Origin of the sequence: Pseudonocardia sp. P1 (assembly GCF_000178675.2) — a bacterium.
Lineage (GTDB): Bacteria > Actinomycetota > Actinomycetes > Mycobacteriales > Pseudonocardiaceae > Pseudonocardia.
Genome location: NZ_ADUJ02000001.1, coordinates 1373885 through 1604570 on the forward strand (window position 1 = coordinate 1373885; position 230686 = coordinate 1604570).

Genomic DNA, 230686 nt, shown 5'->3' on the forward strand with positions numbered 1-230686 from the left:
GACGTCCTTCACCTCGCGTCGCCAGTCGCGCTCCAGCAGCAGCGAGACCGACGCGTGCGCGACGGCGGCCGCCAGCGGGTTGCCCATGAAGGTGGGCCCGTGCATGAGGACGCCCGCCTCGCCGTCGGTGATGCCGTGGGCGACGCGCCCGCTGCACAGCGTCGCGGCCATCGTCAGATACCCGCCGGTCAGCGCCTTGCCCAGGCACATGACGTCCGGTGCGACGCCCGCGTGGTCGGCGGCGAACAGCTCGCCGGTGCGGCCGAAGCCGGTGGCGATCTCGTCGAAGACCAGCAGCACGTCGTGCGCGTGGCACAGCTCCCGCAGCACGTGCAGGTAGCGAGGATCGTGGAAGCGCATGCCGCCCGCCCCCTGCACGACCGGCTCGACGATCACCGCGGCGAGCTCGTCGGCGTGCGTCTCGACCAGCTCGGCCAGGTGCGCGACGTAGTCGTGCGAGAAGTCCTCCGGCGGTGCGTCGGCGAACACCTGCTGCGGGAGCACGTCCGACCAGAGCGAGTGCATGCCGCCGTCGGGGTCGCAGACGCTCATCGCGCCGAACGTGTCACCGTGGTAGCCGCGCCGCCAGGTCATCAGCCGGTGCTTCTCCGGCCGGCCGCGGGAGCGCCAGTACTGCAGGCACATCTTGATCGCGACCTCGACCGAGACCGAGCCGGAGTCGGCGAGGAAGACGTGCTCCAGGCCCTCCGGGGTGACGTCCACCAGCAGCCGGGCCAGGTCGACGGCCGGGCCGTGGGTGACCCCGCCGAACATCACGTGACTCATCCGGCCGAGCTGGTCCTGCACGGCCCGGTCCAGCCGGGGGTGCCGGTAGCCGTGGATCGCCGACCACCACGACGACATGCCGTCGACGAGCTCGCGGCCGTCCGGCAGCCGTAGCCGCACCCCCTCGGCCGACTCCACGACCAGCGGGGTCGCGGTGGCGGGCATGGGCGAGTAGGGGTGCCAGACGTGGGCACGGTCGGTGGCGAGCAGCCCCCCGATGCCGTGCGGGGCAGGTGTCTCCCCCGGCTCGGGGGCGGATCCGGGGACGGTCACGGCTGTCCACCGTAGTCCCGGGTTCTACCCTGGTCCGACCATGGCCACCCCATTCCGTGACCCCGGGCCCGCCGAGGCCGCCGACGGTTCCGCGCTACGGCGCCGCGAGCTGGGCCAGACCTCCGCCCGGTCGCTGCTGCTCACCGTGCTCGGCGAGTTCGTGCTCCCGGCCGGGGAGCCGGTGTGGACCCGCGCGCTGCTCGAGGTGCTCGGCACGCTCGGCGTCGAGGCGAAGTCGGCGCGCCAGGCACTCGCCAGGACCGCCGCCGAGGGCCTGCTGACCTCCGACCGCGACGGCAGGCGGGTGCGCTGGTCGCTCACCCCGTCCGGCGAGCGGCTGCTGTCCGACGGCGCAGCCCGCATCTACGGGCTCGGCGCCACCGGCACCGAGTGGGACGGCCGCTGGCTCGTCCTGCTGGCCTCGGTCCCCGAGTCCCGCAGGCGGCTGCGGCACCGGCTCCGCACCCGGCTCGCGTGGGCGGGCCTCGGCTCCCCCGCCCCCGGGGTGTGGCTCTCCCCCGACCCCGGCAAGGAGGAGCAGGTCGCCGCCGTGCTCGACGAGCTGGGACTGGCCGGGATGAGCAGCTCGTTCGTCGGGCGCTACGGCGGCATCGGCAGCGCTGCCGAGGTGGTCGCCCAGGCCTGGGACCTCGACCGGGTGGAGGCGGCCTACCAGGAGTTCCTCGACGACTTCGGGGCCGAGCTCGACCGCACCGATCCCGGCGACGTGCTGGCCCGCCAGGTCCGGCTCGTGCACGCCTGGCGTCGCTTCCCGTTCCTCGACCCGGAGCTGCCCGCCGAGCTGCTGCCCGACCGCTGGGCCGGGACCCGCGCCACCGAGCTGTTCGCCGCGCTGCACGCGCGGTGGGACGGCGCGGCCCGCGCCGCCTGGGCGGAGCTGGCCGGCACCCCCTGATCCCGGGGGTGCCGCCCGCGAGCCCGCTCAGCCGCCCAGGCAGCCCGGCCCGAGCAACGCCTTCAGGTCGCCCATCAGCGCCGAGGTGTGCATGACCTTCAGCGAGTCGTCCAGCCGCAGGGCGGTGATCTTGCTGCCGTAGACCAGCGACAGGTGCACCTCGGAGGTGCCCGGGTGGTGGGTCAGCACCTCCTTGAGCTTCGAGACGCGCTCGGGGGTGCACTGGTCGGTCCGCAGGCTCACCCGGATCGGCAGCCCGCCCTCCCCGGCGGCGGCCAGCTCGGGTACCGCGAGATCGTTCGCGATCAGCGAGATCCGGTCGTCGCGCTTGTTCACCCGGGCCTTGACCAGCACGATCGCGTCCTCCGCGACGTCGACGCCGACGACCTGGTAGGCCCGCGGGAAGAACAGCACCTCGATCCCACCGGCGAGGTCCTCGATCTGGGCCGACGCCCACGGCTCGCCGTTCTTGTTCACCCGGCGGTTCACGTTGGCGAGGATGCCGCCGACGGTGACCTGGCCGCCCTCGGCGACCGAGCCCTCGACGATGTCGGCGATCGAGGTGTCGGCCTTCGCCGCGAGCGCCTGTTCGAGGCCCTGCAGCGGGTGCCCCGAGACGTAGAGGCCCAGCATCTCGCGCTCGACGGCGAGCTTGTGCTTGGAGTCCCACTCCTCCTCGGGCACCTTCACGTCGAAGATGCCGCCGAGCTCGTCGCCGTCGTCGCCGCCGCTGCCGTCCATCGATCCGAACAGGTCGAACTGGCCCAGCGACGCGGCCTTCTTGGTGCTCATCACCGCGTCGATCGCGTCGGCGTGCACCAGCAGCAGGCCCTTGCGGGAGTGACCGAGCGAGTCGAACGCCCCGGCCTTGATCAGCGACTCGACGACCTTCTTGTTGCAGACCACCGCGTCGACCTTGCGCAGGAAGTCGGAGAAGTCGACGAAGTTCCCCTTCTCCCGGCGCGCGGCGACGATCGCGTCGACCACGTTGTGCCCGACGTTGCGGATGCCGCCGAGACCGAACCGGATGTCGTTGCCGACCGGGGCGAAGTTGCGGACCGAGTCGTTGACGTCCGGCGGGAGCACCGTGACGCCCATCCGGCGGCACTCCGCCAGGTAGACGGCGGCCTTGTCCTTGTCGTCGCGGACCGAGGTGAGGACGCCGGCCATGTACTCGGCCGGGTAGTTCGCCTTGAGGTACGCGGTCCAGTACGAGACGACGCCGTACGCGGCGGAGTGCGCGCGGTTGAACGCGTAGTCGGAGAACGGGAGCAGGATGTCCCAGAGCGTCTTGACGGCATCGGCGGAGTAGCCGTTGTCCTTCATGCCCTGGGCGAAGCCGACGTACTCCTTGTCCAGGATCTCCTTCTTCTTCTTGCCCATCGCGCGGCGGAGCAGGTCCGCCTGGCCGAGCGAGTAGCCCGCCAGCACCTGCGCGATGGACATGACCTGTTCCTGGTAGACGATCAGGCCGAAGGTCTCGCCGAGGACGTCCTTGAGGGGCTCCGCCAGCTCCGGGTGGATCGGCGTGATCTCCTGGCGGCCGTTCTTGCGGTCGGCGTAATCGTTGTGCGCGTTCGCGCCCATCGGGCCGGGGCGGTAGAGCGCACCGACCGCGGAGATGTGCTCGAACTCCGACGGCGCCATCCGGCGCAGCAGGTCCCGCATCGGGCCGCCGTCCAGCTGGAACACGCCGAGCGTGTCCCCGCGGGAGAGCAGCTCGTAGGTCGGCCCGTCGTCCAGCTCGACGTGGTCGAGGTCGACCTCGGGCTTGCCGTTGAGGGTGATGTTCTCCAGGGCGTCGTCGAGGATCGTGAGGTTCCGCAGCCCCAGGAAGTCCATCTTGAGGAGACCGATGGTCTCGCAGACGCCCATGTCGAACTGGGTGATGACGGCGCCGTCGGACTCGCGGCGCTGGATCGGGATGACGTCGATCAGCGGCGTCGACGACATGATCACGCCGGCCGCGTGGACGCCCCACTGGCGCTTCAGGCCCTCCAGGCCCCGCGCGGTGTCGACGATCTCCTTGACCTGCGGGTCCGCCTCGTAGAGCGCGCGGACCTCGGTGGCCTCGGAGTACCGCTTGTGCGACGGGTCGAAGATCCCCGAGAGCGGGATGTCCTTGCCCATCACGGCGGGCGGCATCGCCTTGGAGATCCGGTCGGCGACCGAGTAGCCGGGCTGGCCGAACAGCACCCGCGCCGAGTCCTTGATCGCGGCCTTCGCCTTGATCGTGGAGTAGGTGATGATCTGCGCGATCCGGTCCTCGCCGTACTTCTCGGTGACGTAGCGGATCATCTCGCCGCGCCGGCGCTCGTCGAAGTCCATGTCGATGTCGGGCATGGACACGCGGTCCGGGTTGAGGAACCGCTCGAAGATCAGCTTGTGCCGGATCGGGTCGAGGTCGGTGATGCCCAGGACGTAGGCGACCAGCGACCCGGCGGCCGAGCCGCGGCCGGGGCCGCACCGGATGCCGACCGACTTGGCGTGCCGGATGAGGTCCGCCGTCACCAGGAAGTAGCCGGGGTAGCCCATCTTGATGATGACGCCGACCTCGTAGTTCGCCTGCGTCCGGTACTGCTCGGTGATGCCGTTCGGGAACCGGTCGTGCAGGCCCCGCTCGACCTCCTTGATCAGCCAGGACTCCTCGGTCTCCCCCTCGGGCACCGGGGCCTTGGGCTGCAGGTCCTGGCCGGTGGTGAAGTCGATGTCGCAGCGCTCGGCGACCCAGAGGGTGTTGTCGCACGCCTCGGGGTGGATCGGGTCCCACAGCTCGCGCATCTCGGTCGCGGACTTGAGGTAGAAGTCCTGCGCGTCGAACTTGAACCGGTTCGGGTCGGCGAGGGTCTTCCCGGTCTGGACGCAGAGCAGCACCTCGTGCGCCTTGGTGTCGTCCGGGTAGGTGTAGTGCAGGTCGTTGGTGGCCAGGCCGGGCAGGTCGAGGCGCTTCTTCAGCGCGAACAGGTCCTCCTGGACCCGCTTCTCGATCTCGATCCCGTGGTCCATCAACTCGCAGAAGAAGTTGTCCTTGCCGAAGATGTCCCGGTAGTCGGACGCGGCCTGGCAGGCACCCTCGAAGTCGTCCTGCTGGAGCAGGCGGGCGACCTCACCGGACGGGCAGCCGGTCGTCCCGATGAGACCCGTGCCGTACTGCTCGAGCAGCTCGCGGTCCATACGGGGCTTGTAGTAGTACCCCTCGAGGCTGGCGAGCGACGAGAGCCGGAAGAGGTTGTGCATCCCCTCGGTGTTCTCGGCCAGCAGCGTCATGTGGGTGTACATGAGGTCGGGGTTCTTGTCGGCGGCGCCGGGGTTGCTGCCGCCGAGCGCGACCCGCTTGCGCTCGTGCCGCGAACCGGGCGCGAGGTACCCCTCCATGCCGATGATCGGCTTGACGCCCGCCGCCTTGGCCTTGCGCCAGAACTCGAAGGCGCCGTAGACGTTGCCGTGGTCGGTCATCGCGACCGCGGACATGTCGTTCTTGACGGCCTCGGAGAAGAGGTCGTCGAGCCGGGCCGCCCCGTCCAGCATCGAGAACTCGGTGTGGGTGTGCAGATGGACGAAGGAGCCTGCTCCGGACGAGGCCATGTGTGTTCCGCGCTCCTCTCCCGCGCCCTGGGTGGCGCGGTGCTCCCCGTGCGCACGCGCCCGCCCGCGGCGGGGCCGGGGACGCGTGCGTGCCGTGCTGGTCACCGACCACGGCCGGACCCGGCGACGGGCGGAACGGCACCTCCGGCCCGGCCTGGCGGGGCCGGTCGACGGTGCCGGTGGGACTCCTGCCGCGGGGCCGGAACGACCGGTTTCGGTGAGCGCCCAGACTAGCCCCGCCCCCCGACAGTTCCGGCGACGGCGGCGGCTCCGGACCGGGTCCGGCGCGTCGCTCCTGCTCAGGGCCGTGCGGCCCGGGCGACGGCGTGTCGCGGTCAGCCGGCGGGGACCGGACCGTCGTCGGGCGGCGGGGTCGCGGCGGTCGTCTGCTCCGGCAGCAGCGGGGACAGTGCGAGCTCGCGCTCCGTCGTCCCGGGGGGTGCGGCCTGCACCGCGCGGACGCCGTCGCGGGCGGCCAGCGACTCCAGCCCGGCACGGTCGGCGGTCACCACGAACGCGATCACACAGGCACAGTCCGGTGCGGCGAGCGCACGCCGTTCCGCGCCGGCGACGTCGGCGCGGCGGGTGAGCGACTCCCGCGCCCCGGGGGCACCGGCCACGGCCTGCCGGGCGCGGTCCGCGTCGGCCTCGGCGGCGAACGCGGCCCGTTCGCGGGCCACCCCGAGGGCGGCCGCCGGGTCCCCGGTGCCGACGACGGGCTCGAACCGCAGGGCGGTCTGCACCCGTGCGAACGGCACCCGGAACACCGCCGTGGAGATCCCGGGCGCGCCGAGCGCCGCCACCGAGGCGGCGTCCGACGGCCGGTCGAGCTGCACCAGGGCCGCGGCGCGCCCGCCCGCCGGTGGCAGCTGCGCGGGCAGCGACGCCAGGTAGCCCGCGACGTCCTGGCCGGGATCGGGCCCGAGCCGGACCGACCCGGTCGCGGGTGCCGGGCCCGGCGACGGCCCGGAGCCCGCCGCCCACACCGCACCGAGCAGCACCACGGCCATCACCGCGACCACCACCCACAGGCCGCGGGTGCTCAGGCCCGTCACGGGCGCCCCGTCACCGCGGGGGGCGGCACCGCCGTCACGGTTCCCGCAGCGCCGCGAGCGCCGAGGCCAGGTCGTCGGGGTAGGGGCTGGTGAACTCGACGTACCGGCCGTCGGCGGGGTGCTCGAAGCCGAGAGTGCGCGCGTGCAGCCACTGCCGGGACAGCCCCACCCGCTTCGCCAGCGTCGGGTCGGCGCCGTAGGTCAGGTCGCCGACACACGGGTGGCGCAGCGCGGAGAAGTGCACCCGGATCTGGTGGGTGCGCCCCGTCTCGAGGTGCACGTCCAGCAGGCTGGCCGAGCGGAACGCCTCGATCGTGTCGTAGTGGGTGATGCTGGGCTTGCCGCCCTGCAGGACGGCGAACCGGTAGTCGTGACGCGGGTGCCGGTCGATCGGCGCGTCGATGGTGCCCGACGACGGGTCGGGGTGCCCCTGCACGACCGCGTGGTACCGCTTCTCGACGGTCCGCTCCTTGAACGCCCGCTTCAGCGCCGTGTACGCGTGCTCGGACGTCGCGACGACCATCACCCCGGTGGTACCGACGTCGAGCCGGTGCACGATTCCCTGCCGCTCGGCCGCCCCGGACGTCGACAGCCGGTACCCGAGCGCGGCGAGCCCGCCGGTGACGGTCGGCCCGGTCCAGCCCGGCGACGGGTGCGCGGCGACCCCGACCGGCTTGTCCACGACGACGATGTCCTCGTCGTCGTGGAGCACCGACAGGCCGGCGACGACCTCGGCGGGTCCCTCGATGACGGCCGGCGCGGCGGCGTCGGGCAGCTCGACCTCCAGCCAGGACCCGCCCGGCAGCCGGTCGGACTTGCCGGCGTCGCGGCCGTCGACCTGGATCCGGCCCTCCTCGGCCAGCCCCGCGACGACCGTCCGCGACAGCCCCAGCAGCCGGGACAGCCCGGCGTCGATCCGCATCCCGTCGAGCCCGTCGGGAACGGGCATACTCCGCAGCTCACCCATGTCTCAGCCCCGCGTCCCGTCGATCTCGACGCCGCGCAGCGCCATCAGCACCAGCAGGATCCCGCCGCACACGATGCCGGAGTCGGCGACGTTGAACACCGGGAAGACGCTGCCGTCCGGCGCGAACACCGCGACCATGTCGACGACGTGCCCGCGCATCGGCCCCGGCGAGCGGAAGAACCGGTCGATCAGGTTGCCCAGTGCGCCGCCGAGGACCAGGCCGAGCCCGATCGCCCAGCCGGTCGACGCCAGCCGGCGCGCGATCCGGATGATCACACCGACGACCACGACGGCGACGATCGTGAGGATCCAGGTGTAGCCGGTGGCCATCGACCACGCCGCACCCGGGTTGCGCAGCAGGGTCAGCCAGAGGAGGCCGTCGATCACCGCGACCGGTTCGCGGTCCTCCAGCGTCGCCACCGCCGCGATCTTGGTGACCAGGTCGAGGGCGAGCACGAACCCGGCGATCCCGGCCAGCAGGAGCGTTCCGCGTCGCCGGACGGCGGGATCGGCGGGCGTCTCGCTGACAGGGGGATCGGCACTCACACCCCCGATTATGACGAGCGGCCCCCGTCGGAGTGCCAGCGGACCAGCTTCCCGCCCCGGTCGACGTCCCGGATCCGCTGTTCGGTGGCGTCGCGCACCGCGCGGGTGCTCACGACGAGGAACTGGTCGCCCTCGCGGAGCCGGGTCTCGCCGTCCGGGGAGAACGCCGCGGACTCCCGCACGACCAGGCTCACCGTCGCCCCGGCGGGCAGCCGGAGCTCGCGGAGGTAGACGCCGTGCAGCCGGGACCCGGGCGGGACCCGGACCTGGAGCAGCTCGGCGTCGGCCTCGTCCAGCGGGGCCGCGTCGATGTCGATCTCGCGGGTGCCGGTCCGGGAGACCACGCCGAGCAGCCGCGCGACCCGCGGCAGGCTGGTGCTCTGCACCAGGGTGAGCAGCACGACCAGCACGAACACGACGTCGACGAGCATCTGGTTCTGCGGCCCGCCCTCGGTGAGGGCGACCAGCGCGAGCACGATCGGCACCGCACCCCGCAGCCCCGCCCAGGACAGGAACGCCTGCTCCCGCAGCGGGACCCGGAACGGCAGCGCCGCGGCCAGCACCGACAGCGGGCGCGCGGCGAGCAGCACGACACCGGCACAGACCAGCGCGGGCACGATCGCCCCGGGCAGCCGCTCGGGCACCGAGTAGAGCCCGAGCAGCACGAACAGCCCGATCTGGGCGATCCACCCGGTGCCCTCGGCGAAGGACACGACGCCGCTGCGGTGCGGCAGCCGCGAGTTGCCCAGGACGAGCGCGGCGCAGTACGTCGCGAGCAGACCGGACGCGTGCACCCCCTGCCCGGCGGCGTACGCCAGCAGGCAGACCGCGATCGCGGCGAGCGGGTAGAGACCTGTCGACGGCAGGGCCGCGCGGCGCAGCGCCCACGCCCCGCCCGCGCCGAGCAGCACCCCGATCAGCGCACCGGCGGCGAGCTCGTAGACGACGAGCAGCGGGGTGGTCCAGCTGATCGGGTCGCTCCCCGCGAGGACGACGACGGCGATCACCACCGGCGCGTCGTTCATGCCGGACTCGAGCTCCAGGGTCCCCGCCAGCCGGCGCGGGACGGCGACGCCGCGCAGCACGCTGAACACGGCGGCCGCGTCGGTCGACGACAGCACCGCACCCCACAGCAGCGCGGTCCGCCACTCCAGGTCCAGCAGCAGGTGCAGCAGCCCGCCCGCGACACCGATCGACACCGCCACCGACAGCGTCGACAGCAGCATTCCGAGCCCGAGCGCGGGGCGGACCGCCTCCCACCGCGTCGTCATGCCGCCCTCGACCAGGATCAGGACGAGCGCGGCGAGGCCGAGGGTCTCGGTGAGCCCGGCGTCGGAGAACTCGAACCCGAGCACCGACTCGCCGAGCAGCACCCCGATCCCGAGGTAGAGCAGCAGTGAGGGCAGCCCGAGCCGGACCGAGATCCGGACGGCGAGCACGCCGAGCAGCAGGACCCCGGCCGTGACGCCGAGCAGCAGTTCCAGACTCATGACCGGCTCAGGGGGTCCACACGAGGGTCACGACGGCGGTCGGCCGCGGCGGGATCCCGGTCAGCGCCTCCTCGACCTCCGGGACCCGGTCCGCGGGCAGGCAGAGCCGGCGCGCGACCCACGCGGCGTCGTGCGGGAGCCGGCGGTCGCGCTCCCAGCGGTGCACCTCCGGCTCGGTCCCGAGCTCCTCGCCGAGCACGGCGACGGCGTCGTCGGCGGTGGCGCTCGCCGGGCGCTGCAGGTTGTGGAACCGTTCCCACAGCGGGTCGAGCCAGGCCATCGGGTGCTCGGGCAGCATCTCGACCACGACGCCACCGGCCCCGCCGCGGACCGCGGAGGTCAGCGCGGCGAGGAACGGCGGCAGGTCGACGACGTTGTGCAGCACGTGGTGGCAGACGACGACGTCGTGCCGTCCCGCCGCGCCGGCGACCTCCGGCCAGGAGCCGTGCACGGTGCCGTGCGGGACGCCGCGGTCCCGCGCGGTCCCCGCGAACACCGCGAGCATGTCGGCCTGCCGGTCGGTGCCGACGACCCGCGCGACCGGTGACGGGTCCGGCCAGGCCGCGCCGAACGCGGCCTCCCCGCCGCCGCAGCCGACGTCGAGCAGGGACGCCCCCGTGCACGTCCACGCAGCGGCCCGCTCGGCGAGCGCGCGGGCGGCCCGGCGCGACGGCGTGTCGGCGGGCGTCTCCGGCGGGGTGAAGTCGGCGGTGGCGTGCGTCCACGGGTCGGCCGGGGCGTCCCGCAGGATCCGCTCGGGGATGCCGCGCGCGGACTGGCGCTCCCGCCACCTCCGCGCCGCGTCACCCATGGGGTGAGGGTAGTGCGCCGTTCCACCCCGACACGGCGTGCCCGCCGGCGGTGTCGGGCACATCCCGTCCGCCCGGCCTCCGTGGTCCCACGGGGGACACCGGGCCGACGGCGCGGAAGACGGGGGTCCGCGGACGGACCCCGCAGGACGTGGTGCGGCACGACCACGACTTCCCGGTGTCCCCGGACGGGCTGGGCGAGCTGGAGGCCGACGTCCCGGTGCGGGCGGGGAGCCCCACCGGTTCGCGGACGCTCACGGGGGCGCTGATCTTCGCGCTGCGCGACCCGCTGCGCGCCGCCGGCCACGACGAGCTCCTGGCGCCCCGGTGCCCACCGGTCGCACCGGGGGCGACGGTGCGCTGCACCGTGACGGGCGTGCCGGCCGCCGTCGAGGTGAGCCGCCCCGGCGACGGCGGGCGCCACCACCTCCACCTGACGGTCACCCCGCAGCCCTGAGCCCCGGGCTCCCGCATGATCACGGATCGGGCAGCCGGACGGCCGTTCGTGACCGCCTCGGCTCCCGATCCGTGACCACCGGCCGTCAGGCCCGCGTGACCGCCGCCCGCAGCTCGACCGCGGCACCGTCCGGGCCCACGACCTGGCCGGACGACGCCGCACCGTCCGCGGAGCCGTACGACACCGCGGTCGCCAGCACCTCGCCGGCGACGAACGCCTCGTGCGTGCGGACGGCGTCGAGCACCGCGTCCGGCCCGTCCAGGGTCAGCCCGATCCGGTCGGCGACGGCCAGCCCGGCGTCACGGCGGGCCTGCTGCACCACCCGGACGACGTCGCGCGCGGTGCCCTCGGCCGCCAGCTCCGGGGTGACCGTCGTGTCCAGCACGACCAGCCCGGCGTTCCCCGGCAGCGCCTGGGTCCGCTCCGGGTCGGCGGCGACGAGCTTCTCGGTGAACTCGCCGTCGGTCAGCGTGATCCCGGCGGCGACGACGGACCCGTCGGCCTCCTGGCTCCACTCCCCCGCCTTGACCGCGCGGATGCACTTCTGCACGTCCGAGCCCAGGCGCGGTCCGGCGACGCGGGCGTTGACCGCGATCTCGAACCGGCCGTGGGCGGCGACGTCGTCGGTCAGCTCGACCGAGCGCACGTTGACCTCGTCGCGCAGCAGCCCGGTGAAGGGCTCCAGCGCGGCCGCGTCGGCGGCGGCGACGATGAGCCCGGGGAGCGGCTGGCGCACCCGCACCTTCGCCGACTTGCGCAGCGACAGCGCGGCGCTCGCGACCTGCCGGATCCGGTCCATCCCCGCGACGAGTGCGGCGTCGTGCGGCAGCCCGGCGCCGGGCTGCTGCTGCGTCACCGTCGGGTCGGCACCACCGGGCCAGTCGGTGAGGTGCACCGAGCGGCCGCCGGTCAGGCCGCGCCAGATCGCCTCCGTGGTCAGCGGCAGCAGCGGCGCCGCGACCCGGCAGGTCACCTCCAGCACGGTGTGCAGGGTGTCGACGGCGTCGCGGCGCACCGCGTCGTCGGTCGACCAGAACCGCTCGCGGGAGCGCCGGACGTACCAGTTGGTCAGCGTCTCGGCGTGCTCGCGGATCCGCTCGCACGCGCCGGCGACGTCGTAACCGTCCATCGCCGCGGTGACGCCGTCGACCAGGTCCGCCGTCTTCGCGAGCACGTAACGGTCGAGGACGTGCGTCGAGTCGGTGCGGAAGGTGCCCCGCCCCTTCCCGGCGTAGAGCGACAGGAAGTACCAGGTGTTCCACAGCGGGAGGATCGCCTGGCGGACGCCCTCGCGGATGCCCTGCTCGGTGACGACCAGGTTCCCGCCGCGCAGCACCGGGCTCGCCATGAGGAACCACCGCATGGCGTCCGAGCCGTCGCGGTCGAAGACCTCGTTGACGTCCGGGTAGTTCTTCCGCGACTTCGACATCTTGGCGCCGTCGTCGCCGAGGACGATCCCGTGCGCGACGCAGTTGCGGAACGCGGGCCGGTCGAACAACGCCGTCGCCAGCACATGCAGCGTGTAGAACCAGCCGCGGGTCTGGCCGTTGTACTCGACGATGAAGTCGCCCGGGTAGTGGTGCTCGAACCAGTCGGCGTTCTCGAACGGGTAATGGACCTGGGCGAACGGCATCGAACCGGACTCGAACCAGCAGTCCAGCACCTCCGGCACCCGGCGCATGGTGCTCTGCCCCGTCGGGTCGTCCGGGTTGGGCCGGGTCAGCTCGTCGATGTACGGGCGGTGCAGGTCGGTCGGACGCACGCCGAAGTCGCGCTCCAGCTCGTCGAGCGAGCCGTAGACGTCGGTCCGCGGGTACCGCGGGTCGTCCGACTGCCACACCGGGATCGGGCTGCCCCAGTACCGGTTGCGCGAGATGCCCCAGTCGCGGGCGCCCTCGAGCCACTTGCCGAACTGGCCGTCCCGGATGTGCGACGGCGTCCAGTCGATCTGCCGGTTCAGCTCGACCATCCGGTCGCGGAACCGGGTGACCTCGACGAACCACGAGTCGACGGCGCGCTGGATCAGCGCGTTCCCGCACCGCCAGCAGTGCGGGTACGGGTGGTCGTAGGTCTCGTGCCGCAGCAGCACGCCGAGCACGTGCGGCTCGGTGCGCTCCTTGAGGTCGCGGATGATCGACGGGTTGGCGTCGAACACCTGCAGGCCGGTGTAGGGCGGCACCTCGGTGGTGAACTCACCGCGCGAGTCGACCGGGTTGACGACCTCGATCCCGGCCGCGTCGGTGACCTCCTTGTCCTCCTCACCGAAGGCGGGCGCGATGTGGACCAGCCCGGTGCCGTCGTCGGTGGTGACGTAGTCGGCGGACAGGATCCGGTGCGCGTTCGCACGGCCGGTGAAGAAGTCGAACGGCGGGGTGTAGCCGACGCCGAGCAGGTCGGAGCCGGTCAGGGTCGCGACGACCCGCGGCTCCTCGCCCAGCTCACGGGCGTAGGCGGCGACCCGGGCCTCGGCGAGCAGCCACCGCTCCCCCTTCGCCTCGACGACGACGTAGTCGACGCCGGGGTGCACGGCGACGGCGAGGTTCGACGGCAGTGTCCACGGCGTGGTCGTCCAGACCAGGGCGAGGGCGCCGTCGAGCTCGGGACGCTCCGGCGCGGCGAGCCGCAGCCCGACCGTGACGGCCGGGTCCTGCCGGTCCTGGTAGACGTCGTCCATCTTCGTCTCGGTGGCCGACAGCGGCGTCTCGCAGCGCCAGCAGTACCAGAGCACGCGGAAGCCCGAGTAGACGAGCCCCTTGTCCCACAACGACTTGAACGCCCACATGACGGACTCCATGTAGTCCAGGTCGAGCGTCTTGTAGTCGTTGTCGAAGTCGACCCAGCGGGCCTGCCGGGTCACGTAGTCGCGCCACTCACCGGTGTAGCGCAGCACGGAGGTGCGGCACGCCTCGTTGAACGCGGCGACGCCCATCTCGTCGATCTCGGACTTGTGCTTGATGCCGAGCTGGTTCTCGGTCTCGACCTCGGCCGGCATGCCGTGGGTGTCCCAGCCGAACCGGCGCTCGACGCGCTTGCCGCGCATCGTGCGGTAGCGCGGGACGACGTCCTTGACGTACCCGGTCAGCAGGTGGCCGTAGTGCGGCAGGCCGTTGGCGAACGGCGGGCCGTCGTAGAAGACGTACTCGTCGCCGCCGTCGACGCCGGCGGGGCGCTGCTCGACCGAGGCGCGGAACGTGTCGTCGGCGTCCCAGCTCGCGAGCACGTCCTGCTCGAGCGTCGGGAACGTCGGGTGCGCCGGCACCTCGGGGTATCCGGTCTCGCTCACGGCTGTCGGCTCCTCGTGCGATGCGTGTCTCGCACGGGGACGACACCGGCCCACCTCGGACCGAGCCGCGGTACCACCCCGCTTGCGCGCGCGAACCCGCGTGCGCCTCTCGTCGGACGGCGATGACGGGCCGCACCCGTCCGGTTCTACTCGGGCCGTCTTCACGGCCCTTTCTTCCGGAGGCTCCCCGGTGATGGCCGGATCGGTGCCTGTGGAACCAGGGTAGCGCGGGCGCGCACCGGGATATTCCCCAGCCCGCGCCCGTGCCCTAGCGGACCTGTGCCGGGTGCCGCTCGCCGAGCGTGCGGTTCGGCGAGCACCAGCCGCACGGGGTGAACCCGAGCTCGACGGCCTCGCTGACCGGCAGCGGGATGACCGCACGTCCGGACAGCGCACGGCAGGTCTGCACGTGGTAGCGCGGGTGCTCGTCGATGACCAGCACCTCGTCCGGGAGCCGGGCGACCAGGTTCGCGAGGGTCGGGTCGCGGGGCTCCTCGGGGGACTCGGCGTCGGCCGGGGGCTCCGCTGCGGCCCCGGTCTCCGCGGGGGATCCGCCCGCGACCGTTCCGCCCGCGACCGCCTCGGAGCCGTCGGCCGTGCCGGCACGGTTGCCGGCGACGTCCGGGGCACCGGCGGCGCCCATCGCCGTCGTGGCCGCAGCACCCGCCGTACCCGCGGCACCCGTCGCGCCCGCCGGGCCGATGGCGTCCGCCGTACCGGTGCTGCCGGGGGCGTCCGCCGGGACGGCGGTCGTGTCCGTGGTGCCGGTCGGGGCGGCGGTCGTCGCCGACGCCGCCGGGCCGGCTGTCGTCGGCGAGTCGCCGGGCGTGCCCGGATCCCCGCCACCGCTCGCAGAGTTCGCGGACCCGGCGCCGAAGCCCGGGTCGTCGGACGGCCGCCGGTCGGAACCGGCCACCGCTCCCGCGATGCCCGCGGCACCGACGGCGCCTGCGGCACCGGCCGCAGTCGCCGTCGTCATGTCGTCACGTCCGGCCACGCCGCCGGAGCCCGGCGCGGACCGCTCGTCCTCGGAGCCCGGGGTGCCCGGGGTCTCACCGGAACGCTCCTCGCCCGAGGTGCCGTCGCCGGAGCCGCCCGGAGCACCGGAGCGCGTGGGGCCGCCGCCACGACCCGCACCCTCCTGGTCCGCCGGAGCGGCCTCGGTGGAGATCGCCGCGGCGGCTCCTCCGGACCCGTCCGGGTGGCCCGTGGCCGACGCCGCGGCCGACTCGGACCCGGATTCAGTCACGGACAGTGACGAAGAACCACTCGATCGGGAAACGCCGGACGGTCCCTCTGCAGAGCCGGGCGGCCGGACGACCGGCATGCGGATGGTCGCATCGGTCGCACCGGCACCGTCCTCGACACCGCCCGGGCCGCCGGGAGCACCCGGCGGTCCCGCCGCGGCAGGGCCGCCCTGCGGGGGTCGGACGACCGGGAGGACCTGTGTCGCGGGCTCCATGTCGGCGCCGTAGCGCGCCTCCATCTCGGCCCGTTCGGGCGTTCCCACGGCCGCGTGCGCGGCCGCCTCACCGGAGCCCGTGTGGTCGGCCCCGGCCGCCTCCGACCGGTCACCGGCCCGCACCGCGGACCGGGTCTGCCACCAGTCGTAGAGCAACGCGAGACCGGCCAGCAGGCTGATGCCCACCGACGTCCAGGCCAGTGCCACCACACCCAGGAACCATCCTGCGAGCAGCAGCACCAGCGCGATGACCACGAGGATCAGGACCAGCACCAGCATCGGCGAACTCCGTCGGTCGGCAGCGGCACCCGGCCGCTACCCGGTCGTCGTCGGTCGTCTCGGGCGCGTCACCGCGCCCGAGCGTCAGCTCCCGGTGTCGGCCCGCTGGCCGTAGCCGGAGGCGGCGTACCCACCGTTCGAGCCCGACCGGTTGGCCGTGCCGGAGCTGTCCGACGGTGCGGCCGACCCGCGGCCCTCCAGGTCGCGCAGCTGCGACTCCAGGTAGGTCTTGAGCCGGGTCCGGTACTCGCGCTCGAAGGTGCGGAGCTCGTCGATCTTCTTCTCCAGCACGGACTTGTCCCGCTGGATGGCACCCATGATCTCGTTCTGCTTGCGCTCGGCGTCGCTGACCAGGCCTGCGGCCTTGTCGCGCGACTGCCGCTCGAGCGTCTCGGAACGGGTACGGGCGTCGTTGAGCATGGTCTCCGCACGCGAGCGCGCGTCGTTGACCAGGCCGTCGGCCTTCGTCCGGGCGTCGGAGAGGAGCTGCTCGGACTTGGTCCGGGCATCCGACAGCATCGTGTCGGCCTCGTTCTTCGCCTCGGCGGTCAGCCGGTCGGCCATCTCCTGGGCCAGGCCCAGGACCTTCGCGGCCTGCACGTGGTGGTCACCGCCGTCGTCGGCGGCAGCGGCCACGGCACCGGCCAGCTGCGGCGCGGGCGCACCCGGGCCACGGCCCATCGGCGACGGCGACGCCTGCAGCGCCTGGGTCTGGGCCGGAGCCGGCTGGCTCCGGGCCTCGTCCAGGTCGGCCTCGGCGTCGCCGAGGCGCTGCTCGAGCTGGGAGACCTGGTCTCGGAGGTCGTCGTTCTCCCCGATCAGCCGGGCCAGCTCGGCCTCGACCAGATCGAGGAAGGCGTCGACCTCGTCCTCGTTGTATCCCCGCTTACCGATCGGGGGTTTGCTGAACGCGACGTTGTGTACGTCGGCGGGCGTCAGCGGCATCGGATCACCTCATGCGGTCCTCGGCGGCACTCCTGGGTGACTGGGGCTCATCCCAGGAGCTGTGATCTGACGGCGGTCATCGCGATGAACACCACCAGCACCACCACCATAATCGACAGGTCCAGTCCGACGCCTCCGATACGGACCACGGGGATCACTCTCCGCAGCAATTTGACCGGAGGGTCGGTCACGGTGAAGACGACCTCGAGCGCCACCGCGGGCGGGCCGGCGGGTCGCCACTGGCGCGCGAACGACCGGACCATCTCGACGACGATCCGGGCCGCGAGCAGCAGCCAGAAGAAGAACAGGACGTAATAGATCAGGAAGCCGATCGCGGTGGACACGGCTCAATCCTGTCGGAAAGCTCCGCGCTCGGCGAGCCTCCGCGCGTCGTCGGCGGACACCTCGACGTCCGCGGGGGTGAGAAGGAACACCCGGTCGGTGACCTTGTCGAAGCCCCCGCGAAGCGCGAAGACCAGTCCCGCAGCGAAATCGACCAGGCGTTTCGCCGTCGCGCCGTCGAGATCGGTGAGGTTCATGATGACCGGCACACCCTCGCGGTAGCGCTCGCCGATGGTCCGCGCCTCGGTGTAGCTGCGGGGGTGCAGCGTCGTGATCGAGGACAGGCCGGCGGCGTTGCGGTCACGCTGCTCGGGCACCGTCGACGGGGCCGGAGCGGGCGCCACCGGGGCCACGCGCTCCTCCCGCTGCGGCTCCCGGGAGGGGCCGCGGAAGGCGTCGGGATCCATCGCGAGCGAGCCGCGGACGGCCGCTCCGGCGCCGCCGCCGATGGGGGTCGGGAGCATTCCACGGTCGCCGGGACCCGTTCCCGGCTCCCGCTCGCCGCGGGCTTCCTGCCGCACGGCGCGCGCCGGACGGACCGGTTCGCGCGCCGTACGGGCGCCCCAGCCGTCGTCGTAGCCCCCGGGGCCGTCGTAACGGTCGTCGTCGTAGCCGGCCGGGTCGGCGAACCGCCCCCCACCGGACGACCAGCGGTCGCCACGCGGGCCGACGTGCTGCTCGTGGCCGCCCCGGTAGTGGTCCGGTTCGTCCACATAGTCCATCTCGTCGGCCGGGACCATGCCGAAGTAGGCCTTCAGCCGGTACATCGCGCTCATCCGCTGTCCCCTCGCAGTACTGCTCGACTCCGTGCGCGGCCAGCGCGCACCCCGCGTTCTGGCGACGGTCTCGCCGATGGCCCTGTACCCGTACCGACCAGCGATTACTCGGAGGCTATCCGCCGTTCCCCCACAAGAGCCGTACCGACACGCACCACGGTCGATCCGTGATCGACGGCGGTCTCCAGGTCGGCGCTCATCCCGGCGGAGAGCTCGACCGCACCGGGGTGGCGCTCCCGTGTCCGCCGGGCGGCCGCGGCGATCGTGGCGAACGCTGGCTCCGGCTCCCCCACCAGCGGCGCGACGGCCATCAGGCCCCCGAGCTCGAGGCCGGGCAGTTCGGTGACCAGGTCGGTCAGCTCGTCGAGCCCGTCGTCCGGCACGCCGCCGCGGTCCGGGTCGCCGTCGACGCTGTACTGGACGAGCACCGGCAGCGGACCGCTGCGCTCGCCACGGTCCCGCGCCTTCGCGACCTCCTTGTCGATCGCCCTGGCCAGCCGGGGCGAGTCGACCGACTCGATCCGTGTCACCCACGGGAGCACCGCCCGTACCTTGTTCCGCTGCAGGCCCCCGACGAAGTGCCAGCGGGCGTCCGCGTCCGGGCGGAGCCGCGCGACGTCGGCGACCTTCGTCCCGGCCTCCTGGGCGCGGTTCTCGGCGAACGCGGCGAGCCCGAGGTCGATCAGGTCCGCGACGTCACGGGCGGGGACGGTCTTCGTCACCGCCAGCAGGGAGACCGCGGCGGGGTCGCGACCGGCGGCCCGGCAGGCCGCGTCCAGTCGTTCCCGGACGGCGCCGAGACGTTCCTTCAGCTCCGCGGTGCGGTCGGGCGGGTTCGAGTCGGCCACACCGGTCATCGTGCCGCGCGTGCGGGGGCGCCGCGACCGTCGCGCACGTCACGCGGGTCGAGCCAGGTGATCGCGGCCTGCCTGCCGCACCGGCCCTCGCGACGGTGGCTGAACAGGTCGGGGTCCTCGATGGTGCAGCGCGGGTCGGTGCCGACCTTCGTCACGCCGAGGCCGGCCAGCCGTCGGGCCAGCCCGGCGCGCAGGTCGAGGCCCGCGGTGCCCGTGCGGGTGGTCGACGCGCTGCCCGGCAGTGCGGCCTCCACCTCGTCGCGCATCGCGGCCGGAACCTCGTAGCACTGCCCGCAGACGGCGGGGCCGAGCAGCACCTCGAGCCGCTCGGGGGCGGCGCCGAGCGCCGTCATCTCGCCGACGACGGCGTCCAGGACCCCGGTGGCGGCGCCGACGCGACCCGCGTGTGCTGCCCCGACGACACCGGCCTGTGGATCGCCCAGCAGCACCGGGACGCAGTCCGCGGCGAGCACGGCGATGCCGAGCAGCGGCACGTCGGTGACGACGGCGTCGACGTCCGGGACGTCCGGTGCCACACCGCCGGTCCCCGGACGGGCCCGTGGCGGCTCACGCAGGACGGTCACGTCGCGCCCGTGCACCTGCGTCAGGAACACCAGCCCGGACAGGCCCAGCTCGCGGACCACCCGGGCCCGGTTCGCCGTCACGGCCGCCGGGTCGTCACCGACGCCGAGGGACAGGTTGAACGTGGCGAACGGGCCGCCCGACCGGCCGCCCGCACGCGTCGTCGTGACCCGGCGGACGCGCGCGCCGGGCCGGGACGGTACCTCCGGCACCGCGGTCAGCGGCGCATGAAGGGCGGGACGTCCACCTCGTCCTCCGCGGGGTCCGCGGCGGCGGGCGGGCGGGCCGCGGTGCCGTGCGAGGCCGGCGCGGAGACCGGCCCGGTGGCGTCGGCCCCCGGGGCGGCGTGCTCGTTCCGGAGGTCGGGCTGGCGCGGCGCGGGAGCGGTCGGCTGCGCCGGCGGCAGCACACCGGTCCGGTCCGCCGAGACCGACGCGGGCAGGTGCGGCGCGGTCCGGTCGGCCGCCTGCCCCTGGGCACCGGCGGGCGGCGCAGCAGGGGTGGTCGGGGTGACGGGCGAGGTCGGCGACGTCTGCTGGGTGGCCGGCGCCTGCGGCGCGGCCGGCTGGGTCGCGGCCGGCTCGGCCGGCTTCTGGGTGCCCTGGCGGAAGACCGCGGGCTCCAGCTTCTTGTGCGTCGGGGTGCCGCCCTCGAACCCGGCCGCTATCACCGTGACGCGGACCTCGTCGCCGAGGGAGTCGTCGATCACCGTGCCGAAGATGATGTTCGCCTCGGGGTGCGCGGCCTCCTGGACCAGCGACGCGGCCTCGTGGATCTCGAACAGCCCCAGGTCGGAGCCACCGGCGATCGAGAGCAGCACGCCCTGCGCTCCGTCCATCGACGCCTCGAGCAGTGGCGAGTTGATGGCCTTCTCGGCGGCCTGCACCGCCCGGCCCTCGCCGCGCGAGGACCCGATGCCCATCAGCGCCGAGCCTGCACCGGACATCACCGACTTGACGTCGGCGAAGTCGAGGTTGATCAGGCCCGGCGTGGTGATCAGGTTGGTGATGCCCTGGACACCGGAGAGCAGCACCTCGTCGGCGGAGCGGAAGGCGTCCATCAGCGAGACGCCCACGTCGCCGAGCTGCAGCAGCCGGTCGTTCGGGATGACGATCAGCGTGTCGCACTCGTTGCGGAGCCCCTGGATGCCGTCCTCGGCCTGGCCGGCACGCCGGCGGCCCTCGAACGTGAAGGGCCGGGTGACCACGCCGATGGTGAGCGCGCCGAGCTTCCGCGCGATCGAGGCGACGACCGGGGCGCCACCGGTACCGGTGCCACCGCCCTCACCCGCGGTCACGAAGACCATGTCGGCCCCCTTGAGGACCTCCTCGATCTCCTCCGCGTGGTCCTCGGCGGCCTTGCCACCGACCTCCGGGTTGGCGCCGGCGCCGAGACCGCGGGTCAGCTCGCGACCGATGTCGAGCTTGACGTCGGCGTCCGACATCAGCAGCGCCTGGGCGTCGGTGTTCACCGCGATGAACTCCACGCCCTTGAGGCCGACCTCGATCATGCGGTTGACGGCGTTCACGCCGCCGCCACCGATGCCGACGACCTTGATCACGGCCAGGTAGTTGTGCGGGGGCGTCATGTGCGGCACCTTCCGTCTCGCTCGGGGTCCGGGTCCAGGGGTCAAGCTCCGGGTGCCCCGGGCCTTCGCGTGCAGACGCTAGGTCGGATCCACGGCCCGGGTCCAGCAGGCGCGCCGCGCGGCGACAACACCCCGCCCGAGTGGTTCGCGTTTCCCGGTCACGTGAATCGCGTACGGTCGCCGGCCGGTCACCCTGCGCCGACCTTCCCAGGACACGACGGGGTGCCCGCCGGCGGGGCCGGTACGCCGGACCTCGACGGCCGCCGTGCGCGACCGCCGTCCGGGTGGGACGCCCGTACCGGACGGGGGTCGGTCTCAGTCGTCGCGGACGGTCACGAGGGCCGGGCTGGAGACGTCGTAGACGGTGCCCTCGCGGCCGAGCAGCGGGCCGAGCACGGCCGCGCGCCGCTCGGTGGCGGCGCCGTCGGCCCACGGACCCCACAACACCCGGCGGCCCTCGGTGAGGCCGAGCTCGAACGTCGAGCCCGCCGCGCCCGCCGACAGCGTCTCCACCTGGTCGCGGACCGGCTGCGGCAACGCCCGCAGTACGGCCACGGCGGCGAGCGTGGCCGGGTCGTCGGGTGCGACCGACGACAGCTGCAGCACGGGCAGCCGCACGTCCGGGGGCGCCGGCCGGTAGGCGAACCCGGCGACGTCGACGAGCATCCGGCCGTCGGGCGTGTCGGCCAGCGCGACCGGGGTCCGCTCGGTGACGGCCACGGTCAGCGTGTCCGGCCAGGAACGGTCCACGTCGACGGTCGCGACGCCGGGGATCGCCGAGACCCGGGAGGCGACGGCGGCGGTGTCGACCGCCGCGAGCGGTGTGCCGATGTCGACGGCGGCGGCGTCGACGACGTCCCGGGCGGGGATCTGGCGGGCGCCGGTGACCTCGACCGACGCGACCCCGGGCCCGTACTGCGCGAGGCCCCACCACGCGGCGGCGGACACCCCGAGCAGTGCGACGACGACGGTCGCGACCAGCGCGACCGTCCGACGGCGGCGGTGGCGCGGGTCCCGGGTGCGTCCCCGGTCGGCGGACCGGGCGGCGGTGCGTTCGCGGACCGCGGCCGCGCTGCGACGCCCGGGGCGCGGGGTGCCGTCCCGCTCCCCCACCGACGGACCGATCTCCTCGCCGTCGGGCCCCCCGTCCCGGTCGGCGGCCGGGTCGGTCTCCCGCGAGCCGGACCGTCCGGACCGCCCGGACCGCCCGGACCGCTCGGCGGACCGACGCTCACGGATGCGGCGGGCGCGCTCGGCGGCCCGTCGCTCCTGCTCGGGGGTACGCCGGCCGCCGGTGCCCGCGTCGTCGCCGTCGGTCATCGTCGCCCCCGTCCGTGTGCCTCGCCCGGCACGTCACCGCCCGGGCCGGTCATGCCCCGTCGTCGCCGACCGCCAGCTCGCGCAGGATCTCCGGGCCGAGCGCCGTGATGTCGCCGGCCCCCATGGTGATCACCGTGTCGCCGTCGGCGGCGAGCGCCGCGATCGCCGCGGGCGTCTTCTCCCACGACGGTGCGCGGTGCACCCGCTCGGCCGGCAGCCGCACCTGGTCGGTGATCAGTGCCGGGCCGACTCCGGGCTCGGGGTCCTCCCGGGCACCGTAGACGTCGAGGACCATCACCTCGTCCGCGAGCGACAGCGACGCGCCGAACTCGCCCGCGAACAGCCGGGTCCGGGAGTACAGGTGGGGCTGGAACGCCACCAGCACCCGTCCGCGGCGGCCCTGGACCACCGGCGCGGCCTCGCGCGCGGCGCGCAGGGTCGCGGCGACCTCGGTGGGGTGGTGGGCGTAGTCGTCGTAGACGGCGACGCCGCGGACGCGGCCCTTGAACTCGAACCGCCGCTGCACCCCGCCGAACCCGGCGAGACCCTCGAGCAGGGCCGCCGGATCCTGGTCGACGGCGGTCCCGGCGAGGAACGCACCGAGCGCGTTGAGCGCCATGTGCTCGCCCGGCACGCCGAGTGCGAGCTCGTGCTCCTCGCCGCCCCACCGGAACCGGGTGCGGGACCCGACGCCGTCGGGCGCGAAGTCGAGCAATCGCGCGTCCTGCGAGCCGGTGGCGGTGCGGCCGTAGCGGCGCACGGTGATCCCGGCACGCTCGGCGTGCACCGCGACCAGCTCGGAGCCCGGGTCGTCGGCGCAGGTGACCAGGGTGGCGCCGGGGACGAGCCGCTCCAGGAACCGCTCGAACACGGCGCGGTAGGTGGCCTCGTCGCCGTGGTGGTCGAGGTGGTCGGGCTCGACGTTGGTGACGACCGCGACCGACGGCGCGAACGCGGTGAAGGAGCCGTCGCTCTCGTCGGCCTCGACGACGAAGACGTCGCCGCTTCCGTGGTGGGCCCCGCTGCCCGACACCGACAGGTCGCCGCCGATGGCGAACGACGGGTCGGCGCCCGTGTGCTGGAGGGCGACGGTGACCATCGACGTCGTCGACGTCTTGCCGTGCGTCCCGGCGACCGCGACGAGCCGTCGGCCCTCGGTGAGCGCGGCGAGCGCGACCGCACGGTGGACGACCTGCAGGCCCTGATCGCGGGCGGCGGCCAGCTCCGGGTTGGTCTCCCGGATCGCGGTGGAGACGACGACCGTCGGCGGGTCCTCGCCGTCGTGGCGCAGGTGGGCGGCGTCGTGACCGACCTCGACCCGGGCACCGAGCGCGCGCAGCGCCGTGACGGTCCGGGACTCGCGGGCGTCGGAGCCCGAGACGGTGATCCCGCGGGCCAGCAGGATGCGGGCGATCCCGCTCATGCCGGCCCCGCCGATCCCGATCAGGTGGACGTGCCGGCCGAGTGCCGTGTCGACACCGCTCACCGCCCCGCCACCTCCATCACGATCCGCGCGATCTTCTCGTCCGCCTCGCCGTGCCCGGCCGCGCGGGCCCGGCGGCCCATCGCCAGGGCGAGGTCCGGATCGGTGAGCATCGGCACGAGCTCGTCGAGCGCCCGCTCGGCGGTCAGGTCCTCGTCGGCGACGAGCTTCCCGCCACCTGCTTGGACCACCGGGCGGGCGTTGAGCGCCTGCTCCCCGTTGCCGTGCGGCAGCGGGACGTAGACGGCGGGCAGCCCGACCGCGGTCAGCTCGGCGACCGTGGTCATGCCGGACCGGCCGAGGACGACGTCGGCCGACGCGTAGGCCAGGTCCATCCGGTCGATGTAGGGCATCGGGACGTACCCGGGCCGCGGGTCGGCCGGGGTGCCGTTCTTCCCGTAGGCGTGCAGCACGGAGATGCCGCGCTCGGTGAGCGTCGGCAGGATCGCGGCCACCGCCTCGTTGAGGGAACGCGCGCCCTGCGAGCCCCCGAAGACGAGCAGCACCGGCCCGTGCGGGGGCAGGTTGAAGTAGGTCCTGGCCTCCGGGCGCAGCGCGGCCCGGTCGAGCGTGGTGATCGACCGGCGCAGCGGCATGCCGACCACCTCCTCGTTCGCGAGCCCGGTACCCGGGACGGCGGTGCAGACGGCCGCGGCGAACCGCGCGCCGACCTTGTTCGCCAGCCCGGCGCGGGCGTTCGCCTCGTGCACGACGACCGGGACCCGGTTGCGGGCGCCGAGGTAGGCCGGCAGCGAGACGAACCCGCCGAACCCGACGACGACGTCGGCCTCCGCCGCCTCCAGCACCTCGCGAACCCGCTTGACGGCACCGCGGACGTTGCCGGGCAACTTCAGCAGGTCGGCGCTGGGCTTACGGGGCAGCGGCACCGGCGGGATCAGCTCGAGCGGGTAGCCGCGGGCCGGGATCAGCTGGGTGTCCAGGCCCTTCTCGGTGCCGAGCGCGGTGACCCGGGCGCCGGGGACGAGGCGGCGGACGGCGTCGGCGACGGCGAGGGCCGGCTCGATGTGCCCGGCCGAGCCACCCCCGGCGACGACGACCGACAGCGCGCCCGGGACGGGCGCCGGCGTCTGCTCCCCCGCCGGCCGGGTGGTCGCGGGCGGGAAGGCACGGGTGCCGTCGGAGCCGGGTCCCGGGGTGCCGGGGGCTCCGGAGCCGCCCGGGGCACCGGGCACGCCCGGTCCGCCGGGGCCCTCGGGGGTTCCGGGGCCGGCGAGGTTCGTGGCCGGTGGCGGACCCTGCGGGGCACCGGTGTCCGGCCGGTCCTGCGCACCGGGCGGCGGGAACGGGCCGCCCGGGAACGGTCCGGGCTGGCCGGGCTGGCCGGGCTGCTGACCGGGCTGGCCGGGCTGCTGACCGGGGATCGGCTGACCGCCCGGGTGGGGCGGCCGGCCGGGCGCCGCCTGGGCACCACCGGGCTGGGCACCACCAGGCTGTGTGCCGAACCGCTGCTGCGGTCCGGTGGGGTGCTGCTGCCCCGGGGGCATCGCGTGGCCGGCGGGGAACGGGCCGGGCGGCACCGTGCCGCCGGGCTGCCCCGGCCGTCCCTGCCACGCCTGCTGGCCCGGCTGCACCGGACGGGGCTGCTGCCCGGGTGCGCCCTGCTGCGGGTGCTGCCCGAATGCGCCCTCCTGCGGCTGCTGCCCGGGGGCTCCCGGCTGCCGGTACCCGGGCTGCTGACCGGGCATCGGCCGGCCCGGCTGGGCGGGGTAGGGGGGCATGCCCGGATGGGACCCGGCCACACCGGGGCCGTTCGGCCGGGCCGGTCCACCGGGCTGCCCCGGGCCTCCAGGCTGCCCCGGGCCTCCAGGCTGCCCCGGGCCTCCAGGCTGCCCCGGGCCTCCGGCATGCGGGAAGCCTCCCGACGAGACGGCGCCGGGACCGGACTGCTGCCCCGGACCGGCCTGCTGCGCGGGTCCGCCGGCGGGCGGCTGGGCGCCGGAGGAGGCGGGACCGGTGGGTCCGACCGGGCCTCCGGACTGCGCCGGTCGGCCGGACGCGCCGCCTGCGGGGGCCTGGCCACCGGTCGACGAGGAGCCGCCCGTCCACGATGCTCCGGGGTGCGCCCCGGAGGGGCCGGGCCCACCCGGACGGCCGGGGGCGCCTGCGCCCGGACGGCCCGCGGCGGGGATCCCGCGCGGCCCGGTCGTCGAGAGCGCGGCCGCGTCGCGGCCGGTCGGGCCCTGCTGCGGGCCGGCCGCCGGGATGTCCGGTCGCGGCTCGCCCTGCGGGCCGGTGGCGGTGGTCGGCACGTCGGTGGTGCCGTCGCCGGTGTCCGGTCCCGAGCCGGTCGTGCCGCCCGGGCGGGACGGGCTGCCGGATGCGGACGCGGCAGCACCGGGGTCGGCGGCACCCGGCTCCACGGCACCGGGCCCGGACCCGGCGGCCGCGGCCTCGCCGTCCCCGGACGATCCAGGGGCCGGCTCCACGGCACCGGACCCGGCAGCCCCGGACTCGGCAGCCCCGGACTCGGCAGGCCCGGAACCAGGGGTTCCTGACCCGGCAGGCCCGGACCCGGCAGCACCGGTCGGCTCGGCACCGGTGGAGCCGGCACCGCTCGACGCGGAACCGGACCCGGCGGAACCCGACGAGGCGGACGACGGCGTGGCAGATGCCGAGGTCGCGGAGCCCGACGACGCGGGCCCCGAGGGCGCGGCTCCCGGCCGGGCGGCCCCGTCCGCCGGCTCACCCGGGGTCGTGTCGCCCGCGGTCCCGTCGGTCGCCGCCTGCGGGCCGGTCGCCGGGTCGCGGTCCGTCCCGGCCGAGCCGGACGGGGCGCCGTGGCCGCCGGTGCCCTGCTCCGGCGCTCCACCGTTCGGGCCGGCCGGGTGGCCGGACGACCGGTTCCCGGGGGGCCGGGCACCGGCCCCGGACGGGGGCTGCTGCCCTCGGGGGCCGAATCCGCCGGTGCCGGGCTCCTGCGGCACGGACGGCGTGAACAGTCCGCCGGGGGGCATCGAGCCGGGCGGGGTCGGGCCGGACGAGGTCGGACCGGACGGGGCCGGGCCGGGCCCGGCGCCGGACGGACGACCGGCGGCACCGGATCCACCGGTACGCCGCGGCAGGTCACCGGGGTCTCCCCCGTCACGCGGCGCACCACCGGCGGGTGCTCCGCCGTCGCGCGGCGGGCGCGCATCACGCGGACCGGGCTCGTCGCTGCGGGAGGCACCGTTCCGGGAGGTCCCGTTCGGCGCGCCACCGTGCGGCGCGGAGCCGCGCGCGCCAGGACCGTGGGCCCCCGGACCGTGCGACCCGGAACCGTGCGGCCCGGAACCGTGCGGCCCGGAACCGTGGGTCCCGGGACCGTCCGTGGCGGAACCGTCCGGCTCGGAACCGTGCGGGGCCGCCCCGTTCACCCCCGTTCCACCGGGGACCGGACGGAACGACTGCCGTCCGCCGTGGGTGTACGGGTCCCACCCGGTGCCGGGCAGCCGCTGCGGGCCACGCGCCTCCTCCGGCGCGGGCACTCCGGCGGGATCCGTGCCCACGGACCGGTCGTTCGCGGACGGGTCGGACCCGGCCGGCGGGCCCGGCCACGTGCCACCGGTCCCGGACGCGGTCCCGAAGACGACGCCGTCCGGCTCCACCGGGGACGACCCGGTCGGCCGTCCCATGGTCGGCCGGCGGGGGCCGCCGGCCGCGCCCGGTCCGGGACCACGGCCGTCGCGGCCTGCGCCGCCGTCGCCCGTACCCCCGGTACCGCCGCTGTGATCCGTGCCCGTCACGCTCTCGTGCCCCTTGCGTCGTCCGACTACGTCACGGTCCCGTGGAGGGACCTCAGGTCCTCACCGCGCCGCCCACCGCGACGCCGGTCCCGGCGTCCGGTAGGGCTGCGGCAGCGGGAGCCGCAGCAGCTTCGCCACGCGCCCCTGCCCGTCCTTCCGGAGCGCGGCGACCGCCTCCGGCTCGTGCCGGGCCGCGTTCGTGATCAGCCCGAACAGGAACATCGTCACCACCAGCGAGGTGCCGCCGGAGGAGATCAGCGGGAGCTGCAGACCGGTGACGGGCAGCAGCCCCACGACGTACCCGATGTTGATCGAGGCCTGGACGACCAGGCCCGTCGTCGACGTCGCGACCACGATCCGCAGCCACGGGTCGGTGTTGCGGGCGGCGATCCGCATCCCGGTGTAGGCCAGCGTCGCGAACAACGCCAGCACCGCGAACGCACCGACCAGCCCCAGCTCCTCGCCGATGATGGCGAAGATGAAGTCGTTGTGGGCGTTCGGCAGGTAGTCCCACTTCGCGCGGCCCTGCCCCAGCCCGGCGCCGAACAGGCCGCCGTCGGCCAGGGCGTAGAGCGCCTGGGTCGCCTGGTAGGCCGGGCCCAACGGGTCCGAGGTCGCCGGCGACAGGAACGCGGTGATCCGGCTCGCCCGGTAGCCGGCGGTGAGGCCGAGCAGCGCGGCGCCCACCAGGCCGCCGCCCGCGATCAGCGCGAGCAGCTTCAGCGGGGCGCCGCCGAAGTAGAGCAGGGCCAGCATCACGATGCCGACCGAGATCGTCATGCCCAGGTCGGGCTGCAGGACCAGCAGCGTGAAGATCACCAGGGTGACCGGCACGACCGGGTTCAGCGCGTGCTTCCAGCGGTGCATCACGGCCCGCCGCGCGACGAGGACGTGCGCACCCCACAGGGTCAGCGCGATCTTCACCATCTCCGACGGCTGCAGCGACACCGGCCCGAACGCGAACCACGACCGGGCACCGCCGCGGATCGCGCCGACGCCGGGGATCAGCACCGCGATCAGCGTCCCGATCCCGATGATCAGCAGCACGGGCGCCGCGGCGCGCAGCCGGCGGGGCGGCACCCGCACCCCGATGTAGAACAGCACCAGCCCCACGCCGCAGAACATGAGCTGACGGGTGAACACGGAGTACGCCGACCCGGTCGACACCGACGACGCCGACAGCACCATGACCAGGCCGAACAGGGTCAGCAGCCCGAAGACGCCGAGGACCAGGTGCAGCGAGGTGAGCGGCCGGCGCAGCCAGCGCCGCAGGCGTCGCATCCCGCCCTGGACGCCGGCCGTGACGGCCTGCCCCGCGGTGCGCTCCGGCGTGCCCGGGCTCATCGGGACAGCCCTCCGGCCGGGGCGCCGAGCCCCGCGACGGCGGCCGCGAACGCGTCGCCCCGGTGGGCGTAGTCGCGGAACTGGTCCATCGACGCGGCCGCCGGGGCCAGGAGCACGACGTCGCCGGGCCGGGCCAGCGCCGCCGCGCGGCGGACCGCGGACGGCATGGGGTCGGGGCGGGCGTCGGTTCGGGCGGGGTCCGGCAGGTCGGAGGGCGCCATCCCACCATCGTGGACCGCCGCGACCTCCTCGACCGGGAGGCCGGGCGCGTGTCGGGACAGCGCCTCGACGATCGGTGCCCGGTCCGTCCCGATCACGACGATCCCGGCCAGCAGTGCCGCGTGTTCCCTGGCCAGCCTGCCCAGCTCGTCCGGCGCGACGCCCTTCAGGAGCCCGCCGACGACCCACACCGCGCGGGCGCCCGGACGCCGGGCGGCGATCGCGGCCAGCGCGGCACCGGCGGCGTGCGGGTTGGTGGCCTTGGAGTCGTCGAGGTAGACGACGCCGTCGTGCTCGCCGGCCGGGGCGCTGCGGTGCGGCCCCGGCGCGAACGCCGCCAGCGCCGTCGTGATGTGCCGGGCCGCCACGCCGTACGCGCGGGCCAGTGCCGCCGCGGCGAGCGCGTCGGTCACCCCGGGCGGTCCCGGCGGGACGACGGCGTCGGCCGCCAGCAGCTCCCCGCCGCCGAACGCCCGGTCGACGAGCGTGCCGTCGACGACCCCGAGCTGGTCCGGCCCGGGCTCGCCGAGGGTGATCCCGACGCGGCGCGGCGCGGGCGCGGCGGCGAGCAGGCGGGCGGCGACCGGGTCGTCCACCCCGCCGACCGCGACGGCTCCGGTCAGGGCCCGCGCCTTCGCCGCGGCGTACCCGTCCCGGCCGCCGTGCCAGTCCAGGTGGTCCTCGGCGACGTTCAGCACGACACCCGCCGCCGGCCGCACGGACGGCGACCAGTGCAGCTGGAAGCTGGACAGCTCGACGGCGAGCACCTCGTGCCCCGGGCCGGGCGCGCTCACCGCGCTCACCACCGGGTAGCCGATGTTCCCGCAGGCCACCGAGCGCAGCCCGGCCTCCTGCAGGATCGCGGCGAGCATCTCGGTGGTCGTCGTCTTGCCGTTGGTGCCGGTGACGACCAGCCAGGACGGCGGGGTCGCCCGCGCGGCACCGAGCCGCCACGCCAGCTCGGGCTCGCCGATGACCTCGGCGCCCACCGCGGCGGCCTCGGCGACCAGCGGGTGCTCCGGACGGCGGCCCGGCGAGGTGACGACCGTCGCGACCCCGTCGGGCAGCCCGGCGCCGGGCCACGGCTCGACGCCGTCGGGCAGGGTGTCCAGCGCGGCGGACGAGTCGTCGGAGACCAGGACGCGGGCTCCGGCGTCGCGCAGTGCGGTCGCGGCGGCCAGCCCCGAGATCCCGGCACCGGCCACCAGCACCGGACGTCCCGCGAAGCCCGCGCCCGTCACGCCGAACCCGACGCCGCGAGCCACTCGCTGTAGAAGATCCCCAGCCCCATCGCCGCACAGATCGCGGCCAGCAGCCAGAACCGGATGATGACCGTCGTCTCGGCCCAGCCGGCCAGCTCGAAGTGGTGGTGGAACGGGGCCATCCGGAACAGCCGTCGCCGGGCCGTGCGGAACACCAGGATCTGCAGCGACACCGAGAGCGCCTCGACCACGAACACGCCACCGATCACGACGAGCAGCAGCTCCGTGCGGGTGACCACGGACAGCCCCGCGAGAAGCCCGCCGAGGGCGAGCGAGCCGGTGTCGCCCATGAAGATCCGGGCGGGCGCAGCGTTCCACCACAGGAAGCCGATGCAGCCGCCCATCGCGGCCGCGGCGACCAGGCCGACGTCGAGCGGGTCGCGGACCTCGTAGCAGCCGGCCGACGCGGCGACCGCGCAGCTGTTGCGGAACTGCCAGAAGGCGATGATCACGTAGGTGCCGAGCACCATCGCCGCCGTGCCGGCGGCGAGGCCGTCGAGCCCGTCGGTGAGGTTCACCGCGTTCGACCAGGCGGCGACGATCAGGTTGCAGAGGATCACGAACCCGACGACGCCGAACGCCAGCACCGGGATGTCCCGGACGAACGACAGGCTCTCCGAGGCCGGGCTCAGGTTCCGTTCGTTGGCGAACCGGACGGCCAGGATCCCGAAGATCGTCGCAGTCAGGACCTGCCCGACGATCTTGGACGTCTTGTTCAGGCCGAGGTTGCGCTGCCTGCGGATCTTGAGGAAGTCGTCGAGGAAGCCGACCACGCCGAGCGCGGTGGTGAGGAACAGGACCAGCAGCGCCGAGGCCGTGATCGGCTCCCGGGTGAAGGCGTGCGAGCCCAGGTAGCCGACCCAGATGGCGAGCAGGATCGCGACGCCACCCATCGTCGGCGTGCCCCGCTTGGACTGGTGGCTCTGCGGCCCCTCCTCGCGGATCTCCTGCCCGAAGCCCTGCTTCGCGAAGAACCGGATCAGGTACGGCGTGAGCAGGATCGACACCGCGAGCGCGAGGCCCGCGGCCAGGAAGACGCCCCTCACCGGCGCACCAGCCCTTCTGCGTCGTGGCCCAGCAGGCCCGCGGCGATCCGCTCGAGACCGGCGCTGCGCGAGGCCTTGACCAGCACGACGTCGCCCGGGGCGAGCTCCGCGCGCAGCAGGTCGAGCGCGGCACCGACGTCGCCGACGTGCTCGGCGCCGTCGCCGTAGTCGGGGGCGCCGACCGCGACGACGCGTGCGACGCCGGCGTCGCGGGCCCGGCGAGTGGTGTCGGCGTGCGCCTCGGCGGCGCCGTCGCCGATCTCGGCCATCGGGCCGAGCACGGCCCACGCCCGCCGGTCGGGGCCCGCCACCGAGGCCAGTGCGGACAGCGCGGCCCGCATGGCCTCCGGGTTGGCGTTGTAGGCGTCGTTCACGACGGTGACGCCGTCGGCGCGGTCGGTGACCTCCATCCGCCAGCGCGAGGCGGGCCCGGCAGCGGACAGCGCCTCCGCGATCCCCTCCGGCGTGCCGCCCAGCTCGAGGGCGACGGCGGCCGCGGCGAGCGCGTTCGACACCTGGTGGGCGCCGACCAGCCGGAGCGACACCGGGGCCGACCCGGCCGGGGTGACCAGGCGGAACGAGGGGCGCCCCGCGTCGAGGGTCTCGTCCTCGGCACGGACGTCGGCGCAGGCCGACCGGCCGAAGGTGACGACACGCGCGGGGGTGCGGCTGCGCATGGCCAGGACCAGCTCGTCGTCGGCGTTGAGGACGGCGACGCCGCCCCGCCCGCCGGGCAGGTCCCCGGGCGGCAGCGCCTCGACGAGCTCGCCCTTCGCCGCCGCGATCCCGGCCCGGGACCCGAACTCGCCCAGGTGGGCGGAGCCGACGTTCAGCACGACGCCGATCCGGGGCGGCGCGACCGCGCACAGGGCGGCGATGTGCCCCGCCCCGCGGGCGGAGAACTCCAGCACCAGGTGCCGGGTCGCGGCGTCGGCGCGCAGCGCGGTCCACGGGGTCCCGAGCTCGTTGTTGAACGACTCCGGGGGCGCGACCGTGCGGCCCTGCGGCGCCAGCACCGCGGCCAGCAGGTCCTTGGTGGAGGTCTTGCCCGCGCTGCCGGTCACGCCGACGACGGCGAGTCCGGGCAGCGCGCCCAGGACGTGCCGGGCCAGCCTGCCCAGCGCGGCCAGCACGGCGGCGCCGTGCCCGTCGGGATCGACCGACCCCAGGTAGGTGTGCGCGTCCCGCACCTCGGCCGGGGGCGCGACCACCGCGGGGGCGTCGACCGGGCGCCCGGCCAGCACCCCGGTCGCGCCGCGGGTCACCGCCCCGGCGGCGAAGTCGTGGCCGTCGGCCCGCTCACCGGGCAGGGCCAGGAACAACGCGCCCGGGCCCGCCTTCCGCGAGTCGAACTCGACGGCGGTCACCGGGACGGCGGCCTGCTCGTCGGAGACCCCGTGCAGGGTGCCGCCGGTCACCGCCGCGACCTCGGCCAGCGTCATCTCGATCATCGCTCGATCGCCTCCACCGGCTCTGCCCGTCCTCCTGTCGTCCCAGCTGTCGTCCCGGACGTGCTCGCGCACGTCGCGGTACAGGTCGTCGCGGTCGTCGCAGTCGTCGTCATGAGGCCGCACGGATCGCGTTCACCAGCTCGTCCGCGTCGTCGAACGGGTACTTGACCCCGTGCACCTCCTGACCGGTCTCGTGGCCCTTGCCGGCGATCACGACGGCGTCGCCGGGGCGCGCGGACCGCACGGCGTACACGATCGCGCTCCGCCGGTCCCCGATCTCGATCACGTCCCCGCGGGCGGGCTCGTGCATCGCGCCCTCCAGCATCGCCCTGCGGATCGTCGCAGGCTCCTCGCCGCGCGGGTTGTCGTCGGTGACGACGAGCGTGTCCGAGCGGATCGCGGCCGCGGCACCCATCAGCGGGCGCTTGCCGGTGTCCCGGTCGCCGCCGCAGCCGAGCACCGTGATCACGCGGGCGTGCGGGTGGATCTGGGCGCGCAGCGCGTCCAGCAGCGCGGCGACGGCGGCGGGCTTGTGCGCGTAGTCGACCACCGCGAGCCAGGGCTGCCCGGCGTCGACCCGCTGCATCCGGCCCGGCACCGACAGCCGGGCGAAGCCCTGCGCGGCGACCTCGGGCGGGATGCCGTCGGCGTCGAGGCAGGCCAGCGCCACCAGGGCGTTCGCCACGTTGTAGCGACCCGGCAGCGCCAGCGTGACGGCCTGGGCCAGTCCGCCCGGCCCGACGGCGGTGAAGGTCTGGGTGCCGTCCGGGTGGGCGGCGAGATCGCGCACCGTCCAGGTCGCGTGCGGGCCGGCCGGGTCGGAGCCCACCGTCACCGCGTCCGGGCGGCGGGAGGCGAGCTGGCGGCCCCACTCGTCGTCGATGCAGACCACGCCGTGCCGGGCCGCCTCGACGCCCGCACCGCCGCCGCCGAACAGCCGGGCCTTGGCCTCGAAGTAGTCGGTCATCGTCGGGTGGAAGTCCAGGTGGTCCTGGGAGAGGTTGGTGAAGGCGCCGACCGCGAACCGCGAACCGCCGACCCGGCCCAGCGCGAGCGCGTGGCTGGAGACCTCCATCGCGACGTCGGTGACGCCGGCCTCGACCATCACCGCGAACAGCGCCTGCAGGTCGGGCGCCTCCGGCGTGGTGAAGGCGCTGGGCAGCGCCCGCGGCTCCTCGCCCGGCACCTGCACCCGGGTCCGGACGGTGCCGAGCAGCCCGGTGGACCGGCCGGCGGCGGTCAGGCCCGCCTCCAGCAGGTGCCCGACGGTCGTCTTGCCGGACGTGCCGGTGACCCCCAGCACCCGCAGCCGGGCGGTCGGCTCGCCGTAGATCGCCGCGGAGACGGGGCCGAGGACCTCCCGCGGCGCCGGGTGCACGAGCACCGGCAGCCGGGAGTGGCGGATCTCCGGACGGTCCGCGCCGTCCGCGTCGGTGAGCACCGCGGCCGCTCCCCCGGCGATCGCCTGGGCGGCGAAGTCGGCGCCGTGCGCGCGGGCACCGGGCAGCGCGGCGAACAGGTCGCCCGGACGCACCGAGCCCGCCCGCAGGGTGGCGCCGGTGACGACGTGCGGTCCCGCGGCGGCGTCGAGCAGCGGGCCGGGACCGGTCCCCGCGGTGCGCGGGTTCAGCTCGGCTCCGGCGAGCCGTCCGAGCAGGGCGACGTCGACCGGGCGGACCGTCTCCGGCCGGTCGGGCAGCTGGTCACGGGTCACCGGCCGGGCTCCACCCTCGGCACGGGGGGCGTACGCAGCGTGGACGTCGGGCACAGCGCGGGAGGTTACCGACCGGCGGCAACCGGCCCTGCGGCCGGTTCCGGCTCGGAGGACCGCTCGCGGGCGTCGTCACGACGGGCGGTGGGACCCGCGTCACCGTACGGCCGTACGACGACACCGATGCCGCCATCCGGCGCAGGCGCACGGCCGGTGAGCGGGCCGTCACGGGCAGCCCGGACCGCGACCGGCGTGCCCCGTACGGGTGAGCGGCACCGGGGACCGCCCGACGCACACCGGCGGCCCCCGGCCGTGTCACTTGATCTGCAGCGTCTGGACCGGCGGCGGGGTCGTCCGGACCGGGATCCCGTCCCGCTGTGCCAGGTAGGACGCGATGTCGTGGAACAGCGGCGCCGCGCTGGTCCCGGCCTTCGGCGCGTCCAGCATGATCCCGATCACGAACCGCGGGTCCTGCGCCGGGAGCATCCCGGCGAAGGTGATCCAGTACTGGGACCGCGAGTAGGCGCCGGTCTCCGGGTCGACCTGCTGGGCGGTACCGGTCTTGCCGGCCACCTCGTAGCCGGGGACGGCGGCGGCCGGGCCGGTCCCGGCCTGGCCGCGCTCGTTCTGGGTGACGGCGGTGAGCATCGTCCGCAGCGTCTGCGCGGTCTGCGGCGACATCACCTCGACCGGCGCGGCCGCCTCGGCCGGGACCCGCACGCCGTCCGGGCCGGTGGTCGAGGCGACGACCCGCGGCGGGATGCGGACGCCGTCGTTCGCGATCGCCTGGTACATCCCGGCCATCTGGAGCACGGTCATCGACAGGCCCTGCCCGATCGGCAGGTTGCCGAACGTCGACCCGGACCAGGTCGCCCGCGGCGGGACGACGCCGGCGCTCTCGCCGGGCAGCCCGATCCCGGTCCGCTGGCCGACGCCCATCCGCCCGAGCATGTCGGAGAACGCGTCCGGGCCGACCTTCTGCGCGGTCATCAGGGTCCCGACGTTCGACGACTTCGCCAGCACCCCGGTGAGGGTGTAGCGGTCGAGACCGTGTGCCCAGGCGTCCTTGATCGTCCGGTCGGCGAACTCGATGCTGCCGGGGACCTCGAGCACGTCCTCCGGCTTCACGACGCCGGCCTGCAGCGCCGCCGCCATCGTCACGACCTTGTTGACCGAGCCCGGCTCGAACGGCGTCGTGACGGCCTTGTTCCCGAGCGACTTCGGGTCCGAGGTGAGCAGCTGCGCCGGGTCGAAGGAGGTGTTGTCCGCCAGCGCCCGCACCTCCCCGGTCTCCCGGTCGAGCACGACGGCGGAGCCGCTGCGGGCGCCGGAGTTCGCGGCGTACTCCGACAGCATCCGCTGCACCTGGTGCTGCAGGTCCGAGTCGATCGTCAGCTGGACGTCCGACCCGGACACCGCGGGCTGCTCGGACCGCACGCTGCCCGGGATGACGGTGCGGCTGCCCTCCGCGGTGTCGGCGACCTGGAACCCGTCCTGGCCGGCGAGCAGGCCGTCGTCGGAGGACTCCAGCCCGATGCGGCCGACCAGCTTCTGGGCGTCGGCGCTCCAGGTGGCGGCGCCGATGATGTTCGACGCGAGCGTCCCGCCCGGGTACTGGCGTGCCTCCCGGCCCTCCTCGGCGATCTCCGGGAACTTCTCCCGCAGGTCCCGCGCCGGGGCCGGGTCGACCGCCGTCGCCATGACGACGTACCCGCGGTCGGTGTTCAGCGCACGCTCGAGCTCCGCCGGGTCGCCCTTCGTGACGGCGGCGACGGCCGTGGCCATCGCGTGCTTGTAGGCGACCGCCTCGGCGCCCTTCGTCTTGTCGATCAGCCGGGGGTTGGTGACCAGCGCCTTCGACTCGGTCGAGAAGGCGAGGACGTTGCCGTCCTTGTCGGTGATCGCGCCGCGCTCCGCGGGGATGGTGATCCGGCTGGCGCGCTGCTTCTCGGCGTCCGCGGTGAGCGTGCCGGCCTGCACCGTCTGCACGAACACGAGCTTCGTGCCCGCGACGAGCAGCAGCGCCGCCAGCAGCACCCAGGCCAGACGCAGCCGGAAGCGCGGGTCGTCGGCCGCGGAGCGCCGTCGCCGGGGGCCGCCGGACCGCGGCGGGCCCCCGCCGGGCCGCCGGGGGCGGGGCGGGGCGTAGGCCATCAGTCCCGGCCCGCGGCCCGGGTGTCGGCGGGGACCTCGCGCTCGGCGCCCTCGGGCGCGGCGCCGTCCGGCCCCTGCTGCCCGTCCTGCGGCGCGTCCGCGGCCGGGGCGTCCGCCCGGGCCCCGGCCGCCGCGGCGGCGTCACCGCCGTCGGCCTCCGGGTCCGATGTGGTGCCCTGCGGTGCAGCCGGCGCGGCGGGCTGCGGTGCGTCGGGTGCGGGCGGCGGGGCGCCGACCGCGGCCTGCGGCTCCCCGACGACGTCGACCCGCCCGTCCGGGGCGACGACCAGCCGGGCCGGGTCGGAGACCGGCACCATGCCCTGGGCCGCGGCGCGCTGCGCCAGCGAGGCCGGGCTCTCCAGCACCGAGACCTCCTTGCGGAGGGCCTCGGACTGCTCGGTCAGGCCGCCGGTGCGCTGGCGGGCCTCCTGCAGCGCGTAGGAGTCGGCGGCCGCGGCGGTCGACAGCCACAGCGTCGCGATCAGCCCGACGGCGAGCAGCACCATCACGACGAGCACGAACTTCGCGCGACCGGTGTTCTCCCGTGCCGCGCTGCGGCGGCGCTGGTCCTGGGCCCGCCGGGCGTCGCCCGGCCCGCGCTGCGCCGGGATCCGCGGCGGGGCAGCCGTCCGGCGGGTCTGCGGACGCGGCCGGCCACCGCCCGGTGTCCCCGGGCGCTCGATGACGGGTGTGCTCATCGGGGTTCCTGCCTCTCCGCCGTGCTGGTCGTGCCGGTCATCCGCGTTCGCCGCCCTCGGGTCCGGGCCCGGTGGCGCCCCCGGTCCGCTCGGCGGCACGCAGCCGCACCGGGGCGGCCCGCGGATTGCGTTCGATCTCGTCGTCGGACGCCGTCTCGGCGCCCCGGGTCAGCAGCCGGAACTCCGGCTCGTGCCCGGGCAGCTCGACCGGGAGGTCGAGCGGGGTCCGCGAGCGGGTGCGCTCGGCGAGCGCGCGCTTGGTGATGCGGTCCTCCAGCGAGTGGTACGCCAGGACGACGATCCGGCCGCCCGGGGCGAGCGCATCGAACGCCGCGGGCAACGCGTCCCGCAGGACGTCCAGCTCGGCGTTGACCTCGATGCGCAGCGCCTGGAACGTCCGCTTGGCCGGGTGCCCGCCGGTGCGGCGGGACGCGGCCGGGACGACCCCGTAGAGCAGCTCGACGAGCTCGGCGCTGCGGGTGAAGGGCCGCTTGTCCCGGTTCCGGACGATCGCGTTCGCGATCGGGCCGGCGAAGCGCTCCTCGCCGTACTCGCGCAGGATCCGGCGCAGCTGGGGTGCGGTGTAGGTGTTGAGCACGTCGGCGGCGGTCGGCCCGGTGGTCGGGTCCATCCGCATGTCGAGATCCGCGTCGCGGGAGTAGGAGAAGCCGCGCTCGACCTCGTCGAGCTGCAGCGAGGAGACGCCGAGGTCGAACAGGATCGCGTCGGCCGGCCCCACGCCCGTCTCGTCGAGGGCCTCGCCGATCCGGTCGTAGACGGCGTGCACCGGGCGCAGCCGGTCGGCGTACGCGGTGAGCCGGCGACCGGCCAGGTCCAGGGCCTGCGGGTCGCGGTCGAGCCCGACGACGGTCAGCTGCGGGTGTGTGGCGAGCAGGGCAGCGGCGTGGCCGCCCATGCCGAGGGTGGCGTCGACGTAGACGGCGGGCCGGTCCGCGATCGCCGGGGCGAGCAGCGCGGAGACGCGCTCCAGGAGGACGGGGGTGTGCCGCTCGGCGGGTGACGGGTCCGGCCCGGTGCTGTCCACGTCCACCCCCCGGTGCCGTCGTCCGTCCCCGTGGTCCGTGCTCCCGGCCCCGCGCCGCCGGCGTGGTCCCGGATCCGGTTCCGGCCCCTCGCGGGGCCGGAACCGGTCGATCCTGTACGTAGGTCGTGCCACGTCGCCGGTTCCCACAACCGGTCCCGCCGCACTCCCGGTGACGCGGGCGTCGCCGCCCCACCCGAACTCCCCAGTCGGGGTGGGGATCCGGCGCCGCCCCCACCCGGGGACCGTGCCGTCCGGACCTGGCACCGGGGAAGGTGTGCCAGGGCCGGGCGATCACGGCACCCGGGTCGGGACGGCGACGGTGCTGCCGCCCGTGTCGTTCCTGTGCCGCTCGTCCTCCCACCCGCCAGCGGGAGTCAGAACAGCCCGGGCAGAACCTCGTCCTGGGCCTTGGCGAACTCGTCCTCGTGTCGCTCCTGGTACTCCTGCCAGGCCTGCGCGTCCCAGATCTCGGCACGCGTGAACGCGCCGATCACCACGCAGTCCTTGGACAGTCCGGCGTACCGGCGGAGCTCGGACGTGATCGCGATCCGGCCCTGGCCGTCGGGGTTCTGCTCGTCGGTGCCCGAGAAGAGGTTGCGCTGGAACACCCGCGCCGACTCGTTCGTCAGCGGGGCCGCGGCGACCTTGCGCGCCATCTCGGTGAAGGCGTCACGGGTGAACACGTAGAGGCAGTGGTCCTGCCCTTTCGTGATCATGCAACCGCCTCGCAACTCGTCGCGGAATTTGGCCGGCAGCGTGAGCCGCCCCTTGTCGTCCAGCTTCGGGGAATAGGTGCCGAGGAACACCGACCCCACCTCCACCTGGGGCACCTGTTCGCCCCAGCGATCACCACAGTACCCCACAACCACCCACCGTCAACCCGAGCAGGGTCCGGTCTCCGGGGTTCATCCGGTGTTTCCGCAGGTGACAGGCGGTGGGGAGTCGTGGGGAGCGGCGCGGCGCCACCCGGTAGCGGGACGTCCGGGGCCCAGATCCGGCCCGATCACCCCCCTTCTCCCCCACCGGACGTCATCGCAGGTCAGAGCGCGATTCGGCGGGATCGGGGCACGAGTGGTGGGGAGAGGTGGGGGCGACGTGGGGGGCGTCGTGGGGGGCGTCGTGGGGGATCCGGTGGGGGGAGGTGGGGGCAGCCGGTCCGACCGCCCCGCACCCCACTCCGTCCCGCCCCACACCCCGCCGTCGTGGGGCCCCGCCGTCGTGGGGCCCCGCCGTCGTGGGGCCCCGCCGTCGTGGGGCCCCGCCGTCGTGCGGCCCCGCACCCCGCCGCACCCCGCGACGTTCTGCCGCACTCCGCGACGTCCTGCTGCACCCCTCTGCCCCGCGCCGCGCCACCACATCCGCCGCACCCGCCGCACCCCGCGACGGTCTGCCGCACCCCCCGGCAGCGCGCAGCACCCCACGCAACGGGTGCCTCGGACCGCCGGGGGGGTGCGCCGAGCCGTCGAGGGGTGCGGCGGCGGGCGCCGGAGCGCGGCCGGCACCGGAGGGCGGCCGGCACCGGAGCCTGTGCATGCCCCGGTTCGCGGCGGGATGGCGCGGCCCTCCGCGGTGGCCGCACCCCATTGCCCTGCGCCGCACCCGTTGCACGGGGTGCGCGGCGTCGGCACGCGGTGCGCGGAACCGGCGCGGGGTGCGCCGAACCGGCACGCGGTGCGCCGAACCGGCACGCGGTGCGCGGAGCCGGCGCTCGGTGCGCCGAGTCGGCACGGGTGCGCCGAATCGGCGCGCGGTGCAGGGAACCGGCGCGGGGCGCGCCGAGCCGGAACGGGCGCGCCGAGCCGGTCGGGGGGCGCCGAGCCGGTCGGGGGGCGCCGAGCCGGTCGGGGGGCGCCGGTCGACCGAGGGGCGCCGAGCCGGCGAGGGGCGTCGAGCGGACACGGGGTGTGCCGATTCCTGCGTGGCCGGCGACGGGCGCCGCCGGTGCGCTCGCGGCCGTCGGGGTGGTGGCGTCGCCCCGGCCCGTGCCCGCCCCGCGTCGACGCGCCCCGCGACGACCCTCCGTGGCCCGGCGAGCACCGCCCGTGGCGGTCCGCGGTCCCCGGCGCGCCCGGTTTCCGGGCCCGTGTCCGGCCGGGTGCGACGACCGGTACGACCGTCCGGAGCAACGGTCGTCCGCCGGGAGCGGTACCCGTCCCCCTGCGTGCGAGGTTTGACAGACTGGACCCGCCCGCGTCGCCACCCGAGGAGGCCCGTTGTCGTCGAGCGCACCCTCTGCGCCGTCCGTGCCGTCCCCGCCGTCCGGTGTGTCCGGGCGTCATCCGGACTCGACCGGCGCGACCCCCGGGTACGCCGCCGAACCGATGGACGCGGGGGCCGTCGCCGAGGTCGCGGGCCGGATCGCCGCCGCGGTCCAGAGGGTGATCGTCGGCAAACCGGACGCGGTCCGTCTCGCGCTGGTCGCCATGCTGTCCGAGGGCCACCTCCTGGTGGAGGACGTCCCGGGCGTCGGCAAGACCTCGCTCGCCAAGGCGCTCGCCCGCTCGGTCGACGGCGCCGTGAGCCGGGTGCAGTTCACCCCGGACCTGCTGCCCGGTGACATCACCGGCACCTCGGTCTACAACCGGCAGACCGCCGAGTTCGAGTTCCGCGCCGGACCGGTGTTCGCCAACCTCGTGATCGCCGACGAGATCAACCGGGCGTCGCCGAAGACGCAGTCCGCGCTCCTGGAGTGCATGGCCGAGCACCAGGTGACCGTCGACGGCGGCACCTATCCCCTCGGGGACCCGTTCATGGTCGTCGCGACCCAGAACCCGGTCGAGATGGACGGCACCTACCCGCTGCCGGAGGCGCAGCGGGACCGTTTCACGATCCGGATCTCGGTCGGCTACCCGGACCCGGCGGCCGAGCTGGCGATGCTCGACGAGCACGGCGCCGCCGAGCCGCTGGACCGCATGCGCCCCGTCACCGACCTGCGCACGATCCGCTCGATGATCGCCGCGACCCGGGCCCTGCACACGGCCGCCGAGGTGCGCCGGTACTGCGTCGAGATCGTCGGCGCGACCCGCCGGCTCAGCGAGGTCCGGCTCGGCGCCTCCCCGCGCGCGACGCTGCACCTGCTCCGTGCCGCGCGGGCGTGGGCGGTCACCGCCGGGCGCGGCTACGTGATCCCGGACGACGTCCAGGCCGTCGCGGTCCCCGTCCTGGCGCACCGCCTGCTCCTCGGGCCGGAGGGTGTCGCCGCCCGCCGTTCGACCGCCGATCTCGTGCGCGGCGCCGTCGGCCGGGTCGCGGTGCCGTCCCCGCCGCGGGGCTGATGTGACCGCACCGGACCCCCGTCGGGACGGCCCACCGGCCCGGCCCGCCACGGGTGGCGCCGGACCCACCGACACCGGGCGGTCCTCCGCCCCGTCCGCACCCACCGCGGCCCCGCGCACGGAGCGGCGGGCCGGCCTGACCGTCCGCGGCCGTTGTCTGCTCGCGGGTGGCCTCGCGATGGTCGTGTCCGCCGTCGTCCTCGACGAGCGGGATCTCGTCCGGGTCGGGGCGTTCGTCGTGCTGCTCCCGCTGCTGGCGCTGGTGGTCGCGCTCCGGTCGCGCCGCACGCTGCAGGTGGAGCGGTCGCTGGAACCGGTCCGGATCGAGGCCGGCGCCTCGGGCACGGCGCTGCTGCGCATCGCGGGCGGCGCGCTGCTCGGCTCGCTCCGCATCGCCGACCACGTGCCCGACGCGGCCGGGCCGTCCGACCGCTACCCGCCCCGGTTCACCGTCCACCGTCTCGGCCGCCGGGGAGCCCGGGTCGGCTACCCGCTCCGTCCGGCGGTCCGCGGTGCCTACCGGATCGGCCCGCTGCGCGGGCGCGGCACCGACCCGCTCGGCCTGGCCGAGTTCCGGCACGACCTGCTCGCGGCCGACCGCTGGCTGGTACTCCCCCGGGTCACGCCGCTGACCGGGCGTCCGCCGCTCGCCTCGACCGCGGTCGGCCGGGGCGCCGAGGGCGGCAGCCGTCCCGGCACCGGCAACCCGGACGTCCTCATCCGCCCGTACCGCCAGGGCGACGAGATGCGTCGCGTGCACTGGCGCTCCAGCGCGCGACGCGACGAGCTGATGGTCCGGCTCGACGACCGTCCCGGCCCCTCCGGGGTGACGCTGCTGCTCGACCGGCGGGACGCCGCGCACCGCGGTCACGGCGCCGCGTCCAGCCTGGAGTGGGCGGTGGAGTTCACCGCCAGCGTCGCGGTGCACCTGGTGCGTCGCGGTGAGGCCGTCACCCTGGTCGACGAGTCCGGCGACCCCCTCGACGACGGCGGGCCGGTCCCGACCGGCGAGGAGGACCAGGTGCCCCAGCGGCTCGAGTCCCTCGCGGTGCTGCGCCCGTCCGCGACGGCCGCGCTCGGTGGGACCGGTGAGCCCGCGGCGGGCACCGTGACCTCGGACGGCGTGCTCGCCGTCCTCGGCTCCACCGGTCCCCGGGACGTGACGGCGCTGACGGCCGCCTGGCCGCGGGGCGGGCACGCGATCCTGCTCGACGTCGACGGGTGGGGTTCCGGCACCGGTACCGGTCGCGCGGCGACCGCGGCCGGGGCGCTGCGTCAGGCCGGCTGGCAGGCGACCGTCGTGCCCGCGGGGGTCACCGTGCAGCGGGCCTGGGCCGACGCGTGCGGCGAACCCGCTGCGCCGGCGGGAGCCCTCCGGTGAGCGCGCCGGCGACAGCACCGCCGACGGCGGCCACCCCGGCGTCGGGTGGTCCGCCCGGCCCCCTGGGCTGGACCGCGCTGCTCGCGCCGCTCGCCTCCGGTCTCGCCGTCCTGCTGGCCGGTTCGGCGACCGGCGCGGTCGTGCAGGGCGCCGCCTGGGTGTGGCACGCGCTGGTCGCGGTGGCGGTCGTCGTCGTGACCGGGGCGGTGCTGGTGCGGGTCCGGCCGTGGCTCGCCGCGCCGGGCCAGCTGGTCGCCCTCGCGCTGCTGGCCACCGGCTGGTTCACCGGCAGTGGCGTGGCCGTCGTCCTGCCGGGACCGGACGCGCTCGCCGAGCTCGGCGCACTGCTCGGCGGCGCCGGGCAGCAGATCGACACGGGCGTCCCGCCGGTCGCCGCGACGCCGGAGATCCTGCTGCTGGTCACGCTCGGCTTCGGCACGCTCGCCATCGCCGTGTTCGGGCTCGCCGTGACCGTCGCGGCGCCCGCCGCGGCCGGGGTGCCGCTGCTCGTGGTGTTCGCGGTGCCGACGGCGTTGCAGTCCGACCTGCTGCCGTGGTGGTCGCTGGTGGCGGCCGGGGCCGGGTTCGGGTTGCTGCTCCTGCTGCGCCCGGAGCGGCTGCGGCAGGCACCGGGCGGGATCGCGGTCGTCGCGGTCGCCGTCGTCGGCGCGCTCCTGGTCGGCACCGCCGCGACCGCCGTCGGCACCGCGGGCCGGTTCGACGCGACCGGCGGCGCCGGTGGCGGCGCGGACGGCTCGATCGGGTTGAACCCCTTCACCTCGCTGCGCGGCCAGCTGACCCGCAGCGAGCCGCGGGAGCTGTTCCGCGTGCAGGGCCTGCAGCGGGCGAGCTACCTGCGCGCCCTGACGTTGCAGACCTACGTGCCCCAGGAGGGCTGGACGGCGGAGCGGCCCGCACCGGGTGTCCCGCTGAGCGGGCAGCTGCCGCCGTCGACGTCGGGGCCCGCTGCCGAGCAGACCGTGCAGGTGGACAACCTCGGTTTCCGCGACTACTGGCTGCCGGTGTTCGGCGACCCGACGGCGGTCGAGGTCGCGTCGGACAGCTGGGCCTACGACGCGGCCGGCGGCATCGCCTACAGCGAACGCCCCCGCGAGGAGGACGGCTGGTCGCAGGCCATGCGTCTGCCCGAGCCGTCCGCGGAGCAGCTGCGCGGGGCGGGCGGGCCGGTCACCGTGGACCGTTCGTACCTGGACACCACCGGCGTCGACCCGCGGGTGGCGCAGATCGCGCAGGACGTCACCGCCGGCGAGGCCACCCCGTTCGACCGGGCGATGGCGATCGAGAACCACTTCACCGGCCCCGGCTCGCCCTTCACCTACAGCCTGTCGACGGCGCCCGGCGGCGGCGGGGACGCGCTCGTCGACTTCCTCACCCGCGGCCGGACCGGCTACTGCGAGCAGTACGCGTCCGCCATGGCCGTGATGCTGCGGGCCGTCGACGTCCCGGCCCGGGTCGCGGTCGGGTTCACCGCGGGCGACGACGGCCCGGACGGCCGCACGATCACCACCGAGGACGCGCACGCCTGGGTCGAGGCGTGGTTCCCCGGCTACGGCTGGATGACGTTCGACCCGACCCCGCTCGCCGACGGCCGCACCATCGACCCCGGTTACGTCCAGCAGGCCCGCGAGCAGGACGGCGGCACCCCCGCCCAGGAGCAGCCGCCGGCCCCGGAGCCGACCGCCGCTCCCCCGCCCCCGGCGGGCGGGGACGAGGCCACGCCGGAACCGCCGCCCCCGGCCGAGGACGGCCAGGAACCCGGTCCGGTTGCCGGGACCTGGTGGCTCCCGGTGCTCGTGGGCGCCCTGGCCCTCGCCGGGCTGGTGCTGCTGGCGTTGTTCCCGGGGTTCTGGCGCCGCCGTCAGTACGCGCGCCGGGCCGGCATCGCGCGCGCCGGGGGCCCGGGCGCCGCGACCGCCGCCTGGGACGAGGTGCTCGCCGCGTCCCGCGACCACGGCGTGCCGGTCCCGCCCGGCGACACGGTGCGGGCCGCAGCGGACCGGATCACCGAGCGCCACGGCCTGACCGACCGGGCGGCGGAGGCGCTGCAGCAGCTCGTCCGCAGCGTGGAGGCCAGCTGGTACGGGGCGATGCCCCCGGAGCCGGACGTCCTCGACGGCCTGGTCGACGAGGTGCGGACGGCGATCGCCACCGGTGCCCCGTCCCTGCGGGCGCGGATGCTGCCGGCGTCGGTGGTGCCGGAGTCCGTGCGGCGCACCCGGAACGGCGACATGGGCGACGACGACGGTGGGACCGGCGTGGACGACACCTCCCCCGTCGCCGGTACCTCGCCCGGCGACGAGCCCGCGGACGCGCCTCGACGCTGACCGCCACGCCGTACACCGGAGCGCACACGACGGCGGGGCGGGACACCGTGGTGTCCCGCCCCGCCGTGGGTTCGTGTCGCGGCCGTGTGGCCGCCGGAGTCACTCCTGTTCGAAGCGGCGCCGGAAGCGCTCCTCCATCCGGTCGGTGAAGCCACCGTTCTCCCCACCGGGCTTGTCCTTCGGCGGGGCCGCGTCGCCCTCGGCCGCTTCGGCGTCGTTACCGCCGCGCGCGCCGATCGAGGTCACCGCGAGGAGGGCTCCGCCGAGCATCGCCAGGAACCCGACGACGCTGAGCACCGGGATGTCGCCCAGGTACAGCACCTGGAACGGGATCCCGGCCACGAGCAGGACGAGACCCACGACGAAGAGGACGGCCCCCTGGATCCGGCGCCGACGAGCCGGCTTGCTCATCCGGCTGCCACTCACCGACGAGGCGAATTTCGGGTCCTCCTGGTAGAGGGCCCGTTCGATCTGTTCGAGCAGGCGCTGCTCGTGCTCGGAGAGCGGCATGCCTTCACCTCCGGCACACGAAATCGGACGGTAGGCCGAATCGACCCGGGCTTCCCTGCCCCGATCGGAACGACGGGCGCCCCACCTGGGCGTCTGGGTCCAAGAGTACGAGGCGAATCGTGCGGCGACCACCCGGACCGGCCAACCCGCACGGCTGATCGTCGAGCGGACGGCGTGGCGCGGCGTGTCGCCGATCACGTTCGGCGGGTCGGAGCAACCCGATCGGCCGTGGAACCGCAGGTGAACGCCCGACGGACGACGACGGACGGTCGCCGCACGGCGACCTCACGGAGAGGTCGGCATCACGCCTCAGAACCGCCGGGCGAGCAGATGCAACCGCGGAGCGACCTCACCCAGTGCCGGCACCGCCGACGCCAGGGCGTCCAGTTCGTCCCGCTCGTCCCGTCCGGCCGGTTCACCGTCCGGGCCGGGACCGGGGAGCCACGCCTCGAGGGTGCCGTCCCCCTGGAGCGCCTCGACCTCCAGCCGGCCGGTGGCGGACGCGAGCTCGCGCAGCTGCCCGGCGTCGAACCGGCGCAGCAGGCGGTCGTCCGGGCCGCTGCGGCCGTCCGGGTCGGTGAGGACCGCACGGGCCTCGGCCAGCCGCCCGGTGGTGATCCGGCCGACGAAGGCCCCGTAGCGGCCGACGGTCAGCACCGAGACCGCACCGCCGGGCGCGGCCGCAGACGCCAGCGCCGTCAGGACGCGGCCCGGCTCGTCGACGACCTCGAGCAGGCCGTGGCCGAGCACGAGGTCGGCGCCGTCGGCGGGGGCCACGTCGGCGAGGGTGTCCACGTCGCCGTGCACCGGGGTGATCCGGTCGGTGACGCCGGCCTCGTCCGCGCGGCGGGCCAGGGTGGCCAGGGCGTTCGGGCTGGTGTCGACGACCGTCACCGCGCATCCGGTGACGGCCAGGGGGACCGCCCAGGTCCCGCTGCCACCACCGACGTCCAGCACCCGCGGGGCGCTGCCGGTCCCGCGGCGGACCCGATCGATCTCCCTGTCCAGCACGCGGGTCACGGCCGCACCGCGCGCTGCTCCGGCCTGCTCACGTGTCGGCGATCCCACGCCCGCAGCCTAGTGCTCCCCCTCCGTGGCACCACCGGCCACGCCGGACCGGCGCACCGGTGTGGACCGGTGCCACTCCGCGGGACACGGCCGCGGGACCGCCCTGTAGGTTGGAGGTGTGCAGGTCGTCGCCACGCTCAGTCTCAAGGGCGGCGTCGGGAAGACCACGGTCGCACTCGGTCTCGCCGGCGCGGCCCAGCGGCACGGTGTGTCCACCCTCGTGGTCGATCTCGACCCGCAGGCCAACGCCACCACCGCCCTGGACCCGGAGCCGACCACCGCGACGGTCGCCGACGTCCTCGACGAGCCGCGCCGCGCGGTCGTCGAGCGTGCGATCGCGCCGTCGGCGTGGGGCGAGGGTCTCGACGTCCTGGTCGGCGCCGAGCAGACCGAGCGGCACAACCATCCCGATCCCGGTGCGGCACAGCTGCACCGGCTGGACCGTGCGCTGCAGCGGCTGGCCGGGGACCTGCTGTCCGACGACGGCGAGGGACTGGTCGAGGAGCGCTACCGGCTGGTGATCGTGGACTGCCCGCCGTCGCTGGGACAGCTCACGCGCAGCGCGCTGTCCGCCTCCGACCGGGCCATCCTGGTGACCGACCCGACGATGTTCTCGGTGTCCGGCGTCCAGCGGGCCTTCGACGCGGTGCAGACCGAGCGGGAACGCTCCAACGACCGGCTCCAGCCGCTGGGCGTCCTGGTGAACCGGGTACGGCCCCGCAACACCGAGCACGAGTTCCGGATCTCCGAGCTGCGCGAGCTGTTCGGCCCCCTGGTGTTCAACAGCGTCCTTCCCGACCGCTCGGCGGTGCAACAGGCGCAGGGCGCCTGCCTGCCGATCCAGGCCTGGGACACCCCCGGGGCCCGCGAGATCTCCGCGGTGTTCAGCTCCCTGCTGGGACGGGTGCTGCGCAGCGCCTCCCGGGACCGCCCGGCCGCCTCGGCCTGATCCTCACCGGGGCAGCAGCAGCTGCGCCCGGGCGACGAACTGTTCGGCCTGCCGCAGCAGGTCGTCGGCGGCGCGGCGGTCCACCAGACGGTCGATGCCCGCCTCGGCCGCGGTCCGGGTCCGCGAGCAGGACGCGAAGAACGACGCCCACTCCCCCAGCTCCGGTGCGACCTCCGCGAGCAGCCCCCAGACGTCCCGCGGGGCGCCGCGGCGCGGCCGCGGACGGGCCCGCATCGCCAGCACCGCGGCGCCCGCCCGGAGCGCCGCCAGGTAGGCGGCGGGATAGCGGCGCACCGGCTCGGGCTCCTGGTGGGCCTGCGCCAGCTGGTCGGCCGCCTGCCGGAGCAGTGCCAGCGCATCACGCGACGGCGGGACCGGACCGCGGCGCGGTGCGGCGCGGCGACCGCCACCGCGCCGTACACCACCGTGCCCTCCGGGAGCCGCCGGAGCAGTAGCCGGCACCGGAGTGGCAGCCTGCGCCGACGGCGCAGGCTGCACAGACGGCGCAGGCGGCACAGCCGGAGCCGTCCCTGTCCGAGCGCACGGCGCCGCCACTCCTCGTGCGGGGGCAGCCGCCTGCGCACCGGCCCGGCACACCCCGCGGACACCCTGCCCCGCCGCATCCCCGGACCGCGGGGGCCGGGGCTCCGGCAGCTGCAGGTCGAGTTCCATCGTCCCGCTCCTCATACGCACCTCCCGCGTTCAGTCGTTCAGCTTCACGAGGTCCCAGACCCCGGGACCGGCACGCATCCGCAGCACCACCTCGCGGGGCGGTTCGTGCGGCTCCTCCACCGAGCGGGCGAGCACCCGCCAGCAGCTCAGCCGGTCCCCGCCGACCGGCATCGGCGACGGGAACGGCCACGGCGACTCCTCGATCCACTGGTCCCGGACGCCGGTGACCAGGAACCGCTCACCCCGCCGGGACGGCCGTCGCTGGAACTCGACCGGCTCACCGTTCTGCCAGCGCACGTCGATGGCCGCCGGCTGCCGCCCCCGGAACAGTCGCGAGAAGCCGCCCACACCACCACGCCCCTTCCCGGTCGGCGGGCCTCGGCTCCCGCTCCCCGGACTCGGTCCCCGGGTCGTCCGGCGGCGGGGCGCTTCCCCCACCCCGCGCCGGACGCCCGGGCGTCGAACGCGTGTTCGACGTCGTCCAGTAGAACGCGTGTTCGATCCGGCGTCAAGTCGGCCGCCGGGCGTCCGGCACCCGCGGACGGGTGGTGCGGGGCACCGGCCGGACCGGTCCCGGGCGGCCCGCCCGGCACGGGGCATCCGGCGCAGGTCCCGCGGGCCCCGTGCTGCCGGCCCCGCACTCCGGGCCCGCACACCCGGCCGGGTCGTGATGTGATGGGGACATGCAGTCCGACACCCGCAGCGCCGCGCGCACCCGCCGCCGCGCCGGGCGGTGGGGACCGTGACCGCGGCACCGGCCCGCCCCCGTCTGGTCGGGCTCTCCCGCGGTGACTTCGCCGACCGGCTGGCCGAGGCGATCGACGTCTACGTGACCGCCATGGGGTACCCGCGTTCCACGGCCCGGCAGCGCCGGTCGCTGTGGCTGGAGCACTCCTACCGGCCCGGCTGGCACGCCGTCGGCTGGCTGGACGAGCGGAACCGCCTGACCGGCATCGGCTACGGCTACTGGGGCGGCCCCGGGCAGTGGTGGTTCGAGGAGGTCCGGCGCGGGCTGCGGTCCCGCCGCGGGGACCCGGACGCCGTCGGCCCCGAGTGGCTGACCGACTACTTCGAGCTCACCGAGCTCCACGTGCACCCGCAGGCCCAGGGCGGCGGGATCGGCGAGCAGCTGCTGCACGCGCTCGCCCGCGACGCCGGCCGCGCCCGGATGCTGCTCTCCACCCCCGAGTACGGCCGGGACGCACCCGGCCGGGCCTGGCGGCTGTACCGGCGCGCGGGCTTCCGCGACGTCCTGCGCGAGCACCTGTTCACCGGCGACCCGCGGCCGTTCGCGGTCCTCGGCCGGGAGCTCCCGCTGCTGTCACCCGGCCCCGGGAGAGATCACCCGACACACCCGGCGTGACACCGGGACCGTCGGTGCCGGGTGGCACGATGACCCGCATGCCGTTCCCCACCACCGCCGCCGTCCCGCGCCGCCGTACCCGGGGCCGGTCGAAGGCCGCGGTGCTGCTCGTGGTGCTCGCCCTGATCACGCTGACGGGCTGCACCCGGGTCCAGGTCGCGATGGCGGTCCAGCCCGACGACACGGTCGACGGCACCGTCGTGGTCGCGACCCCGGACGGCGCTCCCGACGGCGACGGCCCGACGATGACGGTGCCGCCGGAGCTCGAGGGCCGGGTCGACGTGTCGGCCTACGACCAGGACGGCTACGTCGGCTCGCAGGCGTCGTTCACCGACCTCACCTTCGCCGAGGTCTCCGAGCTCAACGCGCTCGGCGGCAACGCGGGCGGCCGGGCGAACGTGGAGATGCGCCGGGTCGGCGAACGGATCGCGGTGCAGGGCCGCGCCGACCTGACGACGATGCCGGTGGACCGTTCCGACGTGCGGCTCGCGATGAGCTTCCCCGGCGAGGTCGTCGAGAGCGACGGCGATGCCGACGGCAGCACCGTCACCTGGAACTTCGCCCCGGGCGAGGTCTCCCAGCTCAACGCCTCGGTCGTCTCGACCGACCCGAACGCGCCGTCGGTACTGGGCTGGTCGCTGCTGCTGGCCGGGCTGGTCGTGGTCGCCGCCGGGGCGGCCGTCCTGCTCGCCCGGCGCGACCGGAACCCTGCGATCCGCCGCTAGGACACGCACGCGTGCCCGGCACGTCCGTCGCGGTCGGGACGGACGTACCGGGCACGTGGTCGCCTCGGGCAGCTGCCTCAGACGGGCAGCACGGCCTCGCTCCCGGCGCGGTCGGCGCCGGCGGGCTGCGCGGCCAGGCCGAGCCGCTCGACGAGCTCGGTCGTCGCCGTCGACCGGTTCAGCGAGTAGAAGTGGATCCCGGAGACCCCCTCGGCGATCAGCCGCTCGCAGAGCTCGCCGGTCACCTCCATGCCCGCCTCCCGGAACGCCTTCGCGTCGCCGGAGTACTTCGAGAGGCGCTCCACGAGCGCCTCCGGCAGCGGCGAGCCGGACAGCTCCGGCCCCTTGTGGAAGGTCTTCTCGGAGGTCAGCGGCATGATCCCGGGTATGATCGGCTGGTCGAACCCGGCCGCGGCGACCCGGTCGCGCAGCCGCAGGAAGCCGTCGGGCTCCAGGAACAGCTGGGTCACCGCGAACTCGGCACCGGCCCGGAACTTGCCGACCAGCTTCTCGGTGTCGGACTCGACGTCCGCCGAGCGGGGGTGGCCGTACGGGAACGCCGCCACGCCGACGCAGAACGGCCCGGACCGCTTGATCAGCGAGACCAGCTCGTCGGCGTACTCGAGGCCCTCGGGGTGCTTGACCCACTCGCCCAGCGGGTCCCCGGGCGGGTCGCCGCGCAGCGCCATGATGTTGCGGACGCCGGCCGCGGCCAGCGAGCCGATCACGTGCCGTAGCTCCTCGGTCGAGTGCGACACGGCCGTGAGGTGCGCCATCGAGCACAGGGTGGTGTCGCTGGCGATCCGCTCGACCGTGCGCACGGTGCGGTCGCGGCTGGAGCCGCCCGCGCCGTAGGTCACCGACACGTACGCCGGGTCGAGCACCTCCAGCCGGCGGATCGCCCGCCAGAGGTCCGCCTCGCCCTGATCGTCCTTCGGCGGGAAGAACTCCACCGCGAAGAAGGGGCGGTCGACACTGATCCGTTCGGTCACCGTGGATGCAGAGGTCGTCGTCACGGAGGTGACCATACGTGCAACTCCCCCTGCTGTCGGTGCGGAGGAACACACTTCGGCGCCAGGGTAACGAGTGCCACCGCTGATCGTCAGGTGGCCGACGGGTGGGGTCGCGGCCCCACCGATAGCCTGGATCCGTGGTCGACCCCGCAGCTCCCGCGTCCGTCCCGTCCGGCCGGGCCGAGGTCACCCCGGCCGGTGCCACCCCGCTGGACGACGCGCTGCCCCAGCACGTCGAGCGGGTGCTGGCCGGCTACCTCGACCGGCGCCGCACCGACGTCCTGGGCGTCGATCCGGCCGTCGCGCAGGCCGCCGACGCGCTCGCCGGCTTCGTGCTGGGCGGCGGGAAGCGGCTCCGGCCCACGTTCGCCTGGTGGGGCTGGCGCGGAGCGGGCGGCGACCCGGGTTCCGACCACGCCCAGGCGGTGCTGACCGCCGTCGCGTCGCTCGAGCTGATCCAGGCCTGCGCGCTGGTGCACGACGACCTGATGGACGCGTCCTCCACCCGCCGCGGCCGTCCGACGGTGCACGTCGAGTTCGCCAGGACGCACGCGGCGAACGACTGGTCCGGCCCGCCGGCCCGGTTCGGTGCGGCGGTCGCGATCCTCGTCGGCGACCTCGCCCAGGTGTGGGCCGACGACATGTTCCACTCCGCGGCGCTGCCCGACGGCGCGCACGGGCGGGCCGCCGAGCCGTGGCGGGCGATGCGCACCGAGGTGCTGGCCGGTCAGTACCTCGACGTGCTGGCGCAGGCCTCCGGCGACACCGCGGAGTCCACGGCGCTGCAGATCGACCGGTTCAAGACGGCCGCCTACACCGTGGAGCGCCCGCTGCACCTCGGCGCGGCGATCGCCGGCGCGGAACCGCAGGTGGTGAACGCCTACCGCCGCTACGGCGCGGACATCGGCGTCGCCTTCCAGCTGCGCGACGACTTGCTCGGCGTCTTCGGCGACCCCCGGGTGACCGGCAAGCCGGCCGGTGACGACCTGCGCGAGGGCAAGCGGACGCTGCTGGTCGCGGCCGGCCTGCAACGGGCCGAGCAGCGCGGCGACCCGGCCGCGCACGAGGCGATCACCGCGGCCCTCGGCGACCCCGGTCTCCCCGACGACGCGCTGGACCGGGCCCGGTCGGCGCTGGCCGAGCTGGGGGCGGTGCAGGCCGTCGAGCAGCGGATCGCGGCACTGACCGGGTCCGCGCTGGACGCCCTCGACGCCGCCCCGGTCGCCGAGCCGGGCCGGGCGCACCTGTTCGAGCTGGCCGAGCGCGCCACCCGGCGGGCCTGGTGAGACGGATCCCGGGCCGCACCGACCACGTCGTGGTGGTGGGTGCCGGGCTGGCCGGGCTGTCGGCCGCGCTGCACCTGCTCGGTGCGGGACGCCGCGTCACGATCGTCGAGCGCGAGGACGTGCCCGGTGGCCGGGCCGGACGCCTCGACGTCGCCGACGGGCACGGCACCTACCGGCTCGACACCGGCCCGACCGTCCTGACCATGCCGGAGCTGTTCGAGTCGGCACTGGCGGCCGTCGGCGAGACGACGGCGGACCGCCTCGACCTCGTCCGGCTCGACCCCGCCTACCGGGCCGAGTTCGCCGACGGCTCGGCGATCGCGGTGCACACCGACGCCGCCGCGATGGAGCACGAGATCCGCGAGACCTGCGGACCGGACTCGGCGGCCGGCTACCGGCGACTGCGCCGCTGGCTGACCGACCTCTACCGCGCCGAGATGGACTCCTTCATCGGCGCGAACATGGACTCGCCGTTCTCCCTGCTCGGCCCGGACCTCGCCCGGCTGGCCGCGCTCGGCGGGTTCGGCAGGCTGGGGCGGCGGATCGGCCGGTTCCTGCCCGACGAGCGACTGCGCCGGATCTTCTCGTTCCAGGCGCTCTACGCCGGCGTCGCCCCGCAGGACGCGCTCGGCGCCTACGGCGTGATCGCCTACATGGACACCGTCGCGGGGGTCTGGTTCCCCCGCGGCGGCATGCGCGCGATGGGCGACGGGCTGGCCGGAGCGGCCGCCGACGCCGGCGCCGACATCCACTACGGCCGCACGGTCACCGGCCTCGTGCGGTCCGGGGACCGGGTGACCGCCGTGCGGCACGCCGGTGCCGACGGCTCCGGCACGACCGAGACCGCGTGCGACGCCGTCGTCCTCACCCCGGAGCTGCCGGCGGCCTACGAGCTGCTGGGCGGCGCGCCCCGGCGCCCGCTGGGGCTGCGGTGGTCGCCCTCGGCGGTGGTCGTGCACGCCGGGGCCCCCGCACCGCGCCCCGGGACCGCGGAGCACCACCACACGATCTCGTTCGGCGCCGCCTGGGAGGGCACCTTCCGCGAGATCATCGACGACGGCCGCCTGATGAGCGACCCGTCGCTGCTGGTCACCCGGCCCGGGCTCACCGACCCGTCGCTGCAGCCCGCGGGACGCGAGGTGCTCAGCGTGCTGGCGCCGTGCCCGAACACCGACGTCGCCCCGGGCCTGGACTGGGAACGGGTCGGGCCCGCCTACGCCGAGGAGCTGTTCGGGGTGCTGGCCGACCGCGGGCTGCTCGATCCCGGCACCGGACCGAGCTGGACCCGGCTGTGGACCCCGCAGGACTGGGCGCGGGCCGGGATGGCCGCCGGGACGCCGTTCTCCGCCTCGCACACGCTGCCCCAGACCGGGCCCTTCCGGCCGCGGAACCTGGTGCCCGGTACGGCCAACGCGGTGCTCGCGGGCTGCGGCACAACACCGGGTGTCGGCATCCCGCCGGTGCTGATCTCGGGACGGCTCGCGGCCGAGCGGATCACCGGCCCCCGGGAGGCCGAACACGCCGGTCACGGTGCGGGGTCGCGGACGGTCCGCTGACGCCCCCGTGGGACGATCGACACCACCATGACCACCCAGCCATCGCCCCCGCTCCCCCGTCCGGCCGGCACCGTCCCGGCTGCTCCGGCCGGGGACGTGGGCGTCCCGCGGGCCGGCACGTGGTCGTCCCGTGCCGCCGGTCTCGCCGACCGGCTCGGCCGCCCGCCGCGCGGCGTGCTGCTGCTTGGCCTGGCGGGCACCGTCCTGATGCTGGTCGGCGCGCCGGGTGGCGGCGGGATCCCGGTACGGGACCCGGTGCTGGGCAACTCGTGGCTCTCGTTCTGGCGCTACGGCCACGGGCAGATGCTCGCCTCCGTCGTGATCTACACGGGGCTGGCACTGATGGTCTGGGCGTGGGTGCGGCTGGGCCGCGAGGTCCTCGCCCGGCGGACCGGTGGCCGGGCGGTGCTGACCGTGTCGGCGGTGTGGGTGCTGCCCATGCTGGTCACGCCCCCGCTGTTCACCCGGGACCCGTACAGCTACCTCGCCCAGGGCGCGCTGCCGCTGGCCGGGTACGACCCGTACGTCTTCGGCCCGGACGCGATGGGCGGGTTCCTCACCGACAACGTCCACTTCTTCTGGCAGGACACCCCGGCGCCGTACGGGCCGCTGTTCATCCTGCTGGCCCAGGGCGTCGTCCTGCTGACCGGCAACAACGTGCTGCTCGGCGTGATCCTCATGCGGCTCTCGCTGGTCACCGGCGTGCTGCTGATGATCGCGGTGCTGCCGGCACTGACCCGCCGGCTGGGCGGGCGGCCCGCGGTCGCGCTGTGGATCGCCGTCGCCAACCCCGTGATGATCGTCCACATGATCGGCGGGGTGCACAACGACCTGCTGGTCGTCGGCCTGCTGCCGCTGGCCGCGCTGCTGGCCCTGCGCGACCGGTTCGTCGCGGCGGTGGCCGTCGCCTCGCTCGCGATGGCGGTCAAGGCCTCGGCCGGGCTGATCCTGCCGTTCCTCGTCCTGGTGTGGGCCGCGAGGCTCACCGGCGGCTTCTGGTCGCGGCTGGTCCGGGCCGGGGTCCCGTCGGTGCTGGTGTACCTCGTCGTGTTCGGCGGGTGCACCTGGTTGTCCGGGTTCGGCCTGGGCTGGCTGCCCGCGCTCAGCGCTCCGTCGATGATCGTGAACTGGCTGTCCTGGTCCACCGGCGCCGGGCAGGCCGCCGCGGCCGTGGCGGGGATGTTCGCCGAGGACCTGAACGAGCAGGCGTTCGTCGAGGTGGCGCGGGCGATCGGTGGCGGCGTGCTCGCCCTGGTGATCGCGGCGCTGTGGTGGCGGGCCCGGGTGGGCGGTGCGGCCGCGATCAGCTGCGCCGCGGTCGCCATGGCGTTCGCGGCGGTCCTGTCGCCGACCACGCTGCCGTGGTACCTGAGCTGGGGCTTCTGCCTGCTCGCGATGGCGGCGTGGAGCACCCGCGGGCTCCAGTGGGTGGTCCTCGGCTCGGTGTGGCTGATGATCGTCTACTTCCCGAACGGCGAGACCGCGCTCTACGCGTGGCCGTACCTGGCGCTGTGCGCCGCGGTGGGGGTGCTGGCGGCGCTGTCGCTGGTGCGCACCGACCCGCTGGGCCTGCGCCGCGACCGTCCCGACGTCCCCGGTGCCACCCTGGTGCCCGACGGTGCGGCCGGCCGCGGCTGACCGGGCCGGGCGGGTCGAGCTCGACGCCGCCGGCCTGACCGACCCCGCCCTGCGCGCGGCGTACGCCGCCTGCCGCGACCTGCACGCCGAGCACGGCCGCACCTACTTCCTGGCCACCCGGCTGCTGCCGCCGGGACGGCGGATCGACATCCACGCGCTCTACGGCTTCGCCCGGTACGCCGACGAGATCGTCGACGACCCGGACGGCGCCGGTGGCGGTGAGCCGCACATCCGCCTCGACGCGCTCGACGCCGAACTCGAGGCGGCGCTCGGCGGTGCGCCGCTGCCCGGCAGCCGCCCCGAGGTGGTCGCCGTCGCCGAGACCGCGCGCCGGCACGCGCTGGACCCGCAGCTGTTCCGGGACTTCATGGTCTCGATGCGGATGGACCTGACCGTCTCCGGCTACCCGACCGACGACGATCTCGCCGTCTACGTGCACGGCTCGGCCGCGGTGATCGGTCTGCAGACGCTGCCCGTGCTCGGGACGGTGGCGCCCCGCGCCGAGGCGGAGCCGCACGCCGCGTTGCTCGGCGTCGCCTTCCAGATGACGAACTTCCTGCGCGACGTCGGCGAGGACCTCGACCGCGGTCGCGTCTACCTGCCCGCCGACGAGCTGGCGGCGTTCGGCGTCGACCGCGAGCTGCTGGCCTGGTCGCGGCGCACCGGCCGGGCCGATCCCCGGGTGCGCCGGGCGATCGCCCACCTGGTCGCCCGCACGCGGGCCACCTACCGCCGCGCCGACCCGGGGATCCCGATGCTGGAGCCGGTGTCGCGGGCCTGCGTCGGTGCGGCCCGGACGCTCTACTCCGAGATCCTCGACGGGATCGCCGACGCCGGCTACGACGTGCTGCGCCGGCGCGTCGCGGTGCCGAACCGGCGCCGGGCCGCCGTGGCGCTCCCCCGGCTGGGGCGCGCGCTCGCGGTGCGCGGGATGCAGGTCGCGGCCGAGCGGGCCGGACGGGCCGGGCGCGGGCGGTAGCCGCCCCCGGGCAGCGCGAGGGGGTCAGAACGCCATGGCCTGCGCGCGGCGCTTGATCTCCTTCTGCCGCCCCGCCCTGAGCGCACCGATCGGCGACCCGCCCAGCGACTCGTCCTCGGTGAACAGCCAGGCGAGGATCTCGCGGTCCTCGAAACCGCCGTCACGCAGCACCATGATCGTGCCGGACAGGCCGCGGATCACGTCCTGGCCGTCCAGGAACACCGCCGGGACGACGACCTCGCGCTCGTGGCGCAGCGACAGCAGCTGGCCCTCACGCACCAGCTGGACGACGCGGGAGGCAGGGATCGACAGCCGCTCGGCGACCTCGGAGACGGTCAGCGTCTCCTCGGTGACGGCCGCGGGAAGGGACTCGCTCACAGCCGGACACTGTTCCATACCGGCCCGCGCGCGCCACAGCGGTCCGCACGCCGTGTCGCCACGGGTCGCCACGGGTCGCCACGGGTCGCCACGGGTCGCCACGGGTCGCGGGCCGGTCACCGGCGGTCGCGGCGGGCGCACACGCCGGACCACCCGCACGGACGGTGACCGCCGCTGAAGTAGCCTTCCCGGCGTGAGCTCACCGTCCGGACCGGCCGATCCCGGCACGCCGGGTGGGGCCGCCGGGCGGATCGTGGCCGACGGCCCCGGCCCGGTGCTGCTCGACGGCCGCTACGCCGTCGGGCCCGTGCTGGCCCGCGGCGGCATGTCCACCGTCTACCACGGCACCGACACCCGGCTCGAGCGCGCCGTCGCCATCAAGGTGATGGACCCGCGGATGGCCGGGGACCACGCGTTCCGGACCCGTTTCGACCGGGAGGCGCGGCTCGCCGCCCGGATCGACCACCCGGCCGTCGTCGCCGTGTACGACCGGGGCACCGTCCCGGCCGGGCCGCTGGGCGAGCCGAGCCTGTTCGTCGTCATGGAGCTGGTCGACGGCGGCACCCTGCGCGACGTCCTGCGGGCCCGCGGCGCGCTCGGCCTCCCGGCCGCCGTGCAGGTGCTCGAACCGGTGCTGGCCGGGCTGGCCCGCGCGCACCGGCTCGGCATGGTGCACCGCGACGTGAAGCCGGAGAACGTGCTGATCGCCGCGACCGGCGAGGTCAAGGTCGCCGACTTCGGGCTGCTCACCGCGGCCGCGGAGGCCGGTGTCAGCCACGCCGGGATGATCCTCGGGACGATGGCCTACCTCTCCCCCGAGCAGGTCGTCTCCGGCCGCGCCGACGGCCGCAGCGACGTCTACGCCGCCGGCGTCGTCCTCTACGAGATGCTGACCGGCCAGCCGCCGTACACCGCGGACAACCCGCTGTCGGTGGCCTACCGGCACGTGAACGAGGACGTCCCGCCGCCGTCGGCCCTCGTGCCCGGGCTGCCGCCCGCGGTGGACGAGCTGGTCGCCCGGGCCACCGCCCGCGACCCCGACGACCGCCCGGTCGACGCCGAGCACTTGCGCCGCGAGCTCCTCGCGGTCGCCGACCGGCTCGGTCTGCCCCGCACCGGCGTCCCCCGCCCGCCCGGGCCGCCCCCGCCCGACGACGGCGTCACCCTGCCGGCCGGTCCGCGGCGGGTCCGTCCGGACGCGGCCGCCGAGGCGACGCCGCACGGCACCCGGGTGCAGGCCCGCGGCGCGCACGGCACCGCGGTCACCCCGGCCGCCGAGCCGGAGGCGCTGTCCCGGGCGGAGCTCGGTGCCCAGCGGCGCCGCGGCCGCCGGGTCTTCGCGCTGTGGATGGTGCTGCTGGTGCTGCTCGCGGCGCTGGCCGGGACCGGCGCATGGTGGCTCGGATCGGGCCGCTGGACGACCATGCCCGCCGTCGCCGGCCTGGACCGCGAACGCGCCACCGCCCTGATCGCCGAGTCCGACCTCACCCCGACGATCACCGAACGCGCCGAGGACGACGTCGCGCCGGACCTCGTCGCCGAGGTCACGCCGGCCCCGGAGACCCGGGTGCTGCGCGGCTCGACGGTCACGCTGTTCGTCTCCACCGGGCGCCCCGCGGTGCCGGACGTGCCGGCCGGCAGCGCCGTCGCCGACGCCGAGGCCGCGATCCGGGAGGCCGGGCTCACCCCGGTCCGGTCGACGGGCGCCGACGAGTACAGCTCCGACGTCCCGGCCGGTGCGGTGATCCGGACCGACCCGCAGCCGGGCACCCGGGTCCCCGGCGGATCCGCGGTGACCCTCGTGACCAGCCGGGGTGCCGAACCGGCCCCGCCGCCGACCACGGAGGCGCCGCCGCCGTCGTCGCCCTCGATGCCGTTCGTGATCGGGATGAGCACCGACGAGGCCGAGGAGCTGCTCGAGTCGCAGGGCTACGACGTCGAGATCGACCGCAGCTTCCCGTTCGGGCGCCGCGACGGCCGCGTGGTGGGCCAGGACCCGTCCGCGGGCGACTCCGCCGAGCCCGGCGACACCGTCACCCTCACCGTGCTCTGAGGCGGCGCGGTCACAGGCCGAACCGCTCCCGCTCCGCGGGCGTGATCTCCGGGAGCTGCGCACCGGCTGCGGTGACCGCGAACGCGCCGACCCGCACGGCGTAGCGGGCGGCACCGGCGAGCGGGTCCCCCGCGGCGAGCCGGACGGCGACGGCGGCGAGGAACGCGTCCCCGGACCCGGTGGTGTCCACCGGGGACACCACCGGTGCCTCCACGGTGGTCGTCGTGCCCCGGTCGTCGACCTCGCAGCCGCGGGCCCCGCGGGTGACGACCGAGCGCGGGACCGGGTGCTCCCCCAGCAGCGCCGCCTCGTGCTCGTTGACCACCAGCACGTCGGTGGCCTCCAGCAGCCCGTCCGGCACCGGGCCGAACGGGGACAGGTTGAGCAGCACGGTGACCCCGGCCGCCCGGGCGGCACGCGCCGCGGCGAGCACCGTCTCCAGCGGACTCTCCAGGGAGAGGGTGAGCACCGCGGCGCCGTCGAACGGGGGCAGGTCCGCGGCCGTGAGCGTCCGGTTCGCGCCCGGCGAGACGACGATCGTGTTGTCCGCCGCCGCGTCGACGGTGATCACGGCGGTGCCGGTGGCGGTGTCGTCGCGGGTGGCGACCCGGGAGACGTCCGCACCGGCCGCGGCGACGGCGTCGCGCACCAGCGCCCCGTGCGCGTCCGCACCGGTCACGCCGACCATGGCGACGTCCCCGCCGAGCCGGGCGGCGGCGACGGCCTGGTTGGCGCCCTTCCCGCCGGGCCCGACGACGAGGTCGGCGCCGGCGACCGTCTCCCCCGCCGTGGGGAACCGCTCGGTGCGCACCACCAGGTCGGCGTTGAGCGAGCCGACCACCACCACGTCGTTCATGCGGGTCCTCTCGTGTTCCGTCGTCACCGCGACACCGCGGGTGCGGTCCGGTCGTCGGCGGTCTCCGCCGCCGCCGGGCGCGGGATCAGCAGCGACATCGCCAGCGCGCAGGCCGTGCAGACCGCGCCGACCAGCATGCCCGCCGAGTACCCGGCGGTACCGGCCTGGTCCACCCCGCCGACCGCCACCTGCACCGCGGGCAGGATCACGAAGCTGATCCCGGCGCCCAGGTTGAACGCACCGGCGTTGAGGCCGGGCAGCATCCCCGGGTTGCCCGCCGGGGACAGGACGACGCCCAGCCCGTTCAGCACGATGTTCGCGATCCCGGCGTAGGTGACGCCGAGCAGCAGGGTCGCGACGACCAGCATCGGGAACGACCGCACCCCGGCGAACGCCATGAACAGCGTCGCGGCCACGCTGCCGGCGAGGCCGATCCGCAGCACGGTCCGGTAGCCAAGGACCGGCGCGATCCGCCCCGCGAACGGGCCGACGACCCAACCGACCAGCGCGTACGGGGCGAGCAGCACCAGCGCGGTGAGGTCGGCCGGGAGGCCGAACCCGGCGTCGGTGTTCTGGGCGAGCGAGGCGACCAGGCCGTTCACCACGGCGAACACGCCGGTCATGGTGAGCAGGGTGGTGCCGAGCGTCGCCCAGGTCGCGCGGCGGCGCAGGTCCGCGGTCGCGATCAGCGGCTGCTCGGTGCGGTCCTGAAGCCGCCAGAACACGACGAACGACGCGACCGCGACCAGGCCGTACACCGCGACGAGCGCCCACCTCGCGTCCGCGAGACCACCCGCCTCGTCGAAGGCCAGCAGCAGCGCCCCGACCGAGACGACGAGCGGGACGACGCCGCGCCAGTCCATCCGGGTCCCGGCCGACGGGCGCGAGTCCACTCCCCACACCGCGACGAGCACGAGCGCCACGACCGTCGTCGCCGCGATCACCCAGAAGATCGCCCGGAAGCCGTGCGCGGTGGCGAGCCAGCCGCCGAGCAGCGCGTCGACACCGGCGACACCGCCGTTGACCGCGGTGATGAGTCCCAGCGCCGCACCGTACCGGCGGGGATCGGCGATCTCGCTGCGCAGCATGAGGAGTCCGATGGGGACGACCGGGCCGGTGACGCCCTGGAGGATCCGGCCCGCGAAGAGCATCTCGACCGACACCGCGAGCGCCGCGACGATGCTGCCGACGAGCATCACCGCCAGCATGACGAGCAGGGTCCGCCGCCGGCCGACGATGTCGGACAGTCGCGGCAGGAACAGCGAGAACATCGCCGCGAGGGTGAAGAACATCGTCTGCGAGAGGCCGACGGTGGCGTCGTCGGTGCCCAGTTCGCGGGCCATGGTGACCAGCGCGGGGCTGAGCATCGAGGCGTTGAGCTGGAAGGCGACGCAGGCGGCGAGGACGGCGACGACGAGCGTCGCCGTCCCCCGGCGGGTGGCGGTCACGCGGGCTGCTCCGATGCGACGACGGGGGCGGCGACCGGAGCGGCGACGGGTGCGGCGACGATGGGGTCGCCGATCCGGGTCAGCGCACCGACCACCAGGTCCCAGAACCGGCCGTGGTCGAGCTCGCGCGCGGCGTACGTGCGGCACCCCTCCGGCGCGGGCCCGCGCAGGTCGGCGACGGTCATGCCGGTCGTGTGCCGCCCGGTCGTCTCGACGACGAGCGGCACCGGCACCGCGCGGACGACCGTCGGGTCGATGACGTGGGCGACGGCGCACGGGTCGTGCACCGGCGGGGCGTCGAAGCCCTGCACGTCGCGGTAGGTGCCGGCGAAGAAGTCGAGGAGCTCGTCGACGAAGCGGGCCGGGCCGGTCCCGACGGCGCGGATCGCCTCGCGCACCTCCGGGCCCGCGACGGCCTGGTGGGTCAGGTCGAGCCCGACCATCACGACCTCCCAGCCCGCGGAGAACACGATGTCCGCGGCCTCGGGGTCGATGGCGATGTTGAACTCGGCGACCGCGGTCCGGTTCCCGACGCCGACGCCGCCGCCCATGAGCACGACCCGCTTCACACGCTCCACGATCTCCGGGGCGCGCCGTGCGGCCAGCGCGATGTTGGTCAGCCCGCCGGTCGGGACGAGCGTGACGGTGCCCGGCTCGTGCGCCAGCACGGTCTCGACGATCAGGTCGACCGCGTGCGCGCCGACGACGCCGAACGCGGGCTCGGGCAGCTCCGGCCCGTCCAGCCCGGACTCACCGTGGATGTCGGCGGCGACCTCGATCTCCCGCAGCAGCGGCCGGTCGGCGCCCGCGGCGAACGGGACGCCGGTGATCCCGGCCATCGTCGCGACCGACAGCGCGTTGCGGGTGACCTTCGCCAGGGTCTGGTTGCCGACCACGGTCGTGACGGCGAGCAGCTCGATCCCCGGGTCGCCGTGCGCGAGCAGCAGCGCGATCGCGTCGTCGTGTCCCGGATCGCAGTCCAGGACGATCTTCTCCGCCATGCGCGGCACCCACCTCGTCGTAGATCGTCGCCCGGGTGCTCCGGGCGTGGCCACACTGACTCGTCAAGCGCGTGACGTCAAGCGTTTGATGGATGGTCGCGACCGGTAGGCTCGGCGGATGACCGCAGGGGGTACGCGGCGGGTGACCGCGGCGATGGTGGCCGAGCGCGCGGGGACCAGCGTGTCGACCGTGTCGCTGGTGGTGAACGGCAAGTCCCGCGGCCGGGTGTCACCGGTGATCACCGAGCGGGTCCGCGACGCCGTGTCGGAGCTGGGCTACGTCGTCGACCACGCGGCCAGCTCGCTCGCCCGGGGGCGCACCGACCTGGTCGTGCTGCTGGCCCCGGACCTGCCCAACCCGTACTTCGGCCGGGTCGCCACCGGCATCCGGGAGGCGCTCGGCGACCGGCACCAGCTGATGCTGTCGGTGATCCCGGGCGGCGAGCAGCCCACCGCCGACGACGTCCGCCGGGTCGTCGCGTTCCGCCCCGCCGGCCTGCTGGTGCACGCGCCGGCACCGTCGTTCCTGGACGATCTCGACCCGGGCGGGCCGCCGGTCGTGCTGCTCGACGCCCCCGGCTTCGAGGACCGGGCCGCGACCGTCACCTTCGACCTCCGGCCGGGAGTGCACGCCCTGGTCCGGCACCTCGCCGCGACCGGCCACCGCACGGTGGCCTACCTGGACGGGTCCACCCCGTCGGCGACCTTCACGTTGCGCCGCGACCTGCTGCGCGACGTCGCGGCCGACCACGGGCTGACCGTCCTCGGTGCCGGGGGCGACGGTGCCGTCGCCGCCGGGCTGACCCTCGACGCCGCCGCCGACACCGCGGTCGCCGCGCTGCCGGGCTGGCGGGCCTCCGGGGCCACCGCGGTCGTCGCGGCCGCCGACACCCTCGCCTACGGGGTGCTCGCCGCGGCCCGGCGGCTGGGGCTGGACGTGCCGGGCGACCTCGCCGTCGCCGGGTTCGACGATCTGCCCTACTCCCGGGTCACCGCACCGGCGCTGACCAGCGTGGCGCTGCCCGCCGAGGAGCTGGGGCGGGCAGCGGCGCTGCGGCTCACCGCGTTGCTCGGCGGCGACCCGGGCGGCCCGGTCGCCGCGCTCACCTCCCGGCTGGCGGTCCGGGACAGCACGGGCTGACCCGGCCGCCGTCGGCCGCCGTCAGCCGCGCAGCATCTCCGCGACGAGGAACGCCAGCTCCAGGCTCTGCTGCGTGTTGAGCCGCGGGTCGCAGGCGGTCTCGTAGCGGCCGGCCAGGTCGGTGTCGGAGATCCGCTGCGCACCACCGAGGCACTCGGTGACGTCCTCCCCGGTGACCTCGACGTGGATGCCGCCCGGGTGCGTGCCCAGGGCACGGTGCACCTCGAAGAAGCCCTGCACCTCGTCGACGATCCGGTCGAAGTGCCGGGTCTTGTAGCCGGTGGAGGCCTCGTGGGTGTTGCCGTGCATCGGGTCGCACTGCCAGATCACCTTGTGCCCGGAGGCGGTGACCTTCTCGACGATCGCCGGGAGCACGTCGCGGACCTTGTCGTTGCCCATCCGGGAGATGAGCGACAGCCGGCCGGGCCGGTTGTGCGGGTCGAGCCGCTCCACGTACTCGACCGCCTGGTCGGGCGTCGTCGAGGGGCCGATCTTCATGCCGATCGGGTTGGCCAGCAGCTCCGCGAACGCGACGTGCGCGCCGTCGAGCTGGCGGGTGCGCTCACCGATCCAGAGGAAGTGCGTGGACAGGTCGAACAGCCGCGGGGCGCCGGTCGCCGGGTCCTCCTCGCGCTCGAGATCGAGGCGGAGCATGGCCCGCTCGTAGTCGAGCAGCAGCGCCTCGTGGCTGGCGTAGAACTCGACCTGGTGCAGGTTGTGGTCCTGCACGCCGCAGGCGTCCATGAACCGGACGGCCCGGTCGATCTCGGCCGCGACGGCCTCGTACCGCACCCCGGCGGCCGAGGTCCGGACGAAGTCCTTGTTCCAGTCGTGGACCTTGGTCAGGTCCGCCATACCGGTCGCGGTCAGCCCGCGGACCAGGTTCATCGCGGCCGAGGCGTTGGCGTACGCACGGACCATCCGCGACGGGTCCGGGATCCGGGCCTCCGGGTCGGGCTGCAGCGCGTTCACGATGTCGCCCCGGTAGGACGGCAGCCCGGCGGAGTCCACCGGGGAACTGCGCGGCTTGGCGTACTGGCCGGCGATCCGGCCGACCTTCACCACCGGCAGCGACGCGCCGTAGGTCAGCACGACGGCCATCTGCAGCAGCGTGCGGATGGTTGCGCGGATGTGCGGCTCGGTGTTGTCGACGAAGGTCTCGGCGCAGTCGCCGCCCTGCAGCAGGAACGCCTCGCCGTTCGCCACCTCGGCGAGCCGCTGCTGGAGGCGGTCCACCTCGGGCGGCAGCACGACCGGCGGCACCGACTCGAGGACCTTGCGCACGTCGCCCACACGGGACGGCTCGGGCCACTCGGGCTGCTGCGCAGCGGGGCGGGAGAGGGCGTCGTCCAGGGCGGAGCGCAGGTCCGCGGGCAGCGGCGGCAGCTCCGGGAGGACGTCGATCGGCGCGTCGACGGACCAGTTCACGCCGACCAGACTAGGCCCGCGCCCCCGGTGCGGGAGCCCCGGCCCCCGTGCCGAGGGTCTCCGCGATCACTTCCCAGCGGCGCAGGTTGTGCCGGGCGTCGGCGAGCGCGTCGTGCGCCTCCCGCGGCGGCGGGGGCAGGGTGGGCCGGCCGGCGTCCTCCCAGCGCTGGCGCAGCTCGCGGGTGAACCGCGGCATCGACCGCGGCAGCGCGGGCATGGCGCCCCAGAGCTGGCAGAGCGCGACGTGGTCGTAGGCGGCGATCCAGGCCCACAGCTCGACGTCGCCGGGGGCCGAGGTGCAGAACTCCAGGACCTCGTCGCGGATCCGGGAGCGTGACATCCACGCCCGGGACGACGGCGACGGCAGCTTGGGCAGCACGTTCGCGCGCACCCACTTGCCGGCCCGGCCGGGGTCGAACTCGGTGGAGACCGCGTAGAACTCGCGGCCGTCCTCACCGACGATGCCGATCGACACCAGCTCGATGGTGGTGCCGTCCTCGATGAACTCGCAGTCGTAGAAGAAGCGCATGGTCCGACCTGTGTACCCCGGTGCTCAGCTGGCGCGGGAGTCGGGCACGTGGGCGTCCGGCCGCTGACCGGACGAGCGGGACGGCGCGGGCGGCGGAGCGCCCGACGCGGCCTTCTCCTTCACCGACGCGGCGTACAGGTCCACGTAGGTCTGGCCGGACAGCTCCATCAGCGAGTACATGATCTCGTCGGTCATCGACCGCTCGATGAACCGGTCCCCCGCCATGCCCTCGTACCGGGAGAAGTCCAGCGGCTCCCCGATCACGATCTTGACCTTGCGCGGGCGCCACATCTTCGAGCCGATCGGGTTGACCCGGTCGGTGCCGACCATGGCCACCGGGATCACCGGGACGCCGGCCTCCAGCGCCATCCGGGCCACGCCGGTCTTGCCCTTGTAGAGCTTGCCGTCGGGCGAGCGGGTGCCCTCCGGGTAGATCCCGAGCAGCTTCCCCTCACCGAGCAGCCGCACCGCGGTGTCCATCGCCGCCCGGGCCGCGGACCCGCCGGAGCGGTCCACCGGCACCTGCCCGACGCCGGTGAAGAACACCTTCTTGAACCAGCCGCGCAGGCCCGGCTCGGTGAAGTACTCGCGCTTCGCGAGGAACGTGACCCGCCGCGGCAGCATCAGCGGCAGGAAGAACGAGTCGGCGACGGCGAGGTGGTTGCTGGCGAGGATCGCCCCACCGTTCGCGGGGACGCGCTCCGCGTCCCGGACCTCGGGTCGGCAGAACAGCCGCATCAACGGGCCGAGCAGCACGAACTTGGACCACCAGTACAGCACCCTGCGCTGCCTCCCTACCGACTTCGCGGCGTCAGCCTACGGAGCGTCCCGCGCTCCTCACAACGGGGCCGTGGTCACCCCCTCCCCGCACCGCGACACAGGGACGGCCGGGCGGTCCGGGCGTGACAGGATGGGCGGCGGTACGAGCCGGGGAAGGAACGGGCATGGACCCAGCACACGGCCGGGGTGACCGACCGGAGGACGAGTTCGAGTCGATCGTCGCGGGCTGGCGCAGCGAGGGCTCGGTGCCGGACTGGCCGTCGGACCGCGCCGAGCCTGCCGAGTCCGCGCCACCGTCCACGCCACCGTCCACGCCGCCGTCGGGTGACCGGCCGGTGCACCGTCCGGGACCGGCGTCCGAGCCCGAGGACGACCACTACCACCCGCCCGAGCCGCCACCGCTGCCCCGGCCGGGCCCGCCCGCCGTCGTCGGCGGGGGGCTGATCCTCCTCGGCCTGCTGCTCTGCGTCACCCCGGGCCTGCTCGGCGTCGGCGGCACCTGGCCGCTGCCGCTGGGGCTGGTCCTGATCGCGGCCGGGCTGACCTGGCTGATGCTGCGGCTGTGGACCCCCGACCGCGGCGACGACCCCGACCCGTTCGACGACGGGTCCCGGCTCTAGCCGGTGGCCTCCCGCGCGAGCGTCGCCGCGCCCACGACGGCGGCCGAGATGCCGAGCTGGGCGGTGCGGATCCGGGCCAGCGGCCGGTTGCCGGCGCCGGTCACGATCCGGCCGTAGTGCTCGCGGGCGGCGTCGAGGAACAGCGGCGCCGAGCTCGACACCCCACCCGCGACGACGACGAGGTCCGGGTCGAACACGTCGGCCACCAGCGACAGCCCCTCCCCCAGCCACCGCCCGAGGTCGGCGACCGCGGCACGGCCCACCGGGTCGCCCTCCCGCGCGGCGCCGGCGACCCGCTTGCCGGTGATCGAACCCGGGTCCCTGGCGGCCTCCCGGACCAGCACCGACGGCCCCGGCGCGTCACCGGCCGAGATCATCTCCAGCGCCGTGGTGGCCAGCGCGGTGCCGCTGCAGTAGCGCTCCCAGCACCCGCGCTTGCCGCACGGGCAGGCCCGCCCGTCCGGGACGACCCGCAGGTGCCCCAGCTCCGGGGCGACGCCGTGCGCGCCGCGGTACAGCTCGCCCCCGAGCAGCAGTGCCCCGCCGATCCCGGTACCGAGCGCGATCAGCACGACCGTGCCCGCCCCCGCGGCCGCCCCGTAGCGACGCTCGGCCAGCGCGGCGGAGTTGGCGTCGTGCTCGACGACGACCGGCAGCCCGCCCAGCCGCGCCGAGACGCGCTCGGCGACCGGCGCGTCCCGCCACGACAGGTGCGGGGCGTAGCGGACGAGCCCGCGCGGGGCGTCGACGAACCCGGCCAGCGCGAGGCCCGCGGCGCGCACCCGGTGCCGCCTGCGGAGCTCGTCGACGGCGCCGGCGATCGCCGCCTCCAGGGCGTCGTCGGTGCGCGGGGTGGGCGCGGCGGCGGTGTCGAGCACCTCGCCGTCGGCGTCGACCACACCCGCCCGCACGCTGGTCCCGCCGACGTCGACCCCGATGGTGAGGTCGCGGGTCACGTCCTGTGCACCACGATCCGCTGCACGGAGCGGCCACCGTGCGGGCGGTGCCGGTCGTGGGGGGCGGGCCGGGCCGGCGGCGGCGCGGGCTCCTCCAGCGCCGCGAGCAGCGCCGTGATCAGGCCGGTGGCGTGCTCGGCCAGGTTCGCCGCCAGCTCGGACCGCTCGCCACGCAGCGCGGCCAGCACCGCGCACACCGGGCAGGCGGTGCAGGCACCGGCCGAGCCCGGCTCGGGCGGGCCGTCACCGGCCGCGGCCAGCGGCTCGACGGCCGACCGCAGCCGTTCCAGCACCTGGCGTGCGGTGACCCGCAGGTCGTCCGGGATGCCCGCGTGGGCGCCGCAGCCATCCGTCACGAGGTCATCCAGGTGCCCGGATCGGGCACGAAGCTGATCACGAGCCGGGCGGCGGCTCCGGAACCCTCCAGCCGGGCGCCGGTGGCCTCGCAGCGGCGCAGGACCGAGGGCAGCGACACCACCCGCCGGGAGAACCCGATCCCGACGACCATGTCGTCGCCGACGCGGGCGAGGTCCAGCGGGGCGTCCTGGGCGCCGGGCAGCGCGACGTCGAGCTCGAACTCGGTGTCCGTGGAGACCCCGTGCCCGGACGTGCGGCGGAGCTCCATCAGCGGGCGCGGCGGCGCGTCCTCGGGCGCCCCGGCCGGGTCGGTGTCGTGGTAGACGGACCGGGCGAGCTCGCGCAGCGACTCGACGCCGGTCGGCTCGGCGGCGGTGTAGCGCACCACGGTGACGGGCACGTCCGCCCCCAGCTCCGACAGCTCGCCCAGCACCGCCTGCTGCTCGGTCGCCCGCTCCCGCAGCCAGCGCGCCGCGGGGCCGCGCAGCGACGGCGGCGGGCCGGGCATCACCCGGTTCGCCATCAGGGCGTCCACCCGCAGCTCGTGCAGGGCGAGCGCGGTCAGCGTGCGGCGGGTCTCGGCCGCGACCACCCGCTCCGGGGTGAGGACCAGCCGGATCGAGGTGCGGGTGCGGTCGGCGAGCAGCTCGCGCAGCCCGGTGAGCTGGTCGGCGAGCGCCCCCAGCGCGGCGACCGTGCGGTCCCAGCCGCCACCGTCGTTGCGGGCGCCCGCGAGGTTCGCGACCAGGCCGCGCACGGCGCGGCGGTGCGCCGGGAACAGGCGCTCCAGGTAGCCCGACAGCGCCTCGGGGAGGGTGAGCAGCCGGAGCGTCTCGGCGGTCGGGCCGCAGTCGACGACGACGACGTCGTACTCGCCGGAGTCGGCGAACCGCTGCACCTCGACCAGCGCGAGGAGGTCCTCGACGCCGGGCAGGACGGTGAGCTCGTCGGCGACCAGCTCGTCGACACCGGCCCCGGCGAGCAGGGTGCGCAGGTGGTCCTGCAGGTCGCCCCAGGCGCCCTCGAGCAGGTGCCGGGCCTCGATGTGGGCGCCCCACAGGTGGTCGGCGACCTTCGTGGGCTCGGCGCCGAGGTCGGTGCCGAGGGCGTCACCGAGGGAGTGCGCGGGATCGGTGGAGACGACCAGCGCGGACCGGCCGGAGCCCGCGATCAGCGCGGCGGTGGCCGCGGCGAGGGTGGTCTTGCCGACCCCGCCCTTGCCGGTGAACAGCACGACGCGCACGGAGCGGAGGGTATCGATCGCCGGTGGGTGACCGCCGACCGGCACCGATCACCGGCGTGTCAGCTCTTCTCGACCCTCCGCTTGAGACCCTTCAGCGCCGCGTCGATGATCACCTTCTCGGCCTTGCGGCGGAGCATCCCGATCATCGGGAAGTTCACCTCGACCGAGAGCTCGTAGGTGACGGTGGTGCCGCCGGCGTCGGGATCCAGGCGGTAGGCGCCGTCCTGCGCCTTCTGGATCCCGCCCTTGACCAGCGTCCAGGACACCGAGCGGTCGTCGTCCGCCCAGTCGTAGTCGAGGGTGTAGGAGTCCTTGATCGCGCCGGCGTCCATCGAGAACTGGACCTGCCTCGCCCGCTCCCCGGCGCCCGGGTCCAGGATCTCGACGGCGGTGATCTGGTCGGTCCACTCCGGGTACGACTCGAAGTCCGCGATGACCGCCATCACCTGGTCCGGCGGGGCGTCGATGTGGATCGAGGACGTGGTCGCGTCGGCCATGGCGGGGAGGCTATCCGGTACCTAGGTCCACAGCACGTAGGGCCGTTGCAGCGCGCGGAAGTGTCCCGCGTTCACGCACTCGGTGCGCCCGATCCGCGCGCGGCGGTGCAGCGGCTGGTGGACGTGCCCGAACAGCGCGTGCGACGGCTGCTCGGCCGCGATCCGCCCGGCGAGCGGGCGGCTGGCGATCTCCGCACGGCGGGTCACGACGTCGTAGGTGAGCGCGGGGTGCTCCGGCGGGACGTGCGTGCAGAGCACGTCGGCGGGCCCCAGCGCGTCGAGCCGGGCGGTCCACTCGTCGTGGCCGAGGAAGTGCGGTCGCCACGGGCCGTTGCGGCGCGGGTCGACACCGGGTGGCAGCGGCACCCCGCCGAGGAACCCGACGCGCACGCCCCCGATCTCGATCACCCGGCCGTCCGCGGCGGTGACGCCGTCGGCCTCGGGCCAGGCGTGCGGCATGTCGACGTTGCCGGGGATCGCCCAGACCGGGACGCCGAGCCCGGACAGCACCCCGAACAGCTCGGCGTACTGCTCGGCAACGGCCTCCTCGACCGCCGCGGCCGGGTCGGCGAACCGCGCCCAGGAGCGCTCCAGGAGGCCGAGCATCTGCGCGCGGGGCGCCCCGATCCGGCGCATCCGGCCGAACTCGGCGGCGACCCCGGTGCCCAGCAGCCGGGAGACGATGCCGTTCTCCGGGTCGCGGTAGTCGATGAACTCCAGCAGGTCGCCGAGGACGATCAGGCCGTCCGCACCGTCGGCGGCCCGGGCGAGCGCCCCGGCGTTGCCGTGGACGTCGGAGACGACGTGCACCCGCACGTCAGGACTCCCCCGCCGGCGCGACACCGGCCGGACGCCCGCCCTCGAGGCGGCGCTTGAGCGCGAAGGCGTGCGCCTTGAACGCCCGGTGCCTGCGGTCGGTCTCCGCCCGGTTCCACCGGGCACGGCGCAGCCGCCCGCCGCCGGGACCGGGCCCCGACGGGTCGGCGCGCAGGAAGAAGTGCAGGACGGTGCCGTCGAGCACCTCCTCGCACCAGACCTCCATGGTCCCGGTCATGGCTCCGGTGACGGTCCAGCGGAGCCCGGACGGACCGCGGTCGTGCGCGATCTCGGGCCGCAGGTCCGGCCAGTACGACGGCCACCGCGACGGGTCGGCGAACTCGGCCGCCACCCGCTCACGGGGCACGGCCAGGAACGTCTCGTCGATCACGTCCACCGCCGGCACACCGGCCAGCGTGCCACCCGCCCCGCGGTACGCCGACGGGGGTACCGTGCCGCCCGCGGCACGGCCGTCGGTGACCGTTCCGCATCCGTAATGCCCGATTCGATGTACTCGACCCCTACTTACCGGTAGGTTCGGGCTCCAGCAGGTCGGCACCGGTGCCCGTCACCGGTACCGGACCGAGCGCCATGCCCTGTCGAGGCCGCCAGGAGGTCGATCCCCGTGCGTGAGTACAGCGTCCCCGCGAAGGTGTCGGTGGGAGCCGAGGAGTCGCTCTCCGACGCCGTCTTCACCAACGCCGCGGAGCATCCCACGGACGTCCTCTACCGGCGCAAGGACGCCACCGGTGCCTGGACCGAGGTCACCGCCCGGGAGTTCGCCGAGCAGGTGACCCGGCTCGCCGCCGGTCTCGTCGCCGCCGGCGTGCAGGCCGGTGACCGGATCGCCCTGCTGTCCCGCACCCGCTACGAGTGGACGCTGTTCGACTACGCGATCCTCGCCGCCGGTGCCGTGACCGTGCCCATCTACGAGACGTCGTCACCGGACCAGATCGGCTGGATCCTCTCGGACTCGGGCGCCGTCGCGATCGTCGTCGAGACGGCCGAGCACGCGGCGTCGGTCGAGAAGGTCCGCGCGGACCTGCCGGGCCTGCGCCACGTCTGGCAGATGGAGCCGTCCGCGGCGGCGCCGGACTCGCCGTCGGCCGTGGAACAGCTCGGCGGGCTCGGCTCCGACACGTCCGACGACGTCGTCCACGAGCGCCGGGGCGGCGTCCGCGCCGACGACCTGTGCACGCTGATCTACACCTCGGGCACGACGGGCCGGCCCAAGGGCTGCGAGCTCACCCACCGGAACCTGCTCACCGAGTGCCGGACCATCACCGCGACGGTCCCGGACCTGCTCGCCGCCGGCGGGTCGGTGCTGCTGTTCCTCCCGCTCGCGCACGTGTTCGGCAAGGCGATCCAGTGCGGCGCGCTGACCAGCCGGACGACGGTCGGGCACAGCCCCGACGTCAAGAACCTCCTGCCCGACCTGGCCGAGTTCCGCCCGACCTTCCTGCTCGCGGTGCCGCGGGTGTTCGAGAAGGTCTACAACGGCGCGCGGCTCAAGGCCCACAACGACGGCAAGGGCAAGATCTTCGACACGGCCGCGGACACCGCGATCGCCTACTCCGAGGCGCTCGACGCCGGCGGCCCCGGCCTGCTGCTCAAGGCCCGGCACGCGCTGTTCGACAAGCTCGTCTACGGCAAGCTGCGCGCCGCCGTCGGCGGGAACGTCCGGGCGGCCGTGTCCGGCTCGGCGCCGCTGGGCGCCCGCCTCGGCCACTTCTTCCGCGGCATCGGCCTGCCCGTCCTGGAGGGCTACGGCCTGACCGAGACCTCGGCCGGCATCACCCTGAACACGCTCGACGCGCAGCGGGTCGGCTCGGTCGGCCGCCCGGTGCCCGGCTGCGCGGCCCGGATCGCCGAGGACGGCGAGATCCTGCTCCGTGGCGACATCGTCTTCCGCGGCTACTGGAACAACGAGGAGGCCAGCAAGGAGGCCCTCGAGCAGGACGGCTGGTTCCACTCCGGCGACATCGGCGAGATCGACGACGCCGGCTTCGTGACGATCACCGGCCGGAAGAAGGAGATCATCGTCACCGCCGGCGGGAAGAACGTCGCGCCCGCGGTGCTCGAGGACCGGCTGCGGGCACACCCGCTGGTCGGGCAGTGCATCGTGCTCGGCGACCAGAAGCCCTTCATCTCCGCGCTGGTCACGATCGACCCGGAGGCCCTGCCGGGCTGGCGCGAGCGCAACGGCAAGCCGGCCGGGGACGGTGCGTCCGCGGCCGACCTGATCGACGACCCGGAGCTGCGCGGCGAGGTCGCCGCGGCGGTCGAGGAGGCCAACCAGGCGGTGTCGCGCGCCGAGCAGATCCGCAAGTTCCGGATCCTGCCGACCGACTTCACCGAGGCCGGCGGCGAGCTGACGCCGACGATGAAGGTCAAGCGCAAGGTCGTCCTCGACTCCTACGCCGACGACATCGAGGCGCTCTACTCCGGCTCCACGGCCGACCGGAGCTGACACCTCCCGCCTGCGGCCCGCCGGGCCGCAGGCGGGTCCGGGCCGGGCGGGTCCGGTCAGGCGCGGACGGTCCGGACGACGATCGTCGTGCTCGCCCGGTCGTGCCAGCCACGGCCGTCGGAGTCGAGGAAGAACGGCGGCAGGACGACCGCGATCATCGCGGTCCGGACCAGCGCCTTCGGCACGCCCACCTGCTGCGCCATGTCGGTGCGGGCCACCCGCATGCCGAGCGCGAGGTGCCCGGGGCTGCCACCGAGGACCGCCACCGTCAGCACGGTGATCACGAACCAGGTGCCGAGGATCCACCAGCCGAAGTCGGACGTGCCGATCGCCGCGCTCCCGGCGACGAGCAGGACCAGCAGGTAGGCCAGCAGCCAGTCGAGGCACACGCCGAGCAGACGGCGGCCGAAGCCCGCGACCGAGTAGTGCCCCGACGCGGGTAACCCGAACTGCTTCCCCCGGTGTCCGCCCGGGTCGGCGCCGCTCCCGGAGGGTGAACCGGGCTGCCAGGACTCGATCCAGCGGGCCATGGCTTCTAGCCTAGGCGCCACATCGACAGCGCCGCCGCCGACGGGTACCGGACATCCGGCACGAATGTGATCGGCGTCGCGCGCCGGTCAGTTAACGTCGGTGAAACAGGTGAGTGATGGGTGAGCAACACGGTCCTCCTACCGTCACCCACGATCTCCACCAGCGATTGAAGGAGCCCGAGAGAGTGTTCAGCAACGCCGAAGAGGTACTCAAGTACATCTCGGACGAGAAGGTCGAGTACGTCGACATCAGGTTCTGCGACCTGCCCGGCGTCATGCAGCACCTCACCGTCCCCGCCAAGACGGCCGGCGACCTCCTGGAGAACGGTGCCGCGTTCGACGGTTCCTCCGTCCGCGGTTTCCAGGCGATCAACGAGTCCGACATGGCGCTGTACCCGGACACCACGACCGCGCGCGTCGACCCGTTCCGCAAGCACAAGACGCTGAACGTCAACTTCTTCGTGCACGACCCGGTCACCGGTGAGCCCTACTCCCGTGACCCGCGCAACGTCGCACGCAAGGCCGAGGAGTACCTGGCCGCGTCGGGCATCGCCGACACCGCGTTCATGGCGCCCGAGGCCGAGTTCTACGTCTTCGACTCGATCCGCTTCGGCACCGACCCGCACCAGGCGTACCACCACATCGACTCCGCCGAGGGCTGGTGGAACACCGGCCGCGACGAGGTCGGCGGGAACCTGGGCTACAAGGTCAACTACAAGGGCGGCTACTTCCCCGTCCCGCCGGTCGACCACTACGCCGACCTGCGTGCCGACATCGTCAGCACCATGCAGGAGTCGGGCTTCGAGGTGGAGCGCGAGCACCACGAGGTCGGCACCGCCGGGCAGGCGGAGATCAACTACAAGTTCGACACCCTGCTCAGCGCGGCCGACGACATCATGCTCTTCAAGTACCTGGTGAAGAACGTGGCGTGGCAGAACGGCAAGACCGCGACCTTCATGCCGAAGCCGCTGTTCGGCGACAACGGCTCGGGCATGCACGTCCACCAGTCGCTCTGGAAGGACGGCCAGCCGCTCTTCCACGACGAGTCCGGCTACGGCGGCCTGTCCGACACCGCGCGCTACTACATCGGCGGCCTGCTGCACCACGCCCCGTCGCTGCTGGCGTTCACCAACCCGACGGTGAACTCCTACCACCGCCTGGTCCCGGGCTTCGAGGCGCCGGTCAACCTGGTCTACTCGGCCCGGAACCGCTCGGCCTGCATCCGGATCCCGCTGTCCGGTGACAGCCCGAAGGCCAAGCGCATCGAGTTCCGCTGCCCCGACTCGTCCGGCAACCCGTACCTCGCCTTCTCGGCGATGCTGATGGCCGGCCTCGACGGGATCAAGAACAAGATCGAGCCGCCGGCGCCGATCGACAAGGACCTGTACGAGCTCCCGCCGGAGGAGGCCAAGGACATCGCGCAGGTCCCGGGCAGCCTCGGCGCCGTCATCGACAAGCTCGAGGAGGACCACGACTACCTGCTCGAGGGCGGCGTGTTCACCCCGGACCTGATCGAGACCTGGATCCAGTACAAGCGGGAGAACGAGATCGACCCGCTGCGGCTGCGCCCGCACCCGTACGAGTTCGCCCTGTACTACGACGTGTGATCGGAACGGCCTCCCGACCTGGTGATCCTCGTCGGGCGGCCGTGATCAGGCCGTCAGACCTCGAAGGCCCGGTGTTCCTGTCCCCGGACGGGAGCACCGGGCCTTCGTCGTGCCCGGGACGAGGCTCGGGCAGGAGAGAGATCGTGGGGAGGCGTCCGACACCGCAGCCCCGGAGGGCGACCGGGAGCAGATCCGCGCAACTGGAGATCGACACCGTCGGCCCGCCGCTACCATCCCGTCGCGACCGGGCGGGGAGGTGCAGAGATGGTCGAGCCGGAACACGCGCTGCGCGTTGCACTCCCGGGCCCGCTGCCGTGCGTTCGATCTCGTCTCGCCACCCACGGAAGGACCGTCTGACATGCCCCGTCTCGGGATCACCGGGCACTCGAAGCTCACCCCCGCCTCGGTGCCGCTGGTCGCCGCCGCCCTCCGTGACGAGCTCCGGTCGCACCCGGCCCCGCTGGTCGGGGTGTCGTGCCTCGCCCGCGGCGCGGACCAGCTGTTCGCCGACGCGGTCCTCGACGCCGGCGGCGACCTCGTCGTCGTGCTGCCCTCCGAGGACTACCGGCGCAGCAAGGTCGAGCCCGGGAACCGCGACGAGTTCGAGCGGCTCCACGCCCGCGCGGCGGAGGTGCGGGTGCTGCCGTTCGGCACCGCGGACCGCGACGCCTACGCCGCCGCCGGACGGGCCGTGCTCGACGACGTCGGCCTGCTCGTCGCCGTCTGGGACGGGGCCCCGCCCGACGGAAGGGGTGGCACCGGGGACACCGTGCGCGAGGCCCGCGACCTCGGGATCCCCGTCACCGTCGTCTGGCCCGACGGCGCCGAGCGGCTCTGACCGCTCCCCCGCGGTCCACGATCCGGCCCTGCACACACGACGGCGCCGCCCGGACGGATCCGGACGGCGCCGTGGTGCCGGCGGTGTGGCTCAGCGGCCGATCTTCTTGCGCCCCGTGATCTGGTTGTAGACCACGAGCACGATGATCGCGCCGATGATCGAGCCGATCCAGCTCGACGGCGAGAAGCTGCTGAAGCCGGTGAAGATGCTGGCCAGCGCACCACCGACGAACGAGCCGACGATACCCAGCAGGATCGTGCGCAGGATCCCGATGTCGTCCTTGCCCGGGACGACGGCACGGGCGATGAAGCCCGCGACGAGACCCAGGACGATCCACCCGAGAATGGTCCACAGCATGACGTTTCCTCCTTGTTCCGGACCGTCCCCCGACGGACCTTGTGGCGGCCGTGCGGCCGACCTGGACAACGAGTGACCAACCGGCCGCCGGTCGAAACGTGGCTGACGGTAGCCGTCACAGGTCACATCGGCATCGCGGAAACACCCTCGTACCCGATCCGGTGTCCCTGGTCCCGGATCGGGGACCTCCCCGATGCGCCCGGACGGCGGCGCGTCGCGACCCCCGGTCCCGATCACCGTCCGTCGGGACGGTACGGTCGCAGAATCGGTCCAGTCGTCGGCTCGCCGCCCGCGTTCGCGGGAGCGTTGACAACTGCCCGAACGGACTGGTTGACTCCGAGTCACCGTGTTCCGCGTCACATCGGATGAGGGCTGTACCTGCCCGACCACGAACGGTGACGTCCCGACTGCGCAGCGCCGCAGCCACCACCACGCGACACCCCGCACGCGCCGTCGTCCGCGCGTGCCCACGCACGTGCACGGCCCTTCCTCGGCGGCAGGGCCGTGTCCCCTCCGCGCCCCCGGGCTGACCTCGTCGCCCGGGGGTGCGGCTCGTCGTGGAGGTGTTACTCCGCGCCGGTGACGGCGACGAGACCCGCGGCCTCGATCCCGGCGACGGCGGCGGCCTCGTCGTTCAGCGACGCGTCCCCGGTCACGCCGACCGCGCCGAGCAGCGTCCCCTGGGCGTCCTTGACGAACACGCCACCGGGCACGGAGAGGATCTTGCCGTCGGCGAGGTTCGCGACCGAGGTGAAGAACTCGGGCGAGTCCGCGGCCCGCGCGGCGATCGCCCGGTTGGTCATGCCCAGCGCCAGGACCCCGCTCGCCTTGCCGGTCGCGAGGTCGGGGCGGAGGAACCCGGAGCCGTCCTGCCGGGACAGCGTCACGACGGCGCCGCCCGGGTCGAGCACGGCGACCGTCAGCGGGTTGAAGCCCTGCTCGGTGCCGTGCTTCAGCGCGGCGGCGGCGATGGTCTGGGCCTGCTCGAGGGTGATCGTCATGCTGCCGAGCCTGCCATTCCGGACGTGCCGGTGCTCACTGCGGGGTGAGCGCCACCAGCGGGATGGTCCGGTCGGTCTTGCGCTCGTAGTCGGCGAAGCCGCCGTTGTTGTCCTTGATCCAGGTCCAGACCCGGTCCCGGTCGGCGGTCCCGAGCTCGCTCGCGTGCACGCGGACCGTCTCGACGGTGCCCGCGCCGTCGGCGATCTCGGCCACGACGTCGGGATTCGCCATCAGGTTGTGGAACCAGGCCGGGTGCTTCGGCGCCCCGGCCGCGGACGCGACGACGACGTAGGAGTCGCCGTCGGCGAACCAGCGCAGCGGCGCGACCCGCTCCGTGCCGCTCTTCGCCCCGACGTGGTGGACCAGCACCATCGGGAGGCCGGTGAACGGCTCACCGACCCGGCCGTCGTTCTCCCGGAACTCGCGGATGACCCGGCTGTTGAAGTCCTCTGCCATGCCGCCGATCCTTCCAGCTCCGGCTCACGCCGGGGCGCCGCCGGGCGCGAAGACCACCCAACCGGCGGCCCCCGTCGCGACCACGGCGGCGATCAGGAAGAACCCGGCCCACGCCCCGCCCGACAACGGGGTCAGCTCGGCGAGCCGGTCGGCGTCGGAGTGCCGCAGCCGGCCTCCGCGCCGCCCGCGCCGCAGCTCGGTGCAGGCCTTCACCCCGCCGAACAGCAGGAACCAGGCCAGCGCGGCGGCGAACCCGGTGCGCAGGTCCTCCTCGGCGCGCAGCGCGACCAGCACCAGCACCGCCCCGGTGACGACCACGGCGAGCCCGCCGTAGAGGTTGCGGATCTGCAGCAGCGTCGCCGCCAGCAGCGCGACCCCGATCCAGAGCATCGCCTGCGCCGCGTCGGAGGCGACCAGCACGGCCCCGCCGAGGCCGAGCAGCGGCGGGAAAACGTACCCGGCCAGGAACATCACGACGACACCGGGGCCGCGCCCGGCGCCCGTCGAGTAGGTCACCCCCGAGGAGTCGGCGTGCAGCCGGATCCCGGTCAGGCCGCGGCCCACCAGCACCGCGACCAGCGCGTGCCCGCCCTCGTGGGCGATCGTCACCGCGGTCCGGGTCAGCCGCCAGGTCGGACGCCACGCGACCACGGCCAGGGCGAGCACGGCCGCCAGCAGCGACGCCGGTCGCGCCGCGACCAGGTCGTAGCCGCGGGTCAGCAGGTCCAGGGGATCCGGGGACACGCCGTCCAGTGAACCAGCGGCCGGGAACGCCCCGGGAGCCGGTCGCCCCGGCACCGGACCGGTGCCTCACGACCCGGCGGCGTCCAGGATCCCCCCGGCCAGGTCGAGCGCGGTGCCGCAGTCCGCGCCCAGGTACATGAGGTCGACGAAGGCGTGCTCGATCTCCGTCTCCGCCCGCACCCGGCGCAGCAGCGCGACCGCGTCGGCGGCCGTCGACCCGGGCGGCAGGTTGACCCGCAGCACCGCACCGACCGCGCCGGGACCGCGACCGGCGTCCGCCGCGGCCGCGCGCAGCTCCGCCCACGGCCGCGAGACGGCCCGGCCGAGGTCCGGCACGCCCGGGGTCACCACCGGCAGGAAGCCGTCGGCCCGCTCGGCGATCCGCCGCCGCGCCCGCGGCGCGAACCCGGCCAGGTAGACCGGGATCCCGTGCGGCTTGACCTCGACGTGCGACAGCGCGATGGACACGTTCTTGCCCCGGTAGGTGACCGGGTCGTCGTGCCACCAGGCGTCGAACACGTCGAGGGCCTCGTCGAGGCGGGCGCCCCGCTCGGACATCGGGACGCCCACCGCCTCGTACTCCTCGGGCGACCAGCCGGTGCCCAGGCCGAGCAGCAACCGTCCCCCGGAGATCCGGTCGACGGTCAGCGCGTGCCGCGCCAGCAGCGCCGGCGGGTACCACGGCGCGTTCAGCGTGCTCGTGCCCAGCTGCACCCGGGTGGTCACCGCCGCGGCCGCGGTGAGCAGCGCGAGCGGGTCGTGCGACGCCCGGAACTCGGCCGGGATCGTGTCGCTCCCGGCGTACCCGACGGACGGGTCGACGGCCGCCAGCAGCCGGTCGCCCGTCCAGAGGCTCGCCGCGCCGCGCTCCTCCGCACCCGCGGCGAACCGCATCGTCTCCTCCACCCGGGCGGCGGCCCCGCCGAACTGCGGGATCCCGAATCCGATTCGCACTTGACCTCCAGTGGCTGGAACCCGCGACGCTGTCGGGGTGACCGCGTCGCACACCCATGATCACCCCGTCGTCCTGAGCATCGGGCAACTGTCCGGACGGACCGGGGTGCCGGTCCGCACGATCCGCTTCTGGTCGGACGAGGGCCTGGTGCCCTCGGCCCGCAGCGGAGCGGGCCACCGGGTGTACGACGCGGCCGCCGTGGCCCGGCTCGACCTGGTCCGGACCCTGCGCGAGCTGGGGCTGGGCCTGGACGACGTGCGTTCCGTGCTGTCCCGCCGGCGGGGGGTCGGCGAGATCGCGGAGGCGCACGCACGGGCCCTGGAGAGCCGGATCCGGGAGCTGAGGGCGCAGCGCGCGGTGTGCGTGCTGCTCGCCCGGACCGGTACCGAACCCGACGAGAGGAGCGTGACCCTGATGAACGACCTCGCACGGCTGTCCGCGGCCGAGCGCCAGCACATGATCGACGAGTTCGTCACCGAGGCGTTCGCCGGCACCGACCCGGCGGCGCCGGGTGCCGGCATCGCCGACGGGATGCGGATGCTGCCAACGGAGCTGCCCGACGACCCGACACCGGAGCAGGTGTCGGCCTGGGTGGAGCTGGCCGAGCTGATCCGGGACCCGGGCTTCACGGCCCGGGTCCGGGAGATGGCCGTCGCCGGTGCGGGATCGTCCGCGCCGGAGCACCAGGAGCGGCAGGCCGACCCGGCCGCCGTCGCCGAGCACGCCGGGGCCGCACTGGCCGCGGGCGTCGACCCGGCGAGCGCCGAGGCGGCCGCGGTGCTGGAGCGGATCCCGGGCGCCGCCGGGCTCGACGCCGCGGCCCGGGTCCGGGCGGCCGGCACCGTCGAGCTGTTCGCGGACCGCCGGGTGGAGCGCTACTGGGCGCTGCTCGGCACGCTGAACGGCTGGCCGGCCCGGGAGCCGGTGATCCCGGCGTTCGAGTGGTTCGCGGCGGCGCTGCGGTCCGCCCCGGTGGACGGCTCATCGGCGCTCAGTCCTCCGTCCAGCCGTAGAACACCCGCTCGACGACGTTCCGCGCGCGCCGGGTGACGCGCCGGTAGTCGTCGAGGAACTCGCCAGGGTCCCCGCCCGCCGGGTACCCGAGCGCCGCGGCGACGGCGACCAGCTCCCGCCCCGAGCGCGGGAGCTGGTCCCCCGGCTTGCCCTTCACCAGCATGATCGCGTTCCGGGCGCTGGTCGCGGTCCGCCAGCCCTCCTCCAGCTCGCGGGCGTCGTCGGCGGGGAGCAGGCCGGCCTCGGTGGCCTCGTGCAGCCCGTCGAGCGTCGAGGTCGTCCGCAGCTCGGGGACGTCACCGGCGTGCTGCAGCTGCAGCAGCTGCACCGTCCACTCGACGTCGGCGAGCCCGCCGGAACCCAGCTTGGTGTGGGTGGTCCGGTCCGCGCCGCGGGGCAGCCGCTCGGCGTCGACCCGGGACTTGATCCGGCGGATCTCCACGACCGCCGACGCCGGGAGCCCGTCGGCCGGGTAGCGGATCGGGTCGATCAGCGTCGTGAACTCGCGCCCGAGCGCCCGGTCCCCCGCGACCGGCCGGGCCCGCAGCAGCGCCTGCGCCTCCCAGACCTCGCCCCAGCGGGCGTAGTACTCGCGGTACGACGACAGGGTCCGCACCATCGGCCCGGACCGGCCCTCGGGGCGCAGGTCGGCGTCGACCGGCAGCGCCGGGTCCGGGCTCGGCGAGCCGAGCAGCCGCCGTACCCGTTCGACGACGCGCGTCGCCCACTTCACGGCCGTGTGGTCGTCGACGCCCTCGGCCGGGGAGCACACGAACATGACGTCGGCGTCGCTGCCGTAGCTCGACTCGCCGCCGCCGAACCGGCCCATGCCGATCACCGCGAGGGTGGCCCGGTCGTCGGGCTCGGACCGCAGGACCGCGTCCAGCGTCGCGGCGAGCACGGCCTCGTTCACCGAGTTCAGCGCTGCGCACACCTCGTCGACCTCGAGCACGCCGAGCAGGTCGGCGCAGGCGATCCGCAGCATCTCGTGCCGCCGGTACGAGCGCGCGGAGGCCACCGCGGCCTCCGGCGTCGACTGCCGGGCCACCGTGGCCCGCAGCGCCACCGACACCTCGGCCGGGTCCCGCGTCAGCTCCGGGCTCTGCACCCCCGAGGAGATCGCGAGCATCCGCAGCACCTCGGGCGCCCGCTGCAGCAGGTCCGGGACCAGCGCGGACGTCCCGAGCAGGGTCATCAGGCGCTGCGCGACGGCGCCCTCGTCGCGCAGCAGCCGCAGGTACCAGGGGGTCGCGGCCAGCGCCTCCGACACCCGCCGGTAGGCCAGCAGCCCGCGGTCCGGGTCGGGGCTCTGGGACAGCTCGTCGAGCAGCACCGGCAGCAGCGCCCGCTGGATCGACGCCGCCCGCGAGACCCCGCCGGTGAGCGCGCGCAGGTGCCCGAGCGCGCCCTCGGCCGAGGCCCAGCCCAGCGCGGACAGCCGCGCCTTCGCCGCGTCCGGGGACAGGACGCCGTCGGCCTCCTCCCCCGCCAGCCGGGACACCGCGGTCAGCAGCGGCCGGTAGAAGAGCTTCTCGTGCAGCCGCGTCACCCGCCGCGCGTTGCGCTGCCACTCCGCGACGAGGACCCCGACGACGTCGCGGCGGCCGTCGGGGCGGATCCGCGCCGAGCGCGCCAGCCAGCGCAGCGCCTCGGTGTCGTCGGCCGCCGGCAGCAGGTGGGTGCGGCGCAGCTTCTGCAGCTGCAACCGGTGCTCCAGCAGCCGCAGGAACCGGTACGACGCGGCCAGGTTCGCCCCGTCGTCGCGGCCCACGTAGCCGCCGTCGCTCAGCGCGGCGAGCGCACGCAGGGTGTTGCCGGAGTGCAGGGTGTCGTCGGTGCGGCCGTGCACCAGCTGCAGCAGCTGGACGGCGAACTCGACGTCGCGCAGGCCGCCGCGGCCGAGCTTGAGCTCCCGGTCCTTCTGGTCCGACGGGATGTTGTCGATCACCCGGGTGCGCATCGCCTGCACCTCGGCGACGAAGTCGTCGCGGGCCGACGCCTGCCACACCATCGGGGAGAGCGCCTCGACGTAGGCGGCACCGAGCGCGGGGTCCCCGGCGATCGGACGGGCCTTGAGCAGGGCCTGGAACTCCCAGGTCTTCGCCCAGCGCTTGTAGTACGTGACGTGCCCGTCGAGGGTGCGGACGAGCGCACCCTGCCTGCCCTCCGGGCGGAGGTTCGCGTCGACCTCGAAGCACGCCTCCCCGGCCACCCGCATCACCCGCGACGCCAGCTTCGTCGACGCCTGGGTGAGCTCCCCGCCGGGCTCGGCGACGAAGATGACGTCGACGTCGGAGACGTAGTTCAGCTCGCGGCCGCCGCACTTGCCCATGCCGATCACGGCCAGCCGCAGCTCCTCCGGCGGGTCCTGCTCGGCGGCGGCGACCGCGAGCGCCGCCGCCAGCGCGGCCTCGGCCAGGTCGGCGAGCTGGGCGGCGACGTCGTCGACCTCCATCACCGGCAGCGTCGGGTCCCCGACGGCGGCCAGGTCCGCGGAGGCGAGGCCGAGCAGCTCGTCACGGTAGGCCGTGCGCAGCGCCGTGACGGCCTCGGCTCCGGTGAGGGTCGCGCGGGCGCCGCCCGGCGCCCCGGGCGGCGGAGCGGCGGGATCGGCACCGACGGCGCGCAGCAGGTGCGCGGTGCGCCGGGCCAGGTCCGGCGGCGGGTCCCGGCGGTCCGGGGTGTCGGCGAGCAGCGCCCACCGGTCCGGGTGGGTGATCAGGTGGTCGCCGAGCGCCGTGGAGGAGCCCAGCGTCGCGAACAGCCGCCCGCGCAGGCCCGCGTCACCGCGGAGCGCGCGGTCGATCTCCGGCCAGGGGGGCGTCTGGGCGAGCCGCTCCACGGCGCGCAGCGCGAGGTCGCGGTCGGGGCTGCGGGCGAGCGCCCACATGATCTCCTCGCAGCCGCTGGCGGGGGCGTCGCCGTCCCACCAGCCCAGCTCGCGCAGCGTCGCGTCCGCATCCGGTCCGGGGAGTCCCAGCCGGGCCAGCGAGGTTCCCGTGCGCCGATCCATCACGGACGCCGATCCTGCCCCATCACGGCCGGGTCACGACGCCCCTACCGCCTGCGGCACGGGCCGCCGGTACCGGCGGCCTCCTCCCGGCCGGGCCGTGTCAGCTCGGCGAACACCGCGTCCAGCGACGTCTCCGACGGCAGGTGACCCGGCTCGACCTGCTCGACGAGCCGACCGCCGGGGATCAGCTCGACGGTGGCCTCTGCCGCGTCGAACGGCACCTGGTCGTCGGCGCGGGAGTGCCGGACGGTGACCGGGCGGGCGACGTCGGACGGGGTGAAGCCCCACGGCCGCACCTGGAGCGCGGCCTCCCGGGCGGGGCCGGCCCATCCGTGGCCACTGATCTCCCGGAGGGCCTCCACCAGGTGCGGGTGGCCGGCGAACGCGGCGGCGAACCGGTCGTGCCCGGCGTCGAACCGGGCGGCGACGTCGCGCGGGTCGCCGTCGCGGAAGAACGCCCAGGCGTCGAGCGACGCCTGCGGGTAGCGGCCGCGGATGGGCGTCGTCGTGGACGTAGGGCAGCCCGCTCAGGACCCAGCACTCCCGGACCCGCTCGGGCGCGAGCGCGGCGAGCGCGTAGGCGTACGGCGCCCCGGCCGAGATCCCGACGACGTCGACCGGCCGGCCGATCCACTCCAGCAGCGGCGCGACGGCAGGTACCCAGTCCGCGACCGCGCCGAACCCCGCGGGCGGCGAGACGCCGTAGCCCGGGCGTTCGGCGGCGATCAGCCGGACGCCGTGCCGTTCGGCCCGGTCCGACCATGCGGCCCCGACCACCGCCGAGCCGAACAGCCCGTGCAGCAGGAGGACGGGCGGCCCGTCCGACGGGCCGTACTCCGCGTACCCGATCGGCAGGCCGTGCCCGCCCGTGACCACAGCGCGTTCCACGCCGCGATACTAAGGCGAGCCTTACCTGAGCGCGACGGCCCTACAGCACCGGCAGGTAGGTGGCGAGCTCGTGCGGCGTCACGTTGCGCCGGTAGGCGTCCCACTCGGCGCGCTTGTTCCGCAGGAAGAAGTCGAACACGTGCTCGCCGAGGTACTCGGCGACCAGCTCGGACCGCTCCATGACGTCGAGCGCCTCGGTCAGGTTCTGCGGCAGCAGCTCGTAGCCCAGTGCCTTGCGCTCGGTGTCGGTGAGGGCCCAGACGTCGTCCTCGGTGGCCGGGGGCAGCTCGTAGCCCTTCTGGATGCCGGTCAGCCCGGCGCCCAGGATCACCGCGTAGGCGAGGTAGGGGTTGCAGGCCGAGTCGAGCGTGCGGACCTCGATGCGGCGCGACGACGACTTCCCCGGCGAGTACATCGGCACCCGGACCAGCGCGGACCGGTTGGCGTGCCCCCACGACACGGCGGTCGGTGCCTCGCCGCCGGTGATCAGCCGCTTGTAGGAGTTCACCCACTGGTTCGTGACCGCGGTGATCTCGCGGGCGTGCTTGAGCACCCCGGCGACGAACGCCTTGCCGGTCGCGGACAGCTCGTAGGGGTCGTCCGGGTCGTGGAAGGCGTTGTGGTCACCCTCGAACAGCGAGAAGTGCGTGTGCATCGCCGAGCCGGGGTGCTCGGAGAACGGCTTCGGCATGAACGACGCCCGCACGCCCTGGGTGAGCGCGACCTCCTTCACGACGTAGCGGAACGTCATGAGGTTGTCGGCCATCGTCAGCGCGTCGGCGTAGCGGAGGTCGATCTCCTGCTGGCCGGGGCCGCCCTCGTGGTGGCTGAACTCCACCGAGATGCCCATCGACTCGAGCGTCTCGATGGTGTTGCGCCGGAAGTGCGGGGCGACGTCGTGGCTGGCCTGGTCGAAGTAGCCGCCGGAGTCGGCCGGCGTGGGCCGGGAGCCGTCGTCGGGCAGGTTCTTGAGCAGGTAGAACTCGATCTCCGGGTGCACGTAGCAGGTGAACCCGGCCTCGCCCGCCTTGTTGAGCGCGCGGGTGAGCACGTGCCGCGGGTCGGCCCAGGACGGCGAGCCGTCCGGCATCGCGATGTCGCAGAACATCCGGGCCGAGTAGTGCTCGCCGGACGCGCTCTCCCAGGGCAGGACCTGGAACGTCGACGGGTCCGGCTTGGCGACCATGTCCGACTCGTAGACGCGGGCGAAGCCCTCGATCGCCGATCCGTCGAACCCGATGCCCTCGGCGAAGGCACCCTCCAGCTCGGCCGGGGCGATCGCCACCGACTTCAGATAACCGAGCACGTCCGTGAACCACAGACGGACGAAACGGATGTCGCGCTCCTCGAGCGTGCGGAGGACGAACTCCTGCTGGCGGTCCATGCGGCGGAGCCTAGGAACCCCGTGTTACGCGGAAGTTACCGGGGTGTGCGGGTGCCCGGTCCGGGGCACCCGCACACCCCCGATCAGGTCCCGGTCAGGCCGGGGCCAGCGAGCACTCGGCGCCCTCCTGGGGCAGCTTCAGGTCGACCAGGTAGTCGACCGCGAGCCGGTCGACGCACGGGTCACCCTGCAGGGACGCGGTGTGCTGGTTCCCGTTGACCTTGATCAGGCTGCCGCCGAGCTGGCCGGCCAGGTCCACCCCGGCCTGATACGGCGTCGCCGGGTCGCCGGTGACCGACACCACGACGACGGGCGGGAGCCCCTCGGCCTGCGGCACGTGCGGCTCGCTGGTCGGCGGCACCGGCCAGAACGCGCACGAGTCACGGGCACCGACCGGGCCACGGCCGGTCGAGCGGAACGGGGCGGCCTCGTCGGCCTGCTTCGCGAGCTCGAGCGCCTCGGACGGCTCCTTCAGCGGCGTCTGGTTCACGCAGCTGATCGCCTGGAACGACTCCAGCATGTTGCTGTAGCGGCCCTGCTGGTCACGCTCGTAGTAGAGGTCGGCCAGCGTCATCAGGAAGTCGCCGTTGCCGTTCGCGACCTGCGAGATGCCCTGCTGCAGCGCCGGCCACAGCTGCGACACGTAGAGCGCCTGGCTCACGCCGGTCTGCGCGTCGTTGAAGCTCAGCGTGCGGCCGTCGCTCGTCGGGACCGGCTTGTCGATCAGCGGCTGCATGACCGTCTGGAACGCGCGGGTCGCCTGCGCGGGATCGGTGCCCAGCGGGCAGTTCGGCCTGCTGGTGCAGTCCTTGGCGAAGTTGTCGAAGGCCAGCTGGAAGCCGGCGTTCTGCTTCACGCTGGAGTCGAGCGTCGTCTGCGTCGGGTCGATCGCCCCGTCGAGCAGCAGCGCCCGCACGTTCTGCGGGAACGCCTCGGCGTAGGCGGTGCCGAGCTCGGTGCCGTAGGAGAAGCCCGCGTAGGTCATCTTCTCGTCGCCGACGGCGGCCCGCATGACGTCCATGTCCTTGGCGACGTCGCGGGTGCCGACGTTGGCCAGCACGTCGGCACCGGTGCGCTCGGCGCAGCGGTCGGCGTACTGCTTGTTGCGCGCCTCGGCCGCGGCGACGCCGGCCGGGGACGGGTCGGCGAAGACCTGCCCGCGGTCCTCGTCGTTCTCCTGGTCGGTCAGGCACTCGATCTTCGGCTCGCTGGCGCCGGTGCCGCGCGGGTCGAAGCCGATCAGGTCGAACCGGTCCCCCAGCCCGTTCGCCGACCACGTCGGCGCGGAGCTCGCCATGAACGACGTGCCGGACGCGCCCGGGCCGCCCGGGTCGGCGAACAGCGAGCCGATCTTGTTGCCGGTCGCCTTCTTGCGCAGCATCGCGATCTGCATGGTGTCGCCGTCGGGCTGGGCGTAGTCCTGCGGGACGGTGACCCGGGTGCAGTCGAACTGCGGGTCCGCGAAGGACTGGCCGTCCTCCTCGGTGGGCGCGTAGTCGGCGCAGGGCCCCCAGCTCAGCTCCTGGTCGTAGAACCGGGCCAGGTCCGGCGGGTTCTGCGGGGCCTGGGACTCGTTCGACGTCGTCCCGACGTCGGAGCACGCCCCCACCAGCATCAGCGCCGCGGCACCGAGGGCCGCCGCGCCGGCGACCCGGCCGGGCCGTCGCCGCCGTCCCGTCCGGGGTGGCGGTGTCGCGGGTACGGGGCCACGGAGGCGCAGACGGGGGGCCATGACGGGGAGCATGCCATCGACCCCGGACAGTGGCCGGGCGCGGGGGTTGCGACGGCCACCCGGTGACCGTTCCCACACCCCGGCCCACCGCGCCGCCGCCGGGTGCACCCTGGCGTCCGCCACCGACGGCGAACCCGGGGACCCGCGATCAGCGTGGGCCTCGAGGCACGGAAGGAGCTCACTGGTGAGCACAGAGACCGGACAGCAGGGCACGCCCCCCGGCACCGAGGCCGAGGCCCCGTACCGGACGCCGGCGGCGCCGAAGCGCACCCGCGTCCACCACCTGACGCAGTGGAAGCAGGAGGGCCGGCGCTGGCCCATGCTGACCGCCTACGACGTCTACTCCGCCGAGATCTTCGACGACGCCGGCATCCCGGTGCTGCTCGTCGGCGACTCGGCGGGCAACAACGTGTTCGGGCACGACAACACCATCCCCGTCACGATCGACGACCTGCTCCCGCTGACCCGCGCCGTCGTCCGCGGCGCGCGCAGCGCGCTCGTCGTCGCCGACCTGCCGTTCGGCAGCTACCAGATCTCCCCCGCCCAGGCCCAGGAGTCGGCGTTCCGGTTCATGAAGGAGGCCGGGGCGCACGCGGTGAAGCTGGAGGGCGGCGCCCGGTTCGCACCGCAGATCGAGGCGCTCACCGCGTCCGGCGTGCCGGTAATGGGGCACCTGGGGTTCACACCGCAGAGCGAGCACGCGCTCGGCGGCTTCCGCATCCAGGGCCGGGGCGACGCCGCCGACGCACTCGTCGAGGACGCGCTGGCGGTCCAGGAGGCGGGAGCGTTCGCCGTCGTGCTGGAGATGGTGCCCGCCGACGTCGCGAAGCGGGTCACCGGTGAGCTGCGGATCCCGACCGTGGGGATCGGCGCCGGCCCGGACTGCGACGGCCAGGTGCTGGTGTGGTCGGACATGGCCGGCATGAACCGCGGCAGGGTCCCCCGCTTCGTGCGGCGCTACGCCGAGGTCGGCTCGGTGCTGCACGACGCAGCGGCCGCCTTCGCCGCCGACGTCCGCGGCGGCGAGTACCCCGCGGAGGAGCACAGCTACCGCTGAGCCGCGGTCCGGCCGGTGCGTCTACAGGGCCGCCGGCCGGACCTGTGCCGCGACGCCGGTGATCCCGCCACCGGAGCGGTACCGGGCGAGCATCCGGCCGGCCGGGGTCTCCCGGCGGCCGAGCCGTTCGCGCAGCAGCGCGAGGCGGTCGTCGTGACCGGGCTCGTCCCGCAGGGCGGCCGTGGCGGCGTCGAGCACGGCCTGCGACCCGGCCCGGGTGCCGGGGTCGGTCCAGCCCCGCAGCGCGGAACGCCGGTGCGCGACCGCGTCCGGCGTGCGCCGGCGCCCGGGCAGCGTGGTGTCCCGCAGCAGCCCGGCGAGCAGCGACAGCAGCGCGCCGGGCAGGCCGGTGCCGCAGCCGTCGGCCGGCTCCTCCCCCGGCACGACCGCGACCGCGTCGAACGCCTTGAACTCGATCCGGCCGATCTCGCCGGGGATGCCGGCGTGCCGCACCAGGCTGGGGTCGGTCGGCAGCAGCGGGGCGTCCGGCTCGAGGTAGGCCAGTGCGGCCGGACGGGCCCCGGTGCGGCGCGACGTCCGTGCCGACAGCCCGCCCCACGGCCGCCCGTCCCGGAACGGCGACGAGAACGACCACGGCACCAGGTAGGGGCTGTAGTAGGTGAGCTTGGCCGCCGCGTCGGCGAGCACCGCCGGATCGCTCCCGGCCTCGGGGAACGACAGGTTGAGGTCCGGCCCCCAGGTGACCATGTGCAGCGGGGCGGTGCGCTCCTCCGGGGAGGACGCCATCAGCGCCCGCTCGCAGGCGTTCGGCGGTGGATCCAGCTGGTAGGACGACCGCACCGGATGGTGGCCGATCGCCACCGGCCGCAGCGCGTGGCGGGCGGCGACCTCGGCGAGCAGCGCCGCGTCCGCCGCCAGCGCGGCCTCGGTGGCCTCCACCGAGTCGTGCACGACGGTCCGGATCTCGATGCCCTTCGGCTCGAACCGCAGCAGCTCGCCCTGCTCGTCGAGCCGCTCGTAGCCCTCGGCGTACCAGCGCTTGCGGCGGATCCCGGCGTCGCCGATCCGCAGGTCGGCCTGGTCGCCGGGGAGCTCGGGCAGCTCGGCCACGACGGCCGCGACCTCGTCGTGGCCCAGCACGGTGAAGTCCGCCAGCGAGCCGTCCGGCCGCACGAGTGCCAGCTCGTGCTCGATCCCGTACCGCGCCGCGCCCCGCATCGATCACCCCCGGTGTCCGTCCGGTGATGCACGGTACCGCCGGGCGCACCCGGTGCCGGTGTGATCCGTTCCCGGCCCTCGCTCACCCGTTCCGCCCTGGACAACACCGGGCGGAGGGGTCAGCCTGGTGACGGCGGCCACACGAGGTCCGCCCGGAGCCCGGAACACGGGAGGCGTCATGAGGCTGGGCCGCAAGATCTCCGAGGGGTACGCCGTCGACCACGAGGCCGACCGGCTCGCCGCCGCACAGGACCGACCGGAACCCGCCCCCGCCCCACGGCCCGAGCTCACCGGGTGGTCGGCGGCCACCGAGGAGCCGGCCCGGACGGGTTCGCGCGAGGACTGACGTGCCCAGCGGTCTCTTCCGCCGCGCACCGCAGGAGCACCCGGCCGGTCCGCTGGAGGGGCACAAGCTCGCGTTCCCGATGCTGTCCGCGGACGGGACGACGGCCGGGTTCAGCGGTGTCACCCTCGGGCGTGCGCACGTCTACCGCACGGTCGACGACGCGCTGTGCGCCCACGGCTGCCGGCACGCGTGCCCGTCCCGCTGGTGCGACTGCGGCTTCTACTGCTTCCACTCCGACGCCGACGCCCGCGAGCTGGCCTGCGCACCCGAGCACCAGGGCGCTGTCCTGCTCGAGGTCGCGGTGTCCGGCCGGTTCCGGCGCTACGAGCTGGGACTGCGCTACTCCCGGCAGCGGGTCCGGTCGGTCCGGATGCGGCCGTGCCGCTGCGGCGCGGGCGTCTCGGCGCTCGCCGACACCGGCTCCGGGCAGCACGGCTGGCGGCGGCTGGAACCGGTGTGCGGACGCTGCGCGGGGGCCCGGCCGGTGCTGACGCCGGAACGGTTCACCCGCCTGGCCGGGGTGCTCCTGCTGCCCGACGACGTACCGGCCGGACCGCTGGTACCGGCCGGGGACGCCGTCCCCACCGGGCCGCACCCGCTCGACGACTCGGCGTTCGGTGCCCCGCCCCTCCCCGACTCCGGTGACCCGGTCGCGACGGCCGGGGCGGTCGCGGTGCTCACCGCCGAGATGGCGCTGCTGCAGGCGCGGCTCGACGAGATGGCCCGGCAGCTGGGACGGGCCACCGCCCGGCTGGACGAGCTGGAGGGCCGGGACCTCTAGAGCCAGACCGGCAGCGGGGCGGGACGGTTGCCGTCGGCGTCGCGCAGGCCCTTGCCGAACGGACGGCCGAGGAGCCAGGCGATGAGGTCCGGCGCCCGGCCCCGGATCGTGCCGAGGTCACCGGGCTCGGCGCCGTCGGCGGTGGCCGGTCCCGGCCCGAACTCGCGCACCTGACCGGTCCGCGACTCCTCCAGCCGGACGTGCGGGCAGCCGGGACGCTGCTCCAGGGTCCCGGCGACGTCGGCGACCAGCACCTTCCGCATCGGGATCGGCAGGTCCTTGAACGACGCGCCGACGTCGAGGTCGACGGCGTGCACCCACACCTCACGAGCTCGCGCCCAGGGCACCGCGGTCGCCGGGATCTCGACGTCCTGCGCGTTGCGGACCCGGGCCGACCAGGCCTTCTCCGGCATCGCACGCACGGCGTCGGCGAGCCGGTCCGAGGTCGCGACGACGTCGGCGCGGATCTCCTCGGGGCTGCGCGCCGCACCGGCGGCGATGTCGGCGTCCCGTGCCCGCGGGTCCCGGTAGGCACGGGTCTCCTCCCCGGTGCTCGCCCAGTGCAGGAGATTGATCATCGCGTCGGCGTTGCGGGCCACGTGGGTGAGCACGTGCGCCCGGCTCCAGCCGGCGAGCAGCGACGGCGCGCCGAACGCCTCGTCGCCCATCCGCGTCATCAGCCCCCGCAGGTGGGCCTGGCCGTCGCCGGCCCAGGCCAGCGAGTCCGCGAGCGGCGGGGGTACCGCGACCGGGGCGTCGGTCACCGCAGGGCCCGTGCCACGTTGCGGCACTCCCCGATCCCCTCGACCGCGGTGACGATCTCGCAGCCGTCGGTGAGGTAGCGCGGGGGCGTGCGGGCGTCGCCGACGCCGCCCGGGGTGCCGGTGGCGATGACGTCGCCCGGGTTGAGCGTGAGGATCGTCGACAGATAGACGATCAGGTCGACGACGCCGAACACCAGCTGGTCGGTGGTGGAGTCCTGCATGGTCTCGCCACCGAGCTCGGAGCGGATGCGCAGCGCGCCGCCGTCGGCCGGGTCGGCGGTGAGCTCGTCCGGGGTGACGAGCTCGGGGCCCAGCGGCGTCGAGTGCTCCCAGGTCTTGCCCTGCAGGAACTGCTTCGTGCGGCGCTGGTAGTCGCGCATGCTGACGTCGTTGAGCACCGTGTAGCCGGCGATCGCGGCCCGCGCGGACTCGGCGTCGGCGTGCCGGACGGCCTGCCCGATGACGACCGTCAGCTCGGCCTCGAAGTCGACCCGGTCGGACTCGGGGGGCAGCTCGATCTCGTCGCGGGCGCCGATCAGCGCCGGGGCGAACTTGCCGAAGATCGTCGGGTACTCCGGCAGCTCGTTGCCCATCTCGAGCACGTGGTCGCGGTAGTTCAGGCCGACGCAGATGATCTTCTCGGGCGAGGGGACCAGCGGGGCGAGGTCCAGTGCCGCCGCGTCGTGCACCGGTCCGTCGGCGGTCGCGGCGTGCTCGGCCCAGTCCGGGCGCTCGAGCAGCGCGCGGACGTCGGCCTCCCCCGTCTCGACGGCGCTGTCGCCGTCCACACGCACCGCCCGGTGCCCGGTCGCGGTCCGGATCGTCGCGAGCCTCATCGTGCGCGCCCCTCCTCGAGTGTCGCCGTCTGCGTCCGGCGCAGAGTCTGCGCCACCGCGGGCGGGAACGGGAGTCAGGGGGTGGGTCGGGGCCCGCCGGGCCCCCGTGCCGGGCCGCACCGCGGGGTGGGTGCGGCCCGGTGGCGGGTCAGATGGCGGCCTCGTCGTCACCGCCCCCGCCACGGACCGGCAGGTCGCCGAACACCTCCGGCGGCTCCCGCCACGCGTCCTGCGGGGCGCCGGCGCGGGCCGCCGACACCGCCCGCCACACCCGCTCCGGGGTGCACGGCAGGTCGATGTGCCGCACGCCGAGGTCGGACAGCGCGTCCACCACCGCGTTCTGCACCGCCGGGGTCGACCCGATCGTCGCCGACTCGCCGATCCCCTTGGCGCCCAGCGAGTTCAGCGGCGTCGGGGTCTCGGTGGTCGCGGTCTCGTAGTCGAACATGTCGGCCGCGGTCGGGATCGTGTACGCGGCGAGGCTGGAGGTCAGCGGCTGGCCCTCGTCGTCGTAGAGCACCTCCTCGTACAGCGCCTGCGCGATGCCCTGCGCCATGCCGCCGTGCTGCTGCCCCTCGACCAGCAGCGGGTTGAGGATCCGGCCGCAGTCGTCGACGGCGACGTGCCGCTTCGGCGTCACCCGCCCGGTGTCGGTGTCGACCTCGACGACCGACACGTGCGCCCCGAACGGGAACGTGGCCCCCGCCTGCTCCGAGTCCAGCCCGACCTGCAGCTCCTCCCCCGTCGTCGCTGCCTGGGCGTGCACCTCGGGCCAGCCGACGGACGGGCCGCCGGGGACACCGGCGACGCCGAACCGGCCGTCCTCGGTGATCTCGACGTCCTCGGTGGAGGCTTCCAGCAGCGTCGCCGCGATCTTGCGGGCGCGGTCGTGGAGCTCGTGCGCGGCCTCGGCGACCGCGGTGCCGCCGAGCTGCAGCGACCGGGAGCCACCGGTGCCCGCCCCGCGCGGGACCTTCGCGGTGTCCGACTGCACGTAGGTGATCTTCTCCAGCGGGATCCCGAGCCGGTCGGAGACCAGCATCGAGAACGACGTCGCGTGCCCCTGGCCGTGCGCCGAGGTGCCCGCGGAGACGGTGGCCGTCCCGTCGGCGTGGACGGTCACCGAGCCGTACTCGCCGCCGCCCCCGCCCGCGGTGACCTCCACGTAGGCCGCGATCCCGATGCCGAGCCGGACCGGGTCGCCCGCCTCGCGGCGGCGGGCCTGCTCGGCGCGCAGCTCGTCGTAGCCGGACAGGCGGAGCGCCTCGCGCAGCGGCAGGTCGTAGTCGCCGACGTCGTAGGTGGCGCCGGTCAGCGTGGTGTAGGGGAAGACGTCCGGGGCGAGGAAGTTGCGCCGGCGCAGCTCCACCGGGTCGATGTCCAGCTCGGCGGCGGCGACGTCGACCAGGCGCTCCAGGTGGGCCGCGGCCTCCGGACGGCCTGCACCGCGGAAGGCGCCCATCGGCGTCGTGTTGGTCAGGGCGGCGACCGCGTCGTAGCGCAGCTTCGGGATGTCGTAGACGCCGGTGGCCATCAGGAAGGTCGTGCGCAGCGGCAGCGCGCCGCCGAAGCCGGCGTAGGCGCCGGCGTCGCCGATCACCCGGGTCCGCAGGCCGGTCATCCGGCCGTCGCGGGTCAGGCCGAGCTCGTAGTAGCCGACCTGGCCGCGGCCGTGCGGCATCGAGACGAGGTTCTCCGAGCGCGTCTCGACCCAGGCCAGGGGACGTCCGAGCGCCCGTGCGGCGACGACGGTCGCGGTGTGCTCGGCGAGCACACCGGCCTTGGCGCCGAAACCGCCGCCGACGTGCGGGGCGATCACCCGGACCCGGTCGGTGTCCAGGCCGAGCAGGCCGGCGAGCTGCGCGCGGAACCCGTGCGGCATCTGGGTGGAGACGTGCACGGTCAGGTCGAAGTCGCCGTCGGCCGGGTCCGGGGCGGGATCGGCGAGGATCGCGTTGCCCTCCAGCGGGACCGCGGCCACGCGCTGGTTCACCATCCGGGCCCGGACGACGACCTCGGCGTCGTCCAGCGGGTCCGGCTCCGGGCCGCGCTCGCCCGCGGCGAGGTTGCTGCCCTGCTCGGGGAACTGCAGCTCGGCGCCCTCGGCCAGGGCTGCCTCGGGGTCGGTGACCGCGGGCAGCGGGTCGTAGTCGATCTCGACGAGCTCGGTCGCGTCGACGGCGGCGGCCCGGCTGTCGGCGACCACCATCGCGACCGCCTCACCGACGAACCGCACCCGGCCGGTCGCCAGCGGCGGGCGCGGCAGGTCCGGGTTGAGCACCATCAGGCCGTGGTGGGCGGGCAGGTCGAGATCGGCCGCGGTGTACACGGCCAGCACCCCGGGCGCCGCCGCGGCCTCGGTGGTGTCGACGCCGGTGACCAGCGCGTGCGCCAGCGGCGAGCGGACGAAGGCGACGTGCGCGAGGGCGGGCGGGGCGCCGGCACCGTGCAGCAGGTTGCCGACGTAGGTGCTCGCGCCGGTGATCAGGTCGGCGTCCTCGACGCGGCGGACGGAGGTTCCCAGGATCGAGCCAGGCATGCGTCCCACGCTAGCGCCGGCGACCAGCGACGGCGACCGGAAACGGAGGGCCGTCCGGTTACGTCGGTGAGCGGTCCCCGTCACGCGTCGGCTGCGTCTCCACCCGCGGTCACGCCGAGGTCGCGCCCGGTAGCGTCCCGGTCATGCCCGAGTTCCACCACACCGACGTGCTCCCGCTCGGCCCGGACGAGGCCGAGTACCGCGAGCTCGACCTGCCGGCGGGTACCACCACCGAGGCCGCCGGACGCACCTTCCTCGAGGTCCCGCCCGAGACGATCACCGGCCTGGTCCGCGCCGCCGTCACCGACATCCAGCACCTGCTCCGGCCCTCGCACCTGAGGCAGCTGCGCGCGATCGTCGACGACCCGGAGGCGTCCGGCAACGACCGGTTCGTCGCCACCGACCTGCTGCGCAACGCCTGCGTCTCCGCCGGTGGCGTGCTGCCGATGTGCCAGGACACCGGCACCGCGATCGTCGTCGGCAAGAAGACCGAGACCGTCCTGACCGGCGGCGACGACGAGGCCGCCGTCTCCCGCGGCGTGTTCGACGCCTACCAGGAGCTGAACCTGCGCTACTCGCAGATGGCGCCGCTCTCCTTCTGGGACGAGAAGAACACCGGCACCAACCTGCCGGCCCAGATCGAGCTCTACTCCAAGCCCGGCCGCGACCCGTACTACGAGTTCCTGGTCATGGCCAAGGGCGGCGGTTCGGCGAACAAGACCTTCCTCTACCAGGAGACCAAGGCGCTGCTGAACCCGAAGCGGCTCGCGACCTTCCTGGACGAGAAGCTGCGCTCGCTGGGGACGGCGGCCTGCCCGCCGTACCACCTCGCGATCGTCGTCGGCGGGATGTCGGCCGAGTACAACCTCAAGGTCGCGAAGCTCGCCTCGGCCCGCTACCTCGACGGTCTCCCGACCGAGGGCTCCCCGCTGGGGCACGCGATCCGGGACACCGACCTGGAGCAGCAGGTGCTGGAGCTGACCCGGAACTTCGGGATCGGCGCCCAGTTCGGCGGCAAGTACTTCTGCCACGACGTCCGCGTGATCCGGCTGCCGCGGCACGGCGCCTCGCTGCCGGTCGGCGTCGCGGTGTCGTGCTCGGCGGACCGCCAGGCCAAGGCGAAGATCACGCCGTCCGGGGTGTACCTGGAGCAGCTGGAGCGCGACCCCGCCCAGTACCTGCCCGAGGCGACGTCGGAGGACCTGTCGGACGAGGTCGTCCGGGTCGACCTGAACCGCCCGATGGACGAGATCCGCGCCCAGCTCTCGCAGCTGCCGGTGAAGACCCGGCTGTCGCTGACCGGGCCGCTGGTCGTGGCCCGCGACATCGCCCACGCGAAGATCGCCGAGCGGCTCGACGCCGGCGAGCCGATGCCGCAGTACCTGCGCGACCACGCCGTCTACTACGCGGGCCCGGCCAAGACCCCCGAGGGCTACGCGTCCGGGTCGTTCGGCCCGACGACGGCCGGCCGGATGGACTCCTACGTGACGCAGTTCCAGGAGGCCGGTGGGTCGCTGGTGATGCTGGCCAAGGGGAACCGGTCGAAGCAGGTCGTGGACTCGTGCGCCGCGAACGGCGGGTTCTACCTGGGGTCCATCGGCGGCCCCGCGGCCCGGCTGGCACAGGACTGCATCCGCAAGGTCGACGTCCTGGAGTATCCGGAGCTCGGCATGGAGGCCGTCTGGAAGATCGAGGTCGAGGACTTCCCGGCGTTCGTGGTGATGGACGACAAGGGCAACGACTTCTTCGCCGACACCTCCGCGCCGACGCTGCAGGTGTCGTTCCGGAGCTGACGCGTGGGGCCCCCGGCGGCTAGCGCAGCCGGCGGGGGCCCGCGTCGCGGCGGTCCGGGACCGGGCCGAGCGTCACCCGGGCGCCGGTCACGAAAGCGCCGTCGGGCGAGGCCAGCACGGGATCGAGCGCCAGCGACCGCACCTGCGGGATGTCCTCGGCGAGCTGCCCGATCCGCAGCACGACGTCCTCGAGTGCGTCGGTGTCGACCGGGTCGGTGCCGCGGTAGCCGGTCAGCAGCGGAGCGGCCCGCGGCGCGCGGACCAGCCGCTTCGCGTCCTCGGTCGACACCGGGAGCACCCGGTAGGCCCGGTCGTCGAGCAGCTCGGTCGCCATCCCGGACAGCCCGAAGGCGATGAGGGAACCGAACGAGGGGTCGTCGACCACCTCGATCTTGCACGAGCTGCCCTTGGGCGCCATCCGCTGGACGTACACCTCGCCGGAGCCGGTGAGTCGGGACAGCTCGGCGTGCGCGGCCCGGACCGCCTCGGCGGAGACGAGGTCCAGCCGCACGCCGACGAAGTCCCCGCGGTGTCGCCACTGCTCACCGGTCGCCTTGATGACCACCGGGTAGCCGACCTCCTCCGCCGCGGCGACCGCGGCCTCGGCGCCACTGACCCGGCGGAACGCGATCACCTCCAGGCCGTAGCAGGCCAGCAGCTCGACGGCCTCGTCGTCGGTCAGCGCGTGCGGGGTGTCGGGCCGGAACGACGCGACCAGCCGGCGCGCCCGCTCCGGGTCGATCCCCTCGGGGACGACGAAGTCCCCGACCGGCGTGTTGCGCCACTCCGAGTAGCGGGCGACCCGGCCGAGCGCCGACGTCGCCCGCTCCGGGCTGGCGTAGCTCGGCACCGAACCCGGGCCGGGGCTGCCGTCGGCCTGCGGCACCGACAGCTCCGCCGGGATCCCCTCGGCCGCGAGGAAGACAGCCAGCACCGGGATGCCGGCCCCGGCGGCGGCACCGCGCAGGGCCTGCGCGTGCGCGGTCCCCTCGACCGCGACCGGCGGGACGAACACCGCGATCAGCGCGTCCGGCTGCTCCGGCCCCTCCAGCAGGGTGCGGACCGCGTCGGCGAACGCCTCCGGCGACGCCTGGGTGCCGACGTCGACGGTCTCCCCGGCGGGTTCGAGGCCCTCGTCGAGCAGACCGTCGGTGACCAGGAGGTTCACCGCCGTCGAGTTGCCGACGACCGCGACCCGCCGCCCGGTGGGCATCGGCTGGTAGGCGAGCAGGAGTGCCGTGTCGAACAGCTGCGGCAGCGTCTGCACCCGGATGACCCCGGACTGCTCGAACAGGACCTGGACGCTCGACTCGTCGATCTGCGCGGCGGTCCCGGCCAGCGACGGCAACGGGCCGGTGTGCCTGCCGGACTTCACGGCGACGATCGGCTTGGTCCGGGCCAGCCGCCGTGCGACCCGGGCGAACTTGCGCGGGTTGCCGAACGACTCCAGGTAGAGCAGGACCTGGTCGGTCCCGGGGTCGGTCTGCCAGTACTGCATGAGGTCGTTGCCGGAGACGTCGGCGCGGTTCCCGGCCGAGACGAACGACGACAGTCCCAGCCCGCGCGAGCGGGCGTTCGCGAGGATCGCGGTGCCCAGCGCGCCGGACTGGCAGAAGAACCCGGTGCGCCCCGGCCCGGGCATCGCGGGTGCGAGCGTCGCGTTGAGCCGCACCGACGGGTCCGGGTTCGCCACACCGAGCGCGTTCGGGCCGACCACCCGCATGCCGTGCGCACGGGCCTCGGCCACCAGGCGGCGCTCGGCGACCTTCCCGCCGCCCCCGGCGTCGGCGAACCCTGAGCTGATCACCACGAGGACCTTCACGCCCTTGGCCAGGCACGAGTCCATGACCTCGTCGATGTTCGCGGCCGGGACGGCGACGACGGCCAGATCCACCTCGTCCGGGATGTCGATCACCGAGGGGTAGGCGCGCACGCCGCGCACGGACCGGGCGTCGGGATTGACCGGGTAGACGGGCCCGGTGAACCCGGCCCGGAGCAGGTTCACGAGTACCGCGTGCCCGATCTTGGTCTCGTCGGCCGAGGCACCGATCACCGCGACCGACGACGGGTGCAGCAGGTTCGCCACGCTGCGCGCCTCGGCGGCCTGCTCGCGCGAGTCCCGCACCGCGATCGACTTCTCGGTGGGGTCGATGTCGAACTCCAGGTGCAGCACACCCTCGGCGAAGGCGCGCTTGACCTGGTAGCCGGCCTCCCGGAAGACCCGCACCATGGCGTGGTTCTCCACCAGCACCTCGGCCTCGAACCGGGACAGCCCGTTCTCCCGGGCGGCCGCGGCGAGGTGTTCGAGGAGGATCGACCCGAGCCCGCGGGACTGGTGGTCGTCGCGCACGACGAAGGCCACCTCGGCCGACGTGACGGGCTGGTCGGTCCCCGCGCCCTCCGACGCCGCCGCCCCGCCGTTCGCGGTGAGCCCCTCGTACCGGCCGACGGCGATGATCTCGTCACCGAGCAGGGCGAGGAACGCGACCCGGGTGCGCTGGTCGACGACGGTGAACCGCTCGAGGTCCCGCGGCGAGATCCGCGGGTACGGGCCGAAGTAGCGCAGGTAGCGGGTCCGGTCCGACAGCTTGCCGTGGAAGTACAGCAACGCGTCGGCGTCGTCGGGGGTGATCGGCCTCAGGTGCACGATCCCGCCGTCGGAGGCGACGACGTCGGCCTCCCACTGCCGGGGATACGGGTACTCGACCTGCTGGGGCTGCTGCTCGTCGGGCATGCGCGTGGTCGTCCTGTCCGCCTGTCGCTACCGGGGTCCGTTCCGCGTCCGCGGGCCCGCTCAGTCCCGCGGGTCGTCGGGTTCGAGGCCGTGCAGCGGGAACACCGCACGACGGGTCTCCAGGACGGCCGAGTCCACCCGGTCCTCGTTGCCGCCGCCCCACCGCTCGAACGACGGGTCCGCCCCGTCGGACATCGACACCGGCAGCGGTGCGCGGGTGTGGGTGGACGCCCGGGCCGTCCAGTCGGCCGGGATCGTGGTGTCCGGGTGCAGGTCGCGGTCGAGGGCGACGGCGAGCAGGTGCGTCCAGGACCGCGGCACCACCCGGTACAGGGCGTATCCCCCGCCGCCGAGCACCAGCCACTTGCCGCCCGCCGTCGTCTCGGCCATCTCCCGCAGCGCGTGGTAGATCGCCCGGTGACCGTCGACCGACAGCTCCAGGTTCGCGAGCGGGTCCTCGGCGTGGGTGTCGGCGCCGCACTCGGTGACCAGCACCTGGGGCCGGAACGACTCCAGCAGCGACGGCACCACGCCGTGGAAGGCCCGCAGCCAGCCGGCGTCGCCGGTGCCCGGCGGGAGCGCGACGTTGACCGCGTAGCCCTCGCCGTCGCCGCGGCCGTACTCGCCGGCCCAGCCGGTGCCGGGCCAGAGGGTGAGCGGGTGCTGGTGCAGCGAGACCGTCAGCACCCGCGGGTCGTCGTAGAAGGCGTCCTGCACCCCGTCGCCGTGGTGGACGTCGACGTCGACGTAGGCGATCCGCTCGTAGCCCTGTTCCAGGAGCCAGGCGATGGCGACCGAGCAGTCGTTGTAGACGCAGAACCCGGCCGCCCGGTCCCGCATGGCGTGGTGCAGGCCGCCGGCCATGTTCACCGCGCGGTCCGCCCGGCCCTCGGCGATCTCCCGGGCCGCGGCCACCGATCCACCGGCGATGAGCGAGGCCGCCTCGTGCATCCCGAAGAAGATCGGGTTGTCGGAGGTGCCGAGCCCGTGGCCCACCCCGAACGGCGCCTCCGGCGCCGACTTGACCGCGGTCTGGTAGCCCGGCGTGTGCACCCGGGTCAGCTCGGCGTCGGTCGCCGGTTCCGGCGCGATCAGCTCGACGCCGTCGAGCACGCCCAGCGCGCGCGACAGCTCCATGTGCAGGTCGAGCCGCACCGGGTTCAGGGGGTGGTCGTCGGACAGCTGGTAGGTCAGGAAGTCCGGGGTCCACACGACCGAGGTGCGCGCGCTCATGACACCGGACCGTATGTCAGCAGGACCGCCGCAGCCACGGGACTCACCGCTCCTGCGCCCACGGGCGGTCACCGGTCGCGACCGGGCGGGCGGGGTCGGCGCTCCACTCCGACCAGGAGCCCGGGTAGAGCGCCGCCGGCGCGTCCGCCGTCGTCAGCCCGGCCACCTCGAGGGCCAGGACGAGGGCGCACGCGTTGATCCCGGACCCGCAGTAGGCACCGACCGGGACGCCGGGTGCCGCTCCGGCGGCGCGGAACCGGTCGGCGAGCACGTCGGGCCCGACCCAGCGCCCGTCCGGGCCGGCGTTCGCGGCGGCCGGGAGGTTGCGGGCGCCGGGCACGTGCCCGGCGCGCGGGTCGACCGGTTCGGTCTCGCCCCGGAACCGGGCAGCGGCGCGCGCGTCGAGCAACACGCCGTCGCGGGCCAGCGCGGCCGCTCCGTCGGCGTCGACGACCGGCATCGCACCGGCCCGCACGACGACGTCGCCCGGCGGCAGCGGCTCGGGCTCGTCCGCGCCGCCCGCGGTCCCCGCGACCGGCCCACCGGCGGACTCCCACCCGGCGAACCCGCCGTCGAGCACCCGGACCCGGGCGGGATCGAGCCCGGCCCACCGCAGCAACCACCAGGCACGGGCCGCCACCGAGCCGTCGCGATCGTCGTGGACGACGACCGGCCGGTCGTCCTCGCCGATCCCGGCGGCGCGCAGCACACGCTGGAGTGCCCCGGGCTCGGGGAGCGGGTGCCGCCCGCCCGGCCCCGGCACCGACGGACCCGCCGCGAGCTCGGAGTCGAGGTCGACGAACACCGCCCCGGGAACACGACGGGCCTCGAAATCGTCTCTACCGGGTGGCCCCGTCAACCGCCAGCGCACGTCGAGCACGACCGGGCGGAGGACACCGGCTGCGCCGCCGGGCGTACCCGCAGGGGCCAGCAACCCCACCAGGTCCTCAGGGGTGATCATGGAACCGGACACGCGGCCCATCCTGCCCCGGATGGGTGCGCCGTGCCCGGGGCTCGCCCTGGGTAGACTGGACGTCGAACGAAGGGGCCCCACGTGAACGACCTCATCGACACCACCGAGATGTACCTCCGGACCATCTACGAGCTCGAGGAAGAGGGCGTCGTCCCGCTGCGCGCGCGGATCGCCGAGCGCCTCGGACAGAGCGGCCCGACCGTGAGCCAGACCGTCGCCCGGATGGAGCGTGACGGTCTCGTCGTCGTGGCCGGGGACCGCCACCTCGAGCTGACCGACGAAGGGCGCGGCCGCGCCGTGTCGGTCATGCGCAAGCACCGGCTCGCCGAACGCCTCCTCATCGACGTCATCGGCCTGGAGTGGGAACTCGTCCACGCCGAGGCCTGCCGCTGGGAGCACGTGATGAGCGAGGACGTCGAGCGCAAGCTGGTGCGCCTGCTCGACAAGCCCACCGTCTCCCCCTACGGCAACCCGATCCCCGGCCTCGACGAGCTGGAGCGCGAGGACCACGGGCCGTCGGCCGCGTCGTCGGTGCCGCCCACGCTCGAGGTCGGGCTGCAGCGGCTCGACGAGCTCGCCCGCCGGGGCGGCGGCCGGGTCGAGGTGCGTCGCATCGCCGAGCACGTGCAGAACGACGCCGACCTCATGGCGGAGCTGAAGCTCGCCGGCATCGTGCCGGGCAACAGCGTCGAGGTCGGCTCGATCCCGCGGTTCGGCGACCCCGTGCCCGTCACGTCGGCGGACGACGAGAAGGCCACGGTCGCTCCGCTGGTCGCGCACGCGGTCCTCGTCCGGGCCCAGTAGCCCGGCCTCGCGGCGGCCGCCGCGGGCGCCCGTGAGAAGGTCGTGCCGCGGGACCGGCACGGCGCGGACCCGGGCGCGGACCAGGCGGGGAGGACCGGAGTGAAGCTGCTCGTCACGGGCGGGGCGGGGTACGTCGGCAGCGTGTGCGCGGCGCACCTGCTGGAGGCCGGACACGAGGTCGTCGTGCTCGACGACCTGTCGACGGGGCACCGCGACGCCGTCCCGGCCGGCGCCACGTTCGTCGAGGGCGAGCTCGGCAGCACGGCCGGTGACGTGCTCGGTGCCGGAGGGTTCGACGGCGTCCTGCACTTCGCGGCCCGCTCGCTGGTCGGCGAGTCGGTGGAGAAGCCGGAGAAGTACTGGAACGGCAACGTGGTCGCCTCCTTCCGGCTCCTGGAGGCGATCCGCGAGCACGCCGTGCCGCGGCTGGTGTTCTCCTCCACGGCCGCCACCTACGGGGAGCCGGAGCAGGTCCCGATCACGGAGACCGCACCCACCCGTCCGACCAACCCGTACGGTGCGAGCAAGCTCGCGATCGACCACATGATCACGTCGTACGCCGCGGCGCACGGCCTCGCCGCGACCAGCCTCCGGTACTTCAACGTCGCCGGGGCGCACGTGTCCGGCGCGGAGCGCCTCGGCGAGCGGCACGCGGTGGAGACGCACCTGATCCCGCTGGTCCTGCAGGTCGCCGCAGGCACCCGCGAGTCGATCTCGATCTACGGCGACGACTGGCCCACCCCGGACGGCACCTGCGTGCGGGACTACATCCACGTCGACGACCTCGCCGACGCGCACCTGCTCGCGCTGCAGCACGCGACCGCGGGCCGGCACGACGTCTACAACCTGGGCAGCGGTCGCGGCTTCTCGGTGCTGGAGGTCGTCGAGGCCTGCCGTGCGGTCAGCGGCCACCCGATCCCGGCCGTCGTCGCGCCGCGGCGGGCCGGGGACCCCGCGGTGCTGGTCGCGTCCAGCGAGCGGGCCGCCGGGGAACTGGGCTGGAAGCCGTCGCGCACCGAGCTGCAGCGGATCGTCTCCGACGCGTGGGAGTTCGCCCGCGGGCGCTGACCCGGTCACCCGTCGCCCTCCGCCGGGGCGCCGGTCGCCGCGGTGAGCAGCCGGCGCAGCCCTACCGGCCCGGCGTACGGACCCGGCGTCACCCCCGGGGTCACGGCACCCCGCAGCGACGTGTCCACGACCGTGGCCAGGATGTGGGCGGGGCGGTCCTCCAGTGCCCGCTCCACGGCGAGCGTGGCGAGGGCCCCGTCGCCACGCAGCAGCGCGCAGGTCGCCAGCAGCGCGGCCGCATCGGCCCGCTCGGGCGCCGGCAGCGCCCGGGTCAGTGCCGCCCACAGCTGCTCGGCGTGCGGTGCCTGCGCTCCGAGGCACCGGCGCAGCGCCTCGTCGCGGAAGTCCGGATCGGCGAGGGCCGCCGCCACGCCCAGCGCGAGACGGTCGTCGACGATCAGGCGCCCCTCGGCGGCGTCGTCGAGGCAGCCGTCGAGCAACCACGGGTCCGGCCGGCCCGGCCCACCCACCAGGACGGGTGCCGACCCGAGCCGCGCCCGGCGCGCGGAGTCGGTGACGTCGCCGTCGAGCTGGGCGCGGACCGCGGCCCGGTCGGGCAGCACCGCCCGGCCGCCCTGGACCGCGGCGGCCACCGCCACGGGCGTCGCGGTCGGGTCCGGGACCGTGCCGGAGCAGCCGCAGGCCTGTCCGGGAAGCGGGTAGCAGCTCCAGCGGTCCTCGGCGCGGGTGCCCGACGCCCACAGCACCGCCGTCGGCCCGATCCCCGCCCGCCGCAGCTCCCGCCGGACCGCCAGCGCGACGTCGCGCCGGGCGCGCCGGGGCGCGGCGGACGGCCGGCCCCGCACCACGACGGCCACCGCCCGGTCCGGCCCGCTCCCCGCGAGCACGGACACCGCGTCGGTGCACACGCGGCGCACGTCCCGCCCGGACGGCAGGTCGACCCGCACCGTGAGGCCGACCCGGCCCCGCAGCTCCGGCCCGGCCAGCCCGACCAGGACCAGCGAGTCCTCCGGATGGAAGCCGATCAGCACCGGGAGCGCGGCGACCAGGTCGCCGGGCGAGGAGAGCCGGAGCCGCCCTCCCGCGGCCGGCGGAGGGTCGCCCGCTGGCCAGGGGGGAGCGGCGCTCCCGGCCGGTCGGTGCACAGGAGACGGTGGCGGATCGGCGTCGGGCCGGGGGTGTGCGGTCATGACGGTGAGCGTGCGCCGGGTGGGCGATGTCCGGGCGGGACCGCCCGCCGGGCTGTGGACGGAGCCGCGGGCGCCTCCTTTCCGACACCGTCTCGTGGACAGCAGGCGGTGCCCGGTGCCGGTGCGCCGCGGTTCTGTCGGCTCCCGCTGGTAGGAGTCGGAGGGGGCGTCCGTGACCGGGCCACGGACCGTCCGCCGCCCGGATCCGCACCGATGTTCTGGGCGGGGACCGGTGCGCCCGCCTCGGGCGGAACGGTAGGAAGAACGCATGCGCGTGTATCTGGGCGTCGACATCGGCACGTCGGGCTCGAAGGGTGTCGTCGCCGACGCCGGTGGCCGGGTCCTCGCCCGCGCCGACCGCGCGCACGAGACCGCACAGCCCCGGCCCGGCTGGGTCGAGCACGACGCGGAGACGATCTGGTGGGGCGACTTCACCGCCGTCGTCCGCGAGCTGCTCGCCGCCGTCCCCGACGCCGAGCCGGCCGGTCTGGGCGTCTCCGGGATCGGCCCCACGCTGCTGCCCGCCGACGCCGACGGCCGGCCGCTGCGCCCCGCGATCCTCTACGGCGTCGACACCCGGGCCGCCGCCGAGATCGACGAGCTCACCGCGGAGATCGGCGCCGACCGCATCCTGGCCCGGGCCGGGACCGCGCTGTCGTCCCAGGCGGTGGGTCCGAAGTGGCGCTGGCTGGCGCGGCACGAGCCGGAGGTGTTCGAGCGCACGTCGCTGTTCCTGATGTGCTCGTCCTACCTGGTGCACCGGCTGACCGGCGAGTACGTGCTCGACCACCACTCGGCCAGCCAGTGCGACCCGATGTACGACCTGGCCGCCGCGGACTGGGCGCGGGACTGGGCCGAGGCCGTCGCCCCCGGGATCGCGCTGCCCCGCCTCCTGTGGCCGACCGAGGTGGCCGGGCACGTCACCGCCGCCGCGGCGGCCGCGACCGGGCTGCCGGAGGGTCTGCCCGTCACCGCGGGCACGGTCGACGCGTGGGCCGAGGCGACCAGTGCCGGCGTCACCTCCCCCGGCGAGGTGATGGTCATGTACGGCACCACGATGTTCCTGATCGAGGTGATCGACCGGCCCCGGCCGCACCCGGCGATGTGGACCACCCGGGGCGTCGTCCCGGGCACGCACACCCTGGCCGGGGGGATGGCGACGTCCGGTGCGATCACGAACTGGCTGCGCGACCTGACCGGCTCCGACTTCGCCGAGCTCGTCGGTGAGGCCGGCGCGGTGCCACCGGGCAGCGGTGGGCTGCTGCTCCTGCCGTACTTCGCGGGCGAGCGCACCCCACTGTTCGACCCGGACGCCCGCGGGATCCTCGCGGGGCTCACCACCGGTCACACCCGGGGCGAGGTCTACCGGGCGGCGCTGGAGGGCATCGCGCACGGCGTGCGGCACAACCTGGAGGTCATGCGGGAGGCCGGCGGCGGGACCAAGCGTCTGGTCGCCGTCGGCGGCGGGGTCCAGGGTGGACTGTGGACCCGGATCGTCACCGACGTGACGGGCGTGCCGCAGGACGTGCCGGAGCAGACCGTCGGCGCCGCGTTCGGCGACGCCTGGCTGGCCGCCGTCGCGACCGGGGCCGATCCTGACCTGCGCCGCTGGAACCCGGTGGCCCGCACCATCGAACCGGACCCGGTCGCGCGCGAGGTGTACGACCGGTTCCACCCGCACTACCGTTCGCTCTACACAGCGACCCGGGAGACCGCGCACTTCCTGTCCCACGAGCGGCGCCGCGCCTACCGGGGGTGACACGCTGTTCACGTCCGCCCTGTTGCCGGGTGCCCCGGCGACCGTGAGGCTGGTCGGCGTGAGTGCCGACGCCGAGGAGCGCCCCGTGTACGACTACGACCTGTTGGTGATCGGTTCCGGGCCCGGCGGGCAGAAGGCCGCGATCGCCGCGGCGAAGCTCGGCAAGCGGGTCGCCATCGCCGACCGCGGGCACATGATGGGCGGCGTCTGCGTCAACACCGGGACCATCCCGTCGAAGACGTTGCGGGAGGCCGTCGTCTACCTGGCCGGCCTGCACCAGCGGGAGATGTACGGCGCGAGCTACCGGGTCAAGGCCGAGATCACCATCGACGACCTGCTGGCCCGGACCCGGCACGTCATCGGCCGCGAGATCGAGATCGTGCGCAACCAGCTGCTGCGCAACCACGTCGACATCCTCACCGGCACCGCGCGGTTCACCGACCCGCACACCGTCGTCGTCGAGGGTTCCGGGCGGGGCGACCACAACACCGTCACCGCGTCGAGGTTCGTGATCGCCACCGGGACCCGGCCGGCCCGCCCGGACACCGTCGCGTTCGACGGCGAGCGGGTCGTCGACTCCGACCAGGTGCTCGAGCTGGGCCGGGTGCCCGGATCGATGGTCGTCGTCGGCGCCGGGGTGATCGGCATCGAGTACGCCTCGATGTTCGCCGCGCTCGGCACCCGCGTCACCGTGGTGGAGAAGCGGGACTCGATGCTCGGCTTCTGCGACCCCGAGATCGTGGAGTCGCTGAAGTTCCACCTGCGCGACTCGGCGGTGACCTTCCGGTTCGGCGAGGAGGTGTCCTCGGTCGATGTCAACGGCAAGGGCACCGTCACCAGTCTGGTCAGCGGCAAGAAGATCCCCGCCGACATGGTCATGTACTCGGCGGGCCGGCAGGGGCTGACCGAGGAGCTGCAGCTCGCCGCAGCCGGGTTGCAGGCCGACGACCGCGGCCGGATCGAGGTGGACAAGCAGTTCCGGTCCTCGGTGGAGCACATCGCCGCGGTCGGCGACGTCATCGGGTTCCCGGCGCTCGCGTCGACCAGCATGGACCAGGGCCGGCTGGCGGCGTACCACCTGTTCGACGAGCCGGTCCGGGAGCTGCACGAGCTGCAGCCCATCGGGATCTACACGATCCCCGAGATCTCGTTCTGCGGGCGGACCGAGGCCGAGCTGACGGCCGCCGCGATCCCCTACGAGACGGGTCTGGCCCGGTACCGCGAACTCGCCCGCGGCGCGATCGTCGGCGACTCCTACGGCATGCTCAAGCTGCTGGTCTCCCCCGACGACCACACACTGCTCGGCGTGCACGTGTTCGGCACGAACGCCACCGACCTGGTGCACATCGGCCAGGCGATCATGGGCTGCGGCGGGTCGGTCGACTACCTGGTCGACACCGTCCTCAACTACCCGACGCTGTCCGAGGCGTACAAGGTGGCGGCCCTGGACGCGACGAACAAGATCCGTGCGCTGGAGTCCGTGCAGGGCTCCTGACCCGGCGGTCCCCCACGGCCGCCGGGCCCGGCCGCCCGGTCAGGTGTAGGAGAACCCGTTGGCGTCCAGCCACGGCTTCGGGTTGATCTTCGTCCCGCTCGGGTCGACGACCTCGATGTGCAGGTGCGGGCCGGTGGACTGGCCCCGGTTGCCGACCTCGGCGATCTGCTGACCGGCCGAGACCTTCTCCCCGACCGACACCAGGGAACGGTTGATGTGGCCGTAGACGGTGACGGTGCCGTCGTCGTGCTGCACGCGGACCCACATGCCGAACCCGCTGGCGGGACCGGAGCTGATCACGGTGCCCGCCAGCGGGACGTGGATCGGCGTCCCGATCGGCGCGGCGACGTCCATTCCCATGTGGCCGGTGCCCCACCGGGTGCCGAACCCGGAGGTGACACGCCCGGTCACGATCGACACCGCGCCGCCCGCGGAGGCGGACTGCAGCGAGCCGGTCGCACCGGCGGCGCGGGCGGCCTCGGCGGCGCGCGCACGCTCGGCGGCGGCCTTCTGCACCTCGCCGACCGACGCCGACGCGCTCTGCACGGCCTCGGCGGCGCCGGTGTGCGCGGCGGGAGCCGCGGTGACGGTCCGTGCGGCGACCGAGCCACCCGCGGCGGCCGGGGTGGCCAGCGCGGCGATGGTGCTCGCGTCGGCGATCGGCGTCGCCGCCGGGGCGGAGTCCACCGGGGCCCGCGGCGCCGGTACGGCGGCCTCGGCGGGGGCCTCGGACGACAGCCCCTGGAACCAGGCCGCCGGGGAGGGCAGCTCGGCGCCGCCCGTCGTCGCGTGCGCGGCGCCGGCGAGCCCGCCGACCGCGACGACGGCCGCGACGACCTTCGCCGACGTCGAGACGGAGGAGCCCGTGTCCCGGGAGCCGGCGGAGCGGGAGGTCCCGGCGGGGTCACGGGGGACGGACCAGCCCGCGGTGCGGGCGTGCCGGACGTGCGGTCCGGCCGGGAAGGTGCCGCCGATGCCACCGGCCCCTGCCACCGCGAACTGCGGTGACAGGAGCCCGAGGCTCGCAGGTCGGCCCTGGGGGGAGCGATGCCGTGCCACGATCTTCCTTCCAGATCGCGGAACGGCGGACAACCCGTGGGGAGCGGGCAGCCCGTCGGGGGTCGGGCCGCGTCCGGTTCGTAACCGTTCCGTGATCTGAGAAGCACGCTAGCGGGGCTCGGCGCCCGGACAAACCCGAAAGGGTGATCACGAGACCACCGGAACGCGACGGGCGGTGAGCGGACGCTCGGTGACCGACACCGGCGCAACCTGCCGTTCATCGCAGCGACCACCGGCGATCTCACCCCGAATCAGGCGATCGACCTGCACGAACGCCGCCGGGCCCGCTCGGGCCGAGTGGTCTCGCCGTCCGGCCGGGGTGTGCCGGCGGTCACGCACCGTGGCCACCATCGGGTGGCACGCCGGCGGCACACCGGGTGCCGTCGAGCATCGCGTGCGGCGACCGGAGATCCGCACGTCAGCGCCCTGCCGGGCACCCCGGGAGCCGCTTGACGCACCGGCCGGGCGGGCCTAGCGTGCCCGCTCCCGGAGCGATCGGCCCCGGAGGTCACCCCGTGCTCGTCCGGACGGGAGGCACGGCCGTGGGCGACGCACCGCTGTCGACGGTCACGAACGCCGCCCGGCTGCTCAAGACCTTCCTCACCGACGAGGGCCCGGTCGGCGTCTCCGAGCTCTCGCGGCGGCTCGGCGTCGGGAAGTCCGCGGTGCACCGGCTGGTCACGACGCTGGCCGCGGAGGGGCTCGTCGAGCAGGACCCGCACACCGGCGGTTACCGGCTCGGCATCGTGGTGCTCGAGCTCGGCCGGGCGGTTCCGCTGCACCGCGAGCTGCACACGGCCGCGGCCCAGGTCCTCTTCCGGGTCCGCGCGCAGACCGGCGGGTCCGTGCAGGTCGGCGTGCTCGTCGGCGACGAGGTCGTCCACGTCGACCGGCTGGAGGGCCCCCACCACCCACCGCCAGGGGCCGGGAGCCGCGTTCCCGCCCACCGCACCAGCTGCGGCCGCGTACTGCTCGCCCACCTCGACCCCGCCGAGCGCGAGGAGTACCTGGCGCACCCGCCGATCCCCGCCCCCCGGCAGCCGGACGACCTGCGCGCCGGGCTGGACCGCGTGCTGCGGTCCGGCTGGGCGGAGGTGCCGGACGAGCAGGAGGGCGACGTCGCCTCGGTCGCCGCGCCGGTCCGCGACGCGACCGGCCACGTCGTCGCCGCGCTCGCGGTGGGCGCGCCGGTGTCCCGCTTCGGCCCCCCGGAACGACGACGGGTCGCCCGCCTCGTCGTCGAGGCCGGGGAGGCGATCTCCCGCCGGCTCGGGTGGGTGCCGGAGACCGGCGCCGGGCCCGGGGACCGGTGACCGGGACCCGTTCGGCCCACACCGTGCTCCACCGCCCGTGCACCCGGTCACTCGGTACCGCGATTGCCGGGAGGGTGTCGCCGGCGGTTGGCTGGAGCCGTGCGCCGCCTCCTGCTCCCGCTGCCGGTCTGTGCCCTGGCGGTGCTGCTGCTCGCCGGGCTCGCGCCCGCCGCCGTCGCCGCCCCGCCCGGACCCGCCGTCGCCCGCAGCGACACCCGCTACGTCGCGCTCGGTGACTCCTACGCCGCCGGGGTCGGGGCCACCCCCGATCCCGCCACCGGCGCCTGCCGTCGCAGCGACAGTTCCTACCCCGCGCTGTGGGCGGCCCGGAACTCCCCCGCGTCGTTCACGAACGTCGCCTGCAGCGGCGCGACGAGCGGCGAGGTCGTCGCGAAGCAGGTCCGCACGGTCGCCAGGGACACCTCGCTCGTCACGATCACGGTGGGCGGCAACGACACCGGCTTCGGGCCGGTGCTGGCGACCTGCAGCACGGCGCCCGACGACGAGACCTGCTTCCGCGCGATCCGGGCCGGTGAGCGTGCCGCCCGGTTCGTCGCGCCGGGCGGCCTGATCTCGACGATCGTCGGTGTCCGGCTGCAGGCACCGGACGCGACGATCCTCGTCCTCGGATACCCGCGGCTGTTCGAGCCCGGCGCGTCCTGCGACGTGAGCGGAGTGCCGAACGCGGCCCGGCGTGCGGCGCTCAACCGGGCCGCCGACACGCTCGACGCGTCGCTCGCCGACGCGGCGCAGCGCTTCCGCGGGGAGTTCGTCGACGTCCGGGGAGCCTTCGCCGGACACGGCCTCTGCAGTGCCGACCCGTGGATCAACCCGCCGGGGAGGTCCGCCGACCAGGCGCTCTACCACCCGACCGCCGAGGGCTACGCCGGCGGCTACCTGCCCGCACTCACCGCGGCGGCCGCACGCACCTGACACCCGGCGCCCAGGGGTTCCGGCGCTCGTCGCCGCGTGGCCATCTGCACGCCACCCACCGGACGAACCGGACACGAAGGGTCGAACCCGATCGTGTTCCCCCATCCGGAGGTACCCCCGTGCGCCCCCTGCGCCGCGTGCTCGGCACGCTGCTCCCCGTCGCCCTCGTCCCGGCCGCCCTGCTGGCCCTCGCCCCGTCCGCCGTCGCGGAGCCGCAGGAAGGCGGCCCCGAGGTCGTCGCGCACCGCGGCGCGTCCGGCGACGCCCCGGAGAACACCCTCGCCGCCGTCGACGAGGCCGTCGCCCAGAAGGCGGACTCGGTCGAGATCGACGTCCAGCGCACCGCCGACGGCCGCCTCGTGCTGCTGCACGACGGCACCCTGACCCGCACCACGGACGTCGAGCAGGTCTTCCCGGCCCGCGCGCTCGCCCCGGTCGGGTCCTTCACCCTCGACGAGCTGAAGCAGCTCGACGCCGGATCCTGGTTCGGTCCGGAGTTCGCCGGCGAGCGCATCCCGACCTTCGACGAGTTCGTCGAGCGGGCCGGTGACCGCGCGGGCCTGCTGATCGAGCTCAAGGACCCGGCGACCTACCCCGGCATCGAGAAGGAGGTGGCGGCCGCGCTCGGTGAGCCGCGCCCGGGCGTCGTCGTGCAGTCGTTCGACCACGACGCGATGCTGCGCTTCGCCGAGGCCGCGCCGGGGGTCCCCGCCGGGTGGCTCTACGAGACCCGCCCGACCGCCGCCGAACTCGACGAGGCGAAGGCCGCCGGGGTCGACCAGGTCAACCCGAGCTTCCGGAACACCGACGCCGCCCTGGTCGAGGCCGTCCGCGAGCGCGGCATGGAGACCGGCGTCTACACCGTGAACGAGGAGGCGGACATGCGCCGCATGCTCGACGCCGGTGTCGACCGGATCATCACCGATCACCCGGGCGTGCTGCGGGGCGTGCTCGGCGGCTGATCCGCGGGTCCCGGCCCGGGCCGTCAGTAGCTGTTGCCCGCCATCCCGAACGCGGCGATCCCGACGAAGAACACGATCGCCACGACCAGGACGGCGACGCCGATCCAGCCGAGCACGATCCCCGCGGTGGCCAGGCCGCCGCCCTGCTCGCCACGTTCCGCGATCTGCCGCTTCGCGACGTAGCCCAGCACCAGGGCGAGGATGCTCCCGAGCCCGTACAGCCAGAGGATCCCGAGGACGAGCGAGGCGATCGCCATGCCGTTCGTCGGGCGGGGCGGCGGGTAGGCGGGGCCCCAGCCGGGGTACGGGCCGGGCGGTCCCCCGTACCCCGGTGGGCCGGCAGCCCACGGTGGCGGGCCCGCGGCCCCGGGGCCGTACCCGGCGCCGCCGGGTGCGTCGTCCCCGGGCGTCCCGCCCGGCCGTGGGTCGCGGTCGTCACTGCTCACGGCACCACCGTGCCCTGCGCGGCGGCCCGGCACCAGCCCGGCGCGCACCCGGCCGGTCGACAGTGGACGGGCACCTACCCCTTCACACAGAGGATCGTGCGGAGCCGGTGCTCCACCCGGACGAGGTCGGTCTGCTCGGACATCACCGTGTCCAGGTCCTTGTAGGCGCCGGGGATCTCGTCGAGCACGCCCGCGTCCTTCCGGCACTCGACGCCCTCGGTCTGGGCCTGCAGGTCGGCCACCGAGAACTGCCGGCGCGCCGCTCCCCGCGACATCCGCCGCCCGGCACCGTGCGACGCCGAGCAGTACGACTCCGGGGCCGCCAGGCCGGAGACGATGAAGGAACCGGTCCCCATCGACCCGGGGATGATCCCCCGGCGCCCGCCCTCGGTGGAGATCGCGCCCTTGCGGGTCACGACGAGCTCGACACCGTCGTAGGTCTCCTCGGACACGTAGTTGTGGTGGCAGGACACCTCGGGCTCGAACGCCACCGGCCGGCCCAGTGCGCGGGCGAGCGCCGCCTCGAACAGCCGCATCATCACGTGCCGGTTGAGCCGGGCGTACTCCTGCGCCCAGAAGAGGTCGGCCCGGTAGGCGTCCATCTGCGGTGTCCCGGACAGGAACACGGCGAGGTCGCGGTCGGGCAGGTCCTGGTTGTGCGGCAGCTCCTTCGCCTTCTCGATGTGCAGGTTCGCGAGGACGTTGCCGATCCCGCGCGAGCCGGAGTGCAGCATCAGCCAGACCCGGTCGTCGCCGTCGGTGCACAGCTCGAGGAAGTGGTTTCCGGAGCCGAGCGAGCCGAGCTGCCGGTGTGCCTTCGTGCGGAGCGCGTCCTCGCTGGTCCACGACGCGTCGCGCAGGTGGTGCAGCCGGTCGAACCCGGTCCAGAACGCCGTCCAGTCGTAGCCGTCCTCGATGCCGAGGCGGGCCAGGTCGGGGCCGTCGCGGTGGCCGGCGCGCCCGACCGGGACGTCCCGCTCGACCTGCGACCGGACGCGGGCGAGCGAGTCGGGGAGGTCGGCCGCGGTCAGGTCGGTGCGGACCGCGGACATGCCGCACCCGATGTCGACGCCGACGGCGCCCGGGGAGACGGCGTCGCGCATGGCGACGACCGAGCCCACGGTCGCGCCGTAGCCCTGGTGCACGTCCGGCATGACGGCGACGCCGTGCGTCCAGGGCAGCGCCGCGCAGTTGCGCAGCTGGGTCAGTGCGCCCGGCTCGACCGATTCCGGGTCCGTCCAGAGACGGACCGGTGCGGCGGTGCCGGTGAGGGTGAACATGGCTCGTCCTTCCGGTTCGGTACGCCCCGGCGATCGGGGGTGATCGACGATCGCGCACCGGCGCCGGACGGGCATCCGCATTTCCGGTCGCGTGCCGCGGGGTCCGCCGACAGGGACCTCACGGGCCCCGACCTAGAATTCCGCCGACGGATCGGCCGCCCGGCCCGGTCGGCGACGGGGAGGCACCACGATGACGGCTGTACGGCGGCTCGCGCTGCTCGTCCCGGCGGCCCTCGTGCTCGTCGCCGGGTGCGGCGGGTCGCTCGCCACGCAGCCCGGCTCGTCCCGCCAGGCGACGACCACCGAGGCGGTCGCGACGACCCCGTTCTGCGAGGCGGTGCAGGCCAGCCGGGACGCCGCCCAGCCGGTCAGCGGGCTCGCGATCGGCCGCTCGCTGGGCGACATCGACCGGGTCGCCGCCGAGGTCCGCCGGGCGAACCAGCAGGTCAGCTCGCTGGCTCCGCAGGAGATCCGCGCCGACTTCGACCGGGCCAACCAGCTCGTCGAGCGTCAGCTGGAGCTGCTCGAGGCCAACGGCGGCGACACGATGGCCGTCGCACGGGACCCGGAGATCGCGCAGGCCCGCAGCGACCCCGAGTACCAGGCGGCGTCGCAGCGGATCAACGACTACGTCCGGTCGAACTGCGCGACCTGACCGCCGTCGATCACGACGGGGGCGCTCCGGCGCCAGCCGAGGTAGCGGTCGGCCTCGACCAGCAGGGCCCCGCCCAGCCACATGGCGACGACGGCGTCGTCGGTGAGGCCCAGCACGGCCAGGAACGCCTCGGGCACGAGGTCGACCGGCGAGACCAGGTAGGCCAGTGCCAGCAGGAACGTGGCCATCCGGCCCTTGCCCAGGTGCGGGTAGGTACCGCGCCAGGCGTCGCCGACCATGGACGGCAGGGCCCTGACCCGGGCGGCGGGGCCGGGCTCACCGGGACCGCCGCGACGGGTCAGCGCCCGGAACAGCGCGGTGAACGCGGCCGTACGACCGGCCCGGCGGGACGTGGCGGATGCAGCGCTCATGACATGGTCAACGCACGCGCACCCGCCGTCGTTCCCGGTGGAACGGACGTCACCCTCCCGGCGGGCCCCGCCCGGGGATCAGTGCGAGGCGAGGTAGATGTCGCGCAGCACCCCGGCCTCGGTGCTCATCTCGGCCAGCCGCTGCTTCACGACGTCGCCGATACTGATCATCCCGCAGAGCTTCCCGTCCTCGACGACCGGCAGGTGGCGGTGCCGCCAGCGGTTCATCTGCGCCATGACCTCGGCGATGGGGTCGTCGGGCCGGCAGGTGATCACGTGCCGGGTCATCACGTCGGCGACCGTCAGGCGGCTGACCGCGCCGCCGTCGGACGCGAGCCGGCGCACGATGTCCCGCTCGGAGACGATCCCGTCGACACGCTCACGGAACCCGTCGTCGGACACCACCAGGGCGCCGATGGCGGGCGGTCCGGCGAGCCGCGTGGCCGCCTCCCCCACCGTGTTCCACGACAGCACGGTCTGCACCGCGTCGCCCTTGATCCGCAGGATGTCGGACACCTTCATGGAACTCTCCCTTCGACGCCCGCTATTGTTGCGCTTGCGCAGTAGTTGTGCAATGCCAAGAACTTCCGGGCGAGCTCTCATCGGCCGGTAAAATCCGCCCGTCAGGGAGGGGACGCGACGTGCCCGACACACGAGCCCGCGAGATGGATCACGTCCGCAGCGCCGACGTGGAGGCCGGACTCGCGGTGGCGCGGCTGTTCACCGGGATCAGCGTCCGCGCCGTCGCCGCGACCGACAACGCGATCACGTTGCCGCAGCTCAGGGTCCTGATGATGATCGACGAGTCCGGGCCGACGAACGTCGCGACCGTCGGGCGCGGGCTGGGCGTGCACTCGTCCAACGCCACCCGGGTGGTCGAGCGGCTGGTGCGGGCCGGGCTGATCGCCCGCCGCACCCACGACGACGACCGCCGGCACCTCGTCGTCGAGCTCACCGCGGCCGGCCGCGCCGTCGTCCACGACATCGACGAGCACCGCCGGGCGGAGATCGCCGCCGTCCTGGGCAGGGTCCCGGCCGGTCGCCGTGACGACGCCGCCGCCCTGCTCGCCGCGCTCGCCGCCGCGGGCGCGCGTCCCGCCTCCGCATGACGGGACCGACCGTCGCCGACGACGTGCTGTCGGTCCTGCGCGAGGCGGGCGCCACGACCGTGTTCGGCCTGCCCGGCGTGCACAACCTCGCGTTCTTCGGTCCCGGACCCGGCTCACCGGTCGTCGTCCGGCACGAGCAGGCCGCGACCGCCGCCGCCGACGGCTGGGCCCGCCGCACCGGGCGGCTCGGCGCGGCCGTCGTGACCACCGGGCCGGGGGCGACGAACGCGCTCACCGGTCTCGGCGAGGCCGCGGCGGCCGGGTCACCGGTGGTGCTGGTGGCCTCGGAGATCCCGCAGCGGCTGCGGCGCCCGGGCCGGCTGCGCGGGGTGCTGCACGAGTCACGGGACCAGGCCGCGGTGTTCGCGCCGCTGGTGAAGGCGGTCCGCACCCCGCGCACGGCGGCCGACACCGCGCGGGCGGTCCGGGAGGCGGTCGTCGTCGCGCTGACCGAGCCGCGCGGCCCGGTCTACGTCGACGTCCCCGCCGACCTGCTGGGCGCACCCGCCGAGGTCGCTCCCTGCACCGTCGAGGACGGAGCCCCGGCACGACCCGACGACGACGCGCTCGCCGCGGTGACGGCTGTCCTCGCGGGCGGGACCGTCGTCGTCTGGGCGGGGCGCGGTGCCGTCGACGCCGCCGGACCGGTCTCCGCGCTCGCCCGCCGGCTCGGGGCGCCGCTGGTCACCGCATTCGGGGCGCGCGGGCTCGACGGCGCGCTCGACGCTCCCCCGCACGAGCCGGAGGTCGCCGCGCTCGTCGGGTCGGCGGACGTCCTGCTCGCCGTCGGCGGCGGGCTGGACGGGATGGACACCCGCAACTGGACGATGCCCCGCCCGCCGGTGCTCGTCACCGTCGACCCGGCGCCGCCGGCCGATCCGCCGGAGTGGACGCCCGACCACGCCCTGACCGGCGACGTGGCCGTGATCGCCGGGGAGCTGGCCGCCGGGCTCCCGGGGCGCGGGCCGTGGTGGGACACCGGCGTCGCCGGCCGGGTCCGGGCCCGCCTGCGTGACGACCCGGCGACCGCCGACGCCTGGACGCTGGTCGAGGCCGTCGAGTCGGTGACGGCGACCGGCGCCGCCGTCGTCTGCGACATGGCCGTCGCGGGCTACTGGACCGGCGGCTACGCCCGGGTGAGCGGGCCGCGCGGCCTCGCGTACCCGGTCGGCTGGGGCACCCTCGGGTTCGGCCTGCCCGCGGCGCTCGGCGTGGCGGCGACCGGGACCCCGACCCTGGCCGTGGTGGGCGACGGCGGGCTCGCCATGGCCGTCGGTGAGCTCGCGACGCTGGTGCAGGAGCAGCTGCCGGTGACCGTCCTCGTCGTCGACGACGGCGGGTACGGGATGCTCCGCTACGACCAGGACCGCGCCGGTGCGCCGCACGCCGGGGTGGACCTGCACACCCCCGACCTGGTCGCGCTGGCCCACGCGTACGGGCTGGACGCGGTCGACGTCCCGATCGCCGGGCTCGGCGCCGCGGTACGCGACGCCGTCGGGTCCGGCCGCCCGCACCTGGTCCGGCTCGGCGCCGCGCTGCTCCCGCCCCGCACGACCTCCCCCCGCTGGGACGACGAGTGACCGGCCGCCTCCCTTCCCGGTCCGTGATCACGGGTTACAGGTGGGACTCGTAGAAGGCGGCCAGGCGGTCGGTGGCCGCGTCGACGTACTCGGGGACGTCGTACATCTCGTAGTGGCCGGCGCCCTCGACGACCATGAGGTCGACGGGGTGCGGCGCCAGGTCCCACAGCCGCCTCCCCGCCTCGGACGAGCCGGTGTTCCCTGCGCGCCCGGCGAGCACGACCTGCAGCGGCTGGGTCATGAGCCGGTCGACCAGGTGGAACGCGTCGTACCCCAGGAGCAACGCGTCGCCGCGCGCGAGGCGGCGGTTCGTCGAGTGCTCGTGGCCACCCCGCGCGGTCCGGTAGTAGGTGACGGCCTGGGTGGTGTCGAGGTCGGTCAGGCCGGCCGCGACGGCGTCCTCCGGGGTGTCGGGCAGCCAGTTCACCCGGGCCTGCTCACCGGTGCGGTTCTCCTCGGTGCGTGCGGCGGCCAGGGCGTCGAGCGCGGCCACCGGCCCGTCCGGCTGGAAGCCGCGGAACGAGGTGCCCATGTTCCCGGGGACGACCGTGCCGACCGCCCGGATGCGGTGGTCGGTCCGGGCGGTGTGCACCGCGTAGCCGCCGCCGGCACAGATGCCGAGGACGCCGATCCGCTCCGGGTCGATACCGGGGAGCGTGCCGAGAGTGTCGATCGCGTACGAGATGTCCTCGCCACGGCGGTACGGGTCCTCGAGGTCGCGGGGCTCGCCGCCGCTGCTCCCCTGGTGTGCCGGGTCGAACACGAGCGCCGCGATGCCCCGGGCGGCGAGGCGGGCGGCGTAGTTCGCGCCGATCTGCTCCTTCACGCTGCTGCCCGGGGTGGAGAGCACGACGGCGCGCAGCGGCGCGTCGCCGGCGTCGTCGGGCAGGTGGAGGTCGGCGGCGAGCTCGATCGGCCCGCGCAGGATCGTGACGTGCTGGAGCACCGGGTGACGCCTTCCGCCTAGAGTCCGTCCGACCATCGGCCGTTCCGGACCACCACCAGTTCATTCTCGTACTTGTTTAGAACTGTACTACCTGACGGGAGACGCGCATGTCGGTCGACGCCGCGCAGCTGTGGACGCTGAACCACCGCCTGCTCACCGTCGTGCTGGACGCCTGCACAGGCGAGCTGGCCGCGCTCGGGCTCGAGACGAAGGAGTTCTTCGTCCTCGCCGAGGTGGGCACGTCGCCGTACCCGGCCGAGCTGGCGGCGGCGCTGGTGATCCCCAGGGCGAGCGTGACCGTCTACGTCCGCAACCTCGTCGGCAAGGGACTCGTGCGACGCGAGATCGACGACGCGGACCTCCGGCGGCACCGCCTCGCGCTCACCCCCGAGGGCGAGGTGGCCCGGGACCGGGCACTCGCGGCGCTCGCGACGGAGTTCGAGCGCAGGCTGGCGACGATCACGGCGCGCGACCGCGCCGCACTGCAGCGGATCCTGCACGCCCTGCTCGCGCCCGGGGAGTGACCCCGGCCGGTCAGCGCTGTCGCGGCCGCCGGGCCCGCCTGACGACCAGCAACGCCCCGACCCCGGCCGCGGCCGCCCCGCCGGCGAAAGGGGCCGCGGCCCGCGCGATCTCCCCGGCCCGGGTGACCAGGGCCTCGCGCCGGTAGGCGATCGCCCCGGTGAGCCGGTCGAGACTCGCCCGGAGCTCCGTCGCCGCGTGGACGACGCGCTCGTCGCGGCCGTCGGAGCGCGCGGAGAGCCGGTCGCGCAGGTCCTCCGCCGAGACCTCGCTCAGGTCGAGCATCTCGGCCTCGCCCCGGGACGCGCCCTCGGAGCCGTCGTTCCTGTCGTGACGCCCCACGGCGACCTCCCCTCGTCCGGCCCGGCATCCCCCCGGACCTGCACGAACAGTCAACACGGGACCCGTGCGACCGGCCACCCGCCGAACGGCGGGGGTCCTCCTCAGCAGATTCTCAGACATATCTCGTTGCAACGCTGACAGGTCGCGATATATCGTGATGGCACACGAGCCGATCGAAGAGGAGGCTCACGACGAGAGGACCACGAGTCATGACCACGCGAGACATGCCCTGGGGCCCGCCGTTCGCACGCGGACGCCGCCCCGGCCATCGCCACCCCCGGGCCCGGTTCGGACCCGACTCCCCCTTCACCTGCGGCCCCCAGGAGGCACCCATGGACGACGAGCACGACGAAGGAGAAGAGCGCGGCCCGCGCGGCCGCGGACGCCGGCACCACCGCGGTGGCCCCCACGGTCGCGGACGCGGCTTCGGGCCGGGCGGCCCCTTCGGACCCGGTGGCTTCGGCCCCGGTGGCCCCTTCGGACCGGGTGGCTTCGGCCCCGGCGGTCCGTTCGGGCCGGGCGGACCGCGCGGCTTCGGCCGGCGGGGCCGTCGCACCGCCCGCGGTGACGTCCGCACGGCGGTGCTCGCCGTCGTCGCCGACGGCCCGCGGCACGGCTACGAGATCATCCAGGAGATCACCGCGCGCTCCGGCGGACAGTGGAAGCCGAGCCCCGGCTCGGTCTACCCGATGCTGTCCCAGCTCGAGGACGAGGGCCTGGTCCGCTCGGAACAGACCGAGGGCCGCCGGGTCGTCCACCTCACCGAGGAGGGCACCCGGCACGTGGAGGAGAACCGCGCCGCGCTGGACGCGGTGTGGGCCCCCTTCACCGCCGACGGCGAGGCGTCCGACGAGCCGGCCGACGGGCTCGGCGAGGAGCTGTCCAAGCTGTTCGCCGCCGCCCAGCAGGTCGCTGCGGCCGGGTCGGCCGAGCAGGTCGCCTCGGCGACCGAGTCGCTGACCGAGGCCCGCAAGGCGCTCTACCGCCTGCTGGCGGAGTGATCACGCCGGTGCCCGGCCGCGCGGCCGGGCACCGGTGTCCTCAGGACAGTTCGCGGCGGCGACGGCCGCGCCGCAGCACGTCCCGGATCGGCGGGACGACCGTGCCCTCGGCCGCCATCACCCGGCGCGCCTTGCGACGGGCGCCGACGACACCGACCACGGTGATCGCCCAGATCGGGAACTGCACCAGCCAGGCCGTCCGGAACGCCTCCGGCGTGTAGCCGCCCGAGGCCCCGAGCACGGCGCCGACGAGCAGCGTCGTCGTCAGCGACGCGGTGAACCCGCCGACGTTGACGATGCCGACCGCCGTCCCGCGCCGGTGCTCGGGGTTGAACGTGCGGGCGTAGTCGAACCCGACGGCCGAGCACGGCCCGTTCGCGGCCAGCACGACGACGAGCAGCACCAGCAGCCACATCGGCGCCGGCGGCGGCACGAGCAGCACCGCGACCCACACCAGCACGGTCGCCGCGATCACCGACAGCACGAGCCAGGACCGGCGCAGCGGGTGCCGGGCGGTGAACTCGCCGAACACCGGCCCGACGACGGCGCCCGCCAGCACCAGCACGGTCAGCATCACCGAGGCACCGGTCGGGCTCATGCCCTGCCCCACCACCAGGTACGGCACGCCCCAGAGCAGCGCGAACACCAGGCCGGAGAACTGCGTCCCGGCGTGCGACCACAGCCCGAGCCGGGTCCCCGGATGGCGCCACGCGCCCTTCAGGCCGTCGAGGACCTCGCGCGGGCTCGCGGCGGCCGCCGGGGCGGGCGCACCCGGCGGGCGGTTGCGGAACCCCGCGAACACCGCGATCCCGGCGACGACGCCGGCCCCCGCGGCGGCGAGGAACGCCGGTGTCCAGCCCCAGCCGTGCAGCACGGTGGCCAGCGGCACCGCCGAGAGCACCTGCCCGAACTGGCCGAGCAGCGCCGTGAGCTGGGTCATCAGCGGGACCCGGCGGGCCGGGAACCACACCGACAGGACCGACAGCACCGAGATGAAGGTCAGCGCGTCACCGACACCGACGAGCACCCGGGCCATGATCGCCAGCGGCAGCGAGGTCGCGAGCGCGACCAGGACCTGCGCGGCCGTCATCGTCACCGCGCCGGCGAGCACCATCGTCCGCGCGCCGAACCGGTCGAGGAGCAGCCCGACCGGGACCTGCAGCATCGCGTAGACCAGCAGCTGCAGGACGAGGAAGCCGCCGAGCATCGTCGGTGACGCGTCGAACCGGTCGGCGGCGTCCAGCCCGGCGACGCCGAACGAGCTGCGTTGAAGCACCGCCACGACGTAGGCGAGGAGACCGGCGGACCAGACGAGGTAAGCGCGCTGTGACGTGTGCATGACGGAACCCCATTGTGGTCCATGCGCACACCGCACACCCGCTCCGACGACACGTCTCACACCGCGGACCTCCGACGAGTACCGGGCGCGGGCGGCGCGCATCCGGATAGGGTCGGGCCGCACGCCACGACACGGAGGACACCGGTGCTCGATCCCGCCCAGCTCTACCAGGTCGACGAGGCCGCACCGCGGCTCGACGAGCCCGTCCTCATCGTCGTCCTCGACGGCTTCGTCGACGCGGGGAACGCCGCGGCCCTCGCGGTCGGCGCGCTGACCGACGAGCGCGAGACCACGCCGGTCGCGAGCTTCGACATCGACCAGCTCGTCGACTACCGCTCCCGGCGCCCGCCGCTGCGCTTCGAGACCGACCACTGGTCCGACTACGACCCGCCCGCCCTCGACGTCGTCGCACTCACCGACACCGGCGAGACCCAGTACCTGCTCCTCTCCGGCCCCGAGCCGGACACCCAGTGGGAGCGGTTCGTCGCCGCCGTCGGCCTGCTGGTCGAGCAGCTCGGCGTCCGCCTGGTGATCACCCTGCAGGGCATCCCGATGGCGGTGCCGCACACCCGTCCGATCGGCGTCACCGCGCACGCGACCCGCCCCGAGCTGGTCGAGGGCCACACCCCCTGGTTCGCGACCGCGGACGTCCCGGGGAGCGCGGCCGCGCTGCTCGAGTACCGGCTCGGGCAGACCGGTCAGGACGCGATGGGGTACGCCGTGCACGTGCCGCACTACCTGGCCCGGTCGGCGTACCCGCAGGCCGCGCGGGTGCTGCTGGACCACGCCGGCCTCTCCGCCGGTCTCTACCTGCCGACCGAGACGCTGACCCGCGCCGCCGAGCAGGCCGACACCGAGATCGCCGAGCAGATGGCCGACTCCGACGAGGTCGTCCAGGTGGTGAAGGCGCTCGAGGAGCAGTACGACCAGGTCGCCGCGGCCCGCGAGGGCGGGAACCTCACCGACGAGCTGGAGGGTCGTGACCTGCCCAGCGGTGACGAGCTGGCCGCCGAGTTCGAACGCTTCCTCGCCGCGGGCGGCGACGACAAGCCCGGCGACAAGTCCGGGCGCGACAACGACCCGCCGCAGGAACCGCCGGCCCCGCCGGCACCGGCGTGAGCGTCCGCTAACACCGGCACCGCGCCCGGCGAGTCCCCGCTCCGTGGAGGCATGGAGCGAGTTCGGGGTCGCCGTCACGGGCGCCGGTGCCGCCCTGATCGGCCTGCTCTTCGTCTCGATCTCGATCAACCTGCGGCAGATCATCGGCTCCGCGCTGCTGCAGAGCCGCTCCGCGTTCGCGCTGCTGCTGCTCCTCGTCCCGACCGCGTCGGCGATGCTGCTGCTCGTGCCGCAGACCCCGGCGGCGTTCGGCGTCGAGCTGCTCGTGCTCGCCGCACTGGTCTGCCCGGGGCTGCTCTGGCAGGCCCGGCCGGGCGTCCGGCCGCCCGAGCAACCGGTGGCCGTCCGGCTCGCCAGCACCGTCACCCCCGCCGTGTGCACGGCGGGCGGCGTGCTGGTGAGCGGTGTCCTGCTGGTCACGGGCAGCACCGCCGGCCTGTACGTGCTCGTGTTCGCCGTCCTCGCCGCCTTCGCGGGCGCGCTGACCACCACCTGGGTGCTGCTCGTGGAGATCCTGCGCTGAGCCCGCGACCGATCCGATTCCGGGAGGGCCCGTGGGCCTCGTGATGCAGGACGACCTCTTCGACGCCCAGTTCGTGCGTGCGCTGGCCTACGTCCGGTCCGGCGGGGCGGAGCTCGGCGAGTGCGTGGCGACCGCACGGCGGATCACCCGCACCGACGGCGCACTCTGGTACGCGGAGTGGTCCGCGACCGCGGAACGCGTGCAGCGTGACGCCGAGGAGAGCCTGCGCCGGGGGCACCGGGCGAGCGCCCGGGACGCGTTCCTGCGGGCGTCGAACTACCACCGCACCGCCGGCCTGTTCCTCATGGGGGCGCCGGTGGACCAGCGGTTCCGGGACAGCTCACGGGCCCAGACGGCGGCCTTCCGCGCCGCGGGCGAGCTGTTCGACCGCCCGCCGGAGGTCCTGGCGATCCCGTACGAGGGCACCACGCTGCCCGGCTACTTCTTCCGCGCAGCCGGCGACGACCGGCCCCGGCCGACCGTGATCCTCACCGACGGCTACGACGGCACGGTCGAGGAGCTCTACCTCGCCTCCGGCGCCGCCGCCCTGGAGCGCGGCTACCACGTGCTCGCCTTCGACGGCCCCGGCCAGGGATCGGTGATCCTCGACCAGGGCATCCCCTTCCGGCCGGACTGGGAGAACGTCGTCTCCCCCGTCGTCGACCACGCCCTCGCCCGCCCCGACGTCGACCCGGCGCGGATCGCGCTGATCGGCTGGAGCTTCGGCGGCTACACCGCCCCGCGGGCCGCGACCGCCGAGCACCGGCTGGCCGCCTGCGTCTCCGACAGCGGGCCCTACGACCTGCTCGACGCCGTCCGCGCGAAGCTGCCCCGCGTGCTGGCCCGGGGGCTCCCCCACGGCACTCCGCTCACCCGGCCCCTGCTGCGTGCCGCCCTCGGCTCCACCATCCGCAAGCCGTCCGCAGGCTGGTCGATGCGCCGCAACCTCTGGGTGCACGGGGCCGGCGACCCGCTGGAGATGCTGTCGATGCTCGCCGCGTACACGCTCAAGGGCCGCGAGCACCTCGTCCGCTGCCCGACGTTCGTGTGCCGCACCGCGGGCGACGAACTGTCCGCGGCGGCCCCGGTCCTCGCCGCCGCGCTGACCTGCCCCGTCGAGTACGTCGAGTTCGGCCGGGCCGACGACGTCTCCGGGCACTGCGAGACGAGCGGGCGTGCCGTGTACCACCGCCGCGTCTTCGACTGGCTCGACGCCACGCTGGCGGCGCCCGCCCGGGTCGCGGCGGCGGGCTGACCGGCGGCCCGGGCTACAACAGGTCCAGGGCGGCACCGACGACCGCGTCGGCGTCGAGCCCGTGGTGGGCGTACACCGAGGCGAGGTCGCCGGACTGCCCGAACCGGGACACGCCCAGGTGGGTGGCGGGCACCCGGTTGATCCCGGCCAGGAACGCGAGGGTGTGCGGGTGCCCGTCGAGCAGCGTCACCATCGGTGCCGCCCGGCGGGCCGGGAAGACGGAGTCGAGCACCCACGGCTCGGCCTGCGGCCGGGCCGGGCGCCCGGCCCGCGCCTGGACGGCGTCGAACAGCAGCCCGGGGCTGGTCACGCAGACGACCTCCACCGCGTACCCCTGCCCGGCGAGCCGGTCGGCCGCGGCGAGCGCCTCGGTGAGCAGCGGCCCGGCCGCGGCGATCGTCAGGTCCGGGGTGCTCTCGGTACGGCGCAGCGGGTAGGCGCCGGCGACGACCTGCCGGCGACGGCGCTCCCGCGCGGCCGGGTCCGCCGGGATCGCCGCGAGGGACTGGTCGACCGGGCGCGTCGAGAGCCGCAGGTACGCCGACGTCCCGTTCGGCCGCCCGAGACGGGCCAGCGACGCCAGCAGCGTCCACTCGACGTCGATCGCGAACGCCGGCTCGTAGGTCACGCAGCCCGGCTGCTCCAGCCCGACCGACGGCGTCGTCACCGACTGGTGGGCGCCGCCCTCCGGTGCCAGCGACACCCCGGACGGCGTCCCCACCAGGATCGACTGCCCGCCGGCGTAGATCCCGAACGACCACGGCTCCAGCGCCCGCTCGACGAACGGGTCGTAGAGCACCCCGATCGGCAGCAGCGGCTGCCCCCACCGCGACCAGGTGGCGCCCAGCTCGCCGAGCGCACCGACGAGGTTCCCCTCGGCGATGCCCAGCTCCAGGTGCTGGCCGGTGGGGCGCTCGCGCCAGTGCAGGATCGTCTCGGGGTCGTCGTCGAACCAGTCCTTGCGCTCGGCCGTCGACCAGACGCCGACCTTGTTGACCCAGCCGCCGAGGTTGGTCGACGACGACACGTCCGGGCACAGGGTGACGACCCGCCCGGCGGCGTCGGGCGCCTCCCGGGTGATGTCGAGCAGCGCGCGGCCCAGCGCCGCCTGCGTGGTGGCGCGGCCGGTCGGGGTGCGGCCGATGTCGGTGGGCAGCGCGGGAGCCGGGTGGTCCTCCACGGGGTCGCGGTGCAGGCGCCGTGCGGTGGCCAGGCACAGCTCGGCGGCCGCGGAGCCTGCCGGGAACCGCCGCCACGGGTCGTCGACGTCGGCGCCGACCGCGTCGGCGAGCTCGCGCATCTGGCCGGCGTCGAGGATCGAGCCGTGGTTCTGCGGGTGCCCCGCCGACGCGAGGCCGTGCCCCTTCACCGTGTAGGCGAGGACGACGGTCGGGCGGGAGTCGTCGATCGCGTCGAACGCCTCGCGCAGCGCGTCCGGGTCGTGCCCGCCCAGGTTCCGGACGGCGGCGAGCAGCGTCTCGTCGTCCAGCGTCGCCACCAGCTCGGCGAGCCCGGGGTCGTCGCCGGGCAGCCGGGTGCGGACCTCGCCGGCGTCGCACCGCAGCAGCCGCTGGTACTCGGGGTTCTGCATGGTGTCGATCCGGGTCCGCAGCGCCTCGCCGCCGGGACGGGCGAACAGCTCGTGCAGCAGCCGCCCGTACTTGACCGTGAGGACCTGCCAGCCGGCGGCGGCGAACATGCCCTCGATGCGCGTCGCCCCGATGTTGGGCACGACCCGGTCCAGCGACTGGCGGTTCAGGTCGACGATCCAGACGACCTCGCCGAGCTCGCCGACCATCGGGTCGAGGATGGCCTCCCAGACCGCGCCCTCGTCCAGCTCGGCGTCGCCGACCAGGGAGTACTGGCGCCCCTGGGAGACACCGCCGAACCGCGACGAGACGTAGCGGCGGGCCACGGCCCCCCAGATCGGGGCGGTCGCGCCGATGCCGACCGAGCCGGTCGAGTAGTCGACGGGGTCGGGGTCCTTCGAGCGGGACGGGTAGGACTGCAGCCCGCCGAACGCCCGCAGCGTCGGCAGGTAGGACGCGTCCAGCTCGCCGAGCAGGTAGTTGATCGCGTGCAGGACGGGCGACGCGTGCGGCTTGACCGAGACCCGGTCACCGGGCTGCAGGTGCTCGAACCAGAGCGACGTCATGATCGTCACCAGCGAGGCCGACGACGCCTGGTGCCCGCCCACCTTGAGGCCGCTGGGGTCGCCGCGCCGGTTGGCCGCGTCGATGATCGCCGTCGACAGCCACAGCACCCGCTGCTCGATCTCGGCCATCGGCCCGGCCGCCGGGACGGCGGGGGCGTTCGTCGGGTCGGCTGCCGTGCTCATCGTCGTCTCCAGCTTCGTCGCTGCTCGCGCAGGTTGCTCCCCCAGCCCACCACCACGATCATGAGTGCACAACCTGATCCGGCGGGACCGTGCAGAGTGCACGGATCCACGGGCAGCGGACCGAGCGGGGACGGGCAGAGTGCACACCGGCGACCACACCCACACGACCGGCGGCGGCGATCGCGCGGTGCCGCCGGGTCCGGGCGCACCGGCGCCGACCGACCTCGACGGGCACGACGCCCGGCTCCTGCTGGCCCTCGCCGAGGACCCGCGGGCGACCGTGCTGGCGCTGGCCGGGAAGGTCGGGCTCTCCCGCAACACCGTGCAGGCCCGGCTGGCCCGTCTCGACCGGCTCGGGGCGCTCGACACCTTCGAGCGCCGCGTCGACCCGGCCGCGCTGGGCTACCCGCTGACCGCCTTCGTCACCGTGCGGGTGGTGCAGCGCGAGCTCGCCGCGGTCGCCGACGCGCTGGAGCGGGTACCGGAGGTGCTGGAGGTGCACGGCGTCTCCGGCGAGGAGGACCTGCTCGTCCACCTGGTCGCCCGCGACGCCGACGACCTCTACCGCATCGCCGGGCACCTGCTCGCCATCGACGGGGTGGAGCGGACGTCGACGTCGCTGGTCATGCGCTCGCTGGTCGGGTTCCGCACGGCTCCCCTGCTGCGCCGGCTGGCCGGTGACGGGACGGCCTCCGGCGGCTGACACCCGCGCCCCGCCCACCCGGACTACGGTCGGGTCGTGCCCGATCTGCTGCCCTCCACCCAGCGCACCCTGCTCGCCCGCGTCGCCCGCGCCCAGCGCGACGGCCGCGTCCCCTCCCTCGTCGCCGGCGTCGTCCGGGACGGTGGCCTGGTCTGGCACGCCGGCCGCGGCGCGTTGCCCGCGGGCGCGGACGCCGACGACGTGCAGTACCGGATCGGGTCGATCACCAAGACGGTCTGCGCGGTCACCGTGCTGCGCCTGCGCGACGAGGGCCTGCTCGACCTCGACGACCGCCTGGAGCAGCACCTGCCCGGCACCCCGCTGGGCGACCGCACCCTCGGCCAGCTGCTCTCGCACCTGGCGGGCGCCGGGTCCGAGAGCCCCGGACAGTGGTGGGAGCGCAGCCCCGGCGGCCCGCTGGAGGAGCTGAGCCTCGGTGACGCCGACCGGGTGCTGCCCGCGGCCCGCCGGTTCCACTACTCGAACCTCGGCTTCGGCCTGCTCGGGGAGCTGGTCGCGCGCCGCCGCGGCACGAGCTGGTCCGACGTCGCGCACGACGAGGTGCTGGCCCCGCTCGGGATGAAGCGCACCTCGCCCCGGCCGCAGGCGCCGGCGGCCGAGGGACTGGCCGTGCACCCGTGGGCGGAGCTGACCCTGCCCGAGCCCGAGCACGACGCGGGCGTGATGGCCCCGGCCGGCCAGCTGTGGTGCTCCGCGCGCGATCTCGCCCGGCTGGGCGCGTTCCTGCTCGGCGACACCGGCGGCGTGCTCTCCCCGGCCACGGTCGAGGAGATGACGCTGCCGGCGGGCATCGACTCCTCGTCGCCGATCTGGGCCGGGTACGGCCTCGGCGTGCAGGTGCTCCGGGTCGAGGGCGCCACGCTGGTCGGGCACGGCGGCTCGATGCCGGGCTTCCTCGCCGGGCTCTGGGTGGACCGCGAGGAGGGCACCGGCGCGCTGGCACTCGGGAACACGACGACCGGGCTGGACTCCGGCCTCGGCGCCGGCCTGCTCGCCGACCTCCGCGCGGCCGAGCCCCGGATCGTCGACGCGTGGTCGCCGGAGCCCGCGCCGGTGGATCCGGGGCTGCTGGGGCCGTGGTTCTGGGGACCCTCCCCGTACGCGCTGCGGGCGGTCGGCGGCGGGCTGCTGCACCTGGGCGGGCTCGGGCGACCGGGCCGGTCGTCGCGGTTCCGCCCGGGTCCGGACGGGACGTGGATCGGGATGGACGGCTACTTCGCCGGCGAGACCCTGCGGATCGAGGGCGACCACCTGTGGCTCGCCACCTTCGTCTTCACCCGCACCCCGTACGATCCGGCCGCACCCGTTCCGGGCGGGGTGGACGACGCCGGCTGGCGCTGACGGCGCCGATATCGAATCGCAACCGACCGCCGAACGGCGCTGACCTGCGACGACGTCCGGAGCGGCGGACGTGGGCGGCGACAGGGACGAGCGTAGTACCTACACTTCCCCCTCGAAACGACTTGTGCACGATTCATCGTGTTCGACCGGGAGGGGGGAAACGCCCGTCGGGGCGTGACCTGTTATGACACAGGCGGAACCACGTACGGATCCCGATAGTTCCGGGGCCGCTGAGGGTCGGTCACGCACCGACTGGACCGTTTTCGGAGTGGGTGCGGCGCTCGCCCTGCTCTTCGTGCTGTGGGGTCTCCTCTCCCCCGACAGCCTCGCGAACGCCGCGAGCACGATGCTCGACGGCCTCATGCGCGGTGGCGGCTGGGGCTTCATCCTCGCCGCGACCGGCTTCGTCGCGTTCGCGCTCTTCCTCGCGTTCAGCAAGTTCGGCCGGATCAAGCTCGGCACCGACGACGAGCAGCCCGAGTTCCGGACGGTGTCCTGGATCGCGATGATGTTCTCCGCCGGCATGGGCATCGGGCTGATGTTCTTCGGCGTGAACGAGCCGCTGACCTTCTTCACCTCGCCCCCGCCCGGCTCCGCGGCGCCGGAGTCGATCGAGGCGCTCCAGGTCTCGATGGCGACCTCGCTGTTCCACTGGACGCTGCACCCGTGGGCGATCTACGCCGTCGTCGGCCTGGCCATCGCCTACTCGACGTTCCGCAAGGGGCGCCGTCAGCTGATCAGCCAGGCGTTCATCCCGCTGATCGGCAAGCGTGCCGCCGAGGGCGGCATCGGCAAGGCCATCGACATCCTGGCCATCTTCGCCACGCTGTTCGGCTCCGCCGCCTCGCTGGGCATCGGCGCCTTCCAGATCGGCGGCGGCATGCAGACCGTCGGCTGGGTCGACGGCCAGGTCGGCGCCCCGGTGCTGGCCGTGATCATCGTCGTGCTCACCGCGGCCTTCATCCTGTCCGCGGTCTCCGGCGTCGCCCGGGGCATCCAGTGGCTGTCCAACACCAACATGGTGCTGGCCGCCGTGCTCACCGTCTTCGTGTTCGTGGTCGGCCCGACGGTGATCATCCTCGACCTGATCCCGACCACGATCGGCGCGTACTTCTCGCAGTTCTTCGAGATGGTCGGGCGCACCGAGGCCGTCGGCGGCGAGCCGATGCTCGAGTGGCTGTCCGGCTGGACCGTCTTCTACTGGGCCTGGTGGATCTCCTGGACGCCGTTCGTCGGCATGTTCCTGGCCCGCATCTCGCGCGGCCGCACGATCCGCGAGTTCGTCGGCGGCGTGATCCTCGCGCCGAGCCTGGTCTCGCTGGTCTGGTTCTGCGTCTACGGCGGCACCGCCATCACCCAGGTGCAGCAGGGCACGACCCAGTTCTCCGACGACTCGAACGTCCAGCTGTTCGAGATGCTCGGGGCCTACCCGTGGGCCACCTTCACCGGCCTGCTGGTGATGCTCCTGGTCGCGATCTTCTTCGTGTCCGGTGCCGACGCGGCCTCGATCGTCATGGGCACGCTCTCGCAGCGCGGCACCATCGAGCCGAGCCGCTGGGTCGTCATCTTCTGGGGTGCGGTCATGGGTGCGGTCGCCGTGCTCATGCTGGTCACCGGCGGGGAGGACGCGCTCGACGGCATCCAGAACCTCACGATCCTGGTCGCCGCCCCGTTCGTGGTGATCATGGTCATGCTCTGCTTCGCGCTCTACAAGGACCTGCGGCGCGACCCCGTGGTCCTGCGTGAGCAGAAGGGCGCCGAGGTCATCGAGCAGGCCGTCGACTGGGCCACCGACAAGCACGGTGACGACTTCTACGTGAAGGTCGGCGTGTTCCCGAAGGACTACAAGGAGGAGCCCTCCACCAACGGGTACGCGAACGGTCCCGGCACCGGCCCCGGCTACACCATGACCGAGCCCGGGGAGGGCCCGGTGTCCGCCGAGGACGGGACCGGTGACGGGTCCGCGGACACCACCACCCCGGACGACGGCTCCGGGAGCGGGACGTCCGACCGCAAGGACAGCCCGGTCGGCGGCGACTAGACCGGATCCCCGCACGACAGGGCGGCCGGGTACCCCGACGGGGTGCCCGGCCGCCGTCGTCGTGGGAGGGTCGTGGACCGACACGCCGCGGCGCGGCGAGACGTCACTCACAGGCGGTGACCGCACACCGACGCACGGTGAGTGGTCGGGAGTGACCCGCGCCGACTCCGCTCGTTGCACAGGAGGGGCTCCCGGTGGCGGGGCCCGCCGGCCGACCGGAGATCATCGCGGGCGTCGCACCGCAGCCGGAGTGGATCACCGTCCACCCCGTGACCGAACGGATGGAGGGACCTGACAAAGTGGGCCGGATGCGTCTCGTGTTCACCCCCGGGGACGACCAGGGGTACGCCGAGGCCCGGAGCCGCCTGCTGGAGCAGTTCCTCGTCTGGGCGCGCCGTCGCCGCGTCGAGGTGGACACCGCGCTCGTCGCCGCCACGCTCGACTACAAGTACGCCCGCGACCGCCGGCTGGGCCGCTGGACCCGCGCGCACATCGCCGACGCGCTCGGGATGTGGTTCCCGCGCAAGGTGACCGTGCTGGAGCCCGACGACGTCGCCCCCGCGTTCCACGCCCTGGTCGACTTCCTCGCCGAGCACGACTGGTTCGACCCGCAGTCGTCCGAGCCCGACGCGCTGCACCGGCAGGTGCTCGACTCCACCCCCGCGCTGCACGACGGCCTCGCCGACGAGCGGAACTACGACCTCGGCAAGTTCTGGGGCGTCCAGCTTCACCGCAACGGGATCGACCCGGCCGACCCGTCGGCCGTCCAGCGCTTCCTCGACCGGGCCGGGTCGGGCGAGGCCGACGTCGACCGGCACGCCCTCGCCGAGATCATGCGGCGTGACGCCCTGCGCCCCGCCCGGCCGGAGTGGAACCCCGAGCTGCCCCCGGTGCCGATGCCCGGCGCCGCCACGCTCGTCGACGCGGCGGAGCGCTCGGAGGCACTGGACCAGCTCCGCAAGCTGACCGTCTGGGTGCGGGCCGGGCGACGGCTCACCTCGGACGGCAGGCTGGGCCGCGCCGACGCGCTCGACCTGGCCGCGCACCTGCAGCTCGACCACCTCTACCGCGAGACCGCCCGCACCAGCGACGACCTGCCCGAGGTCTCGCTGCTGCTGCGCTGGGCCCGGGCCGCCCGGCTCGTCCGCGTCGTGCGCGGCCGGCTGCTGCCGGTCAAGAGCGCCGGGCCGCTGCTGAACCGGCCGATCGAGCTGTGGCGCCGGGTGTTCGAGTCCGTCGGGCGGCTCGGCGACAACCTCGGCGGGACCGACGTGTTCGGCGCGCCGTCGCTGTTCGGGATGTCGATGTCCGAGGCCCTGCCCATGCTCTGGGTCGGCCTGTACTGCGCCGGCGGCGGCCCGGTCCCGCTGGAGCACTTCCACCGCCAGGTCCGCGACACCGTGAACGACGAGGCGGGCTGCGTCGTCGACGACCTCGCGGGCGACGTCGAGCAGCGGCTGTGGCGCCGCGACGTGACGGCCCTGCTCGACGCCTGCGAGCTGCTCGGCGCGATCGAGCTGACCGAGACGCTCGACGCCGACGAGCTCGACGACCTGTCCCAGGTCGCGCACCGCGACGACCCGGACCCGACGGTCGTCGCACTGACGCCGATGGGTCTGTGGGCGGTGCACGAGTACCTGCTGGAGCAGGGCGTCCACGTCCCCGCGCCGGGCGAGCTCGCCGAGGAGGACCTGGAGTACGTCTGCGTCCGGCTGGGTGCGGTCCGGAACGAGGTCGCGGAGGTCGAGATGGGTGCCTGGGTCAGGGCCCGGGAGACCGGCGACGCGGTGCGCGAGCTGGACCGGTTCCTGCGCCGCTGCGAGGTCCCGGCGCACCGGGCCCTCGCCCTGCACGCACTCGGCGAGACCGGTCCGGCCGGTCGCGCGGTCGCCGCCCGGCACCGGCTGCACGTCGCCGAGCCGGCGACGGCCGTCGCGGGGCCGGTCTGGTCCGGCCCGGCCCCCGCCCCGCGCGACCCGGGTGGCGGGGACCGGCCGCCGGCCGCGCCGCACCCGCGGACCGCGGTCCGGCACAACCTCGAACCGGCCGGCTGAACGGGGCGGTCAGGTCTCCAGGACGACCTTGCCGGTGACGACGCGGTCGTCGATCCGGGACAGGGCCTCGCCCGCCTTCTCCAGCGGGAAGCGCTCGCTCACGATCGGGTCGAGCGCGCCGGACCGCAGGTGCGGGAGCAGCGCGTCCCACTCCTGCGCGACGAAGCCGTCCCGGGCGAGCGCGTAGGCGCCCCAGCCGACGCCGCGGACGTCGACGTTGTTCAGCAGCAGCCGGTTCACCTTCACGGTCGGGATGTCGCCCGCGGTGAACCCGACGACCATCAGCCGGCCCAGTGGGCCGAGGCAGCGCAGCGAGTCGGTGAAGCGGTCACCGCCGACCGGGTCGACGACCATGTCGACGCCCGCTCCCCCGGTGAGCTCCTTGACGGCGTCCTTGAACCCCTCGACGCCGACGGCGTGGGCCGCGCCGGCCTGCCGTGCGACGTCGGCCTTGGCCTCGGTGGAGGCGACCCCGATGACAGTGGCGCCGAGCGCCGCCGCCAGCTGGATCACCGCCGTCCCGATGCCACCCGCGGCACCTTGGACGAGGACCGTCTCCCCTGCCCGCAGGCCGCCCCGGGTCTCCAGGGTGAAGTGCGCGGTCAGGTAGTTCATCGGCAGGCAGGCCCCGGCCGCGAACCCGACCTCGTCGGGCAGCGGCAGCACGACCTGCTCCGGCACCGAGACGACCTCGGCGAACACCCCGGACATCGTGAACGCGACGACCCGGTCGCCCGGCGCGAACCGGCTGCCCGGCCCGGCCTCGCGGACAGTCCCGGCGCACTCCGAGCCGAGCGTGAAGGGGGGCTCCGGCTTGTACTGGTACAGGCCGCGGGTCAGCAGGACGTCCGGGAAGTTGACCCCGGCCGCGGCGACGTCGACGAGGACCTCGCCGTCCCCCCGGACCGGCGGGTCCACCTCGTTGACGCGGACCGCGGACGGCCCGTCCAGCTCGACGACCTGCACTGCACGCACGTGCTCTCCCTGTCGTTCGACGGCGGTGTCACCGCCATCGAACCACGGGCACGTGTGACGTGCGGGTGATCTACACCGGCTGCGCGTCGCCGTAGCGCGGGGTGCGCGTGTCGGTCAGCGACTCGCACAGCTCGGACAGGCGCTGGTCGATCCGGTCCTGCACGCGCTCCAGCGCGTCGAGCTCCAGCATCAGGTCGAGCGCGTCCTGTGCGCCGTCGGTACCGGCCAGCACCCGCTCCAGCTCGGCACGGCGTTCCAGCGTGCGCCGGCGGCACGCGTCGGCGGTGGCCTTGTGGGCGGTGAGGCGTGCGCGGGTGGTCTCGGCGAGGTCGGCGCCGCCGGAGACGGAGGCGACTCGTTCTTCCAGCAGGTGGGGGTTCACGGGCAGGCCCTCCTGGTGCGTCGACGTGCGGTGGTGGCCGCGTCGGTCCGGGTGCGACGGTCCACGTGACCGCCGCCACATCCACGCTAGACGATCAGCGTGTGCCGCGCATCACATCGATGTCGCATCCCGGTGAATCACCAGAACCTGCGGGACGGGGATCCGCTCAGTCGCCGCGGCGGGGCCGCGGGATCAGCTCGGCCGGGACGCCCCGGCGCTCGGCGACCTGGTCGGTCGTCAGGTGGAAGTGGCCGCGCTTCGAGCGGCGGCAGAGGTAGGCGCGCTGCGGGCGCCCGCCGAGAGCCTCGAGCTCGCGGGCCGCGCACTCGGCGGCGTCACGATCCGGATAGATGACCTTGCCGTCGCTGCCGGCGACGCCCCCGCCGCCGAACCGCTCGCGGTCCTCGATCTCACGCCGGCCCGGCCGGCACACCTCGGGGCGGCCGGAGCGCATCAGCCGCGCGTACCGGCCCAGCACGCGTCCGCGGTCGGCGTCGACGACACCACGGCCGGACGGCAGGTCCTCCACCGAGCGTCGCGCAGCCGGGATGAGCCCCGGGTGCACCGCCGGAATCCTGTCGTACTTCCCGTCCATGTCGCCTCCACGTCGCCGTCACTTGTGGATCGCTGCCGACATCCTGCCTCGTTACCGGCGCCCACGGAGTCCCTCGATCGTGTCATCCATCACCACCTGGCAACCCCAGACGGTGACGGAACGTCACAGTACCCCGCTGTTCGGCGCATCCGGCGCACCGCCGGACGCCGTCGTCCGGAGGTTGTCACACCAGCGGGTAGAGCGTCCGGCGGCAGGCTGTCCATGGCTTTGCGCGCCCGTATGATGAAAACCCGGCCCGTGCGTGACGCGGATCACCGGTCGCGAGCGGGTCCGGGGGGAACGAGATGGCGATCCAGCCCGACACGGGCATCGGCAGCGGACAGGGCGGACCGTGCTGGACCGAGGTCCTCTCCGACTCCGACCTCTGCGCCGGGGTGTTCGACGTCCGCTGGGACCTGCGCCCCCGGCTGCGCGGCTGGCTCGCCGCCCACGACCTGCCCACCGCGTGGGGCCGCGAGCCCCACCGCCCCGCGATCGACGCGTGGGCGATGCTCGACGGCGGCGTCCTCGCGGCGTCCGCGGTGACGCTGCCGGGCTCCCCGCCCGGCGCCGTACCGATGCCGGGGCGGCCGGCGACCGCCGGACTGGTCCCGGAGGCCCCGTCCCCACTGCTCACTCCGGGGATGCGGGTCATCGGGTACCGGACGCTCCGGCTGCTGATCTCCCGCCTGGGCCTGGCCGGCCCCACGCAGGCGCTGCGGGGCGAGCACCTGGACGTGCCGGGTGTCGTCGAGGACCTGTTCGACACCCGCCGCCACGACGACGAGGCCGTCGAGCAGGCCGAGCTCCTCGCGACCTGCACCGACCGGTCGACGATGCGCTGGGTGGTCGCGGCGCTGCGCCCCTGAACCAGCGATCCTCCGGCCGTGAGCCACCGCATCCTGCACGCCGACCTCGACCAGTTCCTGGCCGCGGCCGAGCTGCTGCGCAGGCCCGAGCTCGCCGGGCTACCGCTGGTCGTCGGCGGCGACGGTGACCCGGACTCCCGCACGGTCGTCGCCACCGCGTCCTACGAGGCCCGCGCCTACGGCGTGCGGTCGGGCATGCCGATGCGGCTCGCCCGACGCAGGTGCCCCGGCGCGGTGTTCCTGCCGTCGGACAAGCCGTACTACGAGGAGGTCTCCGAGCAGGTCATGGGCCTGCTCCGCGATCTCGGCGAGCCGGTCGAGGTGATCGGCTGGGACGAGGCGTTCGTCGGGACCGACGGCGACCCGTGGGCCCTCGCGGAGCGGATCCGGGAGACGGTCTCCTCGACCGGGCTGTCCTGCGCGGTGGGGATCGGCGACAACACGCTGCGGGCCAAGACGGCCACCGGCTACGCCAAGCCGGGCGGGGTGCACGAGCTGACCGCCGCGAACTGGTTCGCCACCCTCGGTGCCGACCCGCCCGAGGCGCTGCCGGGCATCGGCCGGGCGACCGCGCGGGCGCTCGCCGAGCTGGGGATCACCACCGTCACCGAGCTCGCGGAGTCCCGCCCCGGTGACGTGGCGGCCCGGCTCGGGCCGAACCGCGGGCCGTACTACGTCTCGCTCGGCCGCGGGATGGGGCGCACCGAGCTGGACACCGGCCCGTGGGTGCCGCGCTCGCGCAGCCGGGAGACGACCTTCCCCGCCGATCTCACCGACCGCTCCGCGATGCACGCCGAGCTGCGCACGCTGGCCCACCGGGTCGCCGCCGACGTCGCCGGTGAGGACCGCGACTGCGTCCGGGTCGGGATCCGGGTGCGGACCCGCAGCTTCCGCACCACCACCCGCAGCCGGGCCCTCGACCCGCCGGGGCGCGACGGCGACGTGATCGCGGGCGTCGCCGTCGCGCTGCTGGACGAGATGGCCCCGGACCGTCCGGTGCGGCTGCTCGGGGTGCGGGCGGAACTGGATGGCACGCTTGCCCGGTGACGACCTGGACCAGCGACGAGTGCGCCGCCCACTGGGGCGTGCAGGTGGGGACCTGGAACTCCTACGTCAGCCGGGGCCAGGCGCCCGCGCCGCTGCCCGGTCCCGGCCCCGACGGCCGGAAGGTGTGGGACGCCGACGAGGTCCGGTCCTGGTCGCGGCCCGGCGCCGGGCGCCGCCGCACCTCCGGCGACGCCGACGAGCTCCTGGCACGCATGCGCGGGACCGGCGCCGAGCTGGAGGAGCTGCGCTCCCGGCAGCGCGAGCTGCTCCGGGCCGGCCGGGAGGCCGGGTGCGAGATCAGCGCGATGGCGTCGGCGCTGGGGATCTCCCGGCAGACCGCGTACGCCTGGTTGAAGGACTGATCGTCCTCGTCGAGACTGCTCCACGGCTGCGCACCGCAACGGAGGGGGACGCGCGATGGTCTCGGCACGACCGCAGGCGGAGGTGCGGGCGGCGGTCCGCACCGCGACCGTCCGGCTGATCCCGCTGCTCGGGCTCGCCTACCTGCTCAACTACATCGACCGCGTCAACGTCGGTTTCGCGGCCCTGACCATGAACGCCGACCTCGGGCTGTCCGCGGCCGCCTACGGCCTCGGCGCCGGGCTGTTCTTCATCGGGTACTTCTTCTTCGAGGTGCCCTCGAACGTCATCCTGCACCGGGTCGGCGCGCGGCTCTGGATCGCGCGGATCATGGTGACCTGGGGGATCGTCGCGTCGTCGACGGCGTTCGTCCAGGGCGAGATCGGGTTCTACCTCGTCCGGGTGCTGCTCGGCATCGCCGAGGCGGGCTTCTTCCCGGGGATCATCCTCTACCTCACCTACTGGTTCCCGAGGGCGGACCGGGCGCGGATCGTCGCGCTGTTCTTCCTGGCCGTGCCGCTGTCCTCGGTCGTGGGTGGGCCGCTGTCGACCTGGCTGATCACCGTCGGCGACGGCGCGCTCGGGTTCGACGCCGGGTGGCGGTTCATGTTCTTCGTCGAGGGCGTCCCCGCGGTGCTGCTGGGGATCGCGGTGCTGTGGCTGCTCCCCGACCGGCCGTCGTCGGCCCGCTGGTTGCCGGCCGGCCGGGCGGCGGCGCTGGAGGAGACGATCGCCGCCGAGGACGCCGCGGAGGCCGGTCACGACCGCGGGATCGGCGCGGCGCTGCGCGACGTCCGGGTGATCGCGCTGTCCGCCGTCTACTTCGGGATCGTGTTCGGCCTCTACGTGCTGGCCTTCTTCCTGCCCCAGATCATCGCCGGGTTCGAGGAGCAGTTCGGCGCGGACTACTCGCTGATCGACGTCGGGCTGATCACCGCGGTCCCGTACGCGATCGCGTCGGTGGCCATGGTGCTGTGGGCCCGGCACTCCGACCGCACCGGCGAGCGGGCGCTGCACGTGGCCGTGCCCGCGGCCGTCGGTGCCGTCGCCATCGCCGCGGCGCTGGCGATGCCCTCACCACTGCTGGTCATGGCGTGCGTGACGGTCTGCGCGATCGGCGTGTTCACCGCGATCCCGCCGTTCTGGTCGTTGCCGAACTCGTTCCTGACCGGTGTCGGCGCGGCCGCCGGGATCGGCCTCGTCAACTCGTTCGGGAACCTGTCCGGGTTCGTCGGGCCGTTCGTGACCGGCTGGCTGAAGGACCTGACCGGTGACGCGCAGGCCGGGATGTGGGTGGTCGCGGCGATGATGCTGATGTCGGCGGTCATCACCCTCGCCTTCCGGCGGGCACCCGCCGGATCATCAAGATCGACGAAATAGCGATCATGTCACCCATTCGTGTGTCCATCATGGATGTGCCGGGCACGAGCGCCCGAACCACCACCGGGGGGCACCATGGACACCGCGACGATCATTCTCCTGCTGCTGGGAGGCGTGGGCGGCTTCTTCGTCGGACGCTGGACCACCGAGACACGGCGGGCGATGTTCGACCGGAGGAACGTGTGGGAGGGCCGCAGGCGCTACCGCGGCGAGTGAGCCCTCAGTAGCCGATGGCGCTGGTGTACCCCGCGGCACCGACCCCGATCGCGACGGTCGTGATCGCCAGGGTCACCAGCGCGAACGGCCAGGACAGCCGGCGCTCGACGATCCGCAGCACGGTCATCGCGAGCCCGGCGATCCCGGCCGCGACGGCGACGGCGAGCGACCCGGCCACCGACACCAACAGCCGGGACGAGCTGCAGGCCGGCGGCGGGCAGTAGTCGAGGAAGGCCACCAGGAACACCGCGCCGAACACGCCGAGGGCGATCAGCATCCCGGTGACGGTGAGGGCGATGCCGGAGAGCGCCACGTCCCACCCGATCACCGGCCCGCGGGCCGTGCCCGCGCGCGGGGACCCGGTCGGCACCATGCTCCGAACGGTACTCGTATCCCCCGGAGCGGGACAGATCGGACATCGATCGTGAAGCGGGTGTCACCTGCCGGTGACGGGGCGGGCGGTGCCGCCGCCCTGGCAGCGTGGGCACCAGAACAGGTTGCGCGCGCGGAACTCCCGGTGCGCGATCGGCGTCCCGCAGACCAGGCAGGGCCGGCCGGTGCGCCGGTAGGCGTAGACGACGCTCGCGCAGACCGCGCCCCGGTCGGCGGGTTCGAGCAGTGCCGGATCGTGCTCGGGCAGCAGGGTCTCGATCCGCCCGCGGCGCTCGCCCTCGCGCAGCATCGCGGAGAGGTCGTCCCAGAGCAGGCCGAACGAGTCGTCGTCCAGGTCGCGGGCGGGGGTCAGCGGATCGAGACCGGTGCGGAAGAGGGTCTCGGCGCGGAAGACGTTGCCGACACCCGCGATCACCGACTGGTCCATGAGCAGTGCGGCGAGCGGCGCGCGGGAGCGGGCGAACCGGTGCCGGACCCGGTCGGGGTCGGCGTCGTCGCGCAGCGGGTCCTCGCCGAGCCGGTCGTGCAGGGCCTTCACCGCGACGTCGTCGAGCAGCTCGCATGCCGCCGGGCCGCGGAGATCGGCGTAGTGGGTCCCGCCGACGATCCGCATCCGGACCTGGCCACGGGGCGGTGCCTCGGGCAGGCGCCGGTTCGCGAACCGGCCCCACAGCCCGAGGTGGACGTGCACGACCGTGTCCGGTCCGTAGTGCTGGAACAGGTGCTTCCCGTGGGCCTCCACGGTCTCCAGGACCCGGCCGTCGACGACGTCCGCGCCCGTGGTGAACCGGCCCTGCGGGCTGCTGACGGCGACCTCCCGCCCGGCGTAGCGGCGTCGCTGCAGCCGGGCGAGCCGGTGCACGGTGTGTCCCTCGGGCATGCCCCCAGCGTCTCCCGGGCGGCGGCTCGCCGCCCGGCGGACTCAGGCGTCCACGGTGGCGCGGGTGCGCCGGCCGGCCAGCGCGCCGTCGACGGAGAACCGGCCGGGCCCGGCCGCGGCGAGGGCGAGCGCGCCGGCGGCGATCACGCCGACGAGCTCCCAGCCGCCGGCGTCGACGAACACCGTGACCCCGAAGTGGGCGAACAGGAACGCCCCGGCCATCGCGACGAACGCGGCCAGGCCGGCGACGGTCGTCGCGGCGCCGGCGACGAGCAGCACGCCACCGAGCAGCTCGACGAGCATCACGAACAGCGCGGAGACCGTCGGCAGCGGGATGCCCATGCCGGCGAAGCCGCCGGCCACGCCGCCGACGCCGTTGCCCAGCTTCTGCAGGCCGTGGGCGACGAGGACGACGCCGACGAGGAGCCGGGTGACGAGGAGGGCGAGGTCGGAGTACGGGGCGGGGAGCGGGCGCACGGTGGATCCCTTCGACAGTTGAACGTTCACTCTTCGGCGCCACCGTAGCGGCCGGGTCCGTTCGGACGCTCGTCGTGCGGCCGGATGCGGAGGAGGTCACATCCCCGCCCGGGTTGCGGGGCGGCACGGTCCGGGGTGCGCTGATCGTCGTGCACGCTCCCCACTCGACGCTGTCCCACCTGGAGTGCTCCCGGACCGGATCGCGGCACGACGCCGACTCGGTCCAGGGCACCTCGCCCGACGGCGCCCCGCTGCTCGCCCGCTACGACCTGGAACGCGCACGGGACCTGGTGACCCCGGCGGAGATCGCCGCCCGCCCGCCGGACCTCTGGCGCTACCACGAGGTGCTGCCCGTCCGGGACCCCGCGCACGTCGTGACGATGGGCGAGGGCATGACCCCGCTGCTCCCGCTCCCCCGCGCCGGTGCCCGGCTCGGCCTGCCGCGGCTGCTCATGAAGGACGAGGGCCTGATCCCGACCGGCGCGTTCAAGGCGCGCGGGGCGGCCGTCGGCGTCTCCCGGGCCGCCGAGCTCGGCGTGCGCGGCATCGCGATGCCGACGAACGGCAACGCCGGTGCGGCCTGGGCCTGCTACGCGGCGCGGGCCGGGATCGACGCGCTGATCGCGATGCCCGTCGACGCTCCCGAGATCACCCGGCGCGAGTGCGTCGTCTCCGGCGCAGAGCTCTACCTGGTCGACGGCCTGATCGGCGACGCCGGCCGGCTGGTCGCCGACGCCGTGGGCCGTCGCGACGGCTACCAGGACACCTCGACGCTGAAGGAGCCCTACCGGATCGAGGGCAAGAAGACGATGGGCTACGAGATCGCCGAACAGCTCGGCTGGCGCAGCCCGGACGTCCTCCTCTACCCCACCGGCGGCGGCGTCGGGATCATCGCGATCCACAAGGCCCTGCAGGAGATGCGGGAGCTCGGCTGGATCACCGGGCCGATGCCCCGGCTCGTCGCGGTGCAGGCCGAGGGGTGCGCCCCGATCGTCGACGCGTTCGACGCCGGGCTGCGCGAGTCGACCGCCCCCACCGACCCGCGCACGGTCGCGTTCGGGATCACCGTCCCCAAGGCGCTCGGCGACTTCCTGGTGCTCGACGCCGTGTACGACACCGGCGGGACGGCCGTCGCCGTCTCCGACGACGAGCTGCTCGCCGCCGAGCACGCGCTCGCCCGCGACGAGGGCACCTGGATCTGCCCGGAGGGTGCCGCCTGCGTGGCGGCGGCCGGCCGGCTGCGCGAGTCGGGCTGGCTCGACGGCAGCGAGGAGGTCGTCGTCCTCAACACGGGCAGCGGGCTGATCTACCCGGAGACGGTGGCCGCCGAACCGCCGGTACTGGCGGTGGACGGACGGATCCCGTGACGACGCCGGTGCGGGCACCCGGCCGGATCGTCCGGGGCATCGAGTGGGCCGGGAACAAGATCCCGCACCCGTTCTACCTGTTCTGGATCCTGCTGCTCCTCCTCGGGATCGGGTCCGCGGTGCTCGCCGCGACCGGAGCGACGGCGCAGCTGCCCGGCGCGCCGGAGGCCGAGCCGGTCCGCAACATCCTCTCGGTGACGGGCCTGCGGGAGCTGCTCACGACGATGGTCGACAACTTCGTCGGCTTCCCGCCGCTGGGCGTCGTGCTGACGGTGCTGTTCGGCGTCGGGATCTGCGAGCGCACCGGGTTGCTGCGGACGCTGGTCAACGCCGCGCTGGCGCGGGTACCGCGCCGGTGGATGCCCTACGCCGTCGTCTACCTGTGCGGGCAGGGGCACTTCATGGGCGACGCGGCCATGGTCGTCCTGCCACCGCTGGCCGCCCTGGCGTTCCGGTCGGTGGGACGGCACCCGGTCGCCGGTGCGCTCGGCGCGTTCGCGGCGACGGCGGTCGGCTACGGCTCCGGGGTGATCGTCGGTTCGCTCGACGCCAACCTCGCCGCGCTGACCGAGTCGGTCCTGCCGCCCGGGACACCACCGGACGTCGGGGTCTCGGTGCTGATGAACTACTGGATCCAGTTCGTCTCCGCGTTCGTGCTGCCCGGTGTGGTCGGGTGGATCCTGGTGCACCGGGTGGAGCCCGGGCTGCCTGCGGTGGACCCGCCGTCGTCGGACGGGACGGGTTCGGACAGCGCCGACGCCGCGGACGTCACAGACGTCACGGACGCCGAGCCGGACACGACCGTCACGCCGCGGCAGCGGCGGGCGTTGCGGCTCGCCGGGGTCGCCCTCTCCGCGTGGGTGGGACTCGCGCTCGCCTCCTGGCTGGTTCCGGGCGCCCCGCTGCAGGGCGACGACGGCGCGCTGGTCGACTCCCCGTTCTTCGACGCGATCGTCCCCCTCATCATGATCAGCTTCCTGGTCGCGGGCGTCACCTACGGCGCGGCGGCCGGGGTGATCACGAGCCCGTCCGACGTGCCCGACCTCATGGCCGACGCGCTCAGGGGGATGCTCGGGTTCGTCGTCATCGCTTTCTCGGCCGGACAGTTCATCGCGATGTTCACCTGGAGCCGGGTCGGGACGTGGCTCGCCGTCGAGGGATCCGCCGGGCTGCGGGCGATCGGGCTGACCGGGTTCGGCGCGCTGCTGGTCGCGCTGGTGCTGTGCTCGCTGCTCGCGATGGTGGTGTTCTCCGGGTCGTCACTCTGGGCGGTGCTGGCGCCGGTGCTCGTGCCCGTGTTCGTCGGGCTGGGGATGCACCCCGCCGTCATCCAGGCCACCTACCGGATCGGCGACTCGATCACGAACCCGATCTCCCCGCTGAACCCCTACCTCTACGTGCTGCAGCTGACCTGCCGCCGCTACGACCGGTCGTTCTCGCTGGGGATGGTGTTCTCCCGGATGGCGATGTTCGTGGTGCCCACCTTCGTGCTGTGGGTGGCGATCCTGGCGGCGTTCTATGCGCTGGGCGTCCCCCTGGGGCCCGGGACGACGATCATGATCGGAGGCTGACTGCGGCCGGCAGGCCGGGGACGACACGCTCCCGTGCGGTTCCGGGCACCCTGACCGGAACCGCTCGCGGCCCCGTGCAGGCCGTCGCCGCACGCATTCCGTCATCACCGCACGCGTGCCGTCGTCACCGCACCCGTGCCGTCGTCACCGCACGCGTCGCACCGATGCCGACCCGTGACGCTCGCTGCCGTCGCGATCGTGCACCCTGTAGGTCGTGCCACGTCTGCGACCGTCCGCCGAGCCACCGCCCGCCCCGCTGTCGCGATACTGGAAGGGCTACGTGGCCGACTGCACCGAGCAGGTCGACCGCTTCCACCGGATCACCGCCGTGATCACCGCGATGCAGGTGCGCACCTGGCTGACCGAGATCGGGAAACGACTGGACACCGAACTGGAGGCCGTCCAGCGGCTCGCCGCGGTCGGCGACTCGATCGAACCCGCGCGGTTCCGGATCACCGAGCCCCCGGCGAGGCGGATCGCGAACCGGCTGAACAAGGCGAAGGCGTCGCTGAAGCAGTCGGTGGACCAGGCGGCCGAGATCGCCGAGCAGGCGGTTCTGGACCCGACCCACGACGACGTCCGCGTCCACCTCAAGGTGCTCAACGAGCAGGTCGGACGCCTCGCGATCGCCGCGCCGCTGGAGGACGAGTCGGAGCCGCAGGGCCGGCGTCGCCGGTGGGGCCGCACGGCGTCCTGACGGGCGGCGTCCTGACGGGCGCGCCGGGCCGACGGGCTCGGCGACCACGACGTGAAGCATGTCCTGTCCGGCAGGACAGGGTCGGTCGCGTCCTGTCCGGCAGGACAGCGTCCGTCGCGTCCTGTCCGGCAGGACAGCGTCCGTCGCGAACCGTCCGGCTCGGCGCGGTCCGGCCCTGCAGCCGAACCGGTGCCGTCTCGACGGGACGTCGTCAGACTCGCCGCGCAGGCAGAGCTACACCGTTCGTGGTGCGCCGGTCGGACCACCACCGCGCGGAGGGACGCACCGGGCCGCGGTCACGCCGTCGCTGACGGGAATGGTGCAACGCGGATCGCCACACCGGTATCTGCAGCTCAGCGCTGTTCGGCCGCGATCGGTTTACTGGCGAATCGAACATATGGTCGAGTACACTCGGCCCTATGACCGCGGTCCAGGAACCTCCACGCACCGGCCTTCCCGCCGGGGATCCGGGGTTCCCGCAGATCGATCTGGCGCTGGTGCAGCTGGCGGTGGAGCAGGCCGCGCTCGACGACCTGTCCGGTGTCTCCGAGGCGGAGTTGATCGATCAGATCCAGCAGCTCGAATCCGTGCAGCACTCCCTGGCCGCGCTCCAGGCGACCCGGGTGCGGGCGTTCGCCCGGCTCCATGTCGAGAACGGCATCGCGGCCGGGCAGGTCGATCCGGATCGGTTGCAGCGCGGTGTGGTGGCGCAGGTCGGGTTGGCCTGTCGGGTGTCGCCGGCCGAGGCGCGGCGTCGGGTGAGTACGGCCCGGGATCTGCACGACGGTCTCGATCATGTGCGTGGGTTGTTCGGGGCCGGTGAGTTGAGCGCCGCGAAGGTGGCGGTGGTGGTGAGCGCGTGTTCGGGTCTGGACCGCGCCGAACGTGCCGCGGTGGATGTTCGCCTGGCCGCCCACGATCTGACCCGGCTCGGGATCCGGCGGTTGCAGGATCTCGCCCGCAAGTTCGCTGCCGAGGTGGCGCCGGAGAAGTTCCGGGCCCGCGCCGAGTCCGCCCGCGCCGAGCGGCGGGTGACCCTGCGCCCGGCGCCGGACGCGATGACGTATCTGACCGCGTACCTGCCGGTCGAGCAGGGTGTGGCATGTCTGGCCGCGCTGAACAAGGCGTTCACCGAGGTGTCGGTGAACCCGGCACCACTGACCCGGACCCGCGGTCAGGTCATGGCCGACACGCTCGTCGAGCGGGTTACCGGACAGGCGATGGCGACCGATGTGGGCGTCGAGGTCCAGGTCGTCGTCCCGGTCGAGGCACTGCTGGACCCGGACTCGCCGTTGCCGGCGGAGATCCCCGGCCACGGCCCCGTCCCGGTCGAACTCCTCGCCACGAGCGAAGGGAAGAAGACCCTGCGCCGCCTGATCACCTCCGACGGAGTCGTGATCGGCGGGGACTCCCGCCAGCGCACCTTCACCGGCCTGCTCGCCCGGCTGGTGCGGGCACGCGCGGGGAATCGGTGTACCGAGCCCTACTGCGACGCCCCGGTCCGCCACATCGACCACATCCACCGCGACGCCGACGGCGGGGCGACCGAACTCGACAACGGACGCGGGGTGTGCGAGTTCCACAACCACGTCCGCGAACAAGCCGGCTGGCGCGTCGCCCGCGGCCCCGACGGACAGGTCCGCACCACCACCCCGACCGGACACACCTACCGTGCCCCCGGCTGACCTCGCTGCGGTCCGTCGCGCGGACGGTCACGGCTCCGGCGCGCGCCTCACCGTCATCGACCCGACCGGTAGGCCGGACCGGTGCGGAACGCCCGGGTATCAGCGACAGGGCCCCGGAGCTCGGCGACGCGAACTCCGGGGTCCCGGCGAGATCCGATCAGAAGGGGCGGCCCCCGGCGATCGCGACGCGCTCGGCGACCCGCTTGTGCGGGTGGTAGTCGCCGACCGCGTAGTGCTGCGTCGCGCGGTTGTCCCAGAACGCCACGGTGCCCTCGGCCCAGCGGTGCCGGACCTGGAACTCGGGCACGTGCGCCTGGGCGAACAGGTGCCGCAGCAGCGCGTCGGACTCCTCGCGGGGCAGCCCCACGATCTCGGTGGTGAACGACGCGTTCACGAACAGCGTCCGCCGGCCCGTCTCCGGGTGGGTCCGGACGACCGGGTGGGTCACGGGCGGGAACTCGTCCTGCAGGCCGGCGAGCTTGTCCGCGTCCAGGAAGCGGGCGAAGCCGGGCACCATGTCGTGCACGGCCTCCGCACCCTCGATGCGGGCCTTCACCTCGTCGGACAGGTTGTCGTAGGCGGCGGCCATGTCCGCCCACATCGTGTCCCCGCCGAACGGCGGCGTCTGCACCATGCGCAGCACCGCACCCATCGCCGGCTCCTCGCGGAACGTGGTGTCGGCGTGCCAGATGTTCTCGTAGGTCTTCGCCCCGGCACCGAACCGGACGACCTCGTCGGACCCGCCGCGGTCGAGCATCGGGTTGGTCTCCAGCGAACCCCACAGCGCGCCGAAGTCCCGCTGCTGCTCGCCGGTGATGTCCTGCCCGGGGAAGAACAGCACCTTCCACTCGAGCAGCGCGCGGTGGAGCTCCGCGCGCAGCTCCGGACCGGGGGCCTCACGCAGGTCGACGCCGGTGATCTCGGCCCCGAGCGTCCGCCCGACCGGGGTGACGGTGAACAGCTCGAACGGTCGGTCCGGCCCGTCGCCCGGCAGGCGGCAGAGCAGGCGCTCGCCTTCCAGGAGATCGATGGCGGGCGTGGACCGGGGCCGGCTCACCGGCGCGTCGAGGTTGATCGTCACGTCCCCGATCCTGCGTCCGGAACCCCCGTCCGGACAACCCCCGTCCAAACGGACGGAATGCCTGTCCGGTCACCCCGGCCGGGCGCCGGCCCGTACCCACTCGATCACGGCCCGTTTCTCCGGCGTGACGTCGGTGGTGGTGATCGCCCGGACGTCGTCGGGCGGCAGCGGGTAGCGGACGTCCTCCTGCAACGACGCCCACGTCGCCGCCGCCAGGTCCGCCGCGCCCGCGGTCCGGATCAGCGACGGCACGACCTGCCGGTACTCGGAGCGGACCAGCTGGTCGAGTGCCGTGGAGGCGACGGCGATGTCGAAGTCCAGGTCACCGGCGTCGCTGGAGTCGGCGAGGTCCAGGCTGCGCCGCTCCGCGATCACCCCGAGCAGCACCGGGTGCAGCCGCGGGTGATCGCCCAGCACCCGGTCCGGGTCCACCTCGGAGCCACCGGGCTCGCCGATCCCGAAGGCCCGCGCGCAGAACTCGCGGTGGAACGCGTGCAGTGCGAGGAGCCGGAGCACCAGCTCGCCGCGCTCGTACTCGGAGCCGGCAGCGGTCAGCCGGGCCGTCGTCAGCACGCCCCACGCCCACGCCGCCCACGCCTGCTCGGAGCCGTCGTAGCGGAGGTCGAAGAGATCGACGGCGATCTCGTGCAGGTCGCCGAGGACGTCGGCGGGGTCCGGAGGTTCGAACAGCTCGTCCCACATGTCGGTCATCACGAGATTTCTACCGCGGGTCGCTTCCTCGAAACCGTCGGCCCCGGCAGGCAGGATGGGGTCATGACGACCACCGAGCCGAAGCACTCCGGTCTCGACCTGACCTGGGTCGACCCGGACGTCCGTCCGCAGGACGACCTGTTCGCCCACGTCAACGGCCGGTGGCTGGCGACCCACGAGATCCCGGAGGACCGCTCGCAGGACGGTGCGTTCCGGGTGCTGCGCGACCGCGCCGAGGAGCACGTGCGCGTCATCGTCGAGGAGTGCGCCGCCGGCTCACCGGAGCCGGGCACCGAGGCCCGCAAGGTCGGCGACCTCTACTCCTCCTTCATGGACACCGAGCGTGTCGAGCAGCTGGGCGTCGCGCCGCTGCGTCCGCTGCTGGACGAGATCTACGCCGCCGGCGACCGGGCCGCGCTCGCCGGCGTGCTCGGGCGGCGCCAGCGTGAGGGCCGGGCCGCGCTGTTCGGCGAGTTCATCGCGACCGACGCCAAGGACTCGTCGCGCTACCTGGTCAACCTCAACCAGTCCGGGCTGGGCCTGCCCGACGAGGCGTACTACCGCGAGGACGACTCGGCGGAGATCCGCGCGAAGTACGTGGAGCACCTGCAGCGGCTGGCGGAGCTGGTCGGCCTGGCCGAGCCGGCCCGGGTGGCCGAGCAGGTGATGGAGCTGGAGACGGCGCTCGCCGCCGCGTCGTGGGACCGCGTCACCAACCGCGACGCCGAGAAGACCTACACACTGCTGACCCGCGAGCAGCTCCGCGAGTCCGCTCCCGGGTTCGACTGGGCCGAGTGGGAAGCCGCGCTGGGCGTCCCGGCGCACTCGTACGACGAGGTGATCGTCCGGCAGCCGAGCTTCGTCACCGAGGCCGGCGCGCTCTGGGCGGGCCGCCCGCTCGAGCAGTGGCAGGCGTGGCTCGCCCTGCACACCGCCGCGGCGGCCGCCGAGTACCTGTCGTCGGACCTGGTCGAGGAGGACTTCGACTTCTACGGCCGCACCCTGTCCGGCACCCCCGAGCTGCGGGAGCGCTGGAAGCGCGGGGTGTCGCTCGTGGAGGGTGCGCTCGGCGAGGCCGTCGGGAAGCTCTACGTGGAGCGGCACTTCCCGCCGAAGGCGAAGGAACGGATCAACGAGCTGGTCGCCAACATCGTCGAGGCGTACCGGCAGTCGATCTCCACGCTGGACTGGATGAGCCCGGAGACCCGCGAGCGGGCCCTGGAGAAGCTCGGCAAGTTCACACCGAAGGTCGGCTACCCGGAGCGCTGGAAGGACTACTCGGACCTCGGGATCGACCCGGCCGACCTGCTCGGGAACGTCGGTCGCGCGGCGGAGTGGCGACACGACTTCGAGTACGCGAAGCTCGGCGGCCCGGTCGACCGCTACGAGTGGCTGATGACCCCGCAGACGGTCAACGCCTACTACCACCCGCGGCTCAACGAGATCGCGTTCCCGGCCGCGATCCTGCAGCCCCCGTTCTTCGACGCCGACGCCGACGACGCCGCCAACTACGGCGGCATCGGCGCGGTGATCGGCCACGAGATCGGCCACGGGTTCGACGACCAGGGCTCCCGCTACGACGGCGACGGCAACCTCCAGGACTGGTGGGAGACCGCCGACCGCGAGGAGTTCGACACCCGCTCCCGGATGCTGATCGACCAGTACAGCGCGCTCTCCCCCATGGGCCTGCCCGAGCACAAGGTCAACGGGGCGCTCACCGTCGGCGAGAACATCGGCGACCTCGGCGGTCTGACGATCGCGCTGAAGGCCTACGCGATCGCCAACGACGGCACCGAGCCCCCGACCCTGGACGGGCTGACCGGCGAGCAGCGGGTGCTGTTCGGCTGGGCGCAGGTGTGGCGGGCCGTCACCCGCGACGCCGAGGCGATCCGCCGGCTGGCGACCGACCCGCACTCGCCGCCGGACCTGCGGTGCAACGCCGTCGTGACCAACCTGGACACCTTCCACGAGGCGTTCGGGGTGACGGAGACCGACGAGCTGTTCACGGAGCCGGGCAGGCGCGTCCGGATCTGGTGAGGGGTGCCCGGTGCCGGGGGCTGGTCCCCCGGCACCGGTCACGCCGCCCGGATGGCGGTTCGACCGACGTGCCCCGGGTACCCGCCGCCCATGACCGAGAAGTTCGCGAAGGGCACCTGGGTGGCGTGGAACTGGGGCAACGGCACCCCCACCGCCAAGGTCGTCGACTCCGCCACCGACCGCATCGAGCGGACGATCGACGGCACGACGCAGTCCCGCAACGGGACCGAGGACAACCCCGCCTACGTCCTCGAACAGGAGAGCGGGCAGACCGTCCTCAAGCTCCACTCGGAGCTGAAGAAGGCCTGATCCGGCGCCGTCGCCGGATCACCAGGTAGATCACGACGAGCAGCAGCAGGAACGGCACACCCGCCTTCCAGGCCGTCGAGAACTGGTCGGTGAACGGCGTCGTCGCCAGCACCGCCGCGACGAACAGCATCGCCGCGACGGTGGTGTACGGGGCGCCCGGCAGCCGCACCGGGGACCGCTCCCCCACGTGCGCCATGTCCCCCGCGTGCGCCCTGCGGAACGCCAGGTGGCTGGCGAAGATCAGCAGCCAGGTGGTGAGCGCCCCGAACAGGGCCAGCCCGACGAGCAGCGGGAACGCCGTCTCCTCGGCGAACACCGACACCAGCGACGCGAGCGCCAGGCCGGCCGCGGACAGCGCCAGGGCCCGCTGCGGCGCGCCGCGCCGGTTTGTGCGGGCCAGCGCCCGCGGGGCGTAGCCGTCGACGGCCAGTGAGTACGTCATCCGCGCGGTCACGTAGAGGTTGGTGTTCATCGCCGACAGCGCCGCGGTGAGCACGACGACGTTCATCACCGCAGCCGCAGCCGGCACGCCCGCCTGCGCGAACAGCCGGACGAACGGCGACTCCGTGACGCTCTCCCCCGTCGACACGGTGTTCCAGGGAACCAGCGTGACGACGACGAGCATCGCGCCGATGTAGAACACGGCCAGCCGCAGCACGGTCCGCCGCGCGGCGCGCGGGATGTCCCGGCCGGGATCGCGCGACTCCGCGGCGGTCACGGCGACAGCCTCCGTCCCGAGGAACGAGAACGTCACCACGGTCAGCGCGAGCCAGATCGCCCCGAGCCCGTTCGGCGCGAACCCGCCGTGCGCGGTGAGCGCGCCTACCCCGACCGCCTCCTGCCCGGGCAGGCCGAACACGATCGCCGTCAGGCCGACGACGATGAACGCGACGACCGCCACCACCTTGATCATCGCGAACCAGTACTCGGTCTCGCCGAAGAACCGGACCGCGCCGGCATTGATCGCCAGCATGATCACCGAGAAGCCGACGACCGGGATCCACAGTGGCAGGTCGGGGTACCAGAACTGCAGGTAGAGCCCGGCGGCGACGACCTCGCTGCCGACGTTGACCACCTGCGCGGCCCAGTAGATCCAGCGCTGGACGAACCCGGTCCCGTCGCCGAGGTAGCGCTGCGCGACCGGCCCGAACCCGCCGGCCTCGGGATGGCGTACCACCATCTCGGCGAGCGCGTAGGCCAGCGCGAGCGCGACGACGGCCGCCACCGCGTACGCGACGATCACGGCCGGTCCGGCGATCGAGATGGCGAGCCCGGAACCGAGGAACAGCCCGGTCCCGATCGCGCCACCGACGGCGATCATCCCGATCTGCCGGCCGTCGAGGTCCCGGCGCAGCCCCTGCTGCTCGCCGTCCGTGCTGCCGCGCTCCACCCGTGCTCCCGTGCGGTACCGATCCCCCGGTCCGGATCGCGGACGGGGCGCACCGGCACGCGTGGTGATCACGTGCGCGGCGCAACGGCCCGGGATCCTCGCACGTCACCCTCGGGCACCGGGCCCGCGGGTCACGCTCCGGCGGGCCCCTGCGGCGACGGGTCGGCGAGGTCCCGGCGGTACCAGACGACGTCGCGCCACGCCCCGAGCTTCCAGCCGACCCCGCGGAACACCCCGACCTCGGTGAACCCGAGCGCCCGGTGCAGCGCGACGCTGGCCTCGTTCGGCAGGGTCAGGACGGCGACCGCCACGACCAGGCCGCACGCGGTCAGCCGGGCGAGCAACGCCTCGTACAACGCGCGCCCGGTGCCGCGGCCGCGGGCCTCCGGGTGCAGGTAGACGCTGACCTCGCAGGTCCAGCGGTACGCCTCGCGGGGCTTGAACGGGGCACCGTAGGCGTAGCCGAGCACGTCGCCGTCGTCGGTCACGGCGACCAGCCACACGTACCGCTCCTGTGCGGCGGCGATCCGCCCGGCCATCTCGACCGGCCCCGGCGGCTCCGACTCGAAGCTGACGGCGGTGTCGCGGACGTACGGCGCGTAGATCACCGCGCAGGCGTCGGCGTCCTCGGCGGTGGCGTCACGGATCTGCACGATCGCATCGAATCACGATGCAATCAGGACGGCTCCCGGGTGAGGATCGGAGCGTGACGACTGCTCCTCCCGCGGCGCGGACGGGTCTCCTCTCGGTGGTGCTCGGCCTGCTGTTCGGCCTGGCCGGTACGTCGACGTCGGGGGTGACGGTCGCGCTGCCGAGCCTCGCCGAGGGACTCGGCGTGACGACCGCCGACGCGACGTGGATGGTCAGCGGCTACGCGGTGGCCCTCGCCGTCGCGACGCCGGTGCACGGGCGGCTCGCCGACGCCGTCGGCATCCGGGCGCCGCTGTGCACGGGGACGGCGCTGCTCGGTCTGGGTGCACTGGCCGCGGCGCTGGCGCCGAACTTCGCGCTCCTGATGGTGGCGCGCGTCGTGCAGGGGCTCGGGGCGGCCGCGATCCCGGTGCTCGCGGCAGCCCTGCTGAGCGCACGCGCCCCGGAGGAGCGACGCGGAGCGGTGCTGGGACGCCTGGCGGGGACGTCCGCGGTGCTGTCCGCACTCGGCCCCCTGCTCGGCGGCGCGCTGACGACGGCCGGTGGCTGGCGCGCGGCGGTCGCGCTGCCGGTCGTCGGACTGCTGGCGCTGCCGTACCTGTGGCGGCGGTCGGTCGTCGACGGCGACGGGGCCCGTCCCGACCCGGCCGGCGCGCTGATCGTCGCCACGGCGGTGTCCGGGCTGGTCCTGCTCATCCAGTCGCCGAGCGCGGGGACCGCGGCCGCGGTGACGGGCGCGGTGCTGCTGGCCGTCGGCGTCCCGGCGACGGCCGCCTGGGTCCGGCACCGGCCGGACGGCTTCCTGCCCCGCGCCGTCGTCGGGAACGCGACGGTGGTGCGGTCGTCGCTGTGCGCGTCGGCGATCCCGGCGAGCTGGTTCGCGCTGCTGCTGGGCATCCCGCTGGCGCTGGCCGAGCGCGGATGGACCCCGCTGACGACGGGGTTGATGCTGGTGCCGTCGGCGGCGGTCGCACTCGCCTGCCCGGCGCTGTCCGCCCGGCTGCAACGACGGCTCGGGCCGACCCGCACCCTGCTCGCGGCCTGTGCGGCGACGGTCGCCGGGCTGCTCGCCGCGGTCGCGGGCGTCGCATGGCACCAGCCGTGGGTGCTCGCGGTGGCCCCGATGCTGGTGACACTGGCGTTCGGGACGGGGCAGCCCGCGATGATCGCCGCCGTCGGGGGCGCGGTGCCCGCCGACCGGCGCAGCGGGGCGATCGGCGTCGCGACGCTGTGCTTCCTCGCCGGGGCCGGGATCGGCGCCGCCGTCATCGGCGGGTTCGCCGTCGTCGTCGGGCTGGCGGCGGCGCTGGCGCTGCTCCTGGTGCTGCCCCTGCTGGGATCGATCGGCCTCCTCGTCGCGATCCGCACGGCCTGACCTGCACGACCGGGTTCGGACGGGATCAGGCGGGCGCGGAAGCGCCGCTGGTGCTGCGGTAGGACAGCCGTCGCAGCAGCGTCTCCGCCGGGCCCGGCGTCCCCCGCCGCTCCAGGACGACCGCGAACACCAGCGTCACGAGCCACACCCCGACCGCGTACAGCGCCATCGTCGTGCTGCCCAGCGACGCGCCCCAGCCGAGTCCCCACGCCGCGAGGACCGGCGCGCACAGCACCGACTGGGCGAGGTAGCAGCTCAGCGACCGCTTGCCGACCGCGGTCACCGCCGAGCCGACGGGGCCGAGCGGCCGCCCGGCGAGCCGGTTCCCGATCAGCCCGAACAGCGCCACGTAGCCGACGCCGCAGGCCAGGCCGGTGACCAGCTGCGTCGCCGCGAACACCCACATGATCTCGCCCCACCCGCCGATGACGCCGACGTGCGCCAGCGCGTGCGGCAGGCCGCCCGCCCAGCCCAGACCGATCCCGACGACGGCCGTCACCCGCAGCAGCCGCAGGTGCTGCTCCGGCTGTTCCAGGATCCGGCGCCGCGCGGACCAGAAGCCGAGCAGGATCGCGATCGGGACCGTCAGCCCGACCACGCCCTGGCCGAGCGTGATCAGCGGCCAGAGCGCGAGCCGGTCCCCGACCGCCGCGAGCACCGACGGCTGGGAGGCGCTGGCCGTCATGTCCGCCGGCATCCCGCCCCCGGCGGACGCGCCCACGGTCAGCACGGCCCACGCACCGAAGACCGCGAACCCGGCGAGCAGCACCAGGATGCCGGTGCCCACACCGGCCCACACCAGCAGCGTGCGGTCGGCCCGGCGGACGAACAGCCACACGAGCAGCAGCCCGCACAGGCCGTAGGCACCGAGGACGTCCCCGCCCCACAACAGGGCCGCGTGCACGAATCCGAACACGAGCAGCCAGAGGTTGCGCCGCTGCAGCAGCCGGAACGCGTCCCGCTCCGGCACGCCCTTCGCCCCCTGACGCCGGTAGATCACCGCCAGCCCGTAGCCGAACAGGAACGCGAACATCGGGTACACCCGCATGTCCACGCCCGTGATGAGCACCGCCTGCACGATCTTGTCCACGACCGAACCCTCGACCGGGTGGAAGCCGGCCTGGGAGTGCTCGCGGCCGTACAGGTAGAACGGCGTGTTCGCGAGCGCGATGAGCAGCAGCATCGCACCGCGCGCCAGGTCCGGCGCCGGTGCCCGGCCGCTCATGCCGAGCGGTCCTGCCAGTGGTGGTCGAGCGTTCTCGACGGTCATGTGGTCCCCCTGTTCCCCGGAGCCCAGCACAGCGGGGCCGACCGGGACGGTCAAGGAGGAAAAGGACGATTCATCCGGGCCGAAGGTCGACGATCCGGTCGGCCGTCTCCGTCGTCACGCCTCCTCCCGTAGCTCGGTGACGAACCGGTTCCGCAGCTCGACGGCCCACTCGTGCCCCGGGTCGCTCGGGTCCGCCCCCGGACGCTCCCGGGTGGTCATCGCGTCCGCGTAGACCCGGAAGCAGCCCTGGATGCCCCGGATCAGGCCGTCGACCAGGCACCGCCCCGATTCGAGCGGGTGCAGCACCGTCGTGAGGACCCGGTGCTCGTGGTCGGTGTCGGGGTCGGGCCTGTCCGGGCAGACGACGAAGATCCCGCGCCCGGCGAGTACCGCCTCCTGGAGGAGATCACGCACGACCTCCTCGTCGGGCTCGTCCTGGCGCATGACCAGGACCTCCCTCGCGACGCCGAGGTCCTCGTGCTCGATCGCCTCGGCGAGGGCGACGACGTCGGCGACGGAGTGCCCGGCGACGTCCGCCACCCAGCGGGCCGCCGCCCGTAGCCAGTGCACCGCGGCGACCGCGGCCGAGTGGGGTTCGACCGTGGTCAGCAGGCCGACGGGTTCGAGCGGATCGGCCTCGAGCACGGCGTCCGCGGTGGCGACGTGTCCCTCGTGGACGTCGCCCCGGACGTGCCGGACGGCCTGGAGTGCCCGTCCGGTGAGCTCACCGGCGTCGGCGTCGAGGACGGCGTCGAGCTCGGCACGCACCTCCCGGACGACGGTCTCACGGAACGCCCGCCCGGGCGTCCGGGCCAGCAGGCGGCCGAGCGCGTGGACGAGCCGGACACGTTCGTCGTCGCCGTCGGGCGGTGGACGGTCCGGGTCCCGCAGGGTGGCGAGGAGATCCGCGGGGCGGAGCTGCCCGGCCTCGCCCTCGGAGTAGGCGGACCAGAGCACCGCCGAGAGCCGGGTGAGGACGACCGTGATGCGGCGGGCGAGGGCGTCGCCGAGGTCCCGCGGCACCCGGGCGACCCGGCAGGCGACGGCACCGTCACCCGTCGGCCAGGTGGAGACGATCGCCGACGCGGCGAGGTCGTGGGCGTAGGTGGTCATCTCAGTCCCACCAGAAGTGCCACGAGCGGGCGCCACGGATCATCCCGGCGTAGCGCGACAGGGTGTAGTAGTCGCCGTTCTGCGGGTCCTGCTGGTCCGGGCAGAACGCGATGTGCTCGGCGGCGGCCTGCTCGCATTCGTCGTCGTACATCGGGGGTCGGGCGACCGACAGTTCCATCCGCGACCGGCTCATGAACACGACGAGCGCGCCCCACCGCGACTCCCAGTACCGGAGCACGGCAGCCAACGACACGAGGTCCTGGTGCGGATAGTTGCAGATCCCCGCCCATCCAAGAGCGGCCGGGGTGTCGGCCGGGCGGTACGCGTCGACGACCGCCAGGCTCCGCGGCGGACACTCGACCAGCTCGACGGCGGCGTCGAACGTATCGAGGCGGCGGGCCGGATCGGTCTCCGGCGCCACCGCGGTCGCCTGCGGGATCGCGGCCGGAAGGGCCTCGCCGCACGGACACTCGGAGGAGCAGGGGCCGGGCCACCAGCGGTCGAGGACGTCGCGGCCGTCGAGGGCGTCGATCGCCTCGGCGAGTGCGCGTGGATCGGTCGGGCGGTCGAGGGTGTGTTCGAGGTCGTCGGGGTGGATCCATACGGGACAGCGGCCGGTGACGTGGGCGCGGCGCAGGAGACGTCCGTAGAGGACCGGGTCGGGGTCGTCCGGAAAGTGCGGTGATCCGGCCGGGCCCGTGGCGGTGAGAGTCATGCGGCTTGGACGACGTCGTGGCGCCGTCGGTTCCGACGAGATTCAGGTCGGGCACCCGGAGCCGCGCCTGCGAATGGGACTGGTGAGCATCGTAAAGTCCGGGCGTCCAGGTCGAGCGAGACCGTCCACCTTGTGAACGGAACCCGCGCGGCGGGCAAGCCGGCCTCGAATCCCCGCACCAGATGATCGCTCCCCTCATGAATGACCCTGCGTCCCTCGATTCCAATCGGTCGACGCACGACAGTCCTCACCGGAACAACTGACCGCGACCGTACCCTGAGCGGCGGTACCCACTGATGCATCGAGCAAGACTACGATCACCGACATTGCCGCGAAACGCAGAAGAGGGCATCGATGAGCGATCACGAGCTGACGGTGACTGTGCACGTCGGAAGCGATCCACGCAGGCGCGAGCGTTCGGCGCAGGATCTCCGTGCGGCGTTGGTCGACGACCCGAAAATCGCGGGGGCGGGCATCACCGTGACTCGTCGGTCACGACAACTCGCTCCGGACGGAACGAAGAGCGCGATCGAGCTTGTCGCGGCGGCCGGTACGCTTGCGGTCATCGGTCGGTGGTATGTCCCGCACGTCGCCGACGTTCTCACGACCGCGATCCAAGCGTGGTGCGCCCAGGATCGCCGGATGTCGGTGACTCTCCACGACGGAGACCGTTCCTTGACCTACACCGGCAACCCTGATGCTGCGCAGCGAGCTGTGATCGAGCGCTTCTTCGAAGGGAAATCGCCCACAGGCGCGGACAGCTCGACGCTCCCGGACGACGGCACCGTACTGTGAGCGTTCCGCGACGCCGACGAGCGTTGCTGATCGGCAACGAGATCCACCACAACGACCGCTGGACCCGCCTGCCTTCAGCGAGAGTCGACAGGGACGAGCTCCGAGCCGTCTTGAGCGAGCCGACGATCGGCGGCTTCGACGTCGAAGTTCTCGCCGATCTTGACGCCCTACGGATGCGCGCCGCAATCACCAACTTCTGCCAGGAGAGCGTGGACGACGAGCTCCTGCTTCTCTACGTCTCCGGCCACGGTGCGGTCCGACCGGACGGCGAGTTCGCCTTCGTCGCGACCGACACCGACCCCCATGATCTGACCGGTACCGGGATCTCCGCTACGTTCGTCAACAACTGCCTCGAGGACAGTTATGCGGCGCAGAAGGTCGCCCTGTTCGATACGTGCCAGAGCGGCGCCTTCACCAGCGGATTCCGCACTCGCCCGACCAAAGGCGTGAGCACCACACCACTTACTCGCACAGCTCCGGTCCGCCCCCGTGGCGTCTATGTTCTCGCATCGTCCGACGTGGACGAGTACTCTTTTTCTGGACCCATCGATGAGTCCGGAAACCCCACGGCATCGGTCTTCACCGACGCCGTCGTGAAGGTTCTGAGCAGCGGCTCCGCGGGTACGACCGGCGGTGGTTTCGTCTCTGTCGACGATCTCTATGACGCCGTCCACCAGAGGCTGCTCGGACTGGAACCTCCGCAGACGCCTCTGAAGTCCTCGGACCACGTCGTGGGCTCGATCGTCATCGCCGCACGCCCCTCCGGCCGCACGTCAGCCGAATCACGAGTCGGCGAAGAGGCCAGCGCTCGAAGCTTCGCGGCGACCGCCCGCGAGTCGGACGACGATGCGGGCGTCGCACCAGACTGGTCACGGCTCCTCGGCTATTACGCCGACATCGTACGCGCCGACACGACCAGGCCCGGACTGATGGCAGTGGATGGCGACGACTACGTCGACCTGACCGGCTCTGAACGAGTGCTTCGAGGCGTCCTCGACCCGGACGGAACAGTTCCGGTGCCCGAGGGGGCCGATGCGTTGATCGAGTCGGCTCGAAGCGAGCACGGCCCGACGTTGTGGGCGGGCTGGCCTACGGTCGTGTTGCACCGCTCCGCGCCCAGTGGGACGCAGAGCGGACAACCACTGTGCGCACCGCTGCTGATACGTCGCGTCGAGGTCGTCGACGACGGCGGTGCGGTACGACTGCGGCCGATCAGCGACGTCGTACCTCATCCCGGACTGGTTTCCTCCTGCTTGGAGGAGGACGAGGCCGCCCGCCTGCTCTGGTCCTACCGGCCGAGCTGGCACTTCGGCGAGTCGGCGCGGATGGCGACCGATGCCGACCAGCTGCTCCGGGACCCGTTCGGACTGCCTTCGGTGGAGCAGCTGCGCCCCGAGCATCTGGCCGGTCGCGTCGACATCGCAACCCCCGGCGAGGGTGCCCGAAACGCCGCGATCCTGTTCGGGCTTCCGACCAGTTCGGCCGCCAAGGGCTTGCTGAAGGACTACGTCCAGATCATTGCTCGGCCCACATCGATCGCTGGAACGGCGCTCGCCGCGCTCCATCCCGACACCTCGACCGACGACGTGCCGAAGGCCGAGGTTTCACTCGTCACTCCACTTCCTGGCAACGACGCACAGGAGGCGGTCATCCGCTGCGCCATGACACGCCGCCTCACTGTTGCCACCGGTCCCCCGGGACGGGAAAGAGTCAACTCGTCGTCGACACGGTCGCGACAGCCACCGCAGCCGGCCAGAGTGTCCTCGTCGCATCGACGAACAACACGGCCGTCGACGAGGTTGTCGAACGCTGTCACCGGATCACCCCCGGATTCGTGGTCCGCACCGGCAACCGCGCTGCACGTCAGAGAGAACAGGCCATCGTGGCGGGACTGCTCCGAGCACAGAAATCCGCACCGGACGTGGAGACACGGCACCGTGCGCTACGAGCAGCCGACCGGAGCTGGTCCCGGGCCCGAGATGAGCTCGACACGATCGCCCGGCGCGAGAACGAGCTACTCGCCGCCGAACGAGCCTGTCACACCGAGGAAGTCTGGCTCGGGGCGGATCCTGCCCCGTTCTCGCGCGCAGCCCCTCCGAGCTGGGTCGATCGAGCCGCCTCGCTCGCCAAGGCCCGTTGGTTCGGTGACTGGCGCCGGCGTCGGTTCCTTCGGTCTTTCATCGGGGCCGACACAGCTGATCACCGTTTCTCCCCACTCGGGCGGTTCGACGATGCGGACAAGGCGACCGGCGACACGTCGCAGATCTGTGCTGCCCTAGGCCGTTGGGGAGCAGCCGACCGAGACCGGACCCGGCTGCGGGAGCTTGTCGGTGGCGTCGACGATCTGGCCGTGCAGTCCGCCCTGACCGAGGCCGAGACGCAACGCGCCACCTGGGGAAGAGCGCTGACCGCAGACGTCGTGGCACGACGGGCCCGGGACGGCCACCGTCAGATCCGTGAACTCCAGCAGGCCTCCGCGTCGGACCGGACGGACTGGGGGGAGTTCCGCCGGGCACTCCCCTATCTCCCGGCCTGGGCGTCGACGAGCCTGGCTGCTCGACGCTTCCCGATCGGCGAGGGTCTGTTCGATCTGGTCGTGATCGACGAAGCCAGCCAGTGCACGATCCCATCCATCGTGCCGCTGCTCTATCGGGCCAAACGGGCCCTCGTCATCGGTGACCCGATGCAACTGAGCCACATCACGAACGTGGACCCCGGCACCGACGCCACCCTGCGCCGCCGGTGGAAGGTCCCGCGAGCCTGGCTGTCCGAGCACCGGCTGTCCCCCGTCCGACACTCCGCGTTCGCCGCTGCCGAACAACGATCAGGTCCAGCGATCCTTCTCGACGAGCACTACCGCTGCCATCCCGATATCGCGGGTGTGGTGAACCGACTCTTCTACCAGGGCCGCCTCACTGTGTTCACCGATCCGGCCGCCCCCGGCCGGGTCAGGTTGCCCGGGCCGGCGCTGCGATGGCGAGACGTGGCAGGTCACGCCGTCCGCGGGCCGTCCGGAAGGTCGTGGCGCAATGACGCCGAGGCGACCGAGATCGACGCGGTACTCGGTGAGCTGATCCGGGACCTCCCCGACACCGCGACGATCGGTGTCGTCACTCCCTATCGAGCACAGGCCGAGTTGGTCACCGAGCTGGCTGGTCAGTTCGGTGATCGGGTGCAGGTGGGAACCGCGCACAAGTTCCAGGGCGGCGAGCGCGACGTCATGGTGCTCTCCCTCGTCGCGGGCAGGAACGAGGCCCCCCGACGATTCGACTGGATCGACCAGCAGCCGGAGCTGTGGAATGTCGCGATCACTCGTGCGCGGTCCCGGCTGGTTGTCGTCGGCGACGCGGCCCTATGGCGTGACAGGGGCGGCGTCGGAGCGGAGCTGCTCGACGCCGCATCGGCTGCCGCCGATGCGGTTCCGCCGGTGCACCACGAGCTCGACGACGACCTCGCCGATCGGCTCTACGAGGTGCTGGAGCAAGTTGGCGGCAGCGAGGTCAGGCTCCGGGCGACCGTCGACGGTCATCCGGTGGACGGCCTCTTATCCGATGGCCGAGCGGTGCTCGTGGACGACAGCGGTGCTGCGGCACAGCCGGGGGCACGCCTCAAACGGACGCTGACCCGATCTCGTCTTTCGGAGGCGATCCGGATTCCGGCGTGGACGTTGTACGGACCGCGGGCACTCGAGTTGATCGAGCGGGGGAAGCCGCCGATCTCCGAGGACCGCACCCACCGTCGGGCGTGACCGAGTGTCGCCGCTTCCGCCGGTCGGCACCAGCACGTTGAGATCGGCGAACCGAGCAGCGCCACCAGCGAAAGCGGTCAGGCCCCGCCCGAGGCGTCACCTCAGGTGGCGGGCGAAGAATCGGCTCCCCTCGTCGCCCTCGAACGCCGGGACACCGGTGTGCCCGCCCATGTTGGCGTGCAGCGTCTTCTCCTCGGAGCCGAAGGCGTCGAACAGGTCCAGGGCCGTCCGCCGGTCGTTCCCCTCGTCGTCCCACTGCAGCAGGACCAGCAGCGGAACGGTGACCCGCCGGGCCTCCTCGACCACGGCGCGGGGCACGACGCTCCCGGCGAACAGGAGCGCGGCCACGATGCGCGGTTCGACCACCGCCAGCCGGACGCCGACGGAGATCACTCCCCCGGCGAACCCGACCGGCTCCCGTAGCCCGGGGAGCGCGAGCAGGGCGTCCAGGACGGCCCGCCATTCCGGTACCGCCGCATCGACGAGCGGGAGGACGAGCCTGTCGACGATCTCGTCGCCGACCGGCTCGCCCGCCCGGAGCGCGCGACGGAGTTCGGCGCGGGCGTCCTCGGCGTCGGTGGAACGGGGCCGGTCGCCGCCCCCGGGAAGCTCGATGGTGGCCGCGGCGAACCCGTCCGCCACGCAGCGCCGGGCCCGGGCGACGAGCCGGGGATACATCCGGCGCAGTCCGCCGGGGTGGCCGAGAAGGATCAGCGGGACCGGCTCGGACGCCGATGCGGGTGTCCAGAGGATCCCGGGGATCCCGTCGAGGGTGACGCTGCGTTCGAGGACGCCGTCGTCGAGATGCTGTGCGGAGGAGAGTCGCATGGTCGTGCCCTTCGGGAGCGTTCGTGAACGGCGCTCCCGGACGACCTACCGCCCGACCGTGGCCCCGGAGGGGAGCACCCATGTCGATGTCGCGTTCACGGGGGTCACCTCCTTCGTCTCTGCCCAGCCGCACGGAAGGTAGCCCCGGGCGCTGTGGGCCGCCACCGAATTGCTCACCCGGGCAGCGAAACAGTGTCACCGGCGAGCCGCCCACGGCCCTTAGGTGGGTTTCCGTGAATCGCTCCGACACACCACGGTCTCCCTCTACTCTCACGCCATGTCCATGACTCCGGAACAGCAGCGTTCGATCGCGGAACTCGTCGCACAAGTGCACGTGGACAACGTGCTGCAGGTAGCCGCACTACTGCGGAAACAGGCGGACGACATCGAGGAGGCAATCACGTCGAACAGTCAGCGTCTTCAGGTCATCGCCTGCGGCGGTGATCCCATCTCCCGAGATGCCCGCGACAGTTTCCAGCGCAAGATCGACGCGATCGTCGACGTCCACTGGGCACATCACGACGAACTGAGGGCCGCCGTCGACGCCCTCCATGCCACGGCTCGCGGATACGGGTTCACCGACGCCGACATCGAACGCACCTTTCAGAACCTGGGGACGGCATGAGACGGATCCGCATCGCCGGCGCGTTGCTGACGGTCGCCGTGTCGGCGGCCGGGTGTGGATCCGGACATCCCGGAAGGGAGGACACCCCGTTTCCTCCGAGGCCTTTTGCGATCGACGTGCAACGGGTCGACCCGTGTACCGCGCTGTCCGCGGACGAACGGGCGGAGATGGGCGTCCGTAACGGGCGCCCTGGGAAATCTCACGGTGGGACGTCCCGTGGATGTACCTGGGTTGGCAACCGCGGCCTCGGATACAACCTGCAGACCTTCGACATCGGTGCCGTCGCGACGATCGGCGCGGAACCGACGTCGACAGTGGTCACCGTCGGCGGCTTCGGTGCGGTTCGGAGCACCCCACCTGCACCGGGAACCGGCCTGCCCCTGTGCCAGGTGGTCCTCGACGTCGCCGACGGCGCCTCGCTGCGTGCACAGCTACAGGCCAATCCGACCCGGGACGACTCGCCGCCTCCGACCATCGACGAGGTCTGTGCCCGGTTGGGAACCACGGTGACGACGATGCTGGAGAACCTCCGGGCGCAGCAGGGTCAGTAGTTCCCCACGACCCGCACCGGCTCCACCAGGACGGCCGCGCGGCGCTGCTCGGCCATCACGCGGTCGTACTCGGCCCAGTCGTCGTGCGTCCCGCCGCAGGCGGCGAAGACGTCGCGCAGCAGCCGGGGGACGTCCACGCCGTCGACCGGGTCGTCCGGCCCGATGATCTCCGACGAGCCCTCGACGGCGACCCAGCGCCAGCCGGACCGCCAGTGCAGCGATGTCGCGGGTCGCGTGCGCAACGCCTGCAGCTTCACCGGGCCGTAGGTCACGTAGGCGGCGACGGGTGAGCCGGTCACCGGATGGTCGAGGACGCCGGCGTTCACGAGTGAGGTGTGCGGGCGCCCGTCGGGGCGGACGACGGCGACCGTGCACAGGCCGCTGTCCTCGGCCACGATGCGCCGGACGGGATCCAGATCGGCACTCATGGACCGAGTGTGCCGCAGACCGGCCTCAGCGCCAGCCGAGCTTCTTCGTGCAGGACGGCCAGGCCTTCCAGCCCTGCTCGTCCTGGACCTTCTTGGCGACCTCGATCTGCTGCGACTTCGACGCCTGCTCGGGGCTGGAGGCGAACTCGGTGCCACCGAACGACTTCCACGTGGTCGGGGTGAACTGCAGCCCGCCCTTGAATCCGTTGCCGGTGTCGGCCTGCCAGTCGCTGGTGCTCTCGCAGTGCGCGAGCTTGTCCCAGGTGGCGGTCTTCTCGACCGAGGGTGCGGCCGGGGCCGAGGGGGCGGCCGACGCGGTGCCGACGACGCCGAGCGGTGCCGCGGCCATCGCGGCGGCGGCGCCGATCCGGGCCGCCGTGCGGCCGGTGTCGGTGGGCTTGCGGTGCCGTCCTGCCATGTTCGCTTCTCCGTGCGGTGGGGAGCAGTTGCGTCGCCGGCCGGGCACGGTTCGGGGAGGGCCCGGACGGCGGCCGACACGGTAGGCACGCCCACCCCGGCCGGCTCAACCCGTCACCTCCGCTCGTCGCGGACGTGCGCGGTGAGTGGTCGGACGCACGCGATCGGCGACGGACGCAGTAACGCGAACCGGACGAACGAACCAGTTCCCGGGCCCCCTCCGTCGGCCGATCAGCGGGTGCTGTTCGCCGCCGGGACCCGGTCCCCGGTGGCGGGAACCGCCGCCTTCCGGCCGAGGACCGACGCGACGACGGCCAGGACGACGACCACACCGCCGTAGGCGAGCGCCGTCGGGCGCAGCCCACCCGCGGTCGCGGCCACCCCGGCGATCATCGCGGGGACGCTGAACGAGAGGTACGCCAGCGTGTAGGTCGCGGCGAACAGCTCACCGCGCTCGTGCGGGGCGGCGAGCGCCGACAGCGTCCCGAACGTCGCGAAGGACGCCGAGCCGAACCCGACGCCGGCGACGAGCGTCCCGACGGTCGCGACGACGAGCACGCCCGTCACCACCCCGGTGAGCGTCACGAGGGTGCCGACCGCCAGCAACGCCGCGGCCGGCGTCAGCACGCGGGCCGGGGTGCGCCCGCGCAGCAGGAACGCGGTCAGCGCGCCGGTGAGGCAGAGCGCCGCGACGACCAGGCCGCCGACCAGGTGGTTCCGGACGCCGAAGACGTCGACGACGACCGACGGCCCGAGCGACATGTACAGCCCGCCGAGCGCCCAGCTCGCCATCAGGATCGGCACGATCACCGCGAAGCCGGGACGGACCCGCGCCGGTACCCCGACCCGGGGCCGCAGCGACCGCAGTGCGCCCGGCCGCCGGTCGATCGTCTCCGGGATCAGCGCCACCAGCAGCGCCGCGACCAGCAGGCCAGCGGTGAGCAGCACCCACACCAGCCGCGTCGGTGCCGGGGCGAACTCGACGAGTGCGCCGCAGGCGAGCGCGCCGAGGCCGAGCCCCGCGAGCGGGGCGGTGCCGTTGACCAGGCCGGCCCGGGCCGGATCGCCGCGCCGAGCCGCCAGGTCGACGACGGTCGCCGGCAGCGTCGCCGTCGCCGCACCGGTCGCGATCCCCTGCACGACGCGGGCGGTGAGCAACCAGCCCACGCCGTCGGCGGCGAGGAACAGCAGCAACGAGACGATCTCCAGCGCGATCGCGCCGAGCAGCACCGGCCGTCGTCCCACGTGGTCGGACAGGGCACCGACGACGAGCAGCGCCGCGATGAGGGCGAGCACGTACACCGCGAAGACCGCGGTGAGGGTGAACTCGGTGAAGGCGAACCGCTCCTGGTAGACGACGTAGAGCGGGGACGGCGCCGACGACGCGGCGAGGAACCAGACGAAGGTCGCCGCGACGACGGCGAAGGCGACCGGTGGGCTGAGCCGGAGGCGGCTCGACGGGGCGGTGCTCACGGGACTCCTCGGGTCGCTCGTCTGCTGAGCGTTGCCAACGACCGGGCCCGGTCCCGGCATTCCCCGGACCGTGTGACAGGTCAGGTCCGTCGCCACTCCCCCGCGCCCTGCACGACCACTGCCACGAGCAGCGGCACCGCGGCGAGCGCGGGCACCGCGCCCGGCAGGTGCACCAGCAGCAGCCCACCGGCGACCGCGCCGAGCACGAGCGCACCGAGCTGGCGCACCGCGCTCCACCGCCGGGCCTCCCCCGCGGCGAGGTCGGCGACGGCGCCGGTGAGCGTGCCCGTCAGGTAGGTCGACGACTCCCCCAGGCGCAGCGCGACGCTGCTCTGCCCGCCCATCGCGATCGCGGCCCCGGCGAGCAGCAGCACGGCCGGGGCGCCGGCCGACGGCCAGAGCACCGCGAGCACGACGAGCAGGAGCAGCTCCGCGAGCAACGGCGCGGCGACGGCGGCCGGCCACCGTCGCCGTCCGAACGTCCACAGCGCGACGCCCACGACGAACCCGGCGACGGCGACGACCGGCGCGACGAGATCACCCCACCGTCCGGCGGCCGTCGCGGCCCCGGTCGTCACGAGGTTCCCCGTCACCACGCCGGCGAACGCCCCGCCGAGCGAGCCGACCGCCCAGACGTCCACCACACCCGAGCACGCCGCCATCGCGGCGAGCACCACCGCACGTCGCACCCGTCGATCCTCCCGGAATCGGCGCGACGGTGGCAGGCTCTCGGAACATGCTGCGTGCCACGTCCTCCCGGGTCGGGCTGTTCCACGTGCGCTACGAGGTGAGCCACGACGGCCGCCCCGTCACCGGCTGGACGGCGCGTACCTGGCAACGCCATCGGGACCTCGTGATCGACGGCCATCCCTACGCGCTGCGCTCGGAGGGCATCGCCCGGTTCGCGCTGGAGGGCGACCTGCGCGCGCACATCCTGCGCTCCGTGGACCATCCGGACGGCCCGCTGTCGCGACCACACTGGAACATCGAGATCGGGGACCTGACGTACCGGCTGGCCGGGTCGGGCGTCGGGCGGCGGTTCGCGTTGCTGACGACGGCCGACGCGGTCAACGAGGCCGGCCGGGTGTGGCGGACGGGGGCGCTGCGGCCGTCGTACGCCGCGCAGCTGCCGGACGCGCTGGAACTGCCGGTGCAGGTGTTCGTGCTGTGGTCGGCGATGGCGATCTGGCGGGCCAGCGTCGCCGCCGCGACCGCCGTCGCCCGGTGACCGGCGCCTACCGGGCGGCGGCGTGGGTCACGAGCACCGGGATCGGCGACTCCAGGATGATCCGCTGAGCGGTGCTGCCGGTGAGCAGCTTCCCGACCGGGCTGCGCCGCTTGACCCCGACGACGAGCAGCTCCGCGTCCTGCGCGGCCGCCAGGTCCAGGAGTGCCTCGGCGGGGTCGCCGCCGTCGTCGACGACGCGGACGTCGGTGCCCGGGTCGCCGTCGGCGCGCAGCGACGCGAGGCGGGCCTCGATGTCGGCGCGCAGCGTGCCGCCGTCGTGGACGTCGGAGTCGGGGTCGAACCGCTCCTGTCGCTCGGTCGCGAGCGCGACGAGGGTCGCGCCCCGCAGCCGGGACTCGCGGACGGCCAGGTCGAGCGCGGCAGCGCCCTCGGGCGTCGGGCCGTAGGCCACACAGATCGTCATGTCGCTCCCCATCAAGCGCGTGCGGACGGCGGAACGATATCCAGCGAAACGGACGAGTCGAGGAAAAGTTCGTTGTGTTCACAGCGTTCGTAGAGTTTCCGGAACCGGACATTGGCGACCGCGGTGATCTGTGCCAACGTCTCCGGCCATGCCACGACGGCAGGTCATTGCAGCCCTGGGAATCGTCCTCGTCGCCGCTCTCGCGGTGACCGCGTTCGCCGACGCCGCCCGTTCCGGGCAGGGTCAGGCAGCGCGCTCCAACCTCACCCTCATCGCCCCCGCAGCCGCCGGGGGCGGCTGGGACCTCGTCGCCCGCGAGGCGCAGCAGTCCATGCGCACGGGCAACGTCGTCAACACCGTGCAGGTCGTCAACATCCCCGGCGCGGGCGGGACGATCGGTCTCAACCAGCTCGCCGGCCTGGCTGGTGAGGAGACGACCATGATGGTCACCGGGACCGTGATGCTCGGCGGCATCAGCCAGTCCAACAGCCCGCTGAGCCTGGAGGACACGACGCCGATCGCCCGTGTCGCCGAGGACTTCGAGGTGATCGCGGTGCCGGCGGACTCGCCGTTCCGCACGCTGGAGGACTTCCTCGCCGCGTGGAAGGAGAACCCGCGCGGCCTGCCGGTCGGCGGCGGCTCCGCGGGCGGCATCGACCACATGGTGGCCGCGCAGCTGGCGCAGGCCCGCGGGGTGCCGGTCGAGGACCTCGTCTACACCCCGCACCCGGGCGGCGGCGAGCTGACGCTCAGCCTGCTGTCGACGGCGGCCGGCACCGTCGGCGTCGGGATCTCGGGGTACAACGACTTCCGCGACCTCGTCGAGGCCGGGCAGCTGCGGGTGCTGGCCGTCGTCTCCCCGGAGCGTCTGGAGGGCGTGGACGCGCCGACGATGGACGAGCTCGGGCTGCCGCAGGTCGACCTCGTGAACTGGCGCGGCCTCGTCGCCCCGGCCGGGATCACCCCGGAGGAGCGGGCGGAGCTGGAGCAGATCACCCGCGAGATGGTCGGGACCGAGTCGTGGGCCGAGTCGGTGGAGCGCAACCGGTGGGTGCGCAGCGAGGCCTACGGCGACGACTTCGGCGAGTTCCTGGTCAGCGAGCAGCGCCGCATCGACGATCTTCTGAAGGAGCTGGGGCTGGCATGAGCCGCCGTCCGCCACATCTGTCGAGGGGCGCGCTGGTCGTGCCCGCGATCCTGACCGCGCTGGGGCTGTTCCTGGTCTACGGCACGCTGACGATGGAGGTCGTCGGTGACGGCGGCCTGTTCGGCCCGACGACGATGCCGTGGATCGTCGCGGTGCTGTGCTTCGTCGTCGCGGTGGGGCTGGCGTTCGACATCCTGCGGCCGCGCCGCGAGTACGACGCCCCCGCCCGGACCCCGGAGCCGGCGGTCGCCGCCGGCGCGTCCGACGGCCCCGCCCCGGCCTCCGGGGACACGGCCGCCGGTGACACGGACGAGGAGCCCGCGGAGCGCACCGATCCGGAGGGGGTGAACGCCCCGGCCGTGCTCACCGCGGTCGGCGGCGTCGTCGCCTTCATCGTCGTCCTGCCCTGGCTGGGCTGGATCCTCTCCGCGACCGGCCTGTTCACCGCCGTCGCCGCCGCACTGGGCAACCGCAGGTGGCTGCCGGTCGTCCTGGCCGGCCTCGCACTGGCCTCCGCGATCCAGGTCGTGTTCAGCGGTCTGCTCGGCATCTCCCTGCCCGCAGGCTTCGTCGGCCTCCTGGGAGGTGGCCTGTGATGGACCAGCTCACCAACCTGCTCGGCGGCTTCGCCGACGTCCTCAGCCCCTCCGCACTGCTGTTCGTCTTCCTCGGCGCCCTGCTCGGCACCGCCGTCGGCGTCCTGCCCGGCCTCGGCTCGTCGATGGCGGTGGCGCTGCTGCTGCCGCTGACGTTCGTCCTCGAACCGACCAACGCCCTGATCATGTTCACCGGCATCTACTTCGGCGGACTGTTCGGCGACTCCATCGCCGGGATCCTGATGAACACCCCCGGCAACTCCACCGCCATCGCCAGCTCCTTCGAGGGCTACCGCATGGCCCAGCGCGGCAAGGCCGCCCAGGCACTGGCCACCGCCGCCATCGGCGCCTTCATCGGCGGCATGATCGCCTCCGTGCTGGTGGTGTTCTTCGCCCCCACCCTCGCCGAGCTCGCCACCGGGTTCGGGCCCGCCGAGTTCCTCGCCCTCGCCGTGTTCGCCTTCGTCGCGATCTCCGCGGTCGTCGCCGACTCCGCCATCCGCGGCCTCGCCGCCCTGGCCATCGGCCTGACCCTGGCCCTGATCGGCATCGACCAGCCCTCGGGCAGCCCACGGTTCTCCTTCGGCTTCCCCGCCCTGCTCGACGGCATCTCCATCGTCGTGATCACCGTGTCCCTGCTCGCCCTCGGCGAGGTGTTCCACCAGGCCGCGAAACTCGGCCGCACCACCGACCAGGAGACCGTCCTGCCCACCGGACGCCCCTGGCTCTCCCGCGCCGAGTTCCGCGCCGCGCTGCCCGCGTGGCTGCGCGGCACCGGCTACGGGCTCCCCTTCGGCGTCATCCCCGCCGGCGGCGCCGAGGTCCCCACCTTCCTCGCCTACGGCACCGAACGCCGCCTCGACCGCCGCCGCGACACCCCCATGTTCGGCAAGGGATCCATCCAGGGCGTCGCCGGCCCCGAAGCCGCCGGCAACGCCACCGCCGGCACCGCCATGGGAGCACTGCTGGCACTGGGCCTGCCCACCTCGGCGACCGCGGCGATCCTGCTCGCCGCGTTCCAGCAGTACGGCCTGCAACCCGGACCGCTGCTGCTCGAACGCTCCGGCGACATCGTCTGGGCCCTGCTCGCCGGGTTCTTCCTCGCGATGATCGTGCTGCTGATCCTCAACCTGCCCTTCGCACCACTGTGGGCACAGCTGCTGCGGGTCCCGAAGTCCTACCTCTACGCCGGCATCGCCGTGTTCGCCGCGTTCGGTGTCTACGCCGCCGGGGCCAGCACCGTCGACCTCGTGATCATGCTCGTCATCGGTGTGCTCGGACTCGCCATGCGGCTCTACGACATCCCGGTCGCACCGGTGCTGATCGCGGTCATCCTCGGCCCGCTGGCCGAGTACTCGCTGCGCGACGCCATGGGCAACTCCGAGAACGACCCCGCCGTCCTGGTCTCCAGCCCGATCACCGTCGTGCTCTACCTCCTGCTCCTCGCCGGACTGGCCTGGACGGGCTGGCGCAGGTTCGCCGAGAAGCGTGCCGCCGACGTCTGACCCGGCGGCACACCCCGGTCCCGCCGTGCTCCCCACGGCGGGGCCGGAGGATCACGTGGCCCGGGCGAGACCGATCGCCCGGGCCAGCGTCGTGAGCCGCTCGTCGAGGGTGTCGCCCGCCGGGTAGAGGCGCACGGTGCCGATCCCGGCCGCCGCCCAGTCCCGGAGCCGCGCGGCGACACGCTCCTCGGTGCCGATCAGCGTCGTGCCGAGCACCATGTCGTCCGTGACGAGCGCGGCGGCACCCGCCCGGTCGCCGCCGAGCCAGGCGGCGCGGACGGCGTCGGCCCGCTCACCCCAGCCCTGGCGGCGGTAGGCGTCGAAGTAGAAGTTCTGCTCCGCCGTGCCCATCCCGCCGAGGCTGAACGCGATCCCCGGGCGGCGGGCGTCGACCATCGCGGCCTCCTCGCCGGGGTCGGCGGCGAACGCGACCTCGGCCCCCTGGCAGAGCTCGACGTCGGCACGGGTGCGCCCGGCCGCGGCGAGCCCGGCGTCCAGCGGGGACAGGTAGGCCGCGGCGCCCTCCGGGACGAAGCTGGTGCCCAGCCAGCCGTCGGCGACCCGGCCGGTCAGCTCCAGCATCCGCGGCGAGAGCGCCGCGACGAACACCGGCAGGTCCGGCACCGGGGTGGTCGACAGGCGCATCGGGCGACCGCGGCCGCCGGGCAGCGGGATCGCGACGGTGTCGCCGTCGTGCGAGATCCGCTCGCCGGCGCAGGCCGCGCGGATCACCTCGATCGTCTCCCGGAACCGGGTCAGGGGGCGGTCGAACGGCACCCCGTGCAGACCCTCGATCACCTGCGGGCCGGACGGGCCGAGCCCGAGCACGAACCGGCCCTGCGACATGTCGTGCAGGGTGAGCGCGGCCTGCGCGACCGCGACCGGGGAGCGGGTGCCGACCTGGATCACCCCGGAGCCGAGGCGGATCCGGTCGGTGCGGGCGGCGAGGAAGCCGAGTGCGGACGGCGCGTCGGAGCCCCACGCCTCGGCGACCCAGCAGTCGTCGAGCCCGAGCTTCTCGGCCTCGGTCACGAACTCGACGGTCTCCGCCCAGTTCCCCCCGGACGCCTCGACCGTCGTCGCGGTGCGCACCTCAGGACTCCCCGGTGGACCGGACGAGCCCGACCGGGCTGCGCTCGGGGACGTCGCCCGCGGCGAGCACCGCGGACGCGAGCGGGTCGAGCAGCGCGGCGAGCTCGTCCGTACGGTCCCCGCCGAGCGCCGTCCACGGCCGGGCGGCGGCCGCGTCGGTGAGCCGCTCGATCTCGGTGTGCTCGGCGGCCCCGGCGGACGTCAGGGTCCCGTCGGGGCCGGTCCAGCCGCGGCGGCGGGCGTCCTCGGTCCCGGCGGCCCAGTCGTCGTCGCTCCACCCGCGGGCGGTGCGCAGCCACTCGGCGTCGGTCTCCCCCGCGGCGGCCTTGAGCAGGTGCGCGGCGACCGGGCCGACACCGCGGGCGACCAGGACGGCGACGTGGCCGTCGCCGCGGTGCTCGCGCAGCGTCGTCGTCGCCTGCCAGAGCGTCTCGACCGCCCCAAGGGGGCGGGGCAGTGCCGCGTTCGCGGCGGCGAGCACCCGGCCCTCGACGTCCACCTCGGACGCGGCCGCCCAGGCCAGCTCCGCGGCCCGGTCCACCGGGCCGGTCCCGATCCGCCGCAGCGCGGCGGCCGCGCCGGACGACCGGGCGTCCAGGGCGGCGGCGGGCGGGGCGAGCGACCACACCTCCGGCAGCGCGCGGGCGGGCATCGACGGGTGGAAGTTGTGGAACGCGGCCGTCACCGGCGCCGGACCCACCGGCCCCAGCGGGGCGGCGCGCATCGCGAAGTAGCCCCGCCAGAAGCCGCGGTAGCCGGCCGCCTCGGCGGCGGCGCGGGCCTCCGGGGTGAAGTACACGACGTCGTGCACCGGTTCGAGGCGTTCCCACAGCGCACGCGCGGCCGGCACCGGCCCGGGAGGTGGCGTCACCGGCGCACCGTAACCCGTGTGCGGCGCCGGTGGCGCGCACGCCGCCGGGCCCGCACACCACGCGGGTGTGCGGGCCCGGACGGGCTCCCCTGCTCGGCGGTCAGGAGAGGTGGTGCCGCTCCTGCAGCGCGTAGACCGGCGTGGAGATGCCCTCCTGCCGCGCCTTGAGCTGCAGTGCGAGGTACAGCGAGTAGAACCGGCTCTGGTGCAGGTTGCCGCCGTGGAACCAGAGGTTCTGCTGCTGGGTGGGCTTCCACATGTTGCGCTGCTCGCCCTCCCACGGGCCCGGGTCCTTGGTGGTGTCGGAGCCGAGACCCCACACCTTCCCGACCTTGTCCGCGACGTCCTGGCCGACGATGTCGGCGGCGAGTCCGTTCATCGACCGGTAGCCGGTGGCGAAGACGACGAGATCCGCGTCGAGCTCGACCGTGGCTCCGTCCGATCCGGTCAGGCGCACGCCCTTCTCGGTGAACTCCTGCATCTGGCCGCGGACCAGCTTCACCTTGCCGTCGGCGACGAGCTCGGCCGCGCCGACGTCGATGTAGTAGCCCGAGCCCCGGCGCAGGTACTTCATGAACAGGCCGGAGTCGTCGTCGCCGAAGTCCAGCTCGAACCCGGCGTCGGTCAGCCGCTGGTAGAAGTCGGCGTCGACCTCGCGGGCCTTGTCGTAGGCCGGCTTCTGGAACTGCGCCATGATCCGGTACGGCAGCGACGCGAAGATCATGTCCGCGGTGTAGGTGTCGACACCGGCCTTGACCGCGCGCTCGGAGTACAGGTCGCCGAGGCCGTACTCCATCAGCGTGTCGGACTTGATGATGTGGGTCGAGGACCGCTGCACCATCGTGACGTCGGCGCCGACCTCCCAGAGGGCGCCGCAGATGTCGAAGGCCGAGTTGTTCGACCCGATGACGACGACCTTCTTGCCCTGGTAGGCGTCCGGCCCGGGGTGCTGCGAGGAGTGCTGCACCTCGCCGCGGAACTGCTCCCGGCCCGGGAAGTCCGGCACGTTCGGCTTGCCGGAGACCCCCAGCGCGACGACGACCTGGCGCGGGCGGAGGGTGACCTCCTCGCCCGCCCGGTCGACCACGACGGTCCAGCGACCGGTGGCCTCGTCGAACTCGGCGGACCGCGCGGTGGTGGAGCCCCAGTAGTTGAGCTCCATGATCCGCGTGTAGAACTCGAGCCAGTCGCCGATCTTGTCCTTCGGGGCGAAGACCGGCCAGTTGTCCGGGAACTTCAGGTACGGCAGGTGGTCGTACCAGACCGGGTCGTGCAGGGCGAGGCTCTTGTAGCGCCTGCGCCAGGAGTCGCCGGGGCGCTCGTTGCGCTCGACGATGATCGTCGGGACGCCGAGCTGCCGGAGCCGGGCGCCCAGCGCGATGCCGCCCTGGCCGCCACCGATGATCACGACCTCGGGGTCGCGGGTGCGGCCCAGCTCGGACAGCTCCTCCTCGCGCCGCTCCTTCCACGTGACCCGGTCCGGGTTGGCGCCGTGCTCGGTGCCGAACGGGCGGTTCTCCCGCATCGGCTCCTCGTGCCCCGTGAGCTCGTCGAGGGTGGTGAGGAGGGTCCACGCCTTCCCGTCGACGATGCGGACGTGGCCGGAGCCGCGGCCCACCGCCGTCGCGAAGGTGAACCAGGCCTCGGTGACGCCGTCGGCCTCGGCCGGCTCCGCCGACAGCTCCCACCGCGACGGGTCGGTGCCCTCGAGGGTGTTCTCGAGCAGGTCGCGGACACCGGCGTGGTGCTCGACCGTCTTCAGGTTCCAGGTGAAGGAGACCAGGTCGCGCCAGTAGCTCTGCTCGGCGAACAGCGACACCGCCCGGTCGACGTCCCGGGCGGCCAGCGCCTCGCCGAAGGCGTCCAGCCAGCCCTCCGCGGTCGTGCGCGCCGCGGACTTCTCCTGCGTGGTGGTCACGTGAGCACCTCCTGCGAGCGGTTCGCCGCGACCACGGGGCGCTCGCCGTCCCTGCCGCGGTCGTCGGGGCAACGGGAGCAGTGAACACCACCGTCGTGACGCGCGACACGGGTTGCGGCGAGGTTGCAACCGCTCGGCCTACCGGAAGAGCAGCACTCCGCGGCCGCGCTGCCCGCCCGCCTCCAGGGCGCGGTGGGCCTCCGCGGCGTCCCCGGCGGGCCAGGTGGCGGCGACCCTCGGGGTGAGCCTGCCCGACGAGGCGAGGTCGCGGATCGCGAGCAGCGTCTCCCGGTCCTCGGCGACCGTCCGCACCCACACCGGGTGCCAGGTGATGCCGCGCTCCGCGGTGCCGCGGTGACCGCGGACGGTGGCGATCCGGCCGCCGTCCCGGACCGCGGGCAGCAGCGCGTCGCCCTGCAGGGAGCCGTCGGCCGGCCCGTCGACGCCGTCGGGCAGCGGGACGGCCGACCCGGCCGGGACGACGACGTGCTCGGCGTAACCGCCGTGCGTCCCGTCCGGGCCTCCGTGCGTGGTGAGTCCGACGGCGCGCATGGACCCACCCTCACAGTCAGGCGGGATCGGGGCGCGGTGGGAGCGTCTCCCCCGCCTCGACCGCCACGTCGAGGTGGTTCCCGGCGGGCGGCAGCGGGCAGGTCGCGTGCGCGGTGAACGCGCACGGCAGGTTCACCACGCGGTTGAGGTCGAGGCGCAGCGCGCCGTCGGCGCCGGGGTCGGCGGTCTTCAGGATCCGGCCCCCGCCGTAGGTGGTGTCGCCGGAGGTGGCGTCGCGGAAGTGCAGGGACAGGCCGCCGTCCCTCCCGGACAGCGCGACCAGGCGCTGCTGTGCGCCGCCGTGGCGGAACGTCACCTCGCCGACGGCGGTCGGGAAGTGCTGCAGCCCGTCGACGACCGCGTCGACGGTGATCCGGCGCGGCTCGTCGTAGGGGGTGAAGGCGGCGTCGACGACGGCGGCCTCGTCGTAGGGGTACGCGGGGACCCCGGTGAAGGCGGTGCGGGTGACCGCGTGCGGGTCCCGGATCCGCAGCGCGGAGGAGTCGGTGCGGCGGGCGATCTCGACCATCCGGTCGCCGACGGCGACCATCACGCCGGGCGCACCGTCGACCGGGTGCAGGTCCACGGTGCCGTCGAGCGGGGTGTCGGCGCCGGGCGGCACGACGCCGTCGGCGGCGGCCGCGGTCACCGTCACCGTCCCGCCGCCGGTGGCCCGCCAGGTGCCGGGGAGGCCGGGGACCGTGCCCGGGCCGTCGTCGAGCCAGTGCAGGGCGGTCAGCGACAGCCAGCCGTGCGGCTCGCGCAGCGTCTCCTCGCGGGAGGCCTTCCAGGCGGCGTGCTCGGTGCGGGCGTCGGTACCGGTCGTCATGCCGGTGGAACGCGGCGTGCGCCGGATGACTTCCCGGGGGGGGGTGTCAGTGCACCCGGTGCCGTTCGGCCTCGGGGTCGGTGCGGGTCAGCGCGATCACCCCGGCGAGCGCGACGACGACGCCGATCAGCGCGGCGCCCGCCCAGCCGTCCCGGATCCGGTCGCCGAGCAGCGCGATCCCGACCACGCCCGGCACCACGACCTCGGTCACCGACAGCACCGCCGTCGCCGGGCCGACCGGGCCGTTCTGCAGCGCCTTCGCGAACGCCAGGACACCGAGCACCCCCATCACGACGACGCCGTACACCAGCGGGTCCAGCAGCAGGTCCCCGATCGTGTCCCAGCGGAGCGGCCCGGGGTGCAGGGCGCGCACGGCGAGCGCGGTGCCGCCGAACCCGAGCCCGGCGAGCAGCGCCAGCAGCATCGGGCGTCCCGTCCGCCACACGAACGGCGTCGCGACGAGGATCAGCACGAACGCGACGAGCAGCGCCGGGGTCGCCGCCGGGGGCAGCGCCTCCGGGCGGTCCGGTTCGGCCGCGGCGGCGACCAGCACCAGCCCCGCCAGCACGGCGACGACGGCCCACCGGTCCCGCCACGCCAGGTTCCACGGGTTCCAGCCGTGGTCGGACAACGTGGTGAGCGCGATCGCGCCCGCCAGGATCGACTGCACCGCGAACACCGGCAGGTACCGCAGCGCGACGACGGTCAGCACCCAGGCCACGACGTCCGCGAACAGGCCCGCGAGGAACCACGGCTGCTGCCACACCGGGCGCCCGTAGCGGGCCAGCCTGCTGCCCCGGGCCTCCCACAGCGCGGCGATCGTGTTGCCGACCATGGCGGCCACGGCGATCAACAAGGCGAACACGGTCGTCATCTCCGCCCATCCTGCCCCCTCCCGCGCCGGGCGGCTCCGGACACGCCGATCCCCACGGCGGGAGGACGCGGTGCACACTCGGGCCATGCGCATGCAGTTCGGTGTGGACGAGGACGAGGCGTTCCACGAGTGCGCGGGCCGGCTGATCAGCGGGTTCGCGGACTGGCTCGACGAGAACGACCTGGTCGCCGAGCCCGTGTCGGCGGAGCTGCTGCTGCAGTACAAGTGGCTGGAGGCCGACGGCGACCTCGCCGCGTGGCCGCTGGCACACGTCGAGACGTTCCTCGACGGCTGGTGCCCGCGCGTCATGACCGAGTACCGGCTGCCGGTGCGGCTGGTCCCGCTCAGCGTCGCGTCGTTCGTCGAGTACCTCGACGAGCGCGGGTTGCTGACCCCGGACAGCCCGCGGCCGTCGCAGGTCCGGCGGTTGTGCACCGCCTACGCCGACGACTACGACGAGCTGGAGGCCCGCGGCGTCCACCCGGTGCTCGACGAGTTCGGCACGCCCCCGGACCCGGTCCGGATCCCGGGACCGGCCGACCGCGCCGCCTCGGCCGCGGCGGCGACGGTGCTGGCCGACGCCCGTGCGCTCGCCACCTGGTGCGGGCCGTCGGGCCGGGTCCTGACGAGGACCGGCAACCTGCGCATCGCCGACGCCCGGGAGCTGGCCGGGAAGCTCGGCACCGACGATCTCGACTCCCCCGCCTTCGCCCGGCTCGACCGCGCCGACCGGCTCCCGGTCCTGACCTGGGTGCTGGAGACGGCGGTCCGGGCCGGGGCGGTGCACCGCGAGAACGGCCGGCTCGTCGCCGGCGGGCGGTTCGGCGGGCTCGACGACACGACCGCGCACGAGGACCTCGTGCTCGCCGCACGGGACCAGGGCGTGCTGACCGTCACCGGGGAGCGGCGGGTGCCCGACGGGGCCGAGCCGCTCGACGTCCTCGACGGCCTGCTCGAGGAGCCGCCCGCCGGGACCGACGACGAGGACGGGCGGAACGCGCTGGAGATCCTCGCCGAGCAGCTCGGCCGGGCCGACGGCGAGGAACTCCTCGACGAGGACGGGTTCGACCAGGGCACCCCGGTCCCCGAGCCCGCCGACGACGCCACCCCCGCGTTCCTCGCGCTGCTGCGCCACCCGGTCGAGGGGATGCCCTTCGACGATCTCGCCGCCCTGCTCGACCTGGTGCTGGGCTGGGACGGCGGCCCCGCGGGCGACGGGGCCTTCCCGGCCCGGATGCTCGTCACCCGTCTCGAGCGCCTCGGCCTCGCCGAGTGGTCGGACTCCACCCTGGAGCAGGACGACGTGCTCGGCGCCGACGTCCGGTCCGGCGGGCGGGTCACGCTCACCCCCGGTGGCGTCGCCTGCGGTCTGCTGGTGCTGGCCGCGGAGAGCCTGGAGTTCCCGACCCGCCCCGATCCGGCCGTGGCGTCGGTCGAGGAGATCGTCGACCTGGCGGGCGAGGTGACGCCCACCGAGTGGCGCCGCGACATCGACGCCTGGCACGCGGCGCAGCCCGACCCGGACCGTGCGGTCGCGGCGTTCGTCGACCGGGCGCTGGCACCGGGACGCCCGCTCGTCGTCGTGCTGACGGCGACCGGCGTCGCCGCGGACAGGTTCGGGGACGACGTCGTCGACGGCCTGCTCCGCCGGCACCTCGACGGTCCGCACCGGGCCCAGGTGGCGCGCCGCCTGGTGGCACGCGGGCAGCTGGACCCGGGCACGCTCGAGCCGGAGCTGCTGCTGCAGGCCTCGATCGACGTCCTCGCCGTCACCGTCGACACGATCGGGTCCGACGAGTGGCCCGCGCTGTTCGCCCGGGAGTTCCCGGCCGACGCCGCGGAGGTGTTCGACGAGCTCTGGCGGCTGGACCATCCCCGGCTCGGCGACGTGCTCACCGAGGTCGGTGCGCACCATCCCGATGCGCGGGTCGCGGAGGCCGCCCGCACGGCGCTGTCCCGGTGGCGGGGCCGCAGCGGCGGGCACTGACCGGTACCGGAGTCTGGCCCACCCGGCCGGATCGTGCGAACATATGTTCGTGCGCGGCCTGGCCACCATCCTGCACGCCGACCTGGACTCGTTCTACGCGTCGGTCGAGCAGCGGGACGACCCACGGCTGCGCGGCCGCCCGGTGATCGTCGGTGGCGGGGTGGTGCTGGCCGCGAGCTACGAGGCCAGGGCGTTCGGCGTGCGGACCGCCATGAACGGCGGCCAGGCCCGCGCGCATTGCCCGGGCGCGATCGTCGTCCCACCGCGGATGGCGGCCTACTCCGAGGCGAGCCGGGCCGTGTTCGCGATCTTCCGGGACACCACGCCCGAGGTGGAGGGCCTGTCGATCGACGAGGCGTTCCTCGAGGTCGGCGGGCTCGCCCGGATCGCGGGCACGCCCCGGGAGGTCGCGGCCCGGCTCCGTGCCCGGGTGGCGGCGGAGGCCGGGCTGCCGATCACCGTCGGCATCGCGCGGACGAAGTTCCTCGCCAAGGTCGCGAGCGGCGTCGCGAAGCCGGACGGGCTGCTCGTCGTGGACCCGGCCCGCGAGCGGGAGTTCCTGCACCCGCTGCCGGTGGAACGGCTGTGGGGGGTCGGCGCGGTCACCGCGGGGAAGCTGCACGAGCTCGGCGTGCGCACGGTCGCCGACGTCGCCGGTCTCGGCGAGGCCGCGCTGGTGTCGTTCCTCGGTCCGGCGAGCGGGCGGCACCTGCACGCGCTGGCCCACCTGCGCGACCCCCGCCCGGTCGACACGCACCGCTCGCGGCGGTCGATCGGCTCGCAGCGCGCGCTCGGCCGCAGGTCCCGCACCCCGGAGGAGCTCGACGCGATCCTGGCCGGCACCGTCGACCGGCTGGCACGGCGGCTGCGGGCGCCCCGCGAGACCGGTGGCGGGCGGGTGTGCCGCACGGTCGTGCTGCGTCTGCGGTTCGGCGACTTCGCCCGCGTCACCCGCTCGCACACGCTCCCGGTGCCGACCGCGCACACGCCCACGATCCTGACGGCGGCCCGGCGGCTGCTGGTCGCGGCGACGCCGGAGATCCGGGACCGCGGGATCACCCTGCTCGGACTGTCGCTGACCAACCTCGACCGCGACGACGCGGTGCAGCTGGAGCTCCCCCTCGACGCGCACGCCGGCCCGGCACTGGACACCGCGCTCGACGAGGTGCGCCGCCGGTTCGGTGCCTCCTCGGTGTCGCGGGCGACCCAGCTCGGCCGCGACCAGGGACTGCAGGTCCCGCTGCTGCCCGAGCACGAGTGAGCACCTCAGCAGGACGGGTTGCTGCCGAGCTCGCGGGTGGTGCGGATGTAGTAGTTCGTCACCCAGCCCTCCTGCGGGCCGAGGATGCGGTACCAGACGGTGTCGCCGCGGACCGCCTCCCCGCGCTGCCAGCAGCCGATCCGGACCGGGGTCCCGGACTCCGGGATGGTCCCGACGACCGCGAAACCGGTGCCCGGTCCGGAGCGGACCTGCAGACCCTCGATCGAGGTCCGGGTGCACCCGGACAGCACGAGAACCCCGCACAGCACCACGAGGCCCTGCGCCACACGCTTCCGTCGCACACCCTCACCTCACCCGATCAGGTGACATCGCGGATGCGCAACGTAGCGATGAGCGACCGACCGTGCACGGCGAATCGCGGTCAACCCACGGTTGACGACCCAAGATCGTCAACCTACAGTTGACGCATGACCACTCCGTCCCCCGTCACCGGGACCGTCCGGCTCGACGACCTCATCTCCGCCATCACCGACGTCCACTCCGACCCGCTCGAGCAGCTCTCCGGCGCGGTGCTCGCGGGCGACCACCTCGGTGACCTGGCCGACCACCTGATCGGCCACTTCGTCGACCGGGCCCGACGCTCCGGCGCGTCCTGGACCGACATCGGCCGCAGCATGGGCGTGTCCAAGCAGGCCGCCCAGAAGCGCTTCGTCCCGAAGCCCGACGAGCCGGTCGACCCCGAGGAGGGCTTCAAACGGTTCACCCCGCGCGCCCGCGGCGTCGTGGTCGCGGCGCAGAGCGAGGCCAGGAGCGCCGGCAACGACCGGATCACCCCGGCGCACCTGGTGCTCGGCCTGGCGGCCGACCCGCAGGCGCTCGCCGTCGTCCTGCTGGAGCCCCAGGGGGTCACGCCGGACGCGCTGCGCGAGGCCGCCGTCGCGCGGCTGCCGGAGCGGGTGGAGCAGGTGCCCGACCTCGTCCCGTTCGACGGGGCCGCGAAGAAGGCACTCGAGCTCACCTTCCGCCAGGCGCTGCGGCTGGGCCACAACTACGTCGGCACCGAGCACATCCTGCTCGCCCTGCTGGAACAGGAGGACGGCGACGGCGTGCTGTCCGGGCTGGGCGTCGACGGCCCGCGTGCCGAGGCCGCGATCGTGAAGGCGCTCGCCGCGATCGCCGCGCAGCAGGAGCAGGGCGACGGCTGAGAACCGGTCAGGACGCCAGCTGGTAGCGCGTGTGCTGCAGGATCGTCCACGCCACCAGCGCGGGATTGTCCATCATGGGCACGTGCCCGACACCGGGCAGCACCACCAGCTCGGCGCCGGGGACGGCGTCCATCAGCGGGCGGCCGTAGCGGCCGTACGGGATCGTGCGGTCCGAACCGGACCAGGCGATCCGGACCGGGCAGGGCAGCTCGTCGAACGGCACGATGGCCGTCTCCATACTGGCCGCGGACAGCAGCGGGTCGAGCACCGTGCACGCGGCGAGATCGTCGAAGAGCACGGCGACGTCCTCGGCCGAGTACAGGTCGGCGCGTTCCGCGAGGGTGAGCAGCAGCAGGCGCCGGACCAGCCCGCACGACGCGAGCAGCCGCACCGGCGTCCACCCGGCCAGCAGCGCCCCCACCCGGAAGGTGGCGAGCAGCCGGTAGAGGTCCTTCGGCAGCGCCCACGCCCCGGCCGGGGACAGCGCGACGACCGAGCGGGCCCGCCCGCGCCGGGCCAGCTCCAGCGCGGCCCAGCCGCCGAGCGAGTTCCCGACGACGTGCGGCATCTCGTCGATCCCGAGCTCGTCGAGCTGCTCGACCAGCGCGTCGACCAGGACGTCGATCGAGAACTCGCCGTCGGGCAGCGGGGGGCCGTCGCGGTGCCCGGGCATCGTGACCGCCCAGACGTCGTGGTGCTCCTCCAGCATCGGGAGCAGCGGCGTCCAGGCCCGCCACGACGACGTCACGCCGTGCAACAGCAGCAGCGGCTCGCCGGAGCCGCCCCGGTGGAACGCGGTCATCTCACGATCATGGGCGCCGCGGCGCCGGGATGCAGCGCGAGCACCTCGTCGAAGCCCGCGGCCAGGCACTCGGCGAACAGGTCCCGGTCGGTGATCGCCGCCGCGTCCAGGTTGGCGCCGACGCAGCAGACGTCGCCGTGCGTGACGACCGAGATCATCGCCGCGCAGCCGGGCAGCGGCGCGAACGGGTAGACCCGCTCGATCCGCGCGCCGCACAGGAACGCCTCCGAGCGCAGCCCCGGCACGTTCGACGCCTGCAGGTCGTTCCCGGCCGTCGACCCGCCGGCGACCAGCGTCAGCAGCGGGCCCGGCAGCCGCGCCAGCAGCGGCGCGACGACGTCGGTGCTCTCCAGCGCGGGCTCGCCCCGCGCCGCGCGCATCTGCTCGCCGACCGCCCGGATCCGCTCGGCCGGGTCGGTCACGCCCATCGGCGCGGCCAGCCGGGCGGGCGCCCACCGGTTCCCGCCGGACGAGTCGCCGTCGCGGCGCACCGACACCGGCACCGACGTGCGGAGCGTGGTGTCCGCACCGACCGGCCGGCCCATGCGCTCGTGGTAGTGCCGGAACCCGCCGAGCAGCGCGGCCACGTAGGCGTCGTTGAAGGAGCCGCCCACCGACTTCCCGGCCGCCCGCAGGTCGGCGAACACGACGTCGACCGCGACGAAGCGCCAGGACAGCCCGCGCGGGCGCAGCAGCTCGGAGCCGCCACCCGACGGCGGGGACAGCACCCGCACCGCCGAGTCGAGGTAGCGGGCCGTCTCGCGGGCCGCGGTCAGCGGGTGGGTCAGCGCCCCGAACACGTCCCGGGCCGCGCGCGCCGCCGACGGCACGATCCCGGCCTCGCGCCGCACCAGCCGGTCCACCTCGGCCAGCGGGTCCGGCGCCTCGGTCGTCGGCGCCGGCGGCTGCGGCTTCGTGTCGTCGTGCTCGCGCTTGCGGCTGTGCAGCTGGGACAGCAGCTGGACCGCCCCCATGCCGTCGGTCAGCACGTGGTGCAGCTTCAGCAGGAACGCGGCGCGGCCACCGGGCAGCCCCTCGACCAGCATCGCCTCCCACGGCGGCCGCTCCCGGTCGAACGGGGTCATCGCGAACTGCTCCGCGATCGGGCCGAGCTCGCTCCAGAACCCGGGGCCCGCACCGGGGATCCGCACCCGTCGCAGGTGGTAGTGCAGGTCGAACTCGACGTCGTGGATCCAGTACGGGGTGCCGAGCCCGGCCAGCGGCTCGCGGACCCGCTCCCGGAACCGCGGCACCATCCGGGTCGCCCAGTCGACGGCCGCGACCAGCCGGTCCCGGTCGGGCTTCGTGTCGAGCAGCTCGACCGCGAGGACCGGCGAGCGGTAGCGCGGGTCCTCGGCCTCGGCGCGCCACATCATCACCTCGAACGGCGACATCTCGCGGACCGATCCCCAGGACAGCGGGACGTCGCTCATCGGGTGCCGCCCTCCGGCCAGTGGGTCAGTGTGTCGACGAACAGGTCCCGGATCTCCTCGGAGTACTTCCCGGCGTTCTCCGGCACCCAGTTGGTGGTGTCGACCGGCGGGTGCACGGCGACCTGCACGGTGCCCGCCCGCAGGGTCTGCGCGCCGCGCCACATGATCTCGCCGGCGTTGCGGATCACGACCGGCACGATCGGCACCTCGGCCTGCATCGCGATGTGGAACGCGCCCTTCTTGAACCGGCCCAGCCGCGGCGTCGGGGAGCGGGTGCCCTCCGGGGCGATCACCAGCGAGATGCCCTCGTCGCGCAGCTTGGCGACGGCCGGCCGGAGCGCCTCGCGGGCCTGCCGGCTGTCGCCGCGGTCGATGAAGGCGACGTCGGCCATCTGGAACAGCTGACCCCACACCGGGATCTGCGCCGCCTCCTTCTTCGCGACGCCGGTGAAGCTGCCGCGCAGCAGCTTCATCAGGACCGGCACGTCGAACTTGGACTGGTGGTTGAACACGAACACGCACGGCCGGGCGGCGACGAGGTGCTCCGCGCCGGTCACCTCGACGTCGATCCCGGACAGTCCGAACGCGACGTCGGACCCGACCGACGCGGCCAGGTCGACGAACCGGCGGCGCGAGCCGTGCAGCAGCCCGGCACCGGCCGCGGCGGCCAGCCCGCCCGCCATGCCGCCGTAGAACACGGCGGTGCGGGCGACGTCGGCGACGTCCGGGAGGAGCCCGCCGCGGGGCGCGCAGTCCAGCACCGGCCAGCCCAGCTCGACGGCGACCCGGCGCAGCGAGTCGGTCGGCGACACCGCGACCGGGTTGCCGACCGCGGAGAGGAACTCGGCGTCCTCGGTGCCGTTGGCGTACCCGAAGCAGTCGGTGAGCTCGGCATCCTGGGCCTCGGCGTCGGCACGGACCGCGGCGGCCTTCCCGGCGCCCCACAGCGAGATGCCGGCGACCCGCCCGGTGAGCACGCCGTCGCGCACCTCCAGCTCGGTGCACAGGACCCGGTCGGCGCCCAGCTCCTCGGCCATCGGCTGGACCTGGAACCGGGTCGCCGACGACGCCATGACGACCTGGTGCCCCTGCTCCTGGTGCGCGGCGACGAGCTCCCACACCTCCGGGTGCAGCGCACCCGCGATCTCCTCCTTGAACAGCGTCCGGCCCAGTGCGTGCAGCTCGTCCTCGCTGCGGCCCTTCCAGGTGGCCAGGGTGATCGAGAGGAACTCCTTGAAGTCGTCGTCGGTGCGGATGCCGCGCATGCCGGACAGCACCGTGCGCACCATCTCGACCGGGCCGACGTCGAACTCGCGCAGGCGCTTCCGGTAGAAGGCACCTGCCGAGTACCCGTCGATGACGGTGCCGTCGTAGTCGAAGTACGCGATCGTCCCCGGCCCCGGCGGGGCCTCCCGGATCGCCCGGAGCCGCTCGGCCCGGGCGGTCTCAGCTCGCGACACCACTGTCCCCCTCCGCACGTGCGTGGTCACTGTCGGACGCCACGGCCGGCGCCGCGGGTACCGGGTCCGCCGACCGGGAGCCGTCCGTCGCCGATCCCAGGACGACGGCGAGCCGGGCGCGCTGCAGCTGCGCGAGGCGGCCGAGGTCGTCGATGACGCCCGTCACCTCGTCCCGCCACATCCGGCGGCGCTCACCGAGATCGGCCGCCCCGTCGCCCGCGTCGGTGAGCAGGCCCCGGTTGCCCGCCTGCCGCACCGCGGTGGCGTAGAGCTCGCGGGACACCGAGTCGGCCCGGTCCAGCCGGTGCTGCAGGAGCATCTGGCCGCCGACGCCGAGGCACTCCTCGAGGAACGGCCCCTCCTCGGTCAGCGCCTCGTCGTCCCGCGCGGCGAGCCGGTCGGCGACGACGAGCTGGGCGTCCAGGAAGGAGCGGAGCACGCCCGGGGCGACGAGCAGCGGCGCCTGGCGCAGCGCGCCCCGCACGTCGGCCGGCGCCGCGGCACGCGAGCGCCAGTCCGGGTCGACGAGATCGAGCTCGTGCAGGATCTCGTCGCGGAACTCCCGGCGGGTCGAGAAGAAGAACTCGAACTTCAGCAGGTCCCGCAGCCGGGCCAGCTCCCGCCAGGCGACCTCGACGAGGTCCTCGCCGTCGCCGGCGTCGCCGATGCGCAGCAGCGCCACCTCGAGCAACGCCCGGTTGAGCAGGTGGTGCAGCGTCCCGTTGCGGTAGAACGCGGCCACGTGGTGGCGGCCCGAGCTGATCGAGAAGACCGGCTCGGTGCCGTCCTCGAAGATCGTCACGACGCCGGCCTCGGCCAGCCGGTCGAGCGTCATCCGCAGGCCGTGCCGGGTGCGCAGCTCGGCGATCGGGACGGGGACGCCGCGCGACTCCAGGTAGTCGGCCAGCGGCGCGACGACCTCCCGGACCTGCTGCAGGGTCAGTGCCCGGTCCCGCGCCGAGAGCAGCGCGAAGGTCGCCAGCGACGTCGCGGTGGCCGGGGTGACCCGGTTGATCCCGGCGCACACCCGGAAGGCGACCTTGTCCAGCTGCGCGGACCCCTCGCCGGCGTCGGAGAGTGCCTGCCGCAGCCCGATCGGCTCGGCGAACCGGACCCGCGCTGTACCGATGTGCCGGCGCTGGTCGCGGAAGTAGTGGTAGAGCCAGCCCAGGCCCTCGGCCTTCTTCTCGCCGCCGCGCTGCTCGGCGGCCATCGCGCCGACCTCGTGCAGCTGGTCGTAGGCGATCGACACCGGCACGAGCACGGCGTCGAGCTCCGGGCGGTCCTCGATCGCCGAGACGAGGTAGCGGAGCAGGCCGATCCGCGGCTTGCGGAGCTTGCCGGTGCGACTGCGGCCGCCCTCGATGTACCACTCGAGGTTGAACCGCTTGGCGAGCAGGTGCCCCAGGTACTCCTGGATCGCCGCCTTGTAGACGGTGTCGCCGCCGAAGCTGCGGCGGATGAACACGACGCCCGCGCGCCGGCCGAGCGCCCCCATCGGCCAGAACGACAGGTTGTTGCCGCCGAGCACGTGGTTGCGGGGGAAGTTGCGGTCGTGCAGCACCTCGGCGAAGAGCAGCGGGTCGGCGTACGAGCGGTGGCTGGGCAGGAACACCAGCGCGTGCTCCTTGTTGAGCTCGCGCAGCCGCTCCAGGCCCGACTCGTCGACCTGGACGTCCCAGGCCCGGGAGTGCATCGGCCCCATCATCGCCCGGAAGACGTCGATCGCCGGCGGGCTCTGCACCGCGGCCATCTCGTGCAGGCACGACTCGAGTCGGCGCTCGATCTCGGGGGCCGGCTGCCCGGTCCGGCGCGCGAGCCGCTCGACGAGCGCCGGGAACCGGGTCGACGAGGTGATCTGCTCGACCATCCGGCGCGGCACCTTGTACCGGTCACCCAGCACGCGTCGTTCGGCCCGGTCGCAGGCCAGGACGGCCTGGCGGGCGACGAACCGCGCGAAGCCGTGCGACCCCGGCCGCCCGTTCTCCTGCGCGACGAACCGGGAGACCAGGTCGGCGACGGTCGCGGGCTCCCCCGCGACGACGCGCGCGGCGTCCGGCCGGTGCCGGGCCATCGACGGGTGCAGCGGCGACCACGCCATCCGCATGACGGCGGTGGTCGCCAGCCCGGCGAGCTTGCGGACCGCCCCCGGCTCGTCGGACTCCGGGGTCACCCAGGTGACCCGGGCCGGGACGATCACGGTGGCGTCGTCGGAGTGCAGCGACTCCCCGAGCGCGGACGGGACGTCGGACCCCACGCCGAGGGGCACGACGACCGAGCCGGGATGGTGCTCCTCGGCCCAGCGCCGCAGGATCGTGCGCTCGGTGTGCGACCGCGACTGGGCCACCACCACCTCACGGGTGCCGCTCGGTCCGTCCGTCGTCATGGAACCCCCGTTCGGACCGCCGCCGCACCGCGGCGTCGTGGGGACCCAACGTAGTTACCGATGAGTTCGGGAACAACAGGGACACGGCCCGGGGCCTCAGCCGACCAGCGACCACGCCTCGGTGAGGGTGTGCCGCAGGATCTGCTCCATCTCGTCGAACTCGGCCTGCCCGGCGACCAGCGGCGGGGCGAGCTGCACGACGACGTCGCCGCGGTCGTCGGGACGGCAGTAGAGCCCGTTGTCCAGCAGCGCGCCGGGCAGGAACTGCTTGACCAGCCGCTCCCGCTCCCCCGCGTCGAAGGTCTCCCGGGTCTGCCGGTCCTTGACCAGCTCGATCGCCCAGAAGTAGCCGTCGCCACGGACGTCACCGACGATCGGCAGGTCCAGCAGCCTGCGCAGGGTGGTCTCGAACCCCGCGGCGTTGCCGAGGACCCGGCCGTAGAGGTCCTCGCGTTCCATCAGGTCGAGGTTCGCGAGCGCGACGGCGGCCGAGACCGGGTGCCCGCCCCAGGTGTAGCCGTGCGGGAACGTGACCCCCGGGGCCAGGAACGGCTCCATCACCCGGTCCGAGGCGATCATCGCGCCGAGCGGGCCGTAACCCGACGTCATGCCCTTGGCGCAGGTGACGATGTCGGGGGTGAACCCGAACTTCGCGCAGGCGAACGGGTGCCCCTGCCTGCCGAAGGCGTTGATCACCTCGTCGGAGACCAGCAGCACGTCGTGGCGGTCGCAGATCTCCCGCAGCCGCGCGAAGTACGACGGCGGCGCGGTCAGGCAGCCGCCGGAGTTCTGCACCGGCTCGACGACGACGGCCGCGACCGTGTCGGCGCCCTCGAAGAGGATCGCCTCCTCGACCCGGTCCGCGGCCCAGCGGCCCAGCGCCTCGGCGTCGCCGTCGAACTCGGGGTGCCGGTAGAGGTTGGTGTTCGGCACCCGGAACCCGCCGGGCGCGAGCGGCTCGAAGTCCTTCTTCATCGCCGGCAGGCCGGTGATCGCCAGCGCCCCGTGGGTGGTGCCGTGGTACGCGGTCGCCCGGCTGATCACCTTGTGCTTGGCGGGCCTGCCGAGCAGCGTGAAGTACTGCTTGGCGACCTTCCAGGCGCTCTCCACGGCCTCCCCGCCGCCGGAGGTGAAGAAGACCCGGTTCAGGTCCCCGGGTGCCAGGTGGGCGAGCCGCTCGGCCAGCTCCGCGGCGGGCGGGGTGGTGTAGCCCCACACCGGGAAGTACGCCAGCTCCGACGCCTGCCGCGCCGCCACCTCGGCGAGCTCGCGACGACCGTGACCGGCCTGGACCACGAACAGGCCGGCCAGACCGTCGAGGATCCGCCTGCCCCGGTCGTCCCACAGGTGCACACCCTCGCCCCGGGTGATCACCGGGACCGGGTTCGCCCCGTCCCGGCCGTGCATCCGGGCGAAGTGCATCCACAGGTGCCGGCCCGCCGACCGGGCGGCCTGCGACGTCCCGGTGGCGGTGGGGTCCTCGAGTGCGGTCATGGGGCGCTCCTTGCTCCGCGGGGGACGCGGGTCCCGGCGTCCGTGGGCCGCGGGCAAGCATACGAGCCGGGCGGCCCGCGCCGCCCGGCCGCGGGATCACCCGAGGTCGGCAGAGAGGAGCTCCACCTGCCCCATCGAGGCCGCGACGGCACCGTCGAGCGGGCGGCCGTAGCCGGCGGCGACGTCGGCGGCCCGCCGCGACCCGACCGTCCAGCCGTGCCGCTGCAGCCACTCGACCGGGCCCTCGCTGCGCGGCTCGTCGAAGAAGAGCTCGCGGACGTCGGTGCCGAGCATCCGCTCGGAGAGAGCGCGGAAGTGCGGGTCGGACACGATCCGGTCGATCGAGACGCCGAAGTGCTCGACGGCGATCCGGCTGCCCGGCGCGGACAACGCGTGGACCCGCTCGAACAGGAGCCGTTCGGCGTCGGCGGGCAGGTACGGCAGCAGTCCCTCGGCCAGCCACGCCGTCGGGCGCGCCGGGTCGAACCCGGCCTCGGTCAGCGCGAGCGGCCAGTCGTGCCGCAGGTCCACCGGGACGGTCTCCCGCCGCGCAGTGGGTGCCCGGCCGGCGTCGGCGATCACGCCGTCCTTGAAGGCCAGGACGCGCGGCTGGTCGACCTCGAAGACGGTCGTCCCGGACGGCCAGTCGAGCCGCAGTGCGCGGGCGTCCAGGCCGGCGGCGAGCAGCACGACCTGGCCGGTCCCCGCGCCGCGCAGGGCCTCGTCGAAGAACCGGGACCGGACGCCCTGGTAGGTGGCCTGCAGGCGCCACAGGTCGTCGGGGTCCTGCGGGTCGCCCTGGACGTCGACGCCGTGCCCCGCGGCGTCGACGAACGCCTGGGCGAGCGGATCGTCCACGAGCCGGTCCGTGCGGCGGGTCTCGGTGGCCCGCCCGGCGGCGACCGCGAGAGCGGTCGCGCCCACGCTGCTGGTGATGTCCCACTGATCGTCGGCGGTACGCATGACGATCACCGTACGACGGTTCATTAGCATTGCTCAGGTCAACGCGTGATGATCACTCACGTGGCGGAGGACGTACCGGACACCCGGTCCCATAGCCGTCGGGCGCGGTGACCCGTAACACACCCCGGGGGCGGCCCGAGTCCACGCGATGGACCTCCGCCGGGTCACCGGGTACATCGCGCTGGGCCTCCTCGCGCTCTACCTGCTGTGGCTGCTCTCGCGGACCGCCCCGGAGCTGCGCAAGAGCACCCGGGGCCGTCGTCTGCGGGCCCAGGTGCTGTCCGTGCGGCTGTGCGCGGTGGCGCTGGCCGGACTGTTCGTGGGGCTCGTCCACTTCTGGGCCCCCGCGTGGTGGCAGGTGATCGTCGCGGTGCCGGTCACCTTCGCGCTGGCGACCGGGCTGCGCCGGATCCACCGGAAGCTGGTCGCGCTGCCCCGGCACCGCGTGCCGCTCGCCCAGCGGGTCCGGCGCACCGGGCACTTCCAGGTGATCCGCGAGCCCGGCTCGTCCGGGCCGCACCGGCACGCGGCGGGTGAGCTCGGGACGGCACCGTTCGTGGTGCCCGGTGCGGAGCCGGACACCGCCGTCCCGCCCGACGCGCCGGACGGTGGGTCCCTGTTCGACGTGGCCCCCGTCGACGCGGTCCCGCCCGCGGAACCCGACGACCCGGGCCGGTCGCGGCCCGGGTCCGGGTACTGAGGACGCCGGCCCGGATCAGCCCGTGGCGCCCACCGGCTCCTGCCGCTCCGCCCCGGCACCGGCCTCCACGGGGTCCTCGGACTCCGCGGCGTCCGGGAGGTCGGCGGGATCGGCATCGCCCGCGGTCTCCGGCGTCGCGGCGCGCCCCTCCAGCAGCTCGGTGTAGACCCCGGTGAGTGCGTCCGCGATCCGGGACCGGTCGAAGCGCGACACCGCCCGGTCCCGGCCGGCGATGCCGAAGCCGGTCCGCAGCCCGTCGTCGGCGAGGATCTCGCGCACCGCCACCGCCAGGTCGTCGACGCGGCCGGGCCGGACGTGCAGTCCGGTCACGCCGTCGACGACCGCGTCGCGCAGACCACCGACGCCGGCGGCGACCACGGGCCGCGAGCACGCCATGGCCTGCAGCCCGGGGGCGACCGGGACGTCGTGCCCGGGGGCGGCCACGACGACGTCCGCCGAGCGCAGCAGCCGCGGCACCGTCGCGGCACCGACCGGGCCGAGGAACCGGACGCGCCCGGCGACCCCCACCGACTCCGCGACGGCGAACAACCGCGCGCGGTCCGCGTCGTCGCCGATGGCGCCGCCGCCGACGAGCAGCTCCGCACCCGGCACCCGGGCCAGTGCGCGGATCGCCGCACCCGCCCCCGCACCGTCGGCCAGCGACCCGAGCGTGACGATCCGCGGGTGCTCGTCCCGGCGCAGGGCAGGCCCCTCCGGGGTGAAGACGTCGGTGTCGACGCAGGCCGGGACGGTGCGCAGCACCGCCCGCGGGACGCCGAGACGCAGCAACGCGGTGTGCTGGTCCTCGCTGGCCGCCAGCACCCGGGCGCGGCCGACCGGCAGCGGGTCGTCGTCGGCGCCGGACCGGGCGGGGACACCGGCCGGGTAGGACAGGACGACCGGGAGGCCGGTCGTCCCCGCGGCCCGGGCGGCGGCCGGGCCGACGGCGTGCACCAGCTCGGGCGGGTCGGCCGCCCAGACGGACGCGAGGCCGTCGGTGAGCGTGGCCGGGGTGAGGGTGTCGACCCGCAGGTCGCCCGGGCCGTCCGGCCGGACGAGGGCGGGGTCGTCGGGGAGGTCGGTGACGACGCGGATCCGGTGGCCGGCCGCGGCCAGCGCCGCCGCGACGAGACCGGTGCCGCAGTACTCCGGCACCTCGGGGGTTCGGACGATGGCGATACGCAAGGAAGCCTCCTCGTCGTGCTCGCGATGCGGGCACGCGCAGGTGGCTCTACGCGTCGGACGGCCGACCCTACCCGTTCGAGCGGGTGGCGCCACCCGGAGCAGCGCGCATGCCCGCTCCCGGATCCGGGTACGCCCCCCGACCGGACGGACGACGAGAGGAGACGGATGCGCCCCGACACCCCCTTCACCGAGGCCGACCCGACCGACGCACGGGAGCAGCGCCTCGAGACCGATCCGGACCCGGCCGACGCCGAGACCGGCGGCGCCGTCCCGATGAGCACGTCGGAGGCCGACCCGGCCGACGTCGCCGAGCAGCAGCGCGACGCGGGCCGGGACGGCGACGACTACTTCTGAGCGGAGGCCGTGGCCTCGATGGCGGCCCGGCGGGCGTCGGCGCGGCGCCGGCGGACCCGCCAGGCCACGACCCCGGCCACGACGACCACCGCCAGGACGATCCAGCCGAACAGCCCGAAGGCGTGCTCGAACTCCTTCGCCGCCTCGCGCAGCAGGAACCCGGCGGTCACGTGCATCGCCGCCCACGCTGTCGCACCGACGGCGACGGCGGGCAGGAACCGCCGCAGCGGCAGCCCGGACGCACCGGCCGCGGCCGGCGTCATCGTGCGCACCACGGGCAGGAAGCGGGCGCACAGCACGGCCCAGGAGCCGTGTCGGCGCAGGGTGCGGGCGGCGTCGTCCCACGAGTCGCGGCCCATCCGACCGATCAGCCGGGACTCGCGCAGCCGGGACCCGAACCGTCGTCCGATCGCGTAGCCGATGGTGTCGCCACCGGCCGCCGCGACGGCGACGACGCCGGTGACCAGCACGGCCGCCGGCACGTCCGGGACGGCCATCGCCGCCGCGATCAGGACGGTCTCGCCGGGCAGGAGGAGGCCGACTCCGAGCGTGGTCTCCCCGAGCGTGACCAGGCCCGCGACGAGTACCACCACCCAGAGCGGCACGGACGTGAGGAACTCGATGATCTCGGAGATGGGAGGCTCCTTCAGTCGACGCAGGGAACGCCGTCGGCGGTCAGGTCGGGGGGCGGGACGCTCGCGGGTGGCGCGGCCGGGTCCGGCGACCCGAGCGGGGCGGCGGCGCCCGTCGTGCCGGAGTCCTCGGCCGGGGCCGGGTCGTCGCCGACGGCGGCCTCGGGCGTGGCACCGGTGCCGTCCCCGTCCGGGTCCTCGCCGGGCGCCGCGGGGTCGGTGGGGTCCGCCAGGAAGGCGGTGACCTCGGCCGGGTCCACCTGCACGGCGACGCCCTCGCTGCCGGTGCGGTAGTCGGCGCGGCCGGTCGGGATCGTCCGGAACTCGACGCGGTCGCCGCGCAGCTGGCTCGCGTGCGCGATCATCGAGGTGAGGTCCCACCCCTGGTCGAGGACGACGGCGCCGTTGACCGCACGCAGCAGCCCGGCGACGGCCGTGGGATCGGCCAGCGTCCCGGCCGAGAGCAGCCGGTGGGTGAGCCCGGCGAGGAACGCCTGCTGGCGCCGGACCCGGTCCAGGTCCCCGCCCGGCAGCCCGTGCCGCTGCCGGACGAACTGCAGTGCCTGCGCGCCCTCCACCGTCTGCGGGCCCGCGGCGAAGTCGGCACCGGAGTACCGGTCCCGGACGGGTTCGCGCAGGCAGACGGGCACTCCTCCGAGCGCGCGGGTGATCTCGGCGAACCCGGCGAGGTTGACCTGGGCGTAGTGGTCGACGGAGACGCCGGTCAGCTCCTCCACGGTCGCGACGAGCGTGCGGCTGCCCGCCGCGTTCGCCTCGCGTTCGAGATCGGCCCCGGACAGGCCCTGCCCGCTCAGGCCGGGCCGGGCGACGGCGGCGCCGCGGGCGTGCGCAGAGTTGATCTTGTGCATGCCGAGGCCCGGGACGTCGACCCAGGCGTCGCGCGGGATGGAGACCGCGGACGCGCCGAGCGACGGGTCGTCCGGGATCCGGACGAGCATGAGGGTGTCGGTGTTGGCCTGACCGTCGGCGTCACCGGCGTCGAGCGCGTCGAGCACCTCGCGGGGCAGCGGGTTGCCGCGGGCGTCCACCCGGGAGTCGCTGCCGACCAGCAGGATGTCGGTGGCGCCGTCGGCCACCGTGTCGCCGGTGATATCGGCGGTGACCAGCCCGCCGTCGCCGCCCAGCACCGACCAGGCCGCGCCGGTGGCGAGCAGGACGGACGCGGACAGTGCCGCGACCCAGCGCCGGGCCCGCGACGGGCGCGACGGCGGCCGGTCCCCCGCCCGCGGCCACGGCGCGACCGGCCCGCCCGGTGCGACCGCCCCGACCGGGGCGAGCGGGGTGGTCCGGCGGGTCGGGTCCACGGGGGGCGCTGCCGGAGGGCGGCGGGGCGGGCGGGGCCGTCCGGGGCGCTCGGCGGATCGCCTCGGCGGGGTGCCCGGCGGCGGGCCGGGCGGACGGGCCGGCGGGGTGCCCGGCGGCGGGCCGGGCGGACGGGCCGGCGGCGGGCCCGGCGGCACCGCGCCGCGGGGGTCGCGCCGCGGCGGGCGGGGCGGGGTCACGCACTCCCCCGGGCCCGGCCGGCGCCTCCGGCGTCGGGGCGGCGTCGTGCCCGCTGTGCCGCGACGACCGCGTGCACCGTCTCGACCACGCCGGGATCGTCGATCACGTAGATCTGGTGTCGGCCCTCCCGCCGGGCCCGCACGAGCCCGGCGAGCTTCAGCTTGGCCAGGTGCTGGCTGACCGCGGCGACCGGCTGGCCGAGCGCGGTGGCCAGCGAGCCGACGTCGTGGGGGCCCGCGGCGAGCAGCCAGACGATCTGCAGCCGGGAGGTCGCGCTGAGCATCCCGAACGCCGCGGCCACGTCGGCCAGCAGCTCGGGTTCGAGGAGCTCCTCGTCCACCACACCTCCAGACAGTTGCAATACTTACGCAACTGTTACCGTACCGGTCGGGGTCCGGGCACGGCCCCGGGGACCGAGGAGCACGATGGACCGGACGACCGAGGCGGGCGCCGCCGGGGCCGCGCCCCCTCCGCGCCGCGGCCCCGGCCCCCCGCCGGTCCCGGGCGAGGCCGCCCTGCGCCACTACGCACAGGCCGACGCGTTCGCCCTGCTCCGCGGCCTCGAGACGTCCCGGCGCGGGCTCACCGAGGACACCGCCGCGCTCCGCCTGGCCGAGCACGGCGAGAACGTCCCCGCCGCCGACCGCAGGCACGGCCCGCCGGTGTGGCTGCGCCGCGCACTGGCCAGCCCGTTCGCCGGACTGATGACCGTGCTCGGTGCACTGCTCGCCGTCGCCGACGAGGCCGGGAGCGCGGCGCTGGTGCTGGTGATCGCCGCGCTCGGGATCGGGCTGCGGCTGTGGCACGAGATCCGGGCCGACCGCACCGCGCGCGTGCTGCGGGCCCGGGCCGGCACGACGGTCACGGTGCGCAGGCGCCCCGCCGCCGGCTCGTCCCCGCGGGAGAGCGAGGTGCCGCCCGAGGACCTGGTGCCCGGCGACGTCGTGCTCCTGCGGGCCGGCGACCCGGTGCCCGCCGACCTGCGGCTGCTGCGCGCCACGGACCTGCTGGTCGACCAGTCGTCGCTGTCCGGGGAGCTGCTGCCGGTCCCGAAGGCGCCGCCGTCGGCCCCGGAGCGCTCGCCGCGCCGGCTCCGCGACCGGCCGGCCACGGTCCCTCCGGTGACGGCGATCCCGTCGCTGCTCCCGGCCGGTGGCACCGTCACCCGGGGCGAGGCGACCGCGGTCGTGCTCGCCACCGGGTCCCGCACGCACGCCGAGGAGCTCGGCGGCCGGGCGCACCGGCCGCGGCCGTCGTCCGCGGTGGACCGGGGCGTCCGCGCGGTGAGCTGGACGCTGGTGCGCTGCATGCTGGTCGCCGCACCGCTGGTCGTGGTCGTCAACGGCTCGGTGTCCGGCGACCCGCGGCAGGCCCTGCTGTTCGCCGTCGCCGTGACCGTCGGGCTGGCGCCGGAGCTGCTCCCGCTGATCGTCGGGACGACGCTGCTGCGCGGCGCCGCCCGGCTGCGCGAGTCCGGTGTGCTGGTGACCCGGCCGGACGCGATCCACGACCTCGGGGCGATCGACGTCGCCTGCCTGGACAAGACCGGCACGCTCACCGAGGACCGGGTCGTGTTCACGCACTCGGTCGACGTCGACGGGCGGCCCGATCCCGCACCCGGCGACACCGCGGCCGTCGCCGTCCGGTTCCAGGCCACCCCGCGCGACGGCATCGACGACGCGCTGGCCGGTGCGGGCCGGGACGGGTCGGCGGAGCTCGCGCAGGGGCTGCTCACCCGGGTCGACGAGCTGCCGTTCGACCACGCACGGCGCCGCGCGGCCGTCGTGCTGCGCGACGCGCACGACCCCGGTGAGCTCGTGATCGTGCGCGGCGACCCGGACACCGTCCTCCCCCGCTGCTCGCACGCGGTCCGCGACGGCTCCGCCGAACCCCTGACCCGCTCGCTGCGCGCCGCCGCGGCCGACGCCGCCGACGGCCACCGCGCCCGCGGGATGCGGGTCGTCGCCGTCGCCACCCGGCGGATCGCCGCGCACGACCCGGACCCCGAGCAGGACCTGCTGCTGCTCGGGTTCGTGGGGCTGGTCGATCCGGTCCGCGCGTCCGCCGCGCGCGCGGTGGCGCGGTTCCGCGAGCAGGGCGTCGAGGTGAAGGTGCTGACCGGGGACGACCCGGTCGTCGCCGAGCAGGTCTGCGAGCGGGCCGGGATCGCGGTCGACGGGGTGCTCGACGGCGCCGCCCTCGACGCGCTCAACGACGTCGCGCTGGCCCGCGCGGTGCAGCGGACCACCGTGTTCGCCCGGCTCGCCCCACTGCAGAAGGAGCGGGTCGTCGCGGCGCTCCAGGCACGCGGCCACACCGTCGGCTTCCTCGGCGACGGCGTCAACGACGTCGGCGCGCTGCGCACCGCCGACGTCGGGATCGGGGTCGACGGCGCCGTGCCCGCCGCCCGCGCGGCCGCCGACATCGTGCTCACCGGCCGGGGCCCGGACGCCGTCGTCGCCGCCGTCGAGGAGGGCAGGCGCACCCTCGGGCGGGCCACCCGCTACCTGACGGTGACCGCCGCACTGAACGTCGGCAACGCGCTGTCGGTGGTCGTCGCCTCGGCGGTGCTGCCGTTCCTCCCGCTCCTGCCCGCGCAGCTGGTGCTGCAGAGCGTGCTGTTCGGGGTGGCCGCGCTGTCGCTGCCGTTCGACCGGGTCGAGCCGGGCTGGACCGCCCGGCCCCGGACCTGGGACACCCGCGGCATGCTGCGGTTCATGGCGGTCCTCGGGCCGCTGTCCTCGGCGTTCGACCTGGTCACGTTCTGGGCGGTGTGGCGTTTCCTCGGCCTGGACACCCCACAGGAGCAGGCGGTCTTCCAGGCGGTCTGGTTCGTCGAGGGCGTCCTGTCCCAGGTGCTGGTGCTGCTCCTGCTGCGGACCCGGGCCGGACGCCCGGTCCGCGCGGTGGTGCTCACCGTCGCGGCGGTCGTCGTCGCGGGGGTGGCGCTGCCCTTCACCCCGCTCGCCCCGGTGTTCGGGATGGCCGCACCGCCGCCCGCGGTGTGGCCCCTGCTGGCGGCCGTCGTGCCGCCGTTCCTGCTGTGCGTGGCCGCGACGCGGCCGCTCTACCTACGTCACGTGCTGGGGATCGCCCCGGCGGAGAAGGACGGTGTCCCATGACCCCACCCGGACCGACCCAGCTGCTGATCGTGCTGCTGGTGCTCGTGCTGCTGTTCGGCGCGAAGAAGCTGCCCGACCTCGCCCGCTCCGTAGGTCGCTCGAGCCGGATCCTCAAGACGGAACTGTCCGCCGAGGAGAACCACACCGACCACACCGACCGCTGACCCCACACTGGCCGCGCACCCCTCCGCGGGGCGGCGCACCCGTCGCGTGGGGTGCGCCGCGCCGTGACGGGGTGCGTCCCGGCGGGACGCGGCTCAGAGCAGGCTGGACCAGTAGATCCAGAACCGCTGGAGCGCCAGGCCGATGATCACCAGGAACCAGAGGACGACCGGCACCGCGTGGTAGCGGCGCAGGCCCTCGTAGAGCCCGCGGGCCGCGCCGCTGCGGTCCAGCGCCGCCAGTGCCGAGTACCAGAAGATCGGGATCGTCACGGCCCAGACGACCATGCAGTACGGGCAGAGCGCCCCGATCTCGTACAGGCTCTGGACGATCAGGTAGTGCACGAAGACGACGCCGAGCGCCGCCCCCGCGGTCAGTCCGGCCCACCACCACGCCGGGAAGCGGACCCCGGCGAGCAGCGCGGCCCCGACCGTCACGACGACGGCGAAGGCGCCGATCCCGAGCAGCGGGTTCGGGAACCCGAAGAACGCCGCCTGCTCGGTCTGCATGACCGACCCACAGGACAGCACCGGGTTGATGCTGCAGGACGGCGTGTACCCCGGGTCCAGCAGCAGCTCGATGCGCTCGACGGTCAGCGTGAACGCGGCGACCAGGCCGAGCGCGCCGCCGAGCGTCAGCAGCCACGGCAGGACCCGCGGCACCGGGCCGGGGACGCCGCCGGCCACGGGCCCGCCGGGCACCCGGTCGATCTCCTCGGTCATGGCCGCGGCCGTCACCGGTTCACCGCGGCGTCGAGCGCGTCGGTGATGTCCTGCACCGAGCTCACCTGCACCTGCTCGCCGTTCACGAAGATGGTCGGGGTGCCCTGCACGCCGGCGGCCTCACCGGCCGCCTTCTCGGCCTGCACCGCTTCCAGGGTCGCCGGGTTCGCGACGGCGGCGTCGTAGGCGGCTCCGTCGAGGCCGATCTCGTCGGCGTAGCCGCGGAAGATCGCCGTCGGGTCGGGCTGCTCGGACCAGTTCTGCTGGTTCTGGAAGAGCTTCTCGTACATCGGGACGAACTTGCCCTGCTGGTGCGCGGCCTCGGCGGCGACGGCGGCCTGCTCGGCGTTGGGGTGGATCGGCAGCGGGAAGTCCCGGACGACGAACTCGACGCGGTCGCCGTACTGCTGCACCAGCTGGCTCATGATCGGCTGGAGCTGGCCGCAGCCGGGGCACTGGAAGTCGAGGAACTCGACGAGGGTCACCTGGGCGCCCGGGGCGTCGTTCAGCCGCGGCGCGTCGGCCGGGGCGAGCGCGTCGGCGGACACCTCGCCGCCGGCGCTCCCCGTGGGGGCGTCGGGGCGGTTGACGAACAGCAGTGCCGCCACCAGGAGCGCGAACGCACCGACGACGAACAGCGAGATCTTGACATTGCGGGTCATGGGGAGGGCTCCTCCACGGGGCTCCGGCACGGAGCCGGGATCACGGGTACTGGGGACGCGGGACGTTCCCTCCCGGTCAGTTCCGGTCCACGCACAGCTGCTCGACCGGCGACGGCCCGAGCAGCGTCCGCTCCGGGGGTGGCGACGGGTCGGTGTCGGCGTGGCCCGCCGGGACGGCGGCGACCGGCGTCACCGGCAGGGCGGCCGGCGACGGGGGATCGTCGCCGTCCCGCCGGGGGACCTGCTCCGAGTCGCCGACGTGCAGCGTGGTCGGGGTCTGGTACGGGCACTCGACGGCCCGGACGTGCTCCGCGTGGTGCGTCGCCGCGGCCGCGGCCGGCCCCGCACAGACCACCAGGGCCACGAGCAGGAGCAGCAACGACGCGAGGACGCGCACGCACCTCACCTCGTTCCTCGCCGACGGACCGCGGCGGGACGCGTTCCGGCCGCGGGCACGACGATACCGACGCAGCTCAGAGGGGTCGCCGCTCCCCCATCGCCCCGATCCGGGCCCGGACCGGTGGTCGCGTGCCGACGCCCGGTCGTCGGGCGGCTACCGTCGGTGGGCGTGAGCTTCCCCGAACCGTCGGCCGTGTGGCGTCCGGCCGCCGACACCGAGCGCGCGGTCACCTCCCCCACCGGATCGTGGACCCGCTTCGCCGCGCCGGGCGGATCCGTCGGCGGTGGCTTCGGGCTCTTCGAGTCGTGGATCCCGGCGGACTCCCCCGGCGCACTGCCGCACTACCACTCGGGTTTCACCGAGAGCTTCTACGTGATCGGCGGACGGCTGCGGATCATGACCGGGTCGGACTGGACGGAGGCCGGCCCCGGCGATCTCGTGCACGTCCCGGCGCACGGGGTGCACGCGTTCCGGACCGGCCCGGACTCCGACGCCCGGTTCCTGATCCTCTTCGTGCCGGGCGCCCCGCGGGAGCGCTACTTCCGCGGGCTGGCCGGGTTCGCCGCGCGGGCCGAGCCACCGACCGACGACGAGGTCGACGCGTTCGCGCGCAGCTGCGACCAGGTCAACCTGCGCGACCACCCGGGGTTCTAGGCCGCCCGCGGTGTGACCGGGGACACTTCCACGGAGAAGATCCCCGCACCCGTGAGGAGCTCCGATGGACACCGCCGCCACCCGGCTGATCGGGATGGTCCAGGCCCACTGGACCACCGACGCGATCTGCGCCGCCGCCGAGCTGGGCGTCATGGACGTCCTGGCCCGCGGGCCCGCCGGCGTCGACGAGCTGGCCGCGGAGACCGGCGCGCACCCGCCGACGCTCGACCGGCTGCTGCGCGCGCTCGCCACGCTCGGCCTGTGCGCCCGCGAGCCGGACGGCCGGTGGGCGGACACCGAGCTGGGCGGGGCGCTGCGCCGCGACGCACCGGGCGGTGCGCACGCCAGGGCACTGCTCACCTCCCGGTTGTGGCGCCCGCTGTGGGACGACCTGACCGAGTCGGTCCGCACCGGCGAGCAGGCGTGCCGGCGGGTGACCGGGCGGCCGATCTTCGGGCACCTCACCCACCGGCCCGAGCTGGGCGCGCTCTACGACGTCACCCAGCGCGGCCTCGTCGACGAGGCGGGGGCCGCGTTCGTCGACGCCTACGACGTCCCGGACGGCAGCACCGTCGTCGACCTCGGCGGGGGGACGGGCGCGCTGCTGCGGCACGTGCTGACCGCACGGCCGTCGTGCCGCGGCATGCTGCTCGACCTGCCCGACGTCGCCCAGCGGGCGCACGACGAGCTCACCGCGGCGGGGCTCGCGAGCCGCTGCGACGTGATGCTCGGCGACTTCTTCGAGGCCGTCCCCGGCGGTGCGGACGTCTACCTGCTCTCGTTCGTCCTGCACGACTGGACCGACGACGAGTGCCGCGCGCTGCTGCGTACGGTGCGGGTCGCCACCGGCCCGGACGCCCGGGTGCTGATCCTCGAGCAGCTGCTGCCCGACGACGCCCCCGGCGAGCCCGGACCCGCCCTCTACGACCTGCACATGCTCGTCGGCACCGGCGGCCGGGAGCGCACCGCCCGGGAGTACGCGGAGCTGCTGGACGACACCGGCTTCCGGGTCGAGGCGGTCGTCCCGACCACCGGCCCGCGCAGCGTGATCGACGCCCGCCCCCGGTGAGGCCGGCCACCGCCGACTGCGGGACACTTGCGTCGAAGTAGGATTGTTGCTGTACCCAATGTATCTGGCGGGCCCCTGCCGGGCCCGTCGCCGCAGCCGGGGAGGTGGAGAGATGGACGCGACGACCACGACGCGCACGCAGGCCGAACGGGCCGCCCGGGACGCGATCCCGGATCATCCCCGGCTCGCCGGTGCGCTGCGCGCGGGTGACCTCCCGGCCATCGCCGCCGGGGCCGGGGACCTGACCCCCCGGGACCTCGCCGAGACGCTGGCGCGGTGCGACGAGGCCGACGCCGGGGTCCTGTTCCGGCTGCTGGACAAGGACACCGCGGCCGCCGCGTTCGAAGAGCTCGACGCGGTGACCGCCCAGCGGGTGCTCGACGGGATGCGCGAGGACCGGGTGGCGGAACTCGTCGAGGGCCTCGACCCCGACGACCGCGCCCGGCTGCTCGGCGAGATGCCGGCGTCGGTGGCGCACCGGGTGCTCGCCGGGCTGGCCCCGGACCGGCGCCGGGCGACCGCCGCGCTGCTCGGCTACCCGGCCGGGTCCGCCGGCCGGCTCATGACGCCCGAGACGGTGAGCCTGCACTCCGGCGGCACCGTCACCGAGGCGCTGGCCCGGGTGCGCCGGGCCGGGCGGAACGCCGAGACCGTCTACACGCTGCCGGTCGTCGGGCCGGGCCGGGTGCTGGAGGGTGTCGTCACGCTCCGCGAGCTCGTGCTCAGCACGCCGGAGACGCCGCTCGCCGACCTCGTCGAGACCGGCACCCCCACGGTGCGCGCCACCGACACCGGGGAGCACGCCGCCCGGCTGCTCGGCGACTCGGACCGGATCGCGCTCCCGGTCGTCGACGGCGAGGACCGCTTGCTGGGCCTGCTCACGATCGACGACGCGGTGGAGGAGCTGGAGCGGGCCGACTCCGAGGACGTCGCACGGCAGTCCGGCGCGGCCCCGTGGTCCGGGCACTACATGACCGTCGGCGTGCTGTCGCTGGCCCGCTCCCGGATCGTCTGGCTGCTCCTGCTCCTGGTGGCGGCCACGCTCACGGTGAACGTCCTGCAGTACTTCGAGGACACACTCGCCCAGGTCACGGCACTGGCGCTGTTCGTGCCGCTGCTGATCGGCACCGGTGGGAACGCCGGCGCCCAGGCCGCGACGGCGAGCGTGCGCGCGCTCGCCGTCGGCGAGGTCCGGCCGTCGGACGTGCTCACGGTGATGTGGCGCGAGGCCCGGGTCGGCGCCGCGCTCGGCACGATGCTGGCCCTGGCGGGGCTGGTGATCGGCACCGCGCTCGTGGGGGCGCAGATCGCGCTCGTCGTCGGGATCTCGCTGGTCGCGATCTGCGCCTGGGCGGCGACGATCGGGGCGACGATGCCGCTGGTCGCGCGCCGGCTGGGCATCGATCCCGCGGTGGTGTCCGCCCCCGCGGTGACGACCCTGGTCGACGCGACCGGCCTGGTCATCTACTTCTCCGTGGCCCACCTGGTCCTGCAGTTCTGACGCCCGGCCGCGCGCCGGGCGGGGTCAGCTCACCAGGCCGGCGCGGAAGGCCAGTGCCACCAGCTGGACGCGGTCCCGGGAGCCGGTCTTCGCCAGCAGGTGGCCGATGTGCGTCTTCACCGTCGCCTCCGACACGACCAGGTCCTGCTGGATCTCGGCGTTGGACCGGCCGTCGCCGACCAGGTTCAGCACCTCCCGCTCGCGCGGGGTGAGATCGGCGAGCGCGGCCGCCGCGTCGGGCGCCGCGGCGGCCGGCTCCGGCGCGGACAGCAGCGGCGCGGTCGCCCGCAGCAGCCGGCGCGTCGACACCGGGTCGATCACCGAGTCGCCGCTGTGGACCGTCCGCACCGCGTCGATCAGGCCCTGCGGCTTGACGTCCTTCAGCAGGAACCCGCTGGCCCCGGCCCCGATCGCGGCCGTCACCGACTCGTCGAGGTCGAACGTCGTCAGCACGACGACCTTCAGCCCGGGATGCGCGGCCAGCGCCCGCCGGGTCGCCTCGATCCCGTCGAGGCGCGGCATGCGCACGTCCATCAGCACGACGTCGACCGCGGTCCGGTCGAGCTCGGCGAGCGCCTGCTCACCGTCCCCGGCCTGCGCGACGACGGTCAGGTCGTCGCACGAGTCGAGCACCATCGCGAATCCGGCGCGGACGAGCTCCTGGTCGTCGACCAGCATCAGGCGGACAGGGTTCACCGTTCTCCTCGGGTGGGTGTCGACGGGGGCACCGGGAGCCGCAGCCGGACGGACCAGCCGCCGTCGGGGTGCGGCCCGGTCTCGACCGAGCCGCCGTGCAGGGCGGCCCGCTCGCGCATCCCGGTCAGGCCGTGCCCGCCGCGGGGCGGGCGCGGCACGGGGCCGCGGGCACCCTCGTCGCGGACGCGCACGGCCAGCTCGTCGGTGCTCCACTCCAGACGGACGTGGGTGGGTGTGCCGGGACCGGCGTGCTTGATCACGTTGGTGAGGGCCTCCTGGACCACCCGGTAGGCGGTCAGGCCGGGGCCGGTGGGGACGGTCCGCGGCGTGCCCGTGACCTCCAGGTCGACCGGGAGGCCGCCGGCGCGGACCTGCTCGACCAGCGCCGGGACGTCGTCGGTGCCGGGCTGCGGGCGGCCTGCGGTGTCGGTGGTGCTGTCGGCCGGGTCGTCGGGGCCGGTGTCGCGCAGCATCTCCAGCAGCCCGCGGACGTCGGCGAGCGCCTCGCGGCCGGTGTCGGCGATCCCGGCGAGCACGTCGACCGCCTTCTGCGGGTCCCGCTGCGCGGCGAACTGGCCGCCGTCGGCCTGGGCGATGATGCCGGACAGGGAGTGCGCGACGACGTCGTGCACCTCCCGGGAGATCCGCGAGCGCTCGGCGAGCAGCTCGATCCGGACCTCCTGGCGGCGGCTCTCCTCCAGCAACCGGGCCCGGTCGCGCAGACCCTCGGTGTGCCGGAACGACGCCCGGCGCAGCGAGCCGGTCAGCCAGACGCCGATCGCGACCAGCAGCATGTAGCCACCGACCACGGCCATGCCGAGCAGTCCCATCTGCGGGACGGCCCCCCGCAGCAGGAACGGCCCGAACATCCCCGCGAGGAGCAGGAGCACGGCCACGGGGCCCGCCCAGCGGGGCCCGTAGGCCACCGCCGAGTACCCCATCACGAGCGCCGGGAGCAGGAACGCGGCGAGCGTCCCCGGCAGCGCGACCGTGCAGACGGTCGCGACGACCGCCGTCGCCACCGCCGCCGGGATCGGGTACGCGCGCCGGAACACCACCGGCGCGGCGGCGAGGACCGCGACGACGAGGGCGGCCGTCCGCTGGGAGGTCATGACCTTGCCCTCGAACGTCCAGCTGACCGCGACGCCGATCAGCAGCGCGGCGAGCACCGCGTCGACGACGACGGGGTTGCGCCGGCAGAGCACGACGAACCGTTCGACGAGCGTGGGCTCCTCCGCCGACGAGGGGCGGCCGATGTCGTTCAGGTAGCGGCGCAGGGTCCGGAACGCGGCGGTCACCGGGCACCTCCGGCGCGCGCCGAGACGGCGTGCACGACCTGTTCGAGCGGGCCGCGACCGGCCAGCCCCCGCCAGCCGGCGGCGAAGAGGACCGCGACCGCGCAGAACACGGCGGTGACGGCCCACGGCGAGGTCTCCGGTGCGCCGCCGGCCAGGGTCAGCACCACGATGTGTCCGGCGTAGACGGTCAGCGCCAGCGAGCCGGTCGCGGCGAGCGGCACGAGCAGCGCCGGGACGGCGCGGGCCACGAGCAGGCACAGCCCGAGCACCGCGACGGCGACCCCGGCCGCCCCGACGACGTCGAACGGGCTGCCGCTGTGCGGAGCAGCGACGAGCAGCCAGGCCGGCGTCGTCGTCGCGACCGTGCCGTACGACGACGAACCCAGGATCTCGAGCGCGGCCTCCGGCGGCATGCCGAGCCGGTCGGCGACGGGCGCGACGCTGCCCAGCAGCGCCTGCCGCCCGCCGAGCACGTCCACGGCGAGCCATGATCCTCCGTACCCGATCGTGGCGCCGACGAGGCCCCCGGCGACCAGCCTGCCGGCGGCGGCGCGCAGGTCGAGCCGGCCGATCGCCATGCCCAGCAGCAGGAACGGCATCCAGGTCAGCACGGGATAGGCACCCGAGAGCAGCAGCACGTCGACGGCCCGGACCAGGCCGGCGCCCGAGGTGAGGTCGGACGCCTGCAGCACCCCGCCGAGGATGGTGCCGCCGTCCGCGGTGGTCGGCCCCGGCAGCACCGAGCGCAGGGCGAACGACAGCAGCGGCCCGGCGACCGCCCACACCGCGGCGGTGACGGCGAGCGTCCGCGCCCCGGCGAACAGCAGCGGCAGCACCAGCAGGAACTCGACGCCGTAGACGGCCAGGATCACCATCGGTCCGGTGCTCACCGCGGCGAGGACGACACCGAGCACGATCAGCAGGACGGCGCGCACGGCGACCCGGCGGCGCAGCGCGGCCCGGTCACGGGGATCGCCGGAGCGCAGCGCGGACCGCGCCATGAGCGCGAGCGACACGCCGCCGAGCACTCCGAACAGGACGGCCGCGCGGCCGTTCACCAGGGTCCAGAGCGTGGAGGTCGCCTCCGCGGCCGCGACGTGGGCGACGATCATCCCGAGGACGGCGAGGCCGCGGGCGGCGTCGACGCCCGCCAGCCGCTCCCGGCCGGACGCGCCGGACCGGCGGCCGGTCCGCCACGGGGCCGGTGCGGTGGGCGCCCGTGCCGGGCGCGGTGCCGGGACCGCCGGGAAACGGCCGACGGCGGCTATGCCGGACGGCTCGGTGGGGGACTCGGTCGTGGTCATGGTGTCGACGATGGCGTCCCGGCCCGGCCGGCCGCGTCGGAGCCGGGACGGATTCCCGCGTCCGACCACGGCATGAGGCCCCCTAGGCTGTGACCTCATGACCAGCCCGTTCGCCGTCCAGGACGGCGCCGAACGCGCCCAGCTCACCGCTTTCCTCGACGAGTACCGCGCCCTCCTCGACGCCTCCCTCGACGGGCTGACCGAGGAGCAGGCCCGCCGCCGGCTCGTCCCGTCCCGGACGACGCTGCTGGGACTGGTCGGGCACGCGGCGTTCGTCGAGACGGTCTGGTTCGGACAGGCCGTGACCGGGGCGACGCGGGCGGAGCTCGGCATCCCGGAGTCGGTCGAGGACTCCTTCGAGTTCACCGACGACGACACCGTGGCCGCGGTCCGCGCCCGCTACCGCGCGGTGGCCGAGCGGTCCCGCGCCGCCGTCGCCGAACTGTCGCTGGACGACACCGTGCACGGCCGCGGGCGGCCGATCACGGTGCGCTGGCTGCACCTGCAGGTGCTGCGAGAGCTGGCCCACCACTGCGGGCACGCGGACATCCTGCGGGAACAGGTGCTCGCCGCCGACCGGGCGGGGTGATCGACCGTCACCCCGAGCCGGCGGGGACCGGGGACCCGGTGCGCCGGGCCGGGTCCGGTGGTGCCGTCGGCGCCGCCCCCGGACCGCCCGGGTCGGCCCCGGAGCCCCCGGGCCCGGCCGGCTGCCCCGGTGCACCGTCGCCACCGGAAGCGGTGCCCGGCGTCGTGCCCGTCCCGGGTGCCGGACCGGCCGGCGTCGTGCCCGCCCCGGGCGCCGTGCCGGGGTCCGGCTCGGTGCCCGCACCCGGCGAGGAACCGGACCCGGGCTCCGTCCCCGCACCGGGAGTCGTGCCCGGTCCCGGGGCCGTGCCGGCGCCGGGGGCCGTGCCGGGTGCCGTGCCCGTTCCGGGCGGCTGCCCCTGCCCCGGCTCCGTGCCGGGCGCCGTCCCCGGCCCGGTGTCCGGCGGGACGGTGGGGGCCGCTCCCCGCCTCGGAGCGGGTCGCGCCGGCGCGCCCGGGCCCGGTCCCGGTCGGGCCTGAACACCACCGCCGGGCCCGGCACCCGGCGCCGGAGCCGGTGGGCGGTGCGCACCGGCACCCGGTCCCGGCGCGACCGGACCGGGCTCGGCGGCGCGATGGGCGGGCCGCCGCTCCGGCTCCACCGGCCGCGACGGATCTCCCGCGCCGGGGAGGCGGGCGACGGCACCCGGGTCCACCGCGTCCGGGACCGGACCGGGCGCCGCGCGCGGGCCGCCGTCGACCGCCGGCGGGTCCGCGACGGCAGGCGGCGTCCCGAGCTGCGGCCAGCCGCCGTCCGGGCGTGCGGCGGCGACCGCGACCGCGACCCCGCCCGCCGCACCCGCGACGGCCAGTACCGCGCCCGCGACACCGAGCGTCACCGCCCGCGACACCGTCCGGGACGGCGTGGCGGGGACGACCGGCATCGGTCCACCGTGGAGCGTCGGTGCCGGGTCGGTGGTCACGACCGGCTCGGCCGGCTCACCGGACGGACGGATCGGGGGCCGCGGCGGGGGTTCCGCCGACCGCCCGCGGGACGACGTCCGGTCGTCGCCCCCGTGCTCACCGTCGTCGTCGCCGACCCCGCCCGTCACCGCACTGCGCCCCCTGCTCGTAAGCCGAGGGGCGATCGTCGCGGTGCCGGTCCCCCGGGGCCAGCCGTACACCCCGGATGCACCCCGGAGCACCGGAGAAACGCACGAGCGGGTGACGGTGGCTCACCAGGCGACCGGCAGCTCCTCCAGACCGAAGATCGCCTTGTGGCTGGCCCAGGCGATGCCGTTGTCGCCGGTGGCGAGCCGCAGCCCCGGGAACCGGCGCAGCAGCGCCGGGAACGCCACCCGCATCTCGGCGCGGGCCAGCGGCGCGCCGAGGCAGTGGTGGATGCCGTGCCCGAACGCGACGTGGTTGGTGGGGCGGCGGGTCACGTCGAGCCGCTCCGGGTCGTCGGCGATCCCGGGATCGCGGTTGGCCGCGGGCAGGTTGAACAGCACGAGGTCGCCCGCCGGGATCGTGGTGCCGTCGAACTCGACGTCGGTGGTGGCGAGCCGGGGCGACCCGGAGTTGACGATCGAGATCCAGCGCAGCAGCTCCTCGACGGCGGCGGGCACGGCGTCCGGGTCGTCGCGGACCAGTGCGAGCTGGTCGGGGTGCCGGAGCAGCGCCAGCGTGCCGAGGGCGAGCATGTTCGACGTCGTCTCGTGCCCCGCCACGAGCAGCAGGTTCGCGATGCCGACGAGCTCGGCGTCGGTCACGACGTCGGCGTGCTCACGGATCAGCATCCCGATCAGGTCCTCGCCGGGGTCGCGGCGGGCCCGCGCGACGAGGTCCTGCATGTACGCCAGTGCCTCGGCGGCCAGCTCGACGCGCTCGGCCTCGCCGAGGGTGGTGTCGAGCTGGCGGGCCGTGCGGGTCTGGAACTCGTCCTGGTCGGCGGGCGGCACGCCGAGCAGCTCGCAGATCACCAGCGACGGGACGGGCAGCGCGAAGAGCCGGACGAGATCGGCCGGGGCGCCGTCGCGCTCGACGGCGTCGAGGTGCTCGTCGACGATCTCGACGATCCGCGGTTCGAGCCTCCGCATCCGCCGCACCGTGAACTCCGGGGTCAGCAGGCGGCGCAGCCGGGTGTGGTCGGGCGGGTCGAGGGAGAGCAGGTTGCCGGTGCGGTCGCCGGAGAGCTGGCGCGGGTCGCGGCTCGGGCCACCCGTCAGGTCGGCGGGCGTCCAGCCGTTGCGGAAGGTGGTGGCGTCGCCGAGCATCCGGCGGACGTCGGCGTGCCGGGTCAGCAGCCACGCGGACGGGCCGAACGGCGTGGGGACGCGGACGACGCCGGGCTGCTCCCGCAGCTCCGCGGCGTCCGGGGCGGGGCCGAACCCGCTGCGGCGCAGCTCGATCGGCCGGGGCTCCTCGGTGGTGGTCACGGGTGGTCCTCCGTCAGGGTCGGGTGCGGGGAATGGCGGCGGTGACGGCCATCGCGACCAGCGCGGAGCCGGCCCCGAGCAGCATCACCAGGGAGAACGCGGTCTCGGACGGGACGACGGAGCCGCCGGGACCCGCCGTCGTCATCCGGGCGAGCAGGACGCCCGCGACGGCACCGGCGGTGGACAGGCCGATCGCCCGCATCAGGTTGTTGAGGCTGTTGGCCGCCGCGGTCTGGGTGACCGGCACCGCGGCCATGACCAGGGCGGGCATCGCCCCGTAGGCCAGTCCGATGCCGGCGCTGATCACGACGGAGCTCACCAGCAGCTGCCACACCGCGGCGTGGAAGGCGGCCCCCAGCCCGTACCCGGCGGCGACGACGACGGCGCCGGCCATCAGCGTCGTCCGCGGGCCGTAGCGGGCGCTGATCCGCGCCGACACCGCGGACATCGCCATCATGCAGAGCCCGCCGGGCGCGAGGACGAGGCCGGCGACCAGGATCGACTGCCCGAGCCCGTAGCCGGTCTCCTCGGGCAGCTGCAGCAGCTGCGGGAAGACCAGCGACATCGCGAACATCGAGAACCCGAACACGGCGGACGCGATGTTGGTGAGCAGCAGCGGGCGCCGCCGGCTGACCCGCAGGTCGATCAGCGGATCGGGGGTGCGCAGCTCGCGCAGCCCGAAACCGGCCAGCGCCACCGCCGCGACGGCGAGCAGCGACAGCGTGAGCGGGCTCGCCCAGCCCCAGTCGCCGCCCTTCGACACCGAGAGCAGCAGCCCGACGAGGGCCACCGCGAGCAGCAGTGCACCGGGCAGGTCGAACCGTCCCCCGGTCCGCTGCGGCGACTCCGGGACGAGCAGCACCACCAGGGCGATCACCGCGGCCCCGAGCACCGCGGCGGCCCAGAACAGTGCGTGCCAGTCGGCGACCTGCACCACCAGCGCGGACGCGGGGAGGCCGAGCGCGCCGCCGACGCCGAGCGAGGCGCTCATCGTCGCGGTGGCCGAGCCGACCCGCTCCGCGGGCAGCAGGTCCCGCATCAGGCTGATCCCCAGCGGGACGACGCCCGCGGCCAGTCCCTGCAGCGCCCGCCCGACCACCAGCGGGACCAGCGAGGTGCTGAGCGCGGCCACCACGGAGCCGGTCACCAGCACGCCGAGGCAGACGAGCAGCATCCGGCGCTTGCCGACCATGTCGGCGAACCGTCCGACCACCGGGACGGCGACGGCGCCGGCCAGGAGTGTCGCGGTGACGATCCACGCGGTGTCCGCCGGGTCGGCACCCAGCAGGGACGGGAACAGCGGGACGAGCGGGACCACCACGGTCTGCTGGAGCGAGACGACGATGCCCGCCGCGGCGAGCACGGCGACCAGCGCGGACGGCGGCCCGATGGGGGTGGGAGCGTCCACGGGGGAGGCCGGGGAGCTCGAGGGACGGGACATGCACACTCCTGCGACACCGGTGCGGGACACCGCCGACGCTAAGTCAATCACTTGACTTAATGCAAGCGGAACGGTTCCCTGGGCACCGCGACCCCGGACGGGAGGCGACGAGATGAGCACGGTGAGCACGAGCGGCCCGAGCGAGCGCGCCGCGGCGACCCGGGAACGGATCCTGGAGGCCGCCGAGCGGCTCTTCGCCGAGCACGGCGTCCACGCGGTGTCGAACCGGGCCGTGGCGGAGGCGGCCGGACAGGGCAACAACACCGTCGTCGGCTACCACTTCGGCACGAAGGCCGATCTCGTCCGCGCGCTCATCCGGCGCCAGGCCGGGGCGATGGACGCCCGCCGCGAGGAGACGGCGGCCCGGCTGCCGCCCGAGGCGGACCTCCGCGACTGGGTCGACGCCCTGGTCCGGCCGGTCGCCGACCACCTCGCCGCGGCCGGGGCGCCGACCTGGTACGCGCGGTTCGGGGCGCAGGTGATGACCGACCCCGCGCTGCGGGAGATCATGGTCGCCGAGTCGCTCGCGTCGCGGTCGCTGACCGTCGTCCTCGACGGGCTGAACGCCCGGCTCCCCACGCTGCCGCCGGAGGTCCGGCTCGAGCGCGGTGAGATCTGCCGTCAGCTGCTCGTGCACCATTTCGCCGAGCGGGAGCGGGCGCTGGCCGAGGGCCTGCCCACGCCGCGGTCGTCCTGGGCGGACGCCGCGACGGGGCTGGTCGACGTGCTCGTCGGGGTGTGGACGGCGCCGGTCAGTCCCGCAGGTCCGGGCGCCTGAACTCGGTCGTCTCCTCGTTCCCGGGCCGGCCGGGCATCGTGAAGACCGTCGTGTCGCCGTCGTCCGGGGCGTTGTCCGGGGCGACGTCGTCGGGGTCCGCGGTCCCGGCGCCCGCCCAGTCGGCCGGCCCGGTCTCGCCGATCCGCCGGCGGTAGACGGTGGGCGCGCCGGTGTCGGGGGCGAGGCCGTCCGGCGCCGGGGCGCCGCCGCCGATGCCCTCGTAGACCTCCGGACGGTTGCGGCGCAGGCTCAGCGCCCACGCGCCGCCCGCGACCGCGGCGACCAGTACGACCCCGGGCAGGACCCACCGGGCCGGCGACGACGGGTCGGTGCCGAGCAGCGCGTCGAAGTTGCCGACGAGCACGACCAGGATCGCCGCGAGCAGCAGCGCCGCGAGCGCCGGGGCGACGAGCCGCGACCACACCGACACCGGCGCCGTCCGGTTGCGCCGGAAGAACCCGATCACGGCCACCGAGGTGCCGGTCATCAGCAGCACGACGCCGATCGCCGAGAGCCCGGAGAACCAGCTGAACAGCGACAGCATCGGGTTGGCCGCGGTGACGGCGAAGCCCATGACGACGACGAGCGCCAGCACCGACTGCGCCACCGACCCGGCGACCGGGCCGCCGGAACGGGCACCGACGGCGGCCAGCGCGCCGGGCAGGACCCGCTCCCGGCCGAGCGCGAACAGGTACCGGGCGACACCGTTGTGGAAGCTCAGCAGCGCCGCGAAGACGCTGGTGAGCAGCAGGACGGTGGCGACGTCGGCGACGACCGGCCCGAACATCTCCGCCAGCGGCCCGAAGACGAGGCCGGGCCCCTCCTCCCCCGCGCGCGCCTGCAGCTGCGACGGCCCGGTGGCGGCGACCATCGCCCAGGCGGACAGCGCGTAGAACAGGCCGGTGAAGGTGACGGCGACGAAGGTCGCCCGGGCCACCGTCCGGCGCGGGTCACGCGCCTCCTCGGAGTAGATCGCGCCGGACTCGAACCCGGTGAAGGACGCGACGGTGAAGGCGACGACCGCGCCGATCCCGCCCGCGAACAGCGTGGCGGGCATCAGCGGCTCGGCCGTGACCACGCCCTCGGCGGGCCGGGTGAAGCCGGCGACGTCGAACCCGACGACCACCGCCACCTCGACGACCAGCAGCACGGCGAGGATCCGCGCGTTCAGGTCCACGCGCAGCAGCCCGAGCCAGCCGACGGCCAGCATCGCGAACAGCGCCCAGGTCCACCACGGCAACCGCAGGCCCGCGACGTCGCCGACGAAGTCGGACATCGTCGAGCCGAACAGTCCGTAGAGCGCGATCTGGATCGCGTTGTAGGCGACGAGCGCGACGAACGACCCGGAGACCCCGGCCGGCCTGCCGAGCCCGCGGGCGAGGTAGGAGTAGAAGGCACCGGCGTTCGCGACGTGCCGGCTCATCGCGGCGTAGCCGACCGCGAACAGCACGAGCACCGCGGCGACGCCGAGGAACGCCAGCGGGACTCCCTGGTTGCCGCTCACCGCGTACGCGGTGGTGACACCACCCGCGAGGACGGTGAGCGGGGCCGAGGCGGCGACGGTGAAGAACACCAGGTGCACGACACCGAGGCGGCGCCGGCGCAGGCCGGGGACCTGCCGGTCTGCGGTCGCGAGCGCGGACATGCGCGACTCCTGAACTCGGGGAGAATCGTTTGACGATGCGGAATGATAACGTCACGTCAGAACGGGCGCGAAATCGGTAAGAAATGTTGGCGATATGCGCTCGCGCAATTACCCAGGGTGAAATCGAATCGAGGGGCGACAGGTGGAACAGGGCGCGCTGGCGAACGGCTTGTTCCTGATCGCGTACGACGAGGCGGCGGGCCGCCCGGGACTGGCGCCCGATCTCCTGGCCTGCGGCCTGGTCGGTGCCCAGCTGGCCGACCTGGTCATGGCCGGAGCGATGACCGTCGGCGCCGACGACCGGGTCGTCGCCACCCGGCCCGGCCCGGCGGCGCGGGTGACCGGCGAGGCGGCGACCCTCGTCCTCGACAGCATCGCCCACGAGCCCCGCGCCCACCCCGTCCGGGCCTGGATCGAGGCGCTCGGCGGGCCGCTGACCGACGCCGTCCGGAACGACCTGGTGGAGCGCGGGACGCTCGCGCAGTCGACGGGACGGACCCTGCTGGGCCGGAGCCGGACCCGGCTCACCGCGACCGACACCACCGCCGCGCGGGCACCGTCGATCGCGTTGCGCGAGATGGTCCGCGCGCCCGCCACCTTCACCCTGCCGGGCGCCGTCACCCTCGTGCTGGTCTCGGCACTCGGTGTCGAACGACTGCTGGAGCCGGAGGTCGACCGGGCGACCGCGCGGGCGCTGGCCCGCGACGCGGCCGGGCACCTGCCGGCGCCCGTCGAGCGGCTGCGGCAGGGCCTGGCGGAGACCGCCGCCGCGGCCGGCGTCGCCGTCCGGCGCTGACGGTCAGTGCCCCGGCGGCACGTCGAGGGTCGGGTTCCGGTCGAAGAAACCCGAGGGCGTCAGCCGGAACCCGCAGGACGCGGTCGGCATCACCGGCCAGTCCTCCGGACGCGGGAAGTGGGTCACGCCGAAGGTGTGCCAGAGCGTCAGCTCGACGCCGTCGACGTCACGGTCCTCCCCCACCCACGCCGGCAGTCCCGCCCCGCCGCCGTGCTGGTTCACCAGCTCACCCGCCGGGTAGCGACGCTGCGGGTCGTAGGCGGTGACCCACAGGTGCCGGCTCGCGAACGCGGCCCGGCCGGCGATCGAGGAGCCGTCGTCGGCGAGCAGGGCCGGCCCGTCCTCCGGCTCCAGCACGTACGCGGTCGGGTCGCCGAACCGGTTGCGCGCCTCGGCGGAGGAGACCCTCCACACGCGACCGGCGCCGCGGTCGGCGAACCGGCCGGCCTCGCGTTCGGACGCGATCCGGGTGACGGTGCGCTCGAACGCGTTGCCGTAGGGGTTGTCCGCCGAGACCGGCAGCCGCCGCACGTCGAGCTCGTCGACCGCGCCCCGCGCGCCGTCGACGGTCAGGTCGAGGCGGGCGCAGAACAGGTGCTGGTGGTACGGCGCGCCGAGGCCGGGCGCGACCTGGCTCGACCAGCGGGACGCCCGCTCGTCGTAGGCGCCGGTGAACACGACCCCGGTGGACTTCACGTCCAGCTCGATCGCGCCGTCGGGGTGGAGGTGCCAGTAGAAGCCGTAGTCGTAGTTGCCGATCGTCGCGAAGAACGAGACCACCAGGCGACGGCGGCGCCGCACCGCCTGCTTCCCGGTGAAGACGTCGGTGTGCTTCCAGAGCACGCCGTCGTCCTCCTCGTGCAGGCAGACCGCGTTGCGGATCGTGCGAGGCCGCGCGTCCGGGTCGGCGACGACGGCGTCGACGTAGTGGATCTCGCCGACGCAGTCGCACCCGAGCTCGAGCGAGTTCGCCTGCTGCCCGAGCAGGTACTCACCGGCGTCGAAGTAGTTCTGCCAGAAGCGGACCGGACCGGGGTCGGCGTAGGGGACGACCATCTCGGCGACCGACACCCGGTGCGCCACCGGCCGGCCGGAGATCGAGAGCTGCTGCAGGAGCAGGCCCTCGCGCGGGTCGAAGCCGATCCGGAAGCGCCAGCCCTCCCACTCGACGACGTCGTCGCCGGACACGGTGAAGCTCGCACCCTCGGGCTGGGTGACGTGCAGGGGCCGCCGGGTCTCACGGTAGGGGCCCTCGCCGAAGTTGCCCTCCTCCTCGGGGATCGGGACGACCCCGGTGTCGACGAGCTCGACGACCCGGCGCTCCAGCAGGTCCACATAGGCCACGACGCCGTCGATCGGGTGCGCCCACGGGCTGTCGTCCGGGCGGTGCTGCAGGAACGACAGCACCCGCAGCATCCGGCGCCCCTGCTCCCCCGGGAGCCCGAACGAACCCGCCGACAGCGGGCACGCCGCGACCAGCGAGACGTCCTCGACGCCCCGCTCCGCCATCGCGGCCAGCCAGCCGGGGTCGGCCTTCACGATCGCGTCGACGCCCTCCATCTCCTCACCCGTGATCGGGGGCTGGCCGTCGACGGCCGGATCGTGCTCGACCGTGGTGTCCACCGTGGACCGGGTGAGCGACGCGATCACCGTGCGGGACGTGCCGGACGCCGGGTCCAGCAGGACGGCGCGCACCCGGCGGTCCACCGGATCGCCGTCGCGGTGGGCGGCGACCTCGGCCCGGGGCGGCTCCTCCAGTGCGAGGACCGGCACGCGCACGCCCGGACCGAGCAGGTCGTGCGACGTCAGCAGTGCGCGTGCGGCGTCGATCTCGGCGGCGGTGAGCCGGGACAGCGGGTGGATCATGCGACCTCTCCAGTCGTGCCGGTGCGTGCCGCCGACCCTGCCACGCGGGACCGGGCTCGCGCCGATCACGACCGGGGGCTCACGTGCGACGACGGTGGGTCACCGGCAACGGTGGCGTGCGCCTCGAATCTCGCTCCGGAGGCCCAAGCGACACCGGTTACCGGTACGTTCAGTACCGATCAACTAGTCCGACCGGGTGGCTCGCACCGTCCGGACGGCCTACCGCGAGGAGGTAACGCGACCGTGAGTAACAGCGTCTTCGCCGGTTCCCCGTTCCTGCGCGAGAGTGCGGCCGTCGACCACCGGGCCGGCGGCGCCCGGACCGCCCTGCGGACCCGGCACGACCGCGCCGCGACCGACGTCCGCGCCGCCGGCCGGTCCGGCGACGAGAAGGGCCTGCTCGACGCGACCCGGCGCCTGGAGCAGCTGCTCGCAGCGGCCCGCCGCGAGCTCGGTGCGCGCGACGCCGACACCCTCGTCGTCGAGGGCACCCTGTCGGTCGCGTACCTGCTCGGTGACGACGAGACCCGCGGCCTCGAGCTGGCCGCCCGCAACCTGGCGGCTCGCGAGCAGGAGTTCGGCGCCGACCACCCGGCCTCGCTGGCCGCCGCCGACGCGCTCGCCGCGGCACACCGCGTCACCGGACGCCCCGAGGAGGCCGTCGCCCGGCACGAGGACGTGATCACCCGGCGCGGGCGCGTGCTGGGCGACGCGCACCCGTGCACCGTCGCCTCCCGCGCGGCGCTCGCCGTGGCCCGCGCCGACGCGGGCGACCTGCGCGGCGCCGCCGGGCTGCTGTCGTCCACGCTGGACACCGCCGACCGGTTCCTCGGACCGAGCCACCCGGTGACCGACGACGTCCGCGAGCTGCTGGCCGAGTGTCGTGAGGCGCTGGCCGACGAGGCGCTCGCCGCCGTCCGCCCGGGCCGCGAGGAACCGGCCGACGAGCCCACGGAGGAGCCCACCGGTCTGCTCCCCGTGCTCTCCCGGGTCCCCGACCCCCGCGAGGAGACGCGCCCGATCTTCTTCGACCGGCCCTCCGGACCGCTGCCGGTCATCGGCTGATCCACCGGTCCCACGACACCGCCTCCCGGGACCCACCGCCGGGCAGCCTCCCCTCGCGGTGGGCCGGCCGGAGGACCCCCGCGGTCGGGAGTGGACGCGGACGCCGCCAGGCCGCAGGTGGGATCGCCGCGCGCCACGTGCGCACGTCGGTCATCCGGGAGCCCGGTAGGTGTGTCCGGTCGGGGTGGTGGTGCGGACCTGTCCGTCCGGCCCGCGGGCGACGCGCCAACCCGCTTGTTCGCGGACGTGGTTGTGGAACTCGCACACACCCCTGCCGTTGTCGAGCTCGGTCGCTCCCCCGTCGGCATCGCGGTGGATGTGATCGACGTGCCGCACCGGGGCATCGCAGTAGGGCTCCGTGCACCGGTTCCCCGCGCGCGCTCGGACCAGACGCGCCAGCAACCCGGTGAAGGTGCGCTGGCGGGAGTCCCCGCCGATCACGACTCCGTCGGAGGTGACCAGGCGGCGCAGGGTCTTCCTCCCCTCGCCCGTGGCGAGGAGCTCGACCGGGACGGGACCGTGACCGGGGATCTCCGCCGGGAGTGGCGAGTCCGGGTCCAGCAGCGCCTCGACCGGCACCACGACCTGGACCTCGACACCCACATCGGTCGCCATCACCTGTCCGGTGACCCGTTCGACGAGGGTGTCGGCCATGACCTGCCCACGAGTCCGGGTCAGGGGTGCCGGATCCACCGGCACCTCGGTGAACGCCTTGTTCAGAGCGGCCAGACACGCCACACCCTGCTCCACCGGCAGATACGCGGTCAGATACGTCATCGCATCCGGCGCCGGACGCAACGTCACCCGCCGCTCTGCTCGGGCCGACTCGACCCGGGCGCGGAACTTCTCCGGCGCCACCTCGGCGGCGAAGCGGCGTGCGAGGTCCTGCAATCGCCGGATCCCGAGCCGGGTCAGATCGTGGCCGGCCAGACGAACATCCACCGCGGCGCGTTCGGCGCGGTCGAGATCCGAGCAGGCGCTCACCACCGCCGTCACCTTGAGCGCCGACAGCTCCCCGGCGGCGAACAGCCCACGGACGTGATCGAGACCATCGTGCAGATCCCGGGCCGTACCCACCCGACGCCGCGCCTCGGCCGGCGACACCCGACAAGCCAACCCGACCTGCGCCACCACACCGCGCTGCAACCGATCCGGATCCGTCCGCCCGGCCGCGATGCCGTTCTCGACATGGAGCCGGGCGAACGCCCGCACTCGCGTCGCCTGCAACGCCGCCAAGGAGTGCTGCACGGATTCGAGCTGCTGGATCTGATCGATCAACTCCGCCTCGGAGACCCCGGACAGGTCGTCGTGCGCGGCCTGCTCCACCGCCAGCTGCACCAGCGCCAGATCGACCTGAGGGAACCCCGGATCCCCGGCAGGCAGGCCGGTGCGTGGAGGTTCCTGGACCGCGGTCATGAGCCAGACAGTATCCGAACATGTGTTCGATCCGCTAGTACATCGTTCGCTCCCGCACACCCGTGACCTGCGAGGGAGCGCGCGAACCACTCGGTGCCGGCGATCACCCCGGGAGGCCGGCCGCTGCCGAGCACGTTCGCGGAGCCGCCTCCGTCCGAGTCGACCGGCAGATGATGCGCCCCCTCCACCCCGGCACCACCGCGGATCGCCTCACCTCTCGCCCTCGCGAACCGGCCCTGAGCCCGTACCGCCCCGGAGGCGTCACGGACCACACGGTCGACGGCACGGACTCGGCTCGCACACCTCCGCCACGGACCTCCGCCCGCCACATGATCACCCGAGGCCGCGACCCACCCTCAGCCCCGGGCCACCAGCTTCATCAGCGTGTCGACGACGTCGTCGAACGCCCGCTCCTGCGCTGCCCCGGAGAGCTCCCCGCACCACACCGGCGCCTGGCTCATCGTCGCGTGCAGGCACTGCAGCGTGGCGTCGGTGTCGACGACCGCGAACTCCCCGGCCGCGAGCCCCTCGGTCAGCACGGCCCGGAACACCGCGTCGTGCCGGCGCCGCAGCGCCTTGATCCGGGTGCGCTGCGCGGCGGGCCAGGTGCTGGGCACCAGGAACAGCCGCAGCGCCGCGGGGTACTCGCGCACCGCGATCGTCACGTGCTCGCGCATCAGGGCCCGCAGCCGTCGGGCGGCGCTGCCCTCCCGGCCGGCCGGGAGGCTCTCCAGGCGGCTCGTCCAGTCGTCGCCGAGGGTCTCGATCGCGGCGGTGACCAGCTCGTCCTTGCCGGGGAAGTAGTAGTAGAGCGACCCCTTCGTGACGTCGAGGCGCTCGGCCACGTCCTCCAGGCTGACCGCGTCGTACCCGCGCTCGCCGACGAGCTCGGCGGCCGTCGTCAGGATCTGCCGGATCCGGCGGCCGCGCTTGCGCTGCACCCGCCCGACCGGCTCCTCGCCCACGCGCGCCGCGTCCGTCATCACTCCACCTCCGCCGAAACCTCCGCCGACCAGTCTCGCACCGGCCGCGCGGGCACCTCACGGACTCCAGTATTGACCTATGAGTCAAGTTTTGTCATTGTGGTCAGAGTTCGACGCCGAGGTCGATACCCAGAGGAGGTCGGCGACGTGGACTTCGCCCCCACCGAGAGCCAGCGCGCGCACCGCGACCGGGCCCGCGCGTTCGCGGAGTCGGTGCTGCTGCCCGGCTACAGGGGCCGGGAGGCCGCCGGCCGGATCGACCCGGACCTGCGCCGCGACATGGGCCGCGCGGGCCTGATCGGCCCGCAGCTGCCCACCGGTCTCGGCGGCGGCGGGACGGACCGGCTCACAGCGGGCCTCGTCGTCGAGGAGATCGGCCGCGGCGACATCAACGTCGGCTACCTGAACGTCGTCGGCGCGCTGACCGGCCGGATCCTCGCCGCCAATGCGACGCCCGGGCTCGCCGCGCACTGGGTGCCGCGGATCTGCTCCGGGGAGGAGATCGTCGGGATCGGGCTGACCGAGCCGCACGCCGGGTCCGACGCCGGCGTCCCCCGGCTGACCGCGACCCGCGACGGCACGTCCGACGACGCCGACTGGGTCCTCGACGGCGTCAAGTCGCTGTCGTTCGCCGCCGACGCCGCCGCGGTCGTCGTCTTCGCCCGCACCGGCGGGTCCACCGAGCGCGGCCGCGACATCTCCGCGTTCCTCGTGCCGCTCGACCGGCCCGGCGTGACCGTCGAGCCGTACCCGGACATGGGCACCCGCGCCGTCGGCCGCGGGGCCGCCCACCTCGACCGGGTCCGCGTCCCCGCCGACCATCTGCTCGGGCCCGAGGGGCAGGGGTTCGGGCAGGTCATGTCCGGGTTCGACTTCTCCCGTGCGCTGATCGGGCTGCAGTGTCTCGGCTGCGCGCAGCAGACCGTCGACGAGACCTGGCGGTACGTGTCGGAGCGCGAGGCGTTCGACCGGCCGCTGTCGGTCAACCAGGGCGTCTCGTTCCCGCTCGCCGAGGCCGACACGCTGCTCGCCGCGGCCCGCGGGCTCTGCCACCGCGCGCTCTGGCTCGCCGACGCCGGTGAGCCGCACACCGCCGAGGCCGCGATGTGCAAGTGGTTCGCCCCGAAGACGGCCCACGACCAGATCACCCAGTGCCTGCTGCTGCACGGCCAGTACGGCTACCGCACCGAGCTGCCGATCGAGCAGCGGTTGCGGGACGTGCTCGGCCTGCAGATCGGCGACGGCACCGCCCAGATCATGAAGCTCGTCATCGCCCGCCGACGGCTGGGCCGCGAGCTCGCACCCTGACTCACCCGACCGACCACGAGGAGAACACCCGATGGGCAGGATGGACGACAGGACCGTGATCGTGACCGGCGCCGGGCGCGGCATCGGCCGCGCGATCGCCGAGCGGCTGGCGGCCGAGGGCGCCGCCGTCGCGGTCACCGACGTCGACGAGCAGACCGCCGCCGGCACCGCCGCGGAGATCGGCGGACGGGCGGTCGGGATCCGGGCGGACGTCGCCGACCCGGAGTCGGTGCGGTCCATGGTGGACCGGGTCCGCGCGGAGTACGGCCGGATCGACGTCCTGGTGAACAACGCCGGCTGGGACAAGGTCGGCCCGTTCGTCGACTCCGACCCCGCCGACTGGGACCGGATCATCCGGATCAACCTCTACGGCGTCCTGCACACCGCACACGCCGTGGTCCCGGTGATGGTCGAGCAGGGCGGCGGGACGGTGGTCAACCTGGCCTCCGACGCCGGCCGGGTCGGCTCGTCCGGCGAGGCGGTCTACTCCGCGGCGAAGGGCGGGGTCATCTCCTTCACCAAGACCCTCGCCCGCGAGGTCGCCCGGAACGGGATCAACGCCAACTGCGTGTGCCCCGGTCCGACCGACACCGCCCTGTTCGCCTCGGTCGTCGAGGGCAACGACAGGCTGCGCGACGCGCTGGTCAAGGCCATCCCGTTCCGCAGGCTCGCGCAGCCGGAGGACCTCGCGGCCACCGTCGCGTTCTTCGCCTCCCCCGACGCCTCGTACCTCACCGGACAGACCGTCAGCGTCAGCGGCGGCCTCTCGATGGCCTGATCGGCGCGCCGTGGACACCACCTCCGCACACGACCTCCTCGACCTCGACGACCTGCTCACCGACGAGGAGCGCGCCTGGCGCGAGCACGTCCGCGGGTTCGTCGCCGAGCGCGTCACCCCGCACGTCGCCGACTGGTTCGAGCGGGCACACCTGCCCCGCGAGCTGATCCCCGAGCTGGGCCGGGCCGGGCTGCTCGGCGCGCACCTGCACGGGCCGGGCTGCCCGGGCCGCAGTGCCGTCGAGTACGGGCTCGCCGCGGCCGAGCTGGAGGCGGCCGACTCCGGGATCCGGACGATCGTCAGCGTCCAGGGCTCGCTCGCCATGACCGCGATCGACCGGTTCGGCACCGACGAGCAGCGGGAACGCTGGCTGCCAGGGATGGCAGCGGGCGAGCTCGTCGGCTGCTTCGGGCTCACCGAGCCCGGGTCCGGCAGCGACCCGGCGAGCATGACCACCCGCGCCGAGCCCGACGGCGACGGCTGGGTGCTGCACGGCGCGAAACGCTGGATCGGCCTCGCGACGATCGCCGACGTCGCCGTCGTCTGGGCGCGGACGCCGGACGGGATCCGCGGGTTCTGCGTCCCGACCGGCACCGACGGGTTCACCGCCACCCCGATCGAGCCGAAGCTGGGGCTCCGGACGTCGGTGCAGGCCGACGTCGTGCTCGACGGCGTCCGGCTCCCCGGCGACGCGGTCCTGCCCGGCGCGACCGGCCTGCGCGGCCCCTTCACCTGCCTGAACGAGGCCCGCTACGGGATCATGTGGGGCGCGATGGGCGCCGCTCGCGACGCCTGGACGACGGCGTGGCGCTACACGCTGGAGCGCCGGCAGTTCGGGACACCGCTGGCCGCGTTCCAGCTGACCCAGCAGAAGCTCGTCGACACCGCGCTGGAGCTGCAGAAGGGCATGCTCGTCGCGCTGCGCACCGGTCGGCTCAAGGACGCGGGACGGCTGCGCCCGGAGCAGATCTCGGTCGGCAAGCTCAACAACGTCCGCGAGGCGATCGACATCTGCCGGACGGCGCGCACGATGCTCGGCGGGAACGGCCTGTCCGCCGCGTACCCGCCGCTGCGGCACGCGGCGAACCTGGAGGCGGTGCGGACCTACGAGGGCACCGACGAGATCCACACGCTGATCCTCGGCCGGGCCCTCACCGGGATCCCGGCCTTCACCGCGGGCGGTGCGGGGTGACCCGCGCGGCCCGCACCTGACGCCCTCGACGAGGAGGAGCCGATGTACACCTACGACCCCGCACCGTTCCGGGAGTGGTTCGAACGCGACTTCACCTACCTGGCCGGGTTCCGGCGCACCGTGCGCCGCTTCGGCCGCCGGACCGCGGTGGTCGACCCGGCCACCGGTGACCGGCACACCTACGCCGACCTGGCCGCCGAGGTGGACGCTCTGGCGGCGGGCCTGCTCGACGCCGGGGTGCGGCCCGGCGACGTCGTCGCCTACCAGCTGTTCAACACCGCCGACTTCGCGCGCCTCTACCTGGCCACTCAGGCCGCGGGCGCGGTCGGGGCACCGGTCAACTTCCGGCTCGCCGCGGGCGAGGTCGCGCACGTCCTCGACGACAGCGGGCCACGGGTGTTCGTGTACGACACCGAGCTGGCCGGCACCGCGCGCGACGCGCTGGGGATCGCCGCGCACCGCCCGGAGCTGCTCGTCGCCGCCGGGGGCGGGGAGCCGCTGCCCGGGTCGGTCCGGATCGGCGAGCTCGCCCGGCCCGGCGGGGTGCCCCCGGAACCGGCGCGCACCACCTACGACGAGACCACCCGGCTCTACACCTCCGGCACCACCGGCATGCCGAAGGGCGTGCCGCTGAACAGCCTCGTCGAGGTGTTCAGCGCGCACGACGTGCTCATGCACTTCCCGCTGGGCCCGGGCGACCTGACGCTGAACATGACGCCGTGGTTCCACCGCGGCGGGCTCTACGCCGGTGGGCCGAACCCGGCGTTCTACGTCGGCGCGGGCGTCGTCCCGCTGCGGGCGTTCGACCCGGACCGGGTGCTGGACCTGGTCGCCGAGCACGGCATCACCTACCTGGTCGGCGCCCCGACCAACCTGGAGATGCTCTCCCACGCCCAGGCCGGGCGGGCCCGGGACCTGTCGTCGCTGCGCGGCGTCGTCACCATGGGCGCGCCGCTGGAGCGCGAGGCGTGCCTGCGCTACCAGGAGCTGCTCACCCCGCGGATCTTCAACGGTTACGGCACCACCGAGACGTTCTGGAACACCTTCCTGCGCCCCGACGACCTGCCCGGGCACGCCGGGACCACCGGGCGGGCCTGCACCGACGACGACGTCCGCGTGGTCCGCATCGACGACTCCGGCCGGGCCGACCCGGACGATCCCGCCGCCCGTGACGGCCAGGAGATCGGCGAGGTCGTGGTGCGCTCCCCCAAGGGCGGCTACGCCTACACCGGCGGCGCCGACCCCGGGAAGTTCGCGGGCGGCTGGGTCCGGCTCGGCGACCTCGCGACCTGGGACGCCGACGAGTTCGTCACCGTCGTCGGCCGCAAGGACGACATGCTCGTCTCCGGTGGCGAGAACGTGCACCCCGCGCAGGTCGAGGAGGCGCTGAACCAGCACCCCGGGATCGCCGACTCGCTCGTCGTCGGCGTGCCCGACGCGCGGTGGGGACGCCGCGTCGTCGCGTACGTCGTGCGCGCCGAACCCGGCCTCACCGCCGACGACTGCGACCGGCACTGCCGCGCCCACCCGATGCTGGCCGACTTCAAGCGCCCCCGCGGCTACCGCTTCGTCGACGAGCTGCCGCGCAACGCGACCGGGAAGAAGATCCACTACAAGGCGGTGGCCCAGGCCGCCGACGACGACGCCGGCGGCCTCTTCGAGACCGTCACCACCCGTCCGGAAGGAACACCACGATGACCACGACGACAACGACGACCCTCGACCCGAGCTCCTACTCCCAGCTGCTGTTCGAGCGCCGCGACGACGGCGTCCTGCTCATCACGATCAACAACCCGGAGAAGTACAACGCCACCGACGAGCAGCTGCACGGCGAGCTCGCCCGGGTGTGGAACGACGTCGCCCGCGACGACGAGACCCGGGTCGCGGTGATCACCGGTGCCGGTAAGGCGTTCTCCGCGGGCGGCGACCTGGGCATGGTCGAGCGGATGGCCGGTGACCACGAGCGCGTCTCGCACATGCTCACCGAGATGAGCGACCTGGTCTACAACATCATCAACTGCGAGAAGCCGGTCGTCTCCGCGATCAACGGCGTGGCCGTCGGCGCCGGTGTCGTCGTGGCGTTGCTGGCCGACATCGCGATCTGCGCCGAGGACGCGAAGATCGGTGACGGCCACGTCAGGCTCGGGGTGTCGGCCGGGGACCACGCCGCGATCATCTGGCCGCTGCTGGCGGGGATGGCGAAGGCCCGCTACTACCTGCTCACCGGCGAGATGCTCTCCGGCGCCGAGGCCGAGCGGCTGGGCATGGTCGCCAAGGCGCTCCCCCGCGACCAGGTCCTCGACGAGTCGCTGCGGGTCGCGCACGAGCTGGCCACCGGGTCGCAGCAGGCGATCCGGCTCACGAAGCGCTCGCTGAACAGCTGGCTGCGCAGCGCCGGACCGACCTTCGACCAGTCGGCCGCCTACGAGATGCTCTGCTTCCTCGGCCCGGACGTCGTCGAGGGCGCCGCGGCGCTGCGCGAGAAGCGCCGGCCCGACTTCCCCTCGGCGAGGCGCCCCTGACACCCGATCGGTGGGGGCGTGAGAGCGCCCTCACCGGAATTCCTGCGTACTTTCACGCTTCAGGTCGTGTTTAACCGGGTTCGCGCCGGGAAGAATGATACGCGGGCCGCACCACCGGGGGGCGGCGTACCGGAAGGGGCAACGGACCGTGAGCGCCGTGAGCACCGGTAGGACGAACGCCGTCATGGCCGTGGTCCGGGTCGAGGCCCCGGCCGGGGCCGAGGCGCACACCGTGGAGGCCGAGCTGACCCGGGCCCTGCACGCCCGGCAGAAGCGCCCGATGACGGTCGAGCTGTCGCTGGCCGACGGCACCGGCCCGTGGCCCCGGCGCGGCCCGGCGCGGTACGCGTTCGTCGCCGTCCTCACGATGGCGGGCCGGTCTGTACCGGAGCGGCTGCACCGCAAGATCGAGAAGACCGCCCGGAAGGCGCTCGAGCGGCGCTTCGGGTGCCCGGCACGGGCACGGGTGCGCACCGAGCTCTCCGACGCCGAGGCGGGCGCCTACTGGTTCAGCCTGCGCGGCACCCCGCACCGCCAGGCCTGACCGGGCGTGCCGGGCCGCTGCCCGCGCGTGTCGCGCTGACCGGAAACGGAAACTTGTCCGGACGTCTGCCCAGGTAGGGGGCCCGTAGGCGGTCCGGTGACCTGACGTACGGTGCGGCCATGGCTACCGAGACGACCCGAGACACGGAGACCACGCCGGCCGACACGGACACGGCCGGGACCGACGGCGCCGGCACCGAGTCGACGACGACGGCCACCACCGAGCCGGCCACCACCGGGGCCGACGAGAAGACCGGTGAGAAGTCCGGCGACACGGTCACCGGGAAGGCCGCCGAGCCCGTGAAGGCCGCCGAGACCACCGGGACCGGTGCTGCCGCGGCCGCGACCTCCGGCGGGCTCGTCGCCGGTGCCGGCGCGGTCGTCGGTGCCGCGCTCGGCCTGGTGTCGCTGACCGGCACCCAGCTCACCGACATGCTCCGCGACCGGCAGAGCCTGATCGGCCAGATCGAGGCCGCGACCGGCCTGCCCGGCAACCAGATCGAGGCGTTCTACGGCGCCCCGTGGCACACCGCGGCGCTGGCCAACGGTGTGTTCGCGATCCTCGCCGTGATCGTGGCCGGCGCGATCGCGTTCGGCCCGGCGGCCCGCCCCGGTGCGGCCGCGTGGGCCCGCCCGGTCGCGCTCGGCGGGCTCGTGCTCGGCGTGCTGGGCCTGCTCGTCGCGGGCGGGATGTACCTCGACGTGTTCGCCGCGCAGCCGGTGCTGCCCGCGATGCCGGGCATGCCCGGCATGGGCGGCTGACACCGCACGGACCCGGCCCGGGCCCGTCACCCCGCGTGGGTGGCGGGCCCGGCGTGTGTCCGGGGGTGGGTCAGGCGGGCCGCGCGCCCGGCGCGGACAGCACGAGCAGGTCCAGCAGCCCCGCCGCACCCGTGCCCAGGACCTCCACCGCGAACGTCCGCCCCCGCCCGAGGTGCACGACCTCGTTCGGCGACAGCACGGCCGTGACGCCGCCGTCGACCGTCACGCGGGCGTGCCCGGTCAGGACGACGAGCAGGCGGTCCTCGGTCGAGGCCGGTCCGCACCATGGCGCCGGGCCGGGCACGAGCGACAGCCGCTCGAGCGCGACGTCGCCGTAGCCGTCGTCCGGACCGACGAGCAGCTGGTGGGCGGGCGCCGGGCCGGACGGCCCGTTCGGGGCGCCCCACCGCACGACGCGATCGACAGCGGTGGCGGTCATGTCACCCTCCCGGTGCTCGGTGACTCAGATGAGCGGAACACTCCGTGTTCCGCCACTCGGCCAGTAGAGGGTTTCGGGGTCCGACGGGTCAACTCGACCGGTGAAATGGTGGGCTAGGGTGCTCAGATGAGCGCCACTGCCGGGGACTCCGGGCCGGACGACCGGTGGGGGCCCGCCCGCAGGTTGCTCGCCGCCGACGTCGCCGACCGGTACTTCGCCGCCGGCCAGACGAAGATCACGATCGCGGCGGAGCTGGGGCTGAGCCGGTTCCAGGTGGCCCGGCTGCTGGACGCGGCCCGCGAGCGTGGCCTGGTGCGCGTCGAGATCGACGCGGGCCCGGACGTCGACCGGGCCCGCTCCGCCGGGCTGCGTGCGGCCTACGGGCTGCGCCGCGCGCTCGTCGTCCCGCCGGGGCCGGCGCGCTCGGTCCCGGTGCGGGTCGCCGCGCTGGCCGCGGATCTGCTGCGCGAGACCGTCGGGACGGGTGACGTGCTCGGGCTGGCCTGGTCGCGCACGGTCAACGACGTCGTCGAGCACCTCCACCGGCTGCCCCGCTGCCAGGTCGTCCAGCTGTGCGGGGCGTACTCGCTGCCGTGGCGCCGCGACGGGTCGGCGACCGCGGTCTACCGGGCCGCCGCGCTGTGCGGCGGGGACGCCTTCCCGATCTACGCCCCGCTCGTGCTCCCCGACCGGGACTCGGCGACCGCGGTGCGGTCCCAGCCGGGTGTCGCGGACGCCGTCGCCCGGTTCGCCGAGCTCGGCACCGCCGTCGTGTCGGTCGGCGCCTGGCGGACCGGGCACTCGACGGTGCACGACGTGCTGACGGCGGCCGAGCGGAAGCGGCTGGGCGGGCGGGGCGCGTGCGGCGAGATCGTCGGGCTGCTGGTCGACGCCGACGGACGGGTCCTGGACACCCCGCTGGCCCAGCACGTCGTCGCGGTCGGCGAGGCCGAGCTGCGCGCCGCACGGGAGGTGGTCGCGCTGGTGCGGGACCCGGAGCGGGCCGACGCCGTCGACGCGGTGCTGCGGTCCGGGCTGGTGCACACCCTCGTCGCCGACGCCGGGACCGCCGACGCGCTGCTGCGGCTCACCGCGGAGCGACCGGTGCCCGGGGTGTGAGCCGCTACGGCCGGGCCGGGACGGCGCCGGTGACGGATCCCCGGATCCGGAGCTCGCCGGGCAGCCGGATCGTCCCGCCCGCCGGGCCGGGCTCCTCCCCCATCGCGGCGATCAGCTCGTGTGCGGCCCGCCGGCCCATCTCGGCCAGCGGCGGCGCGAACGTGGTGATCCCCGGCTGCCAGATCGCGAACCACTCGGGGTCACCGAGGCCGGCCAGCGACAGGTCCGCGGGGATGCGGACCTCGTGCTCGCCCGCCCAGCGCAGCACACCCATCACCAGCCGGCTGCTCAGCGCGACGACCGCCCCCGGGAGGTCGCCCGCGGTCCGGGCCATCGCCGCGGCCCCGCCGTCGGCACTGAACCCGGTGACGAGCACCCGGTAGCGGGCGCCGCGGGGCCCGTCCTCGGCGAGACCGGCCGCGTCGGCGGCCGTGCGGAACCCGGCGAGCCGTTCGGCGCTGGTGGACAGCTCGGGTGCGCCGACCAGCACGGCGAGGTCGGTGTGGCCGGCGGCGATCACGTGCCGGGTCAGCTCCGCGACCCCGGCGACGTCGTCGCTGACGACGGCGGCCGTGCCGGCGGTACCGGTGTGCCGGTTGAGCTGGACGACGGGGAGCCCGGGCGGTGCGACGCCGCCGGGATCGACCGGGACGTGGACGACGCCGTCGACCTGGCGGTCCAGCATCGTCTCCCAGGCGTGCCGTTCGGCGTCGGCGCTGTTGCCGGTCGCGACGACGAGCAGCTGGTACCCGGCGTCGGCCAGCTCGGCCTGCAGGACCGCGGCGCTCGCCGTGTAGAACTCGTTGTGGATGTCGGGGAGCATCAGCCCGACGACCAGGCTGCGCCGCTCGCGCAGGGCGCGCGCGGCGGCGTTGCGCCGGTAGCCGAGCTCACCGGCCGCGTCGAGCACGCGGCGCCGGGTCGCGTCGTCGACGTAGCCCTTCCCGCTGATCGCGCGGGAGGCGGTACCGACACCGACCCCGGCCAGCCGGGCGACGTCCGCGAGGGTGCTCACGGTGTCGAACGTACTGACCGGGGCCGGGTGACCGGGCACGCGCTCAGGTCCTCACGGCAGGGCCAGCCCGATCATCGAGCCGATCCCGACGGTGGCGAGCAGGATCAGCGGGATCGTCGCCAGGTCGGCGACCACCCCGGTGCGGATCATGCGGATCATCGGGACGTAGCCGGATCCGTAGACGATGGCGTTCGGGGGCGTCGAGACCGGCAGCATCGCGCCGGCGTTGCCGCCGAAGATCGCGGCCATCGCGGGGATCAGCGGGTCCACCCCGATGGCCACGGCGATCGGGATGACGATCGGCACGACGATGCCGACCGAGGCGGTGTTGCTCGTCGTCTCCGAGATGACCATGCCGAGGACGACCGCGACCAGGCAGAGCAACAGGGTGGACTGCACGCCGGTCAGGTCCGCGACGGCGGCGCCGAACGAGTCCGCGAGGCCGGTCTCGCTCATCATCCGGCCGATGGTCAGTCCCACCCCGACCAGGACGACCGTGCCCCAGTCGATCCTCCCGGCGTCGGCCCAGGAGAGCGTCCGCTCCCCGCCGCCCGCCGGGAGGAAGAACAGCAGGCCCGCGGTGGCGACCACGACCGCGCCCTCGTTGAGCCGGTCCAGCACGATGGCGAGCACCGTGTCCGGCGCGACCGCCCCGAGGGTCTCCAGCAGCGACGGCGTCACCCACAGGACGACGGTCAGCGCGAAGATCCACAGCACGTGCCGCTCGCCGGTGCTCATGCCGCCGAGCTCGCGGTGGGCCGCGCGGAAGTGCTCCTGGCCGCCGGGGATGTGCCGGGTCTCGGGCCGGTTGAGCAACACCACGGCGGTGAACACGACCACGCCGAGCGCGACGACGTACGGCGCGGACAGCGCGAGCCAGTCGAACAGCGGGATCTGGTAGCCGGTCATCTCCTGGACCGCGCCCCGGCCGATGACGTTCGCGATCCCGGTGATCGGGGTGAGCACCGAGCCGACCCCGGCGCCGTAGGCGATCGCCAGCATCAGCATGCAGGAGAAGCGGGTCCGATGCCCCCGCACCTGCGGGTTCTGCTCCTGGACGAGGTCCCCGACGGTGCGGACGACGCCGACGCCGATCGGCAGCAGCATCGCCGCGGTCGCCGACGCGGAGACCAGCGTGGCGAGCACCGTCGCGACGACGCCGAACGCCAGCGCCGTGCGGTAGGTGCTGTTCCCGACGCCGGGCAGCGCGAGCACCCGCAGCGCGAACCGGCGGTCGAGGCCGTGCACCGTCATCGCCCGTGCCAGCAGGAACGCGCCGATCACGAGGAACACGGTCGGCGAGCCGAAGGCACCGAACACCTCGGACGCGGAGCCGACGCCGAGCAGCACGAGCAGCGCGATCCCGATCAGGGCGGTCGCCGCGATCGGGATCGTCTCGCAGATCCACAGCAGGACGACGAACGCCAGCACCGCGAGCATCCCGCGCTGGTCGGCGGGGAGGTCACCGGGCCAGAGCAGGGCGAGCGCCATCAGCGGGAGGACCGCCCATCCGCCGATCCGCGAGCGGATCCGGTCGAACCGGTTCTCCGGGCCCTCGGCGTCGCCGTCGGCCGGG

208 protein-coding genes and 3 pseudogenes (2 of these 211 cut by a window edge) are annotated in these 230686 nt (G+C 74.6%); 86 read left to right on the forward strand and 125 right to left on the reverse strand.

The genetic code is table 11. The features are described from left to right. Positions 1-1005: the 5' portion of an adenosylmethionine--8-amino-7-oxononanoate transaminase gene (locus PP1_RS05910; RefSeq protein WP_029239389.1), read on the reverse strand. It extends 258 nt beyond the left edge of the window; 1005 of the gene's 1263 nt are visible here — the first part of the coding sequence; it begins with the start codon at positions 1003-1005; its stop codon lies beyond the left edge, outside the window. A gap of 94 nt (positions 1006-1099) precedes the next feature. Here PP1_RS05910 and PP1_RS05915 point away from each other — a divergent pair, with 94 nt between their 5' ends. Continuing rightward, a complete protein-coding gene (locus tag PP1_RS05915) occupies positions 1100-1975 on the forward strand; it encodes a PaaX family transcriptional regulator (protein ID WP_010227657.1) in 876 nt (291 codons plus the stop codon). A 27-nt stretch (positions 1976-2002) separates the two neighbouring features. Here the strand turns inward: PP1_RS05915 and dnaE are convergent, their stop codons facing one another. From dnaE to PP1_RS05945, 6 genes are all read right to left on the reverse strand, one after another. After that, complete coding sequence (dnaE, locus tag PP1_RS05920) at positions 2003-5560, reverse strand: DNA polymerase III subunit alpha (RefSeq protein ID WP_010227655.1); 3558 nt, start codon at positions 5558-5560, stop codon at positions 2003-2005. Positions 5561-5895: 335 nt separating this feature from the next. Next, positions 5896-6615, reverse strand: a complete 720-nt coding sequence (locus tag PP1_RS05925) for a hypothetical protein (RefSeq protein ID WP_075314122.1) — start codon at positions 6613-6615, stop codon at positions 5896-5898. A gap of 34 nt (positions 6616-6649) precedes the next feature. Next, positions 6650-7582: an RluA family pseudouridine synthase gene (locus tag PP1_RS05930; protein ID WP_010228650.1), complete on the reverse strand. Its 933-nt coding sequence runs from the start codon at positions 7580-7582 to the stop codon at positions 6650-6652. A gap of 3 nt (positions 7583-7585) precedes the next feature. Next, positions 7586-8128, reverse strand: a complete 543-nt coding sequence (lspA, locus tag PP1_RS05935; protein WP_010228652.1) for a signal peptidase II — start codon at positions 8126-8128, stop codon at positions 7586-7588. Positions 8129-8136: 8 nt separating this feature from the next. Continuing rightward, positions 8137-9618, reverse strand: coding sequence for a potassium/proton antiporter (locus PP1_RS05940; protein ID WP_010228654.1), 1482 nt, complete (start codon positions 9616-9618; stop codon positions 8137-8139). A gap of 7 nt (positions 9619-9625) precedes the next feature. Next, complete coding sequence (locus PP1_RS05945) at positions 9626-10429, reverse strand: methyltransferase domain-containing protein (protein ID WP_075314121.1); 804 nt, start codon at positions 10427-10429, stop codon at positions 9626-9628. A gap of 149 nt (positions 10430-10578) precedes the next feature. Here PP1_RS05945 and PP1_RS05950 point away from each other — a divergent pair, with 149 nt between their 5' ends. Continuing rightward, the gene (locus PP1_RS05950; RefSeq protein WP_029239774.1) at positions 10579-10884 is read left to right on the forward strand and encodes a hypothetical protein; all 306 of its coding nucleotides are present in this window, start codon (positions 10579-10581) and stop codon (positions 10882-10884) included. Positions 10885-10969: 85 nt separating this feature from the next. Here PP1_RS05950 and ileS read toward each other — a convergent pair whose 3' ends face one another. The 20 genes from ileS to mraZ all read right to left on the reverse strand — a co-directional run bounded on the left by ileS (position 10970) and on the right by mraZ (position 39280). Next, a complete protein-coding gene (gene ileS, locus PP1_RS05955; protein WP_010236240.1) occupies positions 10970-14167 on the reverse strand; it encodes an isoleucine--tRNA ligase in 3198 nt (1065 codons plus the stop codon). 268 nt (positions 14168-14435) lie between these two features. Beyond that, a complete protein-coding gene (locus PP1_RS05960; protein ID WP_075314120.1) occupies positions 14436-15908 on the reverse strand; it encodes a hypothetical protein in 1473 nt (490 codons plus the stop codon). A gap of 84 nt (positions 15909-15992) precedes the next feature. Further along, positions 15993-16853, reverse strand: a complete 861-nt coding sequence (gene wag31 / locus PP1_RS05965) for a DivIVA-like cell division protein Wag31 (RefSeq protein ID WP_010224842.1) — start codon at positions 16851-16853, stop codon at positions 15993-15995. Between the two features lie 47 nt (positions 16854-16900). Next, the gene (locus PP1_RS05970) at positions 16901-17197 is read right to left on the reverse strand and encodes a YggT family protein (RefSeq protein ID WP_010224840.1); all 297 of its coding nucleotides are present in this window, start codon (positions 17195-17197) and stop codon (positions 16901-16903) included. Between the two features lie 3 nt (positions 17198-17200). Then, a complete protein-coding gene (locus tag PP1_RS05975; RefSeq protein ID WP_029239207.1) occupies positions 17201-17971 on the reverse strand; it encodes a cell division protein SepF in 771 nt (256 codons plus the stop codon). 104 nt (positions 17972-18075) lie between these two features. Next, positions 18076-18819 (reverse strand): YggS family pyridoxal phosphate-dependent enzyme, encoded by a 744-nt coding sequence (locus tag PP1_RS05980; protein WP_010224836.1) that lies wholly within the window; start codon positions 18817-18819, stop codon positions 18076-18078. Positions 18820-18824: 5 nt separating this feature from the next. After that, on the reverse strand, positions 18825-19622 hold the full coding sequence (pgeF, locus tag PP1_RS05985; protein ID WP_010224834.1) for a peptidoglycan editing factor PgeF: 798 nt from the start codon (positions 19620-19622) through the stop codon (positions 18825-18827). 5 nt (positions 19623-19627) lie between these two features. After that, positions 19628-20998: a cell division protein FtsZ gene (ftsZ, locus tag PP1_RS05990; protein WP_060572672.1), complete on the reverse strand. Its 1371-nt coding sequence runs from the start codon at positions 20996-20998 to the stop codon at positions 19628-19630. A 315-nt stretch (positions 20999-21313) separates the two neighbouring features. Next, positions 21314-22318 (reverse strand): cell division protein FtsQ/DivIB, encoded by a 1005-nt coding sequence (locus tag PP1_RS05995; RefSeq protein WP_010227268.1) that lies wholly within the window; start codon positions 22316-22318, stop codon positions 21314-21316. A 49-nt stretch (positions 22319-22367) separates the two neighbouring features. Next, positions 22368-23804, reverse strand: coding sequence for a UDP-N-acetylmuramate--L-alanine ligase (gene murC / locus PP1_RS06000; protein ID WP_010227270.1), 1437 nt, complete (start codon positions 23802-23804; stop codon positions 22368-22370). Beyond that, the gene (gene murG, locus PP1_RS06005; protein ID WP_060576197.1) at positions 23801-24865 is read right to left on the reverse strand and encodes an undecaprenyldiphospho-muramoylpentapeptide beta-N-acetylglucosaminyltransferase; all 1065 of its coding nucleotides are present in this window, start codon (positions 24863-24865) and stop codon (positions 23801-23803) included. Before murG ends, murC begins: the two co-directional genes overlap by 4 nt. Before the next feature lie 2739 nt (positions 24866-27604). Further along, on the reverse strand, positions 27605-28888 hold the full coding sequence (gene ftsW / locus PP1_RS06010) for a putative lipid II flippase FtsW (RefSeq protein WP_010238102.1): 1284 nt from the start codon (positions 28886-28888) through the stop codon (positions 27605-27607). Next, the gene (gene murD / locus PP1_RS06015) at positions 28885-30372 is read right to left on the reverse strand and encodes a UDP-N-acetylmuramoyl-L-alanine--D-glutamate ligase (RefSeq protein ID WP_227012645.1); all 1488 of its coding nucleotides are present in this window, start codon (positions 30370-30372) and stop codon (positions 28885-28887) included. The genes ftsW and murD overlap by 4 nt, the downstream gene beginning before the upstream one ends. Further along, positions 30345-31415: a phospho-N-acetylmuramoyl-pentapeptide-transferase gene (gene mraY / locus PP1_RS06020; RefSeq protein WP_010237031.1), complete on the reverse strand. Its 1071-nt coding sequence runs from the start codon at positions 31413-31415 to the stop codon at positions 30345-30347. Before mraY ends, murD begins: the two co-directional genes overlap by 28 nt. Then, positions 31412-32866: a UDP-N-acetylmuramoyl-tripeptide--D-alanyl-D-alanine ligase gene (locus PP1_RS06025; RefSeq protein WP_075315032.1), complete on the reverse strand. Its 1455-nt coding sequence runs from the start codon at positions 32864-32866 to the stop codon at positions 31412-31414. Before PP1_RS06025 ends, mraY begins: the two co-directional genes overlap by 4 nt. A 109-nt stretch (positions 32867-32975) precedes the next feature. Next, a complete protein-coding gene (locus tag PP1_RS06030; RefSeq protein ID WP_010225917.1) occupies positions 32976-34580 on the reverse strand; it encodes a UDP-N-acetylmuramoyl-L-alanyl-D-glutamate--2,6-diaminopimelate ligase in 1605 nt (534 codons plus the stop codon). A gap of 312 nt (positions 34581-34892) precedes the next feature. Continuing rightward, positions 34893-36731 (reverse strand): peptidoglycan D,D-transpeptidase FtsI family protein, encoded by a 1839-nt coding sequence (locus PP1_RS06035; protein WP_082399018.1) that lies wholly within the window; start codon positions 36729-36731, stop codon positions 34893-34895. After that, on the reverse strand, positions 36731-37429 hold the full coding sequence (locus PP1_RS06040; protein ID WP_075314119.1) for a hypothetical protein: 699 nt from the start codon (positions 37427-37429) through the stop codon (positions 36731-36733). The genes PP1_RS06035 and PP1_RS06040 overlap by 1 nt, the downstream gene beginning before the upstream one ends. 37 nt (positions 37430-37466) lie before the next feature. Beyond that, positions 37467-38480: a 16S rRNA (cytosine(1402)-N(4))-methyltransferase RsmH gene (rsmH, locus tag PP1_RS06045; RefSeq protein ID WP_010234934.1), complete on the reverse strand. Its 1014-nt coding sequence runs from the start codon at positions 38478-38480 to the stop codon at positions 37467-37469. Positions 38481-38848: 368 nt separating this feature from the next. After that, positions 38849-39280, reverse strand: a complete 432-nt coding sequence (gene mraZ, locus PP1_RS06050; RefSeq protein ID WP_010234933.1) for a division/cell wall cluster transcriptional repressor MraZ — start codon at positions 39278-39280, stop codon at positions 38849-38851. A 1407-nt stretch (positions 39281-40687) separates the two neighbouring features. On the opposite strand from mraZ, the gene PP1_RS06055 reads away from it, so the two are divergent. From PP1_RS06055 to PP1_RS06065, 3 genes are all read left to right on the forward strand, one after another. Beyond that, positions 40688-41749 (forward strand): AAA family ATPase, encoded by a 1062-nt coding sequence (locus PP1_RS06055; RefSeq protein ID WP_075314118.1) that lies wholly within the window; start codon positions 40688-40690, stop codon positions 41747-41749. A 178-nt stretch (positions 41750-41927) separates the two neighbouring features. Further along, the gene (locus PP1_RS06060) at positions 41928-43130 is read left to right on the forward strand and encodes a DUF58 domain-containing protein (protein WP_139323837.1); all 1203 of its coding nucleotides are present in this window, start codon (positions 41928-41930) and stop codon (positions 43128-43130) included. After that, the gene (locus PP1_RS06065; protein ID WP_075314117.1) at positions 43127-45475 is read left to right on the forward strand and encodes a transglutaminase TgpA family protein; all 2349 of its coding nucleotides are present in this window, start codon (positions 43127-43129) and stop codon (positions 45473-45475) included. Before PP1_RS06060 ends, PP1_RS06065 begins: the two co-directional genes overlap by 4 nt. 99 nt (positions 45476-45574) lie before the next feature. Here PP1_RS06065 and PP1_RS06070 read toward each other — a convergent pair whose 3' ends face one another. Continuing rightward, on the reverse strand, positions 45575-45985 hold the full coding sequence (locus tag PP1_RS06070; protein WP_010232146.1) for a DUF3040 domain-containing protein: 411 nt from the start codon (positions 45983-45985) through the stop codon (positions 45575-45577). 309 nt (positions 45986-46294) lie between these two features. Next, positions 46295-47005, reverse strand: a complete 711-nt coding sequence (locus tag PP1_RS06075; protein ID WP_010232148.1) for a class I SAM-dependent methyltransferase — start codon at positions 47003-47005, stop codon at positions 46295-46297. Positions 47006-47171: 166 nt separating this feature from the next. Here PP1_RS06075 and PP1_RS06080 point away from each other — a divergent pair, with 166 nt between their 5' ends. Beyond that, positions 47172-48002: a ParA family protein gene (locus tag PP1_RS06080; RefSeq protein WP_010232151.1), complete on the forward strand. Its 831-nt coding sequence runs from the start codon at positions 47172-47174 to the stop codon at positions 48000-48002. 3 nt (positions 48003-48005) lie between these two features. Here the strand turns inward: PP1_RS06080 and PP1_RS06085 are convergent, their stop codons facing one another. Then, entirely contained in the window at positions 48006-48689 is a 684-nt protein-coding gene (locus PP1_RS06085) for an SAV_6107 family HEPN domain-containing protein (protein ID WP_337819664.1), read from the reverse strand. Between the two features lie 15 nt (positions 48690-48704). Further along, complete coding sequence (locus tag PP1_RS06090; protein ID WP_010231343.1) at positions 48705-49022, reverse strand: hypothetical protein; 318 nt, start codon at positions 49020-49022, stop codon at positions 48705-48707. 394 nt (positions 49023-49416) lie between these two features. Between PP1_RS06090 and PP1_RS06095 the strand changes: the two genes are divergently transcribed. After that, positions 49417-50037 carry a GNAT family N-acetyltransferase gene (locus PP1_RS06095; RefSeq protein WP_050802376.1) on the forward strand — a complete coding sequence of 207 codons (621 nt, stop codon included), beginning with the start codon at positions 49417-49419 and terminating at the stop codon, positions 50035-50037. 38 nt (positions 50038-50075) lie between these two features. Beyond that, positions 50076-50762, forward strand: coding sequence for an LppM family (lipo)protein (locus PP1_RS06100; RefSeq protein ID WP_010231349.1), 687 nt, complete (start codon positions 50076-50078; stop codon positions 50760-50762). A gap of 77 nt (positions 50763-50839) precedes the next feature. Here the strand turns inward: PP1_RS06100 and metF are convergent, their stop codons facing one another. Beyond that, on the reverse strand, positions 50840-51778 hold the full coding sequence (metF, locus tag PP1_RS06105) for a methylenetetrahydrofolate reductase [NAD(P)H] (RefSeq protein ID WP_249265961.1): 939 nt from the start codon (positions 51776-51778) through the stop codon (positions 50840-50842). 206 nt (positions 51779-51984) lie between these two features. Here metF and PP1_RS06110 point away from each other — a divergent pair, with 206 nt between their 5' ends. From PP1_RS06110 to PP1_RS06125, 4 genes are read left to right on the forward strand one after another with little or no spacing between them, the layout of a single operon-like run. Further along, positions 51985-53061, forward strand: coding sequence for a polyprenyl synthetase family protein (locus tag PP1_RS06110; protein ID WP_029239599.1), 1077 nt, complete (start codon positions 51985-51987; stop codon positions 53059-53061). Next, positions 53058-54617, forward strand: a complete 1560-nt coding sequence (crtI, locus tag PP1_RS06115; protein ID WP_010231354.1) for a phytoene desaturase family protein — start codon at positions 53058-53060, stop codon at positions 54615-54617. Before PP1_RS06110 ends, crtI begins: the two co-directional genes overlap by 4 nt. Positions 54618-54644: 27 nt before the next feature. Further along, complete coding sequence (mptB, locus tag PP1_RS06120; protein ID WP_075314114.1) at positions 54645-56255, forward strand: polyprenol phosphomannose-dependent alpha 1,6 mannosyltransferase MptB; 1611 nt, start codon at positions 54645-54647, stop codon at positions 56253-56255. Continuing rightward, a complete protein-coding gene (locus PP1_RS06125) occupies positions 56236-57234 on the forward strand; it encodes a phytoene/squalene synthase family protein (protein ID WP_075314113.1) in 999 nt (332 codons plus the stop codon). Before mptB ends, PP1_RS06125 begins: the two co-directional genes overlap by 20 nt. A 24-nt stretch (positions 57235-57258) precedes the next feature. On the opposite strand, the gene PP1_RS06130 is transcribed toward PP1_RS06125, so the two are convergent. Continuing rightward, positions 57259-57612, reverse strand: a complete 354-nt coding sequence (locus PP1_RS06130; RefSeq protein WP_337819665.1) for an Rv2175c family DNA-binding protein — start codon at positions 57610-57612, stop codon at positions 57259-57261. Between the two features lie 193 nt (positions 57613-57805). Here PP1_RS06130 and pknB point away from each other — a divergent pair, with 193 nt between their 5' ends. Beyond that, a complete protein-coding gene (gene pknB, locus PP1_RS06135) occupies positions 57806-59665 on the forward strand; it encodes a Stk1 family PASTA domain-containing Ser/Thr kinase (RefSeq protein ID WP_139323836.1) in 1860 nt (619 codons plus the stop codon). A 10-nt stretch (positions 59666-59675) separates the two neighbouring features. Here pknB and PP1_RS06140 read toward each other — a convergent pair whose 3' ends face one another. Genes PP1_RS06140 through uriH form a run of 3 tightly spaced genes read right to left on the reverse strand, consistent with a single transcriptional unit; the run spans position 59676 to position 62970 of the window. Beyond that, a complete protein-coding gene (locus PP1_RS06140; protein WP_010229431.1) occupies positions 59676-60521 on the reverse strand; it encodes a ribokinase in 846 nt (281 codons plus the stop codon). 23 nt (positions 60522-60544) lie between these two features. Continuing rightward, positions 60545-61969 carry a uridine transporter UriT gene (gene uriT, locus PP1_RS06145; protein ID WP_010229429.1) on the reverse strand — a complete coding sequence of 475 codons (1425 nt, stop codon included), beginning with the start codon at positions 61967-61969 and terminating at the stop codon, positions 60545-60547. Beyond that, entirely contained in the window at positions 61966-62970 is a 1005-nt protein-coding gene (uriH, locus tag PP1_RS06150) for a uridine-preferring nucleoside hydrolase UriH (RefSeq protein WP_010229426.1), read from the reverse strand. Before uriH ends, uriT begins: the two co-directional genes overlap by 4 nt. Positions 62971-63088: 118 nt before the next feature. Here uriH and PP1_RS06155 point away from each other — a divergent pair, with 118 nt between their 5' ends. Then, complete coding sequence (locus PP1_RS06155) at positions 63089-64111, forward strand: LacI family DNA-binding transcriptional regulator (RefSeq protein WP_060572704.1); 1023 nt, start codon at positions 63089-63091, stop codon at positions 64109-64111. A gap of 21 nt (positions 64112-64132) precedes the next feature. Here PP1_RS06155 and PP1_RS06160 read toward each other — a convergent pair whose 3' ends face one another. Genes PP1_RS06160 through PP1_RS06170 form a run of 3 tightly spaced genes read right to left on the reverse strand, consistent with a single transcriptional unit; the run spans position 64133 to position 66848 of the window. Beyond that, positions 64133-65539: a class II 3-deoxy-7-phosphoheptulonate synthase gene (locus tag PP1_RS06160; RefSeq protein WP_010237172.1), complete on the reverse strand. Its 1407-nt coding sequence runs from the start codon at positions 65537-65539 to the stop codon at positions 64133-64135. A 10-nt stretch (positions 65540-65549) separates the two neighbouring features. Further along, positions 65550-66068, reverse strand: coding sequence for a polyadenylate-specific 3'-exoribonuclease AS (locus PP1_RS06165; protein ID WP_010237170.1), 519 nt, complete (start codon positions 66066-66068; stop codon positions 65550-65552). 24 nt (positions 66069-66092) lie between these two features. Further along, positions 66093-66848, reverse strand: a complete 756-nt coding sequence (locus PP1_RS06170) for a lysophospholipid acyltransferase family protein (RefSeq protein WP_010237167.1) — start codon at positions 66846-66848, stop codon at positions 66093-66095. Positions 66849-67012: 164 nt separating this feature from the next. On the opposite strand from PP1_RS06170, the gene PP1_RS06175 reads away from it, so the two are divergent. Beyond that, positions 67013-67468 carry a hypothetical protein gene (locus PP1_RS06175; RefSeq protein ID WP_010237164.1) on the forward strand — a complete coding sequence of 152 codons (456 nt, stop codon included), beginning with the start codon at positions 67013-67015 and terminating at the stop codon, positions 67466-67468. On the opposite strand, the gene PP1_RS06180 is transcribed toward PP1_RS06175, so the two are convergent. The 6 genes from PP1_RS06180 to PP1_RS06205 are packed head-to-tail and all read right to left on the reverse strand — an operon-like array spanning position 67465 to position 71743. Next, entirely contained in the window at positions 67465-68424 is a 960-nt protein-coding gene (locus PP1_RS06180; RefSeq protein WP_060572705.1) for an ROK family protein, read from the reverse strand. The two genes, PP1_RS06175 and PP1_RS06180, sit on opposite strands and share 4 nt — an antisense overlap. After that, positions 68421-68780, reverse strand: a complete 360-nt coding sequence (locus PP1_RS06185) for a hypothetical protein (RefSeq protein WP_075314112.1) — start codon at positions 68778-68780, stop codon at positions 68421-68423. The genes PP1_RS06180 and PP1_RS06185 overlap by 4 nt, the downstream gene beginning before the upstream one ends. Then, on the reverse strand, positions 68777-70024 hold the full coding sequence (locus tag PP1_RS06190) for an ArsA family ATPase (RefSeq protein ID WP_060576204.1): 1248 nt from the start codon (positions 70022-70024) through the stop codon (positions 68777-68779). The genes PP1_RS06185 and PP1_RS06190 overlap by 4 nt, the downstream gene beginning before the upstream one ends. Positions 70025-70083: 59 nt before the next feature. After that, positions 70084-70521, reverse strand: coding sequence for an SRPBCC family protein (locus PP1_RS06195; RefSeq protein WP_010230656.1), 438 nt, complete (start codon positions 70519-70521; stop codon positions 70084-70086). A 21-nt stretch (positions 70522-70542) separates the two neighbouring features. Further along, positions 70543-71337: a metallophosphoesterase family protein gene (locus PP1_RS06200; protein ID WP_029239558.1), complete on the reverse strand. Its 795-nt coding sequence runs from the start codon at positions 71335-71337 to the stop codon at positions 70543-70545. Position 71338: 1 nt separating this feature from the next. Further along, entirely contained in the window at positions 71339-71743 is a 405-nt protein-coding gene (locus tag PP1_RS06205) for a hypothetical protein (RefSeq protein ID WP_010230652.1), read from the reverse strand. 219 nt (positions 71744-71962) lie between these two features. On the opposite strand from PP1_RS06205, the gene PP1_RS06210 reads away from it, so the two are divergent. Beyond that, a complete protein-coding gene (locus PP1_RS06210; RefSeq protein ID WP_010230649.1) occupies positions 71963-73807 on the forward strand; it encodes an AMP-dependent synthetase/ligase in 1845 nt (614 codons plus the stop codon). A gap of 56 nt (positions 73808-73863) precedes the next feature. Here the strand turns inward: PP1_RS06210 and PP1_RS06215 are convergent, their stop codons facing one another. Beyond that, positions 73864-74337 (reverse strand): RDD family protein, encoded by a 474-nt coding sequence (locus PP1_RS06215; protein WP_010230646.1) that lies wholly within the window; start codon positions 74335-74337, stop codon positions 73864-73866. Between the two features lie 185 nt (positions 74338-74522). Here PP1_RS06215 and glnA (PP1_RS06220) point away from each other — a divergent pair, with 185 nt between their 5' ends. Together glnA (PP1_RS06220) and PP1_RS06225 are read left to right on the forward strand one after the other, a co-directional pair. Then, positions 74523-75944, forward strand: coding sequence for a type I glutamate--ammonia ligase (gene glnA, locus PP1_RS06220; protein WP_010230642.1), 1422 nt, complete (start codon positions 74523-74525; stop codon positions 75942-75944). Positions 75945-76302: 358 nt separating this feature from the next. Then, positions 76303-76782, forward strand: coding sequence for a hypothetical protein (locus PP1_RS06225; protein ID WP_010230639.1), 480 nt, complete (start codon positions 76303-76305; stop codon positions 76780-76782). Between the two features lie 90 nt (positions 76783-76872). On the opposite strand, the gene PP1_RS06230 is transcribed toward PP1_RS06225, so the two are convergent. The 5 genes from PP1_RS06230 to PP1_RS06250 all read right to left on the reverse strand — a co-directional run bounded on the left by PP1_RS06230 (position 76873) and on the right by PP1_RS06250 (position 80295). Continuing rightward, complete coding sequence (locus tag PP1_RS06230; RefSeq protein ID WP_010230637.1) at positions 76873-77139, reverse strand: GlsB/YeaQ/YmgE family stress response membrane protein; 267 nt, start codon at positions 77137-77139, stop codon at positions 76873-76875. A gap of 566 nt (positions 77140-77705) precedes the next feature. After that, positions 77706-78140 carry a GlcG/HbpS family heme-binding protein gene (locus PP1_RS06235; RefSeq protein WP_010230636.1) on the reverse strand — a complete coding sequence of 145 codons (435 nt, stop codon included), beginning with the start codon at positions 78138-78140 and terminating at the stop codon, positions 77706-77708. A gap of 34 nt (positions 78141-78174) precedes the next feature. Then, positions 78175-78597 carry a nitroreductase/quinone reductase family protein gene (locus tag PP1_RS06240; protein WP_010230635.1) on the reverse strand — a complete coding sequence of 141 codons (423 nt, stop codon included), beginning with the start codon at positions 78595-78597 and terminating at the stop codon, positions 78175-78177. Between the two features lie 24 nt (positions 78598-78621). Further along, positions 78622-79341, reverse strand: a complete 720-nt coding sequence (locus PP1_RS06245) for a M50 family metallopeptidase (RefSeq protein ID WP_010230634.1) — start codon at positions 79339-79341, stop codon at positions 78622-78624. A gap of 66 nt (positions 79342-79407) precedes the next feature. Beyond that, on the reverse strand, positions 79408-80295 hold the full coding sequence (locus PP1_RS06250) for a TIGR03619 family F420-dependent LLM class oxidoreductase (protein ID WP_075314111.1): 888 nt from the start codon (positions 80293-80295) through the stop codon (positions 79408-79410). A 37-nt stretch (positions 80296-80332) separates the two neighbouring features. Between PP1_RS06250 and PP1_RS06255 the strand changes: the two genes are divergently transcribed. Further along, complete coding sequence (locus tag PP1_RS06255; RefSeq protein WP_075314110.1) at positions 80333-81346, forward strand: MerR family transcriptional regulator; 1014 nt, start codon at positions 80333-80335, stop codon at positions 81344-81346. On the opposite strand, the gene PP1_RS06260 is transcribed toward PP1_RS06255, so the two are convergent. The 5 genes and pseudogenes from PP1_RS06260 to PP1_RS06275 form a co-directional block, all read right to left on the reverse strand. Then, positions 81288-84323, reverse strand: a complete 3036-nt coding sequence (locus PP1_RS06260) for a bifunctional [glutamine synthetase] adenylyltransferase/[glutamine synthetase]-adenylyl-L-tyrosine phosphorylase (RefSeq protein ID WP_075314109.1) — start codon at positions 84321-84323, stop codon at positions 81288-81290. The genes PP1_RS06255 and PP1_RS06260 overlap by 59 nt on opposite strands. Before the next feature lie 44 nt (positions 84324-84367). After that, on the reverse strand, positions 84368-84685 hold the full coding sequence (locus PP1_RS06265; RefSeq protein WP_010227079.1) for a hypothetical protein: 318 nt from the start codon (positions 84683-84685) through the stop codon (positions 84368-84370). Between the two features lie 145 nt (positions 84686-84830). Beyond that, positions 84831-85211, reverse strand: a pseudogene (locus tag PP1_RS31550) (alpha/beta fold hydrolase); the annotation flags it as partial. Positions 85212-85251: 40 nt separating this feature from the next. Next, positions 85252-86595, reverse strand: a complete 1344-nt coding sequence (glnA, locus tag PP1_RS06270) for a type I glutamate--ammonia ligase (protein ID WP_010227078.1) — start codon at positions 86593-86595, stop codon at positions 85252-85254. A gap of 94 nt (positions 86596-86689) precedes the next feature. After that, on the reverse strand, positions 86690-88327 hold the full coding sequence (locus PP1_RS06275) for an alpha/beta hydrolase (RefSeq protein WP_139317189.1): 1638 nt from the start codon (positions 88325-88327) through the stop codon (positions 86690-86692). A gap of 184 nt (positions 88328-88511) precedes the next feature. On the opposite strand from PP1_RS06275, the gene panB reads away from it, so the two are divergent. Then, on the forward strand, positions 88512-89384 hold the full coding sequence (panB, locus tag PP1_RS06280) for a 3-methyl-2-oxobutanoate hydroxymethyltransferase (protein ID WP_010227076.1): 873 nt from the start codon (positions 88512-88514) through the stop codon (positions 89382-89384). Positions 89385-89405: 21 nt separating this feature from the next. Here panB and PP1_RS06285 read toward each other — a convergent pair whose 3' ends face one another. Then, entirely contained in the window at positions 89406-90563 is a 1158-nt protein-coding gene (locus PP1_RS06285; protein WP_010227074.1) for a glutamate-cysteine ligase family protein, read from the reverse strand. Positions 90564-90741: 178 nt separating this feature from the next. On the opposite strand from PP1_RS06285, the gene PP1_RS06290 reads away from it, so the two are divergent. Together PP1_RS06290 and PP1_RS06295 are read left to right on the forward strand one after the other, a co-directional pair. Next, positions 90742-90909: a hypothetical protein gene (locus tag PP1_RS06290; RefSeq protein WP_010227072.1), complete on the forward strand. Its 168-nt coding sequence runs from the start codon at positions 90742-90744 to the stop codon at positions 90907-90909. Between the two features lies 1 nt (position 90910). Further along, on the forward strand, positions 90911-91690 hold the full coding sequence (locus PP1_RS06295; RefSeq protein ID WP_010227070.1) for a hypothetical protein: 780 nt from the start codon (positions 90911-90913) through the stop codon (positions 91688-91690). Here the strand turns inward: PP1_RS06295 and PP1_RS06300 are convergent. The 3 genes from PP1_RS06300 to PP1_RS06310 all read right to left on the reverse strand — a co-directional run bounded on the left by PP1_RS06300 (position 91687) and on the right by PP1_RS06310 (position 95829). Beyond that, on the reverse strand, positions 91687-92454 hold the full coding sequence (locus tag PP1_RS06300) for a maleylpyruvate isomerase family mycothiol-dependent enzyme (RefSeq protein WP_010227069.1): 768 nt from the start codon (positions 92452-92454) through the stop codon (positions 91687-91689). The two genes, PP1_RS06295 and PP1_RS06300, sit on opposite strands and share 4 nt — an antisense overlap. After that, positions 92451-93290, reverse strand: a complete 840-nt coding sequence (locus PP1_RS06305) for a fumarylacetoacetate hydrolase family protein (protein WP_010227068.1) — start codon at positions 93288-93290, stop codon at positions 92451-92453. The genes PP1_RS06300 and PP1_RS06305 overlap by 4 nt, the downstream gene beginning before the upstream one ends. Positions 93291-93438: 148 nt before the next feature. Then, the gene (locus PP1_RS06310) at positions 93439-95829 is read right to left on the reverse strand and encodes a xanthine dehydrogenase family protein molybdopterin-binding subunit (protein ID WP_010227067.1); all 2391 of its coding nucleotides are present in this window, start codon (positions 95827-95829) and stop codon (positions 93439-93441) included. Positions 95830-95972: 143 nt separating this feature from the next. Between PP1_RS06310 and PP1_RS06315 the strand changes: the two genes are divergently transcribed. Further along, positions 95973-97622 carry a fumarate hydratase gene (locus PP1_RS06315; RefSeq protein ID WP_010227065.1) on the forward strand — a complete coding sequence of 550 codons (1650 nt, stop codon included), beginning with the start codon at positions 95973-95975 and terminating at the stop codon, positions 97620-97622. A gap of 19 nt (positions 97623-97641) precedes the next feature. Here the strand turns inward: PP1_RS06315 and PP1_RS06320 are convergent, their stop codons facing one another. The 3 genes from PP1_RS06320 to PP1_RS06330 are packed head-to-tail and all read right to left on the reverse strand — an operon-like array spanning position 97642 to position 102571. Further along, entirely contained in the window at positions 97642-100356 is a 2715-nt protein-coding gene (locus tag PP1_RS06320; protein WP_010227063.1) for a bifunctional acetate--CoA ligase family protein/GNAT family N-acetyltransferase, read from the reverse strand. Between the two features lie 60 nt (positions 100357-100416). Continuing rightward, a complete protein-coding gene (locus tag PP1_RS06325; RefSeq protein WP_010227061.1) occupies positions 100417-101589 on the reverse strand; it encodes an acetoin utilization protein AcuC in 1173 nt (390 codons plus the stop codon). A 43-nt stretch (positions 101590-101632) separates the two neighbouring features. After that, positions 101633-102571 carry a sulfurtransferase gene (locus tag PP1_RS06330; RefSeq protein WP_369821659.1) on the reverse strand — a complete coding sequence of 313 codons (939 nt, stop codon included), beginning with the start codon at positions 102569-102571 and terminating at the stop codon, positions 101633-101635. Positions 102572-102643: 72 nt separating this feature from the next. On the opposite strand from PP1_RS06330, the gene PP1_RS06335 reads away from it, so the two are divergent. Both PP1_RS06335 and galE read left to right on the forward strand, forming a co-directional pair. Continuing rightward, complete coding sequence (locus PP1_RS06335) at positions 102644-103366, forward strand: metal-dependent transcriptional regulator (protein ID WP_010235530.1); 723 nt, start codon at positions 102644-102646, stop codon at positions 103364-103366. 99 nt (positions 103367-103465) lie between these two features. Continuing rightward, positions 103466-104434 (forward strand): UDP-glucose 4-epimerase GalE, encoded by a 969-nt coding sequence (gene galE / locus PP1_RS06340; protein WP_010235527.1) that lies wholly within the window; start codon positions 103466-103468, stop codon positions 104432-104434. A gap of 5 nt (positions 104435-104439) precedes the next feature. On the opposite strand, the gene PP1_RS06345 is transcribed toward galE, so the two are convergent. Beyond that, complete coding sequence (locus PP1_RS06345) at positions 104440-105585, reverse strand: DUF4192 domain-containing protein (protein WP_139323835.1); 1146 nt, start codon at positions 105583-105585, stop codon at positions 104440-104442. A 268-nt stretch (positions 105586-105853) separates the two neighbouring features. On the opposite strand from PP1_RS06345, the gene PP1_RS06350 reads away from it, so the two are divergent. Then, positions 105854-107344 carry an FGGY-family carbohydrate kinase gene (locus PP1_RS06350; protein ID WP_010234672.1) on the forward strand — a complete coding sequence of 497 codons (1491 nt, stop codon included), beginning with the start codon at positions 105854-105856 and terminating at the stop codon, positions 107342-107344. A gap of 58 nt (positions 107345-107402) precedes the next feature. Then, entirely contained in the window at positions 107403-108839 is a 1437-nt protein-coding gene (gene sthA, locus PP1_RS06355) for a Si-specific NAD(P)(+) transhydrogenase (RefSeq protein WP_029239727.1), read from the forward strand. Positions 108840-108878: 39 nt separating this feature from the next. Here the strand turns inward: sthA and PP1_RS06360 are convergent, their stop codons facing one another. Then, a complete protein-coding gene (locus PP1_RS06360) occupies positions 108879-109832 on the reverse strand; it encodes a M23 family metallopeptidase (RefSeq protein WP_227012647.1) in 954 nt (317 codons plus the stop codon). 608 nt (positions 109833-110440) lie between these two features. Between PP1_RS06360 and PP1_RS06365 the strand changes: the two genes are divergently transcribed. The 3 genes from PP1_RS06365 to PP1_RS06375 all read left to right on the forward strand — a co-directional run bounded on the left by PP1_RS06365 (position 110441) and on the right by PP1_RS06375 (position 113106). After that, complete coding sequence (locus PP1_RS06365; protein WP_075315026.1) at positions 110441-111211, forward strand: IclR family transcriptional regulator; 771 nt, start codon at positions 110441-110443, stop codon at positions 111209-111211. Positions 111212-111310: 99 nt separating this feature from the next. Further along, positions 111311-112144, forward strand: a complete 834-nt coding sequence (locus PP1_RS06370; protein WP_060572742.1) for an SGNH/GDSL hydrolase family protein — start codon at positions 111311-111313, stop codon at positions 112142-112144. A gap of 119 nt (positions 112145-112263) precedes the next feature. Next, entirely contained in the window at positions 112264-113106 is an 843-nt protein-coding gene (locus PP1_RS06375; protein ID WP_010226117.1) for a glycerophosphodiester phosphodiesterase, read from the forward strand. Between the two features lie 23 nt (positions 113107-113129). Here the strand turns inward: PP1_RS06375 and PP1_RS06380 are convergent, their stop codons facing one another. Together PP1_RS06380 and PP1_RS06385 are read right to left on the reverse strand one after the other, a co-directional pair. Next, positions 113130-113552 (reverse strand): DUF4190 domain-containing protein, encoded by a 423-nt coding sequence (locus PP1_RS06380; RefSeq protein ID WP_139317192.1) that lies wholly within the window; start codon positions 113550-113552, stop codon positions 113130-113132. A 74-nt stretch (positions 113553-113626) separates the two neighbouring features. Then, positions 113627-114832 carry an RtcB family protein gene (locus tag PP1_RS06385; protein ID WP_010226113.1) on the reverse strand — a complete coding sequence of 402 codons (1206 nt, stop codon included), beginning with the start codon at positions 114830-114832 and terminating at the stop codon, positions 113627-113629. A 190-nt stretch (positions 114833-115022) separates the two neighbouring features. On the opposite strand from PP1_RS06385, the gene PP1_RS06390 reads away from it, so the two are divergent. Continuing rightward, the gene (locus PP1_RS06390) at positions 115023-115487 is read left to right on the forward strand and encodes a hypothetical protein (RefSeq protein ID WP_010226111.1); all 465 of its coding nucleotides are present in this window, start codon (positions 115023-115025) and stop codon (positions 115485-115487) included. Here PP1_RS06390 and PP1_RS06395 read toward each other — a convergent pair. Together PP1_RS06395 and PP1_RS06400 are read right to left on the reverse strand one after the other, a co-directional pair. Next, complete coding sequence (locus tag PP1_RS06395) at positions 115460-115858, reverse strand: YkvA family protein (RefSeq protein ID WP_010226109.1); 399 nt, start codon at positions 115856-115858, stop codon at positions 115460-115462. The genes PP1_RS06390 and PP1_RS06395 overlap by 28 nt on opposite strands. Positions 115859-115936: 78 nt before the next feature. Then, complete coding sequence (locus PP1_RS06400) at positions 115937-116380, reverse strand: CBS domain-containing protein (protein WP_010226107.1); 444 nt, start codon at positions 116378-116380, stop codon at positions 115937-115939. 119 nt (positions 116381-116499) lie between these two features. Between PP1_RS06400 and PP1_RS06405 the strand changes: the two genes are divergently transcribed. Beyond that, positions 116500-116967: a MarR family transcriptional regulator gene (locus tag PP1_RS06405; RefSeq protein ID WP_139317193.1), complete on the forward strand. Its 468-nt coding sequence runs from the start codon at positions 116500-116502 to the stop codon at positions 116965-116967. Next, positions 116964-118547 (forward strand): thiamine pyrophosphate-binding protein, encoded by a 1584-nt coding sequence (locus PP1_RS06410; RefSeq protein ID WP_083697083.1) that lies wholly within the window; start codon positions 116964-116966, stop codon positions 118545-118547. Before PP1_RS06405 ends, PP1_RS06410 begins: the two co-directional genes overlap by 4 nt. 34 nt (positions 118548-118581) lie before the next feature. On the opposite strand, the gene PP1_RS06415 is transcribed toward PP1_RS06410, so the two are convergent. Then, entirely contained in the window at positions 118582-119493 is a 912-nt protein-coding gene (locus PP1_RS06415) for an alpha/beta hydrolase (RefSeq protein WP_010236331.1), read from the reverse strand. A 107-nt stretch (positions 119494-119600) separates the two neighbouring features. Here PP1_RS06415 and PP1_RS06420 point away from each other — a divergent pair, with 107 nt between their 5' ends. Then, complete coding sequence (locus tag PP1_RS06420; RefSeq protein ID WP_010236335.1) at positions 119601-120017, forward strand: MarR family winged helix-turn-helix transcriptional regulator; 417 nt, start codon at positions 119601-119603, stop codon at positions 120015-120017. Between the two features lie 10 nt (positions 120018-120027). Here PP1_RS06420 and PP1_RS06425 read toward each other — a convergent pair whose 3' ends face one another. Further along, positions 120028-120357 (reverse strand): hypothetical protein, encoded by a 330-nt coding sequence (locus tag PP1_RS06425; protein WP_010236339.1) that lies wholly within the window; start codon positions 120355-120357, stop codon positions 120028-120030. 332 nt (positions 120358-120689) lie between these two features. On the opposite strand from PP1_RS06425, the gene PP1_RS06430 reads away from it, so the two are divergent. Then, positions 120690-121358 carry a PadR family transcriptional regulator gene (locus PP1_RS06430; protein WP_212592096.1) on the forward strand — a complete coding sequence of 223 codons (669 nt, stop codon included), beginning with the start codon at positions 120690-120692 and terminating at the stop codon, positions 121356-121358. Positions 121359-121398: 40 nt separating this feature from the next. Here PP1_RS06430 and PP1_RS06435 read toward each other — a convergent pair whose 3' ends face one another. Further along, positions 121399-122697 (reverse strand): MFS transporter, encoded by a 1299-nt coding sequence (locus tag PP1_RS06435; RefSeq protein WP_075314106.1) that lies wholly within the window; start codon positions 122695-122697, stop codon positions 121399-121401. Between the two features lie 144 nt (positions 122698-122841). Between PP1_RS06435 and PP1_RS06440 the strand changes: the two genes are divergently transcribed. The 3 genes from PP1_RS06440 to PP1_RS06450 are packed head-to-tail and all read left to right on the forward strand — an operon-like array spanning position 122842 to position 125594. Continuing rightward, entirely contained in the window at positions 122842-123816 is a 975-nt protein-coding gene (locus tag PP1_RS06440; RefSeq protein WP_010243878.1) for a proteasome assembly chaperone family protein, read from the forward strand. Positions 123817-123859: 43 nt separating this feature from the next. Beyond that, positions 123860-124339, forward strand: coding sequence for a hypothetical protein (locus PP1_RS06445; protein ID WP_010243876.1), 480 nt, complete (start codon positions 123860-123862; stop codon positions 124337-124339). A gap of 31 nt (positions 124340-124370) precedes the next feature. Further along, positions 124371-125594 (forward strand): alpha/beta hydrolase family protein, encoded by a 1224-nt coding sequence (locus PP1_RS06450; RefSeq protein WP_010243874.1) that lies wholly within the window; start codon positions 124371-124373, stop codon positions 125592-125594. 13 nt (positions 125595-125607) lie between these two features. Here the strand turns inward: PP1_RS06450 and PP1_RS06455 are convergent, their stop codons facing one another. Further along, positions 125608-127932: a transketolase-like TK C-terminal-containing protein gene (locus PP1_RS06455; RefSeq protein ID WP_010243872.1), complete on the reverse strand. Its 2325-nt coding sequence runs from the start codon at positions 127930-127932 to the stop codon at positions 125608-125610. A 139-nt stretch (positions 127933-128071) separates the two neighbouring features. On the opposite strand from PP1_RS06455, the gene PP1_RS06460 reads away from it, so the two are divergent. The 4 genes from PP1_RS06460 (at position 128072) to PP1_RS06475 (ending at position 134092) form a co-directional block, all read left to right on the forward strand. Beyond that, complete coding sequence (locus tag PP1_RS06460) at positions 128072-128635, forward strand: Lrp/AsnC family transcriptional regulator (protein WP_010243870.1); 564 nt, start codon at positions 128072-128074, stop codon at positions 128633-128635. 36 nt (positions 128636-128671) lie between these two features. Next, positions 128672-129997, forward strand: coding sequence for a serine hydrolase domain-containing protein (locus PP1_RS06465; protein ID WP_010243869.1), 1326 nt, complete (start codon positions 128672-128674; stop codon positions 129995-129997). A gap of 184 nt (positions 129998-130181) precedes the next feature. Next, positions 130182-132038, forward strand: coding sequence for a BCCT family transporter (locus PP1_RS06470; protein ID WP_082399023.1), 1857 nt, complete (start codon positions 130182-130184; stop codon positions 132036-132038). Positions 132039-132346: 308 nt separating this feature from the next. Next, positions 132347-134092 carry a hypothetical protein gene (locus PP1_RS06475; RefSeq protein WP_170918880.1) on the forward strand — a complete coding sequence of 582 codons (1746 nt, stop codon included), beginning with the start codon at positions 132347-132349 and terminating at the stop codon, positions 134090-134092. 9 nt (positions 134093-134101) lie between these two features. Here the strand turns inward: PP1_RS06475 and PP1_RS06480 are convergent, their stop codons facing one another. The 3 genes from PP1_RS06480 to PP1_RS06490 form a co-directional block, all read right to left on the reverse strand. Continuing rightward, a complete protein-coding gene (locus PP1_RS06480) occupies positions 134102-135067 on the reverse strand; it encodes an NADPH:quinone oxidoreductase family protein (protein ID WP_029239812.1) in 966 nt (321 codons plus the stop codon). Positions 135068-135137: 70 nt separating this feature from the next. After that, positions 135138-135449, reverse strand: a complete 312-nt coding sequence (locus PP1_RS06485; RefSeq protein ID WP_029239813.1) for a hypothetical protein — start codon at positions 135447-135449, stop codon at positions 135138-135140. Between the two features lie 166 nt (positions 135450-135615). Next, positions 135616-136044 carry a hypothetical protein gene (locus PP1_RS06490; RefSeq protein ID WP_010237660.1) on the reverse strand — a complete coding sequence of 143 codons (429 nt, stop codon included), beginning with the start codon at positions 136042-136044 and terminating at the stop codon, positions 135616-135618. A 305-nt stretch (positions 136045-136349) separates the two neighbouring features. On the opposite strand from PP1_RS06490, the gene PP1_RS06495 reads away from it, so the two are divergent. The 5 genes from PP1_RS06495 to PP1_RS06515 all read left to right on the forward strand — a co-directional run bounded on the left by PP1_RS06495 (position 136350) and on the right by PP1_RS06515 (position 139916). Further along, positions 136350-136913 (forward strand): hypothetical protein, encoded by a 564-nt coding sequence (locus PP1_RS06495; protein WP_075314104.1) that lies wholly within the window; start codon positions 136350-136352, stop codon positions 136911-136913. 18 nt (positions 136914-136931) lie between these two features. Continuing rightward, on the forward strand, positions 136932-137960 hold the full coding sequence (locus tag PP1_RS06500; protein WP_010235574.1) for a DNA polymerase IV: 1029 nt from the start codon (positions 136932-136934) through the stop codon (positions 137958-137960). Further along, entirely contained in the window at positions 137957-138322 is a 366-nt protein-coding gene (locus PP1_RS06505) for a hypothetical protein (RefSeq protein WP_010235578.1), read from the forward strand. Before PP1_RS06500 ends, PP1_RS06505 begins: the two co-directional genes overlap by 4 nt. Positions 138323-138377: 55 nt before the next feature. Beyond that, a complete protein-coding gene (locus PP1_RS06510) occupies positions 138378-139700 on the forward strand; it encodes an MFS transporter (RefSeq protein ID WP_010235579.1) in 1323 nt (440 codons plus the stop codon). Between the two features lie 75 nt (positions 139701-139775). Next, a complete protein-coding gene (locus PP1_RS06515; protein WP_010235582.1) occupies positions 139776-139916 on the forward strand; it encodes a hypothetical protein in 141 nt (46 codons plus the stop codon). Positions 139917-139920: 4 nt separating this feature from the next. On the opposite strand, the gene PP1_RS06520 is transcribed toward PP1_RS06515, so the two are convergent. From PP1_RS06520 to PP1_RS06530, 3 genes are all read right to left on the reverse strand, one after another. Continuing rightward, positions 139921-140289 carry a hypothetical protein gene (locus PP1_RS06520; protein ID WP_010235584.1) on the reverse strand — a complete coding sequence of 123 codons (369 nt, stop codon included), beginning with the start codon at positions 140287-140289 and terminating at the stop codon, positions 139921-139923. A 63-nt stretch (positions 140290-140352) separates the two neighbouring features. Next, entirely contained in the window at positions 140353-141189 is an 837-nt protein-coding gene (locus tag PP1_RS06525) for an Fpg/Nei family DNA glycosylase (protein WP_010235585.1), read from the reverse strand. A 42-nt stretch (positions 141190-141231) separates the two neighbouring features. Further along, positions 141232-141666, reverse strand: coding sequence for a DoxX family protein (locus PP1_RS06530; protein ID WP_075314103.1), 435 nt, complete (start codon positions 141664-141666; stop codon positions 141232-141234). A gap of 149 nt (positions 141667-141815) precedes the next feature. On the opposite strand from PP1_RS06530, the gene PP1_RS06535 reads away from it, so the two are divergent. The 4 genes from PP1_RS06535 (at position 141816) to PP1_RS06550 (ending at position 146986) form a co-directional block, all read left to right on the forward strand. Further along, entirely contained in the window at positions 141816-143033 is a 1218-nt protein-coding gene (locus tag PP1_RS06535) for a threonine synthase (RefSeq protein ID WP_033199161.1), read from the forward strand. Beyond that, positions 143030-144604, forward strand: coding sequence for an AbgT family transporter (locus tag PP1_RS06540; RefSeq protein ID WP_010227483.1), 1575 nt, complete (start codon positions 143030-143032; stop codon positions 144602-144604). The genes PP1_RS06535 and PP1_RS06540 overlap by 4 nt, the downstream gene beginning before the upstream one ends. A 214-nt stretch (positions 144605-144818) precedes the next feature. Beyond that, positions 144819-145301 (forward strand): hypothetical protein, encoded by a 483-nt coding sequence (locus PP1_RS06545; RefSeq protein WP_139323834.1) that lies wholly within the window; start codon positions 144819-144821, stop codon positions 145299-145301. Between the two features lie 419 nt (positions 145302-145720). Next, positions 145721-146986 carry an HNH endonuclease gene (locus tag PP1_RS06550; protein WP_010227479.1) on the forward strand — a complete coding sequence of 422 codons (1266 nt, stop codon included), beginning with the start codon at positions 145721-145723 and terminating at the stop codon, positions 146984-146986. A 157-nt stretch (positions 146987-147143) separates the two neighbouring features. Here the strand turns inward: PP1_RS06550 and PP1_RS06555 are convergent, their stop codons facing one another. Continuing rightward, on the reverse strand, positions 147144-148067 hold the full coding sequence (locus PP1_RS06555; protein WP_010227477.1) for a TauD/TfdA dioxygenase family protein: 924 nt from the start codon (positions 148065-148067) through the stop codon (positions 147144-147146). Positions 148068-148136: 69 nt separating this feature from the next. Next, entirely contained in the window at positions 148137-148778 is a 642-nt protein-coding gene (locus PP1_RS06560; RefSeq protein WP_029239380.1) for a hypothetical protein, read from the reverse strand. A gap of 63 nt (positions 148779-148841) precedes the next feature. Here PP1_RS06560 and PP1_RS06565 point away from each other — a divergent pair, with 63 nt between their 5' ends. Continuing rightward, positions 148842-150815, forward strand: coding sequence for a M13 family metallopeptidase (locus PP1_RS06565; protein ID WP_010227474.1), 1974 nt, complete (start codon positions 148842-148844; stop codon positions 150813-150815). A 90-nt stretch (positions 150816-150905) separates the two neighbouring features. After that, positions 150906-151124: a DUF2945 domain-containing protein gene (locus PP1_RS06570; RefSeq protein WP_010227472.1), complete on the forward strand. Its 219-nt coding sequence runs from the start codon at positions 150906-150908 to the stop codon at positions 151122-151124. Here the strand turns inward: PP1_RS06570 and PP1_RS06575 are convergent. Together PP1_RS06575 and PP1_RS06580 are read right to left on the reverse strand one after the other, a co-directional pair. Next, positions 151093-152514, reverse strand: coding sequence for an amino acid permease (locus tag PP1_RS06575; protein WP_010227470.1), 1422 nt, complete (start codon positions 152512-152514; stop codon positions 151093-151095). The two genes, PP1_RS06570 and PP1_RS06575, sit on opposite strands and share 32 nt — an antisense overlap. A gap of 131 nt (positions 152515-152645) precedes the next feature. After that, positions 152646-153167, reverse strand: coding sequence for a GNAT family N-acetyltransferase (locus tag PP1_RS06580; RefSeq protein WP_010227468.1), 522 nt, complete (start codon positions 153165-153167; stop codon positions 152646-152648). A 53-nt stretch (positions 153168-153220) separates the two neighbouring features. On the opposite strand from PP1_RS06580, the gene PP1_RS06585 reads away from it, so the two are divergent. Further along, positions 153221-154540, forward strand: a complete 1320-nt coding sequence (locus tag PP1_RS06585; protein WP_168170490.1) for an MFS transporter — start codon at positions 153221-153223, stop codon at positions 154538-154540. 25 nt (positions 154541-154565) lie between these two features. Here the strand turns inward: PP1_RS06585 and PP1_RS06590 are convergent, their stop codons facing one another. The 3 genes from PP1_RS06590 to PP1_RS06600 all read right to left on the reverse strand — a co-directional run bounded on the left by PP1_RS06590 (position 154566) and on the right by PP1_RS06600 (position 157638). Continuing rightward, the gene (locus PP1_RS06590; protein WP_033200726.1) at positions 154566-155810 is read right to left on the reverse strand and encodes a DUF418 domain-containing protein; all 1245 of its coding nucleotides are present in this window, start codon (positions 155808-155810) and stop codon (positions 154566-154568) included. Positions 155811-155924: 114 nt separating this feature from the next. Beyond that, complete coding sequence (locus PP1_RS06595; protein WP_010243582.1) at positions 155925-156923, reverse strand: hypothetical protein; 999 nt, start codon at positions 156921-156923, stop codon at positions 155925-155927. Position 156924: 1 nt separating this feature from the next. Next, on the reverse strand, positions 156925-157638 hold the full coding sequence (locus tag PP1_RS06600; RefSeq protein WP_010243580.1) for a DUF4253 domain-containing protein: 714 nt from the start codon (positions 157636-157638) through the stop codon (positions 156925-156927). Between the two features lie 354 nt (positions 157639-157992). Here PP1_RS06600 and PP1_RS06605 point away from each other — a divergent pair, with 354 nt between their 5' ends. The 4 genes and pseudogenes from PP1_RS06605 to PP1_RS06615 all read left to right on the forward strand — a co-directional run bounded on the left by PP1_RS06605 (position 157993) and on the right by PP1_RS06615 (position 162181). Beyond that, entirely contained in the window at positions 157993-158433 is a 441-nt protein-coding gene (locus PP1_RS06605) for a hypothetical protein (RefSeq protein WP_010243578.1), read from the forward strand. Continuing rightward, positions 158430-159104: pseudogene (locus tag PP1_RS31555) on the forward strand (caspase family protein); the annotation flags it as partial. The gene PP1_RS06605 and the pseudogene PP1_RS31555, both read left to right, overlap by 4 nt. A gap of 473 nt (positions 159105-159577) precedes the next feature. Next, positions 159578-160282: pseudogene (locus tag PP1_RS31560) on the forward strand (hypothetical protein); the annotation flags it as partial. Positions 160283-160783: 501 nt separating this feature from the next. Then, positions 160784-162181, forward strand: coding sequence for a DEAD/DEAH box helicase (locus PP1_RS06615; RefSeq protein WP_337819667.1), 1398 nt, complete (start codon positions 160784-160786; stop codon positions 162179-162181). Between the two features lie 96 nt (positions 162182-162277). On the opposite strand, the gene PP1_RS06620 is transcribed toward PP1_RS06615, so the two are convergent. Continuing rightward, positions 162278-163009, reverse strand: coding sequence for a hypothetical protein (locus tag PP1_RS06620; RefSeq protein ID WP_010243574.1), 732 nt, complete (start codon positions 163007-163009; stop codon positions 162278-162280). Between the two features lie 277 nt (positions 163010-163286). Here PP1_RS06620 and PP1_RS06625 point away from each other — a divergent pair, with 277 nt between their 5' ends. After that, a complete protein-coding gene (locus PP1_RS06625) occupies positions 163287-163634 on the forward strand; it encodes a PE domain-containing protein (RefSeq protein WP_010243570.1) in 348 nt (115 codons plus the stop codon). Then, positions 163631-164185, forward strand: coding sequence for a DUF3558 domain-containing protein (locus PP1_RS06630; RefSeq protein WP_075314102.1), 555 nt, complete (start codon positions 163631-163633; stop codon positions 164183-164185). The genes PP1_RS06625 and PP1_RS06630 overlap by 4 nt, the downstream gene beginning before the upstream one ends. Here PP1_RS06630 and PP1_RS06635 read toward each other — a convergent pair. The 4 genes from PP1_RS06635 to PP1_RS06650 all read right to left on the reverse strand — a co-directional run bounded on the left by PP1_RS06635 (position 164179) and on the right by PP1_RS06650 (position 167192). After that, positions 164179-164613, reverse strand: a complete 435-nt coding sequence (locus tag PP1_RS06635) for a pyridoxamine 5'-phosphate oxidase family protein (RefSeq protein WP_010243566.1) — start codon at positions 164611-164613, stop codon at positions 164179-164181. The two genes, PP1_RS06630 and PP1_RS06635, sit on opposite strands and share 7 nt — an antisense overlap. A gap of 25 nt (positions 164614-164638) precedes the next feature. Further along, on the reverse strand, positions 164639-165031 hold the full coding sequence (locus PP1_RS06640) for a transglycosylase family protein (RefSeq protein WP_010243565.1): 393 nt from the start codon (positions 165029-165031) through the stop codon (positions 164639-164641). Between the two features lie 230 nt (positions 165032-165261). Then, positions 165262-166503 (reverse strand): MFS transporter, encoded by a 1242-nt coding sequence (locus PP1_RS06645; protein WP_010243564.1) that lies wholly within the window; start codon positions 166501-166503, stop codon positions 165262-165264. Positions 166504-166583: 80 nt separating this feature from the next. Continuing rightward, positions 166584-167192 (reverse strand): DUF1275 family protein, encoded by a 609-nt coding sequence (locus PP1_RS06650; protein ID WP_139317198.1) that lies wholly within the window; start codon positions 167190-167192, stop codon positions 166584-166586. 47 nt (positions 167193-167239) lie between these two features. Between PP1_RS06650 and PP1_RS06655 the strand changes: the two genes are divergently transcribed. Further along, positions 167240-167731: a hypothetical protein gene (locus tag PP1_RS06655; RefSeq protein ID WP_010243560.1), complete on the forward strand. Its 492-nt coding sequence runs from the start codon at positions 167240-167242 to the stop codon at positions 167729-167731. A gap of 7 nt (positions 167732-167738) precedes the next feature. Here the strand turns inward: PP1_RS06655 and PP1_RS06660 are convergent, their stop codons facing one another. Continuing rightward, the gene (locus PP1_RS06660; RefSeq protein ID WP_033200724.1) at positions 167739-168155 is read right to left on the reverse strand and encodes a universal stress protein; all 417 of its coding nucleotides are present in this window, start codon (positions 168153-168155) and stop codon (positions 167739-167741) included. Positions 168156-168303: 148 nt separating this feature from the next. Between PP1_RS06660 and PP1_RS06665 the strand changes: the two genes are divergently transcribed. The 3 genes from PP1_RS06665 to PP1_RS06675 are packed head-to-tail and all read left to right on the forward strand — an operon-like array spanning position 168304 to position 171403. Then, a complete protein-coding gene (locus PP1_RS06665) occupies positions 168304-169302 on the forward strand; it encodes a Bug family tripartite tricarboxylate transporter substrate binding protein (RefSeq protein WP_029240118.1) in 999 nt (332 codons plus the stop codon). Beyond that, complete coding sequence (locus PP1_RS06670; protein WP_075314101.1) at positions 169299-169898, forward strand: tripartite tricarboxylate transporter TctB family protein; 600 nt, start codon at positions 169299-169301, stop codon at positions 169896-169898. Before PP1_RS06665 ends, PP1_RS06670 begins: the two co-directional genes overlap by 4 nt. Further along, positions 169898-171403, forward strand: a complete 1506-nt coding sequence (locus PP1_RS06675; protein ID WP_010243265.1) for a tripartite tricarboxylate transporter permease — start codon at positions 169898-169900, stop codon at positions 171401-171403. The genes PP1_RS06670 and PP1_RS06675 overlap by 1 nt, the downstream gene beginning before the upstream one ends. 51 nt (positions 171404-171454) lie before the next feature. On the opposite strand, the gene PP1_RS06680 is transcribed toward PP1_RS06675, so the two are convergent. The 6 genes from PP1_RS06680 to PP1_RS06705 form a co-directional block, all read right to left on the reverse strand. After that, positions 171455-172495 (reverse strand): LLM class flavin-dependent oxidoreductase, encoded by a 1041-nt coding sequence (locus PP1_RS06680; RefSeq protein ID WP_010224807.1) that lies wholly within the window; start codon positions 172493-172495, stop codon positions 171455-171457. 1 nt (position 172496) lies between these two features. Beyond that, positions 172497-173366, reverse strand: a complete 870-nt coding sequence (locus tag PP1_RS06685; protein WP_249265960.1) for an SCO6745 family protein — start codon at positions 173364-173366, stop codon at positions 172497-172499. A gap of 100 nt (positions 173367-173466) precedes the next feature. Beyond that, the gene (locus PP1_RS06690; RefSeq protein WP_010226511.1) at positions 173467-175284 is read right to left on the reverse strand and encodes an NAD(P)/FAD-dependent oxidoreductase; all 1818 of its coding nucleotides are present in this window, start codon (positions 175282-175284) and stop codon (positions 173467-173469) included. Positions 175285-175422: 138 nt separating this feature from the next. Beyond that, positions 175423-175836, reverse strand: coding sequence for a zinc-binding dehydrogenase (locus PP1_RS06695; protein ID WP_010226509.1), 414 nt, complete (start codon positions 175834-175836; stop codon positions 175423-175425). Between the two features lie 16 nt (positions 175837-175852). Further along, positions 175853-176665, reverse strand: coding sequence for a DUF1684 domain-containing protein (locus PP1_RS06700; RefSeq protein WP_010226507.1), 813 nt, complete (start codon positions 176663-176665; stop codon positions 175853-175855). Between the two features lie 46 nt (positions 176666-176711). Then, the gene (locus PP1_RS06705) at positions 176712-177539 is read right to left on the reverse strand and encodes a hypothetical protein (RefSeq protein WP_010226505.1); all 828 of its coding nucleotides are present in this window, start codon (positions 177537-177539) and stop codon (positions 176712-176714) included. An 85-nt stretch (positions 177540-177624) separates the two neighbouring features. On the opposite strand from PP1_RS06705, the gene PP1_RS06710 reads away from it, so the two are divergent. Beyond that, complete coding sequence (locus PP1_RS06710) at positions 177625-179526, forward strand: hypothetical protein (protein WP_010226504.1); 1902 nt, start codon at positions 177625-177627, stop codon at positions 179524-179526. A gap of 43 nt (positions 179527-179569) precedes the next feature. Continuing rightward, positions 179570-180787 (forward strand): DNA polymerase IV, encoded by a 1218-nt coding sequence (gene dinB, locus PP1_RS06715; protein ID WP_010226503.1) that lies wholly within the window; start codon positions 179570-179572, stop codon positions 180785-180787. A 5-nt stretch (positions 180788-180792) separates the two neighbouring features. On the opposite strand, the gene PP1_RS06720 is transcribed toward dinB, so the two are convergent. Continuing rightward, on the reverse strand, positions 180793-181089 hold the full coding sequence (locus PP1_RS06720; RefSeq protein ID WP_083680542.1) for an SH3 domain-containing protein: 297 nt from the start codon (positions 181087-181089) through the stop codon (positions 180793-180795). A 126-nt stretch (positions 181090-181215) separates the two neighbouring features. On the opposite strand from PP1_RS06720, the gene PP1_RS06725 reads away from it, so the two are divergent. Further along, on the forward strand, positions 181216-181953 hold the full coding sequence (locus PP1_RS06725; protein ID WP_010226501.1) for a Clp protease N-terminal domain-containing protein: 738 nt from the start codon (positions 181216-181218) through the stop codon (positions 181951-181953). 7 nt (positions 181954-181960) lie between these two features. On the opposite strand, the gene PP1_RS06730 is transcribed toward PP1_RS06725, so the two are convergent. The 6 genes from PP1_RS06730 to PP1_RS06755 form a co-directional block, all read right to left on the reverse strand. Then, a complete protein-coding gene (locus tag PP1_RS06730) occupies positions 181961-182755 on the reverse strand; it encodes an alpha/beta fold hydrolase (protein WP_010226499.1) in 795 nt (264 codons plus the stop codon). After that, positions 182752-184188, reverse strand: coding sequence for a wax ester/triacylglycerol synthase domain-containing protein (locus tag PP1_RS06735; protein WP_010226497.1), 1437 nt, complete (start codon positions 184186-184188; stop codon positions 182752-182754). The genes PP1_RS06730 and PP1_RS06735 overlap by 4 nt, the downstream gene beginning before the upstream one ends. After that, positions 184185-185651, reverse strand: coding sequence for an HAD-IB family hydrolase (locus PP1_RS06740; protein ID WP_010226495.1), 1467 nt, complete (start codon positions 185649-185651; stop codon positions 184185-184187). The genes PP1_RS06735 and PP1_RS06740 overlap by 4 nt, the downstream gene beginning before the upstream one ends. After that, a complete protein-coding gene (locus PP1_RS06745; RefSeq protein ID WP_010226493.1) occupies positions 185635-188034 on the reverse strand; it encodes a glycerol-3-phosphate 1-O-acyltransferase in 2400 nt (799 codons plus the stop codon). Before PP1_RS06745 ends, PP1_RS06740 begins: the two co-directional genes overlap by 17 nt. A 96-nt stretch (positions 188035-188130) precedes the next feature. After that, positions 188131-189528, reverse strand: a complete 1398-nt coding sequence (locus PP1_RS06750; RefSeq protein ID WP_010226491.1) for an aspartate aminotransferase family protein — start codon at positions 189526-189528, stop codon at positions 188131-188133. A gap of 96 nt (positions 189529-189624) precedes the next feature. Continuing rightward, positions 189625-190491 (reverse strand): SAM-dependent methyltransferase, encoded by an 867-nt coding sequence (locus PP1_RS06755; RefSeq protein ID WP_033198976.1) that lies wholly within the window; start codon positions 190489-190491, stop codon positions 189625-189627. A 148-nt stretch (positions 190492-190639) separates the two neighbouring features. On the opposite strand from PP1_RS06755, the gene PP1_RS06760 reads away from it, so the two are divergent. Continuing rightward, entirely contained in the window at positions 190640-191191 is a 552-nt protein-coding gene (locus tag PP1_RS06760) for a hypothetical protein (protein WP_010226487.1), read from the forward strand. Positions 191192-191206: 15 nt separating this feature from the next. On the opposite strand, the gene PP1_RS06765 is transcribed toward PP1_RS06760, so the two are convergent. Next, positions 191207-192376, reverse strand: coding sequence for a glycosyltransferase (locus PP1_RS06765; protein ID WP_075314099.1), 1170 nt, complete (start codon positions 192374-192376; stop codon positions 191207-191209). Positions 192377-192541: 165 nt separating this feature from the next. Here PP1_RS06765 and PP1_RS06770 point away from each other — a divergent pair, with 165 nt between their 5' ends. Continuing rightward, on the forward strand, positions 192542-192730 hold the full coding sequence (locus PP1_RS06770; protein ID WP_010236256.1) for a hypothetical protein: 189 nt from the start codon (positions 192542-192544) through the stop codon (positions 192728-192730). On the opposite strand, the gene PP1_RS06775 is transcribed toward PP1_RS06770, so the two are convergent. The 3 genes from PP1_RS06775 to PP1_RS06785 all read right to left on the reverse strand — a co-directional run bounded on the left by PP1_RS06775 (position 192721) and on the right by PP1_RS06785 (position 195226). After that, complete coding sequence (locus PP1_RS06775; RefSeq protein WP_249265959.1) at positions 192721-193335, reverse strand: DedA family protein; 615 nt, start codon at positions 193333-193335, stop codon at positions 192721-192723. The two genes, PP1_RS06770 and PP1_RS06775, sit on opposite strands and share 10 nt — an antisense overlap. Positions 193336-193376: 41 nt before the next feature. After that, positions 193377-194687, reverse strand: a complete 1311-nt coding sequence (locus PP1_RS06780) for an LCP family protein (protein WP_075314098.1) — start codon at positions 194685-194687, stop codon at positions 193377-193379. 194 nt (positions 194688-194881) lie between these two features. Beyond that, positions 194882-195226: an ArsR/SmtB family transcription factor gene (locus PP1_RS06785; RefSeq protein WP_227012650.1), complete on the reverse strand. Its 345-nt coding sequence runs from the start codon at positions 195224-195226 to the stop codon at positions 194882-194884. Positions 195227-195311: 85 nt separating this feature from the next. Between PP1_RS06785 and mgtA the strand changes: the two genes are divergently transcribed. Continuing rightward, complete coding sequence (mgtA, locus tag PP1_RS06790; protein ID WP_083697079.1) at positions 195312-198008, forward strand: magnesium-translocating P-type ATPase; 2697 nt, start codon at positions 195312-195314, stop codon at positions 198006-198008. After that, positions 198005-198172 (forward strand): twin-arginine translocase TatA/TatE family subunit, encoded by a 168-nt coding sequence (gene tatA, locus PP1_RS06795; RefSeq protein WP_010231068.1) that lies wholly within the window; start codon positions 198005-198007, stop codon positions 198170-198172. The genes mgtA and tatA overlap by 4 nt, the downstream gene beginning before the upstream one ends. Before the next feature lie 93 nt (positions 198173-198265). Here the strand turns inward: tatA and PP1_RS06800 are convergent, their stop codons facing one another. The 3 genes from PP1_RS06800 to PP1_RS06810 form a co-directional block, all read right to left on the reverse strand. After that, positions 198266-198907 (reverse strand): vitamin K epoxide reductase family protein, encoded by a 642-nt coding sequence (locus PP1_RS06800; protein WP_010231065.1) that lies wholly within the window; start codon positions 198905-198907, stop codon positions 198266-198268. Beyond that, complete coding sequence (locus tag PP1_RS06805; RefSeq protein ID WP_010231062.1) at positions 198904-199554, reverse strand: DsbA family protein; 651 nt, start codon at positions 199552-199554, stop codon at positions 198904-198906. Before PP1_RS06805 ends, PP1_RS06800 begins: the two co-directional genes overlap by 4 nt. Positions 199555-199630: 76 nt before the next feature. Continuing rightward, positions 199631-199951: a hypothetical protein gene (locus PP1_RS06810; RefSeq protein ID WP_010231059.1), complete on the reverse strand. Its 321-nt coding sequence runs from the start codon at positions 199949-199951 to the stop codon at positions 199631-199633. 171 nt (positions 199952-200122) lie between these two features. Between PP1_RS06810 and PP1_RS06815 the strand changes: the two genes are divergently transcribed. From PP1_RS06815 to mgtE, 3 genes are all read left to right on the forward strand, one after another. Next, positions 200123-200608 carry a cupin domain-containing protein gene (locus tag PP1_RS06815; protein WP_157178966.1) on the forward strand — a complete coding sequence of 162 codons (486 nt, stop codon included), beginning with the start codon at positions 200123-200125 and terminating at the stop codon, positions 200606-200608. Between the two features lie 64 nt (positions 200609-200672). Continuing rightward, positions 200673-201677, forward strand: coding sequence for a methyltransferase (locus PP1_RS06820; protein WP_010231053.1), 1005 nt, complete (start codon positions 200673-200675; stop codon positions 201675-201677). Positions 201678-201789: 112 nt separating this feature from the next. Then, positions 201790-203178, forward strand: a complete 1389-nt coding sequence (gene mgtE / locus PP1_RS06825; RefSeq protein ID WP_010231051.1) for a magnesium transporter — start codon at positions 201790-201792, stop codon at positions 203176-203178. A gap of 24 nt (positions 203179-203202) precedes the next feature. On the opposite strand, the gene PP1_RS06830 is transcribed toward mgtE, so the two are convergent. From PP1_RS06830 to PP1_RS06840, 3 genes are read right to left on the reverse strand one after another with little or no spacing between them, the layout of a single operon-like run. Beyond that, positions 203203-203856 carry a response regulator transcription factor gene (locus PP1_RS06830; RefSeq protein WP_060576214.1) on the reverse strand — a complete coding sequence of 218 codons (654 nt, stop codon included), beginning with the start codon at positions 203854-203856 and terminating at the stop codon, positions 203203-203205. A 14-nt stretch (positions 203857-203870) separates the two neighbouring features. Further along, positions 203871-205172, reverse strand: a complete 1302-nt coding sequence (locus PP1_RS06835) for a sensor histidine kinase (RefSeq protein ID WP_083697077.1) — start codon at positions 205170-205172, stop codon at positions 203871-203873. Next, entirely contained in the window at positions 205169-206476 is a 1308-nt protein-coding gene (locus PP1_RS06840) for a DUF418 domain-containing protein (protein ID WP_075315016.1), read from the reverse strand. Before PP1_RS06840 ends, PP1_RS06835 begins: the two co-directional genes overlap by 4 nt. Before the next feature lie 97 nt (positions 206477-206573). On the opposite strand from PP1_RS06840, the gene PP1_RS06845 reads away from it, so the two are divergent. Next, entirely contained in the window at positions 206574-207065 is a 492-nt protein-coding gene (locus tag PP1_RS06845; RefSeq protein WP_075314097.1) for a DinB family protein, read from the forward strand. Between the two features lie 7 nt (positions 207066-207072). On the opposite strand, the gene PP1_RS06850 is transcribed toward PP1_RS06845, so the two are convergent. From PP1_RS06850 to PP1_RS06860, 3 genes are all read right to left on the reverse strand, one after another. Beyond that, positions 207073-207948 (reverse strand): hypothetical protein, encoded by an 876-nt coding sequence (locus PP1_RS06850; protein ID WP_139323833.1) that lies wholly within the window; start codon positions 207946-207948, stop codon positions 207073-207075. Positions 207949-208239: 291 nt separating this feature from the next. Beyond that, positions 208240-209442, reverse strand: a complete 1203-nt coding sequence (locus PP1_RS06855; protein WP_010232521.1) for a cytochrome P450 — start codon at positions 209440-209442, stop codon at positions 208240-208242. A gap of 13 nt (positions 209443-209455) precedes the next feature. Then, positions 209456-210883 (reverse strand): MFS transporter, encoded by a 1428-nt coding sequence (locus PP1_RS06860; RefSeq protein ID WP_050802415.1) that lies wholly within the window; start codon positions 210881-210883, stop codon positions 209456-209458. 112 nt (positions 210884-210995) lie between these two features. Here PP1_RS06860 and PP1_RS06865 point away from each other — a divergent pair, with 112 nt between their 5' ends. Further along, on the forward strand, positions 210996-211661 hold the full coding sequence (locus PP1_RS06865) for a TetR/AcrR family transcriptional regulator (RefSeq protein ID WP_010232518.1): 666 nt from the start codon (positions 210996-210998) through the stop codon (positions 211659-211661). On the opposite strand, the gene PP1_RS06870 is transcribed toward PP1_RS06865, so the two are convergent. Next, a complete protein-coding gene (locus PP1_RS06870; protein ID WP_010232517.1) occupies positions 211636-213306 on the reverse strand; it encodes an APC family permease in 1671 nt (556 codons plus the stop codon). The two genes, PP1_RS06865 and PP1_RS06870, sit on opposite strands and share 26 nt — an antisense overlap. Positions 213307-213448: 142 nt before the next feature. Here PP1_RS06870 and PP1_RS06875 point away from each other — a divergent pair, with 142 nt between their 5' ends. Further along, positions 213449-214102 carry a GOLPH3/VPS74 family protein gene (locus tag PP1_RS06875; RefSeq protein ID WP_075314095.1) on the forward strand — a complete coding sequence of 218 codons (654 nt, stop codon included), beginning with the start codon at positions 213449-213451 and terminating at the stop codon, positions 214100-214102. Positions 214103-214105: 3 nt separating this feature from the next. Here PP1_RS06875 and PP1_RS06880 read toward each other — a convergent pair whose 3' ends face one another. Beyond that, positions 214106-215968, reverse strand: a complete 1863-nt coding sequence (locus tag PP1_RS06880; protein ID WP_010236627.1) for a primary-amine oxidase — start codon at positions 215966-215968, stop codon at positions 214106-214108. A 243-nt stretch (positions 215969-216211) separates the two neighbouring features. Here PP1_RS06880 and PP1_RS06885 point away from each other — a divergent pair, with 243 nt between their 5' ends. Beyond that, positions 216212-217033 carry a tetratricopeptide repeat protein gene (locus tag PP1_RS06885; RefSeq protein ID WP_075314094.1) on the forward strand — a complete coding sequence of 274 codons (822 nt, stop codon included), beginning with the start codon at positions 216212-216214 and terminating at the stop codon, positions 217031-217033. Positions 217034-217183: 150 nt separating this feature from the next. Here the strand turns inward: PP1_RS06885 and PP1_RS06890 are convergent, their stop codons facing one another. Both PP1_RS06890 and PP1_RS06895 read right to left on the reverse strand, forming a co-directional pair. Next, complete coding sequence (locus tag PP1_RS06890; RefSeq protein WP_010224932.1) at positions 217184-218449, reverse strand: HNH endonuclease; 1266 nt, start codon at positions 218447-218449, stop codon at positions 217184-217186. Between the two features lie 356 nt (positions 218450-218805). Continuing rightward, positions 218806-219432, reverse strand: coding sequence for a TetR/AcrR family transcriptional regulator (locus PP1_RS06895; RefSeq protein ID WP_050802206.1), 627 nt, complete (start codon positions 219430-219432; stop codon positions 218806-218808). A 147-nt stretch (positions 219433-219579) separates the two neighbouring features. Here PP1_RS06895 and PP1_RS06900 point away from each other — a divergent pair, with 147 nt between their 5' ends. From PP1_RS06900 to PP1_RS06930, 7 genes are all read left to right on the forward strand, one after another. Continuing rightward, positions 219580-220740 carry an acyl-CoA dehydrogenase family protein gene (locus tag PP1_RS06900; protein WP_010224934.1) on the forward strand — a complete coding sequence of 387 codons (1161 nt, stop codon included), beginning with the start codon at positions 219580-219582 and terminating at the stop codon, positions 220738-220740. Positions 220741-220771: 31 nt separating this feature from the next. Then, complete coding sequence (locus PP1_RS06905) at positions 220772-221518, forward strand: SDR family NAD(P)-dependent oxidoreductase (protein ID WP_010224935.1); 747 nt, start codon at positions 220772-220774, stop codon at positions 221516-221518. 10 nt (positions 221519-221528) lie between these two features. After that, complete coding sequence (locus tag PP1_RS06910) at positions 221529-222710, forward strand: acyl-CoA dehydrogenase family protein (RefSeq protein WP_010224938.1); 1182 nt, start codon at positions 221529-221531, stop codon at positions 222708-222710. Between the two features lie 42 nt (positions 222711-222752). Next, positions 222753-224408: a class I adenylate-forming enzyme family protein gene (locus PP1_RS06915; RefSeq protein ID WP_010224940.1), complete on the forward strand. Its 1656-nt coding sequence runs from the start codon at positions 222753-222755 to the stop codon at positions 224406-224408. Next, complete coding sequence (locus tag PP1_RS06920) at positions 224405-225232, forward strand: enoyl-CoA hydratase/isomerase family protein (protein WP_010224941.1); 828 nt, start codon at positions 224405-224407, stop codon at positions 225230-225232. The genes PP1_RS06915 and PP1_RS06920 overlap by 4 nt, the downstream gene beginning before the upstream one ends. Positions 225233-225389: 157 nt before the next feature. Beyond that, entirely contained in the window at positions 225390-225776 is a 387-nt protein-coding gene (locus PP1_RS06925; protein WP_139317202.1) for a hypothetical protein, read from the forward strand. 119 nt (positions 225777-225895) lie between these two features. After that, positions 225896-226537, forward strand: coding sequence for a hypothetical protein (locus PP1_RS06930; protein WP_075314093.1), 642 nt, complete (start codon positions 225896-225898; stop codon positions 226535-226537). Between the two features lie 70 nt (positions 226538-226607). Here PP1_RS06930 and PP1_RS06935 read toward each other — a convergent pair whose 3' ends face one another. Next, the gene (locus tag PP1_RS06935; RefSeq protein WP_010238659.1) at positions 226608-226976 is read right to left on the reverse strand and encodes a hypothetical protein; all 369 of its coding nucleotides are present in this window, start codon (positions 226974-226976) and stop codon (positions 226608-226610) included. 126 nt (positions 226977-227102) lie between these two features. Here PP1_RS06935 and PP1_RS06940 point away from each other — a divergent pair, with 126 nt between their 5' ends. Then, entirely contained in the window at positions 227103-228095 is a 993-nt protein-coding gene (locus PP1_RS06940) for a sugar-binding transcriptional regulator (RefSeq protein ID WP_075314092.1), read from the forward strand. A 4-nt stretch (positions 228096-228099) separates the two neighbouring features. Here the strand turns inward: PP1_RS06940 and PP1_RS06945 are convergent, their stop codons facing one another. Both PP1_RS06945 and PP1_RS06950 read right to left on the reverse strand, forming a co-directional pair. After that, entirely contained in the window at positions 228100-229110 is a 1011-nt protein-coding gene (locus PP1_RS06945) for a LacI family DNA-binding transcriptional regulator (RefSeq protein WP_029239992.1), read from the reverse strand. Between the two features lie 51 nt (positions 229111-229161). Further along, positions 229162-230686, reverse strand: the 3' portion of a protein-coding gene (locus PP1_RS06950) for an SLC13 family permease (protein WP_010241656.1). Its footprint extends 26 nt past the window's final position; only the last 1525 of its 1551 coding nucleotides appear in the window; its start codon lies beyond the right edge, outside the window — the gene reads right to left on this strand; the stop codon is at positions 229162-229164.

What these genes read in the sequence shown, in the direction of transcription:
- PP1_RS05915 (WP_010227657.1), top strand. Translation starts at nt 1,100, where the DNA reads ATGGCCACCCCATTCCGTGACCCCGGGCCCGCCGAGGCCGCCGACGGT.
- dnaE (WP_010227655.1), bottom strand. Translation starts at nt 5,560, where the DNA reads ATGGCCTCGTCCGGAGCAGGCTCCTTCGTCCATCTGCACACCCACACC.
- PP1_RS05930 (WP_010228650.1), bottom strand. Translation starts at nt 7,582, where the DNA reads ATGGGTGAGCTGCGGAGTATGCCCGTTCCCGACGGGCTCGACGGGATG.
- PP1_RS05940 (WP_010228654.1), bottom strand. Translation starts at nt 9,618, where the DNA reads ATGAGTCTGGAACTGCTGCTCGGCGTCACGGCCGGGGTCCTGCTGCTC.
- PP1_RS05945 (WP_075314121.1), bottom strand. Translation starts at nt 10,429, where the DNA reads ATGGGTGACGCGGCGCGGAGGTGGCGGGAGCGCCAGTCCGCGCGCGGC.
- PP1_RS05960 (WP_075314120.1), bottom strand. Translation starts at nt 15,908, where the DNA reads ATGCTGGTGCTGGTCCTGATCCTCGTGGTCATCGCGCTGGTGCTGCTG.
- wag31 (WP_010224842.1), bottom strand. Translation starts at nt 16,853, where the DNA reads ATGCCGCTGACGCCCGCCGACGTACACAACGTCGCGTTCAGCAAACCC.
- PP1_RS05975 (WP_029239207.1), bottom strand. Translation starts at nt 17,971, where the DNA reads ATGAGCGCGATGTACCGGCTGAAGGCCTACTTCGGCATGGTCCCGGCC.
- ftsZ (WP_060572672.1), bottom strand. Translation starts at nt 20,998, where the DNA reads ATGACGCCCCCGCACAACTACCTGGCCGTGATCAAGGTCGTCGGCATC.
- PP1_RS05995 (WP_010227268.1), bottom strand. Translation starts at nt 22,318, where the DNA reads ATGACCGACGGCGACGACGCGGGCACCGGCGGCCGGCGTACCCCCGAG.
- ftsW (WP_010238102.1), bottom strand. Translation starts at nt 28,888, where the DNA reads ATGAGCCCGGGCACGCCGGAGCGCACCGCGGGGCAGGCCGTCACGGCC.
- PP1_RS06025 (WP_075315032.1), bottom strand. Translation starts at nt 32,866, where the DNA reads ATGATCGAGATGACGCTGGCCGAGGTCGCGGCGGTGACCGGCGGCACC.
- PP1_RS06035 (WP_082399018.1), bottom strand. Translation starts at nt 36,731, where the DNA reads ATGGCCTACGCCCCGCCCCGCCCCCGGCGGCCCGGCGGGGGCCCGCCG.
- PP1_RS06040 (WP_075314119.1), bottom strand. Translation starts at nt 37,429, where the DNA reads ATGAGCACACCCGTCATCGAGCGCCCGGGGACACCGGGCGGTGGCCGG.
- PP1_RS06060 (WP_139323837.1), top strand. Translation starts at nt 41,928, where the DNA reads ATGGTCGTGTCCGCCGTCGTCCTCGACGAGCGGGATCTCGTCCGGGTC.
- PP1_RS06070 (WP_010232146.1), bottom strand. Translation starts at nt 45,985, where the DNA reads ATGCCGCTCTCCGAGCACGAGCAGCGCCTGCTCGAACAGATCGAACGG.
- PP1_RS06085 (WP_337819664.1), bottom strand. Translation starts at nt 48,689, where the DNA reads ATGAGGAGCGGGACGATGGAACTCGACCTGCAGCTGCCGGAGCCCCGG.
- PP1_RS06100 (WP_010231349.1), top strand. Translation starts at nt 50,076, where the DNA reads ATGCCGTTCCCCACCACCGCCGCCGTCCCGCGCCGCCGTACCCGGGGC.
- mptB (WP_075314114.1), top strand. Translation starts at nt 54,645, where the DNA reads ATGACCACCCAGCCATCGCCCCCGCTCCCCCGTCCGGCCGGCACCGTC.
- PP1_RS06140 (WP_010229431.1), bottom strand. Translation starts at nt 60,521, where the DNA reads ATGAACGACGTGGTGGTGGTCGGCTCGCTCAACGCCGACCTGGTGGTG.
- uriH (WP_010229426.1), bottom strand. Translation starts at nt 62,970, where the DNA reads ATGGCGGAGAAGATCGTCCTGGACTGCGATCCGGGACACGACGACGCG.
- PP1_RS06155 (WP_060572704.1), top strand. Translation starts at nt 63,089, where the DNA reads ATGACCGCAGGGGGTACGCGGCGGGTGACCGCGGCGATGGTGGCCGAG.
- PP1_RS06165 (WP_010237170.1), bottom strand. Translation starts at nt 66,068, where the DNA reads ATGCGCTTCTTCTACGACTGCGAGTTCATCGAGGACGGCACCACCATC.
- PP1_RS06175 (WP_010237164.1), top strand. Translation starts at nt 67,013, where the DNA reads ATGGACCCAGCACACGGCCGGGGTGACCGACCGGAGGACGAGTTCGAG.
- PP1_RS06195 (WP_010230656.1), bottom strand. Translation starts at nt 70,521, where the DNA reads ATGGCCGACGCGACCACGTCCTCGATCCACATCGACGCCCCGCCGGAC.
- PP1_RS06215 (WP_010230646.1), bottom strand. Translation starts at nt 74,337, where the DNA reads ATGGCCCGCTGGATCGAGTCCTGGCAGCCCGGTTCACCCTCCGGGAGC.
- PP1_RS06225 (WP_010230639.1), top strand. Translation starts at nt 76,303, where the DNA reads ATGCCCCGTCTCGGGATCACCGGGCACTCGAAGCTCACCCCCGCCTCG.
- PP1_RS06230 (WP_010230637.1), bottom strand. Translation starts at nt 77,139, where the DNA reads ATGCTGTGGACCATTCTCGGGTGGATCGTCCTGGGTCTCGTCGCGGGC.
- PP1_RS06235 (WP_010230636.1), bottom strand. Translation starts at nt 78,140, where the DNA reads ATGACGATCACCCTCGAGCAGGCCCAGACCATCGCCGCCGCCGCGCTG.
- PP1_RS06240 (WP_010230635.1), bottom strand. Translation starts at nt 78,597, where the DNA reads ATGGCAGAGGACTTCAACAGCCGGGTCATCCGCGAGTTCCGGGAGAAC.
- PP1_RS06260 (WP_075314109.1), bottom strand. Translation starts at nt 84,323, where the DNA reads ATGGATCGGCGCACGGGAACCTCGCTGGCCCGGCTGGGACTCCCCGGA.
- glnA (WP_010227078.1), bottom strand. Translation starts at nt 86,595, where the DNA reads ATGGACCGCCAGCAGGAGTTCGTCCTCCGCACGCTCGAGGAGCGCGAC.
- PP1_RS06275 (WP_139317189.1), bottom strand. Translation starts at nt 88,327, where the DNA reads ATGGCCCCCCGTCTGCGCCTCCGTGGCCCCGTACCCGCGACACCGCCA.
- PP1_RS06285 (WP_010227074.1), bottom strand. Translation starts at nt 90,563, where the DNA reads ATGCGGGGCGCGGCGCGGTACGGGATCGAGCACGAGCTGGCACTCGTG.
- PP1_RS06290 (WP_010227072.1), top strand. Translation starts at nt 90,742, where the DNA reads ATGAGGCTGGGCCGCAAGATCTCCGAGGGGTACGCCGTCGACCACGAG.
- PP1_RS06305 (WP_010227068.1), bottom strand. Translation starts at nt 93,290, where the DNA reads ATGAGGCTCGCGACGATCCGGACCGCGACCGGGCACCGGGCGGTGCGT.
- PP1_RS06310 (WP_010227067.1), bottom strand. Translation starts at nt 95,829, where the DNA reads ATGCCTGGCTCGATCCTGGGAACCTCCGTCCGCCGCGTCGAGGACGCC.
- PP1_RS06315 (WP_010227065.1), top strand. Translation starts at nt 95,973, where the DNA reads ATGCCCGAGTTCCACCACACCGACGTGCTCCCGCTCGGCCCGGACGAG.
- PP1_RS06320 (WP_010227063.1), bottom strand. Translation starts at nt 100,356, where the DNA reads ATGCCCGACGAGCAGCAGCCCCAGCAGGTCGAGTACCCGTATCCCCGG.
- PP1_RS06325 (WP_010227061.1), bottom strand. Translation starts at nt 101,589, where the DNA reads ATGAGCGCGCGCACCTCGGTCGTGTGGACCCCGGACTTCCTGACCTAC.
- PP1_RS06330 (WP_369821659.1), bottom strand. Translation starts at nt 102,571, where the DNA reads ATGGGCCGCGTGTCCGGTTCCATGATCACCCCTGAGGACCTGGTGGGG.
- PP1_RS06345 (WP_139323835.1), bottom strand. Translation starts at nt 105,585, where the DNA reads ATGACCGCACACCCCCGGCCCGACGCCGATCCGCCACCGTCTCCTGTG.
- PP1_RS06350 (WP_010234672.1), top strand. Translation starts at nt 105,854, where the DNA reads ATGCGCGTGTATCTGGGCGTCGACATCGGCACGTCGGGCTCGAAGGGT.
- PP1_RS06385 (WP_010226113.1), bottom strand. Translation starts at nt 114,832, where the DNA reads ATGTTCACCCTCACCGGCACCGCCGCACCGGTCCGTCTCTGGACGGAC.
- PP1_RS06390 (WP_010226111.1), top strand. Translation starts at nt 115,023, where the DNA reads ATGACGGCTGTACGGCGGCTCGCGCTGCTCGTCCCGGCGGCCCTCGTG.
- PP1_RS06395 (WP_010226109.1), bottom strand. Translation starts at nt 115,858, where the DNA reads ATGAGCGCTGCATCCGCCACGTCCCGCCGGGCCGGTCGTACGGCCGCG.
- PP1_RS06400 (WP_010226107.1), bottom strand. Translation starts at nt 116,380, where the DNA reads ATGAAGGTGTCCGACATCCTGCGGATCAAGGGCGACGCGGTGCAGACC.
- PP1_RS06410 (WP_083697083.1), top strand. Translation starts at nt 116,964, where the DNA reads ATGACGGGACCGACCGTCGCCGACGACGTGCTGTCGGTCCTGCGCGAG.
- PP1_RS06420 (WP_010236335.1), top strand. Translation starts at nt 119,601, where the DNA reads ATGTCGGTCGACGCCGCGCAGCTGTGGACGCTGAACCACCGCCTGCTC.
- PP1_RS06430 (WP_212592096.1), top strand. Translation starts at nt 120,690, where the DNA reads ATGGACGACGAGCACGACGAAGGAGAAGAGCGCGGCCCGCGCGGCCGC.
- PP1_RS06435 (WP_075314106.1), bottom strand. Translation starts at nt 122,697, where the DNA reads ATGCACACGTCACAGCGCGCTTACCTCGTCTGGTCCGCCGGTCTCCTC.
- PP1_RS06455 (WP_010243872.1), bottom strand. Translation starts at nt 127,932, where the DNA reads ATGAGCACGGCAGCCGACCCGACGAACGCCCCCGCCGTCCCGGCGGCC.
- PP1_RS06470 (WP_082399023.1), top strand. Translation starts at nt 130,182, where the DNA reads ATGACACAGGCGGAACCACGTACGGATCCCGATAGTTCCGGGGCCGCT.
- PP1_RS06475 (WP_170918880.1), top strand. Translation starts at nt 132,347, where the DNA reads ATGCGTCTCGTGTTCACCCCCGGGGACGACCAGGGGTACGCCGAGGCC.
- PP1_RS06490 (WP_010237660.1), bottom strand. Translation starts at nt 136,044, where the DNA reads ATGGACGGGAAGTACGACAGGATTCCGGCGGTGCACCCGGGGCTCATC.
- PP1_RS06495 (WP_075314104.1), top strand. Translation starts at nt 136,350, where the DNA reads ATGGCGATCCAGCCCGACACGGGCATCGGCAGCGGACAGGGCGGACCG.
- PP1_RS06510 (WP_010235579.1), top strand. Translation starts at nt 138,378, where the DNA reads ATGGTCTCGGCACGACCGCAGGCGGAGGTGCGGGCGGCGGTCCGCACC.
- PP1_RS06515 (WP_010235582.1), top strand. Translation starts at nt 139,776, where the DNA reads ATGGACACCGCGACGATCATTCTCCTGCTGCTGGGAGGCGTGGGCGGC.
- PP1_RS06520 (WP_010235584.1), bottom strand. Translation starts at nt 140,289, where the DNA reads ATGGTGCCGACCGGGTCCCCGCGCGCGGGCACGGCCCGCGGGCCGGTG.
- PP1_RS06525 (WP_010235585.1), bottom strand. Translation starts at nt 141,189, where the DNA reads ATGCCCGAGGGACACACCGTGCACCGGCTCGCCCGGCTGCAGCGACGC.
- PP1_RS06550 (WP_010227479.1), top strand. Translation starts at nt 145,721, where the DNA reads ATGACCGCGGTCCAGGAACCTCCACGCACCGGCCTTCCCGCCGGGGAT.
- PP1_RS06560 (WP_029239380.1), bottom strand. Translation starts at nt 148,778, where the DNA reads ATGACCGACATGTGGGACGAGCTGTTCGAACCTCCGGACCCCGCCGAC.
- PP1_RS06565 (WP_010227474.1), top strand. Translation starts at nt 148,842, where the DNA reads ATGACGACCACCGAGCCGAAGCACTCCGGTCTCGACCTGACCTGGGTC.
- PP1_RS06570 (WP_010227472.1), top strand. Translation starts at nt 150,906, where the DNA reads ATGACCGAGAAGTTCGCGAAGGGCACCTGGGTGGCGTGGAACTGGGGC.
- PP1_RS06590 (WP_033200726.1), bottom strand. Translation starts at nt 155,810, where the DNA reads ATGACCGTCGAGAACGCTCGACCACCACTGGCAGGACCGCTCGGCATG.
- PP1_RS06595 (WP_010243582.1), bottom strand. Translation starts at nt 156,923, where the DNA reads ATGACCACCTACGCCCACGACCTCGCCGCGTCGGCGATCGTCTCCACC.
- PP1_RS06600 (WP_010243580.1), bottom strand. Translation starts at nt 157,638, where the DNA reads ATGACTCTCACCGCCACGGGCCCGGCCGGATCACCGCACTTTCCGGAC.
- PP1_RS06605 (WP_010243578.1), top strand. Translation starts at nt 157,993, where the DNA reads ATGAGCGATCACGAGCTGACGGTGACTGTGCACGTCGGAAGCGATCCA.
- PP1_RS06620 (WP_010243574.1), bottom strand. Translation starts at nt 163,009, where the DNA reads ATGCGACTCTCCTCCGCACAGCATCTCGACGACGGCGTCCTCGAACGC.
- PP1_RS06625 (WP_010243570.1), top strand. Translation starts at nt 163,287, where the DNA reads ATGTCCATGACTCCGGAACAGCAGCGTTCGATCGCGGAACTCGTCGCA.
- PP1_RS06630 (WP_075314102.1), top strand. Translation starts at nt 163,631, where the DNA reads ATGAGACGGATCCGCATCGCCGGCGCGTTGCTGACGGTCGCCGTGTCG.
- PP1_RS06635 (WP_010243566.1), bottom strand. Translation starts at nt 164,613, where the DNA reads ATGAGTGCCGATCTGGATCCCGTCCGGCGCATCGTGGCCGAGGACAGC.
- PP1_RS06640 (WP_010243565.1), bottom strand. Translation starts at nt 165,031, where the DNA reads ATGGCAGGACGGCACCGCAAGCCCACCGACACCGGCCGCACGGCGGCC.
- PP1_RS06655 (WP_010243560.1), top strand. Translation starts at nt 167,240, where the DNA reads ATGCTGCGTGCCACGTCCTCCCGGGTCGGGCTGTTCCACGTGCGCTAC.
- PP1_RS06660 (WP_033200724.1), bottom strand. Translation starts at nt 168,155, where the DNA reads ATGACGATCTGTGTGGCCTACGGCCCGACGCCCGAGGGCGCTGCCGCG.
- PP1_RS06665 (WP_029240118.1), top strand. Translation starts at nt 168,304, where the DNA reads ATGCCACGACGGCAGGTCATTGCAGCCCTGGGAATCGTCCTCGTCGCC.
- PP1_RS06670 (WP_075314101.1), top strand. Translation starts at nt 169,299, where the DNA reads ATGAGCCGCCGTCCGCCACATCTGTCGAGGGGCGCGCTGGTCGTGCCC.
- PP1_RS06675 (WP_010243265.1), top strand. Translation starts at nt 169,898, where the DNA reads ATGGACCAGCTCACCAACCTGCTCGGCGGCTTCGCCGACGTCCTCAGC.
- PP1_RS06695 (WP_010226509.1), bottom strand. Translation starts at nt 175,836, where the DNA reads ATGCGCGCCGTCGGACTCACCACGCACGGAGGCCCGGACGGGACGCAC.
- PP1_RS06700 (WP_010226507.1), bottom strand. Translation starts at nt 176,665, where the DNA reads ATGACGACCGGTACCGACGCCCGCACCGAGCACGCCGCCTGGAAGGCC.
- PP1_RS06705 (WP_010226505.1), bottom strand. Translation starts at nt 177,539, where the DNA reads ATGACGACCGTGTTCGCCTTGTTGATCGCCGTGGCCGCCATGGTCGGC.
- PP1_RS06710 (WP_010226504.1), top strand. Translation starts at nt 177,625, where the DNA reads ATGCGCATGCAGTTCGGTGTGGACGAGGACGAGGCGTTCCACGAGTGC.
- dinB (WP_010226503.1), top strand. Translation starts at nt 179,570, where the DNA reads ATGTTCGTGCGCGGCCTGGCCACCATCCTGCACGCCGACCTGGACTCG.
- PP1_RS06725 (WP_010226501.1), top strand. Translation starts at nt 181,216, where the DNA reads ATGACCACTCCGTCCCCCGTCACCGGGACCGTCCGGCTCGACGACCTC.
- PP1_RS06730 (WP_010226499.1), bottom strand. Translation starts at nt 182,755, where the DNA reads ATGACCGCGTTCCACCGGGGCGGCTCCGGCGAGCCGCTGCTGCTGTTG.
- PP1_RS06735 (WP_010226497.1), bottom strand. Translation starts at nt 184,188, where the DNA reads ATGAGCGACGTCCCGCTGTCCTGGGGATCGGTCCGCGAGATGTCGCCG.
- PP1_RS06745 (WP_010226493.1), bottom strand. Translation starts at nt 188,034, where the DNA reads ATGACGACGGACGGACCGAGCGGCACCCGTGAGGTGGTGGTGGCCCAG.
- PP1_RS06750 (WP_010226491.1), bottom strand. Translation starts at nt 189,528, where the DNA reads ATGACCGCACTCGAGGACCCCACCGCCACCGGGACGTCGCAGGCCGCC.
- PP1_RS06755 (WP_033198976.1), bottom strand. Translation starts at nt 190,491, where the DNA reads ATGCGTACCGCCGACGATCAGTGGGACATCACCAGCAGCGTGGGCGCG.
- PP1_RS06760 (WP_010226487.1), top strand. Translation starts at nt 190,640, where the DNA reads ATGGACCTCCGCCGGGTCACCGGGTACATCGCGCTGGGCCTCCTCGCG.
- PP1_RS06770 (WP_010236256.1), top strand. Translation starts at nt 192,542, where the DNA reads ATGCGCCCCGACACCCCCTTCACCGAGGCCGACCCGACCGACGCACGG.
- mgtA (WP_083697079.1), top strand. Translation starts at nt 195,312, where the DNA reads ATGGACCGGACGACCGAGGCGGGCGCCGCCGGGGCCGCGCCCCCTCCG.
- tatA (WP_010231068.1), top strand. Translation starts at nt 198,005, where the DNA reads ATGACCCCACCCGGACCGACCCAGCTGCTGATCGTGCTGCTGGTGCTC.
- PP1_RS06805 (WP_010231062.1), bottom strand. Translation starts at nt 199,554, where the DNA reads ATGACCCGCAATGTCAAGATCTCGCTGTTCGTCGTCGGTGCGTTCGCG.
- PP1_RS06820 (WP_010231053.1), top strand. Translation starts at nt 200,673, where the DNA reads ATGGACACCGCCGCCACCCGGCTGATCGGGATGGTCCAGGCCCACTGG.
- mgtE (WP_010231051.1), top strand. Translation starts at nt 201,790, where the DNA reads ATGGACGCGACGACCACGACGCGCACGCAGGCCGAACGGGCCGCCCGG.
- PP1_RS06830 (WP_060576214.1), bottom strand. Translation starts at nt 203,856, where the DNA reads ATGCTGGTCGACGACCAGGAGCTCGTCCGCGCCGGATTCGCGATGGTG.
- PP1_RS06840 (WP_075315016.1), bottom strand. Translation starts at nt 206,476, where the DNA reads ATGACCACGACCGAGTCCCCCACCGAGCCGTCCGGCATAGCCGCCGTC.
- PP1_RS06845 (WP_075314097.1), top strand. Translation starts at nt 206,574, where the DNA reads ATGACCAGCCCGTTCGCCGTCCAGGACGGCGCCGAACGCGCCCAGCTC.
- PP1_RS06850 (WP_139323833.1), bottom strand. Translation starts at nt 207,948, where the DNA reads ATGCCGGTCGTCCCCGCCACGCCGTCCCGGACGGTGTCGCGGGCGGTG.
- PP1_RS06860 (WP_050802415.1), bottom strand. Translation starts at nt 210,883, where the DNA reads ATGTCCCGTCCCTCGAGCTCCCCGGCCTCCCCCGTGGACGCTCCCACC.
- PP1_RS06865 (WP_010232518.1), top strand. Translation starts at nt 210,996, where the DNA reads ATGAGCACGGTGAGCACGAGCGGCCCGAGCGAGCGCGCCGCGGCGACC.
- PP1_RS06870 (WP_010232517.1), bottom strand. Translation starts at nt 213,306, where the DNA reads ATGTCCGCGCTCGCGACCGCAGACCGGCAGGTCCCCGGCCTGCGCCGG.
- PP1_RS06880 (WP_010236627.1), bottom strand. Translation starts at nt 215,968, where the DNA reads ATGATCCACCCGCTGTCCCGGCTCACCGCCGCCGAGATCGACGCCGCA.
- PP1_RS06890 (WP_010224932.1), bottom strand. Translation starts at nt 218,449, where the DNA reads ATGACCGCGGTCCAGGAACCTCCACGCACCGGCCTGCCTGCCGGGGAT.
- PP1_RS06895 (WP_050802206.1), bottom strand. Translation starts at nt 219,432, where the DNA reads ATGACGGACGCGGCGCGCGTGGGCGAGGAGCCGGTCGGGCGGGTGCAG.
- PP1_RS06905 (WP_010224935.1), top strand. Translation starts at nt 220,772, where the DNA reads ATGGGCAGGATGGACGACAGGACCGTGATCGTGACCGGCGCCGGGCGC.
- PP1_RS06915 (WP_010224940.1), top strand. Translation starts at nt 222,753, where the DNA reads ATGTACACCTACGACCCCGCACCGTTCCGGGAGTGGTTCGAACGCGAC.
- PP1_RS06920 (WP_010224941.1), top strand. Translation starts at nt 224,405, where the DNA reads ATGACCACGACGACAACGACGACCCTCGACCCGAGCTCCTACTCCCAG.
- PP1_RS06930 (WP_075314093.1), top strand. Translation starts at nt 225,896, where the DNA reads ATGGCTACCGAGACGACCCGAGACACGGAGACCACGCCGGCCGACACG.
- PP1_RS06935 (WP_010238659.1), bottom strand. Translation starts at nt 226,976, where the DNA reads ATGACCGCCACCGCTGTCGATCGCGTCGTGCGGTGGGGCGCCCCGAAC.
- PP1_RS06940 (WP_075314092.1), top strand. Translation starts at nt 227,103, where the DNA reads ATGAGCGCCACTGCCGGGGACTCCGGGCCGGACGACCGGTGGGGGCCC.